This window comes from Nonomuraea sp. NPDC050547 (genome assembly GCF_044457345.1).
Lineage (GTDB): Bacteria > Actinomycetota > Actinomycetes > Streptosporangiales > Streptosporangiaceae > Nonomuraea.
In genome coordinates, this window is sequence record NZ_JBITGW010000011.1 from 57,672 (window position 1) to 268,849 (window position 211,178).

The window sequence follows — 211,178 nt, forward strand, 5'->3', positions numbered from 1 at the left end:
GCCGGCCACACCAGCACAGCGGACCACACCGCGCGAACCCGAGGCCGCACGCTCCCCACGCGCTTCGGCGCCACAGCGGCGAGCAGCGACAACGCCGGAGACCGGCACACCGCCACGGCGGCCAACGGGCGCACGGACGCCGCAGGGCACACCGGACAGCCCCGAAGCCGCACGCTCTTCGGCGCCGCAGCGGCGAGCAGGGACGACGGCGGAATCCGGCGCCCCATTACGGCGGGCAACGGGCGGGTCGCCGGGCCCGTGAGTAGCGCGGGTTCCGTGGGTCCTGTGGGTCCTGTGGGTTCCGGGGGTTCCGTGGGCGACAGGGGGACGGCCAAGGCGTTGGTGAGGGTGTGGCGGGTCGGCGTGGTCGGGGTGGGGATGGCGGTGTACCAGGCGGCCTACTTCGCGGCCATCGCCGAGTCCGGCATCGCCCTGGCCACCGTCGTGACGATGGGCGCCACCCCGGTCCTCACCGCCCTGGGCGGAAGGTTCCTGCTGAACGAGCGCCTCAGCCGCGTGGGCCTCGTCGCGCTGGCCGCCGCGCTCGCGGGCCTGGCCCTCCTCACGGGCGGCGGCCCGGCGGACGGAGCCACGGCGGGCGTGGCGTGGTCGCTGCTGTCCGCGCTCGGCTACGCCGCCGTCACCCTCTACTCCCGCCGCCACAACGGCGACCCGGAGACCACCGCCGTGGGCGGGTTCGTGGTGGGCGCCGCGTGCCTGGCGCCGTTCGCGCTGGCGGGGGGCATCCTGCCGGAGTTCACCCTGGCTTCGGCCGCCACCCTGCTGTTCCTGGGCGCGGTCCCGACGGCCCTGGCCTACGCGTTGTTCTTCCGCTCCCTCACGGCGCTCCCGGCCGCGACCGTCTCGGTCATCTCGCTCGGCGAGGCCGTCGGAGCGGCGATGATAGGAGTGGTGCTGTTCAGCGAAAGGCTGACGCTTCTGGCCTGGTCAGGATGCGTTCTGCTGCTGGCCGCTGTCGTGGTTCTGACCGTGCACGGGCAAAGGTGAGTTAGGGTCCGGTACGGCGGTGCCTGCCGTACCGGACCCCTTATCGGGGGAATCAGGGGGAACGGTGCCGAGGGAGCGCGCGTTGGAGGAACCGTGGCCTCGATTACCGGAATGATCAGGAATCTCCTGGACCGTCCAGGAGGGGTGAACCTGAGTCCGTACCTGAAGATCGTCAAGACGGCGAACACCCGCGCCGACCGGATCGGCAAGCTCGACGATCTGCCTGAACCGTCCATGGACGATCTGGCCGAGTTCTGCGCCGTCGCCCGCGAGGCCGCCGACCGCACGCTCGGCCTGCGGCCGTACGATGTGCAATTGCTCGGCACGCTCGCGCTCCTCCACGGTCACGTCGCCGAGATGGCGACCGGCGAGGGCAAGACCCTGTCCGGCGCGATGGCGGCGGCCGGGTACGCCCTGCAGGGCAAGCGCGTGCACGTGATGTCGGTCAACGACTACCTGGCCAGGCGCGACGCCGAGTGGATGGCGCCCTTCTACGAGGCCATGGGCGTCAGCGTCGGCTGGATCGGGCAGAACTCCACGCCCGAGGAGCGCCGCGCCGCCTATTCCCGCGACGTCACCTACGGCCCGGTCAGCGAGATCGGCTTCGACGTGCTGCGCGACCGGCTGCGTACCGACGCGGCGGCGATCGTGGTGCCGGAGCCCGAGGTGGCGCTGATCGACGAGGCCGACTCGGTGCTCGTGGACGAGGCCCGGGTGCCGCTCGTGATGGCGGGGGCGGCCGACGAGGGCAACGCCGTACCGGAGATGGCGGCGCTCGTGCGCACGCTGGTGCGCGGCTACCACTACGAGATCGACGAGGGCGCGCGTAACGTCTACCTGACGCCGAAGGGCGCCGACAGCGTGGAGAACATCCTCGACGTCGAGCTCTACGACGAGAACGAGCCGGGCACGCTCATCGAGCTGAACCTGGCCCTGCACGCCCACGCGCTGCTGGCCAAGGACGTCGACTACATCGTGCGCGACGGCAAGGTCCAGCTGATCAACCCCTCGCGCGGCCGGGTGGCGCTGCTGCAGCGCTGGCCGGACGGCCTTCAGGCGGCCGTGGAGGCCAAGGAGGCGCTGCCGCCCAGCGAGAAGGGGGAGATCCTCGACTCGCTCACCATCCAGGGCCTGATCAAGCGTTATCCCAAGATTTCCGGTATGACCGGCACGGCGGTCGCGGTCAGCGAGCAGCTCGGCGAGTTCTACGGCCTGAAGGTCGCCGTCATCCCGCCCAACACCCCCGCCATCCGCGAGGACGAGCCCGACCGGATCTACCCGACCGTGCCCGACAAGGACGCGGCGCTGGTCGAGGAGATCCAGGAGGCGCACGCCACCGGCCGCCCGATCCTCATCGGCACCCTGGACGTGGCCGAGTCGGAGAACCTCGCCAAGCTCCTGCAGCGCCGTAACCTGGAGCCCGTCGTCCTCAACGCCAAGAACGACGCGGAAGAGGCGGCGATCATCGCCAGGGCCGGCGAGCGCGGCGCCATCACGGTCTCCACCCAGATGGCCGGCCGCGGCACCGACATCCGCCTGGGCGACGGCGTGGCCGAGCTCGGCGGCCTGTACTTGATCGGCTCCGGCCGACACGCCAGCAGCCGCCTGGACGACCAGTTGCGCGGCCGGGCCGGCCGCCAGGGCGACCCGGGCGGCTCGGTCTTCTTCGTCAGCATGCAGGACGACCTGATCACCCAGTTCGTCCCGGACGAGCGCCCGCCCGCCGCCGACCCCGACGGCCTGGTCCGCCACCGCCGCGGCGCCTACCTGGTCGGCCACGCCCAGCGGGTGGCCGAGGGCGTCAACCTGGAGATCCACCGCAACACCTGGCGTTACACCCGCCTGCTGGAGCACCAGCGCGAGCTGATCCTGGAGTGGCGCGACAAGGTCCTCCACACCGACTCCGCCGCGAAGGCGCTGGCCGAGGCCGACGCCGAGCGCTGGGACTCGCTGCCGGAGGACACCCGCGAGGAGACCGCGCGCCAGATCGTCCTGCACGCGATCGACACCTGCTGGACCGAGCACCTGGCCTTCCTCACCGATCTGCGCGAGGGCATCCACCTGCGGGCGCTCGGCCGGATGAGCCCGATCGACGAGTTCCACAGGGAGGCGGTCGCCGAGTACAAGTCGCTGCAGGCCGAGATCGAGCGGCGCTCGCTGGAGTCGTTCGAGTCGTCGGAGCCCGACCTGAAGCGCCCCTCCGCCACCTGGACCTACCTGGTGCAGGACAACCCGTTCGGCACCGAGTGGGACCGCATTCTCAAGCGCGTCACCTCCGCCGCCCGCCGCGGTTAGGCACGGCGGAAACCTACAAGACCGGTCCGGCGGCGGGCGGGAAGGATGAGGTCATGACCGTTGACCTGACCTCCGCCGCCGACTTCATGGCCACGCACGCGCGTGTTCTTGACCGGCTGCGCTTCGACGCCCTTCTCGGCTCCGGTGACCACGCCGGGCTGCTGCCCGCGGTGAACGCCTATCGCAACCCGGACGGCGGCTACGGCTGGGGCCTGGAGCCCGACCTGCGTTCCCCGGAGAGCCAGCCGGGCGCCGCCCTGCACGCCTTCGAGGTGTTCGCCGAGCTCGCCCCGGCCGTCGCCGTCCAGGCGGAACAGCTGTGCGACTGGCTGGAGACGGTGACGCTGCCCGACGGCGGCCTGCCGTTCTCGCTGCCCCTGACCGTGCGGGCGGGCACCGCCCCGTGGTGGGGCGGCGGCGACGCAACGACCTCCTCGCTGCAGATCACCGCCGTGAGCGCGGCGGCGGCCCTGCGCGTCCCGTCGGTGGCGGGGCATCCGTGGCTGGCCCGCGCCATCCGCTACTGCCTGGACGCCGTCCGCGCGCTGGACACCCGCCCCCACGCCTACGTGCTGTCCTTCGCCATCCACTTCCTGGACGCCGTCCACGACCGCGAGCCCGAGGCCGCCGCCCTCCTGGACGGCCTGGCCAAGCTCATCCCGGACAGCGGCGAGATCCCCGTGGAGGGCGGCACGGCCGACGAGAAGCTCACCCCGCTCGACCTGGCCCCGCACCCCGATCGCCCGGCGCGTGCCCTGTTCACGCCGGCCCAGATCGAGGCCGACCTCGACCGGCTGGCCGCCGCGCAGAAGGCCGACGGCGGCTGGACCGTCGAGTACGCGAAGATCTCGCCCGCCGGCGCCCTGGAGTGGCGCGGCGTCGCCACCTTCAACGCCGTCGACGTTTTGCGGCGCAACGGCCGCCTCTGAGACCCTGGCCCGATGACCGAACGCCCTGTCGTCGTGCCCCACGATCCCGCCTGGCAGGGAACGGCGGCGCGACTGTGCGCCGACCTCCGGCGCGTGCTCGGGCCGGTGGCGACGCACGTGGAGCACATCGGCAGCACCTCGATCCCCGGCATGGCGGCCAAGCCGCTGTTCGATCTCCAGGTCAGCGTTCTCGATCTGGACGAGGCCGAGCGGGTCTTCGGCGGGCCCCTGGAGGCGCTGGGGTTCACGATGTCGCCGTACCGGCGCGACCACGTGCCGGCGGGGCTGGAGGACGACCCCGCCAGGTGGGCCAAGCGGCTCTGGACCCGGCGGGGGAGCCCCGGGGACGAGGTCAACCTGCACGTGCGGGTGCTCGGCGCGCCCAACGACCGCCTGGCGCTGCTGTTCCGCGACTGGTTCCGGGCGCATCCGCGGGCCGTACCCGCTTACGCGGACTTCAAGCGGCGGCTGGCCGGGGCGGTGCGTGAGACGGGTGAGTACGCCGACGTCAAGGACCCGGTCGTGGACCTGGTCATCGTGGTCGCCGAGGGATGGGCGGACGAGACCGGCTGGACGGCCCACCCTTAGGGCTTGCGGGCCACGCCGCCCAGCAGGAGTTCCTCCCAGGTCTCCAGCGGCCCGGGACTGCCCTCCGGACGCCAGTGGGGAAGGTGGACGAGGCCGGGGCCGACCATGTCCAGCCCGTCGTAGAAGCGGTTGATCGACTCGGCGGTGCGGAAGCGGCCGGTCCCCATCGTGGCGTGCAGCATCGCCTCCAGCGCCTTCGCCTTGGGGTTGTGGGAGGTCATCATGTTGGACGCGGCCAGGTAGCTGCCGCGCGGCAGCGCTTCCATGTACTGCTTGACCAGCCCGTGCGGGTCGTCCTCATCGGGGAACAGGTGCAGCACGCTCATCATGAGCAGGCCCACCGGCCGGGAGAAGTCGATCAGGTCGAGCAGGTCGGGGTCGCCGAGGACGGCGTCCACGTCCATGGCGTCCGCGGTGATGGCCGTGGCGCGCAGGTTGGTGCGCAGGATCGAGCGCGCGTGCGGCTCCACCATCGGGTCGAGGTCCACGTAGACGACGCGGGCCTCGGGGTTGGCGAACTGGGCGACCTCGTGGGTGTTCTCGATCGTCGGCAGGCCCGCGCCCAGGTCGATGAGCTGGGTGACGCCGGCCTCACGCACCAGATGGTCGGTGACCCGGCCGACGAAGGCGCGGTTGCACCAGACGAGGCTGACCACCTCGGGGACCGCGGCGGTCAGGCGTTCTGCCACGGCCCGGTCCACGGTGAAGTTCTCGGTGCCGCCCAGCAGCGCGTCGTATACACGAGCCACGCTCGGCCGGGTGGCATCGACCCCGGGGGGAATCCATTCGTTGATCATGGGCGGCTCCGCCGAAGTTCCGTTGCCGCGGATCGTATCCAGACTCCGGCCGGTATGTCAGCGCCTCTGCGGGGTAGCGCCCGAGCATGACGGACACTTCTCGGGGCGAGCCGCACAACGAACGCGAGTCCCACAAAGAACGGGTAGATCGCGAGCTGACCGAGTTGCTGCAGGGCCTGCGCGTCGCGGTCACCGGGGTCCAGGTGCTCTTCGCCTTCCTGCTGACCGTTCCCTTCCAGCAGGGCTTCGGCAAGGTCGACACCGTGGGCCTATGGCTGTTCTTCATCGCGCTCATGGGCGCCGCGCTGGCGTCGGTGTGCTTCATCACGCCCGCCGCGCAGCACCGGGTGTTCTTCCGCACCGGGCTCAAGGAGCGCATGATCAAACGGGCCAACTCGCTGGGCATCGCGGGAGCGGCGTTTCTGCTGGTCGCCATGACCGCGGCCGTGGCCATGGTGGCCGAAGTGGTGCTGAACGCCTGGCCGGCCACCTTGTTCGGCGGCGCGGTGGCGCTCACGGCCGGGTGGTTCTGGCTCCTCCAGCCCATCACGGACATCTATCGCACCAAGGGCACGTTAGAGGAGAAGTCCTGAGGGCAGCAGCAGGTCCATGGCTACATTGCTCTGGATTATCGCCGTCATCCTCGTCGTCGCCGGGATCTACGTCATCCTGGCCCGGCGGGACATCCTGTGGGGCATCGTCCTCATCGTGCTGGGATTCCTCGTGGGTCCCGGCGGAGTCAGCATCTTCAATGTGTGAGGAAGGCGGGCCGGACAGAACCGGCCCGCCTTCTCTCACCTCACAACCGTTTCAGCCGCTTCCCAGGTCCTCAGGTAGGCCTCGGCCCCCTGAGCCATGTCCTGGACGAACGCGTCGCCGGCCAGCGACCTGATGTCCTCGATCCAGTCGGGCACCAGGCCGTAGTTGGCGACGCCGTCCACGTTGTAGTCCCAGGTCCGCTGTCCTGTGCTCTGCCGGTCGAAGCTGGCCGAGCCGTCGTGGGAGTGGAAGGGGTACGCCACCGCGCTGCCGGCCCGGGGAGCCGGCAGTTTGCCCAGCCCGTTGGCGTCGAGGCCGTACCCGAACCCGGGGCGGCCCGCCGCGTCGCGCAGAGGCTTGGTCTCGCGCCAGGCGTCGGCGAACCCCTCGGCCCCGTGGCCGTATGAGGTGACCATGCCGCCGAGCCGGTAGATCCGCTGGTAGTTGAGCGCGTCGGTCCAGCTGTGCGAGGAGATCACGCCGTCGTAGCCGGCCTGCTCCAGGAGGGTGAGCGTCCGGTCGGCGGCCTTGACGCTCATGTGGTCGACCTCGATGAGCATGCCGCGGCTCATCATGCCCTTGACCATGTGCTCGCCGAGCGAGGTGAGCCCGCGTCTGTTGCAGTGCGGCCCCGGCGGGTAGACGGGCAGGCTGACGCCGGGCGGCAGCCAGCGGGCCAGTTCGGGCGGGAGCACCGCGGGCGAGATCGTGTTGTCGCGCTGCGGTCCCGTGCACGCCTCCGTCTGCCAGAAGCGGCCCGACGACAGGAAGTTGCCCAGGTTGACGATGGCGCCCTGGGTGCCGGAGTCGAAGCGGACGCCGCACAGGGCGTTGTCGTACTTGTGGCAGACGAACATGGAGCGGACGCCGAGCTGATACATCTCATCCAGGCCCCGGTCGATCTGGGCCTTGGTGCAGTGGGGGATGCCGAGCGTCTGCCGGCAGCCGAACGGCTCGGAGGTCTCGATGCCGAGCACCACGGCCAGCTTCCCGGCGGCGATGACCGAGCGGGCCTCGGCGGGGCTCCTGACCACGCGGAACCAGCCCTGGCCGGGGCCGCCGCTCTGCTGGTCGATGTAGTCCTGCATCTCGAACGTACGGCGGGCCTCCAGGCGGATGGAGCCCATCTCGTCACAGGGGTTGGTCTTCAGCGGGTAGATCTCGCAGAGCTGGCGGTTGGCCACGAGGTCGTTGACCATGATCCGCAGCCCGCCGCGCCAGGCGCGCTCGATCCAGGTGTAGTAGGCCTGCTGGTGGGTCAGGGAGTCGTGCGCCGGCCAGCTCCTGAACGTGGGCCAGCCGACCGGGTCGTGGGTGCCGGTCGGCTGACCGGTGCGGGTGAAGTTCTCGAACCAGGCGGCTTCGCCGTTCGGGAAGTGGTCGAGGCAGTCGACCAGAGCCCTGGCGATGCCGCCCGGGTCGAACGGCTTGCCGCAGAGCAGCTTGCCGCCGAACGCTTCGTAGGACATCAGGTGACTGTGCGCGTCGATGAAGCCGCTCACGGGCTGCTCGCTGCGGGATAACGCGGGGGCGGGTATCGCGAGCAGGGCGATGGCGACCAGGACGGCGAGTATGCGGCTGATCACGCCCTCAGCGTGGGCTCCTTACAGACGCCAGTCAAGACCCAATATGAGTCCTACTCGCTATTTTGGGTCCGCCGGATCCAGATAGACCTCACCGCCCCTTTCGGTGAACTCCACCGCCTTCTCCGCCATGCCCACCTGGATGGCCGCGGAGTCCGTCAACCCATGCTCCTCCGCATATTTCCGGACATCGTGGGTGATCTTCATCGAACAGAACTTCGGCCCGCACATACTGCAGAAATGCGCGGTCTTGGCGGGCTCGGCCGGAAGCGTCGCGTCGTGGAACGCCCGCGCCGTCACCGGATCCAGCGACAGGTTGAACTGGTCCTCCCAGCGGAACTCGAAACGGGCGTCCGACAGCGCGTCGTCCCACTCCTGCGCCCGGGGGTGCCCCTTGGCGAGGTCGGCGGCATGGGCCGCGATCTTGTAGGTGATGACGCCGGTCTTGACATCGTCCTTGTCCGGCAGGCCCAGATGCTCCTTGGGGGTGACGTAGCAGAGCATGGCGGTGCCGTACCAGCCGATCATCGCGGCGCCGATGCCCGAGGTGATGTGGTCGTAGCCCGGCGCGACGTCGGTCACCAGCGGGCCCAGCGTGTAGAACGGGGCGTCGTCGCAGATCTCGCGCTGCAGGTCCACGTTCTCCTTGATCTTGTGCATGGGCACGTGGCCCGGCCCCTCGATCATGACCTGCACGTCGCGCGCACGGGCGATCTTCGTCAGCTCGCCCAGCGTGCGCAGCTCCGCGAACTGCGCCTCGTCGTTGGCGTCGGCGATCGAGCCGGGCCGCAGGCCGTCCCCGAGCGAGAAGGCCACGTCGTAGCCCGCCAGCAGCTCGCACATCTCCTCGAAGTTCTCATACAGGAAGCTCTCCCGGTGGTGGGCCAGGCACCACGCCGCCATGATCGAGCCGCCGCGCGAGACGATGCCGGTCTTGCGCCGCGCGGTCAGCGGCACGTACGCCAGCCGTACCCCGGCGTGCACGGTCATGTAGTCGACACCCTGCTCGCACTGCTCGACCAGCGTGTCCCGGTAGACCTCCCACGACAGGTCGGCCGCCACGCCGCCGACCTTCTCCAGCGCCTGGTAGATCGGGACGGTCCCGATCGGCACCGGCGCGTTCCTGATGATCCACTCGCGGGTGGTGTGGATGTTGCGGCCGGTGGACAGATCCATCACGGTGTCGGCGCCCCACCGGGTGGCCCAGGTCATCTTCTCCACCTCCTCGGAGATCGAGGAGGCGACCGCGGAGTTGCCGATGTTGGCGTTGATCTTCACGTGGAAGTTGCGGCCGATGACCATCGGCTCGCTCTCCGGATGGTTGACGTTGGCCGGGATGATCGCCCGGCCGGCCGCCACCTCCTTGCGCACGAACTCGCCGCTCACTCCCTCCCTGACCGCGACGAACTCCATCTCCTTGGTGACCACGCCCCGCCGCGCGTAGGCGAGCTGGGTCACGGGCGCCCCGGTGGCCCGCAGCGGCTTGTGCCCGTCGCCGGGGAAGACCTCGGTGTTCGCGCGAGCCCAGGCCTCCTGCTCCTTGAAGCCGTCGTCGATGGGCCGCACCTGGCGTCCGCCGTAGCGGGCGACGTCGCCGCGTTCGAGCACCCACACCTCCCGCAGCCGCGGCAGGCCCCGCGTGATGTCGGGGTTGTCCGGCCCGGAGGTGTCGTACAGCTCCACCGACGTCCCGTTCGACAGATGCACCCGCCGCATGGGCACCCGCAGATCACCGAGATGGATCTTGGAAAAGCGCGCGTCACTCATCGCGCAAACTCCCTTCGCCGGCATTACCCGGATCAGGTTCTGGCGGTCGGCGGCTGCTCCAGCCGTCCTCTCAGCCCGTTGCACCGGGCTCCCGCGTTCGGACCGCGCCACCGTACCCCGGCGACCCGGGGTACGCACAAGACCCTTACAGCGGCGGCTCGTCGATACGGCGACGCTCCTCGTAGACCGTCGTCGTACGGCGAGCGTGCGGGTCCTCGTGAATCGGCTCCTCGATCACCCTGCGGGTAACGTGCATCCGGTACAGGCCGAACAGCAACCCGGCCAGACCACCGATCATGAGGACGACGCCGATCACATTGATGTCAAGACCGGCGAGGTCGAACTCGACCGCCCAGGTCAGGATCGCGCCGAGCATGATGAGGATGATGCCTCCGGCGATTGTCATAACGCACCTCCAGAGGAAACACCTATCCCCATGTCGAAGAACAAACCTGTCGTCGTGATCGGGCTCATGGGCTCGGGCAAGACGACCGTCGGGAAACTGCTGGCCCGCGAGCTGGGCGTGCCGCTCAGCGACAGCGACCCGTACCTGCGCGGGCGCTACGGCGCCAGCGCCGCCGAGATCGCGAAGGCGGAGGGCGCGGACGTGCTGCACCGGAGGGAGGCCGAGCACGTGCTCCACGCGCTGACCGAGCCGCCCCAGGTGATCGCGGCGGCGGCCAGCACCGTGGAGGATCCGCGGGTGCGCGAGGCGCTGCGCGCGGCCTTCGTGGTCTGGCTGGACGCCCCCGACGAGATCCTGGCCCAGCGGATGCGCTCGTCCGACCACCGCCCGGAGTTCTCGCCCTCCGCCATGCGGGCGCGGCGCGAGCCGTACTTCCTGCAGCTCGCCGACCTGCGGCTCGACGTCTCCACGGCCACCCCGGAAAACACGGCGACAACCATTTACGAGGCTCTATAAATTAGGGAAATGTTCGCGAACAAACCCACCCTCGCCGGTGACCGGGTCACCCTCGTACCCGTCGGGCCCGAACACGTCGAGGGCCTGATCGAGCTCTGCGACGACCCCGAGGTCGCCCGGCTCACGGGCTCCCATGCCCGCGACGGGATCTCCCCCAAGGCGGCCCTGGAGTGGTACACCACCCGGCGCGACCACGAGGACCGGCTCGACCTGGCCATCATGGCCGCGGACGGGTACGTCGGCGAGATCGTGCTCAACGAGCTCGACAAGGACAACCTGTCGTGCAACCTGCGCATCGCCCTGGTCGGCGCGCGGGCGTTCGGCAAGGGCTACGGCACAGAAGCCATCCGCCTGGTGCTCGGCCACGCGTTCGCCACAACCCCTCTGCACCGCATCGAGCTGGGCGTATACGATTTCAACGACCGCGCCAAGCACGTCTACGAGAAGTCCGGCTTCGTGCGGGAGGGCGTGCTGCGTGACGCGCTGCTGTGGGAGGGACAGTGGTACGACTCGGTGACGATGTCCGTGCTGCGTACGGAGTGGAAACCCCTGTCATAATGATCATGACGCACGGGTCCCTCGAGGCGCGCGAGGGACCTGTGGCGTTGCGGCCGGCAACCAATTCCGCGTTGTGCGCATCTAAGGGGCAGTGACGATGCGCTTGGTGCCCGGTGACCCCGAACGGCTTGGCGGCTACTGGCTGGCCGGCCGGCTCGGCGCGGGCGGCCAGGGCGTCGTCTACGACGCCTACGACGCCGAGGGCCGTCGCTTCGCGGTGAAGGTCCTGCACGGCGGGCTGAGCGGGCAACTGGCCAAGGAGGCCGCGGCGGCCGGCAGGGTGGCCTCCTTCTGCACCGCCCGCGTGGTCGAGGCCAGGCTGGACGCCGAGCGGCCGTACATCGTCAGCGAGTTCGTCGAGGGCCCCAACCTGCGCCAGGCGCTCGAACGCCACGGCCCCTACTCCGGCGACTCCCTGCTCAGGCTGGCCGTCGCGCTGGCCACCGCGCTGGCGGCCGTCCACAGCTCGGGCGTCGTGCACCGCGACCTCAAGCCGGAGAACGTGCTGCTCGGGCCGGACGGGCCCCGGGTGATCGACTTCGGCGTCGCGCGCACCACCGACGGGGCCAGCACGAGCTTCATCGGCGGCACCCCCACCTACATGGCCCCCGAGGTCTTCACCGGCCGCCGCGCCGGGCCGCCCGCCGACGTGTTCGCCTGGGGCGGCGTGGTGCTGTTCGCCGCCACGGGCGAGGACCCGTTCCAGGCCGAGAGCCTCGGGGGCGTCATGCACCGGGTGCTCACGGTCGACCCCGACCCCGGCGACCTGGCCGAGCCGCTGCGCTCGCTGGTCGCCCGCGCGCTGGCCAAGGACCCCGCCGGGCGCCCCACCGCCCCCGAACTGCTCCTCGGGCTGCTGGGCAGCGCGGAGCCGAGCGCGGGCGCGGAGCTGGCGGCCGAGGTCAGGCCGCCGGACGGCCTCGGCGGTGAGCGGCCGCTCGGCGAGGTCGCCGAGGAGGTCTACGCCGCGCTCACCCCCGAACAGCAGCGCGCCGTGCCCGGTCTCCTGCTGCGGATGCTCGACGGCGAGACGCTCCGCCGCATCCCGCGCGACGAGGCCGAGGACCTCGGCGTGCTGACCCACTTCGCGGAAGCCGGCCTCCTGGTACGGCGCAGCCTCAAGGTCGCCCCCGAGGACACCGAGACCGGCAAGCTCGTGGCCGTCTCCGACGACCTGGTGGCCCCGGCCAGCGCCGCGCTCTACCACGCCTGGCCCAGGCTGCGCTCCTGGGTGGCCGACGACCGCGACGGCCTGGCCGTGCACGGCAGGCTGCGCGGCGCCGCGCTCCACTGGCAGGCCCACCGCCGCCGCGCCGCCGACCTCTACCACGGCAGCGCCCTGGACACCGCGCTCGGCTGGGCCGCCACCACGCGCCGCCACCTGGACCTCAACGCCCTCGAACGCGACTTCCTCGACCGCAGCGCCGCCCAGGCCAGGCGGCGCGGGCGCCGGCGCGGGCTGGCCCTGGCCGCGATGGCGGCGCTGCTGGCGGTCGCCGTCTCGGCGTCGGTGCTGGCCGTACGGCAGAGCCAGGACCTGAGCAAGCAGCTCGCGCAGGCCAACGCGCGGGCGGTGGCGGCGCGGGCAGAGGCGATGCGCGCGACGGACCCGCAGGCGGCGATGCGGCTGAGCGTGGCGGCCTGGAGCCTGTCGCCGGTCTTCGAGGCCAGGACCGCGCTGCAGCATTCGCTGGCCCAGCCGGAGGTGAGCGTGTTCACCGACCCGGAGATCGTGCCGTCGGCCGCCTACCACCTGGCCTTCGACGGGAAGAGCCTGCTCAAGCGGGCCGGCGACCAGGTCGTCACCTGGGACATCGCCACCGGCAGGGCCACCGGCCGGGCCAGGGTGCCGGGCGGGCAGGTCGAGGCGATCAGCGACGACGGCGCCAGGGCGGCCGTGTCCGACGGCTCTACGGTGCGCACGGTCGAGCTGGCCACGGGCAAGCAGGTCGGTGCCGCCCGCCCGCAGGGCGACGCGGTGGAACTGCTGGCCGAAGGGCGGTTGCTGGCCCTGTCCGCCGGAGGCAGGACCGAGCTCTACCCCGCCGACGGCGCGCCGCTGCCGCTCGACCTGACGGGCCGGACCTACGCCGTCTCCCGCGACGGCCGTTGGGCCGCGCTGGGCTCCGCCGACGACGGCGGCCGGGCCGAGCTGTGGGACCTGCGCTCCCGCAAGCGCACCACCACCGTGCAGGTGGACGTGCCGGTCGCCAAGAGCGGGGCCGAGCTGCCCCTGGCCTTCAGCCCGGACGGCTCCCGCCTGGCCGTCACCGGCGCCACGGGGATCACGCTCGTGGACACCGCCACCGGCGGGCGCCGCCTGCTGCCGAGCAGGGGCGGCTCGCTGCTGCCCGCCGTCTTCAGCCCGGACGGCAGGTTCCTGGCCGAGCGGCTGGAGGACCAGGCCCAGCTGTGGCGGGTGGCGGACGCCGGCATTCTCGGCCAGTACCCCGTCAGGCAGGCGGAGGCCGCCCTCGCCTTCTCCGGTGACGGCCGCGCGCTGCGCTACGTGAAGGGCTCGGGCTCGGTGGTCTCCATCGACGTCTCCAGCGCCGTCGAGCTGACGCCCGACGAGGAGGCGGTCAGCATGGGGATGGCCCGGCTCTCGCCCGGCGGCCGGGTGACCGCGCTGCAGGTCTCCGGCGCGATCAAGCTCACCGACGCGCTCAAGAAGCAGCCGATCGGCCGCATCGAGGGCACCGGCGACCTCGCCTTCGACGACGGCGGCACCCTGCTGGCCGTCGCCGCCGACCCGGTCGTGATCTGGGACGTGGCCGCCGGCCGCCGCGTCAACGCCATCGACACCGGCCACGAGCCCTCCGCCGTACGGCTGTCGCCCGACGGCGGCACGCTCGCGGTCGTGCGCGGGCCGGACATCGACCTGTGGAGCGTGCGCGACGGCCGCAAGACCCGCACACTGCCCGGCGTGGGCAGCACCGCGCTGGCCTTCAGCCCCGACGGCAAGACCCTGGCCTCGGGCGCCGACCTGGTCGAGCTGAGCAGCGGCCGGGTCACCCGCGACCCCGCCGGAGTGCGCAGCCTGGCACCCGACGCCGTCGCCTTCAGCCCCGACGGCCGCACGCTCGGCTACGTGCTCGGCGAGGACGGCCGCATGCTCCTGTGGGACTTCTCGACCCGCAAGGGCAGAACGGCGCCCGTCTCCTCCGGCGCCCTGCACCTGCGCTTCTCCCCCGACGGCCGGCTGCTGGCCGTCGGGGGCGAGCGGGTGGAGATCTGGGAGGCGGACTCGCTGCGCGAGGTCGGCCAGGCGCCGGTGGACGCCTACCCCGCCGACATGGCCTTCAGCGACGACGGGCGGCGGCTGTTCGTCGTGCAGCCGGGCGGCGAGGTGCAGCAGTCGCCGATCGACCCGCTGCTCGCGGCCGAACAGGTGTGCGCGCGGGCGGGAGGCGCGCTCAGCGAGGCCGAGTGGGCGAAGCTCATCCCCGAGGCCTCCTACCGCAGCAGCTGCTGACCCGGCGACAAGTACGCCACCAGAGGACGGAAAGAGCGGAGGCTCATGCTGACCGCATGAGCACCGTACAGATCCCCACGTTCACGCCCCGCCGCGGTGGCGGGCAGGAGCCTGAGCCCAATCTGACCTCGATGTACGTCATCCACCGGGCCATGCTCGCCGACCTGCGGCGGCTCACCGAGCTGCTCGCCCGGCCCGGGTCGCCGGGCGTCGCGCGGGTCGCGGTCCTGCGCGAGTACGTCTCCAGCCTGCTCGTCGAGATCGACCACCACCACGCCAACGAGGACGACCTGCTGTGGCCGATCATCGAGAGCACCGCCGGGCGGGCCGTGGACCTGAACCCGTTCACCGACGACCACCAGATGCTGGAGCCGCTGCTGAACCGCTGCCGCAGGGCCGTGCACGGCGACCCGGCCACGCTGGGGATCGAGCTGGCGGAACTGCTCGCGCTGCTCGACGAGCACATCGCCGAGGAGGAGTCCGACCTGTTCCCGATCATCTCCCGGTTCGTGCCGCACCGGGCGTACGCGTGGGTGGAGAAGCAGGTGGCCAAGCGGGCCACGTTCAAGGAGCTGACCTTCACCGTGCCGTGGCTGGCCCGCTACGCCACCAAACCGGAGATGGACGGGCTGCTGGCCGACGCGGGCGCGCCGTTCCGCGTGTTGCTGGCGCTCACCCGGGGCCGCTACGCGCGGCGCGAGCGGCTGCTGTTCGGCTGATCGCCGAGGCGGGCGCGGGCGGCGGCGACCCAGGGGGCCACGCCCGCCCGCTCCGCCGCCTCCAGAGCGTGCCGGTAGTGCCGGTCCGCGGGACGGCCCAGGTGGGCGGCCACGTCACCGAGGACCTGAGCCGTGGGCCAGACGGCCAGGTAGCCGGTGCCGCCCACGGGCTGGGCCGCCACGGGCAGCAGGTCGGCGTAGGCCGACTCCATGCGCGGCCGGTCGTCGAGCGCGATGCCGAGCAGCGCGCGGACGGCGGTGAGGAAGTGCCAGAAGTAGTCGCGCCTGATCGGCTTCAGCGGACCGGACAGCCTGGCCCGCGCCTCGTCCGCGCGGCCCGCGTGGCACAGGGCCAGGGCGTGGAGTTCGGTGATCTGGTCCCGCCAGGGTTCGTAGCCGGCCCACGGCTCGATCTCGGGCAGCAGCGGGGAGACGTCGCCGCGCATCAGGTGCATGCCGTACAGGGCCAGCAGGAGCACGCCTGCCTCGTGCTGCCACATGCCGAGGCGGCCGGCCTGCTTGGCGGCGGCGCGGTAGCGGCGTTCCGCCTCGGTGTAGTCCTCGGCCAGGACCGCGCGCAGGCCGCGGTAGAAGCCGGCCACGGCTTCGGGCAGCGCGAGGCCGTGGCGGGTGGCCTTCGCGGCGTGGTGGTCGGCGGCGGCGAAGTCGGCGCGGCCGGTGGCGCTCTGCATGAGCATCAGGTGCGCCAGCACCTCCAGGGTGCCGTCGGCCTCGGCCATGGTGAGCAGTTCCCGCCCGATCTCCTCGCGCTCCGCCAGGCCGTCGTAGCGGAAGCTCTCGTGGTGGCGGCCGTTCAGCGCCAGGGTCAGCAGGCCGGGGTCGTCCAGGCGGCGGGCCATGGCGACGGCCTCCCGGGAGGCCAGGTAGCCGCGTTCTGTGGGTTCGCCCTCCAGCTCGAAGGCGAGCGTGGTCAGCAACTGGCAGCGGGCCCTGCCGTCGCCGGGAGGCAGCGACTCCAGCGCCGACTCGACCGCGGCGAGCAGGTCGGTGTCGAGCCCGCCGTACTCCCTGCTGCTCCAGAACATCGGCACGTCGAAGGAGACGATCACCCGCGCCAGCAGTTCGGGGTCGCCGAGCGGCAGCGCCTCGCGCACCGCCCTGGTGCGGTGGGTACGCGCCTCGACCAGCCGCCCGTCGTTGGCCAGGGCGGAGACCTTCGCCAGCATGAGCTCCAGGCGCTCGTGGGCGGTGCCGTCGAAGCCGTCGAGCGCGTGCTGCCACAGCTCGGCCGCCTGCGCGAAGGCGAAGCGCCGCTCGGCCTGCCGCGCCGCGAGCCTGGCATAGTGAACGGCTTTCGCCCGCTCCGCGGCGGCGAGGTAGTGGTGGGCCAGGGCGGCCACGTCGTCCGGCTCGTGTTGCTCGATCGCGCGGGCGACGTGGCCGTGCAGCCGCGCCCGGCGGATGCGTGACAGGTCGTCGTAGAGCGTGTCGCGGATGAGCACGTGGGCGAAGCGCACCCGGCCCGCCTCCGGCTCGGTCAGCAGCCCGGTGACCAGGCCGGACTCGATGGCCTCCAGCACCGCCTCCTCGTCGCCGCCGCTGACGGCGGTGAGGACGGCGACGCCGCTCTCCCTGCCGATGACCGCGCCGTGCCGCAGGATGGTCCGCGCCTGCGCGGGCAGGCGGGCCAGGCGGCGGCGCAGCACGTCCCGCACGCCCGCGGGGACGGTGACCGCGCCTTCGGAGTCGAGCAGCCGCGCGGTCTCCCTGACGAAGAACGGGTTGCCGCCGGTGCGTTCGGCGATCTCGTCGACCGCCTCGGGCGGGGCCGGGCGGGCGCAGGTGATCCGGACCAGTTCGGCCACCTCGGCCCGCGACAACCCGCCCAGCTCGACGCGCAGCGGTCCGTGGGCGGCGATCGCGGCCAGGGCGTCGGCCAGGCGTTCGCTGGGCTCGGTGTGGCGGTAGGAGCCGATCACCAGGAGGCGGGCGGCGGTGTTCTCGGCGATGACGTGGGTGAGGAGGGCGAGCGTCTCGGCGTCGGCGCGGTGCAGGTCGTCCAGGACGATCAGGAGCGGCTGCCTGGCCGCCGCCGCGCCCGCGAAGGCGGCGACCGCGCGGTGCAGCCGGAAACGCGCGGTGGCCGCGTCGCCCCGGACCGCGGCGTCGCGCAGCAAGGGAGCCAGCGCCTCGGGGTCGTCGGGCGGAACCTTGGCGGCCAGTTCCCGCAGCAGCTCGGCCCAGGCCCAGCCGGGCGGCGCGCCCTCGTGCTCGGGGCAGCGTCCCCAGCCGGCCGCCCATCCCCGCGCCACGAGCCGGGTCCTGACCTGCTCGATGAAGGCGGTCTTGCCCGCGCCGGGCTCCCCGCTGACCAGCACGACCCCCGCGGGCAGCGCGAGCACCCCGGCCAGTTCCCCGCGCCTGCCCACGTACGGCCGCACCGACACGACCGGCCGCTCGGGCGGCGCGGCGGGGGCGGGCCGGTCGCTGAGATGGGCGGCCTGGGCGAGGATGTCCTCCTCCAGCCGCCTCAGCTCGGGCCCGGGATCGACGCCGAGCTCCTCCACCAGGTGGGCGCGGGCCCGCCGCAGCGCCCCCAGCGCCTCTCCCTGCCGCCCGCATCGGTACAGGGCCCGCGCCAGCAGCGCCCACGCCCCTTCGCGCAGGGGGTACGCGCCGACGAGCCTCTCCAGATCTGGTACGGCCCGCGCCGCCCCGCCCTGCCCGATCAGCTCCCCCGCGTGCCGTTCGACGGCCGAGGCCCGCAGCTCGTCCAGCCTGGCCGCCTCGGCGTCGGCCCACGCCAGACCGGCGAACTCCTGGTAGGCGGGCCCTCGCCACAGCGCGAGCGCCTCGGCCAGCGCCGTTGCGTCGGCCGACGGGTCGCGCACGAGGCTCTCGAACCGCCAGGCGTCCACGGCGTCGGCGGGCAGCCGTACCGCGTAGCCGGGCGGAACGGTCACCAGCACCCCGCCGGTGGAGCGCGGCGAGCGGCCGGGTTCGAGCGCCCGGCGCAGGTTGGAGATGTAGCTCTGGACGGCGGCCAGCGCCTTGGGTGGCGCCTCGTCGGCGTAGAGGTCGTCGATGAGCCGGTCCACGGGCACCACCTGGCCGCCGGCGGCCAGCAGCCGGGCCAGGACCGAGCGCTGCCGCGGCCGTCCCAGCACCAAGGGCTCATCGTCGACGTGGACGGTGAGCGGGCCGAGCACCTGGAAGGTCAGCACAACACCGCCACCGTACCCAGAATCGCGGAAGCGGACATGCCGCGATTGCCCCTACGGTAGGGGCCATGGATCCCGTCCTCAGCCTCCGGGCGCTCAACCGGGCCGCGATGGAGCGGCAACTGCTGCTGCGCCGTACGGACCTGTCGGTGGTCGAGGTGGTCGAGCACCTGTTCGGCCTCCAGGCGCAGACCCCGCACACCTGGTACGCCGGGCTGTGGAACCGGATCGAGGGGTTCGACCCGCTGGCCGCATCCGCGCTGCTGGACAACCGTGAGCTGGTCAGGATCGCGTTGCAGCGCTCGACCATCCACCTGGTCTCGGCCCGCGACTGCCTGGCGCTGCGGCCCCTGCTGGACCCGGTGGCCGAGCGGGGCACGCGCTCGACCTTCGTGAGGCGGCTGTCGGGCGTCGACCTCGACGAGCTGGCGGTGGCCGGCCGCGCGCTGGTGGAGGAGCGGGCGCAGACCTTCGCCGAGCTGGGCAAGGCGCTGGCGGAGCGCTGGCCGGGCAACGACCCGCACGCGCTGAGCCAGGTCGTGCGGTGGCTGGTGCCGTTGGTGCAGGTGCCGCCGCGCGGCCTGTGGGGGCGTAGCGGGCCGATCGCGCACACCTCCGCCGAGTCGTGGCTGGGGAGCTCCGAGCCGCCGATGTCCGCCGAGGAGATGGTGCGGCGGTATCTGCGGGCGTTCGGGCCGGCGTCGGTGAAGGACGTGCAGACCTGGTCGGGGCTGACCCGGCTGGCCGAGGTGGTCAAGGGTATGGACCTGGTGCGCTACAGGGCCGAAGACGATCGCCTCCTGTACGACCTGCCGGACATGACCCTGCCATCGCCCGAAATTTCGGTGCCTGTGCGGTTGATGTATGACTTCGACAATGCCTTCATCGGATACGCCGACCGGACGAGGTTCATCACCCCGCGGGCCCTTGAGGTGGGCGGCGCGTTCGTCAAGGCCAACGTCCAGTGGCGGCTCATCCTCGTGGACGGGTTCACCGCCGGAGACTGGACGGTGAGCACCGAGAAGGGCACCTCCACGCTCACGATCCACCAGTGGAAGCCGTTCGCCCCCGCCGACCTGCGGGAGGCCGAGGAGGAAGGGGCGAGGATGCTGGAGTTCCTCGCCCCCGGCGACCGGCACGAGGTAGCCGCCGTGCTAGGCGCCTCACGCTCCTGACTCTTCACGCCATCAGCTCTTCACCGCGCCGCCCAGTCCCGAGACGAGCCTGCGCTGGACCACCACGAAGAAGATCAGCACCGGGATCGTCATCAGCGTCGAGGCGGCCATGATCCCGCCCCAGTCGTTCTCGTCGGGCTTGAAGAAGACGAGCAGCGCCGAGGGCAGGGTCTGGTTCTCCTTGGCGGAGATGATGAAGGTCCTGGCGAAGATGAAGTCGTTCCACGCGGTGATGAAGGAGAACACGCTGGTCGCCACGAGTCCCGGCGCGACCAGCGGGAACAGGATGCGCCAGAGCACCGTGGCCCGGCCCGCCCCGTCGATCATGGCCGCCTCCTCCAGCGCCTCCGGCACCGCCGCCACGAACCCGCGCATCATCCAGATCGCGAACGGCAGCGAGAACGCCAGCTGCACCAGCACCAGCGCGCCCAGCGTGTTGAGCAGCTGAAGGTCGCGCACCACGAAGAACAGCGGAATCGTCAGCGCCTCCACCGGCACCATCTGCGCTATCAGGAACATGATCAGCACGGTGGTCCTGAAGCGGAAGTTGAAGCGCGTCACCGCCACCGCCGCGAGGAAGGCGATCAGGGCCGACAGCACCACCACCGCCAGCGCCACCAGCGCGCTGTTGAGGAGATAGCGGGCGAAGCCCTCGCCGGTCAGGACCCGGGCGAAGTTCTCCAGGGTCGGATGGGCCGTCCACGGGCGTACGTCCAGCGACTGGATCTCACCGGCCGGCTTCAGCGCCGACAGCGCCATCCAGTAGAGCGGGAAGGCCGTGAGCAGCGCGACCACCAGCGCCACCGCGTTGGCGATCCAGCGGCCCCTCACAGCTTCTCCCCCGTCCGGTAGAGCGCGCGGATGTAGACCAGCGTCACCGCCAGCAGGATCAGCGCCATCACCACCCCGATCGCGGCCCCGAGGCCGTACTCCGACGAGCCGAAGGCCGTCTGGTAGGCGTAGACGTTGAGCACGGTGTTCTGGCCCGCGATCCCGCCTCCGTTGGTCATGACGTAGATCTGCGTGAAGATCTTGAAGTCCCAGATGATCGACTGGATCACCACGATCGTCACCAGCGGCCTGAGCATCGGCATCGTCACGCGCCAGAACGTGCCCACCGCTGAGGCGCCGTCCAGGGCCGCGGCCTCCAGGACCTCGCCGGGGATCGCCTTCATCCCGGCGTACAGGGTCACCATCACGAACGGGAACGAGTGCCACACGACCGTGGCCCCGACCACTCCGAACGTCACCCACTTGTCGTAGAACCAGTTGTAGCCGTCGAGCCCGAGCACCTGGTTGACCAGCCCCAGGTCCGCGTCGAACAGGAACATCCACACGGTCGAGCCGGTGATCGCCGGGGCCGCCCACGCGCCGAGCGCCGCCAGCGACAGCGTGGTGCGCGCCCACGGCGCGGCCTTGTCCATGACGATCGCGAGCGCGGCGCCGACGACGAGCGTCGCCAGCACCAGCGCCGCCGCGAAGACCACCGTCTGGACGAGCACACTCCAGAAGCGCTCGTCCGACAGAAGCCTCGCGTAGTTCCCGAACCCCAGGAACCGGGTCGGCTCCCCGCCGCTGACCTGGGCCTGCCGGTAGTCGAAGACCGACAGCAGGCCCAGCATGTAGAGCGGGTAGCCGAACATCGGCCCGAGCACGGCCGCCGTGGGCAGCAGGTACACCCACGGCCTGGCTCGTGAGACGCGCGTCACCCGAAGGCGGCCTTCACCGCGGCGGCGGCCTCGGTGGTCGCCTCCTCGACGGTCGCCTGCTTGGTGGCGACCTTCTGCAGCATCGTCGGGATGACCTTGCCGTTGTCGATCTTCACCCAGGCCGGGTCGATCGGCACGAACTTGGTGCCCTTGGCCACCGTGTCGAGGAACGGCTTCAAGAACGGGTCCTTGGCCGCCAGTTCCTCCCGTACGCCGGTCAGCGTGGGCAGGTTGCCCATGGCCTCGTACATCTTGGCCTGGTACGCCTTGCCGCCGAGCAGCTTGACGAAGTCGTTGGCCAGCGTGCGGTGCTTGGCGTTCTTCATCACGCCCAGGTTGTTGCCGCCGGCGAAGGCCGGGGCGATCGAGCCGGGGGCCGCGCCGGGCAGCGGGATGACCTTGTACTTGCCCGCCGCGGCGCCCGCGTCCACGGCGGAGCGGCTGAAGTTGCCCAGGATGCCCATGGCGGCCTTGCCGCTGGCGAACAGCTCGACGGTCTTGCCGCCGGTCAGCGAGGCGCAGGCCTGGGCGGGGCAGATGTCGTCGGACAGCAGGTCGGTGTAGGCCTTGACGCCCTTGCGGGACTCGGGGCTGTCGAGCGTGGTGATGTCACCGCCGGCGTCCCAGACGAAGGGCAGGGCGCCGAAGGTGTACTCGCCGCCCACGGCTATGCCGTACAGGTCGGGCTTCTTGGCCCGGATCGTGCGCGCGGTCTCGGTGAGCTCCGCGATGGTCGTCGGCGGCTTGAGCTTCAGCTCGTCGAAGACGTCGGTGCGGTAGTAGAGGGCGCGGATGCCGATGAACCACGGCAGGCCGTACGCCTTGCCGTCGACCGTCGCGGACTTCACCAGGTCGGCGCCCAGGTCCTCGCCGGTCAGGTCGAGTTCGGCGAAGCCGCCGGCGGCGGCGTACTCGGCCAGGTCGGTGTTGCCGTACTCGGCCACGTCGGGGGCGCTGGCCGGGTCGTTGAAGGCGCCCTTGAACTTCTCGTGGCGCGCGGGGGTGGTCGGGACCCAGCTGACCTGGACCTTGACGTCGGCGTGCGACGCGGTGAACTCCTTGATCGCCTCCTGGATGACCTTGTCCTTCGGAGCGCGGTTGGGCTCGTCGTAGAGCCACACGTTCAGCGTTCCGGTCTTCTCGTCGCCGCCGCCCGTGGTCGGGGCGGTGGAGGGCGCGCAGGCCGCGAGCGCCAAGAGGGCCGCGGCACAGTAAAGAAACTTCACTATTGCCTCCTTGGCGCCGACACTAGGAAGCTCTCCCTGAGTCGAAAAGACTTGTCACGACTTGTTGTGCAATGCACAACGAGGTGCTGCAGAATGTGACATCAACGCATGCTTCGCCGTAATTTGGCGATCGTGCCCGACCGCAACCAGTCCGCCTCCCTGCGCCGCGCGCTCCTGGTCCTCGACCACGTGCGCGCCCACAGCGGACTGACGCTCACCCAGCTCGCCGAGGCGGTCGGCCTGTCCAAGAGCACCGTGCTACGGCTGGCCACGCCGCTCATCGAGGCCCGGCTCCTGGAACGCGACAGGAAGACCGGGGCCTACCGGCTCGGCCACGGCACGCTCCAGCTAGGCCAGGCCTACCTGGCCACCCTCGACCTGCGCGCGGTCGCCGCCGAGGAGTCGCACCGCCTGGTCGCCGAGGTGCGCGAGACCGTCCACCTGGTCGTCTACGACCCGCCCCACGTCGTCTACATCGACAAGGTCGAGAACCAGGCCACCGTCCGCATGGCCTCGCGCATCGGCAGCCGCGGATCGCTGCACTCCACGGCCGTCGGCAAGGCCATCCTCGCCTGGCAGCCCGACTCGGCCATCCCCGACGACCTGCCCGCGATGACCAAGCACACGATCACCGACCACGAACGGCTGCGCCGCGAGCTCACCCGCGTCAGGCAGCGCGGCTACGCCGTCGACGACCGCGAGAACGAACCCGAGGTGCGCTGCGTCGGCGCGCCCATCTTCAACCACACCGACACGGTCAGCGCCGCCATCTCGGTCTCCGGCCTCACCTCGCGCATCACCGCCGCGCGGGTACGGGAACTGGGCCCGATGGTGGCGGAGGCCGCCGCCCGCATCTCGAGAAAGCTGGGGTCCACACGATGACCGACCTGGTGACGTTCGGCGAGACCATGGCCCTGTTCGCCGCCAGGCGGACCGGCCCGCTGCGTTTCGCCCGCGACTTCGACCTCGGCCTGGGCGGCGCCGAGTCGAACGTGGCCATCGGCGTCAGCCGGCTCGGCCACGACGTCACCTGGGTCGGCCGGGTCGGCGACGACGAGTTCGGCGAGCTGATCGCCTCGACCCTGCGCGCCGAGCGCGTGGACGCCCGCGCGATCCCCGACCCGGACGCGCCCACCGGCCTGATGATCAAGGGCAGGCGCACCGCCGACCACATCGACGTGCGCTACTACCGCAAGGACAGCGCCGGCTCCCGCCTGTCCCCCACCGACCTCGACCCCGCGCTCATCGCGGGCGCCCGCGTCCTGCACGTCTCCGCCATCACCCCCGCCCTCTCCCCCTCGGCCAGGGCGGCGGTGCGGCACGCCATCGACGCGGCCCGCTCGGCCGGCGTCCTCGTCTCGCTCGACGTCAACTACCGCAGGGCGTTGTGGACGCGCGAGGAGGCCGGCGCGTGGCTGCGCTCGGTGATCGCCGACGTGGACGTGGTGTTCGCGACCGAGGACGAGGCGCGGCTGATCGCCGACACCCACGATCCCGCCGATCCCGTCGCGCTGGCCAAGGCTCTAGGGCCGCGCCACGTGCTGCTCAAGTTCGGGGCGCGGGGGGCGATGGAACTGTCCGACGACCAGGTACGGCACGCGGAGCCGTACAAGGTGACCGAGGTCGACCCCGTGGGGGCGGGCGACGCCTTCGCGGCCGGCTGGCTGGCGGACTGGCTGGCCGGGGCCGACCCGGACCGGCGTCTGCGCACCGCCTGCGCCGCGGGCGCCTTCGCGGTGACCTCGCAGGGCGACTGGGAGTCGCTGCCCCGCCGCGCCGACCTCGACCTCCTCCGGCCGACGTCGGAGGGCGTCAGCCGCTGAGCGGGAAAGAAACCGGTCACTACTACTCATCATCGGATTTCCTGGCTAGAGTGCTCCCCACGACCTCGCATACCCCCCGGAGGTTCCGTGAAATACTCTGCCGTTCTCGTGTTCGCCCTGGTAGCGACGCTGGCCGCGTGCAGCGGCGCACCGGCCCAACGACCCGCCGCCCAGGCGGCCAAAACCGTGACCATCGCGATCTCCTCCGACGAGGGCACCCTCACCCCCTTCACCAACGAGAGCGGCTACCCGGGCGACAACCTGGTCAAGCTCATCTTCGACACCTTGCTGGTCCAGAAGGGCGAGGGCCTGGCGCCCTCGCTGGCCACCGCGGTCGAGACCACCGACAACAAGGTGTTCAGGCTGCCGTTGCGCACCGGCGTCACCTGGCAGGACGGCCGGCCGTTCACCGCCGCCGACGTGGTGTTCAGCGTGGAGTTCTACCGCAAGAACCTCTCCGGCGACTCCGCGATCGACGTGCGCCCGATCCGCGAGGTCAAAGCGGACGGCGACGCGGTCACGATGACGCTCGACGCCGCCGACCCCGAGTTCCCCCTGCGCATCCTGTCCGACATGGCCGTGCTCCCCGAGCACCTGTGGGAGTCGGTGACCAAGGTCAACGAGGCGGGCACCGACAAGGCGATCGGCACCGGCCCCTTCCGCCTGACCTCCTACGACAAGGAACGCGGCTACACGCTCACCGCCAACCCCGGCTACTTCGGCGGCAAGCCCAAGGTCGACACCGTCAAGGTCAACGTGATCCCGCAGGAGACCACCCAGTTCGCCGCCCTGCGCACCGGCGAGGTCGCCCTGTCGGTCAGGAACGTGCCACCGCAGCAGCGCGCCGCTCTGCAGAGCCAGCCGAACATCGGCATCGCCGAGGGCACCGAGTTCGCCTCCACGATGCTGCAGTTCAACACCACCCGCCCGCCCTTCGACCGGGCCGAGGTACGGCGGGCCCTCGCCAAGGCCGTCGACGTGCGCGACCTCGTCAAGACCGCGCTCCTCGGCCAGGGCACACCGGGCAATCCCGGCTTCGTCCACCCCGAGTCCCCGGTCGGCGGCCCGGCCCTGCCCCCGCTGTTCGACGTCGAGGCCGCCAAGCGCGAGCTCGACGCCCTGGGCGCGAAGCCGGGCCCCGGCGGCGTCAGAACCCTGGACGGCAAGCCCATGAGCTACGAGCTGCTCGTCCAGAGCACCTCCACCGACCGGCTGCGCAGCGCCGAGCTGATCCGCGACATGCTCAAGAACGTCGGCGTCGAGATCAAGGTGACCTCGCTCGACCCGGACTCGCTCGACACCAAGGTCTGGCCCGACTACGACGTCAAGAAGGGCCGCAACTACGACCTGACCATGTGGGGCTGGTCGGCGCCGGTCATGCAGACCAGCAGCCAGATCGTCTCGCTCTTCGACAGCGACCCGGAGGACGGCAACCTCAACATCGGCGGCTTCTCCGACGCCGGGGTCGACCAGGCCATCGACGAGCTGAAGGCCACGACCACGCCGGAGAAGCGGGCCGCCGCCGCGGCCGGGCTCCAGGGGAAGATCGCCGAGCAGCTCCCCTTCCTCACCCTCTACTACCGCAACGGCGCCTACGCCTACCGCAAGGACGCCTACGGCGGCTGGACCTGGCAGAACGGCCTCGGTGTCCTGCACAGCGGCTCGTTCGTCGGATGAGGCGGCTCCTGGAGTACGGCGCGGTCGTGGTGATCGCGCTGCTGCTCAACTTCCTGCTGCCGAGGGCGCTGCCGGGCGGGCCGATGAAGCTCTTCGGCAGCCCCGAGGCGCTGTCCAGGCTGACCGAGGCGGAACGCGCCCAGATCGCCCAGGAGTACGGCTTCGGCCGCCCGCTGCCCGAGCAGTTCGCCGACTACCTGACCGGCGTCTTCACCCTGGACCTCGGCACGTCCCTCTCGGACGGCCGGCCGGTGACCGAGGCCATCGGCGAGGCCCTGCCCTGGACGCTGCTGCTGGTCGGCACCAGCATCGTCATCACCTGCGTCCTGGGCGTCGCGCTCGGCGTGCTCGGCGCGCTGCGCAGGCGCAGAGGCGGCGGCGCCGGGCTGCTCGGCACCGCCATCGTGCTCGACTCGCTGTCGGCGTTCTGGCTCGGCATGCTGCTCATCGTCGTGTTCGGAGTGCAGCTGAACGTGCTGCCCACCTACGGCGCCGGCACCCTGGCGCACCTGGTGCTGCCGGTGACCACGCTGGTGGTGACCGGCCTCGGCTACTTCTTCCTCTACACCCGCTCCTCGATGCTGACCGCGCTGACCAGCGAACCGGTCCAGCACGCCCACGCGCGCGGTGTGCCGTACGGCAGGCTGGTCCGCAGGCACGCGCTGCGGCCGGCGCTGCTGCCCGTGCACACCATCGTGCTCATGGAGATCGGCTTCCTGGCCGGCGGCTCGATCGTCATCGAGACCGTCTTCGCCTACCCCGGGCTCGGGCGGCTCACGTTCGGCGCGATCTCGGCCCGCGACTACCCGCTGATGCAGGGCGCCTTCCTCGTGCTGACGCTCATGGTGGTGGCGATGAACGCGATCGCCGACGCCACCTACCCGCTGCTCGACCCGCGGGCCCGGTCATGAGGGCGCTCGGCGGGCAGGGGCGCGCCGGCCTCGCGCTGCTGGCCGCCATCACCGCCGCCGCCGTCTACGGCCTGCTCCTGCCCGATTCCGCGGGCACCGCCCGTATCGGCGAGCCGTACGCCCCGCCCGGCCCCGGGCTGCCGCTGGGCGCCGACGACCTCGGCCGCAGCCTCCTCGACCAGTTGCTCGTCGGCGCGGCCACCTCGCTCGGCCTCGGCTTCCTGGTGGCGCTCGTGGTCACCGCGCTGGCCGCGGTCATCGGCGGCGCCGCCGCCATCGGGCCCAGATGGCTGTCCTCGCTGATCATGCGCTCGGTCGACGTGATGCTCATCCTGCCGGAGCTGATCCTGTTCATCCTGGCCGCCGCCTTCCTCGGGCAGTCGTTCGGGATCAGGGTGGCCATCCTGGTCGTGCTCATGTGGCCGGTTCCGGCCCGGGTGCTGCGTGCCGGGATGCTGACCGCATGGTCGCGCGGCCACCTGGAGGTCGCGCGGGCGATGGGCGCGCCACGCTGGTGGCTGCTGCTGCGGCACGGCTCCTACCTGATCGGGCCGCTGCTCATCCCGGTGTTCGTCCGCGCCGCCATGCGGGCGATCCTCTACGACGCCACGCTGTCCTTCCTCGGCCTCGGCGACCCCACCGCGCCGAGCTGGGGCACCACCCTGTACTGGGTGCAGGTCAACGGCGTCTTCCTGTCCGAGGCGTGGGTGTGGTGGGCGCTGCCGCCAGGCCTGGCCATCACGCTGAGCGTGCTGGCGCTGGCGCTGATCGGCACCGCGGTCGAAGAACGGCTCAACCCGGCGTTGAAGGAGGTGCCCGCCTGATGCTCTCCATCACCGGGATGTCGGTCCACTACGACGGGCTGCCCGCGGTCGACCGGGTCAGCCTGGACGTCGGCGACGGCGAGATCGTGGCGCTCGTGGGTGAGAGCGGCTGCGGCAAGACCTCGCTGGCCAGGGCGCTGCTCGGGCTGCTGCCCGGCTCGGCGGAGGTGACCGGCTCCGCGATGCTCGGGGAGGACGACCTCGCCCGCCGTACCGACTGGGCGGGGGTGCGCGGGCGGAGGATCGCGATCGTGCCCCAGGGCGCGATGACCGGGCTCAGCCCGGTCCACAAGGTCGGCGCGCAGATCGAGGAGATGCTCGCCCTGCACGGGGGCCGCGCGCGGCCGGGCGAGCTGCTCGACCGCGTCGGGCTCGGCGCCGAACATCTCACCTGCCACCCGCACGAGCTGTCCGGCGGGCAGCGGCAGCGGGTGGCGATCGCGCTGGCGCTGGCCGGCGAGCCGTCGCTGCTGGTCGCCGACGAGCCCACCACCGGGCTCGACGCGATCGTGCAACGCCAGGTGCTCGCGCTGCTGTCCTCGCTCGGCATCGGCATGCTGATCGTCTCGCACGACTTGGCCGCGCTGGCCCCGCACGCCGACCGGGTGGCGGTCATGTACGCGGGCCGCCTGGCCGAGGTCCGTCCCAAGGGCGCGCCGCCACGCCACCCCTACACGCTCGGCCTGCTGACGGCCACCCCCGCCACCGACCGCTCGATCCCCTGGGGCAGCGTGCCCGGTTCCGCGCCCCCGCTCGGCCAGGCTCAGGCGGGCTGCCGGTTCGCGCCGCGCTGCCCGCTCGCGCTCGACGCCTGCCACGACGTGGACCCGCCGCTCGTGGACGGCCTCGCCTGCCACCACCCCGGCGCGCCCGTCTATCCCGTCGTGCCGCGTTCCACCCCCTCAGCCGGTACGGCCGCCGCCACCCTCACCGGCATCCGCCACGTCTACCGGCGCCGCGGCGTCCAGGCGCTCAAGGGCGTGGACCTGGAGGTGCGGGCCGGCGAGATCGTCGGCCTGGTCGGAGAGAGCGGCTCGGGCAAGTCCACGCTGGCCAGGATCGCCCTCGGCCTGATCAAGCCCACGGCGGGCCGGGTGTGGGTGGACGGCGAGGAGCTGACCGGCCGGCGCGGCAAGGCGCTGCGGCTCCTGCAGCGGCGCATCGGCTTCGTGCACCAGGACCCCTACGACTCCCTGCACCCGGGCATGCGGGTGGGCGCCCTGGTCGCCGAGCCCCTCGTGGTCTCGGGCACGCCGGGCGACCGGGAGGAGAAGGTGCTGGCCGCGCTGGAGGCGTCCGGGCTGCCGTGCGATCGGGAGTTCCTGCGCCGCTTCCCCGGCCAGCTCTCCGGCGGCCAGCGCCAGCGCGTCTCCATCGCCCGCGCGCTGGCCGGCGAGCCCGTGCTGCTCATCGCCGACGAGGCCACCTCGATGCTCGACGTCTCGACCAGGGCCGGGATCGCGACGACGCTGCGCTCCCTGGCCTCGGGACGCGGCCTCGCCGTCGTCTTCGTCACGCACGACCTGGGCGAGGCCGTCCAGGCGTGCGACAGGATCGTCGTGCTGCGCTCCGGCGAGATCGTCGAGCACGGCCCGGCGGCGGACCTGGCCGCCGCACCCGCCCACCCCTACACGCAGGAGCTGCTGAATTGACGTCCTCCCCGGCCTGGATGGCACCTTCCCACCCATGTGACCACCGCCGACGTACCCGGGAGACCACCGTGTCCGACCGTTCCGGCTCGCCTCCCCGACCCGGGGGACGAGATCTCCAGACGGTGGGTGTGCGGTGAGAGACGTGTTCGCCCGCCTGGCCTCCTTCGGGGACAGGTACCGGCTGGAGACCGGGCTGACCGGAGCCGGCTGGCTGGCCTGCGACCGCCTCCTCGATCCCGGCTCCGACGAACTCGGGCAGGTCCTGGAGGCCGAGCGGACGGCCAGCGGGCAGGTGTCGGAGCACGCGACAGCGCTGACCGTCATGGCCGTCTACTCCGGCACCGTCACCGCCTCCGCGCTGCTGGCCTGGGCCTTGGAGGACGTGCTGGTGGACATGCGCCCGCCGAACGTGGCGATCCGCCTGTCGCCGCACCACGGCTTCGAGGCGGTGGCGCTGCGCGAGCCGGAGGTGCGCCCGGGATCGCTGGACACACTCGTCTCATGGGTGCTGAACGAGCACCTGCTGCCCTTGGCCCAGGCCATGCGGACACGGACCAGGGCCGGGCTGCGCCAGCTCAACGGCGGCGTGGCGCACGGCTGCGCCGCCGCCTTCTGCATCGCCAGCCGCCTCGGGGCCGACGTGGACGTCCTGCACGCCGCCTACCGGCGCTTCCTAGCCGCGGCGCCGGTGCTGGACCCCCTCGGCGAGGTGGTACGGCTGCGCGAGGGCGAACGCGAAGGCCTGTTCTACCTCCGCCGCACCTGCTGTCTCTACTACACCTCGGCCGAGGCGGTGAAATGCTCAAGCTGCTGTCTGGACAGCGTCGAGGACCGGCTGGCCGCCTACCGCAGGGTCCTGGCGGCCGGGGTCGTGCCCCACTGAACTCGGTAGCATGAGCGCATGAAGCGCGGCCTGGGAGAACTCGAGTCCACGATCATGGACAGGATGTGGGCCTACCACAAGCCCGCATCGGTGCGTGACGTGCTCGAAGACCTCCGCAAGGACAGGGAGATCGCCTACACCACGGTGATGACGGTGATGGACAAGCTTCACACCAAGGGCCTGCTCAAGCGCAAGCCGGTCGGCCGCGCCTACGTGTACGAGCCGGTCGCCTCCAAGGAGGCCTACACCGCCGAGCTGATGCGCGACTCCCTGGCCGCGAGCGGCAACCAGGCGGCGACGCTGGTGCACTTCCTGGAGCGGCTGACCCCCGAGGAGGCCACCGCGCTGGAGGCGGCGCTGCAGGTCTTCCCGCCCGGAGGCCGCAAGCAGTGATCGTCCCGCTCTTCCTCGCTCTCTACGCGGTCGTGGCCGCCGTGCTGCTGCCGCGCCTGCTCGGCCGGGCGTCGTGGACGTCCAGGGCGCCCCGGCTGGCGATCGGCATGTGGCAGGCGGCCGGCTTCTCCGCCGTCGCCGCCGCGCTGCTGGCCGCGATCTCCCTCGCGGTGCCCACCGACCTGATCGGCCACGGCCTGGCCCGCTTCTTCGAGGCCTGCACGGAACTGCCCGACCTCTCGCTGACCGGGGTGCGCGCCGGGCTGGCCGGCGCCGCCCTCATCGTGGCCAGGCTCGCCTACTCGGTGGCCGACGTGGTGCTGCGCACCCGCCGCGAACGCCGCCGCCATGCCGAGATGCTCACCCTGCTCGGCCGGCCCGACGGCGACCTCGGCGCGGTCGTGGTCGAGCACGCCGAGCGCGTCGCCTACTGCCTGCCCGGCCGCCGCGCCCAGACCGTCATCACCACCGGCGCCCTGGAGTCGCTGACCTCCGACCAGGTGGCCGCCGTCCTCGCCCACGAGCACGCCCACCTGCGCGGGCGCCACCATCTCGTGCTGGCCGGGGCCGAGATCCTCACCCGGGCCTTCCCTCGGGTGCCGCTGTTCGAGCGGGCGCGGGCGGAGCTGGCCAGGCTGGTCGAGCTGCTGGCCGACGACATGGCGGCCAGGCGGCACCACCGCATCCACATCGCCGCCGCGCTGGTGGGCCTGGCGACCGGCCGCGTGCCCGCCTTCGCGCTGGCCGCCGGCGGCGAGACGGCCCTGACCAGAGTGCGCCGCATGCTCCACCCGCACGAGCCGCTCGAACGCCGTGAGCGCCTGTCCGGGCTGCTGACGGTCGCCGGGCTGCTGGCGGGCCCCGCCGCGCTGGTGGCCGTGCCCGGCCTGACCTCCTTCCTGGCCCACCACTGCCACGGGCTGTTCAGCTGAGTCCCACGTAGTTCTCGGCCAGCGTGGTCGCGGCGGCCATCGATGAGGTCACGTAGTCCAGGTAGGACAGCTGCAGGCGGCGGGCGTAGGCGTCCTCGTCGTCGAAGGTGTGCAGCAGCGTCGTCATCCACCAGGAGAAGTGCTGCGCCCGCCACACGCGCCGCAGGCACGCCGCCGAGTAGCCGTCGAGCAGCCCGGCGGAGCCGGTGGCGAAGTAGGCGGCCAGCGCCTCGGTGAGGGCGTTGACGTCGGCCACGGCCAGGTTGAGTCCCTTGGCGCCGGTGGGCGGGACGATGTGGGCGGAGTCGCCGGCCAGGTACAGCCGGCCGTACTGCATGGGCTCGGCGACGAAGCCGCGCATGGGCGTGACGCCCTTCTCGATGATCTCGCCCGTCTCCAGCGTGAAGCCGGGGACCGTCTCCAGGCGGGCCTTCAGCTCGGCCCAGACGCGCTCGTCCGGCCAGTCGGCGAGATCCGCGTCGGGCGGCACCTGGAGGTAGAAGCGGCTGACCTCGGGCGAGCGCATGCTGTGCAGGGCGAAGCCGCGCTCGTTCCTGGCGTAGATCAGCTCTTCGGCCGACGGGCGTACCCGGGCCAGCACGCCGAGCCAGGCGAAGGGGTACTCGCGCTCGAACACCGTCAGCGCGCCCTCCGGGATCGACGGCCTGGACACCCCGTGGAAGCCGTCGCAGCCGGCGATCACCTCGCAGTCGAGCCGGTCGCCGCCGAATGTCACGTACGGCGCGCCCGTCAGGCCGTGGAGTTCCACGTCGTCCACCTCGAAGCGCAGGTCGCCGCCCGCTTCGAGCCTGGCCGCGATCAGGTCCTTGACCACCTCCTGCTGGCCGTAGACGGTGATGCGCCGGCCGGGGACCAGCTTCTCGAAGGGGATGCGGTGGGCGGCGCCGCCGTACCTCAGCTCGATGCCCTCGTGCGGCAGGCCCTCGCGCAGCAGGCGCTCGCCCACCCCGGCCGCGACCAGCGTGTCGACCGTGCCCTGCTCCAGGACCCCGGCGCGGACGCGGCGCTCGACGTACTCGCGCGAGCGGCGCTCCAGCACCACCGAGGAGATGCCGCGCAGGTGGAGCAGATGGGACAACAACAGCCCGGCGGGGCCCGCGCCGATGATCCCTACTTGAGTACGCATGAGGCACATCATCTCCGGCGGGGCGCGTATTTTGACAAGGACAGGGCGGCTGGGCGGGTGCTTTCGTGAGGTCCGGCCGACCTCCTGGAGTCCCGACATGTACACACCCGTCCACGAGCTCGTCGCCGCTCACGCCCTGGCGGGGCCGGACCGGGTCGCGGTCGCCTGTGACGGCGCCGCGCTCACCTACGGCGAGCTGAACAGCCGGGCGCAGCGCCTGGCCAGGCGGCTGATCGCGCGGGGCGTGCGGCCGGAGACGCCGGTCGGGGTGCTGCTGGACCGGTCGGCGGAGTTCGTGCTGGCCGCGCTGGCGGTGCTCAAGGCGGCGGGCGCGTATGTGCCCTGCGGGCTGATGTCCACGGATCTGGCGATCACCGCGCGGACGCTGGACGGGGACGGGGACGGGACGCCGGGACCGCTGCCGACCGTCCGGCCCGGCAACCTGGCCTGCGTGCTGGCGCCGCGGGTGTCGGTCCCGCACGCGGGGATCACGCGGCTCGTGCACGATCCGGCGTACGTCAGCCTGAACGCCGGGGAGAGCGTCCTGCACGCCTCGCCGGTCACCCGCGACACGGCCGCCTTCGAGATCTGGGGCGCGCTGGCCAACGGCGCCCGGCTGGTCGTCGCGCCGCCGGGGCGTACGTCGCCGGACGAGCTGGGCGCGCTGCTGCGCGAGGAGCGGGTGACCACGGCGTTCCTGTCCACTTGGTCGTTCCACCGGATGGTCGAGGAGCGCCTGCCCGACCTGGCAGGGCTGCGCCAAGTGCTGACCCGCGGCGGCGTGCTCTCGCCCGCGCACGCGCGAGCGTTCGTGCGCGCCCACCCGCGATCGGCCCTGATCAACCTGTACGGCGCCGCCGAGATGACCGCCTTCGTCACCAGCCACCTGGTCTCGCAGGGCGCCGCCGCGACCATCCTGATCGGCCGGCCGATCGACGGCACCCGCGTCCGCGTACTCGACGAGGACCTGAACCCGGCCACGACCGGCCACCTGTACGCCGGCGGCCCCGGCCTGGCCCGCGGCTACCACGGCGACCCGGCCCTGACCGCCACCCGCTTCGTCCCCGACCCCCGCGGCGGCGGCGAGCGCCTCTTCGCCACCGGCGCCCTGGTCAGAGTGCTGTCCGGCGGCGCGATCGAACTTCTCGGCCACGCCGGGAGGTCTCCGCACGGCACCGGTGATCCCGGTGGGCGAAGTCACCGCGCGCGACGACCGCCACGGGCTCTAAGCTTTGGCGCGTGACCCCCGGACAAAAGGTGATCGACGGTCGTTTCGAGCTGCTTGACCGGCTCGGCAGCGGCGGCATGGGCACGGTCTGGCGTGCCCGCGACCTGGCGCTCCATCGAGAAGTCGCGCTCAAGGAGGTCCGTCCGCACGGCCCGCTGGACGACGACCCCGGCCGCGCCCGGATGATGCGCGACAGGATCCTGCTGGAAGCACGCGCGCTGGCCAGGCTCCACCACCCGAACGTGGTCACCATCCACCACATCGTGGACACCCCGGAGACGCCGCACCCGTGGATCGTCATGGAGCTGGTGCCCGGCCGCTCGCTCCAGGACCGCATCGCCAAGGAGCTCATGCCGCCGGCCGAGGCCGCCATGCTGGGCCGCGGGATCCTGGCCGCGCTGCGCGCCGCGCACTCCGCCGGCATCCTGCACCGCGACGTCAAGCCCGCCAACGTGCTGCTGCGCACCGACGGCAGCCCGGTCCTGACCGACTTCGGCATCGCCGCCCTGTACGACTCGCCCGGCCTGACGGCCACGGGTGAGCTGGTGGGCTCGCCCGAGTACATCGCGCCGGAGCGGCTGCGCGGCCAGGAGGGCAACCCGGCCTCCGACCTGTGGTCGCTCGGCATGCTGCTGTACGTGGCCGTCGAGGGCACCCACCCGATGCGCCGCGACACCCCGCTGGCGACACTCGCCGCCGTCCTGGACGGCCGGGTCCCGCCGCCGCGCCGGTCCGGGCCGCTGACCCCGGTGCTCACCGCCCTGCTCAACCCGGATCCGGCCACGCGCCCCGACCCGGCCCGCCTCGACGCGATGCTCGCCGACGCCGCCATGGCCCCGCCCATGTACACGACGCCGCCGCCCGCCTACGCCCCGCCCCAGCACGCCCCGCCCCAGCCCGGCTACCCGCCGCCGCAGCAGCCCGTCTACGGCCTGCCCACCGGCCCGAACGTGCACGGGTGGGCCACCCAGTCCACCCGCCGCCGGCGCGGCTCGGGACCGCTCGTGGCCGGAGCGGTCGTCCTGGCGGCGCTCGCGGTGGCGGGCGTCATCCTGGTCCCCCAGTGGCTGGCCCCCGGCCCGTCGGACGATCCCACCCGGCCGAACACCGCGGCGAGCGGCAGACCGTCCGCCTCCGCCAAGGTCGGCGACGACGACGATCCCCCGGTCACCGAGGCTCCCGTCCCCGACACCAGCCCCCTGCTCACCCCCGGCCGCATCCGGCAGGTGATCGCCGCCATGGAGAAGGCCTCGGGCAGCAAGGTGTTCAGCGACTTCTCGGTGCACGAGCAGTTCGCCTCGGCCAAGGCGCCGGTCCGCGGGAAGAAGTCCCTCTACGACACCTGGGACTACCGCGACGGCGAGGTCAACAAGGGCTCGGGCGGCACCATGTCCAGCCTCGACAAGACCGTCCAGCTCAGCTCGCTCAACTGGGAGGCGCTGCCGTCCCTGTTCAAGACGGCGGAGAAGCGGCTCGGCATCGACAAGCCGACCTCCCGTTACGTGATCGTCCAGCCGGGCTGGCCGTTCAACGGCCCGCCCAAGCCGGCGATCCTCGTCTACCTCAGCGACGACTACGGAGGCGCGTACCTGGCCGCCGACGCCAAGGGCAAGATCATTCGGATGTACAAGCGGGATTGATCCGCCGGGCCGTCAGCCTTCGAAGCGGACCGTCGCGCCCCGGTCGGTGATCGACAGGACGCGGACGTTCAGGCTGTTGATGCCCCCGCTGGCGCCTTCGCCGAGGGTCGTGGCGACGCCGGGTCCTTCCACCCGCACCATGTCCTGGTTGAACGCGTACACCTTGGAGACCCACACCCGGGACAGGCGGTAGCGGGCGGCCACGCGGAAGCTCACCGGCTTCGTGATCGTGATCTTGCACTTTCCGTCGTAGCAGGCGCGCAGGTTCGGCTTCGCCGCGGCGCTCGCCGGGGCGGCGAACGACGCCGCGGCCATCACGGCGGCGAGGGTCAGAGCGGTGATGGTCGTCCGGTGCATGGAAGCCCCTTTCATCGGTTCGGCGAGCCCAGGATGCACCCTGCGCGCCGGGACGGGTCCCCGGTGTGACGAAACCGCCCGGGGACCGGTCCCGAACGCGCGATGCTAAGACCACACCACGCCGGCGCGGGCCGCGGGCGGCACGATTCCGGCGTTCGGAGGGACAGGCGTGGACTCCACGGTCGACTGGTTCTCATCACCGCACGAGGTGATGCGGCAGCTACCCGGCTACCGGATCGTCCGGATCATCTCGCAGACCGCGATGAGCTCGGTCTACCTGGCCGAGGACCTCACGCTCCCGCGCCGCGTGGTGCTGAAGGTGATGAACCCGCACCTGGCCAGGAAGGACCCGAGCTTCCGCGTGCGGTTCACGCGCGAGGTGGCCACCGCGGCCCGCCTCGACCATCCGCACATCGTCCCCGTGTACGCGAGCGGCGACATCAACGGCGCGGTCTACGTCGTGCTCAGGCACGTCAACGGCGGCGATCTCGGCGAGCTGATCCGCACCGGCGGCCGGCTCGACCTCGCGCGCGCGAGGCACATCGTCGGCCAGGTCGCCTCGGCGCTGGACGCCGCCCACCAGGTCGGCCTGATCCACCGCGACATCAAACCGGGCAACATCCTCATCGACAGCGCCGACCACGTGTACCTGTGCGACTTCGGCATCGCGAAGATGGAGTCGGCCACCACCCTCACGACCGAGGGGCAGTTCCTCGGCACGATGGACTACGCGGCGCCGGAGCAGTTCAGGTCCGGCCCGATCGACCGGCGCACCGACGTCTACGCCCTGGGCGCGGTGCTGTACCAATGCCTGACCGGCGAGAAGCCGTTCCCGCACCGCGAGCCGTCGGCGGTGCTGTGGGCGCACCTGCACAAGACACCGCCGAAGGTCACCGACCACCGTCCCGATCTCGGCCCCGGCGTCGACGGCGTGGTCCAGAAGGCCATGGCCAAGGAGCCGCGCGCCCGCTACGACACCTGCGGCGCCCTGGCCACGGCTCTGGCCGGCCCCGACGCTCCCCGTCCCGTCCGCGCACGCCCGCGCGGGATGGTCTGGGCGGCGCTCGCTCTCGCCGTCGTGGTCGTCACGGTGATCACGCTGATCGCCCGCCCGTGGTCCGACGATCCCGCGGCGCTCGCCCGCGTGCCCGCCGCGCTGCGCGGGACGTGCGAGCGGGCCGGCGACGGCGCGGGCCTGCCGCTGTCGGCCGCGTCGCTGTCGTGCCGGGCGTCGGGGCGGACCGTGCAGATCGGGTTGTACGCCTCCGACTCCGCCCTGGGCCAGGCCTACGACCAGACCCTGCGGCAGGCGGGCGTACCCCGTGCGCAGGGCGACTGCTCGAAGGCGTCGGGCGCCGAGCACCGCTACCCCGGCATCGGCGCTCCCCGTGGCCGGCTGCTGTGTTTCGAGCGGAACGCGGTGACCTGGCTGGTGTGGACCGACGACAAGCACAGGACCATGGCCAGGATGGAGAGCCGCGCCGCCGACGAGCTCAAACTCCAGCAGACCTGGAGCACCTGGACGGAAGCACCGGCCTTCCCCGCTCCGCCGGAGAAGGAGGTCATGCGCCTGATCGGGCAGACGGACTGCGAGCGGGCGATGGCCGGGACGCTCGACCAGTTCCGCGACGTCGTCACCGGCGTGGACTGCGCCTCGGACGAGAAGGGCGCCGACGACGTCTCCTACTACCGCTTCGCCAGCCTGGACGGCCTGCGCCGCAGCCATACCGGCCAGGTCGGCAGGACCAAGGCGCCGGACGCCTTCTGCCCGGACGAGAAGCCCGCGAAGTTCCTGAGCAACTCCACCTACGACAACAAGAGCGCCCACCTCGGCGAGATCCTCTGCTACAAGGACGAGACGCCCACGGTCGAGTGGACCGTCGAGCCGCTGCTCCTGATGGGCAGGGCCACCGGCAAGGACGCGCAGGCCCTCATCACCTGGTGGGAGGAGTCGCGCTCCCCCACCATCGACACGGTGATCGCGGCGGTCAACACGCAGGCCGAGCCGCCCTTCCCGACCGAGCGGGAGAAGAGCCTGCTCGACCGCGTTCCTGCCGCCTCCCGCGTCAACTGCCTGCGGCCGGCGGCTGAGCAGATCAAGAGCAACGTGCCCGGCGCCCAGGTGACGGCGGTGGCGTGCGGCCCCACCTCGGGCGCGGGCGTCGTCTTCTACTACCAGTTCCCCGACGCCGCCTCGATGCGGCGGAACTACCAGGCGATCGCCCCGGCCAAAGGCTCGTGCGACATCGAGTCGCGCACCTTCGTCGGCGAGAACGCGTACTCGGTCGGCGGCAAGACAGCGGGGCGGCTGCTGTGCGGCGAGAGCAGGGCGGGACGGCCCTACCTCTCGTGGACCAACGAGAAGCTGAAGATCCAGGGGTTCGCCTTCAACACCCTCGAACGCGCCGTGCTGCTGAACTGGTGGAAAGAGGACGCCGGACCGATCTCCTGAGCGAAGGCGCTGACTCCAGGCCCATCGCTCGGTAAAGTGCGCAGTGTTCCGTCCCCTCTGAAGGGAACCACGGTGCGCCTGGGCAGGTCGGTCGGCCGTCGGTATCGGCTCACCAACGGTCCCATCCGCAGCAGGACCAGCGAGGTCTGGCTGGCCCGCGACGAGCAGCTCGGGCGGGACGTCGTACTCAAGCGGATGCTGAGCGGGCACGATAGCGTGCGCGGGTTCAGCAGGCTGCGGGCCGAGGCGCGGGCGCTGGCGCGCTTCAACCACCCGCGCATCGTCACGCTCTTCGACGCGGTCCAGGTCGGGCGGGGGCGGCGGGCCACGTCCTGGCTGGTCATGGAGCACGTGTCGGGCGGAAGCCTGAACGGGCGGCAGGCCGTGGCGCCGGAGGTCGCCGCGAGCGTCGGCGCGCAGGTCGCCGACGCGCTGGTGTGCCTGCACGCCGAGGGCATCGTCCACGGCGACATCAAGCCGGGCAACGTCGTGGTGACCGGCGACGGCACGGTCAAGCTCGCCGACTTCGGCGCCGCCTACCGCGTCGGCGGGAACGAGACGATCACCCCGAACAGCGCCATCAGCTACACGCCCGACTACGCCGCCCCCGAGGTCGTTCTCGGGCGGCTGGAGCGGGGCTCGGACGTGTTCTCCCTCGGCGCGATGCTCCACGCGCTCGTCACCGGCTCGCCGCCGGAGCGCGGCCCGAGCGGGCGCGTCCTGCTGACGGCCGATCTCGGGGTGCTGGACGAGGTGCTGCGCGCGATGCTCGCCAAGGAGCCCGGCCTGCGTCCTGACGCCGCGGAGGTGCTGCGCCGGCTCACGGAGATCGCGGGCGGGGCCGTCCTCGATCCCGGCGTGAACGGCGCCGCCGGCTTCCCTTCCGACCAGCGCGCCGACAGCGTCATCCTGGGCACGGTCAGAAAGCACCCGTACCTGACCGGCGCGGCCGCCGCCCTGGTCGCGGCCCTGGCGGGGATCGCGTCCTTCCTGCTGCCGCCGTCGGAGAGAGACGGCAGCGCGCAGGCGATCGGGCCCGCGTCCCTGATCGGCGACCCACGCACGGTCGATCCGTGCGCGCTGACCGAACCCGTCGCGCTGGGCCGCTTCGGCGCCACCGAACTCGACCGGGCCTACGGCAACTTCGACCGATGCGACGTGCTGGTGCGCCCGGACGACGACAGCGTCGTGGACGTCAGGGTCGACTTCAACCACGACCCGGACGCCGAGCCGCCGCCTCCGGCCAGGACCGTGGGACGGATCGGCATCGTGGAACAACCCCCCGAGCGCGACTCGTGCCTGCGGACCCTGCTGCTGGCCGGGGAGAACGACACCAACATCACCGTCACCGCCAAACGCGACGATCCGGGTAAGGCGCCGCTGTGCGCCATCGCCGACGTCGCCACCGGCAACGCCGTCACCGTGCTGAACAACGGGCCGCTGCCCCGCCGTACCCTTCCGGCGCGATCGCTGGCGCATCAAGACGCCTGCGCGCTGCTGCCCGCCGCCGCGCTGGAGGTCATCCCCGGCATCGACGCCAACGAGCCGGACGTCGGGTTCGGCAGCTGGCAGTGCGGATGGGCGAGCACGACCAGCAAGCTCTGGCTCGACGTCCGCTTCGACCAGGGACCACCCCCGAACAGCGCCAACGGCTCCGCCACCATCGTGAACGGCTACCGCACGATCCTGCGCCCCGAGGCGGAGGGCGACGAATCGTGCCTGGCCCAGCTGGTCTACCGCACGTACCACGACGACGACGGCCGGGCGGCGGAAACCGTCAACCTGCTCGTCACCGGATCACGTCCGGCCGACCAGCTCTGCCAGTTCGCCCGGCGGCTCACCGCGTCCGCCGCCGCCCGGCTGCCGCACCCGGCCTGAACGCGGCCCGGGACCGGTCCCGAAGCGGGCGGTGGATCCTGACATCCAGTGCCCGTGATGCCCGAAGGAGACGAGCGATGCATTTCCCCGACAGCCTTGCCCGTGGCGTCGCGCCCGTTCGTCCCGGCACACTGCACGCCCGTACCGTCACCGGCGGCGTCAAGGCCGCACCGCAGAGCGGCGCGGTCGTCAGGTTCGGCAGAGCCGGCAAGCCGGAGGTCGACCTGGGCGTCGGCGAGGACGACCTGCACGTGAGCCGCCGGCACGGCGAGCTCACCTACCGCAGGCGGCAGTGGTGGCTGCGCAACACCGGCCAGCAGCTCGTCCGGCTGCCGCGCGGGCGGTTCCTGCACGCCACGACCGATCCCATCCCGCTGGCCGCCGGCTACACGCCGCTGTTCGTGAAGGGGTGCGGCCATCGCGAGCACCTGGTCGAGCTCTACGTGAGCGGCCACGACGACGAGGGCCTGATCCCCCGCCGCCGGGCCGACACGCTGCCGCCCAAGATCTGGCCGCTCGACGACGTCGAACGCCTCCTGCTCGTCATCCTCGGCCGCCGGTACCTGCTCTACGAGGAGAACCCGCGTCCCCTGACGTACCGGCAGGCGGCCGACTACCTGGCCGACATACGCCGGGAGGAGGCCTGGGGCGAGCGCAAGATCGAGGCTAGGGTCGAAACCGTACGGCGTCGCCTGGACGCGAGCGGATTCCCCTTCCCGCTGATCCACGACATGGCGACGGGACGCCCCTGTGACAACAACCTCCTGCACAACCTGCTGAGAGGCCTGGTCGACTCCACGACCCTGGTCCCGACCGACCTCGAACTGGTGGAGGACGACCCCCACGCCTGACCCGGTGCGCCTTCGCCACCTGTTCAAGCGGCGCGCGTCTCGAGGCCAACGTCCAGGTCATCACCCTGGTCTTCGCCGACCTCGAGATCACCGCGTCACGGTCGCCAGGAAGTCGCGGGCCAGGCGGCTGAACTCCTCCGGCCGGTCATAGGTGATGATGTGCCCGGCTCCGGGCATCGTGACCAGGCGGCTGCCCGGGGCCGCCGCGGCGGCCGCCGCCATCTCGGCGTGGCCGACGAGCGGGTCCCGGTCGCCGCGTACCCAGAGGGTGGGCGTGGTCAGTCCCGGCAGGTCGGGCAGGTAGTTCACGCGCATGGCGAGGGGGCCGTAGGCGCGTACCATCCAGTCGTCCAGCGCGGGCTCGCCGTACTCGGCCTTGGCCGCCGCCTCCTCGGTGGCCAGGGCGAGGATGGTGTCGAAGTCGCGGGTGCCGGCCCCGGCCGTGAGGTTGGCGATCATCGACTCGCGTACCGTCCGGGGGCGGCGGGCCAGGTAGCGGCTGCTCAGTCGCATCACGCCGGGTGTGCGGGTGACCAGCCAGGTGAGGAACTGGGCCTTCCGCCTGGCCCCGAGCCCGCCGGGCGCGATGGCGATCAGGGCGTCGACCCGGTCCGGGTGCTTCAGCGCGTACCCGATCGCGATTCCGGCGCCCAGCGAGATCCCGATGACGGAGACCCTCGGCAGGTTGAGCACGTCGAGCAGGTCGTCGAGGAAGCGGGTGTAGAACGCCTCGTCCAGGACGCCCCGCCACGGACGGCTGCCGCCGTGGCGGGGCAGGTCGATGAGGTACACCCGGTGGTCGGGCGCCAGGTCCGGGACGACGTGCCGCCACACTCCCTGCGCGGTGTCCAGCATCCCGCCGTGCAGCAGCAGCAAGGGCGGGCCCGACCCGCCGGCCCGGTACAGGCGCACGGGGCCGCCGAGGACGGTCAGGTCGGTGTAGGTGTCGAAAACGCCGGTCATGCGGGCTCCTCCAGCCGGCCGAGTTGGTCGTCGAGCCGGGCCAGCAGGGACAGCTGCGCCGCCCGCGCGGCCGCCGGATCGGCGGGCAGGCCGCTCGCCAGCCCGCGCCCGGCCATGTCGGAGAACAGGCCGACGGCCTCCGACAGCTCCCCGGCGGTCATGGCGCCGAAGACGCCGGGCGCGTGGAGCAGGCCCAGCGTGAAGATGGCGAGGACGCGGACGATGCTCTCCGTGGAGAGCGCCGGATCGATGACCCCGGCCCGCTGCAGCTGACCGACGTACTCGCCCAGCCATTGGAACCGGTCGAGATAGCGTTCGTCGCCCACACCGCGCACATGCTCGCCCAGCACCGCCTCGTCCCCCAGGTAGAGCGCGGCCATCAGGGGGTTCGCGAGCGTCGCCTCCACCGCGAACCGGTAGACGGCCGGGAGGTCGACCAGGCCGGGCGCGCTCAGCACCCGCTGATGCACCTGGGCGGTCAGCTCGCGCATGTCGCGGTTCAGTACGGCGGCGAGGATCGCGGCCTTGTCGGCGAACTCCAGGTAGACGGCCCCCTTGCCGATCCCGGCGCGGGCGGCGAGACCGGCGACGGTGGTGTCGGGCCAGCCCTGGTCGAGGATGAGCTGGCGGGCGGCGGCGAGGATGCGCCCCCGCCGGTCCGGAACGAGTGGGCGCGGCATAGTGACCAGAATTGCATGATTGGTCACTACCTCGCAAGGCCGGCCCGGTCCACGATCCCCGCCGCCAGCCACACGTCGGCGAAGACCGCACCCTTCTCGACGACCACCTTCCCGTTTCTCAAGGAAGCAGGCTCCAGCGCGGGCCGTCGGCGGTGTCCTCCACGCGTACCCCGCCCTCGGCGAGCGCACCGCGCACCGCGTCAGCGGCCTCGAAGGCGCCCTCACACCGGAACTTCTCCCGAACGGCCAGCAGCGGCGGCACGATCCTCGCCACCGCCTGCCGGCCGGTGTGCGCGGCGAGCGAGGCGATCAGCCGCCGCAGCACGTCCCTGGCCTGCAGCGGCCCGCCGTCGTCCTGTTCGGTGTCGGCCGACCAGCCGGCGATGTCCTCCTCCAGCCGCAGCACCGTCCGGGTCGCCGCCGAGACGTCGTCCGCGCTCAACGCCGAGGCGAACGACTCTTCACAAGCCTCGACAATCTCCCCCAGAGTCCGCTGAGCGGCGGCCACCTCCGGAGCCGCCGGCCCGGCGAACCGTCCCTCCCCGCGCAGCAGTTCCCGCAGCTCGGCCAGCGTGGCCGTCGCGCCGGCCGGCAGCACGCTCTGCCCGCCCCGGGTCCGCACCGTGACTCCGCCCCTGCCGGCCACGCGTACCCGCTCATCCACGAGATCGACGACCAGCGCCGTATGCTCGTCGATCCCCAGAATCCCCGTACCGGCGGGAAGCTCACGCTCCATCCGCGACAACCGCCGCTCCCCCAGATAGCAGAAGCGCGTGTCGTGCGTGCCGCCCTCGGCGTTGTCGTAGTGCGGGATGACGACGGCGTTCAGCCCGGCGGGCCCCAGAAGATCAAGCCCTTCCCGCCAGTACGGCTCCGCCCCCACCTTGTAGATCTCATACACCGGCACGGTCACCACCCCGGCCGTGCACGCGGCGGCGGAGGCGAACACCGTGACCCCCTGCCTGGCCCGCACCCGCGCGACCAGATCCGCCGTCGCCGAGCCACCCGCCCACCGGTCCAGCGCGTACGTCGGGCTACCGGGACCGCAGAACACCCAGTCCGCACCCGCGACGACACCGTTGACCTCGACATCCAGGCCGACGCTCCGGGCGAAGTACTGGCAGGCCCGCGCGGAGATCTCCGCGGCGTTCTCCTGGAAGGCATAGGGCGTGTCGAGCAGCACGGCCCGGGGCTTCGGCCCCAGTCCGCCGATCGCGGCGCGATGGACCTCGACCATGGTCGGGCTGGTCTCACCCGAGCCCATCAGCAGCAATACTCCGTGCATCGCGTCCCTCCTCATGTGCCGCGCTTCCAGCGACGCACGGGCGAGCCCCTGCAGCAAGTCCACACCTGCTGATTGGACGCTCCTGCATACTTGTCGCAGATGGTCGGACGACGGGGAGCAACGTGACTGTCTCGGTTGAGGTGCTGATGCTGCTGGCCGACCGCCAGGGCGCGTGGTCATACCGGCGAGCCGCCGCCACCCCCATGCCCGGCGAGGCCCCCGACGAGACCGCCCGGCGGCTCAGCGGCATCCGGGCCGACGACCCCGCCCACGTCGTGCACTCGACCAGCTGGCGCCACCTGCCGGAGCTGGACCAGATCGTGCTCACCTACGCGGTATGCCCCGACCCCGAACCGGACAGCGCCCGCATCCCCCTGAACGACCTGACCATAGCCCGAGGCTCCGCCCCCGCCACCCCGAGCCCGGACCAGATCGAGAACGCGCACGTGGCCGCCCACGCCATCCAGCACCTCGCCTTCCTGCGCACCACCGACCCCGTGGTCGAACGCACGCTGGCGCAGTGGCCGACGATCGCCATGGCCCTGGCCTTCCCCGCCGGAGAACTCGACGACGTCCGCGCGTAGCCCGTCAGGCCCGGACGCTTACCGATCGGGAGCTCCGCCCGTCGCGGGCCGGTTACAGGCTGATCGCCTCCGGCCCGAACAAGGTCTTGATGTCGGCGGCGAACGACGCCTCCGGGTTGACGGAGAACTCCGGCAGCGACAGCAGCACCGTCTTGCCCGACAGGCGTTCCAGATGGATCCTGACCGGCACCTTGCCTTGATGCGCCTTCAGCACGTGCCGCAGTTCCTCGACATGGTGCTGGTTCAGCCGCTCCTCACGCAGTTGCAGCGTGACGGGGTGCCCGCTGTCGCTGGCGATCCCGGAGATGTCGAGCGGGGTCAGGTCGTTGGCGAAGATGCTGATCGCGCCGTCGCGGTTGTTGATCTGACCGCCCACCGACACGACGACGTCGCCGCGCAGCTCCGGCGCGTACAGCTCGTAGTTCTTGGGGAAGAACAGGCACTCGACGGCGGCGTCCATGTCCTCGACCGTGACGATCGCCCACAGGTTCCCGGCCTTGTTGACCCGCTTCTCCACCTTGGTGATCAGACCGCACACGCGCACGTCACCGCGGTCTTCCCGGCCGCTTTCCAGCAGTTCGGCGATGGTGGTGTCGCGGTTGCGCGACAGCAGCCGTTCCGTGCCGGCCAGGGGATGATCGGAGACGTACAGGCCGAGCATCTCGCGTTCGAAGTCGAGCTTGGTCTTCTTGTCCCATTCCATGTCGGGCACCGCGATGGAGAACGAACTCTCCTCGTCGCCGCTTTCCGCGAAGGAGCCGAACAGCGAGTCCTGGCCGTGGGCCTCGTTCTTCTTGATGTCGATGACGGAGTCGACGGCCTGTTCGTGCACCAGCAGCAGGCCCTTGCGGGGATGGTCGAGGGAGTCGAAGGCCCCGGCCTTGATCAGGGATTCGACGACGCGCTTGTTGCACACGACCAGCGGCACCTTGTCGAGGAAGTCGTTGAAGTCGCCGTAGGTGGCCTTCTTGCGGCCCTTGACGATGCCCTCGACGACGTTCTCCCCCACGTTACGGACGGCGCCCAGACCGAAGCGGACCTTGTCCTCGCCGACGGCGACGAAGTCCTGCATGGAGTCGTTGACGTCGGGGGCCAGCACCTGGATGCCCATCTTGCGGCACTCGGCCAGATAGACCGCCGCCTTGTCCTTGTCGTCACCGACCGAGGTGAGCAGCGCGGCCATGTACTCGGCCGGGTAGTTCGCCTTGAGATAGGCGGTCCAGTACGCGACCAGGCCGTACCCGGCGGTGTGGGACTTGTTGAAGGCGTAGCCGGAGAACGGGAGCATGACGTCCCACAGCGCTTGGATCGCGTCGTCGGAGAAGTTGTTGTCGCGCATGCCGGACTGGAAGTTGACGAACTCCGCGTCCAGGATCTCTTTCTTCTTCTTGCCCATGGCGCGGCGCAGCAGGTCGGCGCCGCCGAGGGTGTAGCCGGCCAGTTCCCGGGCGATGGCCATGATCTGCTCTTGGTAGACCAGCAGATGGAAGGTCGTACCGAGGATCGGCTCCAGCGCTTCCTTGAGCTCGGGGTGGATCGGCTCGATGTCCTGGCGGCCGTTCTTGCGGTGGGCGTAGTTGGTGTGGGCGTTGGCCGCCATCGGGCCCGGCCGGTAGAGCGCGAGCACCGCGGCGATGTCCTCGAACCGGGTCGGCTCCATCAACTTCAGAAGCTGGCGCATGGGGCCGCCGTCGAGCTGGAAGACGCCGAGGGTGTCGCCTCGCGCCATCAGCTTGTAGGTGGTCGCGTCGTCCAGCGGCATGCTCAGCGTGTCGAGCTTCACACCCCGGTTCTGTTCGATGATCTTGATGGCGTGATCGATGATGCCCAGGTTCCGGAGACCCAGGAAGTCCATCTTGATCAGGCCCATTTCCTCGCACGAGGGATAGTCGAACCCGGTGATGACCACCTTGTCCTTGTCCCGCATGTGCATCGGAATGAGCTCCAGCAGCGGCGCCGACGACAGGATGACCGCCGCGGCGTGCACGCCCGTGCCCCGGATCAGGCCCTCGATGCCCAAGCCGGTGTCGACGACCTTCTTCACGTCCGGATCGGTCTCGTACAGCGCGCGAATCTCCGTGCCCTCGGCGTAACGAGGGTGCTCCTCGTCGAACAGCTTGGCCAGCGGAACACCCTTGCCCATGACGTCCGGCGGCATCGCCTTGGTGATCTTGTCGCCGACCGCGAACGGATAGCCCAGGATGCGTGAGGCGTCCTTGACCGCGGCCTTCGCCTTGATGGTGCCGAAGGTGTTGACCTGCGCGGTCATCTCCGTGCCGTACTTGTCGGTGACGTAGCGCACCATCCGGTCGCGCTGGCGGTCGTCGAAGTCCAGGTCGATGTCGGGCGGGCTGATGCGCTCGGGGTTGAGGAAGCGCTCGAACAGCAGGCCGTGCTCCAGCGGGCACAGTTCGGTGATGCGGGTGGCGTAGGCCACGATCGAGCCGGTGGCGCTACCACGCCCCGGGCCCACGGCGATGCCGTTGTCGCGGGCGTACTTGCAGATGTCGGCGACGACGAGGAAGTAGCTGGAGAACCCCAGCGGGCCGATGATCTTCATCTCGGTCTCGTAGCGCTCCATCACCTCCGCGGGGATCGGGGAGCCGTAGCGCATCTCCAGGCCGCGCTCGACGTCCTTGCGCAGCCACGACTCCTGGGTCTCGCCCTCGGGCACGTCCGGGAACTGCGGCATCCGGTCGACGTAGGTGAACACGTCGCCGTAGTCGCCGACCATCTCGGCGACCAGCAGCGTGTTGTCGCAGCCTTCCGGCAGTTCGGAGAACAGGCTGCGCATCTCGGACGCGGACTTCAGGTAGTAGCCGGAGCCGTTAAACCGGAAGCGGTTAGGGTCGTCCTTGTTCTTGCCCACGCCCACGCACAGGAGGCTGTCGTGGGCGTCGGCCTGGTCCTCGGTGACGTAGTGGCTGTCGTTGGTCACCAGCAGCGGGATGCTGAGCTGTTTGGCCAGCCGCAGCAGGTCCTCGCGGACGTCCCGTTCGATGTCGATGCCGTGGTCCATCAGCTCCAGGAAGTAGTTCTCCTTGCCGAACATGTCCTGGTAGTCCGCGGCGACCTTGACCGCTTCCTCGTACTGGCCGAGCCTGATCCGGGTCTGCACGGCGCCGGAGGGACAGCCGGTGGTGGCGATGATGCCCTCGGCGTGGTTCGAGATCAGCTCACGGTCCATGCGAGGCTTGGAGTAGTAGCCCTCGAAGGACGCCAGCGACGACAGCCGGAACAGGTTCCGCAGGCCCTGGGCGTCCTTGGCCCACATGGTCATGTGGGTGAACCGGCCACCGCCGGAGACGTCCTTGCCACCCTCGGCGTCGGCGACACCGGTCTCGGCCCTCGCCCCCCAGAACACCGGCTTCTTCACGAACCGGTTCTCCGGCGCCACGTACGCCTCGATGCCGATGATCGGCTTGACCGGGCCGCCCTTGGCTGACTGATAGAACTCGTACGCGCCGAACATGTTGCCGTGATCCGACATCGCGATCGCCGGCATCTCCAGCCGAGCAGCCTCGGCGACCAGCGGCTTGACCTTCGCCGCGCCATCCAGCATCGAATACTCAGTGTGTACGTGAAGATGCACGAACGAGTCGCTCACCTGGTCCCCTTGCCTTGCGCTCCGCCCACTACCCGCACGAGCCTATTCCGTCTTCTGAGGCTGCTGGGGCATTGCACGCAACCGGTAAATACCTGTTGCGTAACCACGGCACCGATGCGCCGGCACAGCCTCGCGGCCTGGCACCAGGGTTTCTCGGAAACCAAGAAACCCCAGTTCAGCACAGTGAACTGGGGCTTCGGTCGGTGCGCCGCCAGGGACTCGAACCCCGGACCCGCTGATTAAGAGTCAGCTGCTCTAACCAACTGAGCTAGCGGCGCTTGCGACACAGGTAACTGTAGCAGCCACCAAGACCACCACGCACATCACCCAAGCCGCCCCGCCAACCTTCCATAAGAGGTGATCATCAGGTCCCAGAACCGGTCGACATCCAGGTGGGTGGCCACCCGCGTGTTGGGAGTGGGCGAGTCGAAGTCGGTGACGGTCATGCCGGTGGTGTAATGGCCGGCGGTCTCCACGCGTACCTCGGCGGGGGTCAGCGTGAGGAGGGTGGGGTCGATGACGTGGGCCACGGCGACCGCGTCGTGGAGGGCTGGCCCGGTCTCGGCGGTGACCGGGGCGTAGGACCGGACACTGGGGAGGATGAGCGAGGACAGGCGGCCCAGGTCGCGCATCCGGTCGAGGACCCGGGTGGTGACGCGGGCGGTCAGGGTGACGTCCAGGCCCACCTGGGTGACGGTCCAGCCGGCGTTGAAGGCGATGGTGGCGGCCTCGGGGTCGGTGAGGATGTTGAACTCGGCGGCGGGGTTGTGGTTGCCGCGGGTGTACGAACCGCCCATGACCACGAAGTCCCGGACCCAGTCCACGATTCCGGGTTCTCTGCGGACGGCCAGGGCGATGTTGGTCAGCGGGCCGGTGGCCACGAGGGTGATCTCGCCGGGGTTGTCGCGGAGGGCGGAGATGATGAAGTCGACGGCGTGGCCGCCGGCGACGGCGCGAACCGCCGGAGGGAGTACGGCGTCGCCCAGCCCACCGGCGCCGTGCACGTGAGCGGCGTCCATGGGACCCCGGACCAGGGCGCCGGAGCAGCCGGGGACCACGGGGACGTCGCCGAGGTCCAGGAACTCGCGCAGGGCGAGGGCGTTGGCGGTGGTCAGGTCCAGGCCGACGTTGCCGCCCACGGTGGTGATGCCGCGGAGGTCGAGGGCGGATCCGGCCGCCAGGGCGAGCGCGAGGGCGTCGTCGATGCCGGGGTCGCAGTCAATCAGCATGGAAACTGTCACAAAAACCCAGCGTATGGGTGTTTGTCAGCAAAAATCGCCACACAGGGCTCAAGACGTGAATCGGGGCCGGAGCAGCTTCCCCCAAAGCTACCCCGGCCCCGATATATGGCGGTCCAGGCCGGTACCTTCCCCCGAAGCACCGGCGGTCCCGCACTGCAGACGACGGTCCCCCTCCGCGTCCGCATCGGTAAAGGTCTGCAAGTCAGTCGCAGGACTCTTGACCTGCTTCGACACTACAGAGGCGAATGCAACGGACGCGTCATATAGGGGTCGAATGTCTCCCCAAAAGGGCTAGGGAAGCTCCAAACGGACCTCAGTACCTTCAGACAACGACCGGCTCACCGTGCAGTACTTCTCGTGCACCCGATGGGCCACCGCGCGGTACACCTCGTCGGCCTTCTCCGACGGCACCTCCACGTCGTAGGTGACGGTCACCGGCCCGAGCAGATTGGGCTGCACCTTCTCCGACTCGACGGTCATCGCCAGCCGGATGAGCTGCTGCCCCCGCTGAGCCGTGAGCGGTTCGACGGTGACGATGTTGCATCCGCCCACCGCCGCCAGCAGGAGCTCCACGGGGCTGAAGACGCCGTCCTCGTCGCCGCCGCCGATCCGCACCTCGGCCCCGCGGGCGTTGGTCGCCCGGAACCCGCCGTCATCTGTCCGCTCAACACGCACGTTTGCCATGCCTCAGACCCTACTCACGCGTACCTGAAGCCAGGGCACCGGCAAAGCGCTTAGGTCCGCCATACGCCCGTTATGAAAATGTGTCCTCCCGAGGAAGGAGCCCCACATGACGTTCCCTGGATCCGCACGCACGGAGACGGTACTGAACACCTCCGTCAATGTGGACATCCGCACGGCATTGCCCCAGCGTGAGCTGGTTCCCATGTTGGACAACGCTTTCGCCTGGCTGCGCTGGGTGGACCGGACGTTCGACCCCTTCGACGAGGAGAGCCAGATCGCCCGGCTCAACGCGGGCAGGACGATCGAGCAGGTGCCGGAGTTGATCGAGGTTCTGCACCGGTGTGACGAGATGGCCGAGGCGACGGACGGGTGGTTCGACTCGCGGATCGGCGGGGTCCTGGACGTCTCGGGCTACATCAAGGGCTGGGCGGTCGAACGGCTCTCGCGGGCGCTGGCCGGCGCCGGTGCGGTGGACCACCGGATCACCGCGGGCAGGGACATCCGGGTACGCGGATCCTCACTGCCGGGGCGGCCGTGGCGTGTGGGCATCCGCGACCCGCGCACCAACGCGGTGCGCCGCATGGTCTTCGCCAACGACCTGGCCATCTCCACCTCGGGTCAGACCCGCGTGGTCGATCCCCGCACGGGTGAGGCCCAGCACGCGCTCGGCTCGGTGACGGTGATCGGCCCGGATCTGAGTACGGCCGACGCGTTCGCCACCGCCATGTACGCGATGGGCCCGGTGCGCGCCCGCCGCTTCGCCGTCGATCTCGCGGCGGCCGAGCCGTACGAGGTGATGATCGTCACGCGCGGCGGGCGCTCGGTGAGCACGCCCGGCTTCGCCCTGTACGGCACGCCGACGGAACTCGCCGGCTAAGCCTCCGGATGCTGGGTGAGGTAATCGATATAGACAGGTTTGAGCGCCTCTCCCAGGTCCCCTTCACCCGCGGCGAGGGCGTCGCTGAGCAAGGCCGAGACGCGGCTGAGGTCGTTGGCGGTCTCCCCGTCGTGACCGCTGGCCGCCTCGGCCGCCGGGATCACCTTGAGCAGGTTCCAGAGAAACCCCAGGTCTCCATGGCGTACCGCGTAGCGCACCGCACGCTCGTGCAGTTCGCTGGCCGGCAACGACTCCAGTTCCTTCGCGTCCATCTCGCTCCCTTCCCCCCTTGCACCGCTCTTCCCCATCCTGGGCCTGCATAACGCCAACAGTCCGGCGAGTGACTACATGGAGTGACGGGTGGGCACATAGCGTGCATGATCACTGTTCTGATCATCGTCCTGGCCGCCGCGATCTCGCCGATCGTCGCCCACGCGCTCGGCCGGTTCGTCCGGGTGCCGAACGTGGTGCTGGAGATCCTTCTCGGCGTCCTGTGCGGCCCGGTGGTGCTCGGCTGGATCACGACCGACGGCGTCATCGAGACGATCTCGCAGTTCGGGCTCTCCATGCTGATGTTCATGGCCGGCTACGAGATCGAGTTCGCCCGGATCAAGGGCCGGCCGATCAGGCTGGCGATCTACGGCTGGTTCGCCTCGCTGGCGCTCGGGCTGCTCGTGGCGGTGGCGACCAACGGCTTCACGCTGGCCGCCCAGGTGATCGGGCTCGCCCTGTGCACGACCGCGCTCGGCACGATCCTGCCGATGGTGCGGGACGCGGGCGCGCTGCCCACGCCCTTCGGCAGCCGGGTGCTGGGGATCGGGGCGCTCGGGGAGTTCGGCCCGATCGTGGCCATGGCCTTCGTCTTCTCCGAGGACGAGCGCTGGCACACGATCGCGCTCATCGCGCTGTTCACCGTCATCGCGATCATCGCTGCGGCGATGGCCGCCCGGCCGCGGCACCCGCTGCTGGCGCGGCTGGTCGCCGGCACGATGGGCAGCAGCGGCCAGCTCGCGGTGCGCATCGTCATGTTCGTGCTGATCGCGATGATCGCCGCCGCGTCGGCGTTCGGCCTGGACGTGCTGCTCGGCGCGTTCGCGGCGGGCATCGTGGTACGGCTGGCGGTCGCCTCGGGCCCGGAGGCAGAGGAACACATGATCTCCTCCAAACTCGACGCGATCGGCTTCGGCTTCCTCATCCCGTTCTTCTTCGTGGTCAGCGGCGCCAACCTGGACCTGAAGGCGTTGTTCACCGACCCGCGCAGCCTGCTGCTGATCCCGATCTTCCTTCTCGCGTTCCTGCTGGTACGCGGGCTGCCCACGTACCTGCTGCATCGGCGCGACCCCGACCTGCGGCCCGGCGAGCACAAGGCGCTGGCGCTGTTCGCCGCGGCCGGTCTGCCCCTGATCGTGGTGATCACCAACACCGGCGTGCAGCAGGGCGCGATCAGCTCGGCGCACGCCGCCGCGATGGTCACCGCCGGCGTGTTCAGCGTCATGATCTATCCCCTGGTGGCGCTGCGCCTCTACCGAACGGCCCTCAAGGAGTGCGAGGATCTATCAGCGTGATATTCATCTTGAGAACCCTGGCGGCCGCGGTCGCCCTGTGGGTCGCCACACAACTGCTCCCCGGCATCACGGTCAGCACCGACACCACGGCGAAGTACTGGGGCACGCTCGTCGTGGTCGCCCTCATCTTCGGCCTGATCAACGCGATCGTGAAGCCCATCGTCAAGATGCTGGGCTGCGCGGTGATCGTGCTGACGCTGGGGCTCTTCCTCCTGGTGATCAACGCGGCGATGCTGCTGCTCACCAGCTGGATCGCCGGGCAGCTCGACGTTCCGTTCCATGTGGACGGCTTCGTCACCGCGCTCATCGGCTCGGTCATCATCAGCGTCGTGAGCTGGCTGCTCAGCCTGGTCATCCCCGACGGCGACTGATCACACCCATGGAACTCCTCGGCGCCGGCCTGACCTGCTCGCGGGTCGCGGCCGTGGCCACCGGCCAGGCCCGGGTGACGATCGGCTCCACCGATCGCGCTCGGGCCGCGTGGGCCACCGCCCAGGCGCTGACCGGCCCGGTCTACGGCCAGAGCACGGGCGTCGGCGCGAACAAGGACGTCGAGGTGGCCGCGTCCGGGCTCGACCTGCTGCGCAGTCACGCCGGTGGCGCCGGCCCCCTGATCGAGGCGGAACGGGCCAGGGGGATGCTGGCCGTACGCCTGAACCAGCTGCTCGCGGGCGGCTCCGGGATCGACCCGGCGGTGCTGCCTGTCCTCGCCGAGGCGATCAACGCGGGCGTCACTCCCCCGGTACGCGCCTACGGTTCCATCGGCACCGGCGACCTGACGGCGCTGGCGAGCACCGCCCTGTGCCTGCTGGGCGAGCAGGCGTGGCACGGCGGCGACGGTCCCCGCTTCGCGCTGGCGAGCTCGGACGGGCTGCCGTTCATCAGTTCGGGCGCGCTGACGCTGGCCGACGCGGCGCTGGCCTGTCATCGGCTGCGCGGGCTGCTGGACGCCGCGGTCGACGTGGCCGCCTTCTCCTTCACCGCGGTCGGAGCCTCGGCGGAGCCGCTGGCGGCAGCCGTACAGGAAGCACGACCGCATCAGGGGCAGGCGGTGGTGGCCGCGCGGCTGCGCGGCCTGCTCAACGGCGAACTCGCCACCCGCGTGCAGGACCCGTACGGCTACCGCGCCTTCGCCCAGGTGCACGGCGGCGCGCTCGACGCGCTGGAACGGGCCGCCACGACCGTCGAGGTGGACCTCAACGCCGCCGCCGAGAACCCGCTCATCGACCGCTCGCTGGCCTGGCACAACGGCAACTTCCACTCGGCGCCCGTGGCGCTGGCCCTGGACACGCTGCGCGCCGCGCTGGTGCAGACGGCGCAGCTGAGCACCGCCCGGCTGGCCACGCTGATGGAACCGGGCTACACCGGCGCCCTGCCCTTTCTCGCCGGCCGTCCTGGCGCCTCCGGCCTGATGATCCTGGAGTACGTGGCCCAGGACGCGCTGGCCGAGCTGCGCCACCTGGCGACGCCGGTCACCACCGGCACCGCGGTGATCTCCCGCGGCACCGAGGACCACGCCGGTTTCGCCACCCAGGCGGCCCGCTACGCGCTGCGCTGCGTGGAGCCGCTGGAGATCGTGCTGGCCTGCGAGCGGGTGGCCGCCGTACGGGCCCGCCGCGGCGCCGAGCCGGACCGCCCGCTGGACGGCGACCTCGACGCGGCCCGCCTACTCCTCCGGCCGGGGGGAACGACGCCGTAGCCACCGGCGCGGCACGAACAACACCAGCAGCGCCGCGACGACGTGCGCGGCGATGAAGGCGTACGCCTCGTACTTGGTGGCCGGGTGGCCGATCCGCACGGTGATGTGGTCGGCCCAGCCCCACACCTCGGGGATGGCGTCGAGACGGCGGTTCATGGAGACCGCCACGAGGTCCTCAAGACCCGACACGTGCAGGATCGACATCGCCAGGCCGGTGCGCAGCACACCCTCCCGCGAGCCACCGCCGAGCCGGTAGGCCAGCAGCAGCGCCACGATCAGGAACGGCACGAAGACCACGACGTGCAGGTAGAGGTCCTCGAAGGTGCCGGACTTGTCCTCGATGTCCATGGCGGCCATGAAGGTCTTCGGCACGAAGTACAGCAGGAAGGCCAGGAACACGGCCGGGATGGCCAGCAGGTGCAGCCTGAGCCGCCGCGCCCACTCGACGTCCAGCCAGGCGATCGCCACGATGGCGGCCAGCTGCGGCGTGAGCTTGACGAGGAAACCCCACAGCGAGGTGATCTCCTGCTCGTACGGCAGGACGAAGCGGACGACTCCCGCCAGCGCCACCGCAAGGGCGCCCGCGAGCAGCGTCACCCGGTTGGCTCTGATCACGATGCGACTCCAAGGATCGGGGTGCCGTGGCCGGGGCAGCGGCCGAGCTCGCCACCGCCGTCCGGGACCACGGCGACGAGCACCGGACGGCGCCTGCCCAGCGCGGAGACGGCCAGGCCGCCGCCCTCCGGCCGGGCGTGGAAGCGCCGCCACAGCAGATGGACCCGGCCGCAGCGGGCGCGGGCCGCGTAGTAGCCGAGGTGCGGGTCGTGCACCAGCGCGCCCTCGGCGGCGCCGGCGAGCGTCACCCGCTCCAGCACGTTCACCTCGACGCCCGCCAGCTCGGGCAGGAACGACGCCACCGCCGCCCGCTCGCCGACCACGACCGCGCGGCCGGCGTCGGCGGCGAGCTTGAGCGCGGGCGCGTTGAGCTCACGCCGCCTGCGCTCGTGCACGACCGTGGCATCCGGCTCCAGCAGCACACCGTACGGCGGGCCGCCCAGCCCCAGCGTGCGCCGATCCAGCACGGCACGGCGCACCTCCAGCACCGGAACCCGCCCGCGCGCCCCGCCGAGAGCCACCGCCAGCGCCGCCCGCAGGCCGCCCGCCGGGCCGATCCACAGGCTCGGCTCGGCCCCGGGATCGTACGGCTCGGCGAACGGGCACAGCCGGTGCAGCTGATCGGCCAGCTCCCCGGTGGGCGTGGGCAGGGGCTCGTCGAGCGCCCGGCCCGCGCGTACCCACTGGTCGCGGTAGAAGGGCACGCGGGAGAAGGCCAGCCGGACCGTGCGCCGGTAGGACCTCTCCCACGCTGTGGCGGAGAACCTAACGGACATCGACCTTGACCAGCGCGTCCAGGTCCGGGGGCGTGTGGTCGACGACGTAGCCGAGCTTGGCCCGGCACTCGGTGTAGGGGAAGACGTGGTCGCCGGGGAAGGCGACCACCACGATCTCGGCGCTGTCCGGCAGCGCCTCCAGGCCGTCGATCCCGAGCAGGACGCCTTCCGACGGCGCCCGCAGCACCCGTACCGAGGCGGGCCCCCGGCGGGTGGGCGTGAGGTCGGGCCGCTCGCCGACGGCCAGGCGGACCGTGGCCTCGACCGTGTCCACGCCGTACATCAGGCCGAGCGCCTCGCCCAGCCCGTTGCCGCCGATGCGCGCGCCCATCTCGATCAGCGTGACCACGCCGTCCTCCACGAACAGGTCCACGTTGAGCGGGCCGTCGCGGTAGCCGACCTCGGCGCAGACGAGCTCCAGTTGCCGGGTGACCTCCTTGTCGAGGACGCCGTCGCCCGGCTCCATGTCGTGCCCGACCGCCACCACCTCGGGAGGTTCCGTGACGCGCCGGCTCAGGCCGAGCAGGGAGATCCTGCCGTCCTGGAGCATGGCCTCGCCGCAGAGGTCCTGGCCGGTCAGGAGCTGTTCGATGATGATGCGGCCGGTCGGGGAGACGGCCCGCGCGTGCTCGACCGCCTGGGCGAGGTCCTCCTGCTCGCGCACGATCGTGATGCCGCGCGAGCTGCCGGAGTCGACCGGTTTGACGATGACCGGCAGCGCCGGCCGTACCTCGGGATCGGTGGAGTAGCGCGGGCCCGGCAGGCCGAGGCGCAGGCACGTCTCGCGGAAGGCGGCCTTGTCCGTCGAGACCCGCAGGGTCTCCTCGGTGAGCGCGCAGGGCAGGCCGAGCAGGCGGGCCAGCTCGACCAGAGACGGGAGATTGATGTCGCTGCCGGGGGCGAGCAGACCGGCCAGGCCGCCGCGCTCGCGCAGCGCGGCCGCGACCGCCGGGACGTCGCGGGTGCTGAGGTGCAGGAACTCGTCGGCCTCCGCCGCACCGGGTGCGTCGGCCCGCATGTCCACGCAGATCGTGGACATGCCCAGCCGCCGGGCGGCCCGGAAGGCACTGACCGTGCCGTCCGAGCCGCCGAGGATCACCAGGTGCTTCACCTCGGGGTGTTCCAGTGGGTGCCGCGGTTCTCGATGAACCAGTCGACCGTCTTGGCCATGCCCTCCTGCAGCGTGACCAGCGAGGCGGGGTCGATGCCGACCGGGCGCAGCGTCTCCGGGTCCGCGGTGACGGCGGTCTCCGGGGTCTCACCGGGACGCATCGGCAGGTCCACGATCGGCGCGCGCTCGTAGCCGCGCTCCTCACAGATGTCGATGATCATCTCGGCGACGGAGCGGATGCTCGTCGACTCGGTCGGGCCGACCTCGACCACGTGGCCGAGCGGCGGCTCGACCGCGGCGGTCTCCAGCGCGGCGACCAGTCCCCTGGCCACGTCGCCGACCCACACCATGTCGGAGATCTGGGTGCCGCCGCCGTACAACTCGACCGGCATGCCGGACAGGGCGCGGCAGATCACGGCGGGGGTGATCTTGCGGACCTTTCCGGCGGCGAACGGCGGTGCCGCCATCTGCCGGGGTCCGTAGGCGTTGACCACTCTGACCAGGTTGACCCTGGTGCCGCGGTGGGCGTTGAACATGCGCGCGAAGCGCTCGACGGCGGTCTTGGAGATCGAGTAGCTGTTGTCCATCCAGTGGTTGCCCACGCAGATGTAGACACCGGGGAGGTCGTACTGGGCGACCGCTTCGAGGAAGTTGAGACCGCCCATGAGGTTGGTCTCCGCTGCGGGCCGCGGATTGGTGATCGTCTCCTGGGTGCCGAGGACGGCGGCCAGGTGGATGATCGCATCGGCGTGGGCGGCCAGTTCGGTCATGGCCGTGGCGTCCCTGATGTCGCCGAGCATGACCTCGAACGGACTGGAGCCGCGATCCTGATGGTCGAAGACGATCGGAGTATGACCTCTGGCGGCTAACTCCTCACAGACGTAACGGCCGATGAAGCCATTACCACCCGTCACCCCAACTTTCATGGCATTCCCCTGATCAAACGCCGCGCTGGTTTGTGCGCGGGCACTAGGTACACGCGTCCAGGTGTGGCGCGCGGCCATGATCAAATCAGACATATACTCCCAACTATGACTCTCAGTCATTTCGTTGCAATTTCGTAATTTTTCGGGTGAATCAGGGACCTAAGTGAAGATTGAACTGTCTTACCCGGATATTGACCCAGAGCCTGCGGGCTGGGAAGATCTCCGGATTCGTCAGGGGTTAACGGCTATATGGTCCTATGACGTGATCCGTAGCTCCTTCGCCGCCTCGTGGGCCCGGCCGCTGCTGGGCGTCTTCCGCGACGGCGACCGCGTCGCCGGCGCCATCGGAGCGGTCCGCCGCGGCCTGTGGCCGAGCCGGGCTTCCCGCCCGCCGTTCTTTCTCGACGTGCGATTACCGGCTCACTCCAACGCTCCCACCTGGTGCCTGCCCGAGGGCGCCGACGGCCGCGAGCTCATCAGGAGCTTCGAGCGGGCCGCCGCCGCCGAGCTCGGCTGGGGCCTGGCCGGTGTGGTCTACCGCATGGTCACCGAGCCCGCGCTGCCGCTGGTCGCCCGGCGCGGCGCCATCGTCAGGCAGTCCCCCGGCACCACGGAGATGCACCTGGGCTGGTCCTCCGCGGACGGGTGGATCGGCACACTCAGCCGTAACCGCCGCTCCACGCTGCGGCGGCAGATCAAGCGCATCGCCCAGGACGGCGAGCTGCGCGTGCGCGAGGGCAGTGCCCGCCGCGACCTCGACCCGGCCGAACTGGCCGCGCTCGACGAACGCCACGCCGCCCGGCTGAGCTCCTCCCTCGATCCGCGCCTGCCGCTGTCGCCCGCGTACTTCGCCGCGCTGCTGGGCCGCGAGGACGTGTGGACACTCAGCTACCACCACGGCGAGAAGCTGCTGGCCTTCGCCATGGTCTACGACCACCCGGTCGCCCCCATGTACGGCCCGTGGGCCGCGCTGCCGCCGGAGCAGGGCGGCCGCAAGGACCTCTACTTCGACAGCTACGCCCGGATCGTCGCCCACGCGACGGCCGCGGGCGCCAAACGCCTGTTCGCCGGCAGGGGCTTCGTTGACGTGAAGCGCTCGCTGGGGTTCGAATACCTCCCCATGAAGGTCGTGGCGGTACCCCGGTGGGCGATCGGATGAGCCTGGAGTTCCTGGATCCCCGGCACGACCCGGAGCCCGCCGACTGGGAGGAATTACGCCTCGCCGCCGGCCAGTGGGTGACCTGGCGCTACGACCTGCTGCGCGCCTACGCCTGGGGCGCCCAGGCGCCCGTGGTGCTGGCGGTCCTGCGGCAGGACGGCAAGGCGGTCGGCGCCGCCTCGGCCTCGCTGCGCACGCCCCGGCTGCGGCGCGGCGTCTACGCCGGCGTACGCGGCCCGGCGGGCGTCCTGGACGTTCACGCGCCGGGCAACCGCTCCCAGAAGGGCTGGTGGTTCCGCGGCGAACCGGACCCCGGCCTGCTGCGCGCCTACGCGCGCGGGCTGCGTCGGGAGCTGGGACCCGGCTGGCGGAGCATGGTCTGGCGCGAGGTCTCGGCCGACGAGCGCGCCCTGCTCCCCGGGCCGCTCAAGGTGAACCTGCCCACCGCTCCCCTGGCCAAGCTCGCCCTCCCCTGGTCCGGCCTGGACGACTGGTACGCCCAGCTCGACCCCCGCCGCCGCGACTCCCTGCGCAGGCGGGCCAGGACGTTCTCCGCGGAACTGACCGTCAGGATCGGTCCCGCCGCCGAGCTGGTCGGCGCGGAGGAGGCGGCCCGGCTGCGCGCCGAGAACGACCTCAAGCACCGCAGCGGGTTCCTGCCCGCCGCACCGCTGCCCCTGCCCTACCTGGAGGCGCTGATCGCCGGCGGGGAGAGCGTCGCCCTCACCTACCGGCACGAACGGCGTCTGCTCGGCCTGTCCCTGATCCTCGACCACCCGGCCTGGCCCATCTGCCTGAGCTGGGGCGCTCTCCCGCCGGAGAGCGGCGGGCGCAAGCACCTGTACTTCGACGGCTACGTCCGCATGGTCGAGTGGGCGATCGGTTCCGGTAAGCGCGGCCTGGTGCTCGGCAAGGGGCAGGCCGAGGTCAAGAGCGGGCTCGGCGCGGAGCTGGTGCCCTCGTCGGCGGTGGCGGTGCCGTTGTGAGATGCCTGCAGTGCGGTGATCCGCATCCCTCCGATCTGGGCCGTCAGCGGTACTCGTGCCGGGCGTGCGGCGCCGTCTACCGGGCCGTCCCTTCGGCGCCCCGGCCGGTGGCGGGCGATCCGCTCGTGCCGTACCTGCCCGCGCGCATGATCCGCTGGATCCGCGACCACGACGACCGCTCGCCGCTCGACCGGGAGACGCTGGCGCGCTGGTACAAGGAGTTCGACGCGCTGATCGCCAAGGCCAGGACCGACGAGGCGGTCCGCGCCCACGTCGAGGAGATCAGCGAGATCCCGCTGGACGATCTGCCCGCCAAGCCGCCCGCCTTCTCCAAGGTGTGCGCGGCCCTGCACGCCACCTGCTACGACCTGGCCCTCGCCCAAGGCCGCCTCGACCCCTCGGCCGCCGAGCGCCTGGCCCACGTCCGCGCCTGGCTGGCGGGCCCCGGCCGCCCGGCGACCTGGACCGCGGCGCGCCCCTCCGAACCCCCCGCCCGCGAACACGTCGAAGCCCTCCTGCCGCTGCCGGACACGTTCGAGGCCGCGCAGGTCAGGACCTTCTTCACCGCGCTGTTCGGCATGGAGAGGGGGCCGTCGCTGACCGGCGTGCTCGACCGCTTCGGCCCAGAACAGGTGGAATCGGCCCTGCGCGCCTACCTGCGCGACGGCAGCCGCCCGCTGCGTGAGCGCGTCCTCGCCGACCTGGACGCCGGATGACAGCCACCGCCACCCACCGCATCGGGCTGGCGCGGCTGACGACGCTGATCGCCGGCCGCGCGACCTTCCGCGTGATGCTGTACGGCTCCGCCGCCCTGCTCGCCCTGGCCTGGAGCCGCGCGGACTTCGGCGCCTACGCCGCGGTCATGGGCGCCGTCGGCTGGCTGTGCATGGTCGTCCAGTCGGGCACCGAGAAGGCCGCGCTCAAGCTGATCCCGCGCGCCCGCCGTACCCGCGACCAGCTCGCCGGCATGCTCCGCGCCCTGGTGGCGTACGTACCGCTGCCGGCCACCGCCGCCGCGGTCGTCGCGCTCGCCCTGGCCCCACGCCACCCGGTCACGCTCTATCTGCTCGGCATCGCGTACTACGTGGCGCTCGGCTGCGGCATGCTCGGCGTCGCCCTGCACCGCGCGCTCGGCCGCTACGCCCGCGACACCGTCCACTTCGCCGTGCTCGGCCTGGGCATGGGCGCGATGGCGGCGCTGGCCTTCTTCGCCGGGGTCGGCCCGACCGGCTACCTGACCGGGCTGCTGGCCCTGGTCACCGCGCTCAACCTCTCGCTGCTGCCCGGCCTGCCCCGCGCCGGACGCCCGCGCCCCGGGCTGCGCCGCGTGCTGGCGGGCACGATCGTGCTGATGGGCGCGGCCGACGTCATGAACAACGCCATGATCGGCACGCTGTTCATCGAGCTCTCGCTCAGCGCCCACGCCGACCAGAGCGGCGAGCTCTACTTCGTCACCCTCGCCTGGGGCTTCGCCCTCTCGGTGCTCTACACGCTGCAGCGGATCTACCAGCCGCAGCTGTCGCTCAGGGTGGCGGGCGGCGGCGCGGCGGGGGCGCGGGTGCTGGGACGGCGCATGGCCGGGCTGGCCGCCGTGGCCGGGGTGCTCTGGCTGGCGCTGGCCGGGGTCGCCCTGGTCCAGCACATCCACGGCCCGATCGCGCTCGGCGTGCTCGCGCTCACCCTGCTTCCCGTGCAGGCGCTGGCCAGCGGCGCCACGTTCGTCGTCGAGCACACCGACCCCCGGGCCAACGCCAAGGCCGTGGTGGCCGCGCTGGCCGCGGTCGCCGCGCTGGGCGCGGTGGCCATTCCCCTGGCCGGGGCGGCCGGGGCCGTGTACGCGCTGGGGGCGAACCCGCTCGTCCTCGGCCTGGCGCTGAGGAGATCGCAGTGACGACGGGCCTGACGGTGCTGGTGCCGTGCTTCAACGAGGGCGCCCAGGTGGACGTGGCCTACCGCGAGCTCGTCGCCGAACTGTCCCCGATCGAGGACCTGGAGATCCTCTTCGTGGACGACGGCAGCTCCGACGACTCACTGGCCCGGATGCGGGCCCTGGCCGAGACCGATCCCCGGGTACGCTACCTGTCCTTCACCCGCAACTTCGGCATCGACGCGGTCATGGCGGCCGGGTTCTCCTACGCCGCCCAGCCGTGGACGGTGCAGTGCGACGCCGACTTGCAGGTGCCGCCCTCGCAGATCTGGACGCTGCTCGCCAAGGCCGCCGAGGGGTACGACGTGGTCTTCGGCCACCGGGTCAACCGGCACGACCCGCTCGTGCGCAAGCTCGGCTCGCTCGGGCTGCACTGGTCGGCCCGCGCCGTGTTCAAGATCGGCATGCCGCGGGGCGCCTCCACCTTCCGGCTCGTCCGCACGCCGGTGGCCAGGACGATCAGCGAGCTGCGCCTGCCGTGGTTCATGCCGGCCGTACCCCTGGTGGGGGCGCGGTACGCGGCGGTGAGCGTCACGCACCGCGAGCGCAGCGCGGGACGGTCGAAGCTGCGTCTCGGCCGGCTGGCCGGGCACGCGTTCGAGCTGTTCTTCGGGTTCTCGTGGCGGCCGCTCAATCTGCTCTACCTGCTGGCGGCGCTCGGGCTCGTGGTCGCGGCGCTGGGCCTCACCGGGGCGCACCTCGCGCTGTCGGCGGTGACGCTGGCCGGGCTGGCGGTGGTCGGCCGCTACGTGCACCGGATCGCGCCGCGGCGTCCGCTCTTCTATGTGCGTGAGGCGAACGTGCCGTTGCGTGACGGGGACACTCTCACGGGCGGGGCGCCCTGCCCGCCGCCGCCGCTCGTCCCGCGCGACGCGGTGTAGACGGGTCGGGCTCAGGCGACGTCTCTGATCGAGCCGCGCTCGCGCAGCGTGGGCTGCTGGACGACCCGGCGGCGCTTCGGCCCGCCGTCGACCGCCGCGACCGCCAGGCGGACGGCGGCTCTGACGATGCCGGCGATGGTCCAGTCGACGGTGGTGAGGCCGGGTGTGAGCAGGCCGGACATCGGATGGTCGTCGTAGCCCATCACCGACACGTCGTCCGGGATCGACAGGCCCAGCTCGGCGGCCGCGGCGTAGACGCCGTAGGCGATGGAGTCGGAGAAGCAGAAGACGGCGCTCGGCCGGTCCTCCTCCAGGATGCGGCGGGCCGCGGCGGTGGCGCCGGCCAGCTCGTAGGGGGCGGTGGTGACTTCCAGGTCGAGCCCCAGCCGCTCGGCCTCGGCGCTGACGTGGACGTCGGCCGGCCGGTCGGGGGTGCTGGGGCGGGTCGGGGTGAGGACGGACACCCGTCGGTGGCCCAGTCCCTGGAGATGCTCCAGCGCCAGCGTCACGCCGCGCCGGTTGTCGAAGACGACCTCGCCCGCCGTGCCCGCCAGCGAGTCGCCGATCGAGACCACGGGCAGCGACTCGCACAGCTCGGGCCAGAAGGCCGCGGCGGGGTCGACCGGCTGCACGATGAGCCCGTCGACGCGCTGGTCGCGCAGTTGCTGGGCGAGCGCGCGCTCGCGGTCCGGGTCGCCGACCGCGTCGAGGATCAGCGCGTAGCGGTCCTTCTCCCGCAGGCCCCTGCTGATGCCGACGGCCAGCGACTGCTGCCACAGGTCTTCGAGGGAGCCGCAGAGCACACCGATCATGCCGGTACGGCCGCTGGCGAGGGCACGGGCGATGGGGTCGGCCTCGTAGCCGAGTTCGGCGGCGGCGGCCCGCACGCGCTCCATGGTCTCCTCGGAGACCTGCATGCCGCGCAGCGCATAGGAGACGGCGGCCGGTGACAGGCCTGTGGCCTGCGCCACTTCCTTGATGGTCGCTCTCTTGCGGGGCATCAAGCCAGCCTATTGCGTGTGACCGACAGAAGGGCGCAGCGTTGACAGGACGGTAGGTGAAGCGGTTCACTGAACCGTATCAGTGAACCGCTTCACGCTTGCGTCTTCCGAGGCGGCGACGTTTACCTATATTATCAGTAGGAAATACAGGGAGGTGTGGCCGTGAGCATCGATGTGCATCAGCACCTGTGGACGCGTTCTTTCGTGGAGGCGCTGCGTGCGCGTACGGCCGCGCCGTACCTCGACGGGTGGACGCTCTTCCTGGACGGCGAGCCGCCGTACGAGGTGAACCCGGCCGACCACGACCCCGCCACCCGCGAGACCGGCGAGCTCGCGCTCGTGTCGCTGTCCAGCCCGCTCGGCATCGAGTCGCTGCCGCCCGAGGAGTCCTGGCCGCTCATCGAGGCCTATCACGACGGCGCGCTGGCGCTGCCCGAGCGCTTCGGCGCCTGGGCCGCCACCTGCCACAGCGAGCCCGATCCCGCCCGTCTGGCCAAGGACCTCGACCGCGGCTTCGCCGGGCTGCAGATCCCGGCCACCGCCGAGCCCCTCGACGAGCTGCTCGACGTGCTCGTGGAGCGGGACCTGCCCCTGCTGGTCCATCCCGGCCCCGCCGCGGGCGGTCCGGGCCGCCCTTCCTGGTGGCCGGCCGTCGTGCCGTACGTCCAGCAGATGCACGCGGCCTGGTACCACTTCCACGCCGTGGTGCGCCCGCGCCACCCGAAGCTGCGCGTCTGCTTCACCCTGCTCGCGGGCCTGGCGCCGCTGCACTCCGAACGCCTCATCGCCAGAGGCGGCCAGAGCCGCGGCCTGGTCGACCCCGGCTTCTACGTGGAGACCTCGAGTTACGGCCCGCGCGCGATCGACGCGATCGTGCGCGAGCTCGGCGTCGACGTCGTCGTCAACGGCTCCGACGCCCCCTACGCCAAGGCCCCCGACCCGGGCCTCGGCAACGCGGCGGCGCACGCCATCCGCGTGACCAACCCCCGTCGTCTACTCGGCAGAAAGGAGAACCGCACATGAGCAGGCGAACAGCTGAGCTCCTCAGCGAGGCACCCCAGACACAGGACGGGGACATCTGCGCCGGCCTTCCCGAGCGCGCCCTCGACCGGCGCGAACTGCGCGAACTGGTCAACGGCCTCGCCGCCAACCCCGGCGGATGGCAGGAACTCGTCGACTTCCCGCAGGACGGCGGCCGCCACTACGCCTCGCTCTACCGCGACGCCTACGTGGACGTGTGGCTCCTGTGCTGGCGGCCCGAGGACGACACCGGCTGGCACGACCACGACATCAGCTCCGGCGCCGTGCACGTGGTGCGGGGCGCGCTGCTGGAGTGCAACCCGCGCATCGGCGGCGAACACCTGGAGACGGTGGTGGGCGAGGGCCAGTCGTTCTCGTTCGGCCCCGACCACATCCACCGTCTCAACGGCGCCACCTCGCACAGCGTCTCGATCCACGCCTACTCGCCGCCGCTGTGGCGGCTCGGCCAGTACTCGATCGACGACGGCGGCGTGATGCGCCGCACGTCGGTGAGCTACGCCGACGAACTGCGCCCGCTCGACTCCGCCGCCGAGGTGGCCTGACCCCGGCTCAGCCGCGCCCGCTGATGACGGCCCGGCCCATGGCCGGGTCGTCGCAGAACGCGCCGTCGATGCCCAGCGACACCAGCCGGGACAGGAAGCCCATCACGTCGCCGGTCGCCCGCGCGTAGACGGGGCTGGCCGGGTTGCCGAGACGGTGGTCCAGGGGGAGCTGGGAGTTCTCGTTGCGGATCGTCCAGATGTGCACGTCCAGGCGGGCCCGGTGCGCGTCCTTCACCAGCGTGGTCGGCGGCTGCAGACGGCCGTCGGCGCCCACCGGGAGAATGCGGCGCGTGTCCACGCCGACGCCGTTGGCGTAGGCGGCCACCTCGCGCAGGCCCTCCGGCTTCACCATGTCGTCGTAGGTGCGCGGGTCGCCTGAGGCCGTCCAGTCGTACGGCTTGCCACCGAAGGTGATGAGCTGGATCAGCGGCAGCCGGGTCTTGGAGCGCATCTCGCGCAGGTTGGCGGTCTCGAAGGACTGGATGAACGCCTTGCGCACCCGGTAGCGGCCGAGGATCTCCAGGAGGGGCTCCTCCAGGGACAGGCCGACGGAGTCGAAGTAGGTCGGGTGCTTGGTCTCGGGGTAGACGCCCACGCGGTGGCGCTGGGCGAGCTGGACGACCTCTTCGAACGTGGGGATCTCGGCCAGGCCGTCGAAGGCGGTGTTGTCGGGCCGCAGGTCCGGGATGCGTTCCTTGGCGCGCAGGGTCTTGAGCTCGGCCAGCGTGAAGTCCTCGGTGAACCAGCCGGTCACCGGGCGGCCGTCGATGGTCTTGGTGGTGCGGCGGCCGGCGAACTCGGGGTGGCCGGCGACGTCGGTGGTGCCGGAGATCTCGTTCTCGTGCCTGGCGACGAGCACGTGGTCCTTGGTGGACACGAGGTCGGGCTCGATGTAGTCGGCGCCCATCGCGATCGCGGCCTCGTAGGACAGGAGGGTGTGTTCGGGGCGGTGGGCGCTGGCGCCCCGGTGCCCGATGACGACCGGCTCCTTGGGCGAGTGAGCCGCGACGGGCTCCGATGAGATCAGCACGACGGCGACCGTAACACCGGCCAGCACCTTGCCCCATAATCTTCGCTGCGTCATGCCGCGCAGAGTAGACCCGCTCAGTGACGCGCGAGAACACAGCAGGTGGAACACGGCTCAACATCCGGCAGCGTGATCCACAGGCAGCAGGTCTTGCGGAAGTAGCCGTCGCCCGAGGGGGTGAGCAGGCCGTCCACGGGCTTGCCGATCTCGCGCAGCAACGTCATGTAGTCGCCCTTGACGACCTGGGTGAGCGGGTGCGCGACGGCCTCCGCGGTGGAGCCCCACAGCGTGCGCTCGCCGACTCTGGCCATGCGGCTGAGCACCTTGACCAGCGGCGCCTGGGATTCGGCCAGCGCGCCCGCGATCGCCTCCGCGCCGCTCTCCCACGTGATCCGCGAGGCCCCGATGGTCACGCCGGCCTCGGACACCTTGAAATACGTGTCCCGAAATTTCATGACCGGCACGCGCCCGTCCAGCGCCCACCCCAGCGCCATCGGGAACATGTGCCAATACCCGTAGGTCTTCCACAACAGCGCCGCGCCGACGTGGCGCGGCGCGTTCCAGCGCCCCGCCGTCTGCTCCACAAGCTCCCCCATCAGCGTGTACGGCTCCCGCACCAGCTCGGAGACGGCGGTCCAGCTCCCGTCGGGTTCGATCTCCAGCCCGGGATCCACCCCGAGCACGCCGTCACGACTCGCGGCGACCCGCTGGAGCACCTCCGTCAGCACCGAACCCTCCACGCCTTATAGGTTAGCCTTACCTAAAGTAGCAGGCCGTCCCGCGAGCCATCCCACGATGAGCTGGACCACCAGGATCGCCATGCCCACGCTCAGCGGAGCCGTCCAGCCGCCCGAACTCTGCCGCAGCGCCCCGAACAGCACCGGACCCACCGCGGCCAGCACGTACCCGGCCGACTGCGCGACCGCCGACAACGCCGTCACGGCCGTCGGATCGGGTGCCCGCAGCGTGATCAGCAGCAAGGCCAGCCCGAACGCCGCCCCCTGCCCCACGCCCAGCACGATCATCCACAACCAGGGCACGGTGACCGGCGCCACCAGTAGCCCCAGGTACCCGGCCATGGTGAGCAGCACGGCGGCGGCCACGTACCCCGACTGCGAGCGCCGCCGCCCCGCCAGCACCGGCACCGCGAACGTCGCGCCCACCTGCACGAGCGTCGTCATGCTGAGCAGGTATCCGGACTGGTCGGCCGGGAGCCCGGCCTCCAGGAAGACGGTCGGCAGCCAGGCCAGGATCACGTAGAAGGTGAGCGACTGCAGGCCCATGAGGCCGGTGACGTACCAGGTGATCCGGCTGCGGACGACCGCGCGGAAGGGGCGGGGGCCGTTCTGGGCGGGGGCCTGCTTGCCCAGCGCCTGCGGCAGCCAGAGCAGCGCACCGGCCAGCGCGGGCAACGCGATCATGGCGGAGACGCCGCGCCAGCCGTACCCTGTGGATCTCTCCAGAGGGATCATGAGCGCGGAGGCGGTCGCCGCGCCCGCGCTCGCGGCGGAGCTGTAGATGCCGGTGAAGAGGTTGACGCGACCGGGGAAGTGCTGTTTGACGATGCCGGGCATGACGACGTTCATGACCGCGATGGCGGTGGCGGCGATCGCGGCGCCCGCGTACAGGGCGGGCGCGCCGTCGAGGGTGCGCAGGACCACGCCGAGCGCGAGCACGAGCAGCCCGGCCAGCAGCGTGCGGTCGAGGCCGATCCGGCGGGCCAGCACCGGCGCGAGCGGCCCGAAGACGCCCAGGCAGACGATCATGACGGTGGTGATCGCGCCGCCGCCCGCGGGGGTGAGGCCGACGTCGGTCATGATCTCGTCCAGCAGCGGCGAGACACCCGCGATGGCCGGGCGCAGGTTCAGCGCGGCGAGCACGAATCCGGCGACGAGCAGTGCGAACCTGAACGACATAGGGGATCTACTCTCGCATAACCTCCTGACAACGTTGTCTAGGGGTGCCGCTTGAGCAATGATCGCATCGTGAGACCGACGATGAAGGACGTCGCCTCGGCCGCCGGAGTCGCGCTGAAGACTGTATCGCGGGTGGTCAACGGCGAACCCGGCGTGAACCCGGCCACCGCCGAGCGGGTGCGGGCGGCCATCGACGCGCTCGGCTACAGCCGCAACGAGAGCGCCAGAGTCCTGCGCCAGGGCCGCACCTCCACGGTCGGCCTGGTCATCGAGGACATCTCCGACCCCTTCTACTCGGGTCTCGGCCGCGCCGTCGAGCAGGTCGCGATCGCCCACGGCTGCCTGCTGCTCAGCGGGTCCTCAGGCGAGAACCCGGAACGCGAGCGGGAACTGGTCCGCACGTTCTGCGCGCGCCGCGTGGACGGGCTGATCGTGGTCCCGGCCGGTGACGACCATTCGTACCTGCGGCCCGAGCTCGACGCCGGCACGCCCGCGGTCTTCGTGGACCGGCCGCCCGGACCCGAGATCGACGTGGACACCGTGCTGTGCGACAACGCGGGCGGCGCCCGGCTGGCCGTCGCGCACCTGCGGAAGGCGGGGCACCGGCGGATCGCCTTCCTCGGCGACAGCCCGTCCATCTTCACCGCGGCCGAGCGGCTGAAGGGCTACCGCGCGGCGCTGGGCGAGCTGTCCGATCCGGCGCTGGTCTCGATGCGCGCCCCCGACCTGGCCGGCACCGGCGCCGACCTGGAGCGCATGCTCAGCCTGCCCGACCCGCCGACCGCGCTGTTCACCGGCAACGGCCGGCTGACCGTGACCACGCTCAGGGCGCTGCGCGGGCGGCCGCTCGCGCTGGTCGGCTTCGACGACTTCGAACTGGCCGACCTGCTCACGCCGGGCGTCACCGTGGTCGCCCAGGATCCGGCCGGGCTCGGCCGGGTGGCCTCCGAGCTGCTGTTCCGCCGCCTGGCCGGTGATCGCGGCCCCGCGCAGCACCTCCAGCTACCGGTACGCCTCATCGCCCGTGGATCGGGCGAGCAGTCCCCCTCAGCTGCCTGAACAGGGCCAGCGCCACCACGACCCCGGCCGCGCCGCCGATGACCATGGCCGTCGGCGGGCCGGTCAGCTCGCCCACGCCGCCCACGATCGCCGCCCCCGCCGCCTGCCCGGTCATCAGCCCCGCCGACTGCAGGCCGAACGCCTGCCCGCGCACGTGCTCGGGCACCGCCTCCAGGAAGCGCCGCTGCAGCCCGAGCTGGTAGGCCAGCCCGGCCGCCGCGCACGCCGTCAGCACCGCCGCCCACACCACTCCCGGTTCCAGGGCGAAGAACAACCAGGGCACGCCGAGCAGCACCGCGAGCGGCAGCGACAGCCGTTCACGCAGGGACGGCGCGGCGAAGCGGCCCACGGTGAACTCCCCCACCGCCATGCCCACCGCCGCCGCGGCGAGCACCACGCCCGCCTGCCCCTGCCCGCCCATGTACGGCACGATCATCGCCTCCGGCCCGGCCAGGCACACCACCGGCAGCCATCCGGCCAGCAGCAGCCCGCGTACCCGCCGGTCGGCGAGCAGTTCCCTGTTCACCCGCAGCGTGGCGCGCACCGCGCCCCGCTCCCCGTCCTGCCGGGCCTCCCGGTACGGCAGGCCGACCCGCAGCACCAGCGCGGCCGCCAGCGAAAGGACGGCGGTCACCGCCAGCGCCCCGTGCGCCCCGGTCCACGCCAGGAACGCCCCGCCCAGCGCCAGCCCGCCGACCTGGGCCCCGGCGGAGGTCACCCCCATCAGCGACCTGGCCAGCACGAACGCGTCACCCGGCAGCACGTCGGGCAGCATCGCGTTGCGCGCCGCACCGAACACCGGCGAGAACAGCCCGGTCACCAGCACCAGCGCGAGCATCGCCCACACCGGCAGCCCGGCGAAGGCCAGCAGGAGGCAGACCACCATCCTGACCAGCTCGCCGGCGATCATCAGCGCCCGCGGCGGCAGCCGGTCGGCCAGCGACAGCAGGAACATGCCGCCGAAGATGTAGGGCAGCCAGCCCGCCATGTAGGCCGCCGCCGACAGGCCCGGCGACCCGCTCTGGGCGTAGACGAGCACTGACAGCGCCAGCATCTTGATCGAGTCACCGGCGATCAGCAACGCGAAGCTGCCGAACAGCACCCGGAACTCGCGCACGGCGAAGACCTCGCCGAAGGTGGCGCCGCGCTCACTCGTCTGGGACAACACAACTCCTTGCGAATCATTGCGAAAAGGCGGAAGGCGGCTCCGGAGGGAGGTTCGGAGCCGCCGGTCGTCACGATGCTGGGCCGTGGTGTCCCGCAGCGGCCAAGCTTTCGGATATAACCGAAAGGTGTTCAGGGTCGAAGTCACCCCGCAGGACGTGGTGGCCAGCAGGTTCGCGATCTCGCCGCTGGTCGAGACCATGCACGCGCAGTGGATGCTCGACGGCCGCACCGAGGCGGGGGTCCACGCCAACTGGACGCGGCGCTGGCGCGAGCACTACCGGGAGCTGGAAAGGCGGCACCCGGCGCTGCGCGCGGCGGCGGTGATCTCCGGCAACAGGGGCTCCGACAACGTGGACTTCCTGGCCCCGCCGCCGACCGGCGTGAACGTGCCGTTCGAGCGGGAACTGGCGGCCATGCGGGCCACCCCGGTCGCCCAGGCGCACGCGGAGATCGACCGGGCGCTGGCCGGACGGCGCTCGGCGCACCGGCCGGCGGTTCCCCGGCCCGTCCGCGAGATGCTCCTCGGCCCCGACGTGGTCACGCTGCTGGCCGACGCCTACCAGGCGCTGTGGGCGGAGATCGTCTCCAAGAGCTGGCCGTTCTTCCACGCGGTGCTGGAGCGGGACGTCGTGCAGCGGGCGGGGCGGCTGGCCACCTACGGCTGGGCGGCGGCGCTGGACGACCTCAGCTCGCGGGTGCGCTGGGACCCCGCCGGGCACATCGAGGTACGGCTGCGCGACACCGTCGGCGGGGATCACCGGCTGGGCGGCAAGGGGCTGCTCTTCCTGCCGTCGGTGTTCACGACGGGGCTGGGGTTGTATCTGGAGGAGGCGTGGCCGTACGCGCTGACCTATCCCGCGCGGGGGATCATGGCGGGCACGGCCGTCTCGCCGGGCGGGCTGGCCGGGCTCGTCGGGCGCACCCGCGCCCGCATCCTGACCGAGCTGGCCGCGCCGGCGACGACGACGCACCTGGCGGCGTTGTTCGGGCACAGCGCGGGCACGACGGGCGGGCACCTGGCGGCGCTGCGCCGGGCCGGGCTGGTGTCAGGCACGCGAACCGGACGCAAGGTCCTTTACACTCGCACCGCGCTCGGCGACGCCCTGGTGCAGGGACAGGTATAGTCGAGATCATCCGTTCAGCACAAGTGTTCAAGGGAGCACGCGCATGAATCCCGAAACCGAAGCGCGTTTCCCGCACCAGCTGATGTACACCGCGGCCAAGCAGTACTACCTGGAGGATGCCACCCAGGCCGAGATCGCCGCCAGCCTGGGCGTGAGCAGGGCCACCGTCAGCCGTTTACTGACCGAGGCCCGCAAGCAGGGCATCGTCGAGATCCGCGTGCACCGGCCGGAGACGCTGGAGGACGGGCGCCTGGCCGCCGAGCTGGCCGGCTTCCTGGGCATCCGGCGTGTCTACCTGGTGCCCAAGGTGAGCGGGCCGAAGCTCGGGCCATGGCTGGCGCCGGGCCTGGCCCGCGCGCTGGCCGACACGGAGCTGGAGCCGGGCGACGTGGTGCTCGTCTCATCGGGCAGCACCGTCTACGAGTGCGCCCGCGAGGGGCTGGGCAGGTTCCCCGGCGTCACGGTCGCGCCGGCCGTCGGCGGGCAGGAGGAGCCGCAGCCGTGGTTCCAGACCAACGAGACCACCCGCATCCTGGCCGAGGGCCTCGGTGGAGTGCCCAGCTACCTGTACGCGCCCGCGCTGCCGGGACCGGAGCTGTTCTACTCGCTGCAGCACGAGCCGTCCGTGCGCCGGGTCATGGACCTGTGGGCGCGGGCCAAGTGCGCCATCATGGGCGTCGGCTCGGCGCCGCTGATGCGCCAGGTCGTGCCCGCGTTCGTCCCGCGTGAGGCGCCCGGCCTGAACCAGGCCGTCGGCGACGTGTGCTCGCGCTTCTACGACCGCGACGGCGAGCCCGTCGGCTACTCCGGCAGCGAGCGGCTGGTGGCCACGAGCGCCGAGGAACTGCGGCGCATCCCCCACTCGATCGCGGTGGCCGTCGGCGCCGAGAAGGCGGCCGCGATCGTGGCCGCGGCCAAGGGCGGCTACTTCAACCGGCTGGTCACCGACGCGACGACCGCGGAGAGCATCCTTACCATCTCGTAGAAATTTTGCTCTGGACATCTGTTCTGTGGTCGGGCTAGCGTGATGCGCACCACAGGACGGAGGTCGCCGTGAAGACAACCCTGACCGCCGCATTGGCGGTGGCGTTGCTCGCCGGGTGCGGGAGTGCCACAACCACCGGGGGCACGGGCTCCACGGAAGGCGCGAAGGTCGCCTTCCTCATGCCCGACCTGGCCTCGACCAGGTACGAGCAGGCCGACGCCCCGCTGTTCAAGGCCAAGATGAAGCAGCTCTGCCCGAGCTGCGAGGTGATCTACCAGAACGCCGACTCCGACGCCTCCAAGCAGCAGCAACAGGCCAACTCGGCCATGGCCCAAGGGGTCAAGGCCATCGTGCTGGACCCGGTCGACTCGGCCGCCGCGGCCTCCATCGTGAAGACCGCGCAGTCGCAGCAGATCGCGGTCATCGCCTACGACCGGCCCATCCCGGCCACCCCCGCCGACTACTACATCTCCTTCGACAACGAGAAGATCGGCTCGATGATCGCGCAGTCGCTCGTCGACCACCTCAAGAAGGAGAACGCGAAGGGCGGGCTGCTCCAGGTCAACGGCTCCCCCACGGACGCCGCCGCGGGCCTGATCAAGAAGGGCATCCACAGCGCGGTCGACCCGAGCGGCTTCAAGCTACTGGCCGAGTACGACACCCCCGACTGGCAGCCGGAGAAGGCCCAGCAGTGGGTCGCCGGCCAGATCAGCCAGTTCCGCGACGACATCGCCGGCGTGGTGGCCGCCAACGACGGCACCGGCGGCGGCGCGATCGCCGCGTTCAAGGCGGCCGGAGTGAAGGTGCCGCCGATCACCGGCAACGACGCCGAGCTCGCCGCCGCCCAGCGCATCATCGCCGGCGACCAGTACAACACGATCTCCAAGCCCATCAAGATCGTCGCCGAGGCGTCGGCCGTGGTGGCGTGGGAGTTCATGCAGGGCAAGAAGCCCGCGGGCAAGGCCACGCTCTACAACACGCCGTCGGAGCTGTTCGTCCCGACCGTGGTCACCAAGGAGAACATCAAGGAAGTGCTCTTCGACAGCGGGCTGATGAAGGCGGCCGACGCCTGCAAGGGCGAGTACGCGGCGGGCTGCGCCGAGCTGGGCATCAAGTAACCATGCCCCCGATCCTCTCCCTGCGCGGGATCACCAAGACCTTCGGCGCGGTCGCCGCGCTCACCGACGTCGACCTGGACGTGCGCGCCGGCCAGGTCGTCGCGGTGGTCGGCGACAACGGCGCGGGCAAGTCCACCCTGGTCAAGGTCCTGTCGGGCGTCCACCCGCAGGACGGCGGGACGATCACCTTCGACGGCGGGCAGACCGCGATCCCCACCCCCGCCGCGGCCCAGCGGCTCGGCATCGCCACCGTCTTCCAGGACCTGGCGCTCTGCGAGAACCTCAACGTGATCGAGAACCTCTTCCTCGGCCAGGAGATCCGCCCGTTCCGGCTGGACGACGTGGCCATGGAGACCCGCTCGCACGACCTGCTCAAGCAGTTGTCGGCGAAGATCCCCAACCTGCGCGCCCCGGTCGCCGGGCTCTCCGGCGGCCAGCGCCAGACCGTGGCCATCGCCCGCTCGCTGCTCGGCGAGCCGAAGGTCATCATCCTGGACGAGCCGACCGCCGCGCTGGGCGTGGCCCAGACCGCCGAGGTGCTCAACCTCGTCGAGCGGCTCAGGGAGAACGACCTGGGCGTCATCATGATCAGCCACAACATGGCCGACGTGAAGGCGGTGGCCGACAAGGTCGCGGTGCTGAGGCTCGGGCGCAACAACGGCGTGTTCGACGCCGCCGAGGTGTCGGCCGAGGAGATCGTCGCCGCCATCACCGGAGCGAGCGACAACGTGGTGAGCAGAAGGGCGGCGCGCTCATGACCACAACCCTGCAGAGGCAGCGGCTCAAGGGCACCGTGGAGAGCGTACGCGGCGGCGACCTGGGCGTGATCCCGGTCGTCGTCGGGCTGGTGGTGATCTGGACGGTCTTCCAGATCCTCAACCCGGTCTTCCTGTCCAGCCGCAACCTGGTCGACCTGGCCATGGACTCGGCCCCGGTCGGGATCATGGCGCTGGGCATCGTGTGCGTCCTGCTGGTCGGGCAGATCGACCTGTCCGTCGGCTCGGTCAGCGGCCTGTCCGGCGCGGTGCTGGCGGTGCTCTTCGTCGACCGCGGCCTGCCGGTCGTGGTCGCGATCCTGGCCGCGATGGCGCTGGGCGCGCTCATCGGCTACCTGTACGCCCAGCTGTTCAACCGCTTCGGCGTCCCGAGCTTCGTCATCACGCTCGCCGGGCTGCTGGCCTTCCTCGGGCTGCAGCTGTGGGTGCTGCGCGGCAAGGGCGCGATCAACCTGCCCTTCGAGTCGGGACTGGTGAACTTCGCCCAGCTCAGCTTCGTGCCGCCGTGGCTGGCCTACGTGCTCGTGGCCGTGGCCGCCGGATGGCTGTTCGTCTCGGGCTTCCTGCACGCCCGCGCCAGGCGCGACGCCGGGCTGCCCGCCCGCGGCCTGACCGGGCTGCTGGTGCGCAGCGGGGCGCTGCTGATCGGCCTCGGCGGCGTGGTCTGGTACCTCAACCAGGCCCGCGGCGTCGGCTGGATGTTCGTCCTGTTCGTGGCGATGGTGCTGGTCATGCACTACCTGCTCGCCCGGACGAAGTGGGGCAAGTCCGTCTACGCCGTCGGCGGCAACGTCGAGGCGGCCCGGCGCGCGGCGATCAACGTGAAGGCCACCTACACCTCGGTGTTCGTGCTGTGCAGCACGTTCGCCGCGATCGGCGGCATCCTCATGGCGTCCAGGCTCGCCGCCGCCAACCAGAGCAGCGGCACCGGTGACGTCAACCTCAACGCGATCGCCGCCGCGGTGATCGGCGGCACCAGCCTGTTCGGCGGGCGCGGCACCGCCTTCGGCGCGCTGCTCGGCATCGTCGTCATCCAGTCCATCTCCAGCGGCCTGACCCTGCTGAACCTCGACTCCTCGATCCGCTTCATGGTCACCGGGGCCGTCCTCCTGCTCGCCGTGATCGTGGACTCGGTGGCGCGCAGGTCGCGTACCTCCCACGGCAGGGCGTGATGGCGGCCATCTGCGTCGACGCCGGGACCACGGTGATCAAGGCGGTCGGCTACACCGCCGACGGGACCGAGGCCGCCGTGGCCCGCCGTTCCGTGGCCGTCTCCCGGCCCGCCCCCGGCCACGCCGAGCAGGACATGGACGCGGTCTGGACGGCGGTCGCCGCCGTGGTCGCCGAGGTGGCGGCCGAGGTCGGCCCGGTGGACTTCCTGGCGCTCACCGCCCAGGGCGACGGACTCTGGCCGGTCGGCCGGGACGGCGCGCCCACGGGCCCGGCCATCCTGTGGAACGACGCCAGGGCCGCCGGGATCGTCCGCGAATGGAACCGCACCGGAGTCTCCGAGCGGGCCTTCCGCGTCAACGGCTCCGCCCCCGCCTCCGGGCTGCCGAGCGCGATCCTCGCCTGGCTCTCCACCCACGACCCGGACCGCCTGGCCCGCTCCTCATCGGTGCTCAACTGCGGCGGCTGGCTGTTCACCAAGCTCACCGGACACCTCGCCACCGACTACTCCGCCTTCACCGACCTGCTCGCCGGCCGCTACTCCGCCGAACTCCTCACGCTGTTCGGCGTCGAGCACGCCGAACGGCTGCTGCCCGAGCTGCGCCTGACCGACCGGGCCGAGCCGCTCACCCGCGCCGCCGCCGAGCGGGTCGGCCTGCCCGAGGGCACTCCGGTCGTCCTCGCGCCGTACGACATCGCCGCCACCGCGCTCGGCGCGGGCGCGGTGGCCGACGGGCAGGCCTGCGCGATCCTGGGCACCACCCTGTGCACCGAGATCGTCGTGGACCGTCCCGCGCTGGACGGCGAGCCGTCCGGCATCACCGTCGCGCTCGGCTCCTCCTACCTGCGGGCGATGCCCACGTTCGCCGGCACCGAGGTGATCCACTGGGCCTGCCGCCTGCTGGGCCTCAGCGGTCCTGCCGAACTGGCCGACCTCGCCGCCCGCGGCACGCCCGGCGCGGACGGGCTGGCGTTCCTGCCCTACCTCTCCCCCGCCGGCGAGCGCTCACCCTTCGTCGACCCGCAGGCCCGGGGCTCCTTCCTCGGGCTGTCGCTGGAACACGGCCGCGAACACGTCGCCAGAGCCGTGCTCGAAGGACTGGCCCTGGTCATCGCCGACTGCTTGGCCGCCGCCGGCCGTTCACCGCACGAGCTGCGGGTCTGCGGGGGCGGGGCGGCCAGCGCGCTGTGGGTGCGGCTGATCGCGGACATGACCGGGCTGCCCGTGCTCCGCTCCGCCGACGCGGAGGCGGGCGCGCGGGGCGCCTTCCTGGTGGGGCTGGTCGCCACGGGTGCCGCGCCGTCGACGGCGGAGGCCGCCACCCAGCATGTACGGCCCGGCCGCCCCGTTCACCCATCCGGGTCAATCATGAAATTTCAGGACTTCATGGCCTTGCGGGAGGCCGCCTCGGTCACCTGGCCGTTGCTGGCGGAGTTGCGGAGCCGTACATGAGTGTCTGGGTCGGGATCGATCTCGGGACGCAGAGCGTGCGCGCCATGGCGGTCACCGGCGACGGCGAGGTGCTCGGCACGGGCGCGCGCCCGCTCACCAGCCGCCGCGACGGTGACCGGCACGAGCAGGACCCCGAGCAGTGGTGGGGACAGCTGGCCGCCGCCTGCGCCGAGGCGCTCGCGGGAGTGGAGCCCGCGGAGGTGGCCGGGGTGGCCGTGGACGCCACCTCTGGAACGATCCTGCTCACCACCGCGGACGGCCGACCGGTCACACCGGCGCTCATGTACGACGACCGGCGCGCGGCCGCTGAGCTCGACCGGGTCAACGACGTGGGCGGGCAGGTGTGGGCGCGGCTGGGGTACCAGCGGATGCAGGCCAACTGGGCGCTGCCCAAGCTGCTGTGGCTGCTGCGCTCGGCCGGGCCCGGCGTCCGGCTGGCCCATCAGAGCGACTTCGTCACCCGCCGCCTGGCGGGAGAGCCGGTGGCCACCGACCTGAGCAACGCGCTGAAGACCGGCGTCGACCTCATCGCCGAAGACTGGCCGACGGCGGTCATGGACGCGCTCGGGGTGCCGCCGGACGCGCTGCCCCCGGTGGTGCGGCCCGGGGCGCGGATCGGGAGCGTGTGCGCGCGGGCCGCCCGGGAGACCGGCCTGCCCGAAGGCACCCCGATCCTGGCCGGTACCACCGACGGCTGCGCGGCCCAGCTCGGCGCGGGAGCCATCCGGGTGGGCTCCTGGAACTCGGTGCTCGGCACCACGCTCGTGCTCAAGGGCGTCACCCGCGACCTGATCCACGACCCGCTCGGCGTCGTCTACTCCCACCGGGCCCCGGACGGCTCCTGGCTGCCCGGCGGCGCCTCCAGCACCGGCACCGGCGTCCTGTCCACGGCGCTGCCCGGCCGCGACCTCACCGCCCTGAGCCACGAGGCCGCCACTCGCGACCAAGCGGCCCGCGAACAGGCCGCTCGTGAACGAGCCGCCCGCGGGAGCGCGGACCGGGAGCGCGCGGGCAGCAGGAGCGGGAACCAGGGGCGTGCGGGGCGGTCGGTTCCGCCCGTGATCTACCCGCTGGTCTCGCCCGGCGAGCGCTTCCCCTTCGCCGCCGCGGACGCCCGCTCCTTCACCCTCGGCGCCCCCGCCGACGACGTCGAGACCTACATGGCGATCCTGCGCGGCGCGGCCTACGTCGAACGGCTCTGCTTCGACTACCTCGACCTGCTCGGCGCCCCCGTGGACGGCGAGATCATCCTGACCGGCGGCGCCACCAGGAGCGCCTACGGCAACCAGTTGCGCGCCGACGTGCTCGGCCGCCCGGTGACCCTGCGCGAGAACGCCGAGCCCGCCCTCGGCATGGCCGCCCTGGCCGCCTCCGCCGATCTGGCCAGGACCAGGGAGGTCGTCGAGCCGCGGACCCGCGACGCGGAGCCGTACCTGCGATTCGTGGAGGAGCTGCGCGCCCGGGGCTGGCTCGACGAGCGGGTGGCCCGCCACGCGACGGAGAGGACACGAGCATGACCCTGCTGCTGGCCAGGCACGGCGAGACCATCTGGCACGACGGCAACCGCTACGCGGGGCTCAGCGACGTCGCGCTGACCCCGCGCGGCGAGGAGCAGGCGCGTGAGCTGGCCGCCTGGGCGAAGGGCGCGGACCTGAGCGCCGTGTGGACGTCCACGCTCAGCCGCGCGAGGATCACCGCGGCGGCGAGCGCGACGGCCGCAGGGGTGCCGCTCCACGTGGACGAACGGCTGCGCGAACTCGACTTCGGCCAGGGCGACGGCCTGACCGCAGCCGAGATGCGCGAGCGCTTCCCCGAGGCCCGCGCGGCCTTCGAGGCCGACCCCGCCGCCCACCCGCTGCCCGGCGGGGAGGATCCGGCCGCGGCGGCCGGGCGCTTTCTCGCCTGTCTGCGGGAGATTCCGCCCGGCCGGGTGCTGGTCGTCGCCCACACCACCGCGATCCGGCTGGCGCTGTGCGCGCTGGTCGGCCTGCCGCTGGGCGCCTACAGAAGGGCCTTTCCCAAGCTGGACAACTGCGCGATCACGGAGATCGACCTCAAGGGCGCGATCCTCCGCTACAACGCCCCTACTTCCTGGAGCCGCACGTGACTGTCCGTGTGCTCGCCGCCGGCGACCACTTCGTTCTCAACCGCCTGCTCGTGGCGGCCATGCGCCGCGAGGTGCCCTCGGGACTGGCGGTCGGGGAGCTGACGCTGCCCTGGCCGGTGGTGCCGTTCGGCCCCGTGGGCGAGGTGCGGGAGGCCTCCGACGTCGAGGACTCGCTGATCGAGGCGCTGCGCGGGGTCGAGGTCTGCGTCACGCAGATGGCGCCGCTCACCGAACGGGTGCTGGCCGAGGCCAAGGAGCTCAGGCTGTTCTGCGTCACCCGCGGCGGGCCGGTCAACGCCAACCTGGCCGCGGCCACGAAGGCGGGGGTCGCGGTGACGTTCGCGCCCGGCCGCAACGCGGTGGCCACCGCCGAGCACACGGTGGCGCTGCTGCTCGCGGCCACCCGCCGCATCCCGCAGACGCACTCCGACCTGGCCGCGGGCGTCTGGCGCGGCGACTACTACGTCTACGACAACGTCGGCCCCGAGCTGGAGGGCAGCACGGTCGGCCTGGTCGGCTACGGCGCGATCGGCAGCCGCGTGGCCCGCATGCTGCGCGGGTTCGGGGCCGAGGTGCTGGTGCACGACCCGTACGTGGAGCTGGAGGAGTCGGTGGAGCTGCCCGAGCTGCTGGCCCGCTCGCGGTTCCTGTCGCTGCACGCCCGCGCCACCCCGGAGACCGACGCGATGATCGGCGCCGCCGAGCTGGCCGCCCTGCCGCGCGGCTCGGTCGTGGTCAACTCCGCCCGCGGCTCCCTGCTGGACTACGACGCGCTGTGCGACGCGCTGGAGTCCGGCCACCTGTTCGGCGCGGCGCTGGACGTCTTCCCCGAGGAGCCCATCCCGGCCGGCTCGCGCCTGCTCACCACGCCGAACCTGGTGATGACCCCGCACCTGGCCGGCGGCAGCAAGCAGACGGCGGCCAACGCCGCGCGCATCGCCGCCGAGGAGGTCGGCCGCTACACGCGCGGCGAGCCGCTGGCCCACCTGGCCAACCCGGAGTTGCTCAGCCCTTGAGCGCGCCCGCCATCAGCCCGCGCATGAAGAAGCGGCCGAGCAGGACATAGATGATCATCGTCGGGATCGAGGCCAGGATCGCCGCCGCCATCTGCTGGCTGTACGGCGTGGCCTGCGCCCCGGCGATGTTGTTGAGCATGACGGTCGTCGGCCAGCTCCTGGGCCCCGTGATGAACACGGCGAACAGGAAGTCGTTCCACAGCGAGGTGAACTGCCAGATGATCACCACGGCGATGGCCGGGCCCGAGACGGGCAGCACGACCGACCAGTAGGTGCGCAGCATGCCCGCGCCGTCCACCCGGGAGGCCTCGATGAGCTCGTCCGGGATGGTGACGTAGTAGTTGCGGAAGATCAGCGTGCAGATCGGGATGCCGTAGACCACGTGGGCCAGGATCAGCCCCGGCAGGCCGCCGTAGAAAACGCCCTGGACGCCGAAGAGGTCGTTGAGGCCCACCAGCAGCTCGACCAACGGGATCATCACGCCCTGGTAGGGGATGAACATGCCGAACAGGAACAGCGTGAACAACAGGTCCGCGCCGGGGAAGCGCCACTTGGACAGCACGTAGCCGTTCATGGAGCCCAGCGCGCACGACAGCAGCGAGCCGGGCACCGCGAGGAGCACGCTGTTCCAGATGCCGGGGGCCAGCTTCTCCCACGCCACCCGCCAGGGCTCCAGCGTCCAGGTCTGGGGCAGGGCCCACGCCTGTGACGGGTCCGCCTCGGTGAGCGGCTTGAAGCTGGTCGCCAGCAGGACGTAGATCGGGATGAGGAAGACGACCACGAAGGCGAGCAGAAGGGTCAGGCGCACGGCCTTCATGAACGCCTGTCCTTCCGTACGGTCCAGATGAGGTAGGGGATCACGAAGATCGCGACGCTGAGCACGATGTACGTGGCGATGGTGGCGCCCTTGGCCGGGTCCTGGGAGTCGAAGACCGCCACCCACATGAAGACCGCGGGCACGTCGGTGATGATCTGCTTGCCGGACACCGCCACGATCAGGTCGAAGACCTTGAGCGAGATGTGCCCGAGGATGATCAGCGCCGACAGCGTGACCGGCCGCAGCAGCGGCAGCACGATGTGCCGGTAGACGCCCCACTCGGTGCAGCCGTCCACCCGGGCGGCCTCGCGCAGTTCCTCGGGCACGCCGCGGAAGCCCGCCAGGAAGAGTGCCATGACATATCCGGACATCTGCCAGATGGCGGGGATGGCCATCGCGGCCATCCCCCAGTCCGGATCACGGAACCACGCCCACTGCGGCAACCCGATCGTGTCGAACAACCGGTTCAGGCCGACCGCCCGCTCCCCGGTGCCCGAGTTCATGAGCCACCGCCACACGATGCCGGTCGCCACGAACGAGATCGCCATCGGGAACAGGTAGATCGCCCGGAACGTGCCCTCGCCCCTGATGCCCTTCTCCATGAGGAAGGCCAGGAACCAGCCGAGCAGCAGCGCGCCCAGCACGAACACGACCGTGAACAGGATCGCGTGGTTGACCGAGAGGTGCCACCTCTCCAGGTCCCAGATGTCGATGAAGTTCTTCAGCCCGACGAAGTTCCCCTCGGCCACCTCGCTGTGCTTGTCCGTCATGGCCAGCTGGACGTTCCAGCCGAGCATGCCGTACACGAAGACGCCGATCGCCACGATGGACGGCGCCACGAGGAGGAGCCCAGGCAGCCAGGTGCGTGCCCGTCTCACAACCAGTCCTTTCCAAAGGGGGTACGGCCCGGCCGTACCCCCTCTGATGTCACTGCGCGTTGGCCGTGGCCGCGTCGGCCAGACCCTTCTGCAGCGCTGCCACGTCCTGCTTGCCCAGGTAGAGACCGACCTGCTCGTTGATCGCCGTGAGCCACGGCTGGCTGACCGCCACGCCGTGCTGGACGGAGCCGGCCAGCTTGTTACCCGACCAGTCCTTCAGCGCGTCACCGAGGTAGTCGGTGTAGAGGGCGGCGTCGGCGTCCTTGCGTGCCGGGATGGAGCCCTTCTTCGGATTGAAGGCGTCCTGGCCCTCCTTGCTGGCCGCCACCTTCAGCCACGCGAGCGCGCCCTCACGGTTCTTGGCGCCCTTGGGCAGGGTGAAGCTGTCCGACAACCACAGGTAGGTGCCCTCGGTGCCGGGCGCGGGCGCCCAGTCGAAGTCGGTCTTCGACGTCTTGCCGAGGCCGCCGTCCGGCGGGTTGTGGAAGTAGCCGTAGGCCCAGTCGCCCATGATGTTGAAGGCCGCCTGGCCGTCGGCCACCTGCTTGGCGGCGGGCTGCCAGTCGTCCTGCGGGTCACCGGCGAACGACATGATCGTCTTGAAGTTCTCCAGCGCCTTGGTCACCTCGGGGGCGGCCCAGTTGGCGCCCGGCTTGAAGAGCGCGTTGTAGCCGTCGGTGCCCAGCGAGCCGAGCATGACGTTCTCCAGCAGGTGGGTGACCGTCCACTCCGAACCGATCGAGAGCGGGATCTTGCCCTTGGCCTTGACCTTGCCCAGCGCGGCGATGAAGTCCTCGATCGTCTTCGGCGCGCCCGCGACCCCGGCCTCCTTCAGGACCGCCGGGTTGAACCACAGCACGTTGGAGCGGTGGATGTTCACCGGCACCGAGTAGATCTTGCCGTCCACGCTGATCTGCTCGACCAGCTGGGCCGGGTAGACGTCCTTGAGCTTCAGCTCGTCATACAGCGAGGTGAGGTCCTCCAACTGCCCGGCCTTGATGTAGCCCTGCAACTCGGCGCCCGCGTGACCCTGGAAGGAGTCCGGCGGCTCGCCGCCCTGCAGCTTGGTCTGGAGCAGAGCCTTCGCCTTGTCCCCCGAACCGCCCGCGACCGCGGCGTCCAGGAACTTCAGGTTCGGGTTCTGGGTTTCAAATATCTTCCGCATCGCGGCCAGACCGTCGGCCTCACCGGGCCCGGTCCACCAGGAGAAGACCTCGACGTCGCTCGACGCAGCCTTCGTAGCGCCATCGGTGGCCTGGCCTGCGGGTGTGTTCCCACCGCCACAGGCGGTCACTCCGAGCAGGCCAGCCATCGTGATCGCGACGGCTGCCAACCACCGTCGTCGCATCGCACACCGTCCCTTCGAGACCCCCGAACGAACTCAGGTTGACAACGTTGTCAGTAGGGCCATCAACCCACTTCGCCCGCGGCGACGTCAAGGCATGCGCGATAACAGCTCAGAGACGTTCGAACCCGCCACCCGGTCCGGTCACGACCGTGACGCCGAAGTCGTGCTTGGTGCCGGGCAGATCCGCGGCGTCCGACATGGCCGCCACCACCAGCGCGCCGCTCAGCACCGCCAGCCCGACCAGCGCGATCAGATCGCAGCCGCCATCGGGCTTCCAGGTGGCCAGAACCACGTCGGACTCGGTCAGCTTCACCCGCTCGTCCAGCTCCGCCATCCGCGCCAGCAGCTCCGCCTGGCCCATCCGGCGTCCGCCGGACAGCACCAGCGCGTCCTGCAGCCGGGCGTCGATCGTCGGTAAGGGCGCCGGCTCCAGATTCAGCAGGTCCTCGAAGTCGATCGTGTCGACCACGGAGCCGAAGGCGATCACCTGCCGGACCCGCGATTCCTCCACCGCCCGCAGCGACAGCGGCGCCAGGTCCGGCGTGGTGATCAGCGTCCGCGCGTCGCACTCGGAAAGCCGCTCGGCCAGTTCCGCCCCCGACAGGCGCGGGTCGAGCGGCGCGGCGACGCCGCCGGCCGCGAGCACCGTGTGCACGGCCAGCGTCTGCGCGCACGCCGTGCTCACATGGACGCCCACGACCTGCTCACGCCTGGCGCCCCTGCGTACCATCCCGGACGCCGCCCTGGTCACCTCGGTGACCAGCCTGCGGTAGCTGTACACGAGGCCGCCGTGGAGATCCACGAGCGCCGGCCGGTCCCCTCGTTCGTAGGCCCGGCCGAACACCTCGTTGGTCACGGTGCCCGCAGACGAGACGATCGGCTTCATGCTTAGGACGGTACGGCGGGCATGCGTACCGCAGCATCCACCGATGTATGTATACCGATGTGCATTCACCGGGTTCCTCGACAGTTCGTCAACCGAATCCGTTGCGGGGCGGGCTCGAGCCCTGCGCGGCTCGAGCCCGCTGCCGCGTGCCCCAGACCAAAACCCCCACCCCTCCGAGGAGGCCCTGATCCGTGATGGGCACGCGACGCTCCCGGCGGACCGGCCGGGCGCGCCTCCGGTGTGGGCACCCCGGAGCACCGGGGTTCGGAGGTTGGCGCCAGTCGGCCGATCACATGGCAAACGCTAGGCCGACCGCGAGCGCGGCACATGCACTGAGATGGCCATTCGAGGGTGTATCCGCCGGTGCCGAAAGATGTGTAGAGAGGTTGCGCTCAGCGCTGCTCGATGACCCAGGCGGCGATCTGTGTACGGGTGCAGAACCCCAGCTTGGCCAGGATGTTCGCCACGTGCCGCGCCGCCGTCGCCGGGCTGATGACCAGCTCGTCGGCGATCCCCTTGTTGCTCAGCCCCCGTGAGACCAGCTCGGCCACTTCCAGCTCCCTGGCCGTCAGCTTGCTGTCCTGGCCCATCGGCACCACCGGCACGTCGGAACGCTCGGGCAGGGTGCCGTCGAGCGCGCACCGCACCGCGTCGTCCGCGCTCATCGCCGCGCCCTCCGCCCACAGCTGCGCCACCATCGCCTCCCCCAGGCTGCGGCGCGCGGGCGCGAGGATCTCCTCCTCCCGCGCCTCGGGACGGCGCTCGCGCAGCGCCACCGACGCCGACATCAACAGCACCGCGCGCCGTTCGTCACCCTCGGCCACGAGCAGCCCTGCCCACGCCTCCAGCCTGCGGGCGATGCCCGTGCGCAGGCCGGCGTCCCGGCTGAGCTCCAGCGCCTCGGTCAGCCGCGCCCGCGCCTCGCGCAGGTCGCCCTGCTCAAGCGCCACCCTGCCGAGCCCGGCCAGGCAGCTGATGGTCTGCTGGCGGGCGTCGACGTGGCGTACCAGGCGCAGGCCGCTCTCGTAGTGGCGCTTGGCGGTCGCGCTGTCGCCCACCCGGCGCGCCACCTGGGCCAGCCCGATGTGGCCGTTGGACAGGCCCCAGTGGTTGTCGAGCCGCTCGCACAGCGCCAGCACCTCCTCGAAGGCGCGCCGCGCCTCGTGCAGCCGGCCGTCGTGCAGGGCCAGACCCGCCCTGGCGCCCTGGGCGATCGAGGCCAGGATCGCGTCGCCGCTCTTGGCCGCCACTTCCAGCGCCTGCCGCAGCGGCTCCTGCTCGCCGGAGGTCTGCGCGCGCAGGATCATGCCGACGGCCTCGCCGTAGCTGTCGCCGGCGGACCTGCACATCCCGAGGCCGGTACGCGCGCACCGCGCGGCAGTGGCGAGGTCGCCGCTCTGTACGGCCAGCTCCCCGCGCAGCACGGTCGCCTGCCCGAGGAGCCCGAGGTCGCCGGTCTCGGTCGCCAGGAGGCGGTCCAGAGGCCCGGCCAGGCCGAGATTGCGGCCGCTCGCCACCAGCATGTAGCGCATGTCGGTGAGCATCCTGAGCGCGACCTCCTGGCGGCCGATCGCGATCGACCAGTCCAGCGCCGCGCCGATCTCGGTCTTGAGGCCGTCGAAGAGGTTGCCGAAGCGCTCCATCACCGCCCAGGACGTCCGCGCCCCCGGCGCCACCGCCTGCTTGAACTCCACCGCCAGCCGGGCCATCGCCGCCAGGTGCGCCCGGCGCAGGTCCATCTCCTCGTCGGTCTGGGACAACTGCTCGACCGCGTATTCCCTGACGGTCTCCAGCAGCCGGTACCGGGCCTCGCCGGCGATCTCGCCGTCCACCACGACCAGCGACTTGTCCACCAGGTCGCACAGCCGGGCGAGCACGTCCTCCTCCGGCAGCCCCTCGCCCTGGCAGACCCACTCGGCCACGTCGAGGGTCCAGCAGGAACGGAAGACCGCCAGGCGGCGCAGCAGCAGGCGCTCCTGCTCCGACAGCAGCCGGTAGCTCCAGTCGACCGCCGCCCGCAGCGTGCGCTGGCGCGCCGGGGCCGTGCGGGCGCCGGCCGACAGCAGGCGGAAGCGGTCGTCGAGCCGCTCGACCAGCTGCCGCAGCGACAGCGCCCTGACCATGGCCGCGGCCAGCTCGATCGCCAGCGGCAGCCCGTCCAGCGCGCGGCACAGCCGTACCACCTGCGGCAGCACCTCGTCGCTCAGCTCGAAGCCGGGACGGACCGCGGCCGCCCTGGCGTGGAAGAGCCGCACCGCCTCCGAGCGCCGCGGATCGCCGGTCAGCGACAGCGGCGGCACCCGCCAGACCGTCTCGCCGGGCACCCGCAGCGGCTCCCTGCTGGTGGCCAGCACGGTCACCCCCGGGCAGGCGCCGACCAGGTCGCGCGAGAGCTCGGCGCACTCGCCCACCAGTTGCTCGCAGTTGTCGAGCACCACCAGCACGCGGCGCTCGCCGATCCGCTCGGGCAGCGGCGTGCCCGAGTCGGCGGCCAGCCCCAGAGCGGCCGCCACGTGGTCGGCCACGCTCGCGTCGGCGCCCAGGTCGGACAGGTCGACCAGCCGGGCGCCGCCGGAGAAGCGCGGCGCGAGCCGGGCCGCCAGCCGGATCGCCAGACGCGTCTTGCCGATGCCCCCCGCTCCGCACAGCGTCACGACGCGCGCCACGTCGAGGAGCTGGGCCAGCTCGTCGACATCCGACTCGCGGCCGACGAACAGGTTGGGCTCGGCGGGGAGGTTCCACGCGGTAATCATCACTCTGAGTGTGACACCGACTACTCGTTCATACCATGCTCGATCGCCCAGGTGGCCACCTGGGTCCTGGAGGTGAAGCCGAGCTTCGCCAGGATGTTGCTGACGTGCCTGGCCACCGTGGCAGGGCTGATCACCAGTTCCTCGGCCAGTTTCCTGTTGGACAGGCCCCGGGCGATGAGGCCGGCGATCTCGCGTTCGCGCTCGGTCAGGGTGCCGTCGGGCGCCACCGGGACCGGGATGCCCAGGCGGGGGCGTACGGGGGGCTCGCCGCGCACGGCGTACTCGATGGCCTGGTGCCAGGGCAGCGTGCGGCCCTCCGCCCACAGCTGAGCCACCATCGTCTCCCCCAGCGCGCGCCTTGCGGGCGCGAGGAGCTCCTGGATCCGCGCGCCGCTCATGCTGAGCAGCAGCGCGCCGCCCATCCGCTCGCGCAGCGCCGAGGCCGCCGCCATCAGACGTACGGCCCGCACGTGCTCGCCCTCGCGCAGCGCCAGGTCGGCGAAGCCGTCGACCAGCTCGACCGCGACCGCCCGCTGGCCCAGGCCCGAGCTGAGCGCCAGGCTCTCGGCCAGCCGGCGCCGCGCGGTGTCGAAGTCGCCCAGCTCCGTGGCGATCCGGCCGAGCCCGGTCAGGCAGCGGATGCGCTCGCCCCGGTGGTCGATCGGGTCGAGCAGCTCCTGCGCGTACTGGTAGTGGTGGGCAGCCGCCTCCAGGTCGCCGCGGGAGTGGGCGATCTGGGCCAGGCCGATCACCGCCAGCGCCATCCCCCAGTCGTTGGCGTCGCGGTGGCTGTCGATCATCTGCTCGTACAGCCTGGCCGACTCCCTCAGCTGCCCGGCGACCTGCGCGTGCAGCGCCCTGATGTAGGTCACGAGCGAGCGCACGTACTCGTCGCCCGCCTTGCCCGCCAGCTCGGCGGCCCGTTCGAGGGTGATCTCCTCGTCGCCCGCGCCCACCGCGCACAGCATGATGATCGCGAGCGACTCGCTGATCAGATGTCCGCTCGCCCGGCCCAGGCGCACCGCCTCGCGGCCGTGGCGCACCACGCCGACCGCGTCGCCGCCGAAGAAGCAGACCACCGACCTGATCGCCAGCGCGTGCGCCACCTGGCCGGGCATGACCGTGGCGGAGTCCTGCAGCAGCTCGTCGATGTGCCTGGCCGCCTCGTCGAACCGGCCGCCCGCGATGATCACCCACTGCAGGTCCGTGCACATGCGCAGGCCCCGCTCCACCTGGCCGGTACGGCGGGCGTACCCCAGTCCCGCGTACAGGTTGGGCTGCATGGCGTCGATGATCAGCGCCCGGCGGGTGATCTCCGGCCAGTGGCGCCGGTCGCAGGTCGCGATCAGGTCGCCCAGCCGTTTCGAGACCAGGAACACGCACTCCAGGTGCCGCTGCCTCAGCTCCTCCTCGTCGCCCGACTCCTGCAGCCGCTGCCTGCCGTAGTCGCGTACCGTGTCGAGCATGCGGTAGCGGATCTCGCCGCCCGCCTCCCCGTCGGCCAGCACCAGCGACTTGTCGACCAGCTCGGCCATCGTCGCCAGCACCTCGTCGGCGGCCAGTCCCGGGCACGGGCAGGTCAGCTCGGCCAGCTCCAGCGTCCAGCCGCCGCGGAAGGCGGTCAGGCGCTGCAGGAGCAGCTGGGCCGGAGCGCTCAGCATCCGGTAGCTCCACTCGACCGTGGCGAGCAGCGTGCGCTGACGGGCGGGCGCCGAGCGCGAACCGCTGGTCAGCAGCTTGAACCGGTCGGACAGCCGCGACCTGATCTGCTCCACCGACAGCACCCTGGTCATCGCCGCCGCCAGCTCGATCGCCAGCGGGATGCCCTCCAGCTCCGCGCAGAGCGCGCTGACCGCGGCGTCGTCCTGGGCCGTCCAGGTCAGCCCGCCGCCGGCCACCGACCGGTCGACGAACAGCCGCACCGCGTCGCTGCCGCCGCCGGCCACCGGCAGCAGCGACAGCGGCGGCACCCGCCAGACGGTCTCGCCCAGCACCCGCAGGGGCTCGCGGCTCGTGGCCATCACCCGCAGGTCGGGGCAGGCGCCGAGCAGGTAGGTGCACAGCTCGGCGCAGTCCTCGATGAGGTGCTCGCAGTTGTCGAGCACGAGCAGCTGCTTGCCGCCGCCGACCGCCGTGGCCACCGCCTGCGCGGGGTCGCCGTCGGGCGACACCTGCACGCCCAGCACCGCGGCCACGCGCTGCGCCAGCAGGTCACCGCAGTCGAGGTCGGCCAGCTCCACCAGCCAGACGCCGTCGCTGAACACCTCGACCGCCTCGTGCGCCACACTCAGGCACAACCGCGTCTTGCCGATGCCGCCGGTGCCGCACAAGGTCACGACACGCACCGCCATCAGCAGGCGCAACAGCTCATCCAGGTCGGACTCCCTGCCGATGAACGCGTTGGGAACCGTCGGAAGGTTCGTGGGCACCGTCGTTACTCCTCGCGGGGGGCGGGCAACAGCACTACCGACAGTGTTACACCCGTCACACAGAATTTGGGGCCAGCCAGACCAGGCTTATCTGACCGCGGGCCAGATCGGATTGTCAGTGCCCTGCCGCACACTTCATACATGGCCGACGACGCGCTGGAAATCGGCGAGATCACCATCTCCGACTGGCACGCCCACACCGACAAGATGGCCGAGGCCGGATTCCTCACCATCGCCAGGCGGCTGCCCTCGCTCATCGGGCAGGCCATGCGGCTGGCGTGGCGGGCCAGCCCGCGCGACACCGTCGCCACCGTCTCGCTCAACCTGCTCGGCGGGGTGTTCACCGCCTTCGGGCTGCTGGCCACGACCGGGGTTCTGACGGCGCTGTTCAGCGACGGCCCGACGCCCGACCGGGTGGTGGCCGCGTTGCCGAGCCTGGCCCTGGTGGCGGGGGCGGCGGCGATGCGCACCGCCGTACAGGCGGGGGCCGGGTGGGCGCAGTCGCGGCTCGACCCGCAGGTGAGCCGGCTGACCGAGGAGCGCCTCTACGGCCTGACCAGCCGGGTCGAGCTCGCCGCCTACGACGACCCCGGCTTCCACGACGCGCTGCAGCGGGCCAGGCTGCGCGGGGTGGCCATGGCCGACTCGGTGGTCACCTCGGCCATCGACGTGGTCACCGCCCTGGTGGGGCTGCTGGCGGTGGCCGGCGTGCTGGGTGTGCTGCATCCGGTGCTGTTGCCGTTGCTGCTGCTGGCCGTACTGCCCGACGCGTGGGCGGCGGTGCGCAGCGCCCGCATGCGCTACACCACCCTCTACACCCTCATCCCGGCCAACCGCCGCAAATGGATCATCGCCGAGCTGCTGGCGAACCGGCAGCCCGCCGCGGAGGTCCGCTCGTTCACGATGCGCGGCTTCCTTCTGCGCATGTACGACGCGGTCGCCCGCGCCGAGCAGGAGGTTCTGCTGCGCCTGGCCAGGCGCCAGACGCTCACCCGGGTCGTGGGCGAGTCGCTGGGCGGCCTCGGCAGCGGCCTGGTCTACGTGGCGCTCGGCGTCCTGCTGGCGCTCGGCTCCATCCCGCTGGCCGTGGCCGGCACCGCGGTCCTGGCCATCCGCCAGGGCCAGTCGTCGCTGGGCAACCTCATGTACGCCACCAACCGCCTCTACGAGGAGGGCCTCTACTTCACCGACTTCCTCGACTTCTGCGACGACGCCGAGCGCCGCCTGTCCAAGCCGCGCCCGGCGGAGGCTCCGGCGTCCTTCGCCCGCATCTCCGCCCAGGACGTCACCTTCGCCTACCCGGGCTCCGACAACCCGGCGCTGCGCGGCGTCTCCATCGAGGTCAACGAGGGCGAGGTCATCGCGTTCGTGGGCGAGAACGGCTCGGGCAAGACCACGCTCGCCAAGATCCTGTCCGGCCTCTACGAACCCGACTCGGGCAGCGTGACCTGGGACGACGTCGACCTGCGCGACGTCGAGCCCGAGGCGCTCCGGATGCGCACCGCCGTCATCGCCCAGGACCACACCCGCTGGCCCCTGACCGCCCGCTACAACATCACCATGGGCACCGACAAGGGCGAGGAGGCGCTGGACGCCGCCGCCCGGGTGGCCGGGGCCGACGCGGTCATCGCCGACCTCCCGCACGGCTACCGCACCCTGCTCGACCGCCGCTTCAAGGACGGCCAGGAGCTGTCCGGCGGCCAGTGGCAGCGCATCGCCGTGGCCCGCGGCTTCCATCGCGACGCCCCGCTGCTGATCTGCGACGAGCCCACCGCCGCCCTCGACGCCCGCGCCGAGCACGCCCTGTTCGAACGCATCCGCGACCACGCCGACGGCCGCACGGTCCTGCTGATCACCCACCGGCTGGCCAGCGTCCGCTACGCCGACCGCATCTACGTCCTCGACCACGGCAAGGTCGTCGAGGCCGGCACCCACGCCGCCCTGATGTCACTGAACGGCCTGTACGCCGACCTCTACACCCTGCAGTCGTCGGCCTACCGCGACTAGACGGCGGCGTCGAGGCGGCCCTTCAGCTCCGGGTCGAGGCTCAGCGTGGTGGCGCCGATGGCCTCCTCCAGCTGGGCGAGCCGGGTCGCGCCCACGATCGGCACGTGCCCGCCGGCCAGCACCCACGCCAGCACGACCTGGTTCGGGGTGGCGCCCAGCTCGGCGGCCACCTCGCGCAGGACCGCCAGGCGGCGGGTGGTGCCGGGGTGGTCGTAGGACTCCGGCAGCGGCCGGTCGGCCCGCCCGGTGTAGGAGCCGGACATGAGCGTGTTGTAGGCCCACAGCGAGATCCCGGTGGCGGCCACGTGCTCCAGTGTCTCCTCGGTCACCAGCACGTGCGCGCTCTCGGCCTGCCGGGTCAGCGGGCGCGGCCGCAGGTAGGTGTGGCGCAGCTGCAGGTGGGTGTACGGCATCCAGCCGCGCCCCGCCGACAGGTTCCTGGCCCGCTCCAGCCGCCAGGCGCGCATGTTGCTGGCCCCGAGAGCGCGGATCTTGCCCTCCGCGGCCAGCGCGTTGAACGCCCCCAAAGACTCCTCAAGCGGGACGGAAGCATCATCAATGTGCGACCAATACACATCGATGTAGTCGGTCCGCAATCTCGTGAGGCTGCCTTCGGCGGCCTTCGCGATCGCCGACGCCGACAGCCCTTCCATCGAGTCGAGCGTGCGGTCACCGGCGACCGTCGGCCGGGCGCCGGCCTTGGTGCTCACCACCACCCGGTCCCGGTTGCCCCGGGCGGCCAGCCACGCCCCGATGGCCGTCTCGCTCTCGTCCCCGGTGCACCCATCGATCCAGAAGGGGTAGTTGTTGGCCGTGTCGATCATCGTGCCGCCGGCCTCGGCGAACCGGTCGAGCAGGGCGAAGGTGTCGTCCATGGTGACGGCGGTGCCGAAGCCGATCGTGCCCAGTGCGAATCTCATGGCGACGACTGTGGGCCCTGGAGCACGCTCCAGGTCAAGTTTGACCTGGAGCGCACTCCAGGTGGGACGATGGGTCGCGTGAGCGTCTACACACCCTCGGAGGTCGTCGAGGAGACCGGCTTCAGCCTCGACACCCTGCGTTACTACGAGAAGATCGGGCTGCTGTCCGGCATCGAACGCAACTCCGCAGGCCAGCGCCGCTTCACCCAGCAGGACCTCGGCTGGCTGAACCTGATCCGCTGCCTGCGCGACACCGGCATGCCCATCGCCGGGATGCTGCGCTTCGCCGACCTGGTCCGCCAGGGCGAGCACACCGTCGCCGAGCGCATCGAGCTCCTCGAAGAGCACGACCGGCGGGTCAAGGAGCAGATCGCCAACCTCGCCGAGCGGCAGAAGTACATCCACCACAAGATTTCCTACTACCGCAGCGTCCTCTAGCCCTGGCTTGGGTTTCCGGCTGTTAGACCGAGGAGCATGGCCGGACCCAGGGCGAGACGGATCAACATCCCCCTGCGCCGAGTGGCGCTGATCTGCTCGGCGATGCTGTTCGCGCTGCTGGCCAACGTCACCTATCTGCAGGCGTTCGAGGCGTACAGCCTGAACGCCGATCCGCGCAACCAGCGCACGATCATCGCCAGGTTCGACCACGCCCGGGGTGACATCTCCACCTATGACGGTTCGGTGATCGCCTACAGCGAGCGCGCGTACGGCGGGCCGTACCTCTATCGGCGGGTTTATCCAGAAGGGGAGCTCTACGCGCCCGCGACCGGCCATCTCTCCCTCTACCGCGAGACCGGCGTCGAGCACGCGGAGGACGGCGTCCTGTCGGGGTCCGACGCCAAGGTCAAGGTACGCGCGCTGGTGAAGGACGGGAGCGCGGCGGGGGCCGACGTCCGGCTGACGATCGTGGACCGGGTGCAGCGGGCCGCCTACGACGCGCTGAAGGCGACCGGGCGGCCCGGCGCCGCCGTGGCGATCAACCCGGTGACCGGGGCGATTCTGGCGATGGCCTCCTATCCGTCCTACGACCCGAACGCCTTCGCCGGGTTCGACGCCCGCGGGCTCGCCGAGACCGACCGGCGCCTGCGCGCCGACCCCGGCAGGCCGCTGCTGAACCGCGCGCTCGGCCAGAACTACCCGCCCGGCTCGACGTTCAAGGTCGTGACCGCGGCGGCGGCGCTGGCCTCCGGCGCGTACACGCCGTCCTCGCAGGTGGACGCGCCCGTCCAGCTGCAGCTTCCCGGCACGACCACCTCCCTGGGCAACTCCGGCGGGACGTCGTGCGGCGACGGACATCCGCCGCTGGGCTACGCCTTCCAGGTGTCCTGCAACACCGCGTTCGCCAACATCGGCCTCGACCTGGGGTCGGACACGCTGCGGGAAGGCGCGCAGGCGTTCGGGTTCGACACCGACGAGCTGACCGTGCCGCTCCCGGTGGCGGAGAGCGGCTACCCGAAGGGCATGGACCAGGCGCAGACCGCCCTGTCGGCGATCGGCCAGTACGAGGACCGGGCGACGCCGCTGATGATCGCCATGATGTCGGCGGCGGTCGCCAACCGGGGCACGCTCATGCGCCCATACCTGGTGGAGGAGGCCCGCCTGCCCGACGGCTCGGTCATCAACCGCGCCTGGCCCACCGAGTACCGCACCACGATGCCCGAGACGGTGGCGGCCGACCTCACCGCGATGATGGTCGCCGTCACCCAGCCCGGCGGTACGGGCGCCGCCGCGGCGATCCCCGGCGTGGCGGTGGCGGCCAAGACCGGGACCGCCGAGCACGCCCAGGGGGCGGCGGCGCACGCCGTCATCACCGCCTTCGCCCCGGCCGACGCGCCGGAGGTGGCGGTGGGCGTGGTCGTGGAGAACGGCGGTTCCGGTGGCGAGACGGCCGCGCCGATCGCCCAGGCCGTCCTCCGCTCGGCCCTCCCCTAGGACACCCGCGACACCCGGATCAGGGAAGGTGGTCGGCCAGGTAGCGGCGGACCAGTTGCTTGCATTCGGCGATCAGCTCGGGGTCGCCGTCCGGGTGCATGCGGAACGCCAGCTTGAGCACCGCGTCCGTGGCCTCCACCGCCACCAGCAGCGCCCGGTCCAGCCCCGACCCCGCGGGCGCGTGGAGCAGGTCGACGGTCAGCGCCCGCAGCCGGTCGGCCACGATGACGTTGTTCTCCAGCGCCGCGTCCAGCGTCCGGTTGGTGCCTTCGACCGCGGGCCCGCCGGGCGTCGGCAGCACCTCCCCGAAGTCCACCACGGCGAACCCCGGCGTCGTGCGCTTCATCGCGACGAACTCGTCGATGGCCAGGTCGACGAGGTCGGTCCAGTGCTCAAGGTCGGCCCCGGCGATCCGCTCGGTCACGCGCTGGAGGAACGCCTCCAGGTTGCGCATGGCCAGGGCGCGGACCAGCCCTTGCTTGTCGGGAAAGAATTGATAGAACGTGCCGATCGGGACCTCAGCTCGGCGCGCGACCTCCTTGGTGGTCAGCGCGTCGTACCCCACTTGGTCGAGCAGCAGCGCGCACTCGTCGAGCATCCGCTCAACCCTCTCCACGCTGCGGCGCTGGGCGGGGCGGCGGCGCAAGGTACTCGTCATGCTCTCCATCCTGGCGCATTACCAGCAAGTACAGTCTTGCTCTTTCGGCCCGGCAATTACATGAGTGATACTCACCTCTTATGAGCACCTTCTTGTGGGGTACGGCTACCGCCGCCTACCAGATCGAGGGCGCCGTCGCGGAGGACGGCCGGGGCCCCTCGATCTGGGACACCTTCACCCACGAGCCCGGCCGCGTGCGCGACGGCCACACCGGCGACGTGGCCTGCGACCATTACCACCGCACCGCCGAGGACATCGCGCTCATGTCCGGTCTCGGCGTCAACGCCTACCGCTTCTCCATCTCCTGGCCCAGGGTTCAGCCCGGCGGCCGTACCAACGAGAAGGGCCTGGGCTTCTACGACCGCCTCGTGGACGACCTGCTGGCCGAGGGCATCAAGCCGGTGCCCACCCTGTTCCACTGGGACCTGCCGCAGGAGCTCCAGGACGAGGGCGGCTGGATGAATCGCGATATTTCCGGAAAATTCGCCGATTACGCGGCCATCGTGGCCCACCGCCTGGCCGACCGGGTCGAGACGTGGATCACCCTCAACGAGCCCTTCGTCCACATGGCCTTCGGCTACGCCCTCGGCGTGCACGCCCCCGGCCAGAGCCTGCTGCTCGACGCCCTGCCCACCGCCCACCACCAGCTCCTGGCCCACGGCCTGGCCACCCAGGCGCTCCGCGCGGCCGGCGCCCGCGAGATCCTCATCTCCAACAACTGCACCCCGGTCTGGCCCGCCTCCGGCAGCCCCGAGGACCTCGCCGCCGCCGAGGCCTACGACACGCTGCACAACCGGCTGTTCAACGATCCCATCCTCACCGGGGCCTACCCGGACCTGTCGGCCTTCGGCAAGGACGCCCCGCAGGACGGCCTGGACGTGATCTCCACCCCCATCGACGGCCTCGGCGTCAACTACTACAACCCCACCCGCATCGCCGCGCCGCGGCAGGACGCCTTCCCCTTCGACGACGCCGGCGTCACCGGCTACCCCACCACCGCCTTCGGCTGGCCCGTCGTCCCCGACGGCCTGCACGAGCTGCTGACCGGCCTCAAGCGCCGGTACGGCCGGCGGCTCCCGCCCGTCTACGTCACCGAGAACGGCTGCTCCCAGCCCGACAGCGTCTCCCCCGACGGCACCGTCGACGACCCGGAGCGCATCGCCTTCCTCGACGGCCACCTCGCCGCGCTCCAGCGGGCCAGGCGGGACGGCGTGGACGTGCGCGGCTACTTCGTCTGGTCGCTGCTGGACAACTTCGAGTGGGCGGAGGGCTACCACCAGCGCTTCGGCCTGGTCCACGTGGACTTCGAGACGCTGCGCCGTACGCCCAAGAGCTCCTACCACTGGCTGAAGGACTACTTGGGCCACCAGTAGGAGCGGGGCAGCAGGCGGGCGACGCGCAGCGAGCCGGCCGCGTACCGGCAGATCAGCTCCTTGACCCACGCGCCCGGGCGGCCGGGCAGGATCAGCTCGATCGGCGAGTCGTCGCGGCGCACGACCTGGATGACGCCGTCGCGGCGGCCGAGGCTGACGCACTGGATCATGTAGCGGAAACGGAAGGGGCGGGCCGCGCGGCCGCGGGCGCGGGCGTTGACGGCGTCGGCGGCGTGCGCGGCGATCGGCATCCCGACCGCGCACGACATGCGCGAGAGCCCGGCCCTCGGCACGTCCACGGCGGCGGCGTCGCCGACCACGTAGACGTCGGGGTGGGAGACCGAGCGCAGCGTGGCGTCGACCAGCGTCCTGCCGCGGTCGTCCACCGCCAGCCCGGCCTTGGCGGCCAGTTCCGGCACAGCGAACGAGCCCGCCCACACCACGACGTCGGCCTCGATCGGGCCGTGGGCCGTGCTGAGCCCATCGGGGGTCACCGCCTCGACCCGCGTGTCCGCGTGGACGCTCACCCCCAGCCTGGTCAGCACCTTGGCGACGTGCGCGCGGCCGCGGCGCGACAGTCCGGCGGCCGGGTGGGCGCCGGTGACGAGCTTGACCTGCCAGCGCGGATACGACTCGGCCAGCTCCGTGGCCAGTTCGATCCCGGTCAGCCCGCCGCCCACCACGGCCAGGTGGCCACCGCCCTGGCGCAGCCGTTCTCCCAGCTCGGCCGCGTTCTCGGCGGCGTAGGCGTGCTCGGCCACGCCCGGGACGCTCGTGTCGGTGAAGCTGCCCAGCGCGTACACGAGCGTGTCGTAGCGGAACTCGCGCCCGTCTCCCAGCGTGAGGGTCCTGTCCTCGGCGTCGATGCCGGTGACCCGGCCCTCGACGGTCCTGATGCCGGTCCCCCGGGTCAGCTCGGCCAGCGGCGTGCTCACCGACGGGCGCCCCGCCGCCCGCTCGTGCAGCCTGATCCGCTCGGTGAAGCTGTCGTCGGCGCTGATCAGGGTGATCCGGTGGCTCCTGTCGAGGCGGAGCGCCGCCGTCATGCCCGCGTAACCGGCTCCGATGACCACGATGTCCATGTCCGTCTCCTGTCCTTCGCTTCTGCAAGGGAGACAGGACGGCTGAGGGAGATGTCTGAGTGAACTACCTCACATGGCCCAGCTTGTCCGGATTTCTCACCACATCGACCTCGGTGATCCGTCCGTCGGAGACGGTGAAGGACATGACGGTGTCCACGATGTCTCCCTCGTTCACGATCACGACGCCCGGCCCGCCGTTGACGTCGCGGAAGTGCGCCGCCATGCCGGTGAACCAGCGCTCGACCAGCCCCATCACGACCCTGGCCACCTTCTCCGCGCCGACGACCGGCACCAGCGCCGCGCCCACCACGCCGCCGCCGTCGGCGCGCCAGACCACGTCCGGGTCGAGGACGGCCACGAGCGCCCGGAGGTCGCCGGTGGTGGCCGCCGCGGCGAAGGCCCGCACCGCCGCCGAATGCTCGGCGCGGTCGAGCGAGCGCCGCGGCGCGTAGTCACGCACGCGCAGCCGCCCTCGCGCCGCCAGCTGCCGGACCGCGCCGGGACTCCTGCCCAGGATGTCGGCGATCTCCTCGTACGGCATCGCGAACACGTCATGCAGCACCAGCGAGGTCCGCTCGGCCGGGCTCAGCCGTTCCTGGACGGCCAGCAGCGCCATGCCCACGGACTCGTCCATGGTCGCCCTGTCCTCCGGCCCCGGCTCCTCGACCACCGGCTCGGGCAGCCACGGCCCGATGTAGGACTCGCGCTTGGCGCGGGCGGAGCCGAGCTGGTCGTAGCAGATCCGGCTCACGACGGTGGTCAGGTAGGCCCGGGGACCGGTGACGGCGGCCTGGTCGGCCTGCCGCCAGCGCAGCCAGGCCTCCTGCACGGCGTCGTCGGCGTCGGCGACGCTGCCCAGCAGCCGGTAGGCCACGGCCCACAGGTGGCTGCGGTGCTCCTCGAAGTCCATCAGAAGACGGAGACGTGGACGTGGTCGTAGTGGTTGGCGGTCACGCTGCCGCGGTCGGACATGGGATCCCAGCCGCCGCCCGAGCGGATGTCGTAGTAGCGCTGTTTCCAGATGATGTACATCACGCCGAGGCGGGAGCCGTTCTTGATCAGGAACTCGGCCAGGGCGTCACCCCGGTCGGCGTCGGCGCCGGAGGCGTAGCCGCGCGAGACCATGAAGTCGCAGGCCCGGCCCTTTCCGTGCTCGCCGGGGTCGCCGGGGCGCAGGCAGCCCACGCCGTAGGGCATGGGGAAGTTCTGCATGACCTCGATCTTCACGCTGGTCATGCGCTGGGTGAGGCCCGCGCCGCCGGTCGGGGTCTGGAAACCGTACTTGGCCAGGAGCTTCTCGACGTCGCGCCGCTTGTCGCGCATCTCCTTGATCTTCTTCTCGAGCTCCTTGATCTTGGCGTCCGCCGCCTTCTTGGCGGTGCCGGCGCTCTTGATCAGCTGCTCGATGCGCTGGACCCGGCTGGTGCGCTCGTCGGACATGTACTGCATGTTCGCGGCCTGGCCGAGCAGCATGGCGGGGTCGGCGATGGCCAGGAGCTGGGTCCCGTCGAGCGGACCGCCCATGTAGGTGCTCTGGGCGATGTTGGCGACCTCGCTGCGCGCCGCGCCGAGCTGGCCCCTGAGCTTGTCGGCGTTCTCGGTGGCCTTCTTGGCCTGGATGCGCGCGTCCTCCAGGAACTCGATCTGGCCGCGGAAGAGCTTGTTGAGCTGGGCGGCCTGTTTCGTCAGCTTGCGCAGCTGCGCGGGGCTGCCGGGATCGGCGGTGGCGGCCTGCGGAAGAGGCGCTGCGAGCAGGCCGACGAGCACGGTGGCGATGGCGGCGAAACGCCTGACTCCCACGCTCGTCCCTCCCCTCCTCGACGTGGTGACTATAGGAGATGATCTTGGTCGTTGCCACCGGAACCGACGAACCCATGCACCATTGGCGAAGTATCTACCACTTTGTGAGGTAGCCCCGAACTTTGGGTCTTGCCGAGGACACCCCGCGGAGCGAAATTGCGAGCGAATCGTCTCTGCGAAGGGGCAGACCGTGTCACGTTCTTTAACGCTCCTCACAGCCGTCCTCATCGGCTTAGGCAGCTCCCTGGTCTCCGTCGAGGCCCAGGCGTCGGTCGTGAATCCACTGCCGCCCAGCGATCGTATCGAGCTCTACCAGCTCGACAGCCCGCTCGGCACCGGCGAGAAACTCAGGGAGGCAGGCTTCGACGTCGTACAACAGCAGGTCAACGGCGGTAAGGAGCACATCGAGCTGACCGCCGACCAGGCGGGGCTCGCGGGGCTCGCCAAGCTCGGCCACAAGCCGGAGCCCGTGCGCAACCAGCAGGGCCAGACACAACTGGAGGCGGCCAAGGCCCAGGCCACCGGCGGCTACACCGTCTGGAAGTCCTACACGGAGCCGGGCGGCATCGCCGACCAGCTCAGGGCCATCGCCAACGCCAACAAAGACGTGGTCAAGCTGATGTCCATCGGCAAGACCATCCAGGGCAAGGACATCCTCGCCGCCAAGGTCACCTCACTGGCCCGCATCCTGCCGGACGGCGCCAAGCCCGCGGTCTTCTACTCCTCCACGCAGCACGCGCGCGAGTGGATCTCGACCGAGGTCAACATGCGGCTGCTCAAGCACGTGGTCGCCAACAAGGCGTCACTGCGCGGCCTGCTGGGCACCACCGAGCTCTGGTTCCTGCCGGTGGCCAACCCCGACGGCTACGACTTCACCTTCACCGAGGGCAACCGCCTCTGGCGTAAGAACCTGCGCGACGTGAACGGCGACGGGACCATCACCCGTGGCGACGGCGTCGACCCGAACCGGAACTTCCCCACGAACTTCCACTACGACGAGGAGGGCTCCTCCTCGATCCCGAGCAGCGACACCTACCGGGGCGCCGGCCCGGCCAGCGAGCCGGAGACCAAGGCGTTCGACGGCCTGATGAAGCGCATCCGGTTCGCGTTCAACGTCAACTACCACTCCTTCGGCCCGCTGCTGCTCTACCCGCTGGGTGTGCAGATCGCCACGGAGACCGCCGACAACCCGATCTACGAGGCGCTGTCGGGCGACGACGCCAACCCGGCGATCCCCGGCTTCGACCCCGACCTCGGCGCGGAGCTGTACATCACCAACGGCGACACCAACGACCGCGCGCACTCCGAGTACGGCACGCTGTCCTGGACCCCCGAGCTGAACGAGGGCTGCGAAGGCTGCGGCTTCGTCTTCCCCGATGACGAGGCGCTGGTCCAGGCGGAGTTCGAGAAGAACATCCCCTTCGCGCTCGACGTGGCCAAGTCCGCGCGCAACCCGGTCGAACCCGTCAGCCACCTGGGCAACACGACACCGGACTTCGTCCTGGACGCCTTCGAGACCAGCAACGGCCGCGACCAGGTCGTCCAGGTCAACGCCAAGCGCAAGCTGGGTCCGGTCTGGCTGCGGTACCAGGTCAACGGGGGGCGTACCAAGAGCGTCCTGACCGGCGAGTGGCGCGGCGGCGAGCGCTACGGCGACGGCTACAACCGCTACTACCACTGGATGCGCGGCAAGATCACCGGCACCCGGCCGGGCGACACGGTGAAGGTCTGGTTCAGCTCGATCGCCAAGAAGAGCGACTCCTTCACCTACAAGGTCAACAGCGACATCGGGGGCAAGGTTCTCGTCCTGGCCGCCGAGGACGTCACCGGCATCAGCCCCGTCCAGGGCGTCACCGAGGCGAAGTACGCCGACGAGTACGTCAAGTCGCTCGACGAGGCCGGCTACAGCTCCGACGTCTACGACGTGGACAAGGCCGGACGCAAGGCCCCGCACCCGCTCGGCACGCTGAGCCACTACAAGGCGATCGTCTGGGAGACCGGCGACGACATCATCCCGAGAAGCGTCGGCCAGGCCCCCGGCACCACGTCCAAGCTGGGCGTGGACACCGAACTCGCGGTGCGCGACTACCTCAACGAGGGCGGCAAGCTGCTGCACGCCGGCAAGTACCCGTCCTACGCGGCCAACAACAACGGCGCCTACTTCTTCCAGCCCAACCAGCCCACGCAGCCCGAGTGCACGACTCCGTCCGACCCGCCGTGCATCCCGATCTTCAACGACTTCCAGCAGTACTGGCTCGGCGCCTACGTCTTCTTCGACGACGCCGGCACCGACCACGGCACCGGCAACCCCTTCGCCCTCCAGGGCAAGGGCGGCAGGTTCGAGGGCTTCAACGGCACGCTCGAACCCACCCACACCAACTCCTACGTGGCCACCTCGGCGATCCTGCCCGCCGCGCAGTTCCCGCTGTTCGCCAGCTCCGCCCAGATCAAGTGGGTACGGCCCGGCGGCCCCTTCGACCCGCACACCGGCGCCTGGGACGTCTACAGCGGCATCGCCGACGTCTCCTGGAAGCGCCTGACCAAGACCGTCAACCTGACCGGCAAGAGCAGCGGCGACCTGTCGTTCTGGACCTCCTACGACACCGAGGGCGCCTGGGACTTCCTGACCGTCGAGGCCCGCACCGCCGGGCAGGACGACTGGACCACCCTGCCCGACGCCAACGGCCACACCACCCAGGACACCGGGGAGAGCTGCAAGACCGAGAACTCCGGCGGCTGGCGCGACATCCACCCCTTCACCCAGCGCTACCAGGGCGTCAACTGCGAGCCCACCGGCACCTCAGGCGCCTGGCACGCCGCCTCGGGCAACTCGGGCGGCTGGCAGCAGTGGAAGATCGACCTGACCCCGTACGCGGGCAAGCAGGTCGAGCTGTCGATCTCCTACATCAGCGACTGGGCCACCCAGGGCGCCGGCGTCTTCCTCGACGACTTCACGGTGACCCTGGACGGCGCGAGCGCCGAGCAGACCTCGTTCGAGTCGGACCTGGGCGGCTGGACCGCGGCCGACCCGCCGGCGGGGTCGGCGCCTTCGGTCAACAACTGGTTCCGCACCGACCAGCTCTTCGAGGAGGGTGGCGGCATCGTCACCCGTGACACGGTCTACCTCGGGTTCGGCGCGGAGAGCCTGACCACGCAGGCCATCCGGACCGATCTGGTGAGGAGGGCGATGAAGCACCTGATCGGCTAGCCACCTCTAGGGCGGCTGCCGAGCGGAGTCACACCGGGCACCAGCACGAGCCCACCCGACCCGCTCCGGCAGCCGCCCACCCCCGAACCCGCATCCCCTCCCATGCCGCGACCGGTCCCCGGCGGCGCCGTCCAGGAGCGCGCCCCGCCCCTTCCCGCGCCAGGCCCCCTCCCGGACCGTGACCCGCGCCCCGAGGCCCATAGGCTTCCCGGGTGGCGCGACGGGCACCGAGGTTCCTGGTGCCCTTGCCGTTCTGGACAGAACATGGTTCGGTTTCCCTGGACACCACTCTTCGCCAGAGGAAGACTGAACCAAGCAAGCATTCGGTCGGTAGGAGGCTCACGACATGCGCCAGCACGACACGCTCTTCATCGGGGGCGAATGGGTGGCCCCCGCGGGCACCGGTGTGATCGACGTCATCTCCCCGCACACCGAGGAGGTCGTGGGCCGGGTACCCGACGGCACCCCGGCCGACATGGACCGCGCGGTGGCCGCCGCCCGCGAGGCCTTCGACCACGGCCCCTGGCCCCGCATGACCTTCGCGGAACGCGCCGCGGTCATCGGCAGGCTGGCCGACATCTACGCCGCCAAGCAGGGCGAGATGGCCGCGCTCATCACCGAGGAGATGGGCTCACCGATTACCTTCTCCAACCTCGCCCAGACGCCGCAGCCGCTCGGCATGCTGCAGTTCTACGCCGAGTACGGCAGGACGTTCGAGCAGGAGGAGGAGCGTCCCGGCCTGTTCGGCCCCACCACCGTGCGGCGCGAGCCCGTCGGCGTGGTGGCCGCGATCGTGCCGTGGAACGTCCCGCAGTTCGTCTCGATGACCAAAATCGCACCGGCGCTGCTTGCCGGGTGCACGATCGTGCTCAAGCCCGCGCCGGAGACACCGCTCGACTCCTACATGTTCGCGGACATGGTCACCGAGGCGGGCGTCCCGGCGGGCGTGCTCAACATCGTCCCCGCGGGCCGCGAGGCCGGCGAGCACCTCGTCTCCCACCCGGACGTCGACAAGGTCGCCTTCACCGGCTCCACCGCCGCCGGCCGGCGCATCGCCGCCATCTGCGGCGAGCAGCTCAAGCGGGTCAGCCTCGAACTGGGCGGCAAGTCCGCCGCCATCATCCTCGACGACGCCGACCTGCCCGCCAGCATGGGCATGCTCGCCATCGCCTCGCTCATGAACAACGGCCAGGCCTGCGTGGCCCAGACGCGCATCCTCGCCTCCCGCAACAGGTACGACGAGGTCGTCGAGGCCGTCGCCGCCATGGTCAGTTCCCAGCCCGTGGGCGACCCGGCCGACCCGGCGACCGGCATCGGCCCCCTGGTCGCCAAGCGGCAGCAGGAGCGGGTGGAGGGATACATCAAGATCGGCATGGACGAGGGCGCCAAGGTCGTCGTCGGCGGCCTGTCCCGTCCGATGGACCGCGGCTGGTACGTGGCCCCCACCGTCTTCGCCGGAGCCACCAACGACATGCGGATCGCCCGCGAGGAGATCTTCGGCCCCGTGCTCGCCGTCATCCCCTACGAGGACGAGGCGGACGCGCTGCGCATCGCCAACGATAGCGAGTACGGCCTGTGCGGCACCGTCTGGACCGCGGACGCCGACCACGGCATGGACATCGCCCGCCAGGTCCGCACCGGCACCTACGGCGTCAACTGCCTCATGCTGGAGGCCAACGTCCCGTTCGGCGGCTACAAGGCCAGCGGCCTCGGCCGCGAACTCGGGCCCGAGGGCCTGAGCGCCTACCTGGAGTACAAGACCATCGCCCGCCTGGGCTGACCGCCACCCACAAGCGAAACCCGAACCCCCGACAAGCCGAACCTCTGCGCCAGGTCACACTCCGAGGCGGGTGAACCCAGGACTGACCTGGGGAAGCAGGGAAGTACGAAAGGGGCCCGTGACTCCACGGGCCCCTTCGCACGTCTAGATGGCACCCAGCGCGCCCCCGCAACGCTGGGCGACCGTCTGACTACATGAAGTATGTCCTACGGTCTCCACCAGGGGCGGTTTCCTTCCCCAAGGACTTTCTCCCGGCGGTTTTCTTCCATCCGCCCTAGGTAGACGCCTATTACTCAGGAAAGGTTCGAATCAATCCACTTTCCGATCCGGAGAACCAGATCCGGCCTGGCCGCCGACTCGGCGTGGCCGTACCCCGGCTCGATCCACAGCTCTTTGGGCTCCCGGGCGCCGTCGTAGAGCTGACGGGCGTGCTCCAGGGGGAAGAAGGTGTCCGCGTCCCCATGCACGATCAGCAAGGGGGTGGGCGAGATCAGGGCGGCGGCCTCGTGCGGCGGCATCGGCACCGGGTCCCACTGCCCGCGCGCGATCCGGGTCCGCTTGACCACGCGCGCGGCGATCCGGCCGATCGGCTTCTCGATCGCCCAGTGGACCTGGCGCATCGGCTTGGTGCCCCGGTAGTACCACCGCGCGGGGCCGCTCACCGCGACCACCGCGTCGATCCCCCCGTGCAACCCCGCATGCCGTACGGCGACCGCCGCCCCCATGGAGAAGCCCACCACGGCGACCTCGCGGTACCCGATGACCCGCGCGTGCCGTACCGCGGCCTCCACGTCGTGGACCTCAAGGTCGCCCACGGTGCTCTCGCCGCCCGAGTGCCCGTGCCCGCGGAAGTCGAAGGACACCACCCCGCCGAACCGGCTGAGCACGTGGGTGATCCGCCGCGTGTCCGCGCACCGCCACGACCCGGTGAACCCGTGGGCCAGCACGATCCCGACCTCGGCATCGCCGGAGGCGGAGGGCGTGTGGACCCCTTCCAGGCGGACGCCGTCCGAGGTCCTGAGCATGACGGGAAAATTCTTCGCAAGCGGCATGAATCCGAGCTTAGGCACCCAGTTCAGCGGCGCTCATCACCACCCTGATCCTGGAGTCCTGGGCGGCCGCGAGCGCCCGAGGATCGTCGGAGATCATCAGCCGCGCGGAGCTGGTCACGACCCGCTCCCAGAGGCCGTCGCCGTCGGGCGCCAGCGGCGAGACGGCCGCTCCCGCAGCCATCACCGCGTCCGCCGCCACCAGCAGGTCGGATCCGACCGGCAGGCAGATCAGCACCGTGTCGCCCGCCCGCACACCTCGCCGCCGGAGCAGCGCGGCCGCCGTGGCCAGCCGCTCATCGTGCTGTTCTTCGGTGAGCGTCTGCCCCGTCCCGGGGTCGATCATGACGATGCGCTGGTCCATGCGACCACGGTAGGGACGCCGGGATCCGCGCACATGGGGCGGATTATGCAGATGATTATGCAGAAGGAACACCATGGTCGGCGGCCCACACGGCGATCTGCGCGCGCGAGGTGTAGCCGAGCTTGTCCATGATGTTGGCGATGTGCCGGGCCACCGTGGCCGGGCTGATCACCAGTTCCTCGGCGATGGCCTTGTTGGACAGGCCGCGGGTGAGCATGCCGGCGATCTCCTGCTCGCGGGTGGTCAACAGCGAGCCGCGTACCGGCTCCACCTGGACCGGGCCCGCGGCCGGTTCCGGCCTGCGCCCCTCCAGCACCTGCGTCGCCACCTCGAACGGCGGCCGCGAGCGCCCCATCGACCACAACGACGTCGTACGGCCCTCGCCCAGCTTGGCACGGGCGGCCGACAGCAGTTCGTCGACCTTGACCGAGCCGGTCCGCTGGCCCATCGACTCGCGCAGGGCGGCCACCGCGGACGAGGCCAGCACCGCGCTCTCCAGGTCGCCCTCGGCCCGTGCCAGCGCGGACAGCGACACCAGGCAGCGGTTCATGGCCTGGCGCAGGCCGCACTCGCGGGCCGTGGCGACCGCCTCGGCCAGCCGTTCGCGGGCGGCGGCCAGGTCGCCGAGCTGCGCGCAGACGCGGCCGCTCCTGGCGAGGTTCTGGGCGAGGTCGCCGCGGTTGCCGAGCTCGCGCAGCCAGGAGATGGCCGCGTCGTAGTGCTCGGCCGCCGCCTCCAGGTCGCCGCGGGTCTCGGCGGCCAGCCCCAGGTGGGAGGCGGCCATGGCGAGGATCCACGGATGGCCGTGCGCGCTCGCCACGGTGTAGGCCTCCTCCGCGCCGCGCTGGGCCTCGCGCTGGCGGCCGCGCTGCAGCGAGTAGATGGACCCCTCGATGAGCGCCCCGGCCTCGTTGAACCGGTCGCCGTTGTCCCTGGCCACCGCCAGCGCGCCGTCGATGTGGGCGGTCGCCTCGTCGCCCCTGCCCATGCGCAGCAGCGCTCCGCCGGCCACCGTGTGGGCCGTGGCCAGGACGAACGGGTCCCCCGCCATGCCGGCCAGGCCCTCGCGGGCGGCGGCCAGGCCGCTGTCGAGGTCGTCGCGGGTCAGCAGCCCGTACGCCATGTAGCCCTTCGCCAGCCCGATCTGCTCCGGCGCCACCAGGCTGAGGTCCTGCCGCAGCAGCCGCTCGACCCAGCCGACGACCTCGGCGGCGCTGCCGCCCAGCGACAGCAGGCCGCTGCTGCGCATGCACAGCCGCAGCCCCACGGTGACGTTGCCGGAGCGCAGCGCCCACTCCAGCGCGGCCCGCTGGTCGGCGAGCCGGTCGCGGCTGCCGGTGTGGGCGGCCAGCCGTTCGCGCCAGGTGACGCCGGGCGTGAGGAACTCCGCGTCGAAGGCCCGCTCCTGAAGCTTGCACAGCACTCTCAGGTGCAGGTCGCGCACCATCCGCTCCTCGTCGGAGTCGGCCAGCCGCTCGGCGGCGAACTGCCGGATGGTGTCGAGCAGCCGGAAGCGCCCGCGGTCCTCGTCGCAGACCACCAGCGACTTGTCGACCAGCGCGCCCAGCAGCGTGACCATGCGCGACTCCGACAGCGGCGGCTCGGCGCACACCCGCTCGACCAGGTCGAGGTCGAAGCCGCCGGCCAGCACCGACAGCCGGCGCAGCAGCGTCTTCTCCGCCTCCGACAGCAGGTCGTGGCTCCACTCGACCGCGGCGGCCAGCGTCCGCTGCCGGGCGGGAGCCGTACGGTCGCCGGAGGTGAGCAGCGCGAACCGGTCGTCGATCCGGTCGGCGATCTGGCCGGGGCTCAGCATGCGGGTGCGGGCGGCGGCCAGTTCGATGGCCAGCGGGAGCCCGTCGAGCGCGCGGCAGAGCCTGGCCACGTCGGGCAGGCTCTCCTCGCCGAGCTGGGTTCCGGCGGCCCGCGCCCGGTTGAGGAACAACTGCACCGACTCGGCCGCCGACGGGTCGGCGCCGGGCAGGTCGAGCGGCGGCACGTGCCAGATCAATTCGCCGGAGATGCGCAGCGCCTCCCGGCTCGTGGCCAGCACCCGTATACCCGGGCAGCCCGCCATCAGCGCCGCCGCCGCGTGCGCGGTGGCCTCGACGAGGTGCTCGCAGTTGTCCAGCAGGACCAGGCAGCTCGACCCGGCCAGCCGGGTGACGACGGCGTCGGTGAGGTCGCGGCCGCGCTCGCTCTCCAGCCCGAACACCTCGGCGATCTCCTGCATGACCAGCTCGGGCCGGGAGATCTTGGCGAGTTCGACCGCCCACACGCCGTCGGCGAAGTCGTCGAGCAGCCGGTGGGCCACGCGTAACGCCAGCCGCGTCTTGCCGATGCCGCCGACTCCGCACAAGGTCACCGCGCGCGTCTCGTCGAACATCGCGCACAGGTCGCCGATGTCGCGTTCACGGCCGACGAACCGGTTGGGCTCGGCCGGCAGGTTGTGCCGCGGGGCATCCGCCATGACTTCACAGTGGCGCACTTGGCGCGCTCTGTCACCGATTTCTCACAGCGCGAGTGAGCTCGTGACCGCCCGGTCGTCGACCACCCGCAGCAGCGGATCGCCCAGCAGCCGCCTGGCCAGCTCGTACGGCGCCACGACCAGCGTGGCCGCGTGCTCGCTGGCCAGCACCCTGCAGCCGATCAGCGTCGGCTCGTGCGCCACGACCACGTGCGCGCCGCACATGAGCGCGAGGTCCAGCGCGCGCAGCGCCTTGAACACGTCGGTGACGGCCACCAGCACCACGTCGTCCTTGTCGATGAGCAGCCGGGCGGCGAGCCTGCGCAGGTCGCCGGCGAGCTCCTCGTGGCTCAGCACCCGCCGGCCGTCGAGGGTCAGCGCCGGTCCTGCCAGCGGGCCGAAGTCCACGCGCTGCTCGCCGATCAGCGAGGAGAACCGGTCGGGTCCCTGGCCCGGCTCGAAGGTGAACACCTTCTCCGCCCGTGTCTCGCGCGTCCGGTGGACGACGGCCAGCCGCGCGACGCCGCCAGGATTGAGCAGCGCCACCCCGCCCGACCAGGCGACGGCGTGCACCGCGCACGGCAGCGCCGCGCCCGGAGGCAGGTCGACCAGCACGTGGTCCCCGTACCTCAAGCCGTGACGGCGCAACCCGGCCGCCGCGTGAGTGACTCGGCGGACGAGAGTGGCATAGGTCATGACCTCGCCGGTCCGTACGTCGGTGACCGCGGGACGGTCGCCGCCGGCCGGAGCCGCGTTCATGACCAACTCTGTCCAGGTCATGCCGTCAATGTAGGGAGCAACGCCCGCCCCGGCATCATCATGAATGTGCAAGCGGCTATGTATCTCTACGCCGGCGCCGTGGACGAGACGGCCGATCGCATCCTCGATGCCGCTTTCGCGTGGATCGTGGAGCACGGCCTGCGCCGGACCACCGCGGTCTACCGGTTCCTGACGGAGACGACCCTGCCGCGCCCGACGCCGGAGGCGGGGCCGTACCTTAAGGTGGCGAGGGAACATCTGACCGGGCATCTGCGCGGCCCGGAATCAGAAGCGGTCGCCGAAGTGTTTATAAGGGTGACCCTGTCGTTCCTGCTCACCCCGGACAGCGTCGTACCCCTGAGCAGCGATGAGGAGGCCAGGGCGTTCGCCGCCCGGCACCTCGTGCCGCTCCTGCCATGAGCGGGATCAACTAGACTTAATAGGCCGCGGTTCGCGCGGTCTGCCTCCACGAACACAGAGCGAGACGTCATCATGCCTTTGAACAGCCGCGACGACCTGCGGAACATCGCGATCATCGCGCACGTCGACCATGGCAAGACCACGCTGGTCGACGCCATGCTCTGGCAGTCCGGGGCCTTCCGCGCCAACCAGGACGTCGACGACCGCGTCATGGACTCCAACGACCTAGAGCGCGAGAAGGGCATCACCATTCTCGCGAAGAACACCGCCGTCAAGCACGGCGACATGACCATCAACATCATCGACACCCCCGGCCACGCCGACTTCGGCGGCGAGGTCGAGCGCGGGTTGTCGATGGTCGACGGCGTCGTGCTGCTGGTGGACGCCTCCGAGGGCCCGCTGCCCCAGACGCGCTTCGTGCTGCGCAAGGCGCTGTCGGCGAAGATGCCGGTCATCCTGTGCATCAACAAGGTCGACCGCCCCGACTCCCGCATCGCGGAGGTCGTCGACGAGGTTTACGCCCTGTTCATGGACCTCGACGCGACCGACGACCAGATCGATTTCCCGATCGTCTACGCCTCGGCCAAGGCCGGGCGCGCCGCGCTTGCACGGCCCGAAGACGGCGGAATGCCCGACTCCGAGGACCTTGAGCCGCTGTTCGACATCATCAAGTCGACGATCCCGGCGCCGACCTACGACCCGAGCGCCCCGCTGCAGGCGCACGTCACCAACCTCGACGCCTCCTCCTACCTGGGCCGGATCGCCCTGTGCCGTATCCACCAGGGCAAGATTCGCAAGGGTCAGCAGGTCGCGTGGTGCCGTACCGATGGCACGATCCAGCGCGTCAAGATCACCGAGCTGCTCATGACCGACGCTCTGGAGCGCAAGCCCGCCGAGGAGGCCGGTCCCGGCGACATCATCGCGATCGCGGGCATTCCCGAGATCATGATCGGTGAGACGCTGGCCGACCCCGAGGACCCGCGCCCGCTGCCGCTCATCACCGTCGACGAGCCGGCCATCTCGATGACCATCGGCACCAACACCTCGCCGCTGGTCGGCAAGGCCAAGGGCTCCAAGGTCACCGCCCGCATGGTCAAGGACCGCCTCGACAAGGAGCTCGTCGGCAACGTCTCGCTGCGCATCCTGCCCACCGAGCGTCCCGACGCGTGGGAGGTCCAGGGCCGCGGCGAGCTGGCGCTGGCCATCCTGGTCGAGCAGATGCGCCGCGAGGGCTACGAGCTGACCGTCGGCAAGCCGCAGGTCGTCACCAAGGAGGTCGACGGCAAGGTCCACGAGCCGGTCGAGCGCCTCACGGTCGACTGCCCCGAGGAGTACCTCGGCGCCGTCACCCAGCTCCTCGCCGTCCGCAAGGGCCGCATGGAGCACATGACCAACCACGGCACCGGCTGGATCCGCATGGAGTTCGTGGTCCCGGCGCGCGGCCTGATCGGCTTCCGCACCGAGTTCCTGACCGAGACGCGCGGCACCGGCCTGGTGCACCACGTCTTCGAGGCCTACGAGCCGTGGTTCGGCGAGCTGCGCACCCGTAACAACGGCTCGCTGGTGGCCGACCGCTCCGGTCCGGTGACCGCGTTCGCCATGCTGAACCTCCAGGAGCGCGGCACGCTCTTCGTCAGCCCCACCACCGAGGTGTACGAGGGCATGATCGTCGGCGAGAACTCGCGCTCCGACGACATGGACGTCAACATCACCAAGGAGAAGAAGCTCACCAACATGCGCTCCTCCACGGCCGACGTCACCGAGACGCTGACGCCGCCGCGGGTGCTGTCGCTTGAGCAGGCGCTGGAGTTCATCCGGGACGACGAGTGCGTGGAGATCACGCCGGAGACGGTCCGCATCCGCAAGGTCGTGCTGGACGCCTCCACCCGCGCCCGCACCGTCGCGCGGGCCAAGCGCAACAACTGACACACCACGTCGAAGGGGTACGGCAGGCGTCTGCCGTACCCCTTCGACGTGTTATTTCAGCAGCAGCCGCCGCTGCTCCCCCACCGGGGGCCGGGCCCAGGTCACCTCACCGTCGTCGATGAGCCCCTGGACCACCTCCCGCATGGCGTCACCGGCGGCGTGGCGTCCGGCCGCCTTGGCCAGATCGATCATCAACGTGTTCTCGTCCTCGCCCGGGGCGATCACCGACACGTAGCCGAGTTCGGCGTCGCCGTACCAGCTGCCGAGGTTCTCGGTGACCTCGCGCACGGCGGCGAGGACCTCTGTGGAGGCCGTCCCGCGCAGGTGCAGGACTCCGGGCTGCGCGACCTCGACGCAGACCTTCATGAGTCCCTCGACCGCGCCTTCCGGGTCGCGCAGCGCGTTGTGGCTCAGGGCCGCGAAGCGCGCGGCCAGCACGTAGAGCGAGATCGCCCGCGGCGGGTCCGCGAGCGTCAGAATCCCGTGTTCCCCGTGGATGGTGAGCTTGCCGCCCCCTTCTTCATACGCGCGCAGACCGGTCATGAAGGCGGTCTCCGCCTGGGCGCTCAGTTGTAGCTGCCAGCCCCACTTCCGCTCGACCGGGAAGCGGCCGTCGTCGGCCTGTCCCTTCTGCTTGTCGCGGCGAAGCCGCCGGGTGATCCACACGATTTCGCAGTCCCCTCTCTGCTCATCGGGCACAAAGGGGGCAGATTAGCCCGATCTCCCAGTTCGCGGACCGGTGTAATCACACCGTTACCTAGGTCCGTGGAACATCAGCGGTCTCACATGAATCATCCAAGGTGTGGGCTTGATCCGGAGGATCGTCGCGTACGGGCTCGCCGCCCTTTCGGCTGCGGCGATCATCTGGTGCACCCTCACGGCGATGCCCGTGGATCGGCCGCTGTCACGGGGACAGCCCGACGGGTCGAGGCCGCTGCCCTCCGGCGCCGCGGACGAGCGCAGGGCCACCACCGACGTCACCATCGCCAGGGCCACCGCCGCCGACCTTCGCCAGGTGCCACCGGCCCGCATCGACGAGCGCCAGCATCAGGTCAGGGTGACGATCACCCACACGTTCCGCATGGACGAGGACGACCCGCTCGCCGGCTGGATCAGGGGCAGCGTGCCCCCGGACCTGCGGGCGATCACCGACAAGGGACTCGGCGCGCTCAAGGTGGGCGGCGGCTGGCTCGCGCCCACCGTCAGGTACCCGGCCGAGCTCACCACCTCCGGCGGCAAGTCCACCGCCGAGTTCCGTGTGATCGTGCTGCGCCAGCTGGCCAGGGGCGAGGAGCTGACGCTGGAGTTCCAGGCGCCCGGCGTCCAGCCCTCACTGATCAACCAGCGCACGATCACGCTCTTCCCCACCGAGTGGAGCGTGCTGCGCACCTCGGGTCTCGAACCGGAGCGAGAGGAGGCCGAACGGCTGCAGTTCACGGTGAACTACCAGGTCACCGTCACCCTCGTCCACGACTCCTACGGCTTCGTCGACCACGAGGAGGACGAGGCCTTCTCCTGGGGCAGCGAGCTGGCGATCGTCACCGCGCTCCTGCTGATCGCCTTCCTGCTGCGCTCGCTCGGCCGCCCGTGGTGGCAGCGGCTCCACAACCGGGAGCTGTTCATCGGCCTGGTGCTGGCCACGCCCGTGCTGGCCAGCCCGTTCTACGCCACCGGCCTGCAGGGCATCGCGTACGTGGTGATGTTCGGCGTGCTGCCCGCGATCGCGGTGCGCCACGCCGGCCGCATGGTGCCCACGCCCGCGCCCTGGACCAGCCGCGACGCGCTCGCGGTGACCGCGCTCGGCGTGCTCGTGGCCTTCGCCATGTTCCTGTGGTCGACCCGCCACATCCAGCTCCACCCGCCCCAGCTGATCACCGGCGTCGCCGTCGCCGCGCTGGCCGCGGCGGGCGCCGCGATCGCCTTCAGCGCCGACCTCGGCATCCGTTTCGTGGTGGTACGGCTGGCCGCCGTGGCCGCCGGGATCGCCATCGGCACCCTGGCGCTCGCCCTGTGGTTCAAGGCGCTGTTCTACGACGTCTACCCGCCCGACAGCGTCCACCTGGTGCTGGGCCTGTTCTGGTCGCTGATCCCGATCGGCGCCGTCGCCGTCGTCACCAGAACCTGGTCGCGCGGCGCCGTCGTGGCCGCGGTGATCCTCAGCCTGCTCATGCAGGGCTGGCCCACCGAATGGCTCGACGACGGCTCCTGGAGCACGCCCGTCGACCACCCCGAGCCCATGCTCGGCACGCTGGAGCTCACGCCTCTGATCCGCGGCGTGCTCGGGCTGCTCCTGCTCGGCTTCGTCCTGCTGATCCTGCGGCTGCGCCGCCTGGGCGGCGAGCTGAGTGCCGTGCACCACCGTGCCGCCGTGGCCAGCGTGACCGTCTGCCTGATGGTGCTCCACCTGTCACCCAGGGGCACCGGCAGCCTGCCCGACCTCGACGTCACCGTGCCTCTGCTCTCGGTCACCTCCGTCTTCGCGTGGATCTCCGCGTGGTGGCTGCTCGGGCCCGTGCCGGACGGGCTGGACGAGCCGCGTACCCCCGAGGATCACCGCGCGATGGTGCGCCGCGCCCTGCACAAGCGGCTGCTGCTCGTCTCCGAGCAGGAGCTCTACCGTGTCGGCCGCGGCAGGATCGGCGCCGGCGAGCTGTCGATGGGCGACTTCGAACAGCAGCGCGACGAGCTCGAAACCGCCCTGGACGGGCACGGCCGCCACCCCGAGACCGCCTTCGCCACCAGCGCCGCCTGCACGCCCTGGCACAACGGCGTGCACGCCTTCGTGATCTGCCTGCTGCTGAGCCTGCCGTTCCTGTTCATGTACGGCCTGCCCGCCGGCCCCGACCTGGCCAGCTACCTCTTCGACGCCCGCTACCTGCTGACCCTGCCCGCGTTCGGCTTCCTGTTCGGCTACTTCTACCCGCGCGTCAGGGGCACGCAGCCGATGACGAAGGTGCTGCACCTGATGGCCGCCGCCCTGGTCACGGAGCTGTCGGCGTACCTGCCCGCCTTCGCCGAGCCGGACGTCTCCGCCTTCGACAAGCTTCAGTTACTGGCGATCGTGGTCGGGCAGGTCGCGCTGGTCTACATCGGCCTCGGGCTGTTCTGGGAGTGGCGGCTCATGCACCTGGCCGGGGAGCCGTGGGGCCGGGTCAGAAACGTCCGCAGCCTGCGCAGCCTGGCCACGCCGCTGGTCGCGGTCCTGATCGCCGTGGTGACCACCGCCGCCACCTCGGCCGCCAGCCAGTCCGTCGACCGGATCCTGCGCGGCGACCAGGTGCAGACCGGCGGCCCCTAGAGTTTCGGTTCCGGGCCCGGCCGGTGCAGCACGACGAAGGCGTCCTGGCGGAACCGGATCCGATACCCGGCCGCCACCAGCGCGTCGAGCCGATCGTTCTGCTCCGCCGCGTTCTTGAACGGGAACACGCGCCGCCCGGTCTCGACCACCACCCAGGGCGCCCACCGGGGCGTACGGTCGAGCAGCAGCACCCGCGCCCGGCCGGTCAGCAACGGCCCCAGATTGTTGGCCACCTCCACCAGCGCCCCGTCGGGCACCGTGGCCACGGCGCCGGCGGCGGCCAGCTCCCGCGCATCGCGCCGGTACGAGCCGGGATCGGCGAGCCGCGCCAGCGAGAAGAACGGCACGGCGGCCAGTGCGAACACCACGATCCCGGCCACCCAGACCTTCCGCAGCCGCCCGAACCGCCGCACCGTGTCGACCCCGGCCGCGAAGATCACCACGACCAGGAACGCGTTGTAGTGGTACTCGGGCACCCACCAGTTGGGGAACGAGCTGGCCAGCATCCGCTCCGCCAGCAACGGCACCGCCATCAGCACCAGCGGCGAGCCCAGCGCCGCCAGCGCCGAGACCCCCAGCAGGAGCAGCAGGGTCACCAGCTTGACCGGCGGCGTCCCCAGCAGCCCGAAGGCCGTGAGCGGGTCGGTGACGATCGTCCGCACCGCGCTGGACACCCCGTCGCCGAGCGCCCCGTAGGCCCAGTAGTAGTCGGGCCGCCCGCCGAAGGCCGGGATGAGCACCTGCGAGGCCAGCCCCGTGAACGCCACCCCGCCCAGCACGAACCCGCCACCGAGCACCCGCCAGCCGGCCCGCGTCAGCAGCACCAGCCCGAACCCGGCGACCAGCAGCCCCATGTCCTCCTTGACGCACAACAGCCCGAGCGCGGCCACCACGACGGCGACCTTGCGCCCGGCCTGCCAGCGTTCGAGCATGACCGCGGTGAGCAGCGGCACGAACGCCACCTCGTGGAAGTCGAAGGCCACCGCCTCGGCCACCGGCCACGACAGCGTGTAGGCGATCGCCACCCCGTAGGCGGCTCCCGTCCCGAGCGCCCGCCGGGCGAACACCCAGAGCGGCACGGCCGCCGCCGCCAGCAGCACCGACTGCGCGATCAGCAGCGTCTCCGGCCCGTCGTGCAGCCAGTAGAGCGGCGCCAGCAGGGTGAGGATCGGCGACCAGTGGTCCCCGAGCACGGAGAAGCCCGCCCCGAAGTCGTTGTGCACGCCCTTGACGATGGCGATCGGCAGCCGGAACTCGGAGTAGGACCGCACCGCCTGGTCGAAGATCACCAGATCGTAGGTGCCGGCCTTGAGGGCATGGACCCGGACGAACGACAGCACCGAGTAGACCATCGCCGCGACCCCGGCGATCCCCCAGATCCACAGCCACTCCCGCCGGGAGGCCCCGGGAACGTCGCCGAACACGCTGCAACGGTACCGGTGCCGGACCCCCGCCCGGGACGCCCGTCACGGGCGGGACGGCTCAGAACCCTTGGCCGCGAGGCGGCCCCGACCCCTCGACGGTGAGGTACCTCGTGACGGCGGGACGGCTCAGGGCTCTAGCGGCGCGGTAGCTCAGAGCCCCGCACGTGCGTCGACAGCCACTCCACCAGCGGCGCGAACTCCCGCCAGGCCGTGCGGACCCGGGACTCGACCTCCGGCGTGTGGACCCACGGCTCCGGCTCCGCGCGCACGCCGGCGTAGATGGAGCGGTGGCGCAGCAGGTCGAGGCGCGGATGGTCCTCGGGCACGCCGCGCGGGCGGGTCTTCAGGCGGTCGCCGCGGATCTCGTAGCCCTGGGCCCGCAGGTCCGCGACGATCCGGGTCAGGGGCTTGCCGGACAGGTCGGCGGAGACGGCCTCTCGGTAGCGGGCGACCTGGTCGGCGGCCTGGGTGTAGATGCCGCCCGCCAGGAACAGCCCGGCGGCGCTGACCTCGACATAGAGGCCGATGCCGGGCTGAGTGTCGATGAAGGCGCCCTGGTGGGTCTTGTACGGGGACTTGTCCTTGGCGAAGCGCACGTCGCGATAGGGACGGAACAGCTGGGCCGCCCCGAACTCCGGGCCCAGCGCGTCGGTCAGGGCGAGCATCGGCGCCCTGACCGCGTCTTCGTAGAGGTGCTTGTGGCGGGTGAAGTACGCCTTGGAGTTGTCCGCCTCAAGGCCCTCGAAAAAGATGAACGCCTCGTCGGGGAAGCCGGTGAAACCCATGCCGACCAGGGTGCCAGACCTGACCGACAGTCAGCGGCGGCGGCGGGCCGTACCGAAGATGGATCTGCTGATCTCGCGCCCGAGCGAGCTGGCGGCGGAACGGGCGAACGACTTGAAGACGGACGAACCCAGCACGCTTTCCAGCAGCGTGGGTTCGGCGGCGCGCGGAGGCTCCACCGGCCGCTCAACCTCAGAGGGGGCTGCGGGTGGGGGGACCACTTTCGCGGCCAGGATCTCGTAGGCCGAGTCGCGGTCGATGGCCTGCTCGTACTTGGGACGCAGCGGTGAGGCGGCGATCACGCCCTGCACCACGGCCGCGTCGGCGGGCGCCATGCGCGAGCGCGGCGCCCGCATCCGGGTCCAGGCCACCGGGGTCGGGATGCCCTTCTCCGACAGCACGGTCACGACCGCCTCGCCGATCCCGAGCTGCGTGAGCACCTCCTCCAGGTCGTAGGAGGAGTTGGGGAAGGTGGACACGGTCGCCTTCAGCGCCTTGGCGTCCTGCGGGGTGAAGGCCCGCAGCGCGTGCTGGACCCGGGCTCCGAGCTGCGCGAGCACGTCGGCCGGCACGTCCTTGGGCGTCTGCGTGACGAAGAACACGCCGATCCCCTTGGAACGGATCAGTCGCACGGTCTGCGTGATCGAGCGCAGGAACGCCTTGGAGGCGTCGCTGAACAGCAGGTGCGCCTCGTCGAAGAAGAAGACCAGACGCGGCTTGTCCGGGTCGCCCACCTCGGGCATGCCGCTGAACAGGTCGGCCAGCAGCCACATCAGGAAGGTCGAGAACATCGCCGGACGATCCTGTACGGCCGGCAGCTCCAGGATCGACACCATTCCCCGCCCGTCCGGCATCACCCGCAGCAGGTCGGCGGTGTCGAACTCGGGCTCGCCGAAGAACTGGTCGGCCCCTTCGGCGGCGAAGTTCACCAGCGCCCGCAGGATCACCCCTGCGGTCTGCTTGGACAGCCCGCCCACGCCCTTGAGCGCGTCGGGGTTGTCGAGCAGGAACTGGATGACCGCCCGCAGGTCCTTGAGGTCGAGCAGCGGCAGCCCGGCCTGGTCGGCGAAGTGGAAGATGAGACCGAGCGAGGACTCCTGGGTGTCGTTGAGCCCGAGCACCTTCGACAGCAGCGTGGGCCCGAAGGCCGTCATGGTGGCGCGCAGCGGGATGCCCTCGCCGATGCCGCCGAGCGCGTAGAACTCGGTGGGGCAGGCCTGCGGCGACCAGATCTGGCCGATGCCGGCGGTGCGTTCCATGAGCTTGTCGGACGGGTCGCCGGGCTGGGCCATGCCGGACAGGTCGCCCTTGATGTCGGCCAGGAACACCGGTACGCCGGCGGCCGACAGCTGCTCGGCGATGACCTGCAGCGTCTTGGTCTTGCCCGTGCCGGTGGCGCCGGCGACCAGGCCGTGGCGGTTGAGCATGCGCAGCGGCAGGCGTACCTGGGCGTCGGGGCGGCCGGCGCCGTCCACGACCAGGGCGCCGAGGTCGATGGTGGGCTCGTCGAAGGTGTAGCCCCTGATGATGTCGTCGATCATCGTTCGGTGTACTTCCTGCCTGGTGCCGGCGGCTTGCCGTACAGCTCGGACACGGTGACGAACGCGTAGCCCTTACCCGCGAACACGTCGAGGATCTTGGGCATGGCGTCGACCGTGGTGCGGTGGATGTCGTGCATGAGGATGATCGATCCGGGTTTCGCCTGGGCGGCGCGCCTGGCCACGATCGAGGCGCTGCGGTCGCGCCAGTCGAGCGTGTCGACGTTCCAGAGGATCTGGGCCAGTCCCTCGCGCCGGGTCTCGGCGGCCACCGAGGCGTCGGTCGACCCGTACGGCGGCCGCATGAGCGTCATCCGCACCCCGGTCTCCCGCTCGACCACGTCCTGGGTGTGCTTGAGCTGATAGCGCAGCCCGGACTCCGACAGCGTGGTGAGCTGCTCGTGGCTCCAGGAGTGGTTGCCGAGCTCATGCCCGTCGTCGACCATGCGGCGCAGGTTGCCCTGCCTGTCGGCGGCGACCATCTGGCCGACGACGAAGAAGGTCGCCTTGGCGGCGTGCCTGCGCAGCATGCCGAGCAGCCGGGCGGTGTGGTCGCCAGGCCCGTCGTCGAAGGTCAGCGCGACGCACTTGGCTCTCTTGCAGTCGATCCGGCGTCTGCCCGGCCAGTCGAGCTGCATGGAGGTCAGCTGCCTGGCCAGGACGCCCGGGTCGACGGGGTCAGGGTCCGGCGGCCGCATCGGCAGCACCGACGTGACCCCGGCCATCGGTTGCACGTGCGCGCACCCTGCCGTCAGCAACAGCGCCAACGGCCACCCCCACCAGCGCATATTCCCCCCGGAATCGCGACGGGGGCGCTATGGGTAATCGCCGGCCGAGTCCCCCCGCAATTCCTTGGCCAGGTCTTCCCACCAGGCTGGGACATCGGCCTGTAGTTCCGCATAGCGACGCGCCACTCTTATGGCACATCCAACCGGATCCGTACCCAAATGCCGACGTTTCACCGCTCCTTCCTGCCAGCGGTAAAAACCATCTCTGAATCGCACGACCAAGCCGATCCATACGGACAGGGTCGCGTCGTCGCCCACGTCATATGCCGTGGTCACACCGAGACTTTGCAGTTCCCCGCGGAGCTTCTCAGTGGCAGCACGGGCCTCACTCACGCATACCTCCTGTTGACCCACCGCCCCTCGGAGTAATCATGGAACTCCGGGCCGTCATCCGGAAGGTGTTCGCCGTTATTGGTCGTGAACGACTCGCGGCTCGGCCACGACCATGATCATTCTGACTTCCTCCGTGCCGTCGTTGGCATAGCGGTGGGGCCGGTCGGCGGTGAACAGGGCGGCGTCGTCCGTGCCCACGCGGTGGCTCTTGCCGTACACGGTGAGGGTCAGCTCGCCCCGCAGGACGGTGATCATCTCGCGGGTGCCGGGCGGGTGGGCGTCGCCGTCGTGGTGCTCGCCGGGGGCGAGCCGCCAGTCCCACAGTTCCAGGATCATCGGCTCGTCGGCGCCGACCAGCAGCATGGCCCGCGAGGCGCCCATCTCGAAGTTGACCACGTCGGACTTGTCGATGATGCGCACGACCGGAACGTCGGACACCTCGACCAGCCGCGCCACGGTGACGCCGAGCGCGGAGGCGATCCGGGTGAGCGTGGAGACGCTGGGATTGGTTCTGGCCTGTTCGACCTGGACCAGCATGCCTCTGCTCACGCCAGAGCGGGCGGCCAGCGCGTCGAGCGTCAGGCCCCGGTGGGCCCGCTGCGCCCGCACGTTGTTCGCGATGGCCGCGGTGATCGTCTCCGGATCTTCCATGCGGTGCAGTCTAGTGAACAGATTGTCTAGTCTGTCGCACTCTGTGTACTGTACTAATAGTTCAACCGAGTGAACTGGAGAGTGTGACGTGACTGCGGTGATCCTCGCGACCGTCTGCGCGGTGGTGTACGGCACGGCCGACTTCTGCGGCGGGCTGGCCACGCGACGATCGCGCGTGCTGTCGGTGGTGGCGCTCTCCCAGGTCGCCGGCCTGGTCCTCATCCTCGCCCTGCTCCCGCTGCTGCCCGGACTGTTCGACCAGAAGGCGCTGTGGTGGGGCATGGGCGCGGGGATCGCGGGCGCGGCCGGGCTGGTGCTGTTCTACCGCGCGCTGGCCACCGGGACGATGTCGGTGGTCGCGCCGACCACGGCGGTCACCTCCGCCACCCTGCCGGTGATCTTCGGTTTGGTGACCGGCGAGCGGCCGGCGCCGCAGGCCCTGATCGGCATCGTCCTGGCGCTGGCCGCGGTGATGCTGGTCAGCCAGGACCCGACCGCGAGCAGGCGCGGCTCGCTCGGATCGGTGCTGATCGCACTGGCCGCCGGCGCCGGCTTCGGCGGCTTCTTCATCCTGCTCGACCTGTCCCCCGACGGCACCGGGCTGTGGCCGCTGGTCGGCGCCAGAATCTCCTCGGTGACGCTCGTCGTGCTGCTGGCCGTCGTCGCCCGGCGCTCGCTCAGGCCCACCGGCGGCTCGCTGCGCATCATCGCACTGGCCGGCCTGCTCGACATGGCGGCCAACGTGCTCTTCCTGCTGGCCAAGCAGGAGGGCATGCTCAGCCTGGTCGCGGTGCTGGTCTCGCTCTACCCGGCCAGCACGCTCCTGCTGGCCAGATACGTGCTGGGCGAGCGGCTGCACACCATCCAGGTGGCCGGTGTCGCCTGCGCGCTCGGGGCGGTCGCGCTCATAGCCGTTGCGTAGCCCACCGGCCGCTTGCTACGTTTCGGCCGTGCACCCTGCGCGGGCACAGGCCAATCACGAGTCGCTACGGCACATAGGGATGCCCTACGACTCCGATGAGGGCTTCCTCCGCCTCGTCCTGCCCCGCGTGCGCTCCGCCCTCCACGAGGGCCGCCGGGTGCTCGCGGTCACCTGCTCTCGCAAGCTGCAGCTCCTGGCCGACGCGCTGGGCCGCGACGCCGGCCGGATCGACAGCAGGATCGCCGCCTCCTGGTACGCGCATCCGCAGCGGACGCTGGCCGCCTACCACGAGTACGCCAGAGACCTCCCGACACTGATCGTCGGCGAGCCCTGCTGGCAGGGCAGGACCGAGCGGGAGATCCGCGAGTGGATCCGCTACGAATCGGTGCTCAACGCCGCGCTCGGCGCCGCGCCCGCGATCGTCGTCTGCCTCTACGACGTGCGCACCGCGCCCACCGCCGCGCTCGACTACCGCGCCGTCACCCACCCGTATCTGGCCGGAGTGAACGGCGAAGCCGTCAGCGAGGCCTTCGTCGAGCCCCACGACCTGATCCTCGACGGCGACCGCCACCCGCTGCCCGACCCCACGGGCCAGGTCACCTCGGTCGGGTTCACCGCCCACGAGCTCAAACGCTTCAGGCAGGCCGTGGCCGACTACGCCAAGGCGGCGGGGATGGAGCGCAACCTGGTCGCCTCGCTCGTGCTCAGCGTCTCGGAGATCGCGGCCAACTGCGTCGAGCACGGCGCGGGCCACGGCATGATCAGGATGTGGGTGACCGGCAGGGAGCTCGTCTGCGAGATCGCCGACCCGGGCGGCGTCCTGGACGACCCGCTACCCGGCTATATACCACCTGAGCCCGAATCCCCTCGGGGATACGGGCTCTGGATCAGTCGTCAGCTCTGCGATCTGGTGGAGATGCGGGACGATGCCGGAACGCTCCGGGTCCGCCTCCACCTGGGCTTAGGCGGCCCGCTGGGCGGGTAGGCGCACGGCGCCTTCCTCGACCGCGTACGCCTCCAGCATGGTGCGCAGCTGCTTGCGGCCGCGGTGCAGCCGGGACATCACGGTGCCGATGGGGGTGCCCATCCGGTCGGCGATCTCCTTGTAGGCGAAGCCTTCGACGTCGGCCAGGTAGACGGCGACGCGGAAGTCCTCGGGCAGTGCGCGCAGCGCGTTCATCACGGAGCTGTCGGGCAGGCGCTCCAGGGCCTCGGTCTCGGCGGACTTCAGGCCGGTGGAGCTGTGCGACTCCGCCGCGTGCAGCTGCCAGTCCTCGACCTCCTCGGCGGCCGAGAGCTTGGGCGAACGCTGCTTCTTGCGGTAGTCGTTGATGAAGTTGTTGGTGAGGATGCGGTGCAGCCACGCCTTGAGGTTGGTGCCCTCGCGGAACTGGTGGTAGGACGTGTACGCCTTGGCCACGGTCTCCTGGACGAGGTCCTCCGCGTCGGCGGTGTTGCGCGTGAGGCGCATCGCGGAGGCGAACAGCTGCGAGGTCACGGGCACGACATCGCGCTCGAACCAATCCTGACGCTGCTCTTCGGTCATCGTGATCAAATCATTCCCCCTTGCTATCCCCCGTCTCGGCACGAGCCGCCAGACAGCAGCTCCATGCTCGCAAAACCCCCGTAAGGGCCGCGTTAACCGGTTCTGCCTGGTCAGGGAGGTGAACAGTCCTACTGCTCGCGGCGTGCGTAGTCACGTCCACGGCCGGACTAGTCTCATTATCGTAACACTATCCACCCATTTCCGCAGATAAAGTGGCCAGAGTCACATGAGATAGCGTATGGACCATGGACTCCGTCGACCGCCACGACTCCGGCGCCCGGCATTGGGTTGCCGAGGCCGTCCGGCGGGTCGAAGCTGATACCAATCGCAGCAGTGACACCCATCTCCACGTCTTTCCGCTGCCCGCGCGCTGGGGCGTAAACCTCTATATGAAAGACGAGTCGGTGCACCCTACGGGTTCACTCAAACACCGGCTCGCTCGTTCTTTGTTCCTGTACGGCCTCGCCAACGGCTGGATCGGCCCCGGGACCACCATCGTGGAGGCCTCCAGCGGCTCCACCGCGGTCAGCGAGGCCTACTTCGCCCGCCTGATCGGCCTGCCGTTCATCGCCGTGATGCCCGCGACCACCTCCCCGGAGAAGATCGCCCTCATCGAGTTCTACGGCGGCAAGTGCCACCTGGTCGACCAGCCGTCGGCGATCTACGAGGAGTCGCGCCGCCTGGCCGCCGAGACGGGCGGCCACTTCATGGACCAGTTCACCTACGCCGAGCGGGCCACCGACTGGCGCGGCAACAACAACATCGCCGAGTCGATCTTCGGCCAGCTCGCCCTGGAGCCGCATCCCGAGCCTGCCTGGATCGTGGTCGGCGCGGGCACCGGCGGCACCTCGGCCACGATCGGCCGCTACATCCGCTACCGCCGCCACCACACCCGCCTGGCCGTCGCCGACCCGGAGGGCTCGGCCTTCTACCCGGCCTGGGCCGAGCGCGACTGGACGACCACCGCGAGCGGCTCGCGCATCGAGGGCATCGGCCGGCCGAGGGTGGAGCCGTCGTTCCAGCCGGGCGTGATCGACCGCATGATCCACGTGCCCGACGCCCGCTCGGTCGCCGGGATGCGGTGGGTCCGGGAGGTCACCGGCCGTCCGGTCGGCGCCTCCACCGGCACCAACATCGCCGCCTGCGTCGATCTCGTCAAGGAGATGCGCGCCGAGGGCGACCAGGGCAGCGTGGTGACGCTGATCTGCGACGGCGCCGAGCGCTACGCCGGAACCTACGGCGACGACGCCTGGCTGGAGGCCCAGGGCCTGGACATCCAGCCGCATCTGTCCGACCTGCGCGCCTTCCTCGGCGTCTAGACGCCCTTCGCGGGGTCCACGGAGAAGAACTTCGCCAGGTCGTCCAGAATCGCGTGCGCGCCCTGGATGCCGACGGCGCTCATCCACGTGAGGTCGGCGACGTCGTGCTTGGTGCCCTTGAGCTTGTTCCACAGCGGGTTGGTGACGAACTTCTGCTTGGGCGCGTCGGCCGTCGGGTCGGCGTAGGTGGAGACGAAGATGTGGTCGGCGTCCAGTTCGGCGATGCGCTCCTGGCTGATCGGGACCATGATCTGGTTCGGGTCCTTCGGCTGGTCGGTGGGACGCGGGAAGCCCACGTCCTTCAGCACGACGCCGGAGTAGGAGTTCTCGACGTAGAGGCGGACCGTGGGCTCGCCGGCGAAGCGGACCACGGCGACGGTGGGCAGCTTGCCCTCCTTCTCCTTGATCCCCGCGCCGATCTTGCCCGCCCGCTCCTCGAACTTCTTGAGCGTCTCCTCGGCCAGCGACTCCTTGCCCAGGGCCTGACCCATGAGGACGAGGTTCTGCTTCCAGATCGCGCCGGTGGTCTCGCTGAAGACGGTCGGGGCGATCTTGGCGAGCTTGTCGTACAGGTCCTTGTGCCGGACCTTCGCCGAGACGATCAGGTCGGGCTTGAGCGCCATGATCTTCTCAAGGCTGGGCTGCTCCAGCGTGCCGACCGAGGTGGCCTCCTTGCCGTACTCGGCCGCCACGGTGCCCAGGTAGTCGGGCAGCTTGTCCTCGATCGCCCGGTAGTTCGTGTAGCCGACGACCGGCGTCTGCAAGGTGAGGACCGCGTCGACGAAGCTCTGGTCGAGCGCGACCACGCGCTTCGGCTGCGTGGGGATCTTCGTCTCGCCCATGGCGTGCTTGATGACGCGGAAGGGCGCCTGCGCGCTCTCGGCGGCCTTGGGGGCCGCGGCCTGGCCACCGCACGCCGCCAGCCCCATCGCGAGTACGGCTACCGCGACCGCACGGAACGCTTTCATGTTGTCCCTCTCCCCATTAGGCAACCCTAAATTAGGTTAGCCCTGCCTAAGCTGGCATACTTCACCAGGATCGGGCAAATGAGTAGGAGGAAGGCATGGTGGCAACCACCGCCGTGAAGCTTCCCCAGCTCCGTCACCGCCGCCTGACCTGGCTGATCGGGCTCACGGGAGTACTCGTGCTCGCGATCGTCCTGAGCATTACCATCGGCGCCAAGGCGGTGCCGCTCACCGAGGCCTGGCACGCGCTGACCTCGCCCACCGGCACCGAGAGCGACATCATCATCCGCTCGCTGCGCCTGCCCCGCACCGCCCTCGGCATCCTGGCCGGGATCGCGCTCGGCGTCGCCGGGGCGCTCATGCAGGGCCACACCCGCAACCCGCTCGCCGACCCCGGACTGCTCGGCGTCACCCAGGGCGCCGCCTTCGCCATGGTCGCCTCGATCATCTTCCTCGGCGCCACCAGCCTGCTCGGCTTCATCTGGTTCGGCCTGGCCGGCGCGCTCGTCGCCAGCGTCGGCGTCTTCGCCCTCGGCATGGTCGGCGGGCGCGGTGGTCCCACCCCGGTCACGCTGGCCCTGGCCGGCACCGCCGTCAGCGCCTTCCTCTACGCGCTCACCTCGGCGATGGTCCTGCTCGACGAGCAGGCCATGGACGTCTTCCGCTTCTGGCAGTCCGGCTCCATCGCCGCCCGGGGCACCGAGGTGATCTGGCAGGTGGCGCCGTTCGTCGCGGCCGGGCTGCTGCTGGCCCTGTTCAACGCCTCCGGCCTCAACGCCCTGTCACTCGGCGAGGACGTGGCCCGCAGCCTCGGCCAGAACATCGCCCTCACCCGGGCCGTCGGCGTCGCCTCGGTCACGCTGCTGACCGGCGCCGCCGTCGCCGCGTGCGGCTCGCTGTCGTTCATCGGCCTGATCGTGCCGCACCTGGCCCGCCGCGTGTCTGGGACCGACCATCGGTGGCTGCTGCCGTACTCCGGGCTGATCGGCGCCGCGCTCCTGCTGCTCGGCGACGTGATCGGCCGCGTCGTGGCACCGCCCGGCGAGCTTGAGGTCGGCGTGGTGCTCGCGCTGCTCGGCGCGCCCTTCTTCGTGGCGCTGGTCCGGCGCAGGAAGCCGGTGCGGCTGTGACCTCCTACGCGCTGAGACTCGCGGGCCTGTCCTGGCAGGTACGGCTGCGCGGCGTCGCCGTCACGTTCGGCGGCCTGGTCCTCCTGGTGCTGCTGATGGCGCTGAACATGCGCATCGGCGACCTGCCCATGACCGTGCAGGAGGTGTTCAGGGACACCTTCGACGCCTCCAGCCCCGCCCACTTCGTCATCATGGAACTGCGCCTGCCCAGGGCGCTGACCGGCGCGCTGGTCGGCGCGGCGCTGGCCCTGTCCGGCGCGATCATCCAGTCGATCGCCCGCAACCCGCTGGCCAGCCCCGAGATCCTCGGCGTCACCACCGGCGCCTCGGTCACCGTGGTCGCCGGAGTGGTGGTCAGCGGCGGCGTCCACGGCGGGGTCAGCGGGCTGCTGTCCAGCGTGGGCATGCCGGCGCTCGCCCTGCTGGGCGGCCTGATCGGCGCCGTGATCGTCTACGGCCTGGCCTGGCGGCGCGGCCTCGACGGCTACCGCCTCGTCCTGGTCGGCATCGGCGTGGCCGCGGTCTTCACCAACGTCAAGTACTGGCTGATGACCATCGGCGACGTCAACGACACCGCCCAGGCGATGGTGTGGATCAGCGGCTCGCTCAACGGCCGCGGCTGGGAGCACGTGATCCCGGTCGCGCTGGCGCTGGCCGTACTGATCCCGCTGACCCTGCTCGGCACCCGCTCGCTCAACGCCCTGCGCTTCTCCGACGACACCGTCACCGCGCTCGGCGTGCGCATGAACCTGTCCAGGGCCCTGATGATCCTGGCCGCGGTGCTGCTGGCGGCCGTGGCCACCGCCTCGGCCGGCCCCGTGGCCTTCGTCGCGCTGGCCTCGCCGCAGATCGCGCTGCGACTGATCCGCTCGGCCCAGCCGCCGCTGCTGTCGTCGGCGATCGTCGGCGCCGTGCTCACCGCCGGCGCCGACCTGCTCGCGCGCACCGCCTTCTCCCCCATCGAACTGCCGGTCGGTGTCGTCACGGCCGTGCTCGGCGCACCGTATCTGATCTACCTTCTGATCCGCATCCGTAAGGGGCGCACATGAGACTGCAGGCCGTAGACGTCAAGCTCGGGTACGGCGACCGCGTCATCGTGGACGGGCTCGACCTCGGAGTCGAGGCCGGGACCGTGACCACGATCATCGGTCCCAACGGTTGCGGCAAGTCCACGCTGCTGCGCGCTCTCGGCCGCCTGCTCAAACCGTCGGGCGGCGAGGTGCTGCTGGACGGCAAGAAGATCTCCACGATCGCCACCAAGGAGGTGGCGCGGATCCTCACCGTGCTGCCCCAGTCGCCCTCGGCCCCCGAAGGGCTCACCGTCGCCGACCTCGTGGCCAGGGGACGGCACCCGCACCAGACCTGGTACCGCCAATGGTCGTCCGACGACGAGAAGGCGGTGGGCGTCGCACTGAACATGACCGGCCTTTCCGACCTCGCCGAGCGGCCTCTGGACGAGCTGTCCGGCGGGCAGCGGCAGCGGGCGTGGATCTCCATGGCGCTGGCCCAGGGCACCGACCTGCTGTTGCTGGACGAGCCGACGACCTTCCTCGACCTGGCCCACCAGGTGGAGGTGCTGGAGCTGGTGCGCGATCTGCACGCGCAGGCGGGCCGTACCATCGTGATGGTCCTGCACGACCTCAACCTGGCCGCCCGCTACGCCGACCGGCTGGTGGCGATGCGCGACGGCAGCGTGGTGGCGGCCGGCACGCCGCACGAGGTGCTGACCGAGGAGCTCATCCGGGAGGTCTTCGACCTGGATTCCAAGGTCATCACCGACCCTGTGGCCGGTACCCCGCTGGTCGTGCCCATCGGCTCACACCGCTGACGTTTATCGGGCGAGTTCGCGCTGGACGTCCGGGTCGTCCGGATCGAGCCGCGCCGCCCTCGCCAGATCCGCCCGCGCCTCCCGTTCCCGTCCCGCCGCGCGCAGCGCCAGCGCCCGGTTGAACAGCAGCTCCGCGCGTTCTCCCAGCTCCAGCGCGCGGGTCAGGTCCGCGACCGCCGCCTCGTGCGCGCCCTCCTCGAACGACAGCCCGCCGCGCCCCGCCCACGCCGCCGCCAGCCCGCCGTCCAGCGCCAGCGCGTCGTCGTAGGCCGCCCTGGCCGCCGCCCGCCGGCCCGCCGCCTGCTCGACCTGCCCCAGCACACACAGCAGGTACGGCTCCCGCGGCGTCAGCCGCAACCCCGCCTCCACGTCGGCCCGCGCCCCACCCTGATCGCCCAGGGCGGCACGCAGCCCCGCCCGGTTGACGTAGCCGGGCGCGAAACCCGGGTCGAGCTCCAGCGCGTAGTCGAGATCGGCCAGCGCTCCGGCCAGGTGGCCGCGCGCGTAGCGGACCTCGGCGCGGTTGTAGTAGGGCTCGGGGAAGGGCGGGCTGACCCGCATCGCGCTCTCGTAGTCGGCGACCGCCTCGTCGAGACGCCCCAGCTTGTGGAGGAGTGTCCCGCGGTCGAGGTAGTAGTCGGGGTAGCCGGGGTCGGCGGCGATCGCGGCGGCGTACTCGGCCAGTGCCTCTTCGGTACGGCCCAGGACGCCGAGGAGCTGGCCGCGGTTGGCCCGCAGCACCAGCCGGTGGATCGGGTGCGTGTCCGGGGGCAGGTCGCGGTCGGCCAGCTCGATGGCCTGCTCGACCAGGGCCAGGGCGGCGGTCGGGTGGCCTCGCCGTACCTCGATGAGGGCCTTGCCGTTGAGGTCGAAGCCGAGGTGGAAGGCGCGCTCACGGCGGTCGGGCAGCAGCGAGGTGATGGTGATCGCCTCGTTGATCCAGGCCAGGGCCTCCTCGGGGTCGCGCAGGGCGGGATCGTGGTGGCGGACGAACAGCATCGCGATCGAGCAGGCCACGGTGGCGCGGTGGCCGGGCTCGGTGGCGACGCGCCTGGCCCGCTCGTACAGTTCCCGGGCGGCGGGCTCGCGGCCGATCGCCTCCAGCGCGGCGGTGGTGCGGTGCAGCAGCGTCCACCAGCGTTCGGGGTCGTCGTCGTGGGTGAGCAGCTCCAGCTCGGCCAGCCCTGCCTCGGCCATGGCGTGGTGGAAGCCCTCGTCACGGAACCGGTCGTAGTCGGTGGCGAACGGCCCGCCGCCTGGCCGGCCCTCCACCTCGGTGATCACCAGCTCGGGTACGCGCCGCCGCAGCACCTCCACCAGCTGGACGTCGGTCGGGTCGGCCGCGGCCAGGTTCGCCACGGCGACGGCCAGCGGCCCGGTCCTGGCCAGGTGGTCACGGACGAACTCGGCCAGCCCGTTGGCGATCCGCAGCGTACGTCCCGCGCCCGGGATCAGGATGCGCTGCTCGCGGGGCAGGTCGTCGGCCAGGGACCCCCTGCCGCCCGGCACCCGCGGCACTCGCGGCGCGAGGTGCGGCGCCGCGGCCCTGATCTCGATGTCGTGGGCGGCCACCAGCTCGGGCCCGTACGCGAGCGCCGCGGGCACGAGGGCGTCCAGGAGCGCCGCACCGAACGTGTAGGGGCCGCGGGGACGCCGGTCGGCGTCGATGGTCGGAAGGTTCACCAGGTCCTTTCCAAGCCGAAGGGCGGCCCGCATCTCCCAGGAGAAGGAGACGGACCGCCCTTTTGAGATCAGTTCTTGTGCCGCGGCGCGTCGACGCCTGCAGGCTTGACTGTTCCCGGCTTGTGGACCACGACCTTTTTCATTCTTGCCCTTCCACTCCGCACACACCTCATGACGCGGACGTTCCGAATACGACCGCGATCTCTAGGTGACCGACTCATGTGAACACAGGGCCGAGTCGGAGATCAAGACCTGCGGGGTAAGGGTCATTACCCACCAAATAAGGAGACGCTCCACGGAACCCCATGGAGCGTCCGAAAACCCACCAAAAGCCTCAGTCGTCACCCAAGATCGCGTCGACGAAGACCTCCGGATCGAACGGCGCCAGGTCGTCCGCCCCCTCGCCCAGGCCCACCAGCTTGACCGGCACGCCCAGCTCGCGCTGCACCGAGATCACGATGCCGCCCTTGGCCGTGCCGTCGAGCTTGGTCAGCGCGATACCCGTGATGTTGACCACCTCGGCGAACACCTGGGCCTGCCGCATGCCGTTCTGGCCGGTCGTGGCGTCGAGCACGAGCAGGACCTCGTCGACTGTGGCCTTCTTCTCGATGACGCGCTTGACCTTGCCCAACTCGTCCATGAGGCCGGTCTTGGTGTGCAGGCGGCCCGCGGTGTCGACGATCACGACGTCCGCCTTCTCCGCCATGCCCTTGGCCGTCGCGTCGAAGGCGACCGACGCCGGGTCGCCGCCCTCGGGACCGCGCACGACCTCGGCGCCCACCCGGTCGCCCCAGGTCTGCAACTGGTCGGCCGCGGCGGCGCGGAAGGTGTCGGCGGCGCCGAGCACGACCTTCTTGCCGTCGCCCACCAGCGAGCGGGCCAGCTTGCCGGTCGTGGTGGTCTTGCCGGTGCCGTTGACGCCGACCACGAGCACCACCGCGGGCCGTTCGCCGTGCTTGGCGATGTGCAGCGTACGGTCCAGGCCGGGGTTGACCTGCGTCAGCAACTGCTCGCGCAGCAGCCCGCGCACCTCGTGCGGCGTCCGGCTGCCGAGCACCTTGACCTTGGTCTTCAGCTCCTCGACCATCACCTGCGTCGGCGCGACGCCGACGTCGGCGGTGATCAGGCTCTCCTCGATCTCGTCCCACACCTCGTCGTCGAGACGGTCGCGGGACAGCAGCTCCAGCAGGCCGCGGCCGAACGCGCTCTGCGAGCGGGCCAGCCGCGAGCGCAGCCGCACCATCCGGCCGGCCGACGGCGGCGGCACCTCGACCTCGGGCTTGACCGCGACCACGGGAGCGGGCGGCGGAACGGTGGTGGTGGCGCCCTCGGACTCCTCACCACCCCCGGCGGGCCGCTTCTCCTTCTCGTCGGGAAGCGGGATCGTCGCCGGCGGCTCGACCGGCGGGGCGCCCTTGCCACCCGGCCTGAACAGCAGGAAGAGGCCGCCGGCCGCCAGCAGGGCGACGACGACCACGATCACGATGATGCCCAGGTAACCATCCACAACAAGTCAGTTTTCCAGATCAGCCCGCATGCTCGCGCCCGGGGAGCGTGCCCGTCAGGCCGGTTCGCGCTCCCGCAGGCGCTGGCTGACGACCTGGGTGACGCCGTCACCGCGCATGGACACGCCGTACAGGGCGTCGGCGATCTCCATCGTGCGCTTGTTGTGCGTGATGACGATCAGCTGCGAACTCTGCCGCAATTCCTCGAAAAGCGTCAGCAGCCGCTGCGTGTTGGTGTCGTCGAGCGCCGCCTCGACCTCGTCCATCACATAGAACGGCGACGGCCGCGCCTTGAAGATGGAGATCAGGAACGCCACCGCCGTCAGCGACCGCTCACCGCCCGACAGCAGCGACAGCCGCTTGACCTTCTTGCCCGGCGGCCTGGCCTCGACCTCGATGCCGGTCGTCAGCATGTCGGCGGGGTCGGTCAGCACGAGCCGCCCGTCGCCGCCCGGGAACACCCGGGTGAAGATCTGCTCGAACTCGCGGGCGACGTCCTCGTAGGCGGAGGAGAACATCGCCTCGACCCGGTTGTCGACCTCCTGGACGACCGTCATCAGCTCACGCCTGGTCTTCCTGAGGTCTTCGAGCTGGCTGTTGAGGAAGGCGTGGCGCTCCTCCAGCGCGGCGAACTCCTCCAGCGCCAGCGGGTTGACCTTGCCGAGCTGGTTCATCTGCTTCTCGGCGATCCGGGCGCGCTTCTCCTGCTCCTCCCGGACGTACGGCACGGGCGGGTCCCCGGGGACCGGAACGGCGGGGCCGTACTCGGAGATCAGCGACTCGGCCTCCACGCCGAACTCGTCGAGCGCCCGCTGCTCCATCTGCTCCAGCCGGAGCCGCTGCTCGGTACGGGCCACCTCGCTGCCGTGCACCCGGTTGACCAGCTTGTCGAGTTCCTGCGACAGCTCGCGTACGCGCAGGCGTACCTGCTTCAGCTCAGCGTCGATCGCCACCCTGGCCAGGTCCGCCTCGTCGCGTTCGCGGGAGGCCCGCTCGATCGAGCCGGCCAGCGCCCCGAGCACCCGCTTGGCGCCCTTGGCCACGGCCTCGGCCACGACGGCCTGCCTGCGGCGCCTGGACCGCTGCGCGGCGGCCTGGGCCCGCTCCTGACGCTCGCGCTCGGCGGCCCGCATCAGGCCGTCGGCCCTGCCCTCGATGCCCTTGACCCGCTCTTCCGCGGTGCGGACCTGCAGGCGGGTCTCCATCTCGCGCTGCCTGGCCAGGTTGGTGGCCTCGGCCAGCTCGTCGCGGGTGTCGGTGGTGGGCTCGGACTCCAGCTCGCCCGCGTACTCCGCCTCGGCCAGCCGGATCTCCAGCTCTGCCACCTCTTCCAGCGCCTCGGCGCGCGCCTCCTCGGCGGCGGCGACGCTCTTGGCCAGGCGGGCGGCCTCGGCGGCGGCAGCCTCCGCGGCGGCCTCCAGCTGGGCCAGGCGCTTGGCGGCGGCGGCGTTGCGCTGGTCGGCCTCGCGCTGCCTGCCCCTGACCTGGTCGAGCGTGCCCTGGGCGGCGCTGAGGCCGGACTGGGCGGTGCTGACGGCGGTCTGGGCCTCGGTGACGCGGGCCTGGGCGGCTTCGAGCTGAGCCTGGGCCTCGTGCTCCGCCTCGACGGCGGCCTCGAATCCGGCGGCGCCGCGCTCGGCGGTGGCCTGGGCGGCGTCGAGGTCGGCGGTGGCCTGGTCGAGGGCGGAACGCATCTGCAGGACGGACGAACCGCCCACCGCGCCGCCGCCCGCCAGGTGGACACCCACCAGGTCGCCCTGCCTGGTCACGGCCCTGAGCTCGGGCCGCCGCTCGACCAGGTCCTTCGCCCCGGCCAGGTCGTCGACCACGACGACGCCGGTCAGCACGTGGTCGACGGCGGCTCTGAGATGGTCGGGAACAGTCACCAGATCGGCGGCCCAGACACCCCGCGCGTCGAGGGCGGGCCGGGACCCGGCGCGGCCCTCGCCCGCGATCAGGATGGTCGCGTGACCGCCGTCTCCGGCGCGCAGGAGCTCGAAGGCCTCCACCGCCGTGTCGAGCGACTTCACCGCGATCGCCTCGGCCACCGGGCCCAGGACGGCGGCGACGGCGAGTTCGGCGCCGGGCGCCACGGTCAGCTCGGTGGCCAGCGGGCCCAGGACTCCCGCCAGGTCGGCCTCCAGCAACGCGGCGCCGCCGTCGGCGCCCTTGCTCAGGCCGAGTTCGAGGGCTTCGCGCCGGGCCTGGAGACCGGCCACCGCGCGCTGGGCCTGCTGGTCGGCGGTGCGGGCCGTACCCACGGCGGACTTCGCGGCCTGCACGGCCGCACGCGGGACGTCGAGCCCCGACCTGGACTCCTCCACGGCGGCGCGGGCCTCGTCGGCGACCGCCCTGGCCTCCTCGACCAGCGCCTGCGCGGTGTCCAGCTCCTCGGCGAGCGCCGGGTCGACGGCGGGTTCGGCGCGCTGCTGCTCCTCAAGCTCCATCCGGCCGGCGCGCTCGCGCTCGGCGGCGTCGAAGACGCCCCGCGCCAGGCGGCCGATCTCCTCGTCGGCTGCGCGGGCGCGGCTGCGCGCCGAGTCGACCTTGCCGCGCAGCCTGGCCAGGCCCTCGCGGCGGTCGGCCTGGGCGCGGGCGGCCATGGCCAGCCGCTGCTCCTCGCCGCTCAGCTCCGCTTCGGCCTCGGCCCGGCGCTGGACGGCCTCCTCCAGCAGCTCCTGGGCGTGCTCCAGCTCGGCGTTGAGTATGAGCTCCTGCTCGCGTGCCTCCGCGGCCTCGCGTTCGAGCTCCTCGGGGTCGCGGCCGCGCCGTTCGATGGCGGCGGCGTCGACGGCGTGGCGGTGACGTTCCGCGGCGAGCTGCTCCAGCCCCGAGGTGCGCTCGCGCAGGGAGGACAGCCGGAAGAAGGTCTCCTGCGCGGCCGACAGCCGCGGCTGGGCCTGCGCCTCGGCCTCCTCCAGGGCGGCCTCGCGCTCCTGTCCCTGCGCCAGTTCGGTCTCGACCTGGGTACGGCGGGCCTGGATCGCCGCCTCGTCGGCCGCCTCCCTGCGCAGCGTGTCGCGCAGGATACCGACGTCGTCGGCCAGCAGCCGAAGCCGGGCGTCACGCAGGTCGGCCTGGATGACGGCGGCCTTGCGGGCGATCTCGGCCTGGCGGCCCAGCGGCTTGAGCTGGCGGCGCAGCTCGGTGGCGAGGTCCTGGGCCCGGGTGAGGTTGGCCTGCATCGCGTCGAGCTTGCGCAGCGCCTTTTCCTTGCGCTTGCGGTGCTTGAGCACGCCCGCGGCCTCTTCGATGAAGGCGCGGCGGTCTTCGGGGCCCGCGTGGAGCACGGCGTCGAGCTGGCCCTGGCCGACGATGACGTGCATCTCCCTGCCGATGCCCGAGTCGGACAGCAGCTCCTGGATGTCGAGCAGGCGGCAGGTGTCGCCGTTGATGGCGTACTCGGACTGGCCGCTCCTGAACATCAGGCGGCTGATCGTCACCTCGGTGTAGTCGATCGGCAGCGCGCCGTCGGAGTTGTCGATCGTCAGCGTGACCTCGGCACGGCCGAGCGGCGGCCGGCTGGAGGTGCCGGCGAAGATCACGTCCTCCATCTTGCCGCCGCGCAGCGACTTGGCGCTGTGCTCGCCCATGACCCAGGCGAGGGCGTCGACGACGTTGGACTTGCCGGACCCGTTGGGGCCGACGACACAGGTGATCCCCGGTTCGAAACGCAGAGCGGTGGCCGAGGCGAACGACTTGAAGCCACGCAGGGTGAGGGTCTTCAGGTACACCCGATGACCCCCTCCCGTCGACTGCGTTCCGGAAAGCCTACTGGTCTCTGCCCTTGAGCTCGTGCTAAGAACCAGTCTGCGATACGGCAAGGCGGGTGAGGGCGGTTATCCGCGCGTGTCTGCACACTCGCGGACCACCAACGTGAACATCATGAGAAATGTGGACAAATAGCAAGGGACGCCTCTCCGAGACGTCCCTGGATGTAGCGCTCCGACCACTCAGGTGAGTGCCGGCTCGCGCTCCTGCAAACGGCCCCGTGCCTCGTCACGGGTCTGCGCCGCAAGAGCGTCGTTCTGGGCCTGGAGCCGGATGAGTTCTGCCTCCAGATCCCGAATACGCTGTTGCAGGCGGCGCATCTCCGAGACCATCCGAGGGTCAGGACCGCCGACGTGGCCTAGTAGAGCCTTCGCCATGGTTAAGGGTCCTCCACGCTGAGTGACCAGACTGGTTCGCGCACTTCTATTCCGCGGGAGGGGTGCGCGTGGTACCTAACAAGAGTCGCACCGGCAGTGTGGGCGGTCAAGTCGAACGCACCGCAGAGACGCACCGATGGGCACTCCCGACATACAAATATACCCTATTTGGGGGGTTTAACGAAAGGGTCTACCTCTCCATAAACCCAACCAAACTACCTCGGGGTTCGCTCCACCGTTCCACTACTCCCGTCACCTTGCCCGGCGTGTCGCAACCTCGCAGCAGCTCAAGCAGCTTGACGCAGGACTCCCTGGACCCCTCCGCGACGACCTCCACCCGGCCGTCGTCCATGTTGCGCGCCCACCCGGCCAGGCCCAGCTCAAGCGCCCGCGCACGGGTCCACCAGCGGAAGCCGACACCCTGGACACGACCCCTTACCCAGGCCGTCAGCCGCGTGTCATCGCCCATTCATCCGGTCACTCTCTGTAGATTTACTACCACTTCTCCGGCATTTCGGTCGGCAGCCACCTCGGCGAACGCGGTCACCGCCGCCGTACGCCGCGTACGCTGCCACACCAGGCCGAGCACCGAGTCCGGCAGGCCCGTGACCGGCACGAACGTGACGTCGTCGCGCCCCAGATAGGCCGCCGTCGGGGTGCAGAACAACATGCTCCCGCGGTTCAGCGCGACCTCGGTCAGGCCCTCCTGGCTCGTGGAGACCGCCCCGGCCGACGGGATGGGCAGGCCGCCGGGCGTCGTCACCGGGGCCGTCAGTTCCCTCCAGCAGCGCGGCGCCGGGCCCTCCACCCCGACCAGCGGCACTCCTGCCAGCTCTTCCGCGTCGATGGACACACGCCCTGCCAGCGGATGCGCCGGTGACAGGGCCAGCTTCAACGGCACCCGGTTCAGCGCGACGCTCGTCTCCAGATCGGGCTCGGCGACCGGAAGCAACGTGAACGTGAGATCCACCACACCCTCGCGCACCTTGCCGAACGGATTGGACAGCGGGACCTCGACCAGCTCTACCGCGCACTCGGGGAAGCGGTGCTCGAAGGCGCGCACCGCCCCGGTGACGACCTCGCCCGGCGCGCTGAGGAATCCGACGCGCAGCACGCCGTACACACTCCTCGCGGCCGATCTGGCGCGGTTCACCGCGCCGTGCAGCCCCTCGTAGGCGGGGCGCACGTCGGCGAGGAAGCGCTCGCCCAGCGGGGTCAGCCGGACCCGGCGGCTCGTCCGCTCGAAGAGCCGGGCGCCGATCGAATCCTCCAGCGAGCGGACGATCTGGCTGACCCGGCCGGGAGACAGGTACAGCCGCTCGGCGGCCTTGGCGAAATGGAGCTCCTCGCTCACCACCACGAACGTCTCCAGCTGTCTGAACTCCATAGCACCCCTTAGTCCAGCTAAACCAAGGATTCGATCTTCGGCATTGTTCCCGCGGACGCCCGTTCACAGGCTTGGACCATGACGACGATTGACACATCCCGGGCATATTGGCCCGCCATCCTCGCCACGGCCGTGGGCATTTTCATCGTGGTGACCAGCGAGATGATGCCCATCGGGCTGCTGACGCCGATCAGCGGCGCGATGGGGGTTTCCACCGGCGTCGCCGGGCTGACCATGTCGGCGCCCGGCCTGGTCGCCGCGGTGGCCGCCCCCGTGCTGGCCATGAGCGTACGCGGGCTCGACCGGCGCGCGCTGCTGGCCGGGCTCATGGCGCTGCTGGTGCTGTCGAACCTGGTGGCGGCGCTCGCGCCCAATTTCACGGTGATGATGGCGGCCCGGGTGGTGACCGGCGTGAGCATCGGCGGCTACTGGGCCTTCGCCGCGAGCCTCGCCGTACGGCTGGTGCCGCCGGGCTCCGTGGGTCGGGCCACCGCCATGATCGCGGGCGGCGTCTCCGTGGCCTCCGTGCTCGGTGTCCCCACGGGCACGCTGATCGCCTCCCTGGCCGACTGGCGCTGGGCGTTCGGTGTGATGGCGATGCTCGCCCTGGCCGTCACCGCGGCGCTCCTGGTCCTGCTTCCATCGCTGCCCGCCGAGAGCACGGTGAGCCTGGGCGGCGTCTGGCGCGACCCCGGCATGCGGGCCGTGCTGATCGTCATCGGAGTGCTCGTGATCGGCCACTTCGGCGCGTACACCTATGTCCGGCCCTTCCTGGAGCAGAGCGGCGCCGACATCAGCCTCACCCTGCTCGCCTACGGCCTGGCCGGCGTGGCCGGCAACTTCGCCGCGGGCGCGCTCGCCGCGAGGCGGCCCAAGCAGGTGATCATCACGCTGGCCCTGCTCATCGCCGTGGCCACCGCGGCACTGCCCCTGACGAGCGACCCGCTTCTGCTGGTCGTGCTGTGGGGCATGGCCTACGGCGGCGTCTCCGTCACCAGCCAGCTCTGGATGATCAAGGCGGGCGGCGGCGAGTCCGGCATGGCCTGGGTGTCGTCGGTGTTCAACGCCACCATCGCCGCCGGCGCGCTGGTCGGCGGGCGGATCGTGGACAGCGTGTCGCTGTCGGCCGTGCTGTGGTTCGCGGCGGTGATGGCCGTGCTCAGCGCGGCTTACGCTGGCACGTCGGGCAGGAGTAGGACGAGCGGTTCATGAACGGGTCACGCCTGATCGGGGTGCCGCACCGCGAACACGGCAGGTCGCGCCTGCCGTAGGCCTCCAAGGAGCGCTCGAAGTAGCCGCTCTCGCCGTTGACGTTGACGTAGAGGCTGTCGAAGGACGTGCCGCCCTGCGCCAGGGCGGAGCTCATGACCGCGCGCACCCCGGCGAGCAGCTCGGTGACCTTGGGCTGGGTGAGGGTCCTGGTCGAGCGGGCCCAGTGGAGCTTGGCCAGCCACAGCGCCTCGTCGGCGTAGATGTTGCCGACGCCGCTGATCAGCGACTGGTCGAGCAGCGCCCGCTTGACCTCGGTGTTCTTCGCTTTCAGCTTGCGGGCGAAGACCTCGTCGGCGAAGGAGTCCTCGAACGGGTCGGGCGCGATGTGCGCGATCGGCTCGGGGACCCCGCCGGCCATCGGCGTGACCATGACGTGGCCGAACGTGCGCTGGTCGACGAAGCGCAGGTCGGGGCCGCCGTCGGCGAAGCGCAGCCGTACGCGCAGATGCTTCTCCAGCGGCGAGTCCGGCCGCACCACGAGCAGCTGGCCGCTCATCCCCAGGTGGGCCATGAGCGCGTCGCCGGGGCCGAGCGGCAGCCACAGGTACTTGCCGCGACGCTCGGCCGAGACGATCGTGCGGCCCTTCAGCCGCGAGGCGAACTCGTCGGCCCCGGGCAGATGCCGCCGGACGGCGCGAGGATGCAGCACCTCGGCCTCGGCGATCTCCCGCCCGGTGACCCATTCCGCGAGGCCGCGGCGGACGACCTCAACCTCGGGCAGTTCGGGCATCTCTAACCGGCCGGCTGGCTCTCGCGCTGCTCGCGACGCGCCCTGATGCGGGTCCAGGCCGCCTCGGCCGCCTGCTGCTCGGCCTCCTTCTTGCTGCGGCCGGTGCCCGAACCGTAGGACTCGCCGCCCACGCGCACCACCGCGGTGAACGACTTGGCGTGGTCGGGGCCGCTCTCCTCGACGTGGTACTCGGGCACGCCGAGCGCCTCGGAGGCGGTCAGCTCCTGCAACGAGGTCTTCCAGTCGAGGCCGGCGCCCAGCGAGGCCGAGCGCACGATCAGCGGATCGAACAGCACGTGCACGACGCGGAAGGCCTCTTCCAGGCCCTTGTCCACGTAGATCGCGCCGATCAGCGCCTCCAGCGTGTCGGCCAGGATGGACGACTTGTCGCGCCCGCCCGTGCCCTCCTCGCCCCTGCCGAGGCGGAGGAAGCGGCCCAGGCCCAGGGACCTGGCCACGTCGGCCAGCGCGCGCATGTTGACCACCGCGGCCCGCAGCTTGGCCAGCTGGCCCTCGGGCAGATCGGGGTGGTTGCGGTAGAGCGTATCGGTGACGACCAGGCCCAGCACCGAGTCGCCCAGGAACTCCAGGCGCTCGTTGGTGGGCAGGCCGCCGTTCTCGTACGCGTAGGAGCGGTGCGTCAGCGCCCGCTCAAGGATGTCGGAAGCGAGTCGCGCGGAAAGGACTCGTTCCAGTTCGTCTCTGGCGACCTCCACGGCCACCGGCTTAGGACCTGCGCCCACGTGTTTCCTCCTCGGACACCTTCACATGGCGCGATGGCTGTGGAAGATGCCCGAAAACGTGGTGGGCGTCGGGGATGGTGTCCCGGCGTCCACCACGGCCGCGGGCGAACCGCCACCGCACGCATCTCAGACGTTAACGCCGACCGGGGCACAATTGCACCCGGTCGGCATCACGTCAACTCTGCGAATCAGGCAGACGGCTCGACGACCTGACGGCGGTTGTACGTACCGCAGCTCGGGCAGGCGATGTGCGGCTGCTTCGGCGAACGGCACTGCGGGCAGCTCACCAGCGCGACAGCAGTCGTCTTCCACTGGGAGCGACGGGCGCGGGTGTTGCTCCGCGACATCTTTCGCTTCGGGACGGCCACGTCACTTCTCCTGATCGTTATCGTTCTCGGTAACCAGACCTTGCAACGACGCCCAGCGGACGTCGATCTTCTCGTGCCGGTGGTCCGGGCCGGCGTCAGCCAGCCTGGCCCCGCACTCCACGCAGAGCCCCTGGCAGTCGTCACCGCACATGGGGCTCAACGGCAGTGCGAGCACCGCCGCGTCGCGGAACGTCGGCTCGAGGTCGAGCAGCTCACCGTCGAGCAGCGAATCCTCCTCCGAGGCGTCCTCGTCGGAGTAGAAGAACAGCTCCTGCAGCGCCACCTCGATGCCCGAGGAGATCGGGTCGAGACAGCGGGCGCATTCCCCGGCCAGCGGGGCCCGCGCCGTGCCACTGACGAGCACGCCTTCCATCACTGCTTCGAACCGGAGATCCAGCTCGACTTCGGCGTCCTTGGGGACACCGATCATGTCGACGCCGAGATCCGCCGGTGCCGGGAGCGAGAGCCGGCGCTCCAGCATCGAGCCCGGTCGCTTGCCCAGGTCGTGGGTGGAGATCACCCATGGGGAGCGGGGGTCGAGGTGCTGAATCATCCTTGCTCTCGCTAGGCATGGCGAAACGATCGCCGTCGTACAAGGCCGAATAGAAAGAATACCAGGCCCTGGTCAGCCCCTGAGCCGCTCGATGAGCAGCTTGTGCACCAGATCCGGGACCAGGCCGGACACATCCCCGCCGTAGCGGGCGATCTCCTTGACCCTGCTGGACGAGAGAAAAGAGTACTCGGGGTTGGTCGGCATGAACAGCGTCTCGACCCCGGACAGGCGATAGTTGAGCTGCGCCATCTGCAGCTCGTAGTCGAAGTCGCTGACCACCCGGATGCCCTTGACGATCGCCGGGATGTCGTTCTCCTTGCAGAAGTCGACCAGCAGGCCGTGGAACTTCCGCACCTTGACGTTCGGATACTCCTTGGTCACGGTCTGCAGGACGTCGATCCGCTCGTCGACCGTGAACAGGCTGCTCTTCTCGAGGTTGATGAGCACCGCGACGGTCACCTCGTCGTAGAGCCGGGCGGACCGGCCGATGATGTCGAGATGACCGTTGGTGATGGGGTCGAACGACCCCGGGCAGACAACGCGCCGCAAGATGCCCTCCCAGGCTTACGGGTCCCTGGCGGCGCGACCGTACCAAACGGACGCTTCACCATATCGACGGACCCTCTCCTCAACGTAGCCTTCCGGCCATACCAGGGCATTTCCCCTGCTCTCGCGTTCAACCGCGATCAGGGCGTCCTCCGCGAGCCAGCCGTTGTCCCTGAGCCGGGCCAGAACCTCCAGAACATCGTCATCCGCCACCGCATAGGGCGGATCCGCGAACACCACGTCATAAGGCTCCTCCCCCGGCTTGGCCAGCACCCGCTCCACCCGGTCGTGCACCACCTGAGCGCCGTCCAGCCCGAGCGCCGCGACGTTCGCCCTGATCGTCCGGGCCGCCTTCGCGTCCGACTCCACCAGCAGCGCATGGACGGCCCCACGCGACAAAGCCTCCAGCCCGACCGCCCCGGAACCCGCGAACAGATCCATCACCCGCGCCCCGTCCAGCCAGTGAAGTGAACCGAGGGTAGAGAAGATCCCTTCCCTTGCCCTGTCGCTGGTAGGTCGCGTCCCGCGCCCCGGCGGAACCGCCAGCCGACGCCCACCCGCGCTCCCCGCGATGATCCGAGTCATGAGGGCCATTGTCCCCCATGTCACCGCAGGTCAAGAGTGGACAAGTGTCGGCCTCGACTGCGCAAGGGTCGTTCCCTTGGGGCGGGTGGGGCCGCATGATGATGACTGCGGCCTTCGAGGTGACCCAAATGGAGGCCGACCGGCGTGATCGTGAGCCCTTCCGCACGCCGGATCCCTCGGCACCTGACCCGAGGGTGGGCCCAGCCGGGGACGGCATTCGGGGGGAGGCCGTCCCCGCCGCTGGGCCTAGTTCGCTGTCAGGGGCTCTTTCTCTCTCGCTCATTCGTCGGGCTTTCACGCCCTTTCGCCGTTACGGCAAGCCGGGTTACCGCCACCCGCCGTCGTGGGTTTCACCGCCCCACACCCCACCGCGCGGCGCCACAAACCCTCGATGGCGTCCCGGCCGCGCGCCCGGAACCCGCCGCAGGCGCCTCCACGGCCTCCTCCGGCCGTGCCGGCGGCTCGGCTGCCCTTCTGGGCGTGACGCCGCCTGCCAGGCCTTCCTGACGCCACGTGCCTACCCTCCCGAACCGCCCCACAGCGCGCGGTGGCCGGGGTTGGAGGATGGAGTGGTCAGGTCTTTTCGAGGTAGGTGGCCTTTTCGTCGGCCAGGAGGCGGGCTATTTCGGCTCGTAGGCCCTCGTGGGAGGTCAGGGCGGGGTCCTTTTCCAGGAAGGCGGCCGCCTCGGCCCGGGCGGTTTCGATGACGTCCTCGTCGCGGAGCAACTGCAACATCTTCAGCGACGAGCGCTTGCCGGACTGAGCCGCGCCCAGCACATCGCCCTCGCGGCGTTGTTCCAGGTCGACGCGGGACAGTTCGAAGCCGTCCAGGGTCGAGGCGACCGCGTCCAGGCGGGCCCTGGCCGGAGTGCCCTCGGGGAACTCGGAGACCAGGAGACACAGGCCGGGCAGGCCGCCTCTGCCGACCCGGCCGCGGAGCTGGTGGAGCTGGGAGACGCCGAAGCGGTCGGCGTCCATGATGATCATGACGGAGGAGTTGGGCACGTCCACGCCCACCTCGATGACCGTCGTGGCCACCAGCACGTCGACCTCGCCCCGGGTGAAGGCGCGCATGACCGCGTCCTTCTCCTCCGGCGGCAGTTTGCCGTGCAGCACCTCCAGGCGCAGGCCGTGCAGCGGGCCCTCGGCCAGCATCTCGGCCACCTCCAGCACCGCCAGCGGCGGCCGCCGTTCCTCGTCGGACGACGTCACCGACTCCAGGTCGCCCTCGTCGCCCTCAAGGTCGCCGATGCGCGGGCAGACGATGTACGCCTGGCGGCCCAGGCCGACCTCCTCCCGCACGCGCTGCCACGTGCGTTCCAGGAAGTGGGGCTTCTCGGCCGCCGGAACCACGTGGGTGGTGATCGGGGCGCGGCCCGACGGGAGCTGCGACAGCGTGGAGACCTCCAGGTCGCCGAAGACGGTCATGGCGACCGTGCGCGGGATCGGGGTGGCGGTCATCACCAGGACGTGGGGCCGGCCGCCGCCGGCCTTCTCGCGCAGGGCGTCGCGCTGCTCGACGCCGAAGCGGTGCTGCTCGTCGACGACGACCAGGCCCAGGTCGGCGAACTGCACGTGCTCCTGGAGCAGGGCGTGCGTGCCGACGACGATGCCGGCCGTACCGGAAGCCGCGTCGAGGAGGGCCGCGCGGCGGGCCGCCGCGCCCATGGAGCCGGTGAGCAGGGTCACCGCGGTGCCGCCGAACATGCCGCCGGTGGCGAGGTCGCCGAGCATCGCGGTGATGGAGCGGTGGTGTTGCTGGGCCAGTACTTCGGTGGGGGCGAGCAGGACGGCCTGGCCGCCCGCGTCGACGACCTGGAGCATCGCGCGCAGCGCCACCACGGTCTTGCCCGCGCCGACCTCACCCTGGAGCAGGCGGTGCATCGGGTGGGGCAGGGCGAGGTCGGCGGCGACCTCCTCGCCCACCGCGGCCTGGCCCTCGGTCAGGGAGAACGGCAGGCGGGCGTCGAAGTCGTCGAGCATGCCCCCGGAGCTGCGCGGACGCGGCTTGGCCGGCCACGCGGTCGCGGCCTGCCTGCGCTGCAGCAGCACGGCCTGGAGCACGAACGCCTCGTCGAACTTCAGCCGGTCGCGCGCCCGGTGCACCTCGCCGAAGTCCTTCGGCCGGTGGATGGCCACCAGCGCGTCGCCGAGGTCGGCCAGACCGTGGCGGGCGCGCAGGTCGGCGGGCAGCGGGTCGTCGAGCGGGCCGAGCGTGTCGAGCACGATGCCGATCGCGCGCCTGATCGCCCAGGGGGTGAGGTCCTTGCCCGCCGGGTAGATCGGCACCGGCGCGGTGGAGAACTCCTCCGCGCTGGTCTCGCTCTCGTCGAACAGCTCGAACTCGGGGTGCGTCAGCTGCCAGCGCGGGGTGGCGCGGGAGCCGAACGCCCCGACCCTTCCGGCGAACATGCCGCGTCTGCCCGGCTTCAGGCGGGACTCGGCCACGTGGGAGCCCTTGCCGAAGAACGACAGGTAGATCTTCTTGCCGGTGCCGTCGACGACCTCGACCTCCAGCCAGGTGCCGCCGCGGTTGCGCATGGGCTTGCGCATGGCGCGGGTGACCTCGCCGACCACGGTGACGTGCTCGTCGACCTCCAGCATGTCGAGCGAGGTGAGCTCGCCGCGCTCGGCGTAGCGGCGCGGATAGTGGCGCAGCAGGTCGCCCACGGTCTCCAGGCCGAGCACGCTGTGCAGGAGCTTGGCGGTCTTCGGGTCGAGCGCCTTGGCCAGCGGCTCGTCGAATCGGCTTCTCCTGCCTCCTTCGTCGGAGGAGGCGGACGAAGCCATGGCGCTGTGTTCGCTCACGGTCCTATGTTCTACCGCGTGTGACCGACAGGAATCATTCCACGCCGATGAGCAGCGGGTAGCCGCCCTGACCACCGGGGTAGACGACCAGGTCGGCGTCGGGGCGGGAGATGGACAGGTGCCGCTCCACGTGCGGCGCCAGCCGTACCGGAGCGTCCTTGCCCGTGACGAGGGTCACGAGCTCGCCGCCGCCCGCCAGCATCCGGTCCACGACGAGCGTGGCGACCTCGTCGAGCGCGGCGCCGATGTGCACGACGTCGCCGTCGATCAGGCCGAGCACGTCGCCGGGACGGCACAGCCCCGCGCTGGTGACGGCCTCGCGGTCGGCGACGGTGATGTGGCCGTGGCGGGTGTGTCCCGCGGCGTCGGTCATCGCGACCACGTCGTCGTCGAAGCGGCGCAACGGGTCGTGGACGGCCAGCGCCGCCAGCCCCTGCACGGTGGCCTTGGTGGGCAGCACGCTGACCGTGACGCCGTCCTCGCGGGCGATCTCCGCCGCGGCGGCGGCCACGTCGCCCACGCTCTCGTCGTTCGGCAGCACCGTGACCTCGCCGCCCGCCTCGCGGATCGCGGCCAGCATCTCGGGCAGGGAGGGGCTGGTGCCGGGCTCGCGGCGTACCACGACGGCCCCGCACTCCTCGAACAGCGCCGCGATCCCGTCACCCGCCGCGACCGCCACCACGCCTCTGCCTGCGCCGCCTCTGTGCGTACGCTCGGCGAGGTAAGTCACCCTGATCCGGTGCGGTCGTCCCGCCTTCAGCGCCGCCTCGATCGCCGGACCGGCCTCCTCGACGTGCACGTGGACGTTCCACAGCCCGTCGCCGCCGACCACGACCAGCGAGTCGCCCATCACGTCGAGCTCGGCGCGCAGCCCGGCCACCGCCTCGTCCTCGGCGTCGAGCAGGTACATCACCTCGTAGCCCGCGCCCACCTCGGCCATCGGCGTCACGCGCCCGGTCGGGGCGGGCACCTCGAAGCGCCGCGTGTGGGTGCCGGTGATCACCGCCTCCAGCGACTCCAGGATGATCGCCAGCCCGGCCCCGCCCGCGTCCACCACGCCGCTGCGCGCCAGCACGTCGAGCTGCTCGGGGGTGCGTCTAAGCGCCGCCCGCGCCTGCCCCGCCGCCCGCCTGGCGACCTCTTCGAGGTCACCGTCCAGATCGTGTACGGCTACCGCCACGGCCGACAGCACGCTGAGCACGGTCCCCTCGACGGGCCTGGCCACCGCCTGCCTGGCCAGCTCGGCCGCCCTGACCAGCGCCGTCCGCAGGTCGGAGCCGCCCTTCAGCACCTCGGCCAGCCCGCGCAGCGCCTGGCTGACGATGACGCCCGAGTTGCCGCGGGCGCCGACCATCGCGCCATAGGAGAGGGTCTGCCAGACCACGGCCCCGTCCACGTCGTCGGGCAGCGACTCGACCGCCTCGGCCGCCGACAGCATGGTCAGGTACAGGTTGGTGCCCGTGTCACCGTCCGCGACGGGGAAGACGTTGAGCGCGTCGATCTCCGCTCTGGCCCGGCCCAGCGAGTCCGCCGCCAGCCGTGACCAACGCCGCACCGCGGGCGGCTCCAAGACCTGCATGTGGGCGATCCGACCTCCCTGAATGCGCTACCGTTAATGGAGGAGAATATCCCCGTTCGCCGGGGCGTCCAGTGCTGAGTTCGCGCCCACTGGTGCGGATCAGATATTCTCGTCTGGCTAGCCGGTTGTCCCGGCATGCCCTCCGCCCGGAATGCATCAGCGGACAGGGCTACATCGACTGTTTTAAGGAGCGATACCGTGGCTTCCGTCTGCGATGTCTGCCGCAAGGGGCCGACCTTCGGCAACAACGTGTCCCACTCGCACCGCCGCACCCGTCGTCGTTGGAACCCCAACATCCAGACGGTTCGCGCGGTCATCGGCGGCACGCCGAAGAAGCTGAACGTGTGCACCTCGTGCATCAAGGCGGGCAAGGTCACCCGCTAACACAACTTTTCTCGCAGAAGCCCGGCGCACCCCTAGAGTGCCGGGCTTCTGCGATGTCCGGCCGTCAGCGCGCCGGAGCGGACCGCGCGCGCCACTCCCATGCGTGGTCGACCGGGCCGATGCCGCCGCCCAGCGGGAAGCCGCGGGCGATGGCGCCGGTCACGTACTCCTTCGCCCTGGCCACCGCGACCGGCATCTCCTCGCCCTGGGCCAGGTGGGAGGCGATGGCGGAGGCCAGCGTGCAGCCGGTGCCGTGGGTGTGGCGGTTGTCGTGGCGTTCGGCGCGGAAACGGTATTCGGCGGTGCCGTCGGTCAGGAGGTCAACGGGATCGCCCGGCAGGTGGCCGCCCTTGATGAGCGCCCAGGTGGGGCCCAGCTCCAGGATCGCGTCGGCGGCGCGGCGCAGGCCGTCCTCGTCCTCGACCTTCACCGACGTGAGCTGCTCGACCTCCCAGAGGTTGGGCGTGACCACGGTGGCCACCGGCAGCAGCCGCGTCTTGAGCGACTCCACCGCCTCGGGCACGAGCAGCGTGTCGCCGTGCTTGGAAACCCCCACCGGATCCACCACCGTGGGCGCGTCGTAGGCGCCGAGCACCTCGGCGACCAGCTCGACCAGCGCGGGCGAGGCCAGCATGCCGGTCTTGACGGCCTGCGCGCCGATGTCGCCCAGCACGGAGTCGAGCTGCGCGCGCACGGCCTCCGGCGGCAGCTCCCAGTAACCCTGGACGCCCAGGGAGTTCTGCGCCGTGACCGCGGCGATGACGCTCATGCCGTGCACGCCGTGGGCGAGCATGGTCTTCAGATCGGCCTGGATGCCCGCACCGCCGCCGGAGTCGGATCCGGCGACGGTCAGGACGCGTGGAGGGGTCACAACCGTCATGTCCCCCATCCAATCATTCAGCTGAGCGAGCACTCCCCGCCGACCAGCCCGCAACTCTCCGGCGCCTTGCCCCTGCCGATCGCGGTGAACGTCACGCTCGCCGTCGCGCCGGTCGCCAGCGACTGGGAGACGTCGATGATCAGCAGCTGGCCGTCCTGGGTCCAGCCGGCGCCGTCCACGTCCGTGACCCGGCCGGAGACCGGCAACGACACGGTGAGGCCGCCCATCGTCTCGGTGGAGGCGTTGACCACGTCGACGCTCGCCCTGTAGGTGGTGAGGCCCTGCTTCGTGACGTCGAACCGCATGTTCACCGAACTGCCGCCCGGCGCCTGCCTGAGGCCCGAGGACTGCGTGTTCTGCGGGTTCGGCACCCCGGCGTCCGTCGGGAAGGTGCCCGAGCTCGGCTCCGCCGTACTCGTCGGCTCCGAGGTCGGCTCCTCGGTCGCCGTCGACTGCGGCGTCGGCTCGGCGTCCTCGGTGGGCTGCGTGGTCTTCTTCTGCTTCGTCTTGGTCGGGGTGGGCTTGGGAGTCGGGGTACGGCGGGGCGCACGCGCGCTGAACGTCGGCGACGGCCGCTTCGACTCCGAAGGCGTCGCCTCCTCGGGCTCTTCCGTCAGCTGCTCCTCATCCGGTTCCCCCTCGCCGGGACCCGGATCGCTGACCGACGGAACGGGCTGGCCGTCGTTCCCCGACTGCTGAACGGCCGCGCAACTCCCCTGCTTGCATTCGCCGGAGGCGCCCATCATCTTGACGCCGGCCACCGTACCGCCGAGCACCACGGCCACGGCCGCCACCGACAACAGCGCCACCCGCGCCCTGCCACCGGACGGCGGCCCGCCGGGCAGGTCGTCGCCACGGGGCGGCGGCTTGCGGCGGCCGCGCTTGCTCTTGCCCTGGGGCTCTTCGGGCATGTCACCCTCGGACGACCAGCCGGAACCCATGAAACCGTCATTGCTCTCGGCCCAGGCGGGCATCGGCGATACGACGGTCGGGGAACCGGCCACCTTGATGTCGCCGGGTTCGGGCGGCAGGCCGCCGGTGTCCCAGGGTTGGGCGGCGGTGTGCTGCGCTGCGGTGTCGTCCTGAGCCGCGAACGGATCCGGCGGTTGTGCCGCGAACGGGTCCGAGGCGGGACGGCCTTGACCCGGGAAGGGAGCGGAGGCGTCCTGCCCCGCGAAGTGCGGTTGCCCCCCGACCGGAGGCTGGCCCGCGTGCGGAGGCTGACCTGCGTGCGGAGGCTGACCTGCGTGCGGAGGCTGACCTGCGTGCGGAGGCTGACCCGCGGACGGAGGCTGGCCCGCGTGCGGGGGCTGGGCCGCGAAAGGATCCGACGGGAAGGCCGCCGTGTTCCCATCGCTCCCAGGCTGCTCCCCGAAGCGCTGAGTCTCGTCGTGCGGCCGCTCAAAGCCCCCGCCACCGACCGACCGATTGAAAGGTCCAGAGGCGGAAGGCTGAGGCGGCGGAGCGAAGGCCCCCGTGGTCTCGAACGGCTCAGGGGTACGCCCGGCGGGCCCTTGCCCGGGAGCCGCGCCCTGGAAGCCGTCGAAGGCGTCGGGACGGGTAAAGGCCCCGGTGGTCTCAAAGGGATCCGTCCCAGAGGCCCCGATCACGGGACCACCCCCGGAACGCCCCGCCATCGGCTCCGCACCAGGACGACCCGCCATCGGCTCTGTACTGGGACGGCCCGCCATCGGGTCGCCGGCTGGACGGCCTGGCATGGGCTCTGGGCCGGGACGTCCAGCCGTGGAGTCACCGGCGGGATAGCCGGGTGTCGAGCCCATGCCGGGATGACCTGATGCGGCACCCATGCCCGCGCCTCCGGGGATGGGACCCGTGTGAGCGGGTCCGTCCATCGGGCCTGGGCCGGGACGGCCCGCCATCGGGTCCATGCCTGGGCGACCCGCCGTGGGGTCTGCGCCAGGGCGGCCCATGGTGGGGTGGCCGGGCTCTGGGGTCTGGCTGGGGTGGCCCGGGGCGGGGTCGCCTGTGGGGTGGCCGGGGCGGGTGCCCGGCTGTGGGGACCATTGGCCCGTGACCTCTAGTTGGTCCGGGGGCGCGGGCCAGCCCGGCTCCTGGTCGTTGATGGCGAAGAAGGAGCTGGTGGCCGAAGGATCCGGGGCTGCTGACCAGGCGGCGGCTGGATCGGTGGTGGACCTGAGGTCCTCCTCCTGTGAGTCGTCCGGCCTGCTCATCCCCCAATCACTGCCGTCATCGGATCCACCTGTGCCGTGGCGGCCCATGGCTGCCCTTTCTGCCGGTTACAGTGGCCGCCAATCTTCATAACACCTTTACTACGCCTTTGTCACAGCTTTCACGGGAGTCACTACTCATTCCCTGAAAATTTTACGTAAAACGGGACAAGTCATCCCTGGAAGTGGTCCCAACCCCGTGGTCCATCGTCACGCCCCGTAACCGTGACGCCTTCGCCGGCCTCGATCCGGCCCACGATTCGCCACTCGGGCGGCAGCCGTACCTCTGAGGGGAACACCGCCACCAGCGCGTGATCCTCACCCCCGGCCAGCACCCAGTCGAGCGGGTCGGCCCCGAGCTCCTTGGCGGCGGCAAGCACCGGCTCGTCCACCGCGAACGCGGCCGGATCCAGCACGATCCGCACGCCGCTCGCCTTCGCGATGTGCCCCAGGTCCTGGAGGAGGCCGTCGCTGACGTCCATCATCGCGCTCGCCCCGAGCCGCGCCGCCTCAGGCCCGCTCCGGTACGGCGGGCGGGGCCGCCGATGCCCCTCCACTGCCTCAAGCAACAGCCCTTCCACCCCCACAGCTCCAGTCCCCGCCTCAGGCACGGCCTCCCCGGCCACAACCGCATGGGAAGCGATGCCACGCGGCCCGGAGCCGGCAGACCAAGCACCGGAGCGCCCTGCACCCCCAACACCGGGGACGGAGGAGCCAGGGCCCATGGACGCGGAGGTCAGGGGCGTGGGACCAGAAGGCGGGCCCATGGGGGCAGGCGGGGAGCGGTCCGGGTCCGGGGTAGGGCGGAGCGGGTCGGTGGGGTCCGGGGCGGGGGGTGATGTGTTGGCAGATCCGGAGGTGGCAGGGGGTGGGGTCGTGGGGGCGGGGGTGGGTGAGGGTGGGAGGTGGCCGGATTCCAGGAGGGCCAGGCCGGCGGCGGCGTGGCCCAGGCGGCCGGATATGGCGACCAGCTGGCCGGGCTTCGCGCCGGAGCGGGTTACCGGGGCTTGGCCGGACAAGGTGCCGAGGGCGGTTACGCCTATGACCACTGTGTCGGAGCGGGCCAGGTCGCCGCCGACCACCGAGGCGCCGACCAGGGCGCACTCGTCCCGGAAGCCCAGCGTGAGTTCGTCCACCCAGGACAGGGGGAGGTCGGCGGGCATGCCCAGGGCGACGACCATGGAGGTGGGGGTGGCGCCCATGGCGGCTATGTCGGCGAGGTTCTGGGCGGCGGCCTTGCGGCCGACGTCGTAGCCGGAGGACCAGTCACGGCGGAAATGGCGGCCCTCCACCAGGAGGTCCGTCGAGACGACGACCCGGCCGTCGGGCGCGGTGACGACGGCCGCGTCGTCTCCGGGGCCGAGCAGTACGCCGGGCCCCTGGGGCAACTGTCCGGAGATTCGGGATATAACCCTAAACTCACCGAAATTTCCGACTCTAATGGTGCACCTCCTGTGCAAACACGGTATGTGGAGGCCTGCTTCACCTGCCCGCCAGGGTGCCTACGTATGCTGAAACACACACAGGACACGCCGGGTCACGCAGGTGCGAACCCGGGCGACCGGCCACACTCCCGCACACCGGCCGGGAAAGGGTACGGTGGCCCTTCGGCGCTGATCCAATTCGCCCTGGAGGACGTCATGGTGCAGGCCTACATCCTTATTCAGACCGAAGTGGGCAAGGCCGCGACCGTGGCCCGCGAGATCGCCGGCATCCCCGGCGTCACGCAGGCCGAGGACGTGACCGGCCCCTACGACGTGATCGTGCGCGCGGAGGCCCGCAACGTCGATGAGCTCGGCAAACTGGTCGTGGCCCAGATTCAGGCGGTGGAGGGAATCACCCGTACTCTTACGTGCCCGATCGTGCACATCTAGAGCCAGAGAGACCTTCCCTCATGCGCGCCGCCGCCGTCCTCCTCGTCCTGCTGGCTGCCGCCGGATGCGGCGGCGCCGTACAGGTGGAACCGCCCGCGCCACAGGGTGCGGCGGCCACGGCGTGCGCCGAGCTCGGCCCGCTGCTGCCCCAGACGCTGGGGGGCGCGGAGCGCACCACCTCCAGCCCCGAGTCGCCCTACGTCGCCGTCTGGGGCGAGGGCGAGATCGCGGTGCGCTGCGGCGTCGGACGGCCGGCCAGGATGGCGCCGACCGACCAGCTGCAGGAGATCGACGGGGTCGGCTGGTTCGCCGACCCGGACCGGAGCACGTTGTTCACCGCGATCACCGACGTGGCCTATGTCGAGACCACGATCGCGGCCGGGCACGTCGCTCCGGAGATCCTCGCGCGGCTGTCCGGGGCGATCGGCCAGGTCACCTCAGCGAAGACCGGGTGAACGGCGCAGCGCCAGCCGCACCAGCCGGTCCACCAGCGCCGGGTAGTCGAGCCCGGAGGCGGCCCAGAGCTGCGGCGCCACCGACAGCGAGGTGAAGCCGGGCATCGTGTTGATCTCGTTGAAGATCAGCTTGCCCTCGGCCGTGTAGAAGAAGTCGACCCGCGCCAGGCCCTCGCACTCCAGCGTCTCGAAGGCGCGCACCGCCATGGCGCGCAGTTCCTCGGCCACCTCGGCGGGGATGTCGGCGGGCACGGTCAGCGACATCTGGTCGGGGTAGTACTTGGCCTCGAAGTCGAAGAACGCCTGCCCGCCCTCGACCTGTACCTCGCCGGGCCGCGAGGCGGCGGGGGGATCGTCGTCCAGCGACTCCAGCACCGCGCACTCGATCTCGCGGCCGACGATCGCGGCCTCGATGAGCACCTTGGGGTCGTGCGCGCGGGCGGCCTCGACGGCCGCCTCCAGCGAGGCGTGGTCGTGCGCCTTGGAGATGCCCTGGGAGGAACCGGCGCGGGCCGGCTTGACGAACACCGGCCAGCCGAGCTCCTCGGCCTCCTTGAGCACCCGGTCGCGGTCGAGGCGCCAGTCGCGGTCGCGTACGACCACGTAGCGGCCGACGGGCAGCCCGGCGGCGGCCATGACCGTCTTCATGTACGCCTTGTCCATGCCGACCGCGCTGGCCAGCACACCGGAGCCGACATAGCGGACCCCGGCCATCTCCAGCAGTCCCTGGATGGTGCCGTCCTCGGCGAACGGGCCGTGCATCACCGGGAAGACCACGTCGACGGAGCCCAGTTCCACGGGGATGCTGCCGGGGTCGTAGGCCACCAGCGAACCTCCGTCGGCGGGCAGCGCGAGCGCGGCCCCCGAGGTGTCGACCACGGGCAGCTCACCCGCCTCGATGGCGAAGCGCTGGCTGCCTGTGGCGAGCACCCACCTGCCGTCCTGGGCGATCCCGATCGGGATCACTTCGTACTTGGTCCTGTCGATCGCGTCCAGAACACTGCCGGCCCCCATGAGGGAGACGGCGTGCTCGGAATTGCGACCTCCGAATACGACGGCGACGCGTGGCTTGCTCATGGTGTCCGAATCTACCGGAGACAGCCGCTCAGACGCCGTAACGCTCGGGTTTGGGCGAGCGCGACATCAGCAACATCCCCGCCTCCCCGGGCGACATGCCGTCGTGCACGACACCCACGACGACCTCGGTGATCGGCATTTCGACGTCGTGCTTGCGCGCCAGTTCCAGCACCGACTCGCAGGACTTGACTCCTTCCGCGGTCTGGCGCGTCGCGGCGATCACCTCTTCGAGGGTCATGCCGCGGCCCAGGTTCTCGCCGAACGTGCGGTTGCGCGACAGCGGCGAGGTGCAGGTGGCCACCAGGTCGCCCATGCCGGCCAGGCCGGAGAAGGTGTGGGGGTCGGCGCCGAGCGCCGCGCCGAGCCGGGAGATCTCGGCCAGCCCACGGGTGATCATCATGGCGGCCACGTTGTCGCCCATGCCCATGCCCACGGCGACGCCGACGGCCAGCGCGATCACGTTCTTGACCGCGCCGCCCAGCTCCACGCCGACGACGTCGAGATTGGTGTACGGGCGAAACCACGGCGGCAGGTGGCAGGCGTCCTGCAGCCGCTTGGCCACGGCCTCGTCGGTGCAGGCCACGACGGTCGCGGCGGGCTGGCGCTGGGCGATCTCCTTGGCCAGGTTGGGCCCGGAGACGACCGCCACGCGCTCCTCCGGCACGCCGGCGACCTCGCGGATCACCTCGCTCATCCGCTTGGTGGTGCCGAGCTCGATGCCCTTCATCAGGCTGACCAGCACCGCGCCGTCGGGGATGTGCTCGCGCCAGGTGTCCAGGTTCCCGCGCAGTGTCTGCGACGGTACGGCCAGCACCACGAAGTCGGCCCCGTCCAGCGCCTCGGCCGCCGAGTCCGTGGCACGCAGCGAACCGGGCAGGGCGATGCCGGGCAGATAGTCGGGGTTCTCCCCCGTCGAGTTGATCGCCGAGACGAGTTCGGGCCTGCGCCCCCAGAGCACCGTCTCGTTGCCCGCCTCGGCCAGGATCATGGCGAACGTGGTCCCCCACGATCCGGTGCCGAACACAGCGGTCTTGGTCATGCGTTCACCGCCCGGCGGGATCGAAGGGAGTTTCCGGAGCCTTCTCGCCGCGCAGCTCGGCGAGCTGAACGGTGATCGCCGCCATGATGTCGGCGGTGGCCTCGCGCAGCACGTCGGCGTGTGCCGGCCGGCCCGCGTACTTGGACAGGTCGACCGGCGGCCCCACCGAGACCCGGAAGGTCTTGCGCGGGAACAGCCGGGGCCGCTTCTCCCCATAGGGCAGCAGTTCCTGGGCTCCCCAGTGCGCCACCGGGACGACCTTGGCGCCGCTCTCCAGGGCCAGGCGCGCGGCGCCGGTCTTGCCCGCCATCGGCCACAGGCCGGGGTCGCGCGTGACGGTGCCCTCCGGGTAGAAGAGCACGGCCGCGCCGTCGCGCAGCCGTTCCGCCGAGTAGCTGAGCGACTTGGCCGCGTCGCTGCTGCCCCGCTGGACCGGGATGGCCAGGAGCCCGCGCACGGCCGCCCCGAGTCCCGGCACCTTGAACAGCCCGGCCTTGGCCAGGATGACCGGCCAGCGGCCGTTGTTGTAGAGGAAGTGGGCGAGCAGCACCGGGTCGGCCCACGACAGGTGGTTGGTGGCGATGATCATGCCGCCGGTCCGCGGGACGCGCTCGCCGTGCCGCCAGTCCTTCTTGACCAGGAGCCACGACAGCGGCTTCACGATCACCACCGCGAGGGTTTCCCAGAAGCGCGATGGTCGCACGGGGCGGCTCATGGTCTCCTCCAACAGGTACGGAATGCGTCTCAAGTCTCCCGGTTGGCCGCACGGGATGTCGAGGCACGAGACTTAAGCCTATGAGCATCCGCTGGTCACTGGTCATCCCGGTGAAGACGCTGGTCGCGGCGAAGACCCGGCTGGCCGCCGCCACGGGTCCCCACCGCACCCGGCTCGCCGTCGCGGTCGCCTGCGACACCGTCTCGGCGGCGCTCTCCTGCCCGCTCGTGGCGCGGGTAGTCGTGGTGACGGCCGATCCCGCCGCCGCCGGTCCGCTCGGCGCCCTCGGCGCCGAGGTGGTGCACGATCCCGACCGCGGCCTCAACACCGCCCTGCGCACGGGGGCCGCCCATGCCGTACGGCTGGCGCCGCACGAGCCCGTGGGCGCCCTCCAGGCCGACCTGCCCACGCTGCGGCCGCCGGAGCTGGCCGCGGTGCTGACGGCGGCGGCCGACCACGACCAGGCGTTCGTGCCCGACGCCCTCGACGTCGGCACCACCTTCTACGGCGTACGGCCCGGCGTCCCGTTCACCCCGCGCTTCGGCGGCGAGTCGCGGGCCAAGCACCTGGCCGGTGGCGCCAAGGAGCTGGAGCTCACGGGCATCGACTCGGTCCGCCGCGACGTGGACACCCCTGACGACCTGCGCGCGGCCATCGAACTCGGCCTGGGCCGCCACACGGCCGCCGTGGTGCGTCTGATGAAGGTGCCACCCCCTTTCTGAGGTTACGGCGAGCCGCCCCACCGCAACCCGCCGTCGTGCGCGGGCGCCGATCGTGGGTGTCGCTTCTCACGTCGGACGTGGTCCCCACCGCAACGGCCCCTCTTGACCGGCCAAGTGCTCCAATCCCCCGAAGCCGGCCGGCTTCGAGCGCGTAACCCCGGCGAGAGGCGAGGGTCAGGGAGCCGGGGTCAGGTCGAGGTGGCGGATCGCGCGGGACAGGACCACGGGCAGGTGTGCGGCGGCGACCAGCAGCACGCCGGTCACGAACACCGCTCGCCCGCCGGCCCACTCCCCCAGCGCCCCGCCGAGCAGCCCGCCGATCGGCACCGCGCTCCACATGAGGAAGCGCATGCTGGCGTTGACCCGCCCGAGCAGGTGCTCGGGCGTGGTGCGCTGGCGGTAGCTGACCTGGGTGATGTTGAAGACCACGCCGATCGCCCCGGCCAGCAGGGTGAACACCGGGAACAACGCCAGCCGCCACCCGCCCTCCACCAGCGTCAGGGGCAGGTTGAGCACCATGACCATGGCCGCCGTCCCGGCCAGGGTGCGTCCGGCACCGAAGCGCGCGGTGACGCGGGTGGAGAAGGCCGCCCCCGCCAGCCCGCCGACGGCGCCCACGGACAGCATCAGGCCGTAGAGCCCGGCGCCGACGCCCAGCTCCTTGATCAGGTAGAGCGGCTGGCCGACGAACCAGACGCCGTTGCCGAGCTGTGCCAGCGCGCCGAGCAGGGCGATGACGCGCAGGACCGGCTCGGCGACCACGTACCTGACGCCTTCGGCGACCTCCTGCCGCAACCGCCGCCCCGCCTGCTTGGGCGCGGGCGTCTCCCGGACGCGTACGCGCGACAGCAGTACCCCCGAGGCGAGATAGCTGACGGCGTCGGCCAGCAGCGCGAACGGCGCGGTCAGCCACTGCACGAGCAGGCCGCCGAGGCCGGGTCCAGCCAGCATGGAGATCCTGCTGGTGGCCTCCAGGACGCTGTTGCCGCGTTCGAGCCCGTCCTTGCCGACAACGGCGGGCAGGAAGCTCATGTGCGCGACGTCGAAGAAGACCGTGCAGAAGCCGATGACCAGCGCGACCAGATAGAGCTGCGCCAGCGAGAACACCCCGAGCCACGCGGCGACCGGAACGCTCAGCAGCGCGAAGCCGCGGATCAGGTCGGTCCACACCAGGATGGGACGGCGGCGCAGCCGGTCCACCCAGACCCCGGCGGGCAGCCCGACCAGCAGGAAGGCGATCATCTCCGCGGCGGTGAGCAGCCCGAGCTGGAACGGCCCGGCGTCCAGGGTGAGCACGGCGGCCAGCGGGAGGGCGACGAAGGTGACCTGCGTGCCGGCCTGTGTCACGGCGTTCGCGACCGCGAATCGCGAGAAGTCGGCATTCCCCCGAAGGCGCATGGGTCTCGATCTTCCGGGGCTCGCCCGCGCGGGTCAAACGATTTACGCTGGTCGCGTGCAGGCGACAGTGCGTACCTACGACCCGGCCACCCGTTCGGGAACGGTCTTTCTCGACGACGGCACGGTCCTCGGCTTCCCGACCCGCGCCTTCGACGCTGGACCGCTCCTGCTGCTGCGCTCCGGCCAGCGCGTGAACCTGGCCGTGGCCGACGGCGAGGTCACGTTCATCACGCTCTCGACTTTCCCGATGCCCTGAAACGCGAGGGCCCGGACCCCGCTCAGAAGCGGGACCCGGGCCATCACGCAGAAGTGACTACTTCTTCTTCGACGCCTTCTTGCCGCCGGCGTTCACCAGCTCCTTGAAGTCGGAGCCGGGACGGAACTTAGGCGCCCAGCTCTCGGCCACCTTGATCTCCGCACCGGTCGACGGGTTCCTGGCCGTGCGCGCAGGCTTGTGAACCATCTCGAACGCGCCGAAGCCCGTGATCGAGACCTTGTCTCCGCTCGCCACAGCCTTCTGGACGGCGTCGATAATCGCGTTCACGGCCTCGGTGGCCGTCTTCTTGTCGCCCACCCGGTCAGCGATGGCGTCGACGAGTTCCCGCTTGTTCATCTATCCCCCTGTTACGGCTCGGGGTTCCAGCACACTCGCCTCACGTAGAAACCCCTTACGCGCTCGAAATTAAGGGGCTTTCCGGGGGAACTCAATCACCGGACGTGTTTTCTTGACCGCGTGGCGTGTCGTCGAGCCCCTCGACGAAGGCCTCCAGACGGCTGGCGGCGCGCTCCGGATCGCGCTTGGCCAGGTCGCAGATCGCCAGATATCTGCGGGCGACACGCTCTTTCTCGTCGGCGGGGAGCATGCGGACGCGGCGGTGCGCCTCGCGCAACCGCCGCGCCAGTTCGTCGTCTTCCAGGTCGTCGTCTAGACGGTCGTCGGCAGCCATGGCTGCCGACCATTCTCGTACGTGGCGATGTCATCGGCATGACGCAGGGTCAGCCCGATGTCGTCCAGGCCCTCCAGCAGCCGCCAGCGCGTGTAGTCGTCGATCTCGAAACTCCACGCGTCCTGGCCGAGGCGGACCTCGCGTTCCACCAGGTCGACGGTGATCTGGGTGGTCGGGTCCGCCTCGACGGCCGCCTGCAGTTCCTCGACGACCTTGGCCTCCAGGATGACGGGGAGCAGGCCCATCTTGGTGGAGTTGTTGCGGAAGATGTCGCCGAAGCGGGCGGCGATCACCACGCGGAAGCCGTACTGCTGGATGGCCCAGACGGCGTGCTCGCGCGAGGAGCCCGTGCCGAAGTCGGGACCGGCGAGCAGGATCGAGGCGCCGTCGTAGACGGGGTTGTTCAGGACGAAGGAGGGGTCCTCGCGCCAGGCGGAGAACAGGCCCTTCTCGAAGCCGGTGCGGCTGACCTGCTTGAGCCAGACGGCCGGGATGATCTGGTCGGTGTCGACGTTGCTGCGGCGCAGCGGCACCGCCGTACCGGTGTGGGTGGTGAAGGCGTCCATGTGCGTGGTCCTCTGCGGTCAGGCCGTGACGGCCAGGTCGGCGGGCGCGGTCAGGCGGCCGGTTACGGCGGTCGCGGCGGCGACCTGCGGCGACACCAGGTGGGTGCGACCGCCCTTGCCCTGACGGCCCTCGAAGTTGCGGTTGGAGGTCGAGGCGCTGCGCTCGCCCGGCTGGAGCGTGTCGGGGTTCATGCCCAGGCACATCGAGCAGCCGGCCTGCCGCCACTCGGCCCCGGCGGCCTCGAAGACCTTGTCCAGGCCCTCCTTCTCCGCCTCCAGCTTGACCAGCATCGAACCGGGCACGATCAGCGTGCGCGTCCGCACCTGCCGCCCGCGCAGGATCTCGGCGGCGGCGCGCAGGTCCTCGATGCGGCCGTTGGTGCACGAGCCGACGAAGACGGTGTCGACCTCGATCTCGCTCAGCGGCGTGCCCGCGGTCAGGCCCATGTACTCCAGCGCCCGCTCGGCGGCCGCCCGCTCGGTCGCGTCCGCCATCTCCGCCGGATCCGGTACGGCCGCGCCCAGCGGCAGCCCCTGCCCGGGATTGGTGCCCCAGGTGACGAACGGCGTCAGCACCGAGGCGTCGATCTCCACGACCTTGTCGAACTCCGCGTCGTCGTCGGTCCTCAGCGTCTTCCAGTACTCGACGGCGGTGTCCCAGTCCGCCCCGGTGGGCGCGTGTTTACGGCCCTTGAGGTAGGCGAACGTGGTCTCGTCCGGAGCGATCATGCCCGCGCGGGCGCCGGCCTCGATCGACATGTTGCAGACGGTCATCCGGCCCTCCATCGAGAGCTTGCGGACGGCCTCGCCCCGGTACTCCACGATGTAGCCCTGGCCGCCGCCGGTGCCGATCTTGGCGATGATGGCCAGGATCAGGTCCTTGGCCGTGACGCCCACGGGCAGCTCGCCGGAGACCTCGATCGCCATCGTCTTGGGCCGGTAGGCGGGCAGCGTCTGGGTGGCCAGCACGTGCTCGACCTCGGAGGTGCCGATGCCGAAGGCGATGCCGCCGAACGCGCCGTGGGTGGAGGTGTGAGAATCGCCACACACGATCGTCATGCCCGGCTGGGTCAGGCCGAACTGGGGGCCGATGATGTGCACCACGCCCTGCCCGGCGTCGCCCATCGGGTGCAGCCGGACGCCGAACTCGGCGGCGTTCTTGCGCAGGGTCTCGACCTGCGTCTTGGAGACCGGGTCACTGATGGGGCCCAGCACGGTCGGCACGTTGTGGTCTTCGGTGGCGATGGTGAGATCGGGCCGGCGCACCTCGCGTCCGGCCATGCGGAGGCCGTCGAACGCCTGCGGGCTGGTCACCTCGTGGATGAGGTGAAGGTCGATGAAGAGCAGGTCGGGTTCGCCTTCCGCGCGCCGTACGACGTGTTGCTCCCAGACCTTCTCCGCCAGTGTGCGGCCCATTGATCTCCTCCTTGAGACTCCGCGCCGACTTGCTTTCTCATATGTCGAGACGGCAGTATCGGTGTATGGACAACTCTAGCGGAGTCGGCGTACTGGACAAGGCCGTTCTCGTGCTCAATGCCCTGGAGGCCGGACCGGCCTCGCTCGCGCAGCTCGTTCAGGCCACCGGTCTGGCCAGGCCGACGGCGCACCGCCTGGCCGTGGCGCTGGAGCACCACCGCATCGTGACGCGCGACACGCAGGGCAGATTCGTCCTTGGACCGCGTTTGTCGGAGTTGTCCACAGCGGCGGGCGAGGACCGGCTGCTGGCCGTCGCGGCGCCGGTGCTGACCCAGTTGCGTGATTTGACCGGCGAGAGCGCCCAGCTTTACCGGCGCCAGGGTGACGAGCGCGTGTGCGTGGCCGCCGCCGAGCGGGCCAGCGGGCTGCGCGACACCGTGCCGGTCGGGTCGGCGCTGCCGATGACGGCCGGGTCCGCCGCGCAGATTCTGCTCGCCTGGGAGGAGCCCGACCGGCTGCACCGGGGGCTGCGCGGAGCCAAGTTCACCGCCGCCACCCTGGCCAGCGTGCGCCGGCGCGGATGGGCCCACAGCGTGGGCGAACGCGAGCAGGGCGTGGCCAGCGTCTCGGCCCCCATCAGGGGCAGCGGCGGCAAGGTGATCGCCGCCGTCTCGGTCTCCGGCCCGATCGAACGCCTCACCCGCGCGCCGGGCCGGCTGCACGCCGTCCCGGTGATGGCGGCGGCCGAGCGGATCACCGAGTCGATGCGCCGTTCCTCCTGAGGTGCCATGATCAGCTAAACCGTGTATTTGGGGAGCCGAGCGCGTCCCGGGCGCACTAGCCTGAGTGGGTGACAGATCGCATCGAGGTAGCCGCCACTGAGCTGCGACCCCTGCTCGAAGAGTTCATCGTCTGGGCGCGCACCAACGCCCCCGACAGCTCCCCCGAACTGGTGGGACCCGCCGCTCTTTGGCACCGCATCACCTTCTCCTCCAACGTCGGCACCTGGACGCGTGCCAACGTGCGGGGGGTCATGCTCGAACAGATGCCCAAGGTGGTGGACGACCCCGATGCCGCCGCCGACGGCATGGTCCCGGCGCTCGACGCCTACCTCACGTTCCTGTCGAAGTCCGGCCGCCTGAGCGAGCGCTCGGACGCGCTGGCCGACCTCCTCGGCGAGCTCGCCGACGTCGAGGAGGACTTCATCGATCTGATGGAGGACCTCATCGGCGACGAAGAGGGCGACGACGCCGACGAGGACGACGAGGAGGAAGGCGGCGACCTCGGGGACTTCGAGCCGTTCGCCGACCGCCTCGCCGAGCTCGACACGATCCGGCTCAGCCCCGACTCCGAGCTGGCCGAGGCGGTGCGGGCCGTACCGCTGATCGCCAAGGCCCGTGACCTGTCGGTCTGGGTCGGCACCGGGCGCCGGGTCGGCGACGAGGCGCTGCTGTCCGACGACGAGGTGATCGAGGCCCTCGACGTGGTCGGGCTGCCGAAGCCACAGGCCGGCGAGGACGTCCCGCAGCTGTGGAACATCTGGAACCTCGCGGTCGACCTGGAGTTCATCGAGCCGGCCGGCGACGACACCGTCAGCGTCGACGACGACACCGCGAGCTGGCCCTTCGACGACGACGAGGACGTACTCGACGCGTGGATGCTGGGCCTGCACTCGGTCGACTACGGCGACCCCGAGCTCGACGACGACGATCTCACCATGGCCCTGGCCGGCCTCACCCGCGGGCTCCTGATCAGGCTGCTGCTGGCCGGCGGCGCCCGCGAGCTCGACGGCCTCAGGCGCGAACTGGAGGAGGCCGCCGCCGAGATCGACGAGCTCGGCTCCGAGGCCTGGGCCGCGGCCGCCCGCCACTACGGCGGCGACCCGCTCGCCCCCGTGCTCGACTGGCTGGTCGGCTACGGCATGGTGGCCGTCTCCGCCGAGGTCACGCTGACCCCGCTCGGCGTGGAAGGCGTCGTGCACCTGGCCGACGACGCCGACATCGAGGTGGACGCACGGCCCGCCATCGAGTCCATGAGCGCCCTCGACCTGCTCACACTGAGCGCCGAGCTGCCGGAGGAGGAGGCCGACGCCGAGTTCGCCGCGTGGATGGAGCTGCGCGAGCCGGGCCGGGCCGCCGAGGAACTCCTGGAGGCCGCGGCGCAGGACGACAACGACGCCCTGGTCCGCGTACAGGCCGCCAGCGTCGTCGGCACGCTGGGCGAGGCCGCCGTCCCGGCCTGGCAGGAGGCGCTGAACCATCCGGCGCTGCGCCCCTACGCCGCCACCCACCTCAGCCAGCTTGAGATCCCGGACGCCCCCGAACCCACCCAGGACGACACCCACTGGCTCATCCTGGACATGTGGACCATCTCCGCGGGTCTGGGCCGCGCCGAGTTCGTGAGCAGCCTGCGGGACATCGGGCCCGAGCTCCTGAACAACCTCCTGGAGGTCATCTGGAAGATCCCCCACGCGCACGTGGAGGAGCTTCTCGACCTGATCTCCCAGGTCCACCCGGACAAGCAGGTCGCCAAGGCGGCCAAGCGCGCCCTGTTCAAGGCCCGCTCCACCGCCTGACCCCGGCCGCCCTCCGCCCCGGACGACTCAGCGGGCGGAGGGCGACTTCAGGCTCACGCGGGCGACCGCGGGCAGCTGGTCCGTCTCCAGGGCCTGGCGCATGTGCGGGATCGCCACACCGGCCAGATGCTCCTTGATCTCGTCGATCGGGGCGCGCTCGTCGGCGACCAGGCGCAGCCGTACCTCTGGACGGCGGGGTGAGCCCGCCAGGTCGGCGCTGGCGCTGAGCACGGCGGGGCTCTGCGCGGCCTCCGCCGCGACGGCCTCGGTCACGCCGCTCGCGGAGATCTCCGTGACGCCCGCGGGTCCGTCGTCGAGGCGCAGCGACGACAACCTCGACCGCCTCGCCTGTACGGCCAGCCACCGCAACCCCAGCACGACCAGCACGATCCCCCCGAGCGCCACCAGCCACCAGGCCCACGAGAAGGCGAAGAACTCCCTGACCGGCCCGTTCACCAGCGGCTCCGCGGCCGGCGCCCAGTCCTGCGGCATCAGCGCGAGGCTCCTGGCCGCCGCCGCGCCCCCGAGTACGGCCAGCAGCAGCCCGACCAGGGCCAGGCCGAGACGGTTGCCCCGGCGGGTGGTGCGGTTCACGGTCGCTCCTTCAGCCGGACGGACACCTTGTAGGGCTGGACCGGCGCGAGCCCCGCGATCCTCGCCAGCACGGCCTCGCGCACCTGCTCGCCGGTGGCGGCGTCGTTCCAGCCGCTGGTGGTCGCCGTGACCGCGACCGTGCGCCCGCGCAGCGCGGCGACGGCCGAGCGCACGCCCGGCACCTCCCCCGCGGCGTGGGCAAGGGCGTCGGAGAAGCTCTGCGGCCGGACCCCGATGACGAGCTGCGGGTCACTGGTGTGCAACGGGACCATCCGCGGCCGGCCGGGCACGAACGCCAGCACCAGCAGCGCCAGCCCGATCAGCGTCACCACGATGCCGCCGATCAGCACGGCCGGGCTCTGCCACAACGTGGTGGAACCCCACTCCAGCAGATCCCGGGCCGGCAGCCAGCCGAGCGGACGGCCGAAGAGCCAGGAGATCACCTCGGCGGCCACGACCGCGCCCAGCGCGACCAGCAGCACCGCCACGATCACCGCCGGAACCGTGCGCTGGGGCCGGAACTCCTTGAGCGCCGCCCGGTCCCCCGGCGCGGCGCTCACGACGCCGCCCCCTCGGCGTCCGGCGTCAGGTGCGTGACGATGACGTCGATCTCGGTCGCGCGCAGCCCGGTCACGCGGGCCAGCTCGCCGGTCAGCTCCTCGCGGATGTGGCGGGCGGTCGAGCGCAGCGGCGCCGGGTAGCCGACGGTGACGAAGAGCCGGACCCTGACCTGGTCGCCGTCCACCCGGGCGGCCGTGGTGCGCGTCCAGGGCAGCCCATCGTGCTCGGTGACCGCGCGTACCCCGGGCATCGTCCCGGCCAGCTCGCAGGTGATGCGGGTGGCCGCCCGGTCGGTGATCGTGGTGCGCCCGCGCGACTCCGGCGGCACCCGCTGGGCGGGCAGCAGCACGTCGGCGGGCGCCGTGGCCTCGACCGCGGTGGTCTCGGTGGCGGTCATTTGCGTCTCACGGTGAGATGGGCGACGTTCACCTCGCCGCCCTCGGCGAGGCGGCCGACGAGGAAGCCGAGCGCGCCGAGCAGCAGTACGAGCAGGAACGCCCCGATACCGCCGAAGGCCCCGGCGAGGCCGAGCACCATGCCTACGGCCATGCCGATGATGGACAGCGGGTGGTTCGTCATGGGGTCTCCTCCAGGTCGTCGATGCGGATGTTGACCGGGCGGCCGCCTGCCAGGCCCGCCACCTCGCGGCGGACCTTCGCGGCGAGCTGGGGCAGCGGATGCCCGTCGCGGGCGACGATCGAGATCTCGACGCCGTCGTCGCGCACGGCCACCCCTACCAGGCGCTCACCCGGCAAATAGGTGGACACCGTCCCGAACGGGCCGCCCGACAGGGCGGCCACCCCCGGGACGCCGCGTGCCTTCTCGGCGATCGCCCGCGCGTCGGTCATTGGACCCGGGGCTCCTTCCTGGGCGCCTCCTCGGACTTCTGGCCCGGCATGTGCACGTCGTCGACCTTGATGTTGACCTCGGTGACCTCCAGGCCGCACATGCGCTCGACCGCCGAGACGACGTTCTTGCGCACCGCTCCGGCCAGGTCGGGGATGGCGGTGCCGTACTCGACCACGAGGTCCAGGTCGACGGCGGCCTGGCGTTCGCCGACCTCGACGGAGACGCCCTGCGTGACGCTCTTGTCGGCGCCGACGATTCCCCGCACCGTCCCCATGGCGCGCGCGGCGCCCGCGCCCATGTCGTACACGCCGCTGACCTCGCGGGCGGCGAGCCCCGCTATCTTGGCCACGACGCCGTCGTCGATGGTCGTGGTGCCATTCTCACTGTCGAGCGCGCCGCTGGCGGAGCCGTTCTGGGTCCGTGCCCGCGGTACGGCCGGCGTCTCCTTGACCGTGGCTTCCGACACGATCGTCACCCCCGAGAATTGAAGTGTCACAGCATGTAGTGCCTGCTATGCACCCTAAATTTCCGACATACCGGGAAAAATGCGTCATGAGCTGTATTTATTGACAAGTCCTGACTTGCGCGGGATGAGCCACGGACCAACGTGGGCCGAGCCCCGGCACGTCGGCGATAGCCTTGTCTGGTGCGTATAGCGAGGTTCTCCACAGGCGAAGGCGTCTCGTTCGGCGTGGTCGAGGGCGGCCCTGGCGAGGAGGTCGTCTCCGCGGTCGCCGGGCACCCCTTCAACCAGGTGCAGTTCACCGGCGAGCGTTTCCCGCTGGCCCAGGTGAAGCTGCTGTCCCCGATGCTGCCGAGCAAGGTGATCGCCATCGGCCGCAACTACGCCGAACACGCCGCCGAGCTGGGCAACGAGGTCCCGGAAGAACCGCTCATCTTCCTCAAGCCGTCGACCTCGGTCATCGGCCACGGCGAGCCCATCGCCTACCCGACGTCGCTGTCCGACCGCGTCGACTACGAGGGTGAGCTGGCCGTGGTCATCGGCCGCCTGTGCCGCGAGGTCCCGGTCGAGCGGGTCAAGGACGTCATCTTCGGCTACACCTGCGCCAACGACGTCACCGCCCGCGACCTGCAGAAGAAGGACGTGCAGTTCACCCGGGCCAAGGGCTTCGACACCTTCTGCCCGCTGGGGCCGTGGATACAGACCGACCTCGACCCGGGCGACCTCGCGCTGACCACGACGGTCAACGGCGAGGTGCGCCAGAGCGGCCGCACGAACCAGCTCATCAACGACATTCCCGCGCTGGTGGCCTACGTCAGCGCCGTCATGACGCTGATCCCCGGCGACGTGATCCTGACCGGCACCCCCGCGGGCGTGGGCCCGCTGGAGGTCGGCGACGAGGTCAGCGTCGGCATCGAGGGCATCGGCACACTCACGAACAAGGTGGTTTCCCGTGACTGACCTGCGGGTGCGCTTCGCGCCCTCACCGACCGGCATGTTCCACGTGGGCGGCGCCCGCACCGCGCTGTTCAACTGGGCGCTGGCCGAGCAGTCGGGCGGCCAGTTCGTGCTGCGCATCGAGGACACCGACGCCTCGCGCAACAGGCCGGAGTGGACCGAGGGCATCATCTCCGCGCTCGACTGGATCGGCGTCAACGGCACCAACCCGGCCTTCGAGGGCCCGTACTTCCAGTCGGCCTTCGAACCGCAGCACCGCGAGGCCGTGGCCAAGCTGCTCGCCGACGGCCGCGCCTACCACTGCGACTGCACCCGCGAGGACCTGGTGGCCCGCACCGGCTCCGAGCACAAGGGCTACGACGGCCACTGCCGCGAGCGGGGCCTGACCGCGGGCGCGACGCGCTTCCGCACCCCCGACGAGGGCGTCACGGTGGTGGACGACGTCATCCGCGGCCGCGTGGAGTTCCCCAACGACGCGCAGGAGGACTTCGTCATCGCCCGCACCGACGGCTCGCCGCTCTACGTGCTGGCCAACGCGGTCGACGACATCACCCAGGACATCACCCACGTCATCCGCGGCGAGGAGCACCTGGGCAACGCGGCCAAGCAGGTCATGCTCTGGCCCGCGCTGGGCAAGCGGCCGCCGGTCTGGGCGCACCTGCCGGTGATCGTCAACGAGCAGCGCAAGAAGCTGTCCAAGCGCCGCGACAAGGTGGCCCTGGAGTCCTACCGCGAGGAGGGCTACCTGGCCGAGGCGATGGTCAACTACCTCATGCTGCTGGGCTGGGGTCCTGGCGATGACCGCGAGATCATGCCGTGGTCGGAGATGATGCCGCTGTTCAAGCTGGACAACGTCAACTCCGCCAGCGCGTTCTTCGACGAGAAGAAGCTGCGGGCCTTCAACGGCGAGTACATCCGCGCGCTTCCGCTGGAGACCTTCGAGGAGCGCTGCGCCGCCTACCTCGACCCGAGCTGGGACCGCGAGACGTTCAGCAAGGTCGCGCCGCTGGCCCAGACGCGCATCGCCGTGCTGTCGGAGATCCGGCAGAACGTCGACTTCCTCTTCCTGCCCGAGCCCGCCTTCGACGAGGCCTCCTGGGACAAGGCGATGAAGAACTCCCCCGTGGAGATCCTCACCGGCTACCTGGAGCGCCTGGCGGACGTCAGCTGGGACCCCGAGTCGCTCAAGGTCGCGCTGGAGGAGGTCGGCGCCCAGCACGGGCTGAAGCTCGGCAAGGCGCAGGCGCCGGTCCGCGTGGCCGTCACGGGCCGGACCGTGGGCCTGCCGCTGTTCGAGTCGATCGAGGTCCTCGGCCGCGAGCGCTCCCAGGACCGCCTGCGCGCCGCCCTGGCCAAGCTCCAGGCGTGAGTACGGCGCCGCCGAGGCTCACCAGAGCCCCGGCGGCCATCGACACCCACACCCCCGTGACTCCGAGCCACGAGCTCAGCGTGTAGGCGAGAAGCAGCTGCACCGCGAAGCCCGCCAGCGTGGCGGCCAGCAGGCGGCCGCCCCTCCCGCTCGCCTGCAGAACCCCGCCGGCGGCGATCAGCCCGCCGAACGGCACCAGGTAGAGCGTCATCCAGCGCAGAAACTCCACCGCCGGTCCGGGATCGGCGGTGAACCAGCCGGCGACCGGCGCGGCCGCCAGGTTGAGCACCGCCGCCACGGCCAAACCGGCGCCCAGGCCGAGCACCAGCGGCCGCCCGACCGGCTCGGAGCGGGCCGTCCTGATCATCGTGGCCTGGCGCAGCGCGTAGAAGACCATGACGCCGGCCAGCATGATCTTCGAGCCGATGCCGTATCCGGCCTGCGCGGCCACGCCGAACCCGGCGACCACGTCCACCAGGACCATGCCGACCAGCGCGCGGGCCAGGAAGTCGCCCGACATGGGCAGCCCGGTGCGCACGATCTCCCACGCGGGAGCGCGGCCCGGGGCGTCGGCCGGAGCCTGCCGTACCAGGGAGAGCAGGGCGAGGCCGAGTGTGGCCAGGCGGGCCAGGACGGTGGCCAGCGCGGCGCCCTGGACGCCCATGCCGAGGCCGTAGATGAGCAGCGGGTCGAGGACGACGACCAGGGCGTTGCAGATCAGCGCGTTGCGCATCGGGACCCGCGTGTTGCCCTTGCCCTTGAGCACGCCGTCCACCAGGCATTGGGCGAAGAAGACGGGCAGGCCGGCCAGGGAGATCAGGTAGTAGCCGGCGGTCAGCGCGGCGGTGGGGGCGTCGGCGGGCAGGAGGGCGGCCAGGGGTTCGCGCAGCAGTACGCCGGGGACGGCCACGGCCAGGCTGAACGCGGCCCAGAGCAGCCAGCCGGTCCTGACCAGGGGCGCGAGCGGCGCGCGGCCGTCGCGGCGGCCGACGAGCACGGTGAGGCCGGTCTGGACGGCCAGGAACAACCCGAGCGCCAGAAACTCGGTGGTCGTGGCCACGGTGACCGCCGCGACCGCGCTCTCGCCCAGGCCGGAGACCCAGAGCAGGTCGATCACGCTCACCGCGACGACCGCGGTGAGCAACTCCACGTAGATGGGGAACGCCAGCCTGATCATGCACTACCTCGATTCGCTATATATCGTTTAGATGTATAGCGATACGATGCGCCCATGGCAAGCGGCGGTGACCTGACCCTGACGATCCTGGGGTTCCTCGACGAGCGGCCGATGCACGGCTACGAGCTCAAGGCCAGGCTCAACGCGCTCAGCGGCCACCTGCGCCCGGTCAGCGACGGCGCGCTCTACCCGGCCATCGCCAGACTGGAGGCCAAGGGCCTGGTCGAACGGCACGAGGAGCAGGGCACGGCGGCGGCGCGGCGGCTCGTGCTGACGCTGACGGACAAGGGCAGGGAAGAACTGCTGCGCCGGCTGCGCGAGCCCACCGACATCGAGATCAGCGACCAGACGCGGTTCTTCGCGCTGCTGACGTTCCTGTCGGCGCTGCCGGACGCGGCGGAGCGGGCGCGGGTGCTGCGGCGCAGGCTCGACTTCCTGGAGACCCCGGCCAGCTTCTTCTACGACGGCGAGCGGCCGGTGCGCGCCGAGGACGAGACCGATCCCTACCGGCGAGGGATGCTCCTGGTCGCGCGGGCCACGGGCGCCGCCGAGCGGGAGTGGCTCAGGAACGAACTGGGGGCGGAAAAAGAGTGAGGAGGTACGGCAGGCCCCGCCGTACCCCCTCAGAAGGGACTTTCTACACCAATCCGCGACGTTCGAGCAGCGGGCGGATGCTGGGCTCGCGGCCGCGGAAGTTGCGGAAGGCGGTCAGCGCGTCGAGGCTGCCGCCCTTCGACAGCAGCTCGCGGCGGAAGTGGTCGCCGTTCTCGCGCTTCAGGCCGCCGTTCTCCTTGAACCACTCCACGCTCTCGGCGTCGAGCACCTCGCTCCAGATGTAGGAGTAGTAGCCGGCGCTGTAGCCACCGGAGAAGATGTGCGCGAAGTAGTTGGTGCGGTAGCGCGGGAGCACCTGCGGGAAGGCGATCCCCGCCGATTCCAGGGCCGCGGCCTCGAACACCCGCGCGTCCTCGACCGTCTCGCCCGCGGCCAGCTTGTGCCAGGCCCAGTCGAGCAGCGTCGCGGCCAGGTACTCCACGGTCTGGAAGCCCTGGTTGAACTTCTCCGTCGCCTGCATCTTCTCCACGAGCTCGGCGGGCATCGGCTCGCCCGTCTCGTGGTGCTTGGCGTAGTTGGCGAGGATCTCCGGCCAGGTCGCCCACATCTCGTTGACCTGCGACGGGTACTCCACGAAGTCGCGCGGCACGTTGGTGCCCGACACCCTCGGGTAGCGCACCGCGGAGAACAAGCCGTGCAGCGCGTGCCCGAACTCGTGGAAGGCCGTGTTGACCTCGTCGAACGTCAGCAGCGTCGGCCCGTCGGCCGGCTTGGTGACGTTCAGGTTGTTCATGACGACGGGCAGCTCGCCGAACAGGTAGGACTGGTCGACCAGGTTGTTCATCCACGCGCCGCCGCGCTTGGTCGGGCGGGCGTACGGGTCGAGCAGGAACAGGCCGAGCTGCGAGCCGTCCTCGTTGCCGACCTCCCAGACCGAGACGTCCTCGTGGTAGCCCTTCAGGTCGGTCCGCTCGGTGAAGCGCAGCCCGTACAGGCGGCCGGCCGCGTGGAAGATGCCGTCGCGGAAGACCCGGTCGAGCTCGAAGTAGGGCCGCATCGCGTCGGCGTCGAAGTCGTACTTCGCCTCGCGCACCTTCTCGGTGTAGAACGACCAGTCCCACGGCTCGATCGCGAACCCGGCCTGCTCGGCCAGCGCCTCCGCTTCCTTCTTCGCATTGCGTACGGCGGGGCCGACGAGCTGGCCGAGCATCTCCTCGACCGCCTCGGCCGTCTTGGCCGTCTGGTCGGCGACGCTGTAGGAGGCGTGGCTCGGGAAGCCGAGCAGCTTCGCGCGCTCGGCGCGCAGGGTGGCCATCCGGACGGCCAGGTCCAGGTTCGCCGGCGCCCGCTCCACCGACAGCGTGTACAGCTTGCGGCGGGTCTCCCGGTTCGTCAGCTGCGCCAGGCCGGGCTGGTTGGTGAAGTTGAGCAGCGGCAGGACGTACTTGCCGTCCTTCTCCAGCGCCTTCAGCCGCACCTCGTCGAAGCCGTCCAGCTCGACGGCGTCCTCGACGACCAGCGCCGACTCCTTGCTCGCCCTGAGCAGGTTCTGCGAGAAGTCGGTGGACAGGGTGGAGAGCTCCTCGTTGAGCCGCTTGAGCCGCTCCTGGTCGCCCTCGGACAGGTCGGCACCGGCCCTGATGAAGTCCTCGCGGTACTTCTCCAGCAGCCACGACTCCTCCGGGTCGGAGGTGTTGACCTGCTTGATGCGCGCCCACAGCGCGCGGTCGAGCCGGATCTCGTCGTTGTGCTTGGTCAGCTTCGGCGAGATCTCCTTCTCGATGGCCATGATGCCGTCGGTGGAATCGGAGGAGACGATGCTGAAGAAGACCATGCCCGTGCGGCCGAGGACACGGCCGGAGCGCTCCAGCGCCGCGATCGTGTTGTCGAACGTGGGCGCCTCTTCGCTGTTCGCGATCGCCGCGACCTCGGCCAGGTGCTCGCTCATGCCGCGCTCGAACGCGGGGAGGTAGTGCTCCTCCCGGATAGCCCCGAAGTCAGGCAGCTGATAGGGCAGGCTGCTGGGTGAAAAGAACGGGTTCTCTGCCAACGTTCGAGCTCCTCGTGCGGTGGTTTTGTCCTCCTTCAGCTTGGCATGTCACGGAGGCTGCCGGGTGCCGCCGACGCCCGGTTCGGCAATCGTTTTGGTGGTGACCGCCAAGCTGGGCTATTCTTTCGGACGTCGCCAAGGCGAGCTCCGAAGGGGTTCGTTTCGGTGGGGTATGGTGTAATTGGCAGCACGACTGATTCTGGTTCAGTTAGTCTAGGTTCGAGTCCTGGTACCCCAGCTTTGACGGATGTCCTCTCATCGGGGCATCCGTTTTCTGCTTATGGAAGAGTTTCGCATTCGCCCGGGTTCCTTCCCCCGCTTCGTGCTGGCCTTCGCCGGACCGCTGCTGCTCTTCTTCCTCGTCTGCCTGCTGCTGGGCGCCATCCTCACCGGGTCCACCGCCGGTGGCGTGCTGCTGGGGCTGCTCGCCACCTTGGCGCCGGCGGGGGTTCTCGTGGTGAAACACCGCAGGCTGGTCTCGGGGACCGTCGTGCGGTTCTCCGAGGCGGGCGTGGAGCTGAACGACGCGCGTGGCTTCTTCGTACGCCTGCTGTGGGCCGACATCACCCGGGTGGGCGCGGTGGAGACGCGCAGCGCCGATCCGCGCCGTATCGGGCGGGTGGGGGGACTTCGGGTGCGCGCCCAGCCGTTGCGGGCCACCGGCCTCATCGGCTGGGGAACCCGGCGTACACCTGAGCGACTGCCGGGGTGGATGCGTGCCCGGCTGGCCGCCGTTCCCGTCGATCCGGCGACCGGGCGGCCCGAGGTCGCCATCCCGCTGGGAGAGCTCGATCCGCTGTGGGAGCGGGGGCCGATGGGGGCCTGGATCCGGCGGTACCGGCCCGATCTCATGGGCTCTTAAGCGGTTTGGAGTGCTCCTCGGGGTGCGGTAGAGTTACCTGCGTCGCCGGGGAGACCGGCGAAATCACTTGTGGTCAGGGTCCCGTCGTCTAGTGGCCCAGGACGCCGCCCTCTCAAGGCGGTAGCGCCGGTTCGAATCCGGTCGGGACTACCACTGTCACAAGTTCACGAAGGTCCCGTCGTCTAGTGGCCCAGGACGCCGCCCTCTCAAGGCGGTAGCGCCGGTTCGAATCCGGTCGGGACTACGCCTTCCTCTTGAGATTCTTCCGTTTCTTTTTCTGTTACGGCAAGCCTCCCTACCGCCACCCGCCGTCGTACGCTCAGGCCGATCGTGGGGGTCGCTTCTCACGTCGGACGTGGTTCCCACCGCAACGGCCCACGTGAACCGGTTCCCATGCCCCACCCCGGCCACCGCCCCCCGGCGCCGCCCACCACCGCGACACACCCCGCCGTCTCGGCGCCCGGAAACCCCCCACAACCACCCGCCGCCTCTCACCGTTCCGTCTTCTCCGCGCCCCGGCGACCTGCGCAGCCACCCGCCCCCTTTCGCCGTCCCGGCGTCTCGGGAAACCGCGCAGCCACCCGCCGCCTCGCCGCTCCGGCGAGCCCGCCCTTCTTCGCCGTCCCGGCGTCTCGGGGCCGTGGCGGGCTCACCGCGTCTCCCGCTTTCTCGGTGCTCCGGCAACCCGCACAACCACGCGCCGCCGCCCGCCGCCTCGGCCGCGGGCCCAAGGGGGCCGGAGAGGCAGCCTCCCCGGCTGGGTTGGTGGGTGGGTGGTTCCTGGCTTGGGTGTTCGGGCGCGGGTGGTTAGTTCTTGGGGCCGGCGCTTTGGATTACCTCGAATGACCAGACTTGTGAGCCCGACGCCGCGGGGCCGCCCTGGCCGTGGCCATGACCCTGGCCCTGGGCCTTGGCGGCTTCCGCTGCCTGGGCGTGGCCACGTTGGAAGGCGGGGCCCTGCTGCCAGGCCACGAAGTCCTCCTCGCTGCGCCAGCGCGTGTACACGAGGTACTGGTCGGTCCCCTCGAGCGGCCGCAGCAGCTCGAACCATTCGAACCCGTCGGCCGAGTCGACCATCCCGGCGCGGTTGGCGAACCTCTTCTCCAGGTCCTCGCGCATCTCGGCGGGAACGGTCAGAGCGTTGATCTTCACGACAGCCATGGGCCCAGCCTATGCGGGCGGGGCTCCGCTCTCTTCTAGGGCTTGCGGGCCAGTCCGCAGAACTCGTCCACGGCCGGACCCGGCGTGCCGCCCGGACGCCAGCCGGGGCAGGAGACGACGCCGGGCTCCAGCAGTTCCAGGCCCTCGAAGAAGCCGGCGATCTGGTCCGGATGGCGCAGGTGGTACGGGACGGAGCCGCTCTGGTTCCAGATGGCGATGGCCGCCTCGAACTCGGGACCCTTGATGACGTTGGTGCCGTCGGCGATCGCCACGTAGCTGCCCGAGGGCAGCGCGTCGACCAGCGTGCCCACGATGGCCTTGGCCTGGTCGTAGTCGGGCAGGTGGCCGAGGATGTTGAGGAGCATCAGCGCCACCGGGCGCGACAGGTCGAGCGTGGTCTCGCTCGCCCCGGCCAGGATCGCCGCGGGCTCGCGCAGGTCGGCCTCGATGTACTGGGTGAGCCCTTCCTCGCTGCCGACGAGCAGCGCGCGGGCATGGGCCAGGACGATCGGGTCGTTGTCCACGTAGACGACGCGGGCCTCCGGGGCCACGCGCTGGGCGACCTCGTGCGTGTTGTTGACCGTGGGCAGGCCGGTGCCGATGTCCAGGAACTGCCGGATCCCGGCCTCGCCCGCCAGGAACGTCACGGCACGGGTCAGGAAGCCCCGCGACTCCTGGGCGATCGGCACGATCTCCGGGAACACGCGCGCGAACTGGTCGCCGATCTCACGATCGATCTCGTAGTTGTCCTTGCCCCCGAGCCAGTAGTTCCAGATTCTCGGCGAATGGGACACAGTTTTATCGATCACAGGACAAACCTAAATCACGCGTCGAGGAAATTCAGGGGGTTGGCGGCGAGCCTGCCCCCGAACCCGGCGCGGACGAAGCCCCCGGCGACGCTGTCCGGCTTGCGGGTCCCCTGCTCGGTCATGCGGGCGGTGAACTCCTTGACGAGGTCCAGGCGCGGGTAGAGCCGCAGGACCTCCTGCTTGACCGGCTCGGGGATCTCGTCGGTCTGGCGGCCGGAGATGTCCATGGCGGTGGAGAGCTCCAGGAGGTGGCCTTCCGGGTCGTCGTTCACGTCCACCTCGGCCCACATGTGGCGCACGATCACCTCGGCCGCCCGCTTCCTGCGCTCGGCCGGCCAGCCGGCGCCGGCGCCGAACACCCAGGCCACGTGTCCTCCCGCCGCCTCGAAGGCGACCGTGTGGCTGTCGAACTCCTTCGTCAGCCCCAGATCGTGCAGCATCGCCGAGACGTAGAGCAGTTCGGCGTCGAAGGGGACGGCGTTCTCCTGGCCGTAGGCCGCGGCGAACAAATAGGCGCGGACGGAGTGGTTGAGCAGCGAAGGCGTGTGGAACTCGGTCGCGACCTCAAGCGCGAGACGGCAGGCGGCGGTGTCCGGGATCAGGATGTCTGCGTAGTTCACGAAGACAGCATGGCATCGAGCGGCTAACGATCGCGCACCCGGCTTGACCTCTTGATCGCCGGTTCGAGAGCATGTCTCGCTCCCGTGAAGACACCCTCGGAAGGACACCGGCGTGCGCCGCCTCGCGATCCCTCTTGCCCTCATGCTCGCCACCACCGGGCTCGGGGCTCCCGCGCAGGCCGCCGACAAGGTGAAGCGCACCGCGCAGTGCCAGGGCGACTGGATCCCGGGTACGCCCACCGCCGAAGACGTGATGAACGGGGAGATCTCGCTGGTCGGGCAGCCGGCGTACAAGCTGGGCAAGAAGATCAACTGGGGCGCGAGCCCGTACCGGAACAGGTCGTGGGAGTTCGTCTTCCACTCGCTGCGCTGGGTCGGCACGCTCGTGGTCGGTTACGAGAACACCGGTGAGGCACGGTACCTGGAGCGCGCCAAGGAGATCACCAAGGACTGGGTGGCGAGCAACAAGCGCGGGGCGAGCCGTACCAAGCCCTACGTCTGGAAGGACCACCCCACGTCGCTGCGCACGCAGGCGCTCGTCTGCCTGAGCATGCACGTCAAGGACGGCTGGCTCACCGGCAGCCTGAAGGAGCACGCGAAGCTGCTGTCGGACGCCCGGCTGTACAAGAAGGGGCACAACCACGGCATCGACCAGGACATCGCGCTCATGGCGATCGGCTGCCGGCTGGGACGGCGCGACTGGGCGTCGCTGGCGATCAAGCGGCTGACCGGCACGGTCAAGCTCGACGTGGACTCCCAGGGCGCGCTCATGGAGCAGGCGCCGCGCTACGCCGTCTACGTGTACGGCCGGCTCCAGGTCGCCATGACCAACATGCGCGACTGCGACCGCAAGGTGCCCGGCGAGATCGCCAAGCGGACCGAGGCGCTGAAGTCGTTCGTCGCCCACTCCACCGAGCCCAGCGGCTACATGGTGCCGATCGGCGACGGCAGCGCCGAGACCGAGCCGAAGATGGAGACCGGCACGCCCAAGGAGAAGGTCAAGGTCTACCGGGCGGGTTACGCCTACGGGCGGACCGACTGGACCAAGGAGGCGGCGTACTACTCGCTGCGGTTCGGGCCGGGGACCAAGTTCCACGGGCACGAGGACCACATGGGCGTCACCTATTACGCCGACGGGCGCGACATCCTGGTCGACGCGGGGTTCCACTCCTACGAGAAGAGCGCCTACCGCTACTGGACCCTCTCTCCCGAGGCGCACAACGTGCCCATGGTCGAGGGCGCGCGGTTCCGGCCGCGTACCGCCACGAAGCTCACCAAGGCGACGTACGGCTCCGGCCGCCAGACTTTCCGGGTCGCCGACAAGGCGTACGGCGTCGGGCGTACCAGAAGTGTGTTCGTCCATCACGGCGAGGACGTGATGGCGGTGCGCGACAGTGCGGGCGGCGGGAAGAAGGTGCGCAACCTGTGGCGCTTCGACCCGTCGCTCACGGTCGTCTCCAACGCGGGCGGCAAGGTCGTGCTGGGTGACGGGAAGTACCGGGTCACGCTGGTGCAGCTGGCGGGGTGCAAGCCGGTCGGCGGGCAGAAGGTGGAGCGGGGCGGCAAGCGGGGCTGGGTCTCGCCGACGTACCTGTCGAGGAAGCCGGCCAGCGTGGTCGTCTCGCCGGCGGCCAAGGAGCTGGTGACAGTGGTGGTGCCGGGCACCGACGAGCCGAAGGTGTCCTGCTCGGGCGGCAAGGTGAAGGTGAACGGCGTGTCCGTGGTCTTCTGAACACGAGGGCGACGGAAAGTTTCAAGTAAACCCGGAGTGATGTCAATTATCGACATCTGTCAGGGATAGTCGTATCTTGCGGCCATGAGGGCTACTCGAACCCCCCGATTAGTGCTGCTCGTGACGAGCATGATCGCCATGCTCACCCTCGTCCTGCCCACCACGACCGCCCGCGCGAGCGCGCAGGCCGCCCCGCTCGGCGACGCCTTCGCCCAGGCCGCGCAGACCTACAAGGTGCCCCGCGACCTGCTGGCCACCATCGCCTACGCCGAGACCCACTTCGACGGGCACGCCGGCGCGCCGAGCGCCAGCGGCGGCTACGGCGTCATGCACCTGGTCAGCAACCCCACCGCCAAGGTCCTGGAGAAGGCCGCCGAACTCACCGGCCTGTCCACGCGGGCGCTCAAGCGCGACGCCGCGGCCAACATCAAGGGCGGCGCGGCCGTGCTGCGCGCCTACGCCGACGAGCTCGGGCTGGCCGCCGACGCGGCGCTCGGCGCGTGGTACCCGGTCGTCGCCAAGTACGGCAACGCCGCCGACCCGGCCACCGCCCGCCTGTACGCCGACACCGTCTACGACTTCCTCGGCAAAGGCCTGACCGGCACCGCGGGCGCGGAGCAGATCAGCGTTCCCGCCCAGATGGTCACCGCCGAGCGCGGCGCGTACGAACAGGCCCAGGACCTCACCGCGATGGCCGCCCTCAGCCCCGACTACCCGCCGGCCGCGTGGGTCGCCGCGAACTCCGGCAACTACACCGCCTCCAGCCGCGAGTCCAGCTACAACATCGACCGGGTGATCATCCACGTCACGCAGGGCTCGTACGCCGGCACCATCTCCTGGTTCCAGAACCCGAGCGCCAACGTCTCCGCCCACTACGTGATCCGCTCCTCCGACGGCGCGGTCACCCAGATGGTCCGTGACAAGGACGTCGCCTGGCACGCCGGCAACTGGAGCTACAACACGCGTTCCATCGGCATCGAGCACGAGGGCTTCGTCGACAACCCCTCGTGGTTCACCGACGCCATGTACCGCAGCTCGGCGGCGCTGACCGCGTACCTGTGCAACAAGTACGGCATCCCGAAGACGCGCACCGGCATCATCGGGCACAACGAGGTCCCCGGCGCCACCCACACCGACCCCGGCCGGCACTGGGACTGGAACAAGTACATGCAGTACGTCACCGGAGGCGGCGGCACCACCTGGTCCACCATCGTGGACAACACGACCGCCGACCGGTTCAGCTCCAGCGCCAACTGGGGCACCTCGACGTACTCCGCCCAGCGATACGGGCCCGACTACCGCTACGCCGAGCCCGTCGCCGCCAGCGACCCGGCCTGGTACAAGGCCAACATTCCCACCGCGGGCACCTACAAGGTCGAGGTCTGGTACCCGGCGCTGCCCGGCTACAACAGCTCGGCCCCGTACATCGTGGCCGCCTCCGGCGGCAACCAGACGGTCTATGTCGACCAGCGTTCCGGCGGGGGCGGGTGGCGGAGCCTCGGCACGTTCTCGCTCAACGCCGGTGACTACAACGTGGTCGGGGTGAGCCGCTGGACCTCCGGCGTCGGCCTCGTGATCGCCGACGCCGTCCGGATCAGCAAATAACGGCTTTGGGGGTACGGCGGCGCCGTACCCCCAAAAATCCTTAACACGCGGCCCTTTACGGCCTGCTACAACTCGCGGCCCGCGCGCAGCAGACCATAGGTGACGGCCTGCTCAAGGGCCTGCCAGGAGGCGTCGATGATGTTCTCGTCCACGCCGACCGTGGCCCACTCGCCCGTGGCGTCGCTGGTGGTGATGAGGACGCGGGTGATGGCGTCGGTGCCGTGGGTGCCCTCGAGTATGCGGACCTTGAAGTCGATCAGCTCGACCGCGGCCAGCTCGGGGTAGAGCTTCTCCAGGCCCAGGCGGACCGCCTTGTCGAGGGCGTTGACGGGGCCGTTGCCCTCGCCGGTGGCCACGATGCGCTCACCCTTGGCGTGCAGTTTGACGGTGGCCTCGCTGACCAGTTCACCGCCCTTGGTGCGCTCGACGATCACGCGCCAGGACTCGACCTCGAAGTGGCGCCTGCGCTCGCCGTGCAGGGTGTCGCGCAGCAGCAGCTCGAACGAGGCGTCGGCGGCCTCGAACGTGTAGCCCTGGGACTCCAGCTCCTTGACCCGGTCGACCAGTTCCTTGGACGTCTCGGCGGACAGCTGGTAGCCCAGCTCGCGGCCCTTCAGCTCGACGCTGGCCCGTCCGGCCATGTCGGAGACCAGCATGCGCATGTCGTTGCCGACGGCGGCGGGGTCGATGTGCTGGTAGAGGTTCGGGTCCACCTTGATGGCGCTGGCGTGCAGGCCGGCCTTGTGCGCGAAGGCGGACATGCCCACGTAGGGGGCGTGCGAGTTCGGGGTGACGTTGGTGACCTCGGTGATCGCGTGGGCGATCCGGGTCATGTCCTGGAGCGCGGCCGGCGGCACCAGGTCGAAGCCCCGCTTGAGCTGGAGGTTCGCCACGACCGTGAACAGGTTCGCGTTGCCGGAGCGCTCGCCGTAACCATTGGCGCAGCCCTGCACGTGGGTCGCGCCCGCCTTCACCGCGGCCAGCGTGTTCGCGACCGCGCAGCCGGTGTCGTCGTGGCAGTGGATGCCGACGCGGGCGCTGGTCTGGACGGCCGCGTTCACCACCTCGGCTAGCTCGTCGGGGAGCATGCCCCCGTTGGTGTCACACAGGGCCACGACGTCGGCCCCCGCCTCGGCCGCGGTCCTGAGGACCTCGAGAGCGTAGGCTGGATTCGACTTGTACCCGTCGAAGAAATGCTCGGCGTCGAGGAAGACCCGCTGGCCCTCCGCTTTCAGATGAGAGATGGTGTCGCGGATCATCGCGAGGTTCTCACTGAGGGTGGTGCGGAGGGCCAGCTCCACGTGCCGGTCGTGGCTCTTGGCGACAAGAGTCACGACCGGCGCGCCGGATTCGCGCAGTGCGGCGACCAAAGGGTCATCGGCTGCCTTCATGCCTGCCCGGCGGGTCGCGCCGAACGCGGCAAGCTGCGCGTGCTTCAGGTCGAGCTCTGTTTGAGCCCGCCTGAAGAACTCTGTGTCCTTGGGGTTGGCGCCAGGCCAGCCCCCCTCGATGAAACCGACGCCCAGGCTGTCCAGGTGGCGCGCGATCGACAGCTTGTCGGCCACCGTGAGGTTGAGGCCTTCTTGCTGTGCGCCGTCGCGCAGCGTGGTGTCGTACACGTGGAAGCGGTCGTCGGCCATCTGATGGGTCTCCCGTGGAAATGAAAAAGACCCCTCACGGACGTGAGAGGTCTGCGCGCTGGCGGTGTCCTTTGTCAGCCAGCGCGCCTGCCGATAATGAGCAGACCGTAGAACATGGTGATGCCGAGTGTGCCACATGGATTCACCATCTGGCACGCTGGTCTCACGTTCTGGGACATTCTTTGTACGGCGAAGCTCAGACGGTGATGCCGTCGCCGCCCGTGATGAGCTTCTCCAGGGCTTTGGGGTCGAAGGCGACGTCACCCAGCATCTGGCCGTTGAACAGCACCGTCGGAGTCCCGTCGAGGCGGACGCCGTCGTTCTGGCTGAGGTGCTGCTTGGCGAAGGCCTGCTTGGCCACGCACTCGTCCACCGAGGCGCCCGCCTTGCGCGCGGCGCCCACCAGCTCGTCCGGCGTGAACCCGCTGGCAGTGCCGTGCGGGGCGGGTTGGATGGCGTAGAGCTGGTCGCGGAAGGCCAGCCAGTTGGCCGCGGGCACACAACGGGCGGCGGCGGCCGCGCGGACGCTGTTGGAGCGCATCGGCTCGTCCCGGAAGATCGTCACCGGATGGAAGACCACCTTCACGCTGCCCGCCTTGGCCAGTCGCTGGAGCGTGGGGTCCACGGCGGCGTGGAGCTGCTTGCAGATGGGGCAGTCGAAGTCCTCGTACAGATCGAGGACCGGCGCGGTCACTCCCGGCCTGGCCAGGACCATCGAGCCGTCCGGCTGGCGGGTGAGCTGGTAGGCGCCCTGTTTGCCACCCGGCTCCGCGAAGGCCAGGACGGCGACTACGGCAAGCACGACACACGCGGCAACACATGCCGCCACCAGCCTCTTGTTCATCGCAGGCGACCCTATCATTTGCGACATATTGCCCAGTTATTCGAACAAACTTGCGAGCTCTTTTCCGGGGCATTACCTTGGGTCGCGCACCAATCACATCGCGTTCACCTCTCGGGAGGGGATGAGGGAACCATGGCCAAGCTTCTGGAGCGTCCCGCAGTCGCGTCGCCCCCGCCACTCCCAGCGAAGTATCGGGCGGCGTGCCAGTTGTTCCCCGATGACCGGGGCGAGCTCATCCACGGCCGGATCGTGGTGAACGACGTGCCCACATGGAAGCACAACAAGATCGTCTCTCGCCTGCTCAAGCAGATCGTCGCCAAGGCCGACGTCCACGACGACTACGCGATCAAACCCAAGGAATACGCGATCGCCGGAGTCCAGGCCTTCCTCCGCATCGACCCCATGGAAGCGACCGCCGGCCTCCACAGCGGACCGGCACCCGACGGCTACACCATTGTCGTGAATGTCGCCCTGGGCAACCCGCTTGAGATGCCCGCCCCCTGGAACCTCACCCTCGACACAGCCCAACTCAACGTGGCCGAGAGCTCCGGCTGATCGACAATGTCGCCATGAAGAACTTCGTGCTCGACCAGCCGATCGCCCAATACATCCACGAACACACCACCCGCCCCGATCCGCTCCTCGAGCAACTGGCCATCGAGACCCGCGCGGCCACCGGCGACCAGGCCAGCATGCAGATCTCCGCTTCCCAGGGCCGCCTGCTCACCATGATCACCCAGCTCGTCGACCCGTCGGTGGCGGTCGAGGTGGGCACGTTCACCGGCTACTCGTCGCTCTGCCTCGCCCGCGGCCTGTCCGGCGGGCACCTCTACTGCTACGACGTGAGCGAGGAGTGGACCGCGATCGCCAAACGCTACTGGGAGGACGCGGGCGTCACCGACCGCATCACCCTGACCCTCGGCCCCGCCACAGAAACCCTGCCGACCCTCCAGCGCTCCGTCGACCTGGCCTTCATCGACGCCGACAAGCCCGGCTACCCCGCCTACTACGAACTGCTCATGGAACGCCTGCGCCCCGGCGGACTGATCATGGTGGACAACACCCTGTGGACCGGCTACGTGGCCGACCCGTCGAGAAACGACGAGACCACGGTGACGATCCGCGAGTTCAACGACATGGTGATGCAGGATCCCCGCGTGACCACGACCATCCTCCCGATCTCCGACGGCCTCACCTTGATCCGCAAGAACTGACCAACACGCTGTCCTGCCACCGCCTGCCCAGCGGGGGGCTCCTTCGGCCGGCGCTCCACGCGGATGCCGGCCGGCACTGGCGCACGGGTGCGGGGCGCGGGGGTGCCGGTGCGCGGGTGCGGGGCGAAAGAGGTGCTGCCCCACGGGTGCGGGGCAGCACGGGTGTCAGCTGATCTTGTGGATCCAGCTGTGGGGGTCGGGGCGGGTGCCGTACTGGATGCCGACGAGTTCGTCGCGGATGCGCATCGTGACCGGGCCCGGGGTGCCGTCGCCCACGGTCCAGGCACGGTCGGCGCCCTTGACCGAGCCGACCGGCGTCACCACGGCGGCGGTGCCGCAGGCGAAGACCTCGGTCAGTTCGCCCGACTCGCAGCCGGCCTGCCACTCCTCGATCGATAGGCGGCCCTCTTCGGCCTTCAGGCCGAGGTCGCCGGCGAGCTTGAGGATGGACTCGCGGGTGATGCCGGGCAGGAGCGTGCCGGTGAGGGCGGGGGTGAGGAGGCGATCGCCGTACACGAAGAAGAGGTTCATGCCGCCCATCTCCTCCACGTAGCGGTGCTCGTGGGAGTCGAGCCAGACGACCTGGTCGCAGCCCTGGGCGACGGCCTCGCGCTGGGCGACGAAGGCTCCGGCGTAGTTGCCGCCGCACTTGGCGGCGCCGGTGCCGCCGGGGGCGGCGCGGGTGTACTCGGTCGAGAGCCACACGGAGACGGGCTTGACGCCGCCGCTGAAGTACGAGGCGGCGGGCGAGGCGATGACCATGAAGCGGTAGTTCTCGGACGGGTAGTTGACGCCGAGGCCGACCTGGGTGGCGATGATGAACGGGCGCAGGTAGAGGCTGTGGCCCTCGGTCGTGGGGACCCAGTCGCGGTCGGCCTGGACGAGGAGTTCGAGCGCCTCCACGAAGGTGTCTTCCGGCAGTTCCGGCATGGCCATGCGCGCGCAGGAGTGGTTGAAGCGGGCGGCGTTGGCGTAGGGGCGGAAGGTGACGATCGAGCCGTTCGCGTGCCGGTAGGCCTTGAGACCCTCGAAGAGTTCCTGCGCGTAGTGGAAGACGGAGGTCGCGGGGTCGAGCGTGAGCGGTCCATACGGCGTGAGGCGGGCGTCGTGCCAGCCGGTGCCCTCCGTGTAGTCGATCGAGACCATGTGATCGGTGAAGGCTTTCCCGAACCCGGGGCTCGCCAGTACCGCCTCGCGCTCTGCCGCGGTGCGAGCGTGGTCGGATAGCTGCACGTCGAAGCTGAGCTTCTGAGAGGTGGTCATGACGGAGATCCTTCTCTTTCTCTGAGGACTACCCTGCATCCATTCTGCGCCGGATCGGGTAGAGGGAACTTACTGCATCTAAAAGGACGACCGTTAGGGCGCAACGAAAACGCCCGGAGGCTCTCGCGAGCCACCGGGCGTGGGTGGTCAGGCGGCCGCGAGTGCGCTGGGGCGCCTGGGCCGCTTGTCAGGTCGGTACCGGGTGTTCACGAGCTGCGGGTTCGCGCGTTGCCTGCCGTACCTCCGCAGACTTCTTGTCAGACCCCGAGGGTGGGGGATCTCACGTTCTGCGGTACGGCGGGCCGCTCGTGGGCCGGTGGCCTGAGGCGTCAGGCGCCGCCGGATACTCGGGCGGCGAGGTCGTCGCCGATTTCCCGGGTGGTGCGGGCGGCGGCGTGCGAGAGGCGCTCAACGATGTCGTCGGCGACGGCCTGCTCGACGCGGGCGGCCTCGGCGGTCAGACCGAGGTGGTCCAGGAGCATGGCGACCGAGAGGATGGTGGCGGTCGGGTCGGCCTTGCTCTGCCCGGCGATGTCGGGGGCGCTGCCGTGCACCGGCTCGAACATGCTCGGCGCGGCGCCTTCGGGGTTGATGTTGCCGCTGGCCGCGAGGCCGATGCCACCGGCCACCGCGGCGCCGAGGTCGGTGATGATGTCGCCGAACAGGTTGTCGGTGACGATCACGTCGAAGCGCTCGGGCTGGTTGACGAAGAACATCGTGGCCGCGTCGATGTGCACGTAGTCGGTGGCGACCTCGGGGTACTCCTCGGCCACGCGGTCGAAGGTGCGCTGCCACAGGTCACCGGCGAAGGTGAGCACGTTGGTCTTGTGGACCAGCGTGAGTTTCTTGCGCGGGCGGCTCTGCGCCTTGGCGAAGGCGTAGCGGACGACGCGTTCGACGCCGTAGGCGGTGTTGATGGACTCCTGCGTCGCCACCTCGTACGGCGTGCCCTTGCGCATGGCCCCGCCGGTGCCGGCGTAGAGCGACTCGGTGCCTTCGCGGACGACGACGATGTCGATGTTCTCGGCCGGTGTGTCGGCCAGCGGCGTCGCGACGCCGGGCAGCAGCTTGACCGGGCGCAGGTTGACGTAGTGGTCGAAGTCGAAGCGGATGCGCAGGAGCAGGTCGCGCTCCAGCAGGCCGGGCGGCACCTTGCGGGGATCGCCGACGGCGCCGAGCAGGATCGCGTCGTAGCCGCGCAGCTCCTGCAGCACGGAGTCGGGTAGGACCTCGCCGGTCCTGGCGTAGCGGTCCGCGCCGAGGTCGTACTCGGTGATGTCGAACTTGGGACCGACCGCCTCGAGAACCTTGAGGCCCTCGGTCACGACCTCGGTACCGATGCCGTCTCCGGGGATGACGGCCAGGCGAATGCTACGCGACTCCATGGGCGGTACCTTACCGGGTCGTCTCGCCTGACGAGCAACCCATCTCATTTCCCGGACACTCCATTTTGCCCGATTTGCACGCTTTTGACTGTTTCGTTAGAGTCCCACCAGCCTAATCCGCACACCGCAGTGCGGAGCCGGGGACCCACCTCCCCCATTGGGGCGAATCGGCGCTTACCACGCCGTAGGGCGACTTCCAGGCCCGAGCCCGACAGCTAACCCGGTAGGCCTTGTGGAAGGACATTCCCCTGTCTCGCATCATCGCGACCGCTGTGCTCATCACCGTCTCCGGTGTCACCGCAGCCACCCTCGCATCCCCCGCCATCGCATCCCCCGCCTCCCCCGCCTCCCCCGTCACCACCGTCGACCCCTACGACGTCACGCTGACCAGCCAGGGCCTCAAGGAAATCCAGGAGCGGCGGACGCCCAAGCCCAGCTGGCAGAAGGCCCTGGCCTACGCCATGGACAAGCGCGGCACCCCGTACGTCTGGGGCGGCACCACCAAACGCGGCTACGACTGCTCCGGCCTCATGCTCCGCGCCTACGAAAGCGCGGGCATCGAACTACCCCGCACCGCCGCCCAGCAGTACTCGGCGTTCTCCAGAAAGATCAGTTGGAAGAACCTGAAGCCCGGCGACCTGGTCTTCTTCTCGGGACTGGGGCACGTGGGCATGATCTCCCGGCCTGGGCACATGGTGCATTCGCCGCGTACCGGTGATGTGGTCAAGGAGGAAAAGCTGAGCGCCTGGCGCCGCCGCGCCTTCGTGGGCGCCGTGCGTCCGGATCCGGCGGGCGTCAAACTCACCAACCAGCTCGAAAAGATCCGCCAAGCCCCCGCGCCCGTCATGCCCACCGCCACGCTGTGACGCGCCCGTTCTCCTGATCTTCTCCTGATCACCTGATAGCGCTGATCCCGCCGGCCCGTCGCGGCGAGCTGTCGCGGTTTCTCCCGTGCGTGGCTTCACTCACGCGCGGGAGAAACCACGGCCTCTGTCGCGCGGGCAATGTCGCGACTTTCTCATGCCGCGCGCGGGCTCTCGCGCGGGCAATGTCGCGACTTTCTCACGCCGCGCGCGGGCCCTCGCGCGGGCCCTTTCGCGGTTTCTCCCGCGAGCGGCCCTGTCGCACGCGAGCTTCTGTCGCGTGGGGTTCTGTCACTGCAGGTTCTTCTCCTACGGCAAGCCACCCACCCCCACCCGCCGCACGTGGACCTCTCTGTCCAGGGAGACGGTCGTCCAGCGGGGGTGGCTGACCGCCGTAACGAGCGCACGTACAGGCGGCATCCCCCATACCCTCGCTGATCTCAGCCCATACGGGTGGAGAAGATCAGGTCCCAGGCGCGGCCCCTCGCATGGGCGACGGCGCCCAGCAACACCCCGCTGTCACCCAGAGCGCTGGCCACGATCGTGGGCCGGAGGGGCCCCAGTTCGCCGATTCGGCGTTGGATGGCGTCGCCCAGCAGGTCGAGGTTGTGTCCTACGCCGCCGGAGAGCACGATCACCTCCGGGTCCAGGACGGCGGCCACCGCCACGAGCAGCCCGCCGATCCGCCGGCCCTCCGCTGCCACGACCGACAGCGCCGCCGGATCGCCCCGTTCCGCGGCGGCGAAGATCTCCTTGGCCGTTCCCAGGGACAGCCCGGCGGCCCGCGCCGCCCGCACCACTCCCGGAGCCGCGGCCACGGTCTCGGTTGCCCCGTGCTCCCGCACGCTCGCATCCCCCTGATCCGCGCCGACCGCCTGCACGACACCGGGGAACGCTTCTCTGGCGCCCTGGACCGACGCCCCGGCAACAGATCCGGCACTCGATACCCCGGACAGCAGATCCGGGGCGGGCGTGCGCTGGGCGTCGGGCGTGCGCTGGGTGTCGGGGTTGGGTCCGCCGTCATGGCCAAGCCGCGCCTCCGAACCCGGCCGCGCCTCGGAGCCGGCCCAGGCGTCGGAGCCAGGCCGGGTGCCGGGGCCAGGCCGGGTGCCGGGGCCAGACTGCATGCCGGAGCCGGGTCGGGCCTCGGAGTTCTGCCGGGTGTCGGTGTCGGCGCTGGGTCGGGTGTCGGGGCTGGGTCGGGTGTCGGGGCTGGGTCGGGTGTCGGGGCTGGGTCGGGTGTCGGGGCTGGGGTTGAGGCTGGCGTCGGTCGTTGGGGGGTTGGGGCTTGGGCTGGTCGTTGGGGGGGTGGGGGTGGAGGGCTCGGGGGCGGGGGTGGGGAGGTCGTCGGTGGCGGGGAGGTAGGAGACCTCGCCCGCCGCGCCCCTGGCGCCCACGTACAGTTCGCCGTTGACGACTATGCCCATGCCCACGCCGGTGCCGATGGAGACCAGGGCGAAGTTGGACTTGCCCTGGCCCTCGCCGTACGCGTGTTCACCGACGGCGGCGAGGTTGATGTCGTTCTCGATGACCAGGTCGACGTTGAGGGCGGCGCGCAGGCGGTCGGCCAGGTCGGGGCCCGGGAGGTTGGGGGCGAAGTCCAGGCGGCCGGCGTTCTGGTCGTAGACGCCTGGGGAGCCTACGACGGCGCAGACGATCGCGGACCAGTCGAGTTCGGCTTCGCGGGCGGCCGCGCGGGCCAGGCGGGCGACGAGTTCGGCCAGTTCGGCCGATGTGCGCGCGGTGTTCCGGCCGTCGGTACGGCCGGCGAACGTACCCCGGAGATCGGCCACCGCCACCCGGATCCAGTCGCGGCCGATGTCGATGCCTGCGACGTGGGCGGAGGCGGCGTTCACGTCGTAGAGGGAGGTCACGGGGCCGGGGCGGCCGGACACCTCGCCTACCAGGTGGACCAGTCCGTCCTCTTCCAGTCCTGCGAGGGCGGCGGAGACGGTGGGCTTGGACAGGCCGGTGACCTTGGCGAGGTCGGCTCTGGACGCGGGGCCCTCCCGGTGGAGTTGGTCCAGTAGGCGCCGCTCGTTCATGACCCGCAGCAACCGCGGGTTTCCCAGCTCGCTTCGCACCGCGACCTCCCCTTCACGGCAGACTCTAGCCAACGCACCAGATAGTAAATTACCTTTCTTACCAACCACCTTCCAACCATCCCGATCCACCCCGGGCGAGGGGCGACCCAAGACAAGGGACAACTCCCACGCGACACGAGAAGGCCACATGCGGGGACGGCCCAGGCACGGAGGAGCCCGAGCAAGGAAGGACAGCGCACGGCGAAAGAGGTCGGGCCACGCCAACAGGTCAGCACGCCGAGCGAACCAGGGGCCGCGCTGAGCCGACAAGAGCGGCGCGGCACGAGAAGGACGGACCTGGCAAGAACGAGCGCGCCCGCCGGAGGAGGGCAGGTCCGGCGCGGAGAAGGCAGGTCCGGCGCAGGAGGCGGGCCGGTGGAGAAGGGCTGGTTGGAAGGTAGGTGGACCCGGGGGTCTGGCTGCACTCGAGAGGAACGATGTGCGATGCACCGAGGAGTGATGGTCGCAGCCGCGATGCTGCTGCTGGCGGGATGTGGCAGCGGCGGCGCGGGTACGACGGCGAGCACCCAACCATCCCAAGCCGAACAGACAGGACAGACGGCTAAGAAGATCGCCCTCTTCCTGCCCGAATCCAAGACGACCAGATACGAGGCCTTCGACCGGCCCCTGTTCGAGGCCAAGGTCAAAGCGCTCTGCTCGACCTGCGAGATCCTCTACAGCAACGCCGACCAGGACGCCGCCAAACAGCAACAGCAGGTCGAGGCGGCCATCACCCAGGGCGCGAACGTTCTGGTCCTGGACGCCGTGGACGCCGTCGCCGTGGCGCCGCTGGTCAATCAGGCCAAGCAGAAGCAGATCCCGGTCATCGCCTATGACCGGCTGATCTCGGGGATCGACTACGCGTACTACGTGTCGTTCAACAACGTGCGGGTGGGCGAGATGCAGGGGCAGGCGCTGCTGGACGCGCTCAACGCCAAGGGCACGGCGGCGAAGGGCGAGATCGTGATGATCCACGGCTCCCCCACCGACCCGAGCTCGGCCGACTACAAGAAGGGCGCCAAGAACGTCCTGGACGGCAAGGTCAAGGTGGGCAGGGAGTTCGACACGCCGGACTGGAGCCCGGACAAGGCGCAGCAGCAGATGGAGCAGGCGATCACGGCGCTGGGCCGCGACAAGATCGTGGGTGTGCTGAGCGCGAACGACGGCATGGCGGGCGGGGCGATCGCGGCGATGAAGCGCGCCGGGTACGCGGCGCTGCCGCCGATCACCGGCCAGGACGCCGAACTCGCCGCCATCCAGCGCATTCTCACCGGCGAACAGCACATGACCATTTATCTGAACATCAGGGCTGAGGCGGAGAAGTCCGCCGAGCTGGCCGTCGCCCTGGCCAACGGCGAGACCCCGCAGGCCCCGGCCAAGGTCAACAACGGCACCGCCGACATCCCGGCCTTCCTCCTCGACCCCATCCCGGTCACCGCCGACAAGATCAAGGACACGATCGTGAAGGACAAGTTCTACACGGTCGAGCAGATCTGTACCGCCGAGGTCAAGGCGGCCTGCGAGAAGAACGGCATCCAGTAGATGATCTCCGCATCGGGGATAACCAAGCGGTACGGCGCGGTCCAGGCCCTCGACGGGGCGAGCCTGGACCTGCGTCCCGGCGAGGTGGTCGCGCTCATGGGCGACAACGGCGCGGGCAAGTCGACCCTGGTCAAGACCATCTCGGGGGTGGTCGTCCCGGACGCGGGCACGATCGCCGTGGACGGCGCGCCGGTCAGGATCGGCGGCCCGCGCGACGCCCAGGCCCTCGGCATCGCCACCGTCTACCAGGACCTCGCCCTGTGCGAGAACCTCGACGTCGTCGGCAACCTCTTCCTCGGCGCCGAGGACCGCTTCCTGCGCCACATCCGGATGGAGCGCGCCACCCGCGACCTGCTCGGCCAGCTCGACGTGCGCATCCGCGACATCCGGGTGCCGGTCGCGATGCTCTCCGGCGGCCAGCGGCAGTCGGTGGCCATCGCGCGGGCCCTGCTCGGCTCCCCGCGCCTGGTCATCCTGGACGAGCCGACCGCCGCGCTCGGCGTGGAGCAGACCGCGCAGGTGCTCGCCCTCATCGGACGGCTGCGCGAGCGCGGGCTCGCGGTGCTGGTCGTCTCACACAACCTGGCCGACGTGCGCGCGGTGAGCGACCGGGTGGCCGTCCTGCGCCTGGGCCGCAACGCGGGAGTCTTCGGTACGGCCACCGCCGCCCAGGAGGAGATCGTCGCCGCCATCACAGGAGCGGGAGCATGAACCCGGACACGACGCTGCGCACGCCGTACCCCATGAAGGTGTTGAAGCGCGGCGACATCGGCGCGTGGCCGGTCGTCGGCGCGCTCGTCGCGATCGCGATCATCTTCAGCACGCTCAACGACCGGTTCCTCTCGGCGCAGAACCTCACCACGCTGGCCCTGCAGATGGCCGCGACCGGCACGATCGCGCTCGGCATCATCATGGTGCTGCTGCTGGGCGAGATCGACCTGTCGGCCGGGTCGGTCAGCGGCCTGTGCGCGACGGTCATGACGATCGTCAACGTGAAGCAGGGCTGGCATCCGCTGGCCTCGATCGGGCTCGCCCTGGTGGCGGGGGCGGCGATCGGGTTGCTGCACGGGCTGATGCTGACCCGGCTGCGGATGCCGTCGTTCGTGGTCACGCTGGCCGGGCTGATGGGCTGGCAGGGGTTGCTGCTCTACTTGCTGCGGGAGGGCGGCACGATCAACCTGCCGTTCACCGGCTTCATCTCCAAGCTGAGCGACACCTGGCTGCCGGGCTGGCTGTCGTGGCTGGTGGTGGCGGGGCTGGTGCTCGGCTCCGGCGGCGTGAGCCTGCTGAACCGGGTCCACCGGTCGCGGGCCGGGCTGCCGGTCACGCCTGTGTGGTGGCTGGGGGCGCGCTCGGCGGGGCTGGCGGTGCTGCTCGGTGCGGGCGTGCTGATCATGTCGGCCGACCGGGGCGTGCCGTTGCTGCTGGTCATCTTCGGCACGCTGGTGGTGGGCTTCGACCTCATGCTGCGGCACACCGCCTTCGGTCGGCACGTCTACGCGGTCGGCGGCAACGCCGAGGCGGCCAGGCGCGCGGGCATCAACGTGACCAGGATCCGGATCCTGGCGTTCATGCTGGGCTCGACGCTCGCCGCGGCCGGCGGGATCCTGGCGGCCAGCCGCCTGTCCGCGGTCAACCAGCAGTCGGGCGGCAGCGACGTCCTGCTCATGGCGATCGCCGCGGCGGTCATCGGCGGCACCTCGCTGTTCGGCGGGCGTGGCCGGGCCTACGCCGCGCTGCTCGGGGTGCTGGTCATCCAGTCGATCACCAGCGGTATGTTCCTGCTCAGCGTGGACTCCTCGGTCCGCCTCATGGTCACGGCCGCGGTGCTCGCACTGGCCGTCGCCATCGACTCCCTCGCCAGAAAGGGTCCTGTCAGGTGAGCCAGGTGCTGGGCATCGACGTCGGCGGCACGAAGATCGCGGTGGGGGTCTCCGGCGCCGACGGGCCCGAGGTCTCCGCGCGTGAGCGCCTGGACACCGGTCCCGACGCGCTCGCGCGGGCGCTCGCCGCCGCCCGCCGCCTCGACCGGCATCCGGCCGCGGTCGGCTTCTCGACCACGGGGGTGATCCGCGACGGTGTGGTACGGCTGTCGCCGAACGTCCCCGGCTGGGACGGCCTGGAACTGCCCAGGCTGCTGGCCGAGGAGTTCGGCGACATCCCCGTGGCCATCGACAACGACGTCAACGCGGCGGCCGCCGCCGAACTGCGCTGGGGCGCGCTGCGCGGCGTGTCCACCGGCATCTACCTGAACCTCGGCACCGGCCTGGCCGCGGCCCTGATCGTCGGCGGCGCCGTGGTGCCGGGGGCGCACGGCGCGGCGGGCGAGATCGGCTACCTGCAGGTGGAGCCGGGTGAACCGGCGTTCGCCGACGGTCATGTGCCGCTGGAGGAGCGGGTGTCGGGCAGCGGCCTGGCCAGACGCGCCTCAGCCCTGCTCGGCCGTCCGGTCACCACCGCCCACCTCCTCACCCACTATTCCCAGGCCGGTTCCGAGGACGTCGTGCGGGATCTGGTGACGCAGGCGTTGCGGCTGCTGGCGGTCAGCGTGGCCAACCTGTGCGTGATGGTCGATCCCGAGCGCCTCGTGGTGGGCGGCGGGATGATGGGGGCGGCTGACGTGATCATGCCGGGGTTGGTGGCCGAGGTGCGGCGGGCCGTACCGTTCGCGCCGGAGGTACGGCAGGCGCGCTTCAGCGACGACGCCCCGTTGCTGGGAGCCCTCGCGCTGGCCCACGCAGCGATCTAGCCTGGCGGCATGGCGACGTTCTACCGCCTGAACTTCTAGCGGGAGGGGACGCCGCCGTTGTCGCGCCGGTCCAGGGCGAACTGGACGGCTTCGGCCGCCTCTTCCTCGTGCTCGTCGGCGTGGTTCCAGGGATACATCTCGTACATGATGCGACTCATCTCATAACGCGGGCGTACTTCGAGAAGGAGGCCGGACCCCGGTCACGGGTCGGACCGAGCCTGGTCCAACCGATCCGGGTCACGGATCCGGTGAGAGAGAAGGGTCTTAACGGCCGACGCAACGCCACACACCGCGGCGAATGGTCGACCTGCCCTAGCAGGCTCCGCCGCGGCAGGTAATAAGTACGAGAACCTGGCGCATTGCCGCCAGCGTACCTCGGGATCTCGTTGGATGTCCTAGCATCTCGCATGCTGAGACAAGAAATGCGGCCGTCGTGGAATGTTCCACGACGGCCGCTTGTCGCTACGGGCTTAGTCCTCCAGGTCCACCGAGCGGCCGCTGTCGGCGCCGATCTCGGCGACGATCTGGTCCACGACGTCGGCCGGGATGGCCGAGTCGACGGTCAGCGCGATGAGCGCCTTGCCGCCCTTGGTGTCGCGGGCCACCTGCATCGAGGCGATGTTGATGCCCTGCTCGCCGAGCAGGCGGCCGACCACGCCGACGATGCCGGGGCGGTCGGTGTAGGTGAAGAACGACAGGTGCGCGGTCGGCTCGATCTCCATCTCGTAGCCGTTGACCTCGACGATCTTCGTGACCTGGCGGGGGCCGGAGAGCGTGCCCGACACCGAGACCTGGCGGCCGTCCGCCAGGACGCCGCGGACGGTGACGACGTTGCGCCAGTCGGGGCTGTCGGAGCTGGTGACCAGCTCGACGTGGATGCCGCGGTCCTTGGCCAGCAGCGGCGCGTTGACGTAGGTGACCTGCTCCTCGATGACGTCGGCGAAGACGCCCTTGAGCGCCGCCAGCTCGACCACGCGCACGTCATGGGAGGCGATCTCGCCGCGCACCTCGATGTCGAGCTTGGTGGCGACCTCGCCGGCGAGCGCGGTGAAGACGCGGCCCAGCTTCTCGGCCAGCGGCAGGCCCGGCTTGACGTCCTCGGCGACCGCGCCGCCCTGGACGTTGACCGCGTCCGGCACGAACTCGCCGGCCAGCGCCAGCTTCACGCTCCGCGCGACCTGGGTGCCGGCCTTCTCCTGGGCCTCGTGCGTGGAGGCGCCGAGGTGCGGGGTGGCGACGACCTGGTCGAGCTCGAACAGCGGGCTGTCGGTGCAGGGCTCCTTCGCGAACACGTCGAGACCGGCGCCGGCGACCCGGCCCTCCTTGATCGCGGAGTAGAGCGCGCCCTCGTCCACGATGCCGCCGCGGGCGACGTTGATGATCCGTACGCTCGGCTTGACCTCGTGCAGTTCCTTGTCGCCGATGAGACCGAGGGTCTCCTTCGACTTGGGCAGGTGCACGGTAATGAAGTCGGCCTGCTTGATGGCCTCCTCCAGGCTGACCAGCCGCACGCCCATCTGCGCGGCGCGGGCCGGCGGCAGGTAGGGGTCGTAGGCGATCAGCTCGACGCCGAACGGCTGCAGGCGCTGGGCCACGAGCTGGCCGATCTTGCCCAGGCCGAGGATGGCCACGATCTTCTCGTCCAGCTCGACACCGGTGTACTTGGACCGCTTCCACTCGCCGTTCTTCAGCGCCGAGTGGGCCTGGGCGGTGTTGCGGGCGGAGGCAAGGATGAGCGCGATCGTCTGCTCGGCGGCGCTGGTGATGTTGGAGGTCGGCGCGTTGACGACCATGACACCGGCCTTGGTGGCCGCATCGACGTCAACGTTGTCGAGGCCGACACCGGCGCGGGCGACCACGCGCAGCTTAGGCGCCGCGGCGATGGCCTCGGCGTCCACCTGGGTGGCGGACCTCACGATGATCGCGTCCACATCGGCGAGGGCGGGCAGGAGCTGGGAGCGGTCGGCGCCGTCGGTGTGACGGACCTCGAAGTCCGCGGCGAGCACGGCGAGGCCTGCTTCGGACAGCTCCTCGGCGACCAGGACGACGGGCTTGTTCACAGTGGATCCTTAGGGCATGCGGCGGGCTGTGGAGGGGCACTGCGGCGGGCCCCTCGGGATCCCTCAGAGTGTATCCGCGCTTGTGAACGCGTTCACGAGGGTCTTGGGATCTGAGACGTACAGCACGCTGATACCGCAGCTGGGACGGGGGATACGAGGGTGACGAGTACCCCACTCCGGGGAAACTCATCCATCCCGCGGCCATCTTTGTCTTGATCGGGAGATTTATTCGCTATTAGCCTGATAAGCCGTGGCCAACTACCTATGGTTCGTCATATGAGCATCGGGAACCCCGCTCTCGCCGACGTGCTCGCCCAGCATGGCAGTCCCCATCGCCTGCTCGGCGCCCTCAGTGATGGTGGAGTCCTCGTTGCCGTGCGGCCAGACCGATCAGTCGTGCTCGGCACGACACAGGCAGGTGACCGAGTACTGCTCGGGTACACCAGCCCGATGACCTACGCCCGGCATCGAGGCAGCCATTCCCTCTCGGCGTGCGACGCCGACACCATCCTGGACATCCAGCGGGTCACCGGGGTGCGCGAGATCGTGATCGACGCTGCCGGGCCCGCCGCGGCAGCCGTACCGATCGACGATCTGCAGCGCTTCCTCAGATCCACCAGGACGGGACCCACACCGGTGCTGTCGGCCGCCGCCCCGGCGGCCTACGCGACGGGTGCGATGGCGACGGTCTCGCGCGGCTCGGACATGTTCCGGCCCGCGCACAAGACCGCCATGATGCCGGAGGCGCCCGCCCAGCCGTGGATCCCGGCGCCGCGCCCGCACCTGTCCGGGCCGATGCAGCAGGTGGATCCCGGCTACCGGCGCTGCACCCACCCCATCCTGCCCGCGCTGCGCCAGGCGATCGCCCAGCTTCTGGCCGACTACCCGCTCGTGCACCACGTGTGGATCTCCGAGGCCCGCACCGCGTCGGGCGCGACGGGGATCATGCTGCACGTGAAGGTGCACATGTCGGCGGCCGAGGACGTGGTGCGCGACCTCCACAGGGGCGCTCGGGCCAGGCTGCCGCAGTTCGCCGCCAGCGGGGCGCCGATCCTGATGGCCCGCGTGGCCGACGCGCGCAGCGAGCAGCGCATGGTGGAGATCGGCGCGCACGTGGTCTGCGCGGACGTCACCGACTGAGCGCGTTCTCCCGGGACCGGGCGGGCGCCGGTTCCGGGCGTTGGGCCTTACCGAGCAAGGGCTCGGTAGGTTTGAATGTAAGGCATGATCGCAACAGCGGCGAACGCCCCCACGGTCCCGCGCGGCGTGCGGCTGGGCTACGGTGTGGGCTCCTTCTGCACGGCGACCTTCGCCGCCGTCCCCGGTCTGCTGCTGCTGTACTACATGACCAACTTCCTGGCGGTGCCCGCCTGGCTGGCCGGAGCGATCGTGGCCGCGCCCAAGGTCTGGGACCTGGTCATCAACCCGCTGGTCGGCCGCTGGTCGGATCGCACCCGATCGCGCCTCGGGCCGCGCCGTCCGTGGATGCTGGCCGGCGCGCTCACGCTGCCGCTGGCCTTCGTCGCCGTCTTCGCCGGTCCGCCGCTGCGCGGCCTGCCCGCCGCCCTCTACGTGGGCGCCTGCTTCCTGCTCGCCGCCACCGCGTACGCGCTGTTCGAGGTCCCGTACAAGGCGATGCCCGCCGAGATGACCGAGGACTACCACGAGCGCACCTCGCTGCTGCAGTGGCGCATGGTCTTCATCGGCGCCGCCACCGCCATCAGCGGCATCCTCGCCCCCTCGATCGTCAACAGCCAGGGCGAGAACGGCACGCTCGGCAGCTACCGCCTCATGGCGGTGACGATCGCGGTGATCATGTTCGCCGCGATGCTCGGCTCCTTCTTCGGTACGGCCCGCGCCCCCATGACCGGCGCCCCGGAACCCGACGGCGGCCGCCTGTGGGAGCAGTTCAAGGCGGTCCGGCGCAACCGGGCCTTCATCTGGCTGCTGGCCCTGAGTTCCACCCAGATGCTGGCCGTCAGCATGATGCTGGCCGCCGCCCCGTACTTCGCCGCGTACACGGTCGGCAACCCCAAGGCGACCACCACGCTCTTCGCGGTGCTGGTCGGGCCGATGCTGCTGACGATGCCGCTCTGGGTCTGGCTGTCGAAGCGCTTCGACAAGCGCGGCGCGATGGTGCTGGCCGCGATGATCTACGCGGGCGGGACGGCGCTGGCCGCGGCCACGCCCGTGCTGGGGCCGGTCTTCGCGCATCTGACGTTGCTCATGGTCGGTGCGGGCATCGCGGGGGTCCAGCTGCTGCAGTTCTCGATGCTGGCCGACGTGGTCGCGGTGGACGCCGCGGTCACCGGCAAACGGCGCGCGGGGGTGTTCACCGGGCTGTGGACGGCCATCGAGAGCGGCATCGCCTCCTTCGGCGCGTTGTTCTTCGGGACGGTGCTGTCGATCGGCGGCTTCATCGAGTCGGATCCGAGCCGCCCGGTCAGGCAACCTGACACTGCGGTTACCGCAGTTTTGCTCGGCCAGACCGTGGTGCCCTCGGTAATCATCCTGTTGTCTGTTTTCATGACATTGAAGTACCGCCTGCCGAGGGACGTCCCATGGACCGATCAAGCCTCTACCACCAGGCCCGCTATGCCCTGAGGCATCCGGACCGGATCTTCCCCCATCTGCGGCGGCTGAGCCGCGACACCTGGCTACGCCTGCGCACCGACGACCACGTGGCCTACTACCGGGCGGTCATGAAGTCCGACACCGCCCGCAGCGCCGAGGCGGCCGTGGGCTCCAAGACGCACGAGCGCTGGATGAGGCTGGGCCAGATGCAGTTCGACTACCTGGTCCGCCACGGCCTGAGCCCCGAGCACCGCATGCTGGAGATCGGCTGCGGCAACCTGCGGGCCGGCCGCCTGTTCATCGACTACCTGGATCCCGGCAACTACTACGGCCTCGACATCTCCCCCGACATCCTCGTCGCCGCCCAGGAGACCCTGGTGACGCACGGGCTGCAGGCCCGCCTGCCGCACCTGACACCGGTACGCGACCTGCGCCTGGGATTCCTGCCCGACGCGCACTTCGACGTCGTGCACGCCCACAGCGTCTTCTCGCACTCGCCGCTGGAGGTCATCGAGGAGTGCCTCCGGCACGTGGGCCGGGTGATGAAGCCCGGGGGGTGGTTCGACTTCACCTTCGACCGCACCGAGGGCAGGGAGCACCAGGTGCTGCGGGAGGACTTCTACTACCGCACCGAGACCCTCGTCGCCCTGGCCGACCGCCACGACCTGGACGCCGTCTTCATGGCCGACTGGGAGAACCTCCGGCACAAGCAGTCGAAGATCCGGGTGACCCGCAGAGGCTAGTCCTCGCCGGTCTCCTTGGGCGGTGGCGGCTGCCATCCGGAGACCTTGAGGGTGAGCGCGTGGACTTCACGGTCGAGCCCCCCAAGCTTGTCCAGCCGCCGATCCACATGGTCGAACCGCACGTTCATCTCATGCCGCAGCCCACCGACCTCGGCATTCATCTCCTTACGCAGCCCACCGATCTCAGCGTGCATCTCCTTACTCAGCCCACCGATCTCAGCGTGCATCTCCTTACGCAAGCCGCCGATCTCGGCATGCATCTCGTTGCGCACACCCGCGAACTCCGCCACCATCTCGTTGCGCAGCCCGCCGAACTCGGCGCGCATCTCATTCCGGAGGCCGCCGATCTCGGCTCTTGTCTCGCCCGCCAAGCCGCTGATCTCGGCCCTGATGGTACGCAAACACAGGCCGATCATGGTGGCCAGAGCCGCCCCCATGAGGCCGATCATGGTCCAGATCTGCGCCATGGTCATCATGCTAGAACCCCCTCCGCCAGGTGTCACCGGTTGGTGACCGACTGTGACAGCCGGGCAGAGGGGGCCGAGGGACCGAACGGGGTTCTGGGGATAACTCAGGCGATGCGGCGCGACAGTGTGAGCCGGGTGCGGGTGGCCGCCCCGGCGATCATCGCCGCCACCACGGGCAGGACGATCACCGTGACGGCCAGCAGGGTCCACGGGATGGCGATCTGACTCAGGCTCATCGACTTCGGTTCCTCGCCGAAGGACCTGTTGGAGAGCTCGGACCAGGCCAAGGCGATGCCCGTGACCGTCCCCGCCCCGAGGCCCACCACGGTGCCGAGCAGCGTGATGTAGGCGGCCTGTGTGGCCACGACCAGCCGCCTGGTGACGGACGGGGCGCCCACCGCCGACATGGTGTCCAGGTCGCGGCGCATGTCGGCCGCCGCCAGCCCGGTGGCGGCGAAGGTGCCGCCGAGGGCCAGGACCAGCGCCGCCACGGCCATGGCCCAGAACAACGCCTCGAAGTCGTTGCGGTAGCCGGTCTCCACCCGGGCGTCGGCGCCCCAGGTCAACGACTCCAGCTCCTTCTTGAACGCCGTCGGGTCGGCGGGTGTGTAGGCGGCGTACAGGCTGCGGGGGCTGACCTGATAACCGGCCTTGGTCAGGGCGGAGGGCGGGACCAGCGCTCCGTTGAGCATCTGGCCGAGCGGACGCACCGTGACCGCGGGCACCGACAGGTTCGGCGCCGCCTCGCCGCTCTCTCCGAGGAAGTCGAGCTCCACCCGGCCGTCCTTCACCGCTTCGGGGTGGAAGACGATCGCCTTCCCCTCCGCCAGAGCCGCCTCGGCCTTGGCGTCTCTGCGGCCCAGGGCGAGGGCGAGCAGGTCCGCGTCACCGACAGGTACGTCGTGCAGGATGAAAGCGTCGGGACACTCCTTGCAGACCTTCACAGGATCAGAAAGCCCGAGCCTGCCGATCCTGCCTTTCTTCGTGCGTACGGCGTAGCCGGGGACGAACGTCGTCCCCGAATACCTCTTCTCCACCGACGCCCGGAGCTCCGCCCAGCCCCGGTCGTCCGCGGTGACCGCCGAGACGGAGACCGTGCCCACGGGCATCCTGGCGTCGTAACTGTCGCGTGACTGCTCGTCCAGGCTGGTGAAGGCGATGCCCACCGCCACCAGCGTGGTGGTCACGCCCATGACCGCGGCGGCGGCGGAAGCCGTACGGACGCGATGGCGGGTGGCGTCGCGGACGGACAGGCGCAGCGAGAGCGGCAGCCGCGCGGCCAGGCCGGCGCTGCGGCGGACCAGCCAGGGCATGAGGGCGACCAGCCCGAGCTGCACCAGTACGGCCGCGGCCAGGACCATCGTGTAGAACGACCGGAGCGCGAAGTACGTGGCGACCAGACCGGCGAGCACGAGGACCAGCCCGAGCACGGGCTTGCCGGCGCGCTCGCGCGGCATGACGTCCTCGCGCCCCGCGAGCACGTCGGCGGGGGACTGCCGGGCGGCCTGGACGGCCGGCACGAGGGCGGCGATGACGCCGCTGGCCAGTCCGAGCAGGGCGATGCCCGCCACGTACAGCCATGGGATGTCGATCGGGCCCACGGTCGACACGAAGGGCATGATCGACGGTCCCGCCACGCCCGCGGCGAGGCCGAGCACGAGGCCGGCGACGGTCGCGCTCCCGCCCAGGAGGAGGCCGTCGGCCAGGACGATCGTACGCAGATGGCCGGGCGAGGCTCCTTGGGCGGCATACACGGCCAGTTCCCTGCGCCGGCGCCGCAGGGAGACCGCGAAGGCGGGCCCGGCCAGCAGTACGGTCTCCAGCACGATCATGACGACGCCCGCGCCGAGGGTGATGACGTTGATCACGGTGCGGTCGTCCGGCCCGCTGAACGTGCGCTCGAAGGACGTGCCGCTCGGCGGGTCGGTGATGACGGCGCGCGAGTGCACGGCCAGGCCGGCCTGATTGAGCTTTTCCACGGCGGGCCAGAGCACCGGGGCGTCGGCGTCGAGGAGGAAGCCGGTCCCCTGGCCGTCGCGCTTGTCGAACAGGATGGTGCCGCGCGGGGCCACGAGCTCGGTCCTGTGGGGCTCGAACGGGTGCGTGACCACGCCGACCACCTTCACCGGCCGGTACCGCCTGCTCACCTGGAGGGTGTCACCGAGCCGCATCCCTCTGCCGGCGAGCGCGGACGAGACGGCGACCTCGCCGGGCGCCGCGGGGAAGCGGCCCGCGGCCAGTTCGCGCATGCCGCGGGTCATGGGGTCGCGCAGGTCGATCTCGAGCGCGGACACGTTCATGTGGGTCGCGCCCGTGCGGACGTCGACCGAGCCGTTGTCGTAGGTGATCAGGCGGCCCCGCACCATCGCCGCGAGCTGTTCGATCCTCCATTCGCCGAGCTCGGCGTCCGCGTCGTCGTCGGCGAAGGAGGCGAGGTCTCCGGAGACGTGCTGAACGACCGGCCCGCGGGTGTGCTGCGTGATGATCTGGGCGTCGGCCGACCCGAGTCGCGTGGCCAGGCCCTCGCGGAAGCTCACCTGACTCGTGTCGATGCCGATCAGCAGGGCGGTGAAGACGAAGACCGGCAGCGCGATCATCACCATGACCAGCGCGCTGCGCCCCTTGGCGCCCAGGCTGTCTCTTCGTGAGATGCGCAGCGCGGCGCGGAAGGCGCTCATCGGGCGCTCTCCAGCGGGACCGCGGTCGAGTCCGCGATCTCGCCGTCGCGCAGGAAGACCACTCTGTCGGCCCAGCCGGCGTACCGGGGCTCGTGGGTGACCAGGAGGACGGCCGCCCCGGCGTCGCAGCGCCCGCGGAGCAGTTGGAGGATCTCGTCGCCGGTGGCGGTGTCGAGAGCGCCGGTCGGCTCGTCGGCCAGCAGCAGGCGGCGCTCTCCGACCAGGGCGCGGGCGATGGCCACGCGCTGGCGCTGGCCGCCGGACAACTCCTGGGGGAAGCGCTCGGCGATGTGGTCGAGCGCCACCTCGGCCAGCACGGCCAGGGCCTCCTCTCGGGCCTGCCGGGTACGCACGCCGTCGAGCTCGCGCGGCAGCATCACGTTCTCGGCCGCGGTGAGGGCGGGGATGAGGTTGAGGTCCTGGAAGACATATCCGACGCTACGCCGCCGCAGCGCGGCCACGTCCCTCACCCCGGCCAGGTCGTGTCCCTCGATCACGACGCGGCCCGAGGTGGGCCGGTCGAGCCCGCCGGCGAGGTTGAGCAGAGTCGACTTGCCGGAGCCCGACGGGCCCATCACCGCGACCAGCTCGCCGGGCGAGACGTCGAGATTCACCCCGTTGAGCGCGTGCACCCCCTCGTGCACGCGGGCCACGTCCTGCAGACTCACCACGGTCATGCCTTCTTCTCCTTGAGAACGGCCTCGCAGTGGTCCAGCCAGCGCTGTTCCGCCTCGGCCTTGAAGATCGTCGAATCGAGGACGAGCCGCTGTGCGAGCCCGCCGGTGTGGGCCCGTTTGGCCCTGGTCAGCTCCTGCAGCGCGCGCATCGTGGCGGCGCGCTGGGTGAAGATGACGCCGGCCACGTCCGTGTCCTGGGCGGCGACGGCCATGGCCAGTTTGATCACGAGCTCGTCCCGAGGCCGGTCGGACTGGGCGACGGGGGTGCTGAACCATCGCTCCAGGTCCTCCCGACCGGCCTCGGTGATCGTGTAGACGGATCGCCCCTGGTCGTCGGCGCCGCCGGGCTCGACCAGTCCGTCACGTTCCATGCGCGAGAGCGTCGTGTAGACCTGGCCGATGTTCAGGGGCCAGGTCGCCCCCGTCGACGCCTCGAACTCCTGCTTGAGCTGGTAGCCGTAACGCGGCCCAGCGCTCAGGAGCGCCAGCATTCCGTGTCTGATCGACATGGATACTGAGTATGCATACTCAGTATGCGTATCGCAAGAGATCCGCGTATTCTGGACAGGGAACGCTCCTCAGGCCGATACTCAGGGAATGAGCTCGACGCATCCCCCGTTCCGCGCATCCGACGGGGAACGTGATCGCGCGATCAACGAGCTCCGTGACCGCGCAGTCGAGGGACGCATCTCTCACGACACTTTCGTCGGCAGGGTGGATCAGGCGTTGCGCGCGCAGAACCGCTACGAGCTCGACGAACTGGTCGCCGACCTGCCGCGCAGAGCCACCCTGCGGCAGCGGCTCACCGACATGGTCTCGGCCGTGTCCGACCTCACGACCCGCGTGCAGGCCGCGTGGCGGCGTCCGCGTCTGCCCCGGCTGGCGCTGCCGGACGACGAGCGGATCCGCTACGTCGTGGGCCGCGGCTCGGCCTGCGACCTCGTGCTCTCGGACCTGACCGTCTCACGCATCCACGCGGAGCTGCGGCGCGAGGACGACGGCGGATGGATGCTGGTCGACCTGGGCTCGCTCAACGGCACCCGGCTGAACGGCTGGCGCCTGGTGGGCCCGGCGAAGGTACGCTCGGGTGACGAGATCTCCTTCGGCGACTGCGGCTTCCTTCTGACCTCGGGTCAACCCTCCGCCTAAAATACGGATATTTGCGGATTACAGGCTTCCCGCGCTGTTCGATGATCCGAGCGAGTCCTCTCAGCTCTTTGGAGATCACATGCGGCGCACCTCCGCCTCCCTCGCCGCGGGCGCGCTCGTCGCGGCCCTCGCGTGGGCTTCCTCACCCGCCACACCGGCCACCGCGCTCGACCCCGCCGCCGGCGTGGCCGACCTGGCCACCGACATCAACAAGATCCTCGCCGACTCCCGCCTCACCGTCGCCCGCGCGGGCGTCGTGGTGAAGAGCGCGGCCAACGGCGAGGAGCTCTACGCCACCGACGCCGGCAAGTTACTCACCCCCGCCTCCAATACGAAGCTGTTCACCGCCGCCGCGGCCGCCGAGACGCTCGGTCTCGACTACCGCTTCACTACCTCCGTACTGTCCTCCGGCCGCAAGGTCGGCTCCGTCCTCACCGGCGACCTCGTCCTGCGCGGCACCGGCGACCCGACCATCCTCGCCGAGGACTACGACCGCCTGGCCGCCGCCGTAGCGGGCAAGGGCATCAAGCTCGTCACCGGCAGGCTCGTCGCCGACGACACCTGGTTCGACGGCCAGCGCCTCGGCAACGACTGGGCCTGGGACGACGAGACCGCGTACTACGCCGCGCCGATCTCGGCCCTGACCGCCTCCCCCGACCGCGACTACGACGCCGGCTCCATCGTCGTCTCGGTCGCCGCCGACGGCTCGGCGGTGAAGGTCTCCACGACGCCCGAGGCGGACTACTTCAAGATCGTCAACCGGGCCACCGTGGGCGCCGAGACCAACGTGCTGATCGAACGCCAGCACGGCACCAGGACCGTCGTCATTACCGGCACCGTGGCCGGCCCGTACGACGAGTGGGTGGCGGTCGACGACCCCACGGCCTACGTGTCCACGCTGTTCCGCAAGGCGCTGGCCAAGCACGGGGTGAAGGTCCTCGGCCCGACCACCTCCGCCGCCGCGCCCTCCGGCGCCGCCGAGCTGGCAAAGCACGAGTCGATGCCGCTGAACGAGCTGCTGGTGCCGTTCATGAAGCTGAGCAACAACATCCACGCCGAGATCCTCGTCAAGGCGATGGGCCGCAAGGTCGCCGGACAGGGCACCTGGCCGGCCGGGCTCAAGGTCGCCACCGACTTCGCCAAGGCCAACGGCGCCCAGGTCCTCAACATGCGCGACGGCTCCGGCCTGTCCCGCCGCGACGCCTTCACGCCCACGTCGATCACGCAGCTGCTGAGCGCGGTGCGGGCCAAGCCGTGGTTCCCCGCGTACTACGACTCGCTGCCGATCGCGGGCGAGCAGGACCGCTTCGTGGGCGGAACGCTGCGCAGCCGCATGCGCGGCACCCCGGCCGCCGGAAACGTCCACGCCAAGACGGGCTCGCTCACCGGCGTCACCTCCCTGTCCGGCTATGTGACCAGCGCGGACGGGGAGCCGCTGGTGTTCTCGATCATGCTCAACCAGTACCTGTCCGGGGCCCCGAAGGACATCGAAGACAAGATCGCCATCCGCCTGGCCCAGTTCTCCCGCACCAACCCCACGACGTCGGCTGAGCTTCGTTCGTCCAGCCCCTCGCCGTCCGGCGATCTCGAGTGCTCCTGGCTGAAGCCCGCCGTCTGCTGACCCCCCTCCATCCGTTACGGCAAGCCACCCCGCCCCCACCCCCCGCACGGGGCTGGGGGCATTCCAGGGTCACGGCAGGCAGGCCGCGCCTGGCGGGCCGCCGTTACGCCCGCCCTGCCGGCCGGTCGAGGCGGGCCGTTGCGGCGGGGACCACGTCCGACGTGAGAAGCGATCCCCACGATCGGCCTCCGCGCACGGCGGCGGGTGGGGGTGGGGCGGCTTGCCGTAATCCCAATTCGGGGGAGACGCGCGGCCGGGGATCTAGGTTTACCCAGGTGCGGGGGAGTTTTGTTACGAATGGGACACCTGGGACTCCAGGTATAGGACGGTTTTTCGGGACATGCCCGATGTGTGCGCACCAGAATGCGGGTTCGAAGCAGCGTCTAACCCCCCATCGGAGGACAACGTGCGCAGACAGCTCCAGGCACTTGCCTGCCTCGGAAGTCTGGCGGCATTGAGCACTCCCGTCACCGCCGCCCACGCCGCCACCCCCACCACCGGCGCGGAGCTCTGCCAGATCGTCGCGGCCAAGCCGTACATCGACGGCAAGGGCATGGTGCGCGGGGCTGCCGCGCGCAAGGGCTGCGACGACCCCGCCCGCCTGCGGGTACGGATCAAGCAGGCCCGTCCGGGCCCCGACCGCACCGTCAAGAGCGGCTCCAAGGTCATCACCAACGGCAGCATCGTGGCCGGAATCCGTTGCACCACCACCCCCCGCACCTTCTACGTGATCGCCCTCGACTCCACCGGCCAGACCAGCAGGTCCAAGCCCGTGCGGCTGTCGTGCTCCACCACCCCGACCCCGACACCCACCACCCCCGCGCCGTCGCCCACCCCCACGGGCACCCCGGCTCCCACACCCGCCCCCACGAACGGCGGCGGCGTCGGTTCGGCCGTGGAGGAAGAGGTCGTCAAGCTCACCAACGCCGCCCGTGCGGCCGGCGGCTGCAAGCCCCTCACGCACGACCCCAAGCTGAACGCCGCGGCCAGGGGCCACTCGGCCGACATGGCCGCGAAGGGCTACTTCTCCCACACCTCCCAGGACGGCCGCTCCCCCGGTGACCGCATCAAGGCCGCCGGGTTCGGCTCGATGAGCGCGTGGGGCGAGAACATCGCCATGGGCCAGCGCACCGCCGCCTCCGTCGTGGACGGCTGGATGAAGAGCCCCGGCCACAAGGCGAACATCATGAACTGCAACTACACCCACATCGGCGCCGGCCAGGACCCCAAGGGCCCGCACTGGACCCAGGTCTTCGCCCGCCGCTGACCCCGCCCCAGCCACGGGAGCGCCGGGCGGCCTCCTCCGTGCGCGAAGCGCCGGAATCCCACCTCGCCCAGGCGTTCCCCTTCATGCGGGCCCGCCCTCCGTCCCTACCGCACAGGGATCGGGGGCGGGCCCGCGCCCTCGCCGCCCCTGCCGCACAGGGGCCGGAGGGCCGTTCAAGCGGTCCGCGCCCCCGGACACCCTGCCGCCACTCCCCCTCAGCGGTACGGCGGGCGGCGCGGACCGCCGGACTTGACCCTCACACCGTGGCAGGCCGTTCACTGACCGGCATGCTCACCTACCTGGGCTCCGGCCCCTACTGCTACAGCAACTCGCTCGCGATGGCACTCGGCGAGCACGCGCCACCCGTGGCCGTCATCGAAACCCTGACCGGCTCCGCGTTCGGAGCACAGCTCATCGGCGGCGACACCCCCTTCTTCGACCCGTACGCCTGGGACCCCGAGATCGGCCTGGACACGGCGATCGACGCGCTCGGCTGGACCTGCGTACGCACCTCCGGCGGCACCCCTGCGGAAGCCCTGGCCCGCCTGCGCGCCACCGGCGGCCCCGCCCTGGCCGGCCCGCTCGACATGGAACTGCTGACCTACTCCCCGGAACCCGGCGGCGACCACTACGTCATGGTGCTCGCCGTGGACGACGACACCGTCCTCCTCCACGACCCGGAGGGCTTCCCGTACGCCACGCTGCCAGTCGAGGACTTCCTCAAGTCCTGGCAGGCCGAGTCCGTCACCTACGAATCCGAGGGCTTCGTCCTGCGCACCGGCTTCACCCGGGTCCGCGAGGTGCCGTTCATGGACGCGCTGCGCGACTCGCTGCCCGGCGCGGCCCGCTGGCTGGCGGGACGCGACGACCTGCCGGTCCCACCGGGCACTCTCGGCGGCGCCGAGGCCGTGCACGCGCTCGCCGGCCTGGTGGAGTCCGGGTTGCCGCCGCAGACCCGTGGGCTGCTGACCGGCTTCGCGATCAGGGTCGGCGTGCGCCGCCTGTCCGACGCGTCGCACTGCCTCGGCCTGCTCGGCCTGCCGGAGTCCGCCGCGGTGGCCCGCGACCAGGCCCGCCTGCTGGGCGCCTTCCAGTACCCGCTCACCACGGGCGACAACCCGGCCGCGGCGACGGCACTGCGCCGCCTCGCCCCGACCTACGCGACCCTGCACGACAAGCTGCGGGCCGGCAGGTAAAACCCAAGGTCAGCCGTCCAGGAGGGCGAGAAGGTCGCGCAGCATGGCGGGCAGTTGCTCCCGCTCCCGGCGCGGGAGCCGCTCGAACACCTCGCACTGCGCCGCCAGCCCCGCCGTGACCGCCTGGTCGGCCACCTCCAGCCCGCGCGCCGTCAGCGTGATCACGAGGCCGCGCCGGTCGTCGGGGTCGGGTGAGCGGGCGACCAGGCCGGCCTTCTCCAGCCGGTCGAGCCGCCCGGTCATCCCGCCGGAGGTCAGCATCAGCGACGCCGCCAGCGCCTTGGGCGACAACTGGTACGGCTCGCCCGACCGTCGCAACGTGGCCACCACGTCGAACTCGCCCCGGCTGATCCCGAACCGCGCATGAACCTTCTCCTGCCGGGCCCCCATCCGCTGTGAGATGCGGTAGATCCGCCCGAACACCTCCATGGCCTGGGTGTCCAGGTCGGGCCGCTCTTGGGCCCACTGCTCGATGATGCGGTCGACGTCGTCCACGGTTCCCATATTAGCTTGCATCTAAGTAGCTTAATGCTAAGATACTTAGATATGAGAGACTTTCGGCTTGTCGCCTTCACCGCGGTCGCACCCGCGCTCTGGGGCACCACCTACCTCGTGACCACCGAGTTCCTGCCCGCGAACAGGCCGCTGCTGGCCGCCGCCATCCGCGCCTTGCCCGCCGGGCTGCTGCTGATCGCCACCGTGGCCCTGCTCGCCGGACGGCTGGCGCTGCCGAAACGCGCGTGGTGGTGGCGTTCGGCCTTGCTCGGGTTCCTGAACATCGGCTTGTTCTTCGCCTTGCTCTTCATCGGCGCCTACCGGCTGCCCGGCGGCGTGGCCGCGGTCCTCGGGGCGTTGGGTCCTTTCGTGGTGGCCGCCTTGGCGTACCTGCTGCTGCGTGAACGGCCGGGCGGACGGGCCATGCTCGGCGCGGTCATCGGCGTGGCCGGAGTGGCGCTCCTCGTGCTCCGCTCCACGGTCGCGCTGGACGCGATCGGCCTGGCGGCGGCGGCCGCGGGGATGGGCGTGATGTCCCTGGGCACCGTACTGGGCCGCCGCTGGGGCGCGCCCGAGGGCTTCGCGAACCGCTCCACCGCGCTGCTGGCGCTGACCGGCTGGCAACTGACGTGGGGCGGGCTTCTGCTGGTGCCGTTCATGTTCCTGATCGAGGGCGCGCTGCCGTCCTTCACCCTCACCAACCTCGGCGGCTACGCCTACCTCACGCTCGTCGGCACCGCGCTGGCGTACGTCCTGTGGTTCCGCGGCGTCACCACGCTCGCGCCCACCCGGGTCACGGTCCTCGCACTGCTCAGCCCGGTGGTGGCGGCCGTTCTGGGCTGGGCCGCGCTCGGCCAGTCGCTGTCGCCCGGTCAGCTTCTCGGCGCCGTGGCGGTCCTGGGCGCGATCCTGCTGGGCGCCTCCCGGCCGCGCCGCCGCACCGAGCCGCCCGCCGGTCCGGCGGCCGAGCCCCTGGCCTCGGCTAAGCGAGCGTCAGCCTGATCAGCTCTCTGCGCGAGGAGATGCCGAGCTTGGGATAGGCCTTGTAGAGGTGGTACTCGACGGTCCGCGGGCTCAGGAACAGCTTGGCCGCGATCTCCCTGCTGCTGGCTCCGTCGGCCGCCAGCCGTACCACCTGGAGCTCCTGCGGCGTCAGGCGGTCGAGCAGGTCCGCGGCGGCGGGCGTCGCGGCGGAACCACCGGCGATCCGCAACTCGGCGCGCGCCCGCTCGGCCCACGGCCGCGCGCGCAGCCGTTCGAACGTCTCCAAGGCCGACCCCAGCAACCCCCTCGCGTCGGCGCGGCGCCGCTCACGCCGCAACCACTCGCCGTAGAGGAGCTCGGTCCGCGCGCGCTCGAAGGGCCGGCTCGTCCCTTCATGCAGCTGTACGGCCCGCGCGAAGTGAGCCTCGTCCTCGGTCAGCAACGCCAGGCAGCGCTCGGCCATCGACAGCGCCCAGGGCTGCCCGCCCGCGGCCGACCACTCGCGCAGCCCGCGCAACGGCTCCCGCGCCGCCTCCGGCGCGCCGGCCCTGACGGCGGCCTCCACGAGATCCCCGGTCGCTCCCATGAGCACGCCCGCGTGCCCGCCGGGCCCGCGCCGGGCGGCGAGCAGGCGGTCGAGCGCCTCCTGGGGACGTCCGAGGCCCAGGTCGAGCAGGCTCAGCATCGTGTCGGCGGCGACCCGGCCCGTGGCGGTGGAGTGGCGGGTGAGTTCCAGGCAGCGTTCCTCGTCGCCCTCGATCGCGGCGATCCTGGCCAGGACCGTGTCGAGCTGCCCGGCCCGTCGCCGCAGCCCGGTGTCGCGGGCGATCGCCGCCGCCTCGGCCACGGACGCCTCGGCGTCGCGGTGGAGCCCGGCCACGACCTGTATCTGGGCGAGCGCCTGGAGGGCGTCCGGCAGCGCGCCGACCAGGCCGTAGCGGCGGCACATGGCCACCTCCTCGGCCGCCCCGGCGAGCGTGGCGTCGTCGTCGCCCACGATCCAGCCCAGGTGCACGGCCCGCATCCGTGGTACGCCGTCCTCCCGCGCGGCGCTCCTGAGCAGGCGGACACCCTCGGAGTGGTCGCCGGAGATCAGGGCGGCCATGCCGCGCGCCGCCGGGTCCGGCCGTCCCAGGTCACGCAGCCGGTCGGCGGCCACGGCCACGATGTCCGGCATCCCGGCGAACCAGGCGTAGTCGGCCGCGGTGCGCAACATCCCGGCCGCCACGTCCACGGGCGCCGATCCGGCGGCCTCCACGAGGATGGCGGCGGCGTCACCGGCGTCGCCGCGTTCGAGCTCCACCGCGGCCCGCACCCGCGCCGCCGTCGCCGGAGCGGGCCCTTCTGAGGTGAGTGCGCGGGTCTGCCCGGCCAGGTCGGCGGCGACGTCCACGTCACCGGCGGACAGGGCGAGCGTGGCGGCCTCGGCCAGGCGTACGGCGCGTTCGTCCGGGGCGGGGGTGAGGTGGGCGGCCTGCCGGTAGAGGTGCGCGGCGGCGGCGCAGGCGGTGCGGAGCCTGGCGCGCTCGGCGGCTGCCACCAGTTCCGCCGCGGTCTCCTCGTCGGGGGCGATCGTGACCAGGGACAGGTGCAGGGCGCGGGTGTCGAGGTCGTCGGCCGCGCCCGCCAGCGCCCGGTGCGCGGCCATCCGCCGTGCCATGGGCATGCCGCGATAGGCGGCGGTGGCGATCAGCGGGTGCCGGAAGGCGATCCCGGCGCCGGTGACCCGGATCAGGGCGGCGCGCTCGGCGGGCTGCAGATCGTCGAGCCCCACCCCAAGCTCCTTCCCCGCCGCCAGCACCGCCCGCAGATCCCGCCCATCTCGCGCATCTCGCGCAGAAGCACCGGAAGGGCTTGAGTGGCCGGAAGCACCTGAGGAGTCGGCGTGGCCGGACGAGCCGGCGTGGCTGTAGGAGCCGGAGGGGCCGGCCTCGACGTGGGCGCTGCCCGCGGCGGCCGCGAGCAGCAGCATGAGCTGCGTCCGCTCCGGCAGCACCGCGATCTGCGCCCGGAAGGCCGCCAGCACCCGATCGGCCACCGGCAGCGGCTCGCCCCGCCCACCCTCGGGAGCGGCGGCGGCGAACTCCCGCAACGCCAGCGGGTTGCCGCCCGACTCGGCCAGGACACGTTCCCGCAACGCGGGCGCCAGCCCGTACGCGCCCAGCAGCCGGCCGGCGTCATCGGCCCCGAGCCGGCCGGGCCGCAGCTCGGCCAGTCCCGGCGCGTCGAACCCCTCCTGCCGCGCGGCGAACACCATGGCCACCCCGTCCGCGCCGAGCCGCCTGGCGGCGAAGGTCAGCGCGTCCGTGCTGGCCCGGTCCAGCCATTGCGCGTCGTCCACCAGGCACAACACCGCCCGATCGACGGCCAGCTCCGCCAGCAGCGTCAGCACGGCCAGCCCGATCCTGAACCGGTCGCCGGGCGCCCCGTCGGCCGCCGGACCGCCCAGGACGGAGTGCAGCGCGCGGGCCTGGGCCTCAGGCAGGTCATCCAGGCGCGACTGCACCGGCCACAGCAGCCCGACCAGCCCGGCGAAGGCGAGGTCGGCCTCCGCCTCGATGCCGGTCACCCTGACCACCAGCAGCCCGGCCGCCGCCGCCCGCTCGGCGGTCCAGTCGAGCAGCGCCGACTTGCCGATCCCCGCCTCGCCGCGCAGGACCAGCGCCCCGCTGCGTCCCTCCAGGGCATCGGTGACCAAGGCCCCGAGCGCGGCCTGCTCGGCGTGCCTGCCGTGCAGCACGTGGCCCACCGGACACCCCCGAAGTTCCGTAACCCAACCCAGAAATCCTACTGATTCGCGGTACGTAGACCTTTCCTACGGTGGTGACCAGCCGTTTTAAGGAGTTTGACCGTGAATGAGAAACGTGGGCTGAGCCTGGCTCTCCTGGCGTTCGCCAACCTGATCACCTCCCTGGATTTCACCATCGTCTACGTCGCCTTGCCGGACATCGCGCGGGAGGTCGGGTTCACCCCGCACTCGCTGCAGTGGGTGGTGAGCGCCTACGCGGTGCTGTTCGGCGGGTTCCTGCTGCTCGGCGGCCGGTTGGCGGACCTGGTGGGCCGGCGCAGGATGTTCGCCGCCGGCCTCAGCCTGTACGGCGTGGGCTCGCTGCTCGGCGGCCTGGCCCCCTCTCCCGCCCTGCTGATCGTGGCCAGGATGCTCCAGGGCCTCGGCGGGGCGATCCTCGCACCGGCCACGCTTTCCCTGGTCAACACCATGTTCCCGGCCGGCAGGGCCCGTACCAGAGCATTGACCGTGTGGGCGACCGGCGGTGCGGCGGGGCTGAGCCTCGGCTCGCTGCTCGGCGGCGCGCTCACCAACTGGCTCGGCTGGCAGTGGGTCTTCTTCGTCAACGTGCCGCTGGCCCTCATCGGCCTCGCCCTCGCGCCCGGCCTGCTGGTCGCCGACGGCGCGCGGGAGCGCGGGCGGACCTTCGACCTGCCCGGCGCCCTCACCGGTACGGCCGGCGTCACGCTCCTGGTGTTCGCCGTCGCCCAGGGCCCGGAGGCGGGCTGGACCTCGGCCCCGGTGATCGTCTCTGCCCTGCTGGCCGTGGTCCTGCTGGCGGCGTTCCTGCTGGTGGAGAAGCGCAGCTCCAGCCCCCTGATGCCGCTGAGGCTGTTCGGCAACCGGAGCCTGAGCGCCGCCGCCGTGGTCATCCTGGTGTTCGGGCTGACCCTGCAGGCGATCCCGTACTTCCTCACGCTGTACTTCCAGGGCGTGCTCGGGTTCAGCGCGCTGCAGACCGGGGTCGCCTTCCTCGGCCCGACCCTGTCCATCACTTTCGGCAACACGATCAGCGAACGCCTGATCGGCCGGCTCGGCACCAGGACCACGCTCATCGCCGGTCTCGTCGCGGGCGCGGCGGGCAGCGCGCTGCTCGGGCCGGGCATGACGGCGGACGGGTCGTACCTGACCGTGCTGGCCGGCATCGTGGTCGTCGGCCTGGGGATGGGCCTGATCTACCCGGCCATGTTCAACGCGGTGGGCAGCGGCGTGGACGGCTCCGAGCAGGGCACCGCCTCCGGCATCGCCAACACCGCGCTCCAGGTGGGCTCAGGCGCCGGGCTGGCGGTGCTGGTGGCCGTGGCCAACGCCGGGCTGGGCGGGCTGTCCGGTGAGGCGCTGCGCGCGGCCACCGCCGACGGCCTCGCGGTCGCCGCCTACGTCGCCGCCGCCGGATCGCTGGTCGGCGTCCTGGCCGCGCTGCGCCTGCCCGGTCAGTCCAGGACCCCGGTCCTGGCGGAGGAGAGCGTCTAGACGCCTGAGGGGTGGGGGGGGGGGGGGGGGCGCCCCCCCCCCCGGCGCGGGGGGGGGGGGGGGCCCCAACAGAAAGACGGCCCAGCCGCGGGCGGGCGAGAAGCGCGAGGGGGGGGCGGGCACCC

190 protein-coding genes, 4 tRNA genes and 2 riboswitches (1 of these 196 only partly in view) are annotated in these 211,178 nt (G+C 71.0%); of the genes, 95 read left to right on the forward strand and 99 right to left on the reverse strand.

The features are described 5' to 3' along the window. From ACIBHY_RS26890 to ACIBHY_RS26905, 4 genes are all read left to right on the forward strand, one after another. Nucleotides 1-1,008 carry the 3' portion of a DMT family transporter gene (locus tag ACIBHY_RS26890; RefSeq protein WP_397308046.1) on the forward strand. 198 nt of this gene lie to the left of the window's left edge, so 1,008 of the gene's 1,206 nt are visible here — the last part of the coding sequence; its start codon lies beyond the left edge, outside the window; its stop codon occupies nucleotides 1,006-1,008. A 111-nt stretch (nucleotides 1,009-1,119) separates the two neighbouring features. Next, entirely contained in the window at nucleotides 1,120-3,303 is a 2,184-nt protein-coding gene (gene secA2 / locus ACIBHY_RS26895) for an accessory Sec system translocase SecA2 (protein WP_397308047.1), read from the forward strand. Between the two features lie 53 nt (nucleotides 3,304-3,356). Next, nucleotides 3,357-4,232 (forward strand): hypothetical protein, encoded by an 876-nt coding sequence (locus ACIBHY_RS26900; RefSeq protein WP_397308048.1) that lies wholly within the window; start codon nucleotides 3,357-3,359, stop codon nucleotides 4,230-4,232. Nucleotides 4,233-4,244: 12 nt separating this feature from the next. Continuing rightward, complete coding sequence (locus ACIBHY_RS26905) at nucleotides 4,245-4,820, forward strand: GrpB family protein (RefSeq protein WP_397308049.1); 576 nt, start codon at nucleotides 4,245-4,247, stop codon at nucleotides 4,818-4,820. On the opposite strand, the gene ACIBHY_RS26910 is transcribed toward ACIBHY_RS26905, so the two are convergent. After that, entirely contained in the window at nucleotides 4,817-5,617 is an 801-nt protein-coding gene (locus ACIBHY_RS26910; RefSeq protein WP_397308050.1) for an SAM-dependent methyltransferase, read from the reverse strand. The two genes, ACIBHY_RS26905 and ACIBHY_RS26910, sit on opposite strands and share 4 nt — an antisense overlap. A gap of 86 nt (nucleotides 5,618-5,703) precedes the next feature. Here ACIBHY_RS26910 and ACIBHY_RS26915 point away from each other — a divergent pair, with 86 nt between their 5' ends. Continuing rightward, complete coding sequence (locus ACIBHY_RS26915; RefSeq protein ID WP_397244718.1) at nucleotides 5,704-6,210, forward strand: DUF6328 family protein; 507 nt, start codon at nucleotides 5,704-5,706, stop codon at nucleotides 6,208-6,210. Between the two features lie 16 nt (nucleotides 6,211-6,226). Continuing rightward, the gene (locus tag ACIBHY_RS26920; protein ID WP_181019798.1) at nucleotides 6,227-6,376 is read left to right on the forward strand and encodes a GPGG-motif small membrane protein; all 150 of its coding nucleotides are present in this window, start codon (nucleotides 6,227-6,229) and stop codon (nucleotides 6,374-6,376) included. A gap of 35 nt (nucleotides 6,377-6,411) precedes the next feature. Here ACIBHY_RS26920 and ACIBHY_RS26925 read toward each other — a convergent pair whose 3' ends face one another. From ACIBHY_RS26925 to ACIBHY_RS26935, 3 genes are all read right to left on the reverse strand, one after another. After that, nucleotides 6,412-7,962, reverse strand: a complete 1,551-nt coding sequence (locus ACIBHY_RS26925; RefSeq protein WP_397308051.1) for a Coagulation factor 5/8 type domain-containing protein — start codon at nucleotides 7,960-7,962, stop codon at nucleotides 6,412-6,414. Nucleotides 7,963-8,019: 57 nt separating this feature from the next. Then, nucleotides 8,020-9,726: a phosphomethylpyrimidine synthase ThiC gene (gene thiC, locus ACIBHY_RS26930; protein ID WP_397308052.1), complete on the reverse strand. Its 1,707-nt coding sequence runs from the start codon at nucleotides 9,724-9,726 to the stop codon at nucleotides 8,020-8,022. Next, nucleotides 9,719-9,831, reverse strand: a riboswitch (TPP riboswitch). (Overlaps the previous gene by 8 nt.) Nucleotides 9,832-9,871: 40 nt before the next feature. Further along, nucleotides 9,872-10,132 (reverse strand): DUF6458 family protein, encoded by a 261-nt coding sequence (locus tag ACIBHY_RS26935; RefSeq protein WP_397244726.1) that lies wholly within the window; start codon nucleotides 10,130-10,132, stop codon nucleotides 9,872-9,874. A 30-nt stretch (nucleotides 10,133-10,162) separates the two neighbouring features. On the opposite strand from ACIBHY_RS26935, the gene ACIBHY_RS26940 reads away from it, so the two are divergent. The 4 genes from ACIBHY_RS26940 (at nucleotide 10,163) to ACIBHY_RS26955 (ending at nucleotide 15,400) form a co-directional block, all read left to right on the forward strand. Continuing rightward, the gene (locus tag ACIBHY_RS26940; RefSeq protein WP_397244728.1) at nucleotides 10,163-10,648 is read left to right on the forward strand and encodes a shikimate kinase; all 486 of its coding nucleotides are present in this window, start codon (nucleotides 10,163-10,165) and stop codon (nucleotides 10,646-10,648) included. 9 nt (nucleotides 10,649-10,657) lie between these two features. Further along, nucleotides 10,658-11,206: a GNAT family N-acetyltransferase gene (locus tag ACIBHY_RS26945; protein WP_397244731.1), complete on the forward strand. Its 549-nt coding sequence runs from the start codon at nucleotides 10,658-10,660 to the stop codon at nucleotides 11,204-11,206. A gap of 97 nt (nucleotides 11,207-11,303) precedes the next feature. Continuing rightward, a complete protein-coding gene (locus tag ACIBHY_RS26950; protein ID WP_397308165.1) occupies nucleotides 11,304-14,681 on the forward strand; it encodes a protein kinase in 3,378 nt (1,125 codons plus the stop codon). A 56-nt stretch (nucleotides 14,682-14,737) separates the two neighbouring features. Continuing rightward, the gene (locus ACIBHY_RS26955; RefSeq protein ID WP_397244736.1) at nucleotides 14,738-15,400 is read left to right on the forward strand and encodes a hemerythrin domain-containing protein; all 663 of its coding nucleotides are present in this window, start codon (nucleotides 14,738-14,740) and stop codon (nucleotides 15,398-15,400) included. Here ACIBHY_RS26955 and ACIBHY_RS26960 read toward each other — a convergent pair. Next, complete coding sequence (locus ACIBHY_RS26960; RefSeq protein WP_397308053.1) at nucleotides 15,367-18,585, reverse strand: BTAD domain-containing putative transcriptional regulator; 3,219 nt, start codon at nucleotides 18,583-18,585, stop codon at nucleotides 15,367-15,369. The two genes, ACIBHY_RS26955 and ACIBHY_RS26960, sit on opposite strands and share 34 nt — an antisense overlap. A 65-nt stretch (nucleotides 18,586-18,650) precedes the next feature. Between ACIBHY_RS26960 and ACIBHY_RS26965 the strand changes: the two genes are divergently transcribed. Further along, nucleotides 18,651-19,757, forward strand: coding sequence for a winged helix DNA-binding domain-containing protein (locus ACIBHY_RS26965; RefSeq protein ID WP_397308054.1), 1,107 nt, complete (start codon nucleotides 18,651-18,653; stop codon nucleotides 19,755-19,757). Between the two features lie 12 nt (nucleotides 19,758-19,769). On the opposite strand, the gene ACIBHY_RS26970 is transcribed toward ACIBHY_RS26965, so the two are convergent. From ACIBHY_RS26970 to ACIBHY_RS26980, 3 genes are read right to left on the reverse strand one after another with little or no spacing between them, the layout of a single operon-like run. Continuing rightward, nucleotides 19,770-20,588, reverse strand: coding sequence for a carbohydrate ABC transporter permease (locus ACIBHY_RS26970; protein ID WP_379612325.1), 819 nt, complete (start codon nucleotides 20,586-20,588; stop codon nucleotides 19,770-19,772). Next, nucleotides 20,585-21,466 (reverse strand): carbohydrate ABC transporter permease, encoded by an 882-nt coding sequence (locus ACIBHY_RS26975; RefSeq protein ID WP_379612326.1) that lies wholly within the window; start codon nucleotides 21,464-21,466, stop codon nucleotides 20,585-20,587. The genes ACIBHY_RS26970 and ACIBHY_RS26975 overlap by 4 nt, the downstream gene beginning before the upstream one ends. After that, entirely contained in the window at nucleotides 21,463-22,692 is a 1,230-nt protein-coding gene (locus tag ACIBHY_RS26980; protein ID WP_379612327.1) for an extracellular solute-binding protein, read from the reverse strand. The genes ACIBHY_RS26975 and ACIBHY_RS26980 overlap by 4 nt, the downstream gene beginning before the upstream one ends. Before the next feature lie 108 nt (nucleotides 22,693-22,800). Between ACIBHY_RS26980 and ACIBHY_RS26985 the strand changes: the two genes are divergently transcribed. The 9 genes from ACIBHY_RS26985 (at nucleotide 22,801) to ACIBHY_RS27025 (ending at nucleotide 31,787) form a co-directional block, all read left to right on the forward strand. Beyond that, the gene (locus ACIBHY_RS26985; RefSeq protein ID WP_397308055.1) at nucleotides 22,801-23,574 is read left to right on the forward strand and encodes an IclR family transcriptional regulator; all 774 of its coding nucleotides are present in this window, start codon (nucleotides 22,801-22,803) and stop codon (nucleotides 23,572-23,574) included. Then, nucleotides 23,571-24,515, forward strand: coding sequence for a sugar kinase (locus ACIBHY_RS26990; protein ID WP_397308056.1), 945 nt, complete (start codon nucleotides 23,571-23,573; stop codon nucleotides 24,513-24,515). The genes ACIBHY_RS26985 and ACIBHY_RS26990 overlap by 4 nt, the downstream gene beginning before the upstream one ends. 87 nt (nucleotides 24,516-24,602) lie before the next feature. Continuing rightward, nucleotides 24,603-26,192, forward strand: coding sequence for an ABC transporter substrate-binding protein (locus tag ACIBHY_RS26995; protein ID WP_397244747.1), 1,590 nt, complete (start codon nucleotides 24,603-24,605; stop codon nucleotides 26,190-26,192). Then, a complete protein-coding gene (locus ACIBHY_RS27000) occupies nucleotides 26,189-27,103 on the forward strand; it encodes an ABC transporter permease (protein ID WP_397308057.1) in 915 nt (304 codons plus the stop codon). Before ACIBHY_RS26995 ends, ACIBHY_RS27000 begins: the two co-directional genes overlap by 4 nt. Continuing rightward, the gene (locus ACIBHY_RS27005; protein WP_397308058.1) at nucleotides 27,100-27,927 is read left to right on the forward strand and encodes an ABC transporter permease; all 828 of its coding nucleotides are present in this window, start codon (nucleotides 27,100-27,102) and stop codon (nucleotides 27,925-27,927) included. Before ACIBHY_RS27000 ends, ACIBHY_RS27005 begins: the two co-directional genes overlap by 4 nt. Continuing rightward, a complete protein-coding gene (locus ACIBHY_RS27010) occupies nucleotides 27,927-29,579 on the forward strand; it encodes an oligopeptide/dipeptide ABC transporter ATP-binding protein (protein ID WP_397308059.1) in 1,653 nt (550 codons plus the stop codon). The genes ACIBHY_RS27005 and ACIBHY_RS27010 overlap by 1 nt, the downstream gene beginning before the upstream one ends. Before the next feature lie 133 nt (nucleotides 29,580-29,712). Beyond that, a complete protein-coding gene (locus ACIBHY_RS27015) occupies nucleotides 29,713-30,462 on the forward strand; it encodes a (2Fe-2S)-binding protein (protein WP_397244755.1) in 750 nt (249 codons plus the stop codon). An 18-nt stretch (nucleotides 30,463-30,480) separates the two neighbouring features. Beyond that, a complete protein-coding gene (locus ACIBHY_RS27020; protein ID WP_184960283.1) occupies nucleotides 30,481-30,855 on the forward strand; it encodes a BlaI/MecI/CopY family transcriptional regulator in 375 nt (124 codons plus the stop codon). Beyond that, a complete protein-coding gene (locus tag ACIBHY_RS27025; RefSeq protein ID WP_397244758.1) occupies nucleotides 30,852-31,787 on the forward strand; it encodes a M56 family metallopeptidase in 936 nt (311 codons plus the stop codon). The genes ACIBHY_RS27020 and ACIBHY_RS27025 overlap by 4 nt, the downstream gene beginning before the upstream one ends. Here the strand turns inward: ACIBHY_RS27025 and ACIBHY_RS27030 are convergent. Next, nucleotides 31,780-32,934 carry a 4-hydroxybenzoate 3-monooxygenase gene (locus ACIBHY_RS27030; protein ID WP_397308060.1) on the reverse strand — a complete coding sequence of 385 codons (1,155 nt, stop codon included), beginning with the start codon at nucleotides 32,932-32,934 and terminating at the stop codon, nucleotides 31,780-31,782. The two genes, ACIBHY_RS27025 and ACIBHY_RS27030, sit on opposite strands and share 8 nt — an antisense overlap. A 97-nt stretch (nucleotides 32,935-33,031) precedes the next feature. Here ACIBHY_RS27030 and ACIBHY_RS27035 point away from each other — a divergent pair, with 97 nt between their 5' ends. Next, entirely contained in the window at nucleotides 33,032-34,177 is a 1,146-nt protein-coding gene (locus tag ACIBHY_RS27035; protein ID WP_397244762.1) for an AMP-binding protein, read from the forward strand. Further along, the gene (locus ACIBHY_RS27040; RefSeq protein ID WP_397308061.1) at nucleotides 34,174-35,802 is read left to right on the forward strand and encodes a serine/threonine-protein kinase; all 1,629 of its coding nucleotides are present in this window, start codon (nucleotides 34,174-34,176) and stop codon (nucleotides 35,800-35,802) included. Before ACIBHY_RS27035 ends, ACIBHY_RS27040 begins: the two co-directional genes overlap by 4 nt. A gap of 12 nt (nucleotides 35,803-35,814) precedes the next feature. On the opposite strand, the gene ACIBHY_RS27045 is transcribed toward ACIBHY_RS27040, so the two are convergent. Then, entirely contained in the window at nucleotides 35,815-36,159 is a 345-nt protein-coding gene (locus ACIBHY_RS27045) for a hypothetical protein (protein WP_397308062.1), read from the reverse strand. A 169-nt stretch (nucleotides 36,160-36,328) separates the two neighbouring features. Here ACIBHY_RS27045 and ACIBHY_RS27050 point away from each other — a divergent pair, with 169 nt between their 5' ends. From ACIBHY_RS27050 to ACIBHY_RS27060, 3 genes are all read left to right on the forward strand, one after another. Then, complete coding sequence (locus ACIBHY_RS27050) at nucleotides 36,329-38,611, forward strand: serine/threonine protein kinase (protein ID WP_397308063.1); 2,283 nt, start codon at nucleotides 36,329-36,331, stop codon at nucleotides 38,609-38,611. A gap of 72 nt (nucleotides 38,612-38,683) precedes the next feature. Further along, a complete protein-coding gene (locus ACIBHY_RS27055; protein ID WP_397308064.1) occupies nucleotides 38,684-40,489 on the forward strand; it encodes a serine/threonine-protein kinase in 1,806 nt (601 codons plus the stop codon). Between the two features lie 77 nt (nucleotides 40,490-40,566). Further along, nucleotides 40,567-41,340 carry a hypothetical protein gene (locus tag ACIBHY_RS27060; protein WP_397308065.1) on the forward strand — a complete coding sequence of 258 codons (774 nt, stop codon included), beginning with the start codon at nucleotides 40,567-40,569 and terminating at the stop codon, nucleotides 41,338-41,340. Nucleotides 41,341-41,427: 87 nt separating this feature from the next. Here the strand turns inward: ACIBHY_RS27060 and ACIBHY_RS27065 are convergent, their stop codons facing one another. From ACIBHY_RS27065 to ACIBHY_RS27075, 3 genes are all read right to left on the reverse strand, one after another. Further along, nucleotides 41,428-42,303, reverse strand: coding sequence for an alpha/beta fold hydrolase (locus ACIBHY_RS27065; protein WP_397308066.1), 876 nt, complete (start codon nucleotides 42,301-42,303; stop codon nucleotides 41,428-41,430). Further along, the gene (locus ACIBHY_RS27070; protein ID WP_397244777.1) at nucleotides 42,300-42,983 is read right to left on the reverse strand and encodes a TetR/AcrR family transcriptional regulator; all 684 of its coding nucleotides are present in this window, start codon (nucleotides 42,981-42,983) and stop codon (nucleotides 42,300-42,302) included. The genes ACIBHY_RS27065 and ACIBHY_RS27070 overlap by 4 nt, the downstream gene beginning before the upstream one ends. Before the next feature lie 118 nt (nucleotides 42,984-43,101). Continuing rightward, nucleotides 43,102-44,268, reverse strand: a complete 1,167-nt coding sequence (locus ACIBHY_RS27075) for a hypothetical protein (RefSeq protein WP_397244779.1) — start codon at nucleotides 44,266-44,268, stop codon at nucleotides 43,102-43,104. Between the two features lie 122 nt (nucleotides 44,269-44,390). On the opposite strand from ACIBHY_RS27075, the gene ACIBHY_RS27080 reads away from it, so the two are divergent. After that, nucleotides 44,391-44,852, forward strand: coding sequence for a hypothetical protein (locus ACIBHY_RS27080; RefSeq protein ID WP_397308067.1), 462 nt, complete (start codon nucleotides 44,391-44,393; stop codon nucleotides 44,850-44,852). 52 nt (nucleotides 44,853-44,904) lie between these two features. Here the strand turns inward: ACIBHY_RS27080 and dnaE are convergent, their stop codons facing one another. The 4 genes from dnaE to ACIBHY_RS27100 form a co-directional block, all read right to left on the reverse strand. After that, nucleotides 44,905-48,459 (reverse strand): DNA polymerase III subunit alpha, encoded by a 3,555-nt coding sequence (gene dnaE, locus ACIBHY_RS27085; RefSeq protein ID WP_397244784.1) that lies wholly within the window; start codon nucleotides 48,457-48,459, stop codon nucleotides 44,905-44,907. A 204-nt stretch (nucleotides 48,460-48,663) separates the two neighbouring features. Beyond that, nucleotides 48,664-48,737 (reverse strand) — tRNA-Lys (locus ACIBHY_RS27090). 45 nt (nucleotides 48,738-48,782) lie between these two features. Beyond that, the gene (locus ACIBHY_RS27095) at nucleotides 48,783-49,700 is read right to left on the reverse strand and encodes a nucleoside hydrolase (RefSeq protein WP_397244786.1); all 918 of its coding nucleotides are present in this window, start codon (nucleotides 49,698-49,700) and stop codon (nucleotides 48,783-48,785) included. A 291-nt stretch (nucleotides 49,701-49,991) separates the two neighbouring features. After that, a complete protein-coding gene (locus ACIBHY_RS27100) occupies nucleotides 49,992-50,384 on the reverse strand; it encodes an OsmC family protein (RefSeq protein ID WP_397244788.1) in 393 nt (130 codons plus the stop codon). Nucleotides 50,385-50,490: 106 nt separating this feature from the next. Between ACIBHY_RS27100 and ACIBHY_RS27105 the strand changes: the two genes are divergently transcribed. Next, nucleotides 50,491-51,261 carry an FAD:protein FMN transferase gene (locus ACIBHY_RS27105; protein ID WP_397244790.1) on the forward strand — a complete coding sequence of 257 codons (771 nt, stop codon included), beginning with the start codon at nucleotides 50,491-50,493 and terminating at the stop codon, nucleotides 51,259-51,261. On the opposite strand, the gene ACIBHY_RS27110 is transcribed toward ACIBHY_RS27105, so the two are convergent. Further along, nucleotides 51,258-51,533, reverse strand: a complete 276-nt coding sequence (locus ACIBHY_RS27110; RefSeq protein WP_397103374.1) for a hypothetical protein — start codon at nucleotides 51,531-51,533, stop codon at nucleotides 51,258-51,260. The genes ACIBHY_RS27105 and ACIBHY_RS27110 overlap by 4 nt on opposite strands. A gap of 105 nt (nucleotides 51,534-51,638) precedes the next feature. On the opposite strand from ACIBHY_RS27110, the gene ACIBHY_RS27115 reads away from it, so the two are divergent. From ACIBHY_RS27115 to ACIBHY_RS27125, 3 genes are read left to right on the forward strand one after another with little or no spacing between them, the layout of a single operon-like run. Further along, nucleotides 51,639-52,826: a cation:proton antiporter gene (locus ACIBHY_RS27115; RefSeq protein ID WP_397308068.1), complete on the forward strand. Its 1,188-nt coding sequence runs from the start codon at nucleotides 51,639-51,641 to the stop codon at nucleotides 52,824-52,826. Beyond that, nucleotides 52,823-53,197, forward strand: coding sequence for a phage holin family protein (locus ACIBHY_RS27120; protein ID WP_397244794.1), 375 nt, complete (start codon nucleotides 52,823-52,825; stop codon nucleotides 53,195-53,197). The genes ACIBHY_RS27115 and ACIBHY_RS27120 overlap by 4 nt, the downstream gene beginning before the upstream one ends. Before the next feature lie 8 nt (nucleotides 53,198-53,205). Beyond that, the gene (locus ACIBHY_RS27125) at nucleotides 53,206-54,525 is read left to right on the forward strand and encodes an aromatic amino acid ammonia-lyase (RefSeq protein WP_397244796.1); all 1,320 of its coding nucleotides are present in this window, start codon (nucleotides 53,206-53,208) and stop codon (nucleotides 54,523-54,525) included. On the opposite strand, the gene ACIBHY_RS27130 is transcribed toward ACIBHY_RS27125, so the two are convergent. The 4 genes from ACIBHY_RS27130 to ACIBHY_RS27145 are packed head-to-tail and all read right to left on the reverse strand — an operon-like array spanning nucleotide 54,493 to nucleotide 57,941. Further along, nucleotides 54,493-55,140, reverse strand: coding sequence for a hypothetical protein (locus tag ACIBHY_RS27130; RefSeq protein WP_397308069.1), 648 nt, complete (start codon nucleotides 55,138-55,140; stop codon nucleotides 54,493-54,495). The two genes, ACIBHY_RS27125 and ACIBHY_RS27130, sit on opposite strands and share 33 nt — an antisense overlap. Beyond that, the gene (locus tag ACIBHY_RS27135) at nucleotides 55,137-55,916 is read right to left on the reverse strand and encodes a hypothetical protein (RefSeq protein ID WP_397308070.1); all 780 of its coding nucleotides are present in this window, start codon (nucleotides 55,914-55,916) and stop codon (nucleotides 55,137-55,139) included. The genes ACIBHY_RS27130 and ACIBHY_RS27135 overlap by 4 nt, the downstream gene beginning before the upstream one ends. Further along, entirely contained in the window at nucleotides 55,906-57,027 is a 1,122-nt protein-coding gene (locus ACIBHY_RS27140) for an ATP-grasp domain-containing protein (protein ID WP_397308071.1), read from the reverse strand. The genes ACIBHY_RS27135 and ACIBHY_RS27140 overlap by 11 nt, the downstream gene beginning before the upstream one ends. Next, a complete protein-coding gene (locus tag ACIBHY_RS27145) occupies nucleotides 57,024-57,941 on the reverse strand; it encodes an NAD-dependent epimerase/dehydratase family protein (RefSeq protein WP_397244805.1) in 918 nt (305 codons plus the stop codon). Before ACIBHY_RS27145 ends, ACIBHY_RS27140 begins: the two co-directional genes overlap by 4 nt. Nucleotides 57,942-58,215: 274 nt before the next feature. Here ACIBHY_RS27145 and ACIBHY_RS27150 point away from each other — a divergent pair, with 274 nt between their 5' ends. From ACIBHY_RS27150 to ACIBHY_RS27170, 5 genes are read left to right on the forward strand one after another with little or no spacing between them, the layout of a single operon-like run. Beyond that, on the forward strand, nucleotides 58,216-59,112 hold the full coding sequence (locus tag ACIBHY_RS27150; protein WP_397244807.1) for a GNAT family N-acetyltransferase: 897 nt from the start codon (nucleotides 58,216-58,218) through the stop codon (nucleotides 59,110-59,112). Further along, nucleotides 59,109-60,098: a hypothetical protein gene (locus ACIBHY_RS27155; RefSeq protein ID WP_397308072.1), complete on the forward strand. Its 990-nt coding sequence runs from the start codon at nucleotides 59,109-59,111 to the stop codon at nucleotides 60,096-60,098. Before ACIBHY_RS27150 ends, ACIBHY_RS27155 begins: the two co-directional genes overlap by 4 nt. Then, the gene (locus tag ACIBHY_RS27160; RefSeq protein ID WP_397308073.1) at nucleotides 60,095-60,814 is read left to right on the forward strand and encodes a hypothetical protein; all 720 of its coding nucleotides are present in this window, start codon (nucleotides 60,095-60,097) and stop codon (nucleotides 60,812-60,814) included. The genes ACIBHY_RS27155 and ACIBHY_RS27160 overlap by 4 nt, the downstream gene beginning before the upstream one ends. Beyond that, nucleotides 60,811-61,989, forward strand: a complete 1,179-nt coding sequence (locus ACIBHY_RS27165) for a hypothetical protein (RefSeq protein ID WP_397244813.1) — start codon at nucleotides 60,811-60,813, stop codon at nucleotides 61,987-61,989. The genes ACIBHY_RS27160 and ACIBHY_RS27165 overlap by 4 nt, the downstream gene beginning before the upstream one ends. Next, nucleotides 61,986-62,906 (forward strand): glycosyltransferase family 2 protein, encoded by a 921-nt coding sequence (locus ACIBHY_RS27170; protein WP_397308074.1) that lies wholly within the window; start codon nucleotides 61,986-61,988, stop codon nucleotides 62,904-62,906. Before ACIBHY_RS27165 ends, ACIBHY_RS27170 begins: the two co-directional genes overlap by 4 nt. Before the next feature lie 11 nt (nucleotides 62,907-62,917). Here the strand turns inward: ACIBHY_RS27170 and ACIBHY_RS27175 are convergent, their stop codons facing one another. Next, nucleotides 62,918-63,907, reverse strand: coding sequence for a LacI family DNA-binding transcriptional regulator (locus ACIBHY_RS27175; RefSeq protein WP_397244818.1), 990 nt, complete (start codon nucleotides 63,905-63,907; stop codon nucleotides 62,918-62,920). 162 nt (nucleotides 63,908-64,069) lie between these two features. Between ACIBHY_RS27175 and ACIBHY_RS27180 the strand changes: the two genes are divergently transcribed. Together ACIBHY_RS27180 and ACIBHY_RS27185 are read left to right on the forward strand one after the other, a co-directional pair. Then, entirely contained in the window at nucleotides 64,070-64,930 is an 861-nt protein-coding gene (locus ACIBHY_RS27180) for an amidohydrolase family protein (protein ID WP_397308075.1), read from the forward strand. Then, nucleotides 64,927-65,490 carry a cysteine dioxygenase gene (locus ACIBHY_RS27185; RefSeq protein WP_397308076.1) on the forward strand — a complete coding sequence of 188 codons (564 nt, stop codon included), beginning with the start codon at nucleotides 64,927-64,929 and terminating at the stop codon, nucleotides 65,488-65,490. The genes ACIBHY_RS27180 and ACIBHY_RS27185 overlap by 4 nt, the downstream gene beginning before the upstream one ends. Before the next feature lie 7 nt (nucleotides 65,491-65,497). Here the strand turns inward: ACIBHY_RS27185 and ACIBHY_RS27190 are convergent, their stop codons facing one another. From ACIBHY_RS27190 to ACIBHY_RS27200, 3 genes are read right to left on the reverse strand one after another with little or no spacing between them, the layout of a single operon-like run. After that, a complete protein-coding gene (locus ACIBHY_RS27190; protein WP_397244825.1) occupies nucleotides 65,498-66,574 on the reverse strand; it encodes a glycerophosphodiester phosphodiesterase in 1,077 nt (358 codons plus the stop codon). A 20-nt stretch (nucleotides 66,575-66,594) separates the two neighbouring features. Then, on the reverse strand, nucleotides 66,595-67,257 hold the full coding sequence (locus ACIBHY_RS27195) for a hypothetical protein (RefSeq protein ID WP_397244827.1): 663 nt from the start codon (nucleotides 67,255-67,257) through the stop codon (nucleotides 66,595-66,597). Between the two features lie 3 nt (nucleotides 67,258-67,260). Beyond that, nucleotides 67,261-68,433, reverse strand: a complete 1,173-nt coding sequence (locus ACIBHY_RS27200; RefSeq protein ID WP_397308077.1) for an MFS transporter — start codon at nucleotides 68,431-68,433, stop codon at nucleotides 67,261-67,263. Nucleotides 68,434-68,502: 69 nt separating this feature from the next. Here ACIBHY_RS27200 and ACIBHY_RS27205 point away from each other — a divergent pair, with 69 nt between their 5' ends. Continuing rightward, nucleotides 68,503-69,492 carry a LacI family DNA-binding transcriptional regulator gene (locus ACIBHY_RS27205; RefSeq protein WP_397244831.1) on the forward strand — a complete coding sequence of 330 codons (990 nt, stop codon included), beginning with the start codon at nucleotides 68,503-68,505 and terminating at the stop codon, nucleotides 69,490-69,492. Here ACIBHY_RS27205 and ACIBHY_RS27210 read toward each other — a convergent pair. Then, nucleotides 69,449-70,657, reverse strand: coding sequence for an MFS transporter (locus ACIBHY_RS27210; RefSeq protein ID WP_397244833.1), 1,209 nt, complete (start codon nucleotides 70,655-70,657; stop codon nucleotides 69,449-69,451). The two genes, ACIBHY_RS27205 and ACIBHY_RS27210, sit on opposite strands and share 44 nt — an antisense overlap. A 127-nt stretch (nucleotides 70,658-70,784) precedes the next feature. Here ACIBHY_RS27210 and ACIBHY_RS27215 point away from each other — a divergent pair, with 127 nt between their 5' ends. The 9 genes from ACIBHY_RS27215 (at nucleotide 70,785) to ACIBHY_RS27255 (ending at nucleotide 80,408) form a co-directional block, all read left to right on the forward strand. Continuing rightward, nucleotides 70,785-71,783, forward strand: coding sequence for an ArsR/SmtB family transcription factor (locus tag ACIBHY_RS27215; protein WP_397308078.1), 999 nt, complete (start codon nucleotides 70,785-70,787; stop codon nucleotides 71,781-71,783). Between the two features lie 43 nt (nucleotides 71,784-71,826). Further along, a complete protein-coding gene (locus ACIBHY_RS27220) occupies nucleotides 71,827-72,768 on the forward strand; it encodes a sugar-binding transcriptional regulator (RefSeq protein ID WP_397244837.1) in 942 nt (313 codons plus the stop codon). A gap of 68 nt (nucleotides 72,769-72,836) precedes the next feature. Further along, nucleotides 72,837-73,886: a sugar ABC transporter substrate-binding protein gene (locus tag ACIBHY_RS27225; protein ID WP_397244839.1), complete on the forward strand. Its 1,050-nt coding sequence runs from the start codon at nucleotides 72,837-72,839 to the stop codon at nucleotides 73,884-73,886. A gap of 2 nt (nucleotides 73,887-73,888) precedes the next feature. Further along, nucleotides 73,889-74,644 carry an ATP-binding cassette domain-containing protein gene (locus ACIBHY_RS27230; protein WP_397244841.1) on the forward strand — a complete coding sequence of 252 codons (756 nt, stop codon included), beginning with the start codon at nucleotides 73,889-73,891 and terminating at the stop codon, nucleotides 74,642-74,644. Continuing rightward, nucleotides 74,641-75,834: a sugar ABC transporter permease gene (locus ACIBHY_RS27235; protein ID WP_397308079.1), complete on the forward strand. Its 1,194-nt coding sequence runs from the start codon at nucleotides 74,641-74,643 to the stop codon at nucleotides 75,832-75,834. Before ACIBHY_RS27230 ends, ACIBHY_RS27235 begins: the two co-directional genes overlap by 4 nt. Continuing rightward, nucleotides 75,834-77,285 carry an FGGY family carbohydrate kinase gene (locus tag ACIBHY_RS27240; protein ID WP_397308080.1) on the forward strand — a complete coding sequence of 484 codons (1,452 nt, stop codon included), beginning with the start codon at nucleotides 75,834-75,836 and terminating at the stop codon, nucleotides 77,283-77,285. Before ACIBHY_RS27235 ends, ACIBHY_RS27240 begins: the two co-directional genes overlap by 1 nt. Next, entirely contained in the window at nucleotides 77,282-78,802 is a 1,521-nt protein-coding gene (locus ACIBHY_RS27245; RefSeq protein ID WP_397308081.1) for an FGGY-family carbohydrate kinase, read from the forward strand. The genes ACIBHY_RS27240 and ACIBHY_RS27245 overlap by 4 nt, the downstream gene beginning before the upstream one ends. Then, nucleotides 78,799-79,392 carry a histidine phosphatase family protein gene (locus ACIBHY_RS27250; protein WP_397244849.1) on the forward strand — a complete coding sequence of 198 codons (594 nt, stop codon included), beginning with the start codon at nucleotides 78,799-78,801 and terminating at the stop codon, nucleotides 79,390-79,392. The genes ACIBHY_RS27245 and ACIBHY_RS27250 overlap by 4 nt, the downstream gene beginning before the upstream one ends. Next, complete coding sequence (locus ACIBHY_RS27255) at nucleotides 79,389-80,408, forward strand: 2-hydroxyacid dehydrogenase (RefSeq protein WP_397244851.1); 1,020 nt, start codon at nucleotides 79,389-79,391, stop codon at nucleotides 80,406-80,408. Before ACIBHY_RS27250 ends, ACIBHY_RS27255 begins: the two co-directional genes overlap by 4 nt. On the opposite strand, the gene ACIBHY_RS27260 is transcribed toward ACIBHY_RS27255, so the two are convergent. From ACIBHY_RS27260 to ACIBHY_RS27285, 6 genes are all read right to left on the reverse strand, one after another. After that, nucleotides 80,398-81,225, reverse strand: a complete 828-nt coding sequence (locus ACIBHY_RS27260; protein ID WP_184960344.1) for a carbohydrate ABC transporter permease — start codon at nucleotides 81,223-81,225, stop codon at nucleotides 80,398-80,400. The genes ACIBHY_RS27255 and ACIBHY_RS27260 overlap by 11 nt on opposite strands. Beyond that, nucleotides 81,222-82,103 carry a carbohydrate ABC transporter permease gene (locus ACIBHY_RS27265; protein WP_379612433.1) on the reverse strand — a complete coding sequence of 294 codons (882 nt, stop codon included), beginning with the start codon at nucleotides 82,101-82,103 and terminating at the stop codon, nucleotides 81,222-81,224. The genes ACIBHY_RS27260 and ACIBHY_RS27265 overlap by 4 nt, the downstream gene beginning before the upstream one ends. A gap of 49 nt (nucleotides 82,104-82,152) precedes the next feature. Next, on the reverse strand, nucleotides 82,153-83,268 hold the full coding sequence (locus tag ACIBHY_RS27270) for an ABC transporter substrate-binding protein (protein WP_397244854.1): 1,116 nt from the start codon (nucleotides 83,266-83,268) through the stop codon (nucleotides 82,153-82,155). A gap of 292 nt (nucleotides 83,269-83,560) precedes the next feature. Further along, entirely contained in the window at nucleotides 83,561-84,337 is a 777-nt protein-coding gene (locus ACIBHY_RS27275) for an AMP-binding protein (RefSeq protein ID WP_397308082.1), read from the reverse strand. 392 nt (nucleotides 84,338-84,729) lie between these two features. Then, a complete protein-coding gene (locus tag ACIBHY_RS27280) occupies nucleotides 84,730-87,090 on the reverse strand; it encodes a tetratricopeptide repeat protein (RefSeq protein ID WP_397244858.1) in 2,361 nt (786 codons plus the stop codon). Between the two features lie 20 nt (nucleotides 87,091-87,110). Continuing rightward, on the reverse strand, nucleotides 87,111-89,519 hold the full coding sequence (locus tag ACIBHY_RS27285; protein WP_397244860.1) for a LuxR C-terminal-related transcriptional regulator: 2,409 nt from the start codon (nucleotides 89,517-89,519) through the stop codon (nucleotides 87,111-87,113). 141 nt (nucleotides 89,520-89,660) lie between these two features. On the opposite strand from ACIBHY_RS27285, the gene ACIBHY_RS27290 reads away from it, so the two are divergent. Continuing rightward, complete coding sequence (locus ACIBHY_RS27290; protein WP_397308083.1) at nucleotides 89,661-91,526, forward strand: ABC transporter ATP-binding protein; 1,866 nt, start codon at nucleotides 89,661-89,663, stop codon at nucleotides 91,524-91,526. On the opposite strand, the gene ACIBHY_RS27295 is transcribed toward ACIBHY_RS27290, so the two are convergent. Then, the gene (locus ACIBHY_RS27295; RefSeq protein WP_397308084.1) at nucleotides 91,523-92,446 is read right to left on the reverse strand and encodes an aldo/keto reductase; all 924 of its coding nucleotides are present in this window, start codon (nucleotides 92,444-92,446) and stop codon (nucleotides 91,523-91,525) included. The genes ACIBHY_RS27290 and ACIBHY_RS27295 overlap by 4 nt on opposite strands. Nucleotides 92,447-92,515: 69 nt before the next feature. On the opposite strand from ACIBHY_RS27295, the gene ACIBHY_RS27300 reads away from it, so the two are divergent. Both ACIBHY_RS27300 and ACIBHY_RS27305 read left to right on the forward strand, forming a co-directional pair. Further along, nucleotides 92,516-92,884, forward strand: a complete 369-nt coding sequence (locus tag ACIBHY_RS27300) for a MerR family transcriptional regulator (RefSeq protein WP_379612440.1) — start codon at nucleotides 92,516-92,518, stop codon at nucleotides 92,882-92,884. Nucleotides 92,885-92,920: 36 nt separating this feature from the next. Further along, nucleotides 92,921-94,378 (forward strand): peptidoglycan D,D-transpeptidase FtsI family protein, encoded by a 1,458-nt coding sequence (locus tag ACIBHY_RS27305; protein ID WP_397244866.1) that lies wholly within the window; start codon nucleotides 92,921-92,923, stop codon nucleotides 94,376-94,378. Nucleotides 94,379-94,397: 19 nt separating this feature from the next. On the opposite strand, the gene ACIBHY_RS27310 is transcribed toward ACIBHY_RS27305, so the two are convergent. Continuing rightward, nucleotides 94,398-95,045, reverse strand: a complete 648-nt coding sequence (locus tag ACIBHY_RS27310; RefSeq protein WP_397244868.1) for a TetR family transcriptional regulator — start codon at nucleotides 95,043-95,045, stop codon at nucleotides 94,398-94,400. A gap of 71 nt (nucleotides 95,046-95,116) precedes the next feature. On the opposite strand from ACIBHY_RS27310, the gene ACIBHY_RS27315 reads away from it, so the two are divergent. Then, the gene (locus tag ACIBHY_RS27315; protein ID WP_397308085.1) at nucleotides 95,117-96,409 is read left to right on the forward strand and encodes a GH1 family beta-glucosidase; all 1,293 of its coding nucleotides are present in this window, start codon (nucleotides 95,117-95,119) and stop codon (nucleotides 96,407-96,409) included. On the opposite strand, the gene ACIBHY_RS27320 is transcribed toward ACIBHY_RS27315, so the two are convergent. The 3 genes from ACIBHY_RS27320 to ACIBHY_RS27330 form a co-directional block, all read right to left on the reverse strand. Continuing rightward, complete coding sequence (locus tag ACIBHY_RS27320) at nucleotides 96,391-97,491, reverse strand: NAD(P)/FAD-dependent oxidoreductase (RefSeq protein WP_397308086.1); 1,101 nt, start codon at nucleotides 97,489-97,491, stop codon at nucleotides 96,391-96,393. The genes ACIBHY_RS27315 and ACIBHY_RS27320 overlap by 19 nt on opposite strands. A 64-nt stretch (nucleotides 97,492-97,555) precedes the next feature. Continuing rightward, nucleotides 97,556-98,401 carry an RNA polymerase sigma factor SigJ gene (gene sigJ / locus ACIBHY_RS27325; RefSeq protein WP_397244874.1) on the reverse strand — a complete coding sequence of 282 codons (846 nt, stop codon included), beginning with the start codon at nucleotides 98,399-98,401 and terminating at the stop codon, nucleotides 97,556-97,558. Next, entirely contained in the window at nucleotides 98,401-99,291 is an 891-nt protein-coding gene (locus tag ACIBHY_RS27330) for a coiled-coil domain-containing protein (protein WP_397244876.1), read from the reverse strand. Before ACIBHY_RS27330 ends, sigJ begins: the two co-directional genes overlap by 1 nt. Nucleotides 99,292-99,481: 190 nt before the next feature. On the opposite strand from ACIBHY_RS27330, the gene ACIBHY_RS27335 reads away from it, so the two are divergent. Together ACIBHY_RS27335 and ACIBHY_RS27340 are read left to right on the forward strand one after the other, a co-directional pair. Further along, entirely contained in the window at nucleotides 99,482-102,499 is a 3,018-nt protein-coding gene (locus tag ACIBHY_RS27335; protein WP_397244878.1) for a M14 family zinc carboxypeptidase, read from the forward strand. Nucleotides 102,500-102,845: 346 nt separating this feature from the next. Continuing rightward, complete coding sequence (locus ACIBHY_RS27340) at nucleotides 102,846-104,279, forward strand: aldehyde dehydrogenase (protein WP_397244881.1); 1,434 nt, start codon at nucleotides 102,846-102,848, stop codon at nucleotides 104,277-104,279. A 293-nt stretch (nucleotides 104,280-104,572) separates the two neighbouring features. On the opposite strand, the gene ACIBHY_RS27345 is transcribed toward ACIBHY_RS27340, so the two are convergent. Genes ACIBHY_RS27345 through ACIBHY_RS27360 form a run of 4 tightly spaced genes read right to left on the reverse strand, consistent with a single transcriptional unit; the run spans nucleotide 104,573 to nucleotide 108,939 of the window. Next, a complete protein-coding gene (locus tag ACIBHY_RS27345; protein WP_397244883.1) occupies nucleotides 104,573-105,331 on the reverse strand; it encodes an alpha/beta hydrolase in 759 nt (252 codons plus the stop codon). 10 nt (nucleotides 105,332-105,341) lie between these two features. Next, nucleotides 105,342-105,692 carry an AMP-binding protein gene (locus ACIBHY_RS27350; RefSeq protein ID WP_184960361.1) on the reverse strand — a complete coding sequence of 117 codons (351 nt, stop codon included), beginning with the start codon at nucleotides 105,690-105,692 and terminating at the stop codon, nucleotides 105,342-105,344. Between the two features lie 55 nt (nucleotides 105,693-105,747). Continuing rightward, nucleotides 105,748-108,162, reverse strand: coding sequence for a LuxR C-terminal-related transcriptional regulator (locus ACIBHY_RS27355; RefSeq protein ID WP_397244885.1), 2,415 nt, complete (start codon nucleotides 108,160-108,162; stop codon nucleotides 105,748-105,750). A 42-nt stretch (nucleotides 108,163-108,204) separates the two neighbouring features. Further along, complete coding sequence (locus tag ACIBHY_RS27360) at nucleotides 108,205-108,939, reverse strand: AMP-binding protein (protein WP_397244887.1); 735 nt, start codon at nucleotides 108,937-108,939, stop codon at nucleotides 108,205-108,207. A 57-nt stretch (nucleotides 108,940-108,996) separates the two neighbouring features. Here ACIBHY_RS27360 and ACIBHY_RS27365 point away from each other — a divergent pair, with 57 nt between their 5' ends. Continuing rightward, on the forward strand, nucleotides 108,997-109,338 hold the full coding sequence (locus ACIBHY_RS27365) for a hypothetical protein (RefSeq protein WP_397308087.1): 342 nt from the start codon (nucleotides 108,997-108,999) through the stop codon (nucleotides 109,336-109,338). A 72-nt stretch (nucleotides 109,339-109,410) separates the two neighbouring features. Further along, entirely contained in the window at nucleotides 109,411-111,264 is a 1,854-nt protein-coding gene (gene typA / locus ACIBHY_RS27370; protein ID WP_397308088.1) for a translational GTPase TypA, read from the forward strand. A 51-nt stretch (nucleotides 111,265-111,315) separates the two neighbouring features. On the opposite strand, the gene ACIBHY_RS27375 is transcribed toward typA, so the two are convergent. Beyond that, on the reverse strand, nucleotides 111,316-111,930 hold the full coding sequence (locus ACIBHY_RS27375; RefSeq protein WP_397244893.1) for a hypothetical protein: 615 nt from the start codon (nucleotides 111,928-111,930) through the stop codon (nucleotides 111,316-111,318). Between the two features lie 142 nt (nucleotides 111,931-112,072). On the opposite strand from ACIBHY_RS27375, the gene ACIBHY_RS27380 reads away from it, so the two are divergent. Beyond that, a complete protein-coding gene (locus ACIBHY_RS27380) occupies nucleotides 112,073-114,562 on the forward strand; it encodes a hypothetical protein (RefSeq protein ID WP_397244896.1) in 2,490 nt (829 codons plus the stop codon). On the opposite strand, the gene ACIBHY_RS27385 is transcribed toward ACIBHY_RS27380, so the two are convergent. From ACIBHY_RS27385 to ACIBHY_RS27410, 6 genes are all read right to left on the reverse strand, one after another. Beyond that, nucleotides 114,559-115,986: a DUF2079 domain-containing protein gene (locus ACIBHY_RS27385; RefSeq protein WP_397308089.1), complete on the reverse strand. Its 1,428-nt coding sequence runs from the start codon at nucleotides 115,984-115,986 to the stop codon at nucleotides 114,559-114,561. The two genes, ACIBHY_RS27380 and ACIBHY_RS27385, sit on opposite strands and share 4 nt — an antisense overlap. A 134-nt stretch (nucleotides 115,987-116,120) precedes the next feature. Next, nucleotides 116,121-116,771: a DUF2461 domain-containing protein gene (locus tag ACIBHY_RS27390; protein WP_397308090.1), complete on the reverse strand. Its 651-nt coding sequence runs from the start codon at nucleotides 116,769-116,771 to the stop codon at nucleotides 116,121-116,123. A 30-nt stretch (nucleotides 116,772-116,801) separates the two neighbouring features. Beyond that, complete coding sequence (locus tag ACIBHY_RS27395) at nucleotides 116,802-118,310, reverse strand: helicase HerA-like domain-containing protein (protein ID WP_397244902.1); 1,509 nt, start codon at nucleotides 118,308-118,310, stop codon at nucleotides 116,802-116,804. Further along, on the reverse strand, nucleotides 118,307-119,032 hold the full coding sequence (locus ACIBHY_RS27400) for a polysaccharide deacetylase family protein (protein WP_397245290.1): 726 nt from the start codon (nucleotides 119,030-119,032) through the stop codon (nucleotides 118,307-118,309). Before ACIBHY_RS27400 ends, ACIBHY_RS27395 begins: the two co-directional genes overlap by 4 nt. A gap of 90 nt (nucleotides 119,033-119,122) precedes the next feature. Continuing rightward, nucleotides 119,123-119,428: a hypothetical protein gene (locus ACIBHY_RS27405; RefSeq protein ID WP_397244904.1), complete on the reverse strand. Its 306-nt coding sequence runs from the start codon at nucleotides 119,426-119,428 to the stop codon at nucleotides 119,123-119,125. Between the two features lie 75 nt (nucleotides 119,429-119,503). Next, nucleotides 119,504-120,079, reverse strand: a complete 576-nt coding sequence (locus ACIBHY_RS27410) for a helix-turn-helix domain-containing protein (RefSeq protein WP_397244906.1) — start codon at nucleotides 120,077-120,079, stop codon at nucleotides 119,504-119,506. A gap of 88 nt (nucleotides 120,080-120,167) precedes the next feature. Here ACIBHY_RS27410 and ACIBHY_RS27415 point away from each other — a divergent pair, with 88 nt between their 5' ends. Next, the gene (locus tag ACIBHY_RS27415) at nucleotides 120,168-121,001 is read left to right on the forward strand and encodes an EamA family transporter (RefSeq protein ID WP_397244908.1); all 834 of its coding nucleotides are present in this window, start codon (nucleotides 120,168-120,170) and stop codon (nucleotides 120,999-121,001) included. 28 nt (nucleotides 121,002-121,029) lie between these two features. Further along, nucleotides 121,030-121,986 (forward strand): anti-sigma factor RsbA family regulatory protein, encoded by a 957-nt coding sequence (locus ACIBHY_RS27420; protein WP_397308091.1) that lies wholly within the window; start codon nucleotides 121,030-121,032, stop codon nucleotides 121,984-121,986. On the opposite strand, the gene ACIBHY_RS27425 is transcribed toward ACIBHY_RS27420, so the two are convergent. Continuing rightward, nucleotides 121,963-122,547: a sigma-70 family RNA polymerase sigma factor gene (locus ACIBHY_RS27425; protein WP_397244912.1), complete on the reverse strand. Its 585-nt coding sequence runs from the start codon at nucleotides 122,545-122,547 to the stop codon at nucleotides 121,963-121,965. The two genes, ACIBHY_RS27420 and ACIBHY_RS27425, sit on opposite strands and share 24 nt — an antisense overlap. A gap of 245 nt (nucleotides 122,548-122,792) precedes the next feature. Here ACIBHY_RS27425 and ACIBHY_RS27430 point away from each other — a divergent pair, with 245 nt between their 5' ends. Beyond that, nucleotides 122,793-123,866: a PLP-dependent cysteine synthase family protein gene (locus tag ACIBHY_RS27430; protein ID WP_397244913.1), complete on the forward strand. Its 1,074-nt coding sequence runs from the start codon at nucleotides 122,793-122,795 to the stop codon at nucleotides 123,864-123,866. Here ACIBHY_RS27430 and ACIBHY_RS27435 read toward each other — a convergent pair. After that, on the reverse strand, nucleotides 123,863-124,834 hold the full coding sequence (locus tag ACIBHY_RS27435; protein WP_397244915.1) for an ABC transporter substrate-binding protein: 972 nt from the start codon (nucleotides 124,832-124,834) through the stop codon (nucleotides 123,863-123,865). The genes ACIBHY_RS27430 and ACIBHY_RS27435 overlap by 4 nt on opposite strands. 95 nt (nucleotides 124,835-124,929) lie before the next feature. Between ACIBHY_RS27435 and ACIBHY_RS27440 the strand changes: the two genes are divergently transcribed. The 3 genes from ACIBHY_RS27440 to ACIBHY_RS27450 are packed head-to-tail and all read left to right on the forward strand — an operon-like array spanning nucleotide 124,930 to nucleotide 127,789. Further along, nucleotides 124,930-125,961, forward strand: coding sequence for a FecCD family ABC transporter permease (locus ACIBHY_RS27440; protein WP_397308092.1), 1,032 nt, complete (start codon nucleotides 124,930-124,932; stop codon nucleotides 125,959-125,961). Then, nucleotides 125,958-127,010 carry a FecCD family ABC transporter permease gene (locus tag ACIBHY_RS27445; protein ID WP_397244919.1) on the forward strand — a complete coding sequence of 351 codons (1,053 nt, stop codon included), beginning with the start codon at nucleotides 125,958-125,960 and terminating at the stop codon, nucleotides 127,008-127,010. The genes ACIBHY_RS27440 and ACIBHY_RS27445 overlap by 4 nt, the downstream gene beginning before the upstream one ends. Continuing rightward, on the forward strand, nucleotides 127,007-127,789 hold the full coding sequence (locus ACIBHY_RS27450; RefSeq protein WP_379612469.1) for an ABC transporter ATP-binding protein: 783 nt from the start codon (nucleotides 127,007-127,009) through the stop codon (nucleotides 127,787-127,789). The genes ACIBHY_RS27445 and ACIBHY_RS27450 overlap by 4 nt, the downstream gene beginning before the upstream one ends. Before the next feature lie 3 nt (nucleotides 127,790-127,792). Here the strand turns inward: ACIBHY_RS27450 and ACIBHY_RS27455 are convergent, their stop codons facing one another. The 6 genes from ACIBHY_RS27455 to ACIBHY_RS27480 form a co-directional block, all read right to left on the reverse strand. Then, nucleotides 127,793-129,472 carry a tetratricopeptide repeat protein gene (locus tag ACIBHY_RS27455; protein ID WP_397308093.1) on the reverse strand — a complete coding sequence of 560 codons (1,680 nt, stop codon included), beginning with the start codon at nucleotides 129,470-129,472 and terminating at the stop codon, nucleotides 127,793-127,795. A 334-nt stretch (nucleotides 129,473-129,806) separates the two neighbouring features. Further along, a complete protein-coding gene (ftsY, locus tag ACIBHY_RS27460) occupies nucleotides 129,807-130,979 on the reverse strand; it encodes a signal recognition particle-docking protein FtsY (RefSeq protein ID WP_397244923.1) in 1,173 nt (390 codons plus the stop codon). A gap of 54 nt (nucleotides 130,980-131,033) precedes the next feature. After that, nucleotides 131,034-134,711 carry a chromosome segregation protein SMC gene (gene smc, locus ACIBHY_RS27465; RefSeq protein WP_397308094.1) on the reverse strand — a complete coding sequence of 1,226 codons (3,678 nt, stop codon included), beginning with the start codon at nucleotides 134,709-134,711 and terminating at the stop codon, nucleotides 131,034-131,036. Between the two features lie 219 nt (nucleotides 134,712-134,930). Then, nucleotides 134,931-135,125, reverse strand: coding sequence for a hypothetical protein (locus tag ACIBHY_RS27470; protein WP_221340212.1), 195 nt, complete (start codon nucleotides 135,123-135,125; stop codon nucleotides 134,931-134,933). 190 nt (nucleotides 135,126-135,315) lie between these two features. Further along, nucleotides 135,316-135,594 carry an acylphosphatase gene (locus tag ACIBHY_RS27475; RefSeq protein ID WP_184960384.1) on the reverse strand — a complete coding sequence of 93 codons (279 nt, stop codon included), beginning with the start codon at nucleotides 135,592-135,594 and terminating at the stop codon, nucleotides 135,316-135,318. Next, entirely contained in the window at nucleotides 135,595-136,512 is a 918-nt protein-coding gene (locus ACIBHY_RS27480) for a LysR family transcriptional regulator (protein WP_397244927.1), read from the reverse strand. Nucleotides 136,513-136,590: 78 nt separating this feature from the next. Between ACIBHY_RS27480 and ACIBHY_RS27485 the strand changes: the two genes are divergently transcribed. After that, nucleotides 136,591-137,724: an MFS transporter gene (locus ACIBHY_RS27485; RefSeq protein WP_397308095.1), complete on the forward strand. Its 1,134-nt coding sequence runs from the start codon at nucleotides 136,591-136,593 to the stop codon at nucleotides 137,722-137,724. Here the strand turns inward: ACIBHY_RS27485 and mutM are convergent. The 8 genes from mutM to ACIBHY_RS27525 form a co-directional block, all read right to left on the reverse strand. Next, complete coding sequence (gene mutM, locus ACIBHY_RS27490; RefSeq protein ID WP_397244931.1) at nucleotides 137,672-138,514, reverse strand: bifunctional DNA-formamidopyrimidine glycosylase/DNA-(apurinic or apyrimidinic site) lyase; 843 nt, start codon at nucleotides 138,512-138,514, stop codon at nucleotides 137,672-137,674. The two genes, ACIBHY_RS27485 and mutM, sit on opposite strands and share 53 nt — an antisense overlap. Before the next feature lie 2 nt (nucleotides 138,515-138,516). Further along, entirely contained in the window at nucleotides 138,517-139,236 is a 720-nt protein-coding gene (gene rnc, locus ACIBHY_RS27495; protein ID WP_379612526.1) for a ribonuclease III, read from the reverse strand. 209 nt (nucleotides 139,237-139,445) lie between these two features. Next, on the reverse strand, nucleotides 139,446-139,625 hold the full coding sequence (gene rpmF, locus ACIBHY_RS27500; RefSeq protein WP_184960388.1) for a 50S ribosomal protein L32: 180 nt from the start codon (nucleotides 139,623-139,625) through the stop codon (nucleotides 139,446-139,448). A gap of 1 nt (nucleotide 139,626) precedes the next feature. Beyond that, entirely contained in the window at nucleotides 139,627-140,178 is a 552-nt protein-coding gene (locus tag ACIBHY_RS27505) for a YceD family protein (RefSeq protein WP_397308096.1), read from the reverse strand. Nucleotides 140,179-140,250: 72 nt separating this feature from the next. Continuing rightward, nucleotides 140,251-140,727 carry a pantetheine-phosphate adenylyltransferase gene (coaD, locus tag ACIBHY_RS27510; protein WP_397244935.1) on the reverse strand — a complete coding sequence of 159 codons (477 nt, stop codon included), beginning with the start codon at nucleotides 140,725-140,727 and terminating at the stop codon, nucleotides 140,251-140,253. Between the two features lie 15 nt (nucleotides 140,728-140,742). Continuing rightward, nucleotides 140,743-141,309, reverse strand: coding sequence for a 16S rRNA (guanine(966)-N(2))-methyltransferase RsmD (gene rsmD, locus ACIBHY_RS27515; RefSeq protein WP_397244937.1), 567 nt, complete (start codon nucleotides 141,307-141,309; stop codon nucleotides 140,743-140,745). A gap of 573 nt (nucleotides 141,310-141,882) precedes the next feature. Then, nucleotides 141,883-144,099, reverse strand: coding sequence for an ATP-dependent DNA helicase RecG (gene recG / locus ACIBHY_RS27520; RefSeq protein ID WP_397245292.1), 2,217 nt, complete (start codon nucleotides 144,097-144,099; stop codon nucleotides 141,883-141,885). A 52-nt stretch (nucleotides 144,100-144,151) separates the two neighbouring features. Next, nucleotides 144,152-145,696 carry a DAK2 domain-containing protein gene (locus tag ACIBHY_RS27525; RefSeq protein ID WP_397308097.1) on the reverse strand — a complete coding sequence of 515 codons (1,545 nt, stop codon included), beginning with the start codon at nucleotides 145,694-145,696 and terminating at the stop codon, nucleotides 144,152-144,154. A 198-nt stretch (nucleotides 145,697-145,894) separates the two neighbouring features. Here ACIBHY_RS27525 and rpmB point away from each other — a divergent pair, with 198 nt between their 5' ends. Continuing rightward, nucleotides 145,895-146,080, forward strand: coding sequence for a 50S ribosomal protein L28 (gene rpmB / locus ACIBHY_RS27530; protein WP_049556934.1), 186 nt, complete (start codon nucleotides 145,895-145,897; stop codon nucleotides 146,078-146,080). A 64-nt stretch (nucleotides 146,081-146,144) separates the two neighbouring features. Here the strand turns inward: rpmB and thiD are convergent, their stop codons facing one another. The 3 genes from thiD to ACIBHY_RS27545 form a co-directional block, all read right to left on the reverse strand. Beyond that, nucleotides 146,145-146,969, reverse strand: coding sequence for a bifunctional hydroxymethylpyrimidine kinase/phosphomethylpyrimidine kinase (gene thiD / locus ACIBHY_RS27535; protein ID WP_397308098.1), 825 nt, complete (start codon nucleotides 146,967-146,969; stop codon nucleotides 146,145-146,147). Between the two features lie 8 nt (nucleotides 146,970-146,977). After that, nucleotides 146,978-147,871, reverse strand: a complete 894-nt coding sequence (locus ACIBHY_RS27540) for a hypothetical protein (protein ID WP_397244943.1) — start codon at nucleotides 147,869-147,871, stop codon at nucleotides 146,978-146,980. 1,451 nt (nucleotides 147,872-149,322) lie between these two features. Then, nucleotides 149,323-150,537, reverse strand: a complete 1,215-nt coding sequence (locus ACIBHY_RS27545; RefSeq protein ID WP_397308099.1) for an AIR synthase related protein — start codon at nucleotides 150,535-150,537, stop codon at nucleotides 149,323-149,325. Between the two features lie 252 nt (nucleotides 150,538-150,789). Between ACIBHY_RS27545 and ACIBHY_RS27550 the strand changes: the two genes are divergently transcribed. Then, a complete protein-coding gene (locus tag ACIBHY_RS27550) occupies nucleotides 150,790-151,023 on the forward strand; it encodes an Lrp/AsnC family transcriptional regulator (protein WP_184960545.1) in 234 nt (77 codons plus the stop codon). Nucleotides 151,024-151,043: 20 nt separating this feature from the next. After that, the gene (locus ACIBHY_RS27555) at nucleotides 151,044-151,478 is read left to right on the forward strand and encodes a DUF3515 domain-containing protein (RefSeq protein ID WP_397244947.1); all 435 of its coding nucleotides are present in this window, start codon (nucleotides 151,044-151,046) and stop codon (nucleotides 151,476-151,478) included. On the opposite strand, the gene ACIBHY_RS27560 is transcribed toward ACIBHY_RS27555, so the two are convergent. From ACIBHY_RS27560 to ACIBHY_RS27570, 3 genes are read right to left on the reverse strand one after another with little or no spacing between them, the layout of a single operon-like run. Next, nucleotides 151,461-152,555, reverse strand: coding sequence for a D-alanine--D-alanine ligase family protein (locus tag ACIBHY_RS27560; protein ID WP_397244949.1), 1,095 nt, complete (start codon nucleotides 152,553-152,555; stop codon nucleotides 151,461-151,463). The two genes, ACIBHY_RS27555 and ACIBHY_RS27560, sit on opposite strands and share 18 nt — an antisense overlap. Nucleotides 152,556-152,583: 28 nt before the next feature. After that, nucleotides 152,584-153,594, reverse strand: a complete 1,011-nt coding sequence (locus tag ACIBHY_RS27565; RefSeq protein ID WP_397244951.1) for an NAD(P)H-dependent glycerol-3-phosphate dehydrogenase — start codon at nucleotides 153,592-153,594, stop codon at nucleotides 152,584-152,586. A 4-nt stretch (nucleotides 153,595-153,598) separates the two neighbouring features. Beyond that, the gene (locus ACIBHY_RS27570; protein ID WP_397244953.1) at nucleotides 153,599-154,309 is read right to left on the reverse strand and encodes a lysophospholipid acyltransferase family protein; all 711 of its coding nucleotides are present in this window, start codon (nucleotides 154,307-154,309) and stop codon (nucleotides 153,599-153,601) included. 80 nt (nucleotides 154,310-154,389) lie between these two features. Here ACIBHY_RS27570 and cofC point away from each other — a divergent pair, with 80 nt between their 5' ends. Then, nucleotides 154,390-155,031 carry a 2-phospho-L-lactate guanylyltransferase gene (gene cofC, locus ACIBHY_RS27575; protein WP_397244955.1) on the forward strand — a complete coding sequence of 214 codons (642 nt, stop codon included), beginning with the start codon at nucleotides 154,390-154,392 and terminating at the stop codon, nucleotides 155,029-155,031. Between the two features lie 174 nt (nucleotides 155,032-155,205). Here the strand turns inward: cofC and ACIBHY_RS27580 are convergent, their stop codons facing one another. Then, the gene (locus ACIBHY_RS27580) at nucleotides 155,206-156,429 is read right to left on the reverse strand and encodes an MFS transporter (protein WP_397308100.1); all 1,224 of its coding nucleotides are present in this window, start codon (nucleotides 156,427-156,429) and stop codon (nucleotides 155,206-155,208) included. Nucleotides 156,430-156,484: 55 nt separating this feature from the next. On the opposite strand from ACIBHY_RS27580, the gene ACIBHY_RS27585 reads away from it, so the two are divergent. Beyond that, nucleotides 156,485-156,685, forward strand: coding sequence for a hypothetical protein (locus ACIBHY_RS27585; RefSeq protein WP_397244959.1), 201 nt, complete (start codon nucleotides 156,485-156,487; stop codon nucleotides 156,683-156,685). 57 nt (nucleotides 156,686-156,742) lie between these two features. Here ACIBHY_RS27585 and ACIBHY_RS27590 read toward each other — a convergent pair whose 3' ends face one another. From ACIBHY_RS27590 to leuC, 4 genes are all read right to left on the reverse strand, one after another. Continuing rightward, nucleotides 156,743-157,042, reverse strand: coding sequence for an HU family DNA-binding protein (locus ACIBHY_RS27590; protein ID WP_157250888.1), 300 nt, complete (start codon nucleotides 157,040-157,042; stop codon nucleotides 156,743-156,745). A gap of 91 nt (nucleotides 157,043-157,133) precedes the next feature. After that, the gene (locus ACIBHY_RS27595; RefSeq protein ID WP_397244961.1) at nucleotides 157,134-157,376 is read right to left on the reverse strand and encodes a hypothetical protein; all 243 of its coding nucleotides are present in this window, start codon (nucleotides 157,374-157,376) and stop codon (nucleotides 157,134-157,136) included. Continuing rightward, nucleotides 157,355-157,942, reverse strand: a complete 588-nt coding sequence (gene leuD / locus ACIBHY_RS27600; RefSeq protein WP_397308101.1) for a 3-isopropylmalate dehydratase small subunit — start codon at nucleotides 157,940-157,942, stop codon at nucleotides 157,355-157,357. The genes ACIBHY_RS27595 and leuD overlap by 22 nt, the downstream gene beginning before the upstream one ends. 18 nt (nucleotides 157,943-157,960) lie before the next feature. Continuing rightward, the gene (gene leuC / locus ACIBHY_RS27605; RefSeq protein WP_397244966.1) at nucleotides 157,961-159,358 is read right to left on the reverse strand and encodes a 3-isopropylmalate dehydratase large subunit; all 1,398 of its coding nucleotides are present in this window, start codon (nucleotides 159,356-159,358) and stop codon (nucleotides 157,961-157,963) included. 65 nt (nucleotides 159,359-159,423) lie between these two features. Between leuC and ACIBHY_RS27610 the strand changes: the two genes are divergently transcribed. Continuing rightward, complete coding sequence (locus ACIBHY_RS27610) at nucleotides 159,424-160,140, forward strand: IclR family transcriptional regulator (protein ID WP_157250884.1); 717 nt, start codon at nucleotides 159,424-159,426, stop codon at nucleotides 160,138-160,140. Nucleotides 160,141-160,208: 68 nt separating this feature from the next. Continuing rightward, a complete protein-coding gene (locus ACIBHY_RS27615; protein ID WP_397244968.1) occupies nucleotides 160,209-161,933 on the forward strand; it encodes a hypothetical protein in 1,725 nt (574 codons plus the stop codon). A 27-nt stretch (nucleotides 161,934-161,960) separates the two neighbouring features. Here the strand turns inward: ACIBHY_RS27615 and ACIBHY_RS27620 are convergent, their stop codons facing one another. Genes ACIBHY_RS27620 through ACIBHY_RS27645 form a run of 6 tightly spaced genes read right to left on the reverse strand, consistent with a single transcriptional unit; the run spans nucleotide 161,961 to nucleotide 164,403 of the window. Continuing rightward, on the reverse strand, nucleotides 161,961-162,527 hold the full coding sequence (locus ACIBHY_RS27620) for a hypothetical protein (RefSeq protein WP_397244970.1): 567 nt from the start codon (nucleotides 162,525-162,527) through the stop codon (nucleotides 161,961-161,963). After that, nucleotides 162,524-163,087 (reverse strand): DUF6286 domain-containing protein, encoded by a 564-nt coding sequence (locus tag ACIBHY_RS27625; RefSeq protein ID WP_397244972.1) that lies wholly within the window; start codon nucleotides 163,085-163,087, stop codon nucleotides 162,524-162,526. The genes ACIBHY_RS27620 and ACIBHY_RS27625 overlap by 4 nt, the downstream gene beginning before the upstream one ends. Next, the gene (locus tag ACIBHY_RS27630; RefSeq protein WP_397244974.1) at nucleotides 163,084-163,485 is read right to left on the reverse strand and encodes a hypothetical protein; all 402 of its coding nucleotides are present in this window, start codon (nucleotides 163,483-163,485) and stop codon (nucleotides 163,084-163,086) included. The genes ACIBHY_RS27625 and ACIBHY_RS27630 overlap by 4 nt, the downstream gene beginning before the upstream one ends. Further along, on the reverse strand, nucleotides 163,482-163,667 hold the full coding sequence (locus ACIBHY_RS27635) for a DUF2273 domain-containing protein (protein WP_184960409.1): 186 nt from the start codon (nucleotides 163,665-163,667) through the stop codon (nucleotides 163,482-163,484). Before ACIBHY_RS27635 ends, ACIBHY_RS27630 begins: the two co-directional genes overlap by 4 nt. After that, nucleotides 163,664-163,936 (reverse strand): hypothetical protein, encoded by a 273-nt coding sequence (locus ACIBHY_RS27640; protein ID WP_397308102.1) that lies wholly within the window; start codon nucleotides 163,934-163,936, stop codon nucleotides 163,664-163,666. The genes ACIBHY_RS27635 and ACIBHY_RS27640 overlap by 4 nt, the downstream gene beginning before the upstream one ends. Further along, a complete protein-coding gene (locus ACIBHY_RS27645) occupies nucleotides 163,933-164,403 on the reverse strand; it encodes an Asp23/Gls24 family envelope stress response protein (RefSeq protein ID WP_397308103.1) in 471 nt (156 codons plus the stop codon). The genes ACIBHY_RS27640 and ACIBHY_RS27645 overlap by 4 nt, the downstream gene beginning before the upstream one ends. Before the next feature lie 180 nt (nucleotides 164,404-164,583). Between ACIBHY_RS27645 and ACIBHY_RS27650 the strand changes: the two genes are divergently transcribed. Both ACIBHY_RS27650 and gltX read left to right on the forward strand, forming a co-directional pair. Continuing rightward, nucleotides 164,584-165,360: a fumarylacetoacetate hydrolase family protein gene (locus tag ACIBHY_RS27650; protein ID WP_397103199.1), complete on the forward strand. Its 777-nt coding sequence runs from the start codon at nucleotides 164,584-164,586 to the stop codon at nucleotides 165,358-165,360. Continuing rightward, complete coding sequence (gene gltX / locus ACIBHY_RS27655; protein WP_397244980.1) at nucleotides 165,353-166,726, forward strand: glutamate--tRNA ligase; 1,374 nt, start codon at nucleotides 165,353-165,355, stop codon at nucleotides 166,724-166,726. Before ACIBHY_RS27650 ends, gltX begins: the two co-directional genes overlap by 8 nt. On the opposite strand, the gene ACIBHY_RS27660 is transcribed toward gltX, so the two are convergent. Then, on the reverse strand, nucleotides 166,620-167,903 hold the full coding sequence (locus ACIBHY_RS27660; protein WP_397308104.1) for an MATE family efflux transporter: 1,284 nt from the start codon (nucleotides 167,901-167,903) through the stop codon (nucleotides 166,620-166,622). The two genes, gltX and ACIBHY_RS27660, sit on opposite strands and share 107 nt — an antisense overlap. A 54-nt stretch (nucleotides 167,904-167,957) precedes the next feature. On the opposite strand from ACIBHY_RS27660, the gene ACIBHY_RS27665 reads away from it, so the two are divergent. Then, nucleotides 167,958-168,497 carry a PadR family transcriptional regulator gene (locus tag ACIBHY_RS27665; RefSeq protein ID WP_397244984.1) on the forward strand — a complete coding sequence of 180 codons (540 nt, stop codon included), beginning with the start codon at nucleotides 167,958-167,960 and terminating at the stop codon, nucleotides 168,495-168,497. A gap of 43 nt (nucleotides 168,498-168,540) precedes the next feature. Here the strand turns inward: ACIBHY_RS27665 and ACIBHY_RS27670 are convergent, their stop codons facing one another. Next, nucleotides 168,541-170,508 (reverse strand): M3 family metallopeptidase, encoded by a 1,968-nt coding sequence (locus ACIBHY_RS27670; protein ID WP_397308105.1) that lies wholly within the window; start codon nucleotides 170,506-170,508, stop codon nucleotides 168,541-168,543. Between the two features lie 166 nt (nucleotides 170,509-170,674). On the opposite strand from ACIBHY_RS27670, the gene ACIBHY_RS27675 reads away from it, so the two are divergent. The 4 genes from ACIBHY_RS27675 to ACIBHY_RS27690 all read left to right on the forward strand — a co-directional run bounded on the left by ACIBHY_RS27675 (nucleotide 170,675) and on the right by ACIBHY_RS27690 (nucleotide 171,614). Next, a tRNA-Gln gene (locus tag ACIBHY_RS27675) sits at nucleotides 170,675-170,746 on the forward strand. A gap of 42 nt (nucleotides 170,747-170,788) precedes the next feature. Beyond that, nucleotides 170,789-171,370: a hypothetical protein gene (locus tag ACIBHY_RS27680; RefSeq protein ID WP_397308106.1), complete on the forward strand. Its 582-nt coding sequence runs from the start codon at nucleotides 170,789-170,791 to the stop codon at nucleotides 171,368-171,370. A gap of 77 nt (nucleotides 171,371-171,447) precedes the next feature. Further along, a tRNA-Glu gene (locus ACIBHY_RS27685) sits at nucleotides 171,448-171,523 on the forward strand. Nucleotides 171,524-171,541: 18 nt separating this feature from the next. Further along, nucleotides 171,542-171,614, forward strand: a tRNA-Glu gene (locus ACIBHY_RS27690). A 563-nt stretch (nucleotides 171,615-172,177) separates the two neighbouring features. Here ACIBHY_RS27690 and ACIBHY_RS27695 read toward each other — a convergent pair. From ACIBHY_RS27695 to ACIBHY_RS27705, 3 genes are read right to left on the reverse strand one after another with little or no spacing between them, the layout of a single operon-like run. After that, the gene (locus ACIBHY_RS27695) at nucleotides 172,178-172,531 is read right to left on the reverse strand and encodes an antibiotic biosynthesis monooxygenase family protein (RefSeq protein WP_397244990.1); all 354 of its coding nucleotides are present in this window, start codon (nucleotides 172,529-172,531) and stop codon (nucleotides 172,178-172,180) included. 35 nt (nucleotides 172,532-172,566) lie between these two features. Then, the gene (locus ACIBHY_RS27700; RefSeq protein ID WP_397244992.1) at nucleotides 172,567-173,340 is read right to left on the reverse strand and encodes an SAM-dependent methyltransferase; all 774 of its coding nucleotides are present in this window, start codon (nucleotides 173,338-173,340) and stop codon (nucleotides 172,567-172,569) included. 14 nt (nucleotides 173,341-173,354) lie between these two features. Beyond that, nucleotides 173,355-173,960: an HD domain-containing protein gene (locus ACIBHY_RS27705; protein WP_397308107.1), complete on the reverse strand. Its 606-nt coding sequence runs from the start codon at nucleotides 173,958-173,960 to the stop codon at nucleotides 173,355-173,357. Nucleotides 173,961-174,072: 112 nt separating this feature from the next. On the opposite strand from ACIBHY_RS27705, the gene ACIBHY_RS27710 reads away from it, so the two are divergent. Both ACIBHY_RS27710 and ACIBHY_RS27715 read left to right on the forward strand, forming a co-directional pair. Further along, nucleotides 174,073-175,692 carry a heparinase II/III family protein gene (locus ACIBHY_RS27710; RefSeq protein ID WP_397244996.1) on the forward strand — a complete coding sequence of 540 codons (1,620 nt, stop codon included), beginning with the start codon at nucleotides 174,073-174,075 and terminating at the stop codon, nucleotides 175,690-175,692. An 84-nt stretch (nucleotides 175,693-175,776) separates the two neighbouring features. Beyond that, the gene (locus ACIBHY_RS27715) at nucleotides 175,777-177,297 is read left to right on the forward strand and encodes an N-acetylmuramoyl-L-alanine amidase (RefSeq protein WP_397244998.1); all 1,521 of its coding nucleotides are present in this window, start codon (nucleotides 175,777-175,779) and stop codon (nucleotides 177,295-177,297) included. 65 nt (nucleotides 177,298-177,362) lie between these two features. Here the strand turns inward: ACIBHY_RS27715 and cimA are convergent, their stop codons facing one another. Next, a complete protein-coding gene (gene cimA, locus ACIBHY_RS27720; protein ID WP_379612510.1) occupies nucleotides 177,363-178,937 on the reverse strand; it encodes a citramalate synthase in 1,575 nt (524 codons plus the stop codon). Nucleotides 178,938-179,133: 196 nt separating this feature from the next. Then, nucleotides 179,134-179,781, reverse strand: coding sequence for a DsbA family protein (locus ACIBHY_RS27725; RefSeq protein ID WP_397245000.1), 648 nt, complete (start codon nucleotides 179,779-179,781; stop codon nucleotides 179,134-179,136). Between the two features lie 132 nt (nucleotides 179,782-179,913). Between ACIBHY_RS27725 and ACIBHY_RS27730 the strand changes: the two genes are divergently transcribed. Both ACIBHY_RS27730 and ACIBHY_RS27735 read left to right on the forward strand, forming a co-directional pair. Further along, nucleotides 179,914-180,336, forward strand: coding sequence for a hypothetical protein (locus ACIBHY_RS27730; protein ID WP_397308108.1), 423 nt, complete (start codon nucleotides 179,914-179,916; stop codon nucleotides 180,334-180,336). A gap of 14 nt (nucleotides 180,337-180,350) precedes the next feature. Next, the gene (locus ACIBHY_RS27735) at nucleotides 180,351-180,995 is read left to right on the forward strand and encodes an O-methyltransferase (RefSeq protein WP_397245004.1); all 645 of its coding nucleotides are present in this window, start codon (nucleotides 180,351-180,353) and stop codon (nucleotides 180,993-180,995) included. A 165-nt stretch (nucleotides 180,996-181,160) separates the two neighbouring features. Here ACIBHY_RS27735 and ACIBHY_RS27740 read toward each other — a convergent pair whose 3' ends face one another. Both ACIBHY_RS27740 and ACIBHY_RS27745 read right to left on the reverse strand, forming a co-directional pair. After that, nucleotides 181,161-182,258 (reverse strand): branched-chain amino acid aminotransferase, encoded by a 1,098-nt coding sequence (locus ACIBHY_RS27740; RefSeq protein ID WP_397245005.1) that lies wholly within the window; start codon nucleotides 182,256-182,258, stop codon nucleotides 181,161-181,163. A 329-nt stretch (nucleotides 182,259-182,587) separates the two neighbouring features. Next, nucleotides 182,588-183,643, reverse strand: coding sequence for a 3-isopropylmalate dehydrogenase (locus ACIBHY_RS27745; protein ID WP_397308109.1), 1,056 nt, complete (start codon nucleotides 183,641-183,643; stop codon nucleotides 182,588-182,590). Nucleotides 183,644-183,742: 99 nt separating this feature from the next. Then, nucleotides 183,743-183,888, forward strand: a riboswitch (cyclic di-AMP (ydaO/yuaA leader). A 27-nt stretch (nucleotides 183,889-183,915) separates the two neighbouring features. On the opposite strand from ACIBHY_RS27745, the gene ACIBHY_RS27750 reads away from it, so the two are divergent. Beyond that, nucleotides 183,916-184,509: a C40 family peptidase gene (locus tag ACIBHY_RS27750; protein WP_397308110.1), complete on the forward strand. Its 594-nt coding sequence runs from the start codon at nucleotides 183,916-183,918 to the stop codon at nucleotides 184,507-184,509. A 437-nt stretch (nucleotides 184,510-184,946) separates the two neighbouring features. Here the strand turns inward: ACIBHY_RS27750 and ACIBHY_RS27755 are convergent, their stop codons facing one another. Next, nucleotides 184,947-186,590 (reverse strand): ROK family protein, encoded by a 1,644-nt coding sequence (locus tag ACIBHY_RS27755; protein WP_397308111.1) that lies wholly within the window; start codon nucleotides 186,588-186,590, stop codon nucleotides 184,947-184,949. A gap of 459 nt (nucleotides 186,591-187,049) precedes the next feature. Between ACIBHY_RS27755 and ACIBHY_RS27760 the strand changes: the two genes are divergently transcribed. From ACIBHY_RS27760 to ACIBHY_RS27775, 4 genes are read left to right on the forward strand one after another with little or no spacing between them, the layout of a single operon-like run. Next, a complete protein-coding gene (locus ACIBHY_RS27760) occupies nucleotides 187,050-188,132 on the forward strand; it encodes a sugar ABC transporter substrate-binding protein (RefSeq protein WP_397308112.1) in 1,083 nt (360 codons plus the stop codon). After that, nucleotides 188,133-188,843 carry an ATP-binding cassette domain-containing protein gene (locus ACIBHY_RS27765; protein ID WP_397245015.1) on the forward strand — a complete coding sequence of 237 codons (711 nt, stop codon included), beginning with the start codon at nucleotides 188,133-188,135 and terminating at the stop codon, nucleotides 188,841-188,843. Beyond that, on the forward strand, nucleotides 188,840-190,015 hold the full coding sequence (locus tag ACIBHY_RS27770) for a sugar ABC transporter permease (RefSeq protein WP_397308113.1): 1,176 nt from the start codon (nucleotides 188,840-188,842) through the stop codon (nucleotides 190,013-190,015). The genes ACIBHY_RS27765 and ACIBHY_RS27770 overlap by 4 nt, the downstream gene beginning before the upstream one ends. After that, nucleotides 190,012-190,881, forward strand: coding sequence for an ROK family protein (locus ACIBHY_RS27775; protein WP_397245020.1), 870 nt, complete (start codon nucleotides 190,012-190,014; stop codon nucleotides 190,879-190,881). The genes ACIBHY_RS27770 and ACIBHY_RS27775 overlap by 4 nt, the downstream gene beginning before the upstream one ends. A gap of 470 nt (nucleotides 190,882-191,351) precedes the next feature. Here ACIBHY_RS27775 and serA read toward each other — a convergent pair whose 3' ends face one another. After that, nucleotides 191,352-192,941 (reverse strand): phosphoglycerate dehydrogenase, encoded by a 1,590-nt coding sequence (gene serA / locus ACIBHY_RS27780; RefSeq protein ID WP_397245022.1) that lies wholly within the window; start codon nucleotides 192,939-192,941, stop codon nucleotides 191,352-191,354. A 276-nt stretch (nucleotides 192,942-193,217) separates the two neighbouring features. Here serA and ACIBHY_RS27785 point away from each other — a divergent pair, with 276 nt between their 5' ends. From ACIBHY_RS27785 to ACIBHY_RS27795, 3 genes are all read left to right on the forward strand, one after another. Next, nucleotides 193,218-194,081, forward strand: coding sequence for a hypothetical protein (locus tag ACIBHY_RS27785; RefSeq protein ID WP_397245024.1), 864 nt, complete (start codon nucleotides 193,218-193,220; stop codon nucleotides 194,079-194,081). An 84-nt stretch (nucleotides 194,082-194,165) separates the two neighbouring features. Further along, entirely contained in the window at nucleotides 194,166-195,545 is a 1,380-nt protein-coding gene (locus tag ACIBHY_RS27790; RefSeq protein ID WP_397245027.1) for an MFS transporter, read from the forward strand. Then, nucleotides 195,503-196,258, forward strand: coding sequence for a class I SAM-dependent methyltransferase (locus ACIBHY_RS27795; RefSeq protein WP_397308114.1), 756 nt, complete (start codon nucleotides 195,503-195,505; stop codon nucleotides 196,256-196,258). Before ACIBHY_RS27790 ends, ACIBHY_RS27795 begins: the two co-directional genes overlap by 43 nt. Here the strand turns inward: ACIBHY_RS27795 and ACIBHY_RS27800 are convergent. From ACIBHY_RS27800 to ACIBHY_RS27815, 4 genes are all read right to left on the reverse strand, one after another. Beyond that, on the reverse strand, nucleotides 196,255-196,725 hold the full coding sequence (locus ACIBHY_RS27800) for a hypothetical protein (RefSeq protein WP_397308115.1): 471 nt from the start codon (nucleotides 196,723-196,725) through the stop codon (nucleotides 196,255-196,257). The genes ACIBHY_RS27795 and ACIBHY_RS27800 overlap by 4 nt on opposite strands. A 104-nt stretch (nucleotides 196,726-196,829) precedes the next feature. After that, nucleotides 196,830-199,403, reverse strand: a complete 2,574-nt coding sequence (locus ACIBHY_RS27805) for an FtsX-like permease family protein (RefSeq protein ID WP_397308116.1) — start codon at nucleotides 199,401-199,403, stop codon at nucleotides 196,830-196,832. Beyond that, entirely contained in the window at nucleotides 199,400-200,080 is a 681-nt protein-coding gene (locus tag ACIBHY_RS27810) for an ABC transporter ATP-binding protein (protein WP_397245035.1), read from the reverse strand. The genes ACIBHY_RS27805 and ACIBHY_RS27810 overlap by 4 nt, the downstream gene beginning before the upstream one ends. Then, on the reverse strand, nucleotides 200,077-200,589 hold the full coding sequence (locus tag ACIBHY_RS27815; RefSeq protein WP_397245038.1) for a PadR family transcriptional regulator: 513 nt from the start codon (nucleotides 200,587-200,589) through the stop codon (nucleotides 200,077-200,079). Before ACIBHY_RS27815 ends, ACIBHY_RS27810 begins: the two co-directional genes overlap by 4 nt. Before the next feature lie 88 nt (nucleotides 200,590-200,677). Here ACIBHY_RS27815 and ACIBHY_RS27820 point away from each other — a divergent pair, with 88 nt between their 5' ends. The 4 genes from ACIBHY_RS27820 to ACIBHY_RS27835 all read left to right on the forward strand — a co-directional run bounded on the left by ACIBHY_RS27820 (nucleotide 200,678) and on the right by ACIBHY_RS27835 (nucleotide 205,313). After that, complete coding sequence (locus tag ACIBHY_RS27820) at nucleotides 200,678-201,229, forward strand: FHA domain-containing protein (RefSeq protein WP_397245040.1); 552 nt, start codon at nucleotides 200,678-200,680, stop codon at nucleotides 201,227-201,229. Nucleotides 201,230-201,308: 79 nt separating this feature from the next. Next, nucleotides 201,309-202,850: a D-alanyl-D-alanine carboxypeptidase/D-alanyl-D-alanine-endopeptidase gene (gene dacB / locus ACIBHY_RS27825; RefSeq protein ID WP_397308117.1), complete on the forward strand. Its 1,542-nt coding sequence runs from the start codon at nucleotides 201,309-201,311 to the stop codon at nucleotides 202,848-202,850. A gap of 454 nt (nucleotides 202,851-203,304) precedes the next feature. Further along, the gene (locus ACIBHY_RS27830) at nucleotides 203,305-204,117 is read left to right on the forward strand and encodes a CAP domain-containing protein (protein ID WP_397308118.1); all 813 of its coding nucleotides are present in this window, start codon (nucleotides 203,305-203,307) and stop codon (nucleotides 204,115-204,117) included. A 263-nt stretch (nucleotides 204,118-204,380) separates the two neighbouring features. Continuing rightward, complete coding sequence (locus ACIBHY_RS27835) at nucleotides 204,381-205,313, forward strand: hypothetical protein (protein ID WP_397245046.1); 933 nt, start codon at nucleotides 204,381-204,383, stop codon at nucleotides 205,311-205,313. 9 nt (nucleotides 205,314-205,322) lie between these two features. Here ACIBHY_RS27835 and ACIBHY_RS27840 read toward each other — a convergent pair whose 3' ends face one another. Next, complete coding sequence (locus ACIBHY_RS27840; RefSeq protein WP_397308166.1) at nucleotides 205,323-205,817, reverse strand: MarR family winged helix-turn-helix transcriptional regulator; 495 nt, start codon at nucleotides 205,815-205,817, stop codon at nucleotides 205,323-205,325. Between the two features lie 42 nt (nucleotides 205,818-205,859). Between ACIBHY_RS27840 and ACIBHY_RS27845 the strand changes: the two genes are divergently transcribed. Then, on the forward strand, nucleotides 205,860-206,810 hold the full coding sequence (locus tag ACIBHY_RS27845; protein WP_397308119.1) for an EamA family transporter: 951 nt from the start codon (nucleotides 205,860-205,862) through the stop codon (nucleotides 206,808-206,810). Here the strand turns inward: ACIBHY_RS27845 and ACIBHY_RS27850 are convergent. Then, the gene (locus ACIBHY_RS27850; protein ID WP_397308120.1) at nucleotides 206,791-209,541 is read right to left on the reverse strand and encodes an ATP-binding protein; all 2,751 of its coding nucleotides are present in this window, start codon (nucleotides 209,539-209,541) and stop codon (nucleotides 206,791-206,793) included. The genes ACIBHY_RS27845 and ACIBHY_RS27850 overlap by 20 nt on opposite strands. A gap of 102 nt (nucleotides 209,542-209,643) precedes the next feature. Here ACIBHY_RS27850 and ACIBHY_RS27855 point away from each other — a divergent pair, with 102 nt between their 5' ends. Further along, nucleotides 209,644-211,053: an MFS transporter gene (locus ACIBHY_RS27855; protein ID WP_397308121.1), complete on the forward strand. Its 1,410-nt coding sequence runs from the start codon at nucleotides 209,644-209,646 to the stop codon at nucleotides 211,051-211,053. The last annotated feature ends 125 nt before the right edge of the window (nucleotides 211,054-211,178 follow it).

Coding starts and splice junctions, on each gene's coding strand:
- recG (WP_397245292.1), bottom strand. CDS start 144,099: ATGGCTTCGTCCGCCTCCTCCGACGAAGGAGGCAGGAGAAGCCGATTC.
- ACIBHY_RS26915 (WP_397244718.1), top strand. CDS start 5,704: ATGACGGACACTTCTCGGGGCGAGCCGCACAACGAACGCGAGTCCCAC.
- ACIBHY_RS27300 (WP_379612440.1), top strand. CDS start 92,516: ATGGGTCGCGTGAGCGTCTACACACCCTCGGAGGTCGTCGAGGAGACC.
- ACIBHY_RS27765 (WP_397245015.1), top strand. CDS start 188,133: ATGATCTCCGCATCGGGGATAACCAAGCGGTACGGCGCGGTCCAGGCC.
- ACIBHY_RS26950 (WP_397308165.1), top strand. CDS start 11,304: ATGCGCTTGGTGCCCGGTGACCCCGAACGGCTTGGCGGCTACTGGCTG.
- ACIBHY_RS27020 (WP_184960283.1), top strand. CDS start 30,481: ATGAAGCGCGGCCTGGGAGAACTCGAGTCCACGATCATGGACAGGATG.
- ACIBHY_RS27480 (WP_397244927.1), bottom strand. CDS start 136,512: ATGGAGTTCAGACAGCTGGAGACGTTCGTGGTGGTGAGCGAGGAGCTC.
- thiC (WP_397308052.1), bottom strand. CDS start 9,726: ATGAGTGACGCGCGCTTTTCCAAGATCCATCTCGGTGATCTGCGGGTG.
- ACIBHY_RS27110 (WP_397103374.1), bottom strand. CDS start 51,533: ATGGACGCGAAGGAACTGGAGTCGTTGCCGGCCAGCGAACTGCACGAG.
- ACIBHY_RS27845 (WP_397308119.1), top strand. CDS start 205,860: ATGAGAGACTTTCGGCTTGTCGCCTTCACCGCGGTCGCACCCGCGCTC.
- ACIBHY_RS27035 (WP_397244762.1), top strand. CDS start 33,032: ATGTACACACCCGTCCACGAGCTCGTCGCCGCTCACGCCCTGGCGGGG.
- ACIBHY_RS27045 (WP_397308062.1), bottom strand. CDS start 36,159: ATGCACCGGACGACCATCACCGCTCTGACCCTCGCCGCCGTGATGGCC.
- ACIBHY_RS27290 (WP_397308083.1), top strand. CDS start 89,661: ATGGCCGACGACGCGCTGGAAATCGGCGAGATCACCATCTCCGACTGG.
- ACIBHY_RS27060 (WP_397308065.1), top strand. CDS start 40,567: ATGCATTTCCCCGACAGCCTTGCCCGTGGCGTCGCGCCCGTTCGTCCC.
- ACIBHY_RS27280 (WP_397244858.1), bottom strand. CDS start 87,090: ATGATTACCGCGTGGAACCTCCCCGCCGAGCCCAACCTGTTCGTCGGC.
- ACIBHY_RS27310 (WP_397244868.1), bottom strand. CDS start 95,045: ATGGAGAGCATGACGAGTACCTTGCGCCGCCGCCCCGCCCAGCGCCGC.
- cimA (WP_379612510.1), bottom strand. CDS start 178,937: ATGGCCGACGACCGCTTCCACGTGTACGACACCACGCTGCGCGACGGC.
- rsmD (WP_397244937.1), bottom strand. CDS start 141,309: ATGACTCGGATCATCGCGGGGAGCGCGGGTGGGCGTCGGCTGGCGGTT.
- ACIBHY_RS27810 (WP_397245035.1), bottom strand. CDS start 200,080: ATGACCGTGGTGAGTCTGCAGGACGTGGCCCGCGTGCACGAGGGGGTG.
- ACIBHY_RS26920 (WP_181019798.1), top strand. CDS start 6,227: ATGGCTACATTGCTCTGGATTATCGCCGTCATCCTCGTCGTCGCCGGG.
- ACIBHY_RS27345 (WP_397244883.1), bottom strand. CDS start 105,331: ATGCCGCTTGCGAAGAATTTTCCCGTCATGCTCAGGACCTCGGACGGC.
- ACIBHY_RS27425 (WP_397244912.1), bottom strand. CDS start 122,547: ATGACCGAAGAGCAGCGTCAGGATTGGTTCGAGCGCGATGTCGTGCCC.
- ACIBHY_RS27485 (WP_397308095.1), top strand. CDS start 136,591: ATGACGACGATTGACACATCCCGGGCATATTGGCCCGCCATCCTCGCC.
- ACIBHY_RS27275 (WP_397308082.1), bottom strand. CDS start 84,337: ATGAAGCCGATCGTCTCGTCTGCGGGCACCGTGACCAACGAGGTGTTC.
- sigJ (WP_397244874.1), bottom strand. CDS start 98,401: ATGGACTTCGAGGAGCACCGCAGCCACCTGTGGGCCGTGGCCTACCGG.
- ACIBHY_RS27450 (WP_379612469.1), top strand. CDS start 127,007: ATGAGACTGCAGGCCGTAGACGTCAAGCTCGGGTACGGCGACCGCGTC.
- ACIBHY_RS27075 (WP_397244779.1), bottom strand. CDS start 44,268: ATGCACGGAGTATTGCTGCTGATGGGCTCGGGTGAGACCAGCCCGACC.
- ACIBHY_RS27355 (WP_397244885.1), bottom strand. CDS start 108,162: ATGGCGGATGCCCCGCGGCACAACCTGCCGGCCGAGCCCAACCGGTTC.
- ACIBHY_RS27135 (WP_397308070.1), bottom strand. CDS start 55,916: ATGTCCGTTAGGTTCTCCGCCACAGCGTGGGAGAGGTCCTACCGGCGC.
- ACIBHY_RS27295 (WP_397308084.1), bottom strand. CDS start 92,446: ATGAGATTCGCACTGGGCACGATCGGCTTCGGCACCGCCGTCACCATG.
- ACIBHY_RS27665 (WP_397244984.1), top strand. CDS start 167,958: ATGGCAAGCGGCGGTGACCTGACCCTGACGATCCTGGGGTTCCTCGAC.
- ACIBHY_RS27790 (WP_397245027.1), top strand. CDS start 194,166: ATGATCGCAACAGCGGCGAACGCCCCCACGGTCCCGCGCGGCGTGCGG.
- ACIBHY_RS27820 (WP_397245040.1), top strand. CDS start 200,678: ATGAGCTCGACGCATCCCCCGTTCCGCGCATCCGACGGGGAACGTGAT.
- ACIBHY_RS27470 (WP_221340212.1), bottom strand. CDS start 135,125: ATGGCGAAGGCTCTACTAGGCCACGTCGGCGGTCCTGACCCTCGGATG.
- ACIBHY_RS26985 (WP_397308055.1), top strand. CDS start 22,801: ATGCTTCGCCGTAATTTGGCGATCGTGCCCGACCGCAACCAGTCCGCC.
- ACIBHY_RS27475 (WP_184960384.1), bottom strand. CDS start 135,594: ATGGGCGATGACACGCGGCTGACGGCCTGGGTAAGGGGTCGTGTCCAG.
- ACIBHY_RS26905 (WP_397308049.1), top strand. CDS start 4,245: ATGACCGAACGCCCTGTCGTCGTGCCCCACGATCCCGCCTGGCAGGGA.
- ACIBHY_RS27760 (WP_397308112.1), top strand. CDS start 187,050: ATGGTCGCAGCCGCGATGCTGCTGCTGGCGGGATGTGGCAGCGGCGGC.
- ACIBHY_RS27730 (WP_397308108.1), top strand. CDS start 179,914: ATGGCCAAGCTTCTGGAGCGTCCCGCAGTCGCGTCGCCCCCGCCACTC.
- ACIBHY_RS26965 (WP_397308054.1), top strand. CDS start 18,651: ATGGATCCCGTCCTCAGCCTCCGGGCGCTCAACCGGGCCGCGATGGAG.
- ACIBHY_RS27070 (WP_397244777.1), bottom strand. CDS start 42,983: ATGCCGCGCCCACTCGTTCCGGACCGGCGGGGGCGCATCCTCGCCGCC.
- ACIBHY_RS27745 (WP_397308109.1), bottom strand. CDS start 183,643: ATGGAGTCGCGTAGCATTCGCCTGGCCGTCATCCCCGGAGACGGCATC.
- ACIBHY_RS27245 (WP_397308081.1), top strand. CDS start 77,282: ATGAGTGTCTGGGTCGGGATCGATCTCGGGACGCAGAGCGTGCGCGCC.
- ACIBHY_RS27315 (WP_397308085.1), top strand. CDS start 95,117: ATGAGCACCTTCTTGTGGGGTACGGCTACCGCCGCCTACCAGATCGAG.
- ACIBHY_RS27005 (WP_397308058.1), top strand. CDS start 27,100: ATGAGGGCGCTCGGCGGGCAGGGGCGCGCCGGCCTCGCGCTGCTGGCC.
- ACIBHY_RS27105 (WP_397244790.1), top strand. CDS start 50,491: ATGACGTTCCCTGGATCCGCACGCACGGAGACGGTACTGAACACCTCC.
- ACIBHY_RS27555 (WP_397244947.1), top strand. CDS start 151,044: ATGCGCGCCGCCGCCGTCCTCCTCGTCCTGCTGGCTGCCGCCGGATGC.
- ACIBHY_RS27065 (WP_397308066.1), bottom strand. CDS start 42,303: ATGACCGGCGTTTTCGACACCTACACCGACCTGACCGTCCTCGGCGGC.
- ACIBHY_RS27010 (WP_397308059.1), top strand. CDS start 27,927: ATGCTCTCCATCACCGGGATGTCGGTCCACTACGACGGGCTGCCCGCG.
- ACIBHY_RS27770 (WP_397308113.1), top strand. CDS start 188,840: ATGAACCCGGACACGACGCTGCGCACGCCGTACCCCATGAAGGTGTTG.
- thiD (WP_397308098.1), bottom strand. CDS start 146,969: ATGGGGGACATGACGGTTGTGACCCCTCCACGCGTCCTGACCGTCGCC.
- ACIBHY_RS27430 (WP_397244913.1), top strand. CDS start 122,793: ATGGACTCCGTCGACCGCCACGACTCCGGCGCCCGGCATTGGGTTGCC.
- ACIBHY_RS27100 (WP_397244788.1), bottom strand. CDS start 50,384: ATGGCAAACGTGCGTGTTGAGCGGACAGATGACGGCGGGTTCCGGGCG.
- ACIBHY_RS26900 (WP_397308048.1), top strand. CDS start 3,357: ATGACCGTTGACCTGACCTCCGCCGCCGACTTCATGGCCACGCACGCG.
- ACIBHY_RS27270 (WP_397244854.1), bottom strand. CDS start 83,268: ATGCGGAAGATATTTGAAACCCAGAACCCGAACCTGAAGTTCCTGGAC.
- cofC (WP_397244955.1), top strand. CDS start 154,390: ATGAGCATCCGCTGGTCACTGGTCATCCCGGTGAAGACGCTGGTCGCG.
- ACIBHY_RS27240 (WP_397308080.1), top strand. CDS start 75,834: ATGGCGGCCATCTGCGTCGACGCCGGGACCACGGTGATCAAGGCGGTC.
- ACIBHY_RS26945 (WP_397244731.1), top strand. CDS start 10,658: ATGTTCGCGAACAAACCCACCCTCGCCGGTGACCGGGTCACCCTCGTA.
- ACIBHY_RS26935 (WP_397244726.1), bottom strand. CDS start 10,132: ATGACAATCGCCGGAGGCATCATCCTCATCATGCTCGGCGCGATCCTG.
- ACIBHY_RS27560 (WP_397244949.1), bottom strand. CDS start 152,555: ATGAGCAAGCCACGCGTCGCCGTCGTATTCGGAGGTCGCAATTCCGAG.
- ACIBHY_RS26955 (WP_397244736.1), top strand. CDS start 14,738: ATGAGCACCGTACAGATCCCCACGTTCACGCCCCGCCGCGGTGGCGGG.
- typA (WP_397308088.1), top strand. CDS start 109,411: ATGCCTTTGAACAGCCGCGACGACCTGCGGAACATCGCGATCATCGCG.
- ACIBHY_RS27220 (WP_397244837.1), top strand. CDS start 71,827: ATGAATCCCGAAACCGAAGCGCGTTTCCCGCACCAGCTGATGTACACC.
- ACIBHY_RS27185 (WP_397308076.1), top strand. CDS start 64,927: ATGAGCAGGCGAACAGCTGAGCTCCTCAGCGAGGCACCCCAGACACAG.
- ACIBHY_RS27815 (WP_397245038.1), bottom strand. CDS start 200,589: ATGTCGATCAGACACGGAATGCTGGCGCTCCTGAGCGCTGGGCCGCGT.
- ACIBHY_RS27795 (WP_397308114.1), top strand. CDS start 195,503: ATGGACCGATCAAGCCTCTACCACCAGGCCCGCTATGCCCTGAGGCAT.
- ACIBHY_RS27785 (WP_397245024.1), top strand. CDS start 193,218: ATGAGCATCGGGAACCCCGCTCTCGCCGACGTGCTCGCCCAGCATGGC.
- ACIBHY_RS27840 (WP_397308166.1), bottom strand. CDS start 205,817: ATGGGAACCGTGGACGACGTCGACCGCATCATCGAGCAGTGGGCCCAA.
- ACIBHY_RS26940 (WP_397244728.1), top strand. CDS start 10,163: ATGTCGAAGAACAAACCTGTCGTCGTGATCGGGCTCATGGGCTCGGGC.
- ACIBHY_RS27635 (WP_184960409.1), bottom strand. CDS start 163,667: ATGACGAACCACCCGCTGTCCATCATCGGCATGGCCGTAGGCATGGTG.
- ACIBHY_RS27360 (WP_397244887.1), bottom strand. CDS start 108,939: ATGACCTGGACAGAGTTGGTCATGAACGCGGCTCCGGCCGGCGGCGAC.
- ACIBHY_RS27155 (WP_397308072.1), top strand. CDS start 59,109: ATGAGCCTGGAGTTCCTGGATCCCCGGCACGACCCGGAGCCCGCCGAC.
- ACIBHY_RS27200 (WP_397308077.1), bottom strand. CDS start 68,433: ATGTCGTTCAGGTTCGCACTGCTCGTCGCCGGATTCGTGCTCGCCGCG.
- ACIBHY_RS27805 (WP_397308116.1), bottom strand. CDS start 199,403: ATGAGCGCCTTCCGCGCCGCGCTGCGCATCTCACGAAGAGACAGCCTG.
- ACIBHY_RS27235 (WP_397308079.1), top strand. CDS start 74,641: ATGACCACAACCCTGCAGAGGCAGCGGCTCAAGGGCACCGTGGAGAGC.
- secA2 (WP_397308047.1), top strand. CDS start 1,120: ATGATCAGGAATCTCCTGGACCGTCCAGGAGGGGTGAACCTGAGTCCG.
- ACIBHY_RS27680 (WP_397308106.1), top strand. CDS start 170,789: ATGGAAGAGTTTCGCATTCGCCCGGGTTCCTTCCCCCGCTTCGTGCTG.
- ACIBHY_RS27525 (WP_397308097.1), bottom strand. CDS start 145,696: ATGCAGGTCTTGGAGCCGCCCGCGGTGCGGCGTTGGTCACGGCTGGCG.
- ACIBHY_RS27260 (WP_184960344.1), bottom strand. CDS start 81,225: ATGAAGGCCGTGCGCCTGACCCTTCTGCTCGCCTTCGTGGTCGTCTTC.
- ACIBHY_RS27230 (WP_397244841.1), top strand. CDS start 73,889: ATGCCCCCGATCCTCTCCCTGCGCGGGATCACCAAGACCTTCGGCGCG.
- ACIBHY_RS27800 (WP_397308115.1), bottom strand. CDS start 196,725: ATGGCGCAGATCTGGACCATGATCGGCCTCATGGGGGCGGCTCTGGCC.
- ACIBHY_RS27395 (WP_397244902.1), bottom strand. CDS start 118,310: ATGATCGACGACATCATCAGGGGCTACACCTTCGACGAGCCCACCATC.
- leuC (WP_397244966.1), bottom strand. CDS start 159,358: ATGGGCCGCACACTGGCGGAGAAGGTCTGGGAGCAACACGTCGTACGG.
- ACIBHY_RS27305 (WP_397244866.1), top strand. CDS start 92,921: ATGGCCGGACCCAGGGCGAGACGGATCAACATCCCCCTGCGCCGAGTG.
- ACIBHY_RS27350 (WP_184960361.1), bottom strand. CDS start 105,692: ATGGACCAGCGCATCGTCATGATCGACCCCGGGACGGGGCAGACGCTC.
- ACIBHY_RS27640 (WP_397308102.1), bottom strand. CDS start 163,936: ATGACCGACGCGCGGGCGATCGCCGAGAAGGCACGCGGCGTCCCGGGG.
- ACIBHY_RS27660 (WP_397308104.1), bottom strand. CDS start 167,903: ATGATCAGGCTGGCGTTCCCCATCTACGTGGAGTTGCTCACCGCGGTC.
- ACIBHY_RS27610 (WP_157250884.1), top strand. CDS start 159,424: ATGGACAACTCTAGCGGAGTCGGCGTACTGGACAAGGCCGTTCTCGTG.
- ACIBHY_RS27440 (WP_397308092.1), top strand. CDS start 124,930: ATGGTGGCAACCACCGCCGTGAAGCTTCCCCAGCTCCGTCACCGCCGC.
- ACIBHY_RS27550 (WP_184960545.1), top strand. CDS start 150,790: ATGGTGCAGGCCTACATCCTTATTCAGACCGAAGTGGGCAAGGCCGCG.
- ACIBHY_RS27735 (WP_397245004.1), top strand. CDS start 180,351: ATGAAGAACTTCGTGCTCGACCAGCCGATCGCCCAATACATCCACGAA.
- ACIBHY_RS27115 (WP_397308068.1), top strand. CDS start 51,639: ATGATCACTGTTCTGATCATCGTCCTGGCCGCCGCGATCTCGCCGATC.
- ACIBHY_RS27175 (WP_397244818.1), bottom strand. CDS start 63,907: ATGCCCCGCAAGAGAGCGACCATCAAGGAAGTGGCGCAGGCCACAGGC.
- ACIBHY_RS27565 (WP_397244951.1), bottom strand. CDS start 153,594: ATGACCAAGACCGCTGTGTTCGGCACCGGATCGTGGGGGACCACGTTC.
- ACIBHY_RS27390 (WP_397308090.1), bottom strand. CDS start 116,771: ATGGGTTTCACCGGCTTCCCCGACGAGGCGTTCATCTTTTTCGAGGGC.
- mutM (WP_397244931.1), bottom strand. CDS start 138,514: ATGCCCGAACTGCCCGAGGTTGAGGTCGTCCGCCGCGGCCTCGCGGAA.
- ACIBHY_RS27595 (WP_397244961.1), bottom strand. CDS start 157,376: ATGGCTGCCGACGACCGTCTAGACGACGACCTGGAAGACGACGAACTG.
- dacB (WP_397308117.1), top strand. CDS start 201,309: ATGCGGCGCACCTCCGCCTCCCTCGCCGCGGGCGCGCTCGTCGCGGCC.
- ACIBHY_RS27365 (WP_397308087.1), top strand. CDS start 108,997: ATGTATCTCTACGCCGGCGCCGTGGACGAGACGGCCGATCGCATCCTC.
- ACIBHY_RS27030 (WP_397308060.1), bottom strand. CDS start 32,934: ATGCGTACTCAAGTAGGGATCATCGGCGCGGGCCCCGCCGGGCTGTTG.
- ACIBHY_RS27725 (WP_397245000.1), bottom strand. CDS start 179,781: ATGAACAAGAGGCTGGTGGCGGCATGTGTTGCCGCGTGTGTCGTGCTT.
- ACIBHY_RS27190 (WP_397244825.1), bottom strand. CDS start 66,574: ATGACGCAGCGAAGATTATGGGGCAAGGTGCTGGCCGGTGTTACGGTC.
- ACIBHY_RS26990 (WP_397308056.1), top strand. CDS start 23,571: ATGACCGACCTGGTGACGTTCGGCGAGACCATGGCCCTGTTCGCCGCC.
- ACIBHY_RS27695 (WP_397244990.1), bottom strand. CDS start 172,531: ATGGCTGTCGTGAAGATCAACGCTCTGACCGTTCCCGCCGAGATGCGC.
- ACIBHY_RS26910 (WP_397308050.1), bottom strand. CDS start 5,617: ATGATCAACGAATGGATTCCCCCCGGGGTCGATGCCACCCGGCCGAGC.
- ACIBHY_RS27000 (WP_397308057.1), top strand. CDS start 26,189: ATGAGGCGGCTCCTGGAGTACGGCGCGGTCGTGGTGATCGCGCTGCTG.
- ACIBHY_RS27630 (WP_397244974.1), bottom strand. CDS start 163,485: ATGACCGCCACCGAGACCACCGCGGTCGAGGCCACGGCGCCCGCCGAC.
- ACIBHY_RS27125 (WP_397244796.1), top strand. CDS start 53,206: ATGGAACTCCTCGGCGCCGGCCTGACCTGCTCGCGGGTCGCGGCCGTG.
- ACIBHY_RS27505 (WP_397308096.1), bottom strand. CDS start 140,178: ATGATTCAGCACCTCGACCCCCGCTCCCCATGGGTGATCTCCACCCAC.
- ACIBHY_RS27740 (WP_397245005.1), bottom strand. CDS start 182,258: ATGACCACCTCTCAGAAGCTCAGCTTCGACGTGCAGCTATCCGACCAC.
- ACIBHY_RS27590 (WP_157250888.1), bottom strand. CDS start 157,042: ATGAACAAGCGGGAACTCGTCGACGCCATCGCTGACCGGGTGGGCGAC.
- ACIBHY_RS27165 (WP_397244813.1), top strand. CDS start 60,811: ATGACAGCCACCGCCACCCACCGCATCGGGCTGGCGCGGCTGACGACG.
- ACIBHY_RS27715 (WP_397244998.1), top strand. CDS start 175,777: ATGAGGGCTACTCGAACCCCCCGATTAGTGCTGCTCGTGACGAGCATG.
- ACIBHY_RS27320 (WP_397308086.1), bottom strand. CDS start 97,491: ATGGACATCGTGGTCATCGGAGCCGGTTACGCGGGCATGACGGCGGCG.
- ACIBHY_RS27250 (WP_397244849.1), top strand. CDS start 78,799: ATGACCCTGCTGCTGGCCAGGCACGGCGAGACCATCTGGCACGACGGC.
- ACIBHY_RS27435 (WP_397244915.1), bottom strand. CDS start 124,834: ATGAAAGCGTTCCGTGCGGTCGCGGTAGCCGTACTCGCGATGGGGCTG.
- ACIBHY_RS27540 (WP_397244943.1), bottom strand. CDS start 147,871: ATGCCCGAAGAGCCCCAGGGCAAGAGCAAGCGCGGCCGCCGCAAGCCG.
- leuD (WP_397308101.1), bottom strand. CDS start 157,942: ATGGACGCCTTCACCACCCACACCGGTACGGCGGTGCCGCTGCGCCGC.
- ACIBHY_RS27580 (WP_397308100.1), bottom strand. CDS start 156,429: ATGCGCCTTCGGGGGAATGCCGACTTCTCGCGATTCGCGGTCGCGAAC.
- ACIBHY_RS27410 (WP_397244906.1), bottom strand. CDS start 120,079: ATGGAAGATCCGGAGACGATCACCGCGGCCATCGCGAACAACGTGCGG.
- ACIBHY_RS27340 (WP_397244881.1), top strand. CDS start 102,846: ATGCGCCAGCACGACACGCTCTTCATCGGGGGCGAATGGGTGGCCCCC.
- ACIBHY_RS27400 (WP_397245290.1), bottom strand. CDS start 119,032: ATGGCCGGGGTCACGTCGGTGCTGCCGATGCGGCCGCCGGACCCTGAC.
- ACIBHY_RS27570 (WP_397244953.1), bottom strand. CDS start 154,309: ATGAGCCGCCCCGTGCGACCATCGCGCTTCTGGGAAACCCTCGCGGTG.